The sequence below is a fragment of the Leucobacter alluvii genome, from assembly GCF_039530485.1.
Classification (GTDB): Bacteria; Actinomycetota; Actinomycetes; order Actinomycetales; family Microbacteriaceae; genus Leucobacter; species Leucobacter alluvii.
Genome location: NZ_BAAAOP010000012.1, coordinates 445,089 through 630,271 on the forward strand (window position 1 = coordinate 445,089; position 185,183 = coordinate 630,271).

The 185,183-nt window shown below is 67.8% G+C and carries 182 protein-coding genes and 2 tRNA genes (1 of these 184 only partly in view); 76 read left to right on the plus strand and 108 right to left on the minus strand.

Annotated features, from left to right (window positions below):
* The 3 genes from ABFX18_RS13255 to ABFX18_RS13265 all read left to right on the plus strand — a co-directional run.
* Window positions 1–761, plus strand: the 3' portion of a protein-coding gene (locus ABFX18_RS13255; protein ID WP_346058572.1) for an aminotransferase class I/II-fold pyridoxal phosphate-dependent enzyme. 2,050 nt of this gene lie to the left of the window's left edge; only the last 761 of its 2,811 coding nucleotides appear in the window; its start codon lies beyond the left edge, outside the window; it ends in the stop codon at window positions 759–761.
* Between the two features lie 44 nt (window positions 762–805).
* Window positions 806–1,615, plus strand: coding sequence for a purine-nucleoside phosphorylase (locus tag ABFX18_RS13260; RefSeq protein WP_346058573.1), 810 nt, complete (start codon window positions 806–808; stop codon window positions 1,613–1,615).
* A gap of 226 nt (window positions 1,616–1,841) precedes the next feature.
* Window positions 1,842–3,143: a flavin monoamine oxidase family protein gene (locus tag ABFX18_RS13265; RefSeq protein ID WP_346058574.1), complete on the plus strand. Its 1,302-nt coding sequence runs from the start codon at window positions 1,842–1,844 to the stop codon at window positions 3,141–3,143.
* A gap of 108 nt (window positions 3,144–3,251) precedes the next feature.
* Here the strand turns inward: ABFX18_RS13265 and ABFX18_RS13270 are convergent, their stop codons facing one another.
* The 9 genes from ABFX18_RS13270 to ABFX18_RS13310 all read right to left on the minus strand — a co-directional run bounded on the left by ABFX18_RS13270 (window position 3,252) and on the right by ABFX18_RS13310 (window position 12,415).
* Window positions 3,252–4,865, minus strand: a complete 1,614-nt coding sequence (locus ABFX18_RS13270; protein ID WP_346058575.1) for an amidohydrolase — start codon at window positions 4,863–4,865, stop codon at window positions 3,252–3,254.
* 68 nt (window positions 4,866–4,933) lie between these two features.
* Window positions 4,934–6,139 (minus strand): NAD(P)/FAD-dependent oxidoreductase, encoded by a 1,206-nt coding sequence (locus ABFX18_RS13275; protein ID WP_346058576.1) that lies wholly within the window; start codon window positions 6,137–6,139, stop codon window positions 4,934–4,936.
* A gap of 4 nt (window positions 6,140–6,143) precedes the next feature.
* Window positions 6,144–6,506, minus strand: coding sequence for a cupin domain-containing protein (locus ABFX18_RS13280; protein ID WP_346058577.1), 363 nt, complete (start codon window positions 6,504–6,506; stop codon window positions 6,144–6,146).
* A 26-nt stretch (window positions 6,507–6,532) separates the two neighbouring features.
* Complete coding sequence (locus tag ABFX18_RS13285) at window positions 6,533–7,903, minus strand: NAD(P)/FAD-dependent oxidoreductase (RefSeq protein ID WP_346058578.1); 1,371 nt, start codon at window positions 7,901–7,903, stop codon at window positions 6,533–6,535.
* 66 nt (window positions 7,904–7,969) lie between these two features.
* Complete coding sequence (locus tag ABFX18_RS13290) at window positions 7,970–8,986, minus strand: ABC transporter ATP-binding protein (protein ID WP_346058579.1); 1,017 nt, start codon at window positions 8,984–8,986, stop codon at window positions 7,970–7,972.
* Window positions 8,970–9,776 (minus strand): ABC transporter permease, encoded by an 807-nt coding sequence (locus ABFX18_RS13295; RefSeq protein ID WP_090146575.1) that lies wholly within the window; start codon window positions 9,774–9,776, stop codon window positions 8,970–8,972. Before ABFX18_RS13295 ends, ABFX18_RS13290 begins: the two co-directional genes overlap by 17 nt.
* Complete coding sequence (locus ABFX18_RS13300; protein ID WP_090146573.1) at window positions 9,776–10,657, minus strand: ABC transporter permease subunit; 882 nt, start codon at window positions 10,655–10,657, stop codon at window positions 9,776–9,778. Before ABFX18_RS13300 ends, ABFX18_RS13295 begins: the two co-directional genes overlap by 1 nt.
* Window positions 10,658–10,668: 11 nt before the next feature.
* The gene (locus tag ABFX18_RS13305; protein WP_090146571.1) at window positions 10,669–11,787 is read right to left on the minus strand and encodes an ABC transporter substrate-binding protein; all 1,119 of its coding nucleotides are present in this window, start codon (window positions 11,785–11,787) and stop codon (window positions 10,669–10,671) included.
* A gap of 49 nt (window positions 11,788–11,836) precedes the next feature.
* A complete protein-coding gene (locus tag ABFX18_RS13310) occupies window positions 11,837–12,415 on the minus strand; it encodes a helix-turn-helix domain-containing protein (protein ID WP_346058580.1) in 579 nt (192 codons plus the stop codon).
* Between the two features lie 311 nt (window positions 12,416–12,726).
* Here ABFX18_RS13310 and ABFX18_RS13315 point away from each other — a divergent pair, with 311 nt between their 5' ends.
* Window positions 12,727–14,079 (plus strand): MFS transporter, encoded by a 1,353-nt coding sequence (locus ABFX18_RS13315; protein WP_346058581.1) that lies wholly within the window; start codon window positions 12,727–12,729, stop codon window positions 14,077–14,079.
* A 60-nt stretch (window positions 14,080–14,139) separates the two neighbouring features.
* Here ABFX18_RS13315 and ABFX18_RS13320 read toward each other — a convergent pair whose 3' ends face one another.
* Genes ABFX18_RS13320 through ABFX18_RS13335 form a run of 4 tightly spaced genes read right to left on the minus strand, consistent with a single transcriptional unit; the run spans window position 14,140 to window position 18,165 of the window.
* Window positions 14,140–15,321 carry an ABC transporter ATP-binding protein gene (locus ABFX18_RS13320; RefSeq protein WP_090146566.1) on the minus strand — a complete coding sequence of 394 codons (1,182 nt, stop codon included), beginning with the start codon at window positions 15,319–15,321 and terminating at the stop codon, window positions 14,140–14,142.
* A 5-nt stretch (window positions 15,322–15,326) separates the two neighbouring features.
* The gene (locus tag ABFX18_RS13325) at window positions 15,327–16,112 is read right to left on the minus strand and encodes an ABC transporter permease (protein WP_346058582.1); all 786 of its coding nucleotides are present in this window, start codon (window positions 16,110–16,112) and stop codon (window positions 15,327–15,329) included.
* The gene (locus ABFX18_RS13330; RefSeq protein WP_090146563.1) at window positions 16,112–17,029 is read right to left on the minus strand and encodes an ABC transporter permease; all 918 of its coding nucleotides are present in this window, start codon (window positions 17,027–17,029) and stop codon (window positions 16,112–16,114) included. The genes ABFX18_RS13325 and ABFX18_RS13330 overlap by 1 nt, the downstream gene beginning before the upstream one ends.
* A 5-nt stretch (window positions 17,030–17,034) precedes the next feature.
* A complete protein-coding gene (locus tag ABFX18_RS13335) occupies window positions 17,035–18,165 on the minus strand; it encodes an extracellular solute-binding protein (protein ID WP_090146561.1) in 1,131 nt (376 codons plus the stop codon).
* A 305-nt stretch (window positions 18,166–18,470) separates the two neighbouring features.
* Here ABFX18_RS13335 and ABFX18_RS13340 point away from each other — a divergent pair, with 305 nt between their 5' ends.
* From ABFX18_RS13340 to ABFX18_RS13355, 4 genes are all read left to right on the plus strand, one after another.
* Window positions 18,471–19,706, plus strand: a complete 1,236-nt coding sequence (locus ABFX18_RS13340) for a flavin monoamine oxidase family protein (protein ID WP_346058583.1) — start codon at window positions 18,471–18,473, stop codon at window positions 19,704–19,706.
* A gap of 64 nt (window positions 19,707–19,770) precedes the next feature.
* Complete coding sequence (locus ABFX18_RS13345; protein ID WP_346058584.1) at window positions 19,771–20,931, plus strand: PucR family transcriptional regulator; 1,161 nt, start codon at window positions 19,771–19,773, stop codon at window positions 20,929–20,931.
* Between the two features lie 370 nt (window positions 20,932–21,301).
* Window positions 21,302–23,062 (plus strand): phospho-sugar mutase, encoded by a 1,761-nt coding sequence (locus ABFX18_RS13350; RefSeq protein WP_428833699.1) that lies wholly within the window; start codon window positions 21,302–21,304, stop codon window positions 23,060–23,062.
* The gene (locus ABFX18_RS13355) at window positions 23,059–23,982 is read left to right on the plus strand and encodes an ADP-dependent NAD(P)H-hydrate dehydratase (protein WP_346058586.1); all 924 of its coding nucleotides are present in this window, start codon (window positions 23,059–23,061) and stop codon (window positions 23,980–23,982) included. Before ABFX18_RS13350 ends, ABFX18_RS13355 begins: the two co-directional genes overlap by 4 nt.
* Before the next feature lie 51 nt (window positions 23,983–24,033).
* On the opposite strand, the gene ABFX18_RS13360 is transcribed toward ABFX18_RS13355, so the two are convergent.
* Together ABFX18_RS13360 and ABFX18_RS13365 are read right to left on the minus strand one after the other, a co-directional pair.
* Window positions 24,034–25,341, minus strand: a complete 1,308-nt coding sequence (locus ABFX18_RS13360; protein WP_346058587.1) for a thymidine phosphorylase — start codon at window positions 25,339–25,341, stop codon at window positions 24,034–24,036.
* Window positions 25,342–25,412: 71 nt separating this feature from the next.
* Window positions 25,413–25,655, minus strand: a complete 243-nt coding sequence (locus ABFX18_RS13365) for a hypothetical protein (RefSeq protein ID WP_090146551.1) — start codon at window positions 25,653–25,655, stop codon at window positions 25,413–25,415.
* Window positions 25,656–25,948: 293 nt separating this feature from the next.
* On the opposite strand from ABFX18_RS13365, the gene ABFX18_RS13370 reads away from it, so the two are divergent.
* Window positions 25,949–27,742, plus strand: a complete 1,794-nt coding sequence (locus ABFX18_RS13370; RefSeq protein WP_346058588.1) for a sigma-70 family RNA polymerase sigma factor — start codon at window positions 25,949–25,951, stop codon at window positions 27,740–27,742.
* On the opposite strand, the gene ABFX18_RS13375 is transcribed toward ABFX18_RS13370, so the two are convergent.
* The 6 genes from ABFX18_RS13375 to kdgD all read right to left on the minus strand — a co-directional run bounded on the left by ABFX18_RS13375 (window position 27,708) and on the right by kdgD (window position 33,472).
* Entirely contained in the window at window positions 27,708–28,691 is a 984-nt protein-coding gene (locus ABFX18_RS13375) for a YihY/virulence factor BrkB family protein (protein WP_200330206.1), read from the minus strand. The two genes, ABFX18_RS13370 and ABFX18_RS13375, sit on opposite strands and share 35 nt — an antisense overlap.
* 37 nt (window positions 28,692–28,728) lie before the next feature.
* Entirely contained in the window at window positions 28,729–29,496 is a 768-nt protein-coding gene (locus tag ABFX18_RS13380) for a succinate dehydrogenase iron-sulfur subunit (RefSeq protein WP_090146545.1), read from the minus strand.
* A 3-nt stretch (window positions 29,497–29,499) separates the two neighbouring features.
* On the minus strand, window positions 29,500–31,332 hold the full coding sequence (gene sdhA, locus ABFX18_RS13385) for a succinate dehydrogenase flavoprotein subunit (protein WP_200330208.1): 1,833 nt from the start codon (window positions 31,330–31,332) through the stop codon (window positions 29,500–29,502).
* Between the two features lie 45 nt (window positions 31,333–31,377).
* On the minus strand, window positions 31,378–31,821 hold the full coding sequence (locus ABFX18_RS13390; RefSeq protein WP_090146540.1) for a succinate dehydrogenase hydrophobic membrane anchor subunit: 444 nt from the start codon (window positions 31,819–31,821) through the stop codon (window positions 31,378–31,380).
* Between the two features lie 17 nt (window positions 31,822–31,838).
* Window positions 31,839–32,255 (minus strand): succinate dehydrogenase, cytochrome b556 subunit, encoded by a 417-nt coding sequence (gene sdhC, locus ABFX18_RS13395; RefSeq protein WP_336662772.1) that lies wholly within the window; start codon window positions 32,253–32,255, stop codon window positions 31,839–31,841.
* 287 nt (window positions 32,256–32,542) lie between these two features.
* The gene (gene kdgD / locus ABFX18_RS13400) at window positions 32,543–33,472 is read right to left on the minus strand and encodes a 5-dehydro-4-deoxyglucarate dehydratase (RefSeq protein ID WP_090146537.1); all 930 of its coding nucleotides are present in this window, start codon (window positions 33,470–33,472) and stop codon (window positions 32,543–32,545) included.
* 187 nt (window positions 33,473–33,659) lie between these two features.
* Between kdgD and ABFX18_RS13405 the strand changes: the two genes are divergently transcribed.
* Complete coding sequence (locus tag ABFX18_RS13405) at window positions 33,660–34,553, plus strand: LysR substrate-binding domain-containing protein (RefSeq protein ID WP_200330213.1); 894 nt, start codon at window positions 33,660–33,662, stop codon at window positions 34,551–34,553.
* An 11-nt stretch (window positions 34,554–34,564) separates the two neighbouring features.
* Here ABFX18_RS13405 and ABFX18_RS13410 read toward each other — a convergent pair whose 3' ends face one another.
* The 4 genes from ABFX18_RS13410 to ABFX18_RS13425 are packed head-to-tail and all read right to left on the minus strand — an operon-like array spanning window position 34,565 to window position 39,029.
* Window positions 34,565–36,217 (minus strand): M24 family metallopeptidase, encoded by a 1,653-nt coding sequence (locus tag ABFX18_RS13410; protein ID WP_346058589.1) that lies wholly within the window; start codon window positions 36,215–36,217, stop codon window positions 34,565–34,567.
* 35 nt (window positions 36,218–36,252) lie between these two features.
* Window positions 36,253–37,035, minus strand: coding sequence for an ABC transporter ATP-binding protein (locus ABFX18_RS13415; RefSeq protein ID WP_200330215.1), 783 nt, complete (start codon window positions 37,033–37,035; stop codon window positions 36,253–36,255).
* 25 nt (window positions 37,036–37,060) lie between these two features.
* A complete protein-coding gene (locus tag ABFX18_RS13420) occupies window positions 37,061–38,104 on the minus strand; it encodes an ABC transporter substrate-binding protein (protein ID WP_090146531.1) in 1,044 nt (347 codons plus the stop codon).
* A gap of 55 nt (window positions 38,105–38,159) precedes the next feature.
* Window positions 38,160–39,029, minus strand: a complete 870-nt coding sequence (locus tag ABFX18_RS13425; RefSeq protein WP_176698266.1) for an ABC transporter permease — start codon at window positions 39,027–39,029, stop codon at window positions 38,160–38,162.
* A gap of 373 nt (window positions 39,030–39,402) precedes the next feature.
* On the opposite strand from ABFX18_RS13425, the gene ABFX18_RS13430 reads away from it, so the two are divergent.
* From ABFX18_RS13430 to ABFX18_RS13440, 3 genes are all read left to right on the plus strand, one after another.
* Window positions 39,403–39,894, plus strand: coding sequence for an Atu1372/SO_1960 family protein (locus ABFX18_RS13430; RefSeq protein ID WP_090146529.1), 492 nt, complete (start codon window positions 39,403–39,405; stop codon window positions 39,892–39,894).
* A gap of 98 nt (window positions 39,895–39,992) precedes the next feature.
* A complete protein-coding gene (locus ABFX18_RS13435) occupies window positions 39,993–41,516 on the plus strand; it encodes an aldehyde dehydrogenase (NADP(+)) (RefSeq protein ID WP_346058590.1) in 1,524 nt (507 codons plus the stop codon).
* A 4-nt stretch (window positions 41,517–41,520) separates the two neighbouring features.
* Entirely contained in the window at window positions 41,521–42,651 is a 1,131-nt protein-coding gene (locus tag ABFX18_RS13440; RefSeq protein ID WP_346058591.1) for a mannose-1-phosphate guanylyltransferase, read from the plus strand.
* A 13-nt stretch (window positions 42,652–42,664) separates the two neighbouring features.
* Here the strand turns inward: ABFX18_RS13440 and ABFX18_RS13445 are convergent, their stop codons facing one another.
* The gene (locus tag ABFX18_RS13445; protein WP_200330226.1) at window positions 42,665–43,405 is read right to left on the minus strand and encodes a PDC sensor domain-containing protein; all 741 of its coding nucleotides are present in this window, start codon (window positions 43,403–43,405) and stop codon (window positions 42,665–42,667) included.
* A gap of 36 nt (window positions 43,406–43,441) precedes the next feature.
* Window positions 43,442–44,248: a FadR/GntR family transcriptional regulator gene (locus tag ABFX18_RS13450; RefSeq protein WP_346058592.1), complete on the minus strand. Its 807-nt coding sequence runs from the start codon at window positions 44,246–44,248 to the stop codon at window positions 43,442–43,444.
* 175 nt (window positions 44,249–44,423) lie between these two features.
* Between ABFX18_RS13450 and ABFX18_RS13455 the strand changes: the two genes are divergently transcribed.
* The 4 genes from ABFX18_RS13455 (at window position 44,424) to ABFX18_RS13470 (ending at window position 48,512) form a co-directional block, all read left to right on the plus strand.
* Window positions 44,424–45,485 carry an ABC transporter ATP-binding protein gene (locus tag ABFX18_RS13455; protein ID WP_346058593.1) on the plus strand — a complete coding sequence of 354 codons (1,062 nt, stop codon included), beginning with the start codon at window positions 44,424–44,426 and terminating at the stop codon, window positions 45,483–45,485.
* Between the two features lie 50 nt (window positions 45,486–45,535).
* Complete coding sequence (locus ABFX18_RS13460) at window positions 45,536–46,711, plus strand: extracellular solute-binding protein (RefSeq protein WP_090146516.1); 1,176 nt, start codon at window positions 45,536–45,538, stop codon at window positions 46,709–46,711.
* Between the two features lie 84 nt (window positions 46,712–46,795).
* Window positions 46,796–47,680, plus strand: coding sequence for an ABC transporter permease (locus ABFX18_RS13465; RefSeq protein ID WP_346058594.1), 885 nt, complete (start codon window positions 46,796–46,798; stop codon window positions 47,678–47,680).
* Between the two features lie 22 nt (window positions 47,681–47,702).
* Window positions 47,703–48,512 (plus strand): ABC transporter permease subunit, encoded by an 810-nt coding sequence (locus ABFX18_RS13470; RefSeq protein WP_090146513.1) that lies wholly within the window; start codon window positions 47,703–47,705, stop codon window positions 48,510–48,512.
* A 151-nt stretch (window positions 48,513–48,663) separates the two neighbouring features.
* Here the strand turns inward: ABFX18_RS13470 and ABFX18_RS13475 are convergent, their stop codons facing one another.
* The gene (locus ABFX18_RS13475; protein ID WP_346058595.1) at window positions 48,664–49,983 is read right to left on the minus strand and encodes a HipA domain-containing protein; all 1,320 of its coding nucleotides are present in this window, start codon (window positions 49,981–49,983) and stop codon (window positions 48,664–48,666) included.
* The gene (locus ABFX18_RS13480; RefSeq protein WP_346058596.1) at window positions 49,970–50,530 is read right to left on the minus strand and encodes a helix-turn-helix domain-containing protein; all 561 of its coding nucleotides are present in this window, start codon (window positions 50,528–50,530) and stop codon (window positions 49,970–49,972) included. The genes ABFX18_RS13475 and ABFX18_RS13480 overlap by 14 nt, the downstream gene beginning before the upstream one ends.
* Window positions 50,531–50,783: 253 nt before the next feature.
* On the opposite strand from ABFX18_RS13480, the gene ABFX18_RS13485 reads away from it, so the two are divergent.
* Entirely contained in the window at window positions 50,784–51,428 is a 645-nt protein-coding gene (locus ABFX18_RS13485) for a hypothetical protein (protein WP_346058597.1), read from the plus strand.
* Window positions 51,429–51,619: 191 nt separating this feature from the next.
* On the opposite strand, the gene resB is transcribed toward ABFX18_RS13485, so the two are convergent.
* From resB to ABFX18_RS13505, 4 genes are read right to left on the minus strand one after another with little or no spacing between them, the layout of a single operon-like run.
* A complete protein-coding gene (gene resB / locus ABFX18_RS13490; protein ID WP_346058598.1) occupies window positions 51,620–53,287 on the minus strand; it encodes a cytochrome c biogenesis protein ResB in 1,668 nt (555 codons plus the stop codon).
* The gene (locus ABFX18_RS13495; RefSeq protein WP_346058599.1) at window positions 53,271–54,044 is read right to left on the minus strand and encodes a cytochrome c biogenesis CcdA family protein; all 774 of its coding nucleotides are present in this window, start codon (window positions 54,042–54,044) and stop codon (window positions 53,271–53,273) included. The genes resB and ABFX18_RS13495 overlap by 17 nt, the downstream gene beginning before the upstream one ends.
* Window positions 54,045–54,046: 2 nt before the next feature.
* On the minus strand, window positions 54,047–54,673 hold the full coding sequence (locus ABFX18_RS13500) for a TlpA family protein disulfide reductase (protein WP_090146505.1): 627 nt from the start codon (window positions 54,671–54,673) through the stop codon (window positions 54,047–54,049).
* The gene (locus ABFX18_RS13505; RefSeq protein ID WP_200330244.1) at window positions 54,670–55,314 is read right to left on the minus strand and encodes a histidine phosphatase family protein; all 645 of its coding nucleotides are present in this window, start codon (window positions 55,312–55,314) and stop codon (window positions 54,670–54,672) included. The genes ABFX18_RS13500 and ABFX18_RS13505 overlap by 4 nt, the downstream gene beginning before the upstream one ends.
* A gap of 164 nt (window positions 55,315–55,478) precedes the next feature.
* Here ABFX18_RS13505 and aspS point away from each other — a divergent pair, with 164 nt between their 5' ends.
* Window positions 55,479–56,822, plus strand: a complete 1,344-nt coding sequence (gene aspS / locus ABFX18_RS13510; RefSeq protein ID WP_336662759.1) for an aspartate--tRNA(Asn) ligase — start codon at window positions 55,479–55,481, stop codon at window positions 56,820–56,822.
* 322 nt (window positions 56,823–57,144) lie between these two features.
* Here the strand turns inward: aspS and ABFX18_RS13515 are convergent, their stop codons facing one another.
* Window positions 57,145–57,864, minus strand: coding sequence for a class I SAM-dependent methyltransferase (locus ABFX18_RS13515; RefSeq protein WP_346058600.1), 720 nt, complete (start codon window positions 57,862–57,864; stop codon window positions 57,145–57,147).
* Window position 57,865: 1 nt separating this feature from the next.
* A complete protein-coding gene (locus ABFX18_RS13520; protein WP_346058601.1) occupies window positions 57,866–58,861 on the minus strand; it encodes an NAD(P)/FAD-dependent oxidoreductase in 996 nt (331 codons plus the stop codon).
* A gap of 64 nt (window positions 58,862–58,925) precedes the next feature.
* Between ABFX18_RS13520 and ABFX18_RS13525 the strand changes: the two genes are divergently transcribed.
* Window positions 58,926–59,474: a helix-turn-helix domain-containing protein gene (locus ABFX18_RS13525; RefSeq protein ID WP_090146478.1), complete on the plus strand. Its 549-nt coding sequence runs from the start codon at window positions 58,926–58,928 to the stop codon at window positions 59,472–59,474.
* Between the two features lie 51 nt (window positions 59,475–59,525).
* Here the strand turns inward: ABFX18_RS13525 and pdxT are convergent, their stop codons facing one another.
* The 7 genes from pdxT to ABFX18_RS13560 all read right to left on the minus strand — a co-directional run bounded on the left by pdxT (window position 59,526) and on the right by ABFX18_RS13560 (window position 67,746).
* A complete protein-coding gene (gene pdxT, locus ABFX18_RS13530) occupies window positions 59,526–60,233 on the minus strand; it encodes a pyridoxal 5'-phosphate synthase glutaminase subunit PdxT (protein WP_346058602.1) in 708 nt (235 codons plus the stop codon).
* Window positions 60,230–61,147 (minus strand): pyridoxal 5'-phosphate synthase lyase subunit PdxS, encoded by a 918-nt coding sequence (gene pdxS, locus ABFX18_RS13535; protein WP_346058603.1) that lies wholly within the window; start codon window positions 61,145–61,147, stop codon window positions 60,230–60,232. Before pdxS ends, pdxT begins: the two co-directional genes overlap by 4 nt.
* Before the next feature lie 118 nt (window positions 61,148–61,265).
* A complete protein-coding gene (locus ABFX18_RS13540; RefSeq protein ID WP_346058604.1) occupies window positions 61,266–62,582 on the minus strand; it encodes an alkylhydroperoxidase domain protein in 1,317 nt (438 codons plus the stop codon).
* Between the two features lie 22 nt (window positions 62,583–62,604).
* Complete coding sequence (locus tag ABFX18_RS13545) at window positions 62,605–64,287, minus strand: dipeptide ABC transporter ATP-binding protein (protein ID WP_336662750.1); 1,683 nt, start codon at window positions 64,285–64,287, stop codon at window positions 62,605–62,607.
* On the minus strand, window positions 64,284–65,147 hold the full coding sequence (locus ABFX18_RS13550) for an ABC transporter permease (protein WP_346058605.1): 864 nt from the start codon (window positions 65,145–65,147) through the stop codon (window positions 64,284–64,286). The genes ABFX18_RS13545 and ABFX18_RS13550 overlap by 4 nt, the downstream gene beginning before the upstream one ends.
* Window positions 65,144–66,106: an ABC transporter permease subunit gene (locus tag ABFX18_RS13555; RefSeq protein ID WP_090146468.1), complete on the minus strand. Its 963-nt coding sequence runs from the start codon at window positions 66,104–66,106 to the stop codon at window positions 65,144–65,146. Before ABFX18_RS13555 ends, ABFX18_RS13550 begins: the two co-directional genes overlap by 4 nt.
* Window positions 66,103–67,746: a TIGR04028 family ABC transporter substrate-binding protein gene (locus ABFX18_RS13560; RefSeq protein ID WP_090146466.1), complete on the minus strand. Its 1,644-nt coding sequence runs from the start codon at window positions 67,744–67,746 to the stop codon at window positions 66,103–66,105. The genes ABFX18_RS13555 and ABFX18_RS13560 overlap by 4 nt, the downstream gene beginning before the upstream one ends.
* A 187-nt stretch (window positions 67,747–67,933) precedes the next feature.
* Between ABFX18_RS13560 and ABFX18_RS13565 the strand changes: the two genes are divergently transcribed.
* From ABFX18_RS13565 to ABFX18_RS13575, 3 genes are read left to right on the plus strand one after another with little or no spacing between them, the layout of a single operon-like run.
* The gene (locus ABFX18_RS13565) at window positions 67,934–70,117 is read left to right on the plus strand and encodes an FAD/NAD(P)-binding protein (protein ID WP_346058606.1); all 2,184 of its coding nucleotides are present in this window, start codon (window positions 67,934–67,936) and stop codon (window positions 70,115–70,117) included.
* Window positions 70,110–70,817, plus strand: coding sequence for an SDR family oxidoreductase (locus tag ABFX18_RS13570; protein ID WP_346058607.1), 708 nt, complete (start codon window positions 70,110–70,112; stop codon window positions 70,815–70,817). The genes ABFX18_RS13565 and ABFX18_RS13570 overlap by 8 nt, the downstream gene beginning before the upstream one ends.
* Window positions 70,814–71,950, plus strand: a complete 1,137-nt coding sequence (locus ABFX18_RS13575; RefSeq protein WP_346058608.1) for an FAD-dependent oxidoreductase — start codon at window positions 70,814–70,816, stop codon at window positions 71,948–71,950. Before ABFX18_RS13570 ends, ABFX18_RS13575 begins: the two co-directional genes overlap by 4 nt.
* 39 nt (window positions 71,951–71,989) lie before the next feature.
* Here ABFX18_RS13575 and ABFX18_RS13580 read toward each other — a convergent pair whose 3' ends face one another.
* From ABFX18_RS13580 to ABFX18_RS13610, 7 genes are all read right to left on the minus strand, one after another.
* A complete protein-coding gene (locus ABFX18_RS13580; RefSeq protein WP_200330277.1) occupies window positions 71,990–73,438 on the minus strand; it encodes a purine-cytosine permease family protein in 1,449 nt (482 codons plus the stop codon).
* Between the two features lie 142 nt (window positions 73,439–73,580).
* Window positions 73,581–75,017, minus strand: a complete 1,437-nt coding sequence (locus tag ABFX18_RS13585; RefSeq protein WP_346058609.1) for an aspartate aminotransferase family protein — start codon at window positions 75,015–75,017, stop codon at window positions 73,581–73,583.
* Window positions 75,018–75,161: 144 nt separating this feature from the next.
* Window positions 75,162–76,652 carry an aldehyde dehydrogenase family protein gene (locus ABFX18_RS13590; RefSeq protein WP_090146454.1) on the minus strand — a complete coding sequence of 497 codons (1,491 nt, stop codon included), beginning with the start codon at window positions 76,650–76,652 and terminating at the stop codon, window positions 75,162–75,164.
* Window positions 76,649–78,100 carry an MFS transporter gene (locus ABFX18_RS13595; protein WP_346058610.1) on the minus strand — a complete coding sequence of 484 codons (1,452 nt, stop codon included), beginning with the start codon at window positions 78,098–78,100 and terminating at the stop codon, window positions 76,649–76,651. The genes ABFX18_RS13590 and ABFX18_RS13595 overlap by 4 nt, the downstream gene beginning before the upstream one ends.
* Window positions 78,101–78,182: 82 nt before the next feature.
* Window positions 78,183–79,334, minus strand: coding sequence for a M20 family metallopeptidase (locus ABFX18_RS13600; protein WP_346058611.1), 1,152 nt, complete (start codon window positions 79,332–79,334; stop codon window positions 78,183–78,185).
* Complete coding sequence (locus ABFX18_RS13605; RefSeq protein ID WP_346058612.1) at window positions 79,327–80,004, minus strand: DUF1028 domain-containing protein; 678 nt, start codon at window positions 80,002–80,004, stop codon at window positions 79,327–79,329. Before ABFX18_RS13605 ends, ABFX18_RS13600 begins: the two co-directional genes overlap by 8 nt.
* Window positions 80,005–80,008: 4 nt before the next feature.
* On the minus strand, window positions 80,009–80,431 hold the full coding sequence (locus ABFX18_RS13610) for a RidA family protein (RefSeq protein WP_346058613.1): 423 nt from the start codon (window positions 80,429–80,431) through the stop codon (window positions 80,009–80,011).
* Between the two features lie 160 nt (window positions 80,432–80,591).
* On the opposite strand from ABFX18_RS13610, the gene ABFX18_RS13615 reads away from it, so the two are divergent.
* On the plus strand, window positions 80,592–81,503 hold the full coding sequence (locus ABFX18_RS13615) for a LysR family transcriptional regulator (protein WP_200330298.1): 912 nt from the start codon (window positions 80,592–80,594) through the stop codon (window positions 81,501–81,503).
* 218 nt (window positions 81,504–81,721) lie between these two features.
* Window positions 81,722–83,047, plus strand: coding sequence for a flavin-containing monooxygenase (locus ABFX18_RS13620; protein ID WP_346058614.1), 1,326 nt, complete (start codon window positions 81,722–81,724; stop codon window positions 83,045–83,047).
* Between the two features lie 113 nt (window positions 83,048–83,160).
* Here the strand turns inward: ABFX18_RS13620 and ABFX18_RS13625 are convergent, their stop codons facing one another.
* The 4 genes from ABFX18_RS13625 to ABFX18_RS13640 form a co-directional block, all read right to left on the minus strand.
* A complete protein-coding gene (locus ABFX18_RS13625) occupies window positions 83,161–83,463 on the minus strand; it encodes a Dabb family protein (protein ID WP_090146438.1) in 303 nt (100 codons plus the stop codon).
* Window positions 83,464–83,505: 42 nt separating this feature from the next.
* Window positions 83,506–83,799: a glutaredoxin family protein gene (locus tag ABFX18_RS13630; protein WP_211649976.1), complete on the minus strand. Its 294-nt coding sequence runs from the start codon at window positions 83,797–83,799 to the stop codon at window positions 83,506–83,508.
* A 113-nt stretch (window positions 83,800–83,912) separates the two neighbouring features.
* Entirely contained in the window at window positions 83,913–84,011 is a 99-nt protein-coding gene (locus ABFX18_RS13635) for a 30S ribosomal protein bS22 (protein ID WP_005504750.1), read from the minus strand.
* A 115-nt stretch (window positions 84,012–84,126) separates the two neighbouring features.
* A complete protein-coding gene (locus ABFX18_RS13640; protein WP_346058615.1) occupies window positions 84,127–84,591 on the minus strand; it encodes an ArsR/SmtB family transcription factor in 465 nt (154 codons plus the stop codon).
* A gap of 224 nt (window positions 84,592–84,815) precedes the next feature.
* On the opposite strand from ABFX18_RS13640, the gene ABFX18_RS13645 reads away from it, so the two are divergent.
* The 6 genes from ABFX18_RS13645 (at window position 84,816) to ABFX18_RS13670 (ending at window position 89,616) form a co-directional block, all read left to right on the plus strand.
* Window positions 84,816–86,189: a TrkH family potassium uptake protein gene (locus tag ABFX18_RS13645; protein WP_090147381.1), complete on the plus strand. Its 1,374-nt coding sequence runs from the start codon at window positions 84,816–84,818 to the stop codon at window positions 86,187–86,189.
* On the plus strand, window positions 86,182–86,847 hold the full coding sequence (locus ABFX18_RS13650) for a potassium channel family protein (protein WP_176698264.1): 666 nt from the start codon (window positions 86,182–86,184) through the stop codon (window positions 86,845–86,847). The genes ABFX18_RS13645 and ABFX18_RS13650 overlap by 8 nt, the downstream gene beginning before the upstream one ends.
* Window positions 86,848–86,958: 111 nt before the next feature.
* A complete protein-coding gene (locus ABFX18_RS13655) occupies window positions 86,959–87,327 on the plus strand; it encodes an SAV_915 family protein (RefSeq protein WP_346058616.1) in 369 nt (122 codons plus the stop codon).
* Window positions 87,324–87,617, plus strand: coding sequence for a hypothetical protein (locus tag ABFX18_RS13660; RefSeq protein ID WP_346058617.1), 294 nt, complete (start codon window positions 87,324–87,326; stop codon window positions 87,615–87,617). The genes ABFX18_RS13655 and ABFX18_RS13660 overlap by 4 nt, the downstream gene beginning before the upstream one ends.
* A complete protein-coding gene (locus ABFX18_RS13665; RefSeq protein ID WP_346058618.1) occupies window positions 87,614–88,786 on the plus strand; it encodes a hypothetical protein in 1,173 nt (390 codons plus the stop codon). Before ABFX18_RS13660 ends, ABFX18_RS13665 begins: the two co-directional genes overlap by 4 nt.
* The gene (locus ABFX18_RS13670) at window positions 88,783–89,616 is read left to right on the plus strand and encodes a hypothetical protein (RefSeq protein WP_346058619.1); all 834 of its coding nucleotides are present in this window, start codon (window positions 88,783–88,785) and stop codon (window positions 89,614–89,616) included. The genes ABFX18_RS13665 and ABFX18_RS13670 overlap by 4 nt, the downstream gene beginning before the upstream one ends.
* 29 nt (window positions 89,617–89,645) lie before the next feature.
* Here the strand turns inward: ABFX18_RS13670 and proC are convergent, their stop codons facing one another.
* The gene (gene proC / locus ABFX18_RS13675; RefSeq protein WP_336662728.1) at window positions 89,646–90,509 is read right to left on the minus strand and encodes a pyrroline-5-carboxylate reductase; all 864 of its coding nucleotides are present in this window, start codon (window positions 90,507–90,509) and stop codon (window positions 89,646–89,648) included.
* A gap of 136 nt (window positions 90,510–90,645) precedes the next feature.
* Here proC and ABFX18_RS13680 point away from each other — a divergent pair, with 136 nt between their 5' ends.
* The 5 genes from ABFX18_RS13680 (at window position 90,646) to ABFX18_RS13700 (ending at window position 95,795) form a co-directional block, all read left to right on the plus strand.
* Window positions 90,646–91,608, plus strand: a complete 963-nt coding sequence (locus tag ABFX18_RS13680; protein ID WP_200330306.1) for a cation diffusion facilitator family transporter — start codon at window positions 90,646–90,648, stop codon at window positions 91,606–91,608.
* A gap of 179 nt (window positions 91,609–91,787) precedes the next feature.
* Window positions 91,788–92,924 carry an ABC transporter substrate-binding protein gene (locus ABFX18_RS13685; RefSeq protein ID WP_200330308.1) on the plus strand — a complete coding sequence of 379 codons (1,137 nt, stop codon included), beginning with the start codon at window positions 91,788–91,790 and terminating at the stop codon, window positions 92,922–92,924.
* A 95-nt stretch (window positions 92,925–93,019) separates the two neighbouring features.
* A complete protein-coding gene (locus ABFX18_RS13690) occupies window positions 93,020–93,865 on the plus strand; it encodes an ABC transporter permease (protein WP_090146423.1) in 846 nt (281 codons plus the stop codon).
* Window positions 93,862–94,704, plus strand: coding sequence for an ABC transporter permease (locus ABFX18_RS13695; protein WP_346058620.1), 843 nt, complete (start codon window positions 93,862–93,864; stop codon window positions 94,702–94,704). Before ABFX18_RS13690 ends, ABFX18_RS13695 begins: the two co-directional genes overlap by 4 nt.
* A complete protein-coding gene (locus ABFX18_RS13700) occupies window positions 94,701–95,795 on the plus strand; it encodes an ABC transporter ATP-binding protein (protein ID WP_211649967.1) in 1,095 nt (364 codons plus the stop codon). The genes ABFX18_RS13695 and ABFX18_RS13700 overlap by 4 nt, the downstream gene beginning before the upstream one ends.
* Before the next feature lie 262 nt (window positions 95,796–96,057).
* Here the strand turns inward: ABFX18_RS13700 and ABFX18_RS13705 are convergent, their stop codons facing one another.
* The gene (locus ABFX18_RS13705) at window positions 96,058–96,492 is read right to left on the minus strand and encodes a nucleoside deaminase (protein ID WP_200331087.1); all 435 of its coding nucleotides are present in this window, start codon (window positions 96,490–96,492) and stop codon (window positions 96,058–96,060) included.
* Window positions 96,493–96,548: 56 nt separating this feature from the next.
* On the opposite strand from ABFX18_RS13705, the gene upp reads away from it, so the two are divergent.
* From upp to ABFX18_RS13720, 3 genes are all read left to right on the plus strand, one after another.
* Window positions 96,549–97,187: a uracil phosphoribosyltransferase gene (gene upp, locus ABFX18_RS13710; RefSeq protein WP_346058621.1), complete on the plus strand. Its 639-nt coding sequence runs from the start codon at window positions 96,549–96,551 to the stop codon at window positions 97,185–97,187.
* 370 nt (window positions 97,188–97,557) lie between these two features.
* Window positions 97,558–98,253, plus strand: coding sequence for a winged helix-turn-helix domain-containing protein (locus ABFX18_RS13715; protein ID WP_090146412.1), 696 nt, complete (start codon window positions 97,558–97,560; stop codon window positions 98,251–98,253).
* Between the two features lie 150 nt (window positions 98,254–98,403).
* Window positions 98,404–99,102, plus strand: coding sequence for a magnetosome magnetite crystal formation protein family (locus ABFX18_RS13720; RefSeq protein ID WP_346058622.1), 699 nt, complete (start codon window positions 98,404–98,406; stop codon window positions 99,100–99,102).
* A gap of 116 nt (window positions 99,103–99,218) precedes the next feature.
* Here the strand turns inward: ABFX18_RS13720 and ABFX18_RS13725 are convergent, their stop codons facing one another.
* A complete protein-coding gene (locus ABFX18_RS13725) occupies window positions 99,219–99,569 on the minus strand; it encodes a TIGR02611 family protein (protein WP_346058623.1) in 351 nt (116 codons plus the stop codon).
* Window positions 99,570–99,638: 69 nt separating this feature from the next.
* Here ABFX18_RS13725 and ABFX18_RS13730 point away from each other — a divergent pair, with 69 nt between their 5' ends.
* Window positions 99,639–100,883 (plus strand): aminotransferase class I/II-fold pyridoxal phosphate-dependent enzyme, encoded by a 1,245-nt coding sequence (locus ABFX18_RS13730; protein WP_346058624.1) that lies wholly within the window; start codon window positions 99,639–99,641, stop codon window positions 100,881–100,883.
* On the opposite strand, the gene ABFX18_RS13735 is transcribed toward ABFX18_RS13730, so the two are convergent.
* The 4 genes from ABFX18_RS13735 to ABFX18_RS13750 all read right to left on the minus strand — a co-directional run bounded on the left by ABFX18_RS13735 (window position 100,795) and on the right by ABFX18_RS13750 (window position 104,244).
* On the minus strand, window positions 100,795–101,793 hold the full coding sequence (locus ABFX18_RS13735) for a glycosyltransferase family 2 protein (RefSeq protein ID WP_346058625.1): 999 nt from the start codon (window positions 101,791–101,793) through the stop codon (window positions 100,795–100,797). The two genes, ABFX18_RS13730 and ABFX18_RS13735, sit on opposite strands and share 89 nt — an antisense overlap.
* Window positions 101,794–101,800: 7 nt before the next feature.
* The gene (locus ABFX18_RS13740; RefSeq protein ID WP_090146401.1) at window positions 101,801–102,001 is read right to left on the minus strand and encodes a CDGSH iron-sulfur domain-containing protein; all 201 of its coding nucleotides are present in this window, start codon (window positions 101,999–102,001) and stop codon (window positions 101,801–101,803) included.
* Window positions 101,998–103,041 carry an iron-containing redox enzyme family protein gene (locus ABFX18_RS13745; RefSeq protein ID WP_346058626.1) on the minus strand — a complete coding sequence of 348 codons (1,044 nt, stop codon included), beginning with the start codon at window positions 103,039–103,041 and terminating at the stop codon, window positions 101,998–102,000. Before ABFX18_RS13745 ends, ABFX18_RS13740 begins: the two co-directional genes overlap by 4 nt.
* 120 nt (window positions 103,042–103,161) lie before the next feature.
* The gene (locus ABFX18_RS13750) at window positions 103,162–104,244 is read right to left on the minus strand and encodes a YihY/virulence factor BrkB family protein (RefSeq protein WP_346058627.1); all 1,083 of its coding nucleotides are present in this window, start codon (window positions 104,242–104,244) and stop codon (window positions 103,162–103,164) included.
* Window positions 104,245–104,436: 192 nt separating this feature from the next.
* Between ABFX18_RS13750 and ABFX18_RS13755 the strand changes: the two genes are divergently transcribed.
* On the plus strand, window positions 104,437–106,140 hold the full coding sequence (locus ABFX18_RS13755) for a long-chain-fatty-acid--CoA ligase (RefSeq protein ID WP_346058628.1): 1,704 nt from the start codon (window positions 104,437–104,439) through the stop codon (window positions 106,138–106,140).
* Window positions 106,141–106,209: 69 nt separating this feature from the next.
* Here the strand turns inward: ABFX18_RS13755 and ABFX18_RS13760 are convergent.
* Window positions 106,210–106,297: transfer RNA gene (locus ABFX18_RS13760), tRNA-Ser, on the minus strand.
* Between the two features lie 235 nt (window positions 106,298–106,532).
* On the opposite strand from ABFX18_RS13760, the gene ABFX18_RS13765 reads away from it, so the two are divergent.
* Window positions 106,533–107,174, plus strand: a complete 642-nt coding sequence (locus tag ABFX18_RS13765; protein WP_346058629.1) for a CHAP domain-containing protein — start codon at window positions 106,533–106,535, stop codon at window positions 107,172–107,174.
* A 56-nt stretch (window positions 107,175–107,230) separates the two neighbouring features.
* Here ABFX18_RS13765 and ABFX18_RS13770 read toward each other — a convergent pair whose 3' ends face one another.
* From ABFX18_RS13770 to ABFX18_RS13810, 9 genes are all read right to left on the minus strand, one after another.
* Entirely contained in the window at window positions 107,231–108,451 is a 1,221-nt protein-coding gene (locus ABFX18_RS13770; protein ID WP_346058630.1) for a glycosyltransferase, read from the minus strand.
* A gap of 2 nt (window positions 108,452–108,453) precedes the next feature.
* On the minus strand, window positions 108,454–109,641 hold the full coding sequence (locus tag ABFX18_RS13775) for a glycosyltransferase (protein ID WP_346058631.1): 1,188 nt from the start codon (window positions 109,639–109,641) through the stop codon (window positions 108,454–108,456).
* A 94-nt stretch (window positions 109,642–109,735) separates the two neighbouring features.
* The gene (locus tag ABFX18_RS13780; protein ID WP_346058632.1) at window positions 109,736–111,034 is read right to left on the minus strand and encodes an MFS transporter; all 1,299 of its coding nucleotides are present in this window, start codon (window positions 111,032–111,034) and stop codon (window positions 109,736–109,738) included.
* Window positions 111,035–111,133: 99 nt separating this feature from the next.
* Window positions 111,134–112,318 (minus strand): class I SAM-dependent methyltransferase, encoded by a 1,185-nt coding sequence (locus tag ABFX18_RS13785; RefSeq protein WP_346058633.1) that lies wholly within the window; start codon window positions 112,316–112,318, stop codon window positions 111,134–111,136.
* Complete coding sequence (locus ABFX18_RS13790) at window positions 112,306–112,728, minus strand: heat shock protein transcriptional repressor HspR (RefSeq protein WP_346058634.1); 423 nt, start codon at window positions 112,726–112,728, stop codon at window positions 112,306–112,308. The genes ABFX18_RS13785 and ABFX18_RS13790 overlap by 13 nt, the downstream gene beginning before the upstream one ends.
* Before the next feature lie 87 nt (window positions 112,729–112,815).
* On the minus strand, window positions 112,816–113,769 hold the full coding sequence (locus tag ABFX18_RS13795) for a DnaJ C-terminal domain-containing protein (protein ID WP_090146386.1): 954 nt from the start codon (window positions 113,767–113,769) through the stop codon (window positions 112,816–112,818).
* On the minus strand, window positions 113,762–114,373 hold the full coding sequence (locus tag ABFX18_RS13800) for a nucleotide exchange factor GrpE (protein WP_090146384.1): 612 nt from the start codon (window positions 114,371–114,373) through the stop codon (window positions 113,762–113,764). The genes ABFX18_RS13795 and ABFX18_RS13800 overlap by 8 nt, the downstream gene beginning before the upstream one ends.
* Window positions 114,374–114,375: 2 nt before the next feature.
* Entirely contained in the window at window positions 114,376–116,226 is a 1,851-nt protein-coding gene (dnaK, locus tag ABFX18_RS13805; RefSeq protein ID WP_200330334.1) for a molecular chaperone DnaK, read from the minus strand.
* Window positions 116,227–116,430: 204 nt separating this feature from the next.
* Window positions 116,431–116,745 (minus strand): Dabb family protein, encoded by a 315-nt coding sequence (locus ABFX18_RS13810; protein WP_200330336.1) that lies wholly within the window; start codon window positions 116,743–116,745, stop codon window positions 116,431–116,433.
* A 152-nt stretch (window positions 116,746–116,897) separates the two neighbouring features.
* On the opposite strand from ABFX18_RS13810, the gene ABFX18_RS13815 reads away from it, so the two are divergent.
* Window positions 116,898–118,217 (plus strand): MFS transporter, encoded by a 1,320-nt coding sequence (locus ABFX18_RS13815; protein ID WP_090146378.1) that lies wholly within the window; start codon window positions 116,898–116,900, stop codon window positions 118,215–118,217.
* A 38-nt stretch (window positions 118,218–118,255) separates the two neighbouring features.
* Window positions 118,256–119,530 (plus strand): ATP-dependent DNA helicase, encoded by a 1,275-nt coding sequence (locus tag ABFX18_RS13820; protein WP_346058635.1) that lies wholly within the window; start codon window positions 118,256–118,258, stop codon window positions 119,528–119,530.
* An 83-nt stretch (window positions 119,531–119,613) separates the two neighbouring features.
* Here the strand turns inward: ABFX18_RS13820 and ABFX18_RS13825 are convergent, their stop codons facing one another.
* Complete coding sequence (locus ABFX18_RS13825; protein ID WP_346058636.1) at window positions 119,614–120,627, minus strand: biliverdin-producing heme oxygenase; 1,014 nt, start codon at window positions 120,625–120,627, stop codon at window positions 119,614–119,616.
* Window positions 120,628–120,842: 215 nt separating this feature from the next.
* Here ABFX18_RS13825 and ABFX18_RS13830 point away from each other — a divergent pair, with 215 nt between their 5' ends.
* From ABFX18_RS13830 to ABFX18_RS13885, 12 genes are all read left to right on the plus strand, one after another.
* Entirely contained in the window at window positions 120,843–122,003 is a 1,161-nt protein-coding gene (locus tag ABFX18_RS13830; protein WP_346058637.1) for a serine hydrolase domain-containing protein, read from the plus strand.
* A gap of 68 nt (window positions 122,004–122,071) precedes the next feature.
* Window positions 122,072–122,142: transfer RNA gene (locus ABFX18_RS13835), tRNA-Gly, on the plus strand.
* Window positions 122,143–123,454: 1,312 nt separating this feature from the next.
* Entirely contained in the window at window positions 123,455–123,862 is a 408-nt protein-coding gene (locus ABFX18_RS13840; protein WP_346058638.1) for a hypothetical protein, read from the plus strand.
* A 633-nt stretch (window positions 123,863–124,495) separates the two neighbouring features.
* The gene (locus tag ABFX18_RS13845; RefSeq protein ID WP_346058639.1) at window positions 124,496–124,747 is read left to right on the plus strand and encodes a hypothetical protein; all 252 of its coding nucleotides are present in this window, start codon (window positions 124,496–124,498) and stop codon (window positions 124,745–124,747) included.
* Window positions 124,748–124,887: 140 nt separating this feature from the next.
* Entirely contained in the window at window positions 124,888–125,010 is a 123-nt protein-coding gene (locus ABFX18_RS13850) for a hypothetical protein (protein WP_255536989.1), read from the plus strand.
* A 98-nt stretch (window positions 125,011–125,108) separates the two neighbouring features.
* The gene (locus ABFX18_RS13855; RefSeq protein ID WP_336662696.1) at window positions 125,109–125,306 is read left to right on the plus strand and encodes a hypothetical protein; all 198 of its coding nucleotides are present in this window, start codon (window positions 125,109–125,111) and stop codon (window positions 125,304–125,306) included.
* 420 nt (window positions 125,307–125,726) lie between these two features.
* Window positions 125,727–126,563, plus strand: a complete 837-nt coding sequence (locus tag ABFX18_RS13860) for a CPBP family intramembrane glutamic endopeptidase (RefSeq protein ID WP_346058640.1) — start codon at window positions 125,727–125,729, stop codon at window positions 126,561–126,563.
* Window positions 126,564–126,695: 132 nt separating this feature from the next.
* Window positions 126,696–126,974, plus strand: coding sequence for a hypothetical protein (locus ABFX18_RS13865; RefSeq protein WP_346058641.1), 279 nt, complete (start codon window positions 126,696–126,698; stop codon window positions 126,972–126,974).
* A 141-nt stretch (window positions 126,975–127,115) separates the two neighbouring features.
* The gene (locus ABFX18_RS13870; protein ID WP_346058642.1) at window positions 127,116–127,979 is read left to right on the plus strand and encodes a cytochrome c oxidase assembly protein; all 864 of its coding nucleotides are present in this window, start codon (window positions 127,116–127,118) and stop codon (window positions 127,977–127,979) included.
* Window positions 127,976–128,485 carry a DUF2243 domain-containing protein gene (locus ABFX18_RS13875; protein WP_346058643.1) on the plus strand — a complete coding sequence of 170 codons (510 nt, stop codon included), beginning with the start codon at window positions 127,976–127,978 and terminating at the stop codon, window positions 128,483–128,485. Before ABFX18_RS13870 ends, ABFX18_RS13875 begins: the two co-directional genes overlap by 4 nt.
* A gap of 4 nt (window positions 128,486–128,489) precedes the next feature.
* Complete coding sequence (locus tag ABFX18_RS13880) at window positions 128,490–128,900, plus strand: protease inhibitor I42 family protein (protein WP_090146360.1); 411 nt, start codon at window positions 128,490–128,492, stop codon at window positions 128,898–128,900.
* An 83-nt stretch (window positions 128,901–128,983) separates the two neighbouring features.
* A complete protein-coding gene (locus ABFX18_RS13885; RefSeq protein WP_090146358.1) occupies window positions 128,984–129,184 on the plus strand; it encodes a hypothetical protein in 201 nt (66 codons plus the stop codon).
* A gap of 24 nt (window positions 129,185–129,208) precedes the next feature.
* Here ABFX18_RS13885 and ABFX18_RS13890 read toward each other — a convergent pair whose 3' ends face one another.
* Together ABFX18_RS13890 and ABFX18_RS13895 are read right to left on the minus strand one after the other, a co-directional pair.
* On the minus strand, window positions 129,209–129,778 hold the full coding sequence (locus tag ABFX18_RS13890) for a methylated-DNA--[protein]-cysteine S-methyltransferase (protein WP_346058644.1): 570 nt from the start codon (window positions 129,776–129,778) through the stop codon (window positions 129,209–129,211).
* Window positions 129,775–131,322: a DNA-3-methyladenine glycosylase 2 family protein gene (locus ABFX18_RS13895; RefSeq protein WP_346058645.1), complete on the minus strand. Its 1,548-nt coding sequence runs from the start codon at window positions 131,320–131,322 to the stop codon at window positions 129,775–129,777. The genes ABFX18_RS13890 and ABFX18_RS13895 overlap by 4 nt, the downstream gene beginning before the upstream one ends.
* 77 nt (window positions 131,323–131,399) lie before the next feature.
* Between ABFX18_RS13895 and ABFX18_RS13900 the strand changes: the two genes are divergently transcribed.
* From ABFX18_RS13900 to solA, 3 genes are all read left to right on the plus strand, one after another.
* Window positions 131,400–131,942, plus strand: coding sequence for a TetR/AcrR family transcriptional regulator (locus ABFX18_RS13900; RefSeq protein WP_346058646.1), 543 nt, complete (start codon window positions 131,400–131,402; stop codon window positions 131,940–131,942).
* Between the two features lie 149 nt (window positions 131,943–132,091).
* On the plus strand, window positions 132,092–133,249 hold the full coding sequence (locus ABFX18_RS13905) for an ornithine cyclodeaminase family protein (protein WP_346058647.1): 1,158 nt from the start codon (window positions 132,092–132,094) through the stop codon (window positions 133,247–133,249).
* 50 nt (window positions 133,250–133,299) lie between these two features.
* Complete coding sequence (gene solA, locus ABFX18_RS13910; protein WP_346058648.1) at window positions 133,300–134,484, plus strand: N-methyl-L-tryptophan oxidase; 1,185 nt, start codon at window positions 133,300–133,302, stop codon at window positions 134,482–134,484.
* Between the two features lie 40 nt (window positions 134,485–134,524).
* Here the strand turns inward: solA and ABFX18_RS13915 are convergent, their stop codons facing one another.
* From ABFX18_RS13915 to ABFX18_RS13930, 4 genes are read right to left on the minus strand one after another with little or no spacing between them, the layout of a single operon-like run.
* Window positions 134,525–135,307 carry an ABC transporter permease gene (locus ABFX18_RS13915; RefSeq protein ID WP_090146343.1) on the minus strand — a complete coding sequence of 261 codons (783 nt, stop codon included), beginning with the start codon at window positions 135,305–135,307 and terminating at the stop codon, window positions 134,525–134,527.
* A gap of 6 nt (window positions 135,308–135,313) precedes the next feature.
* The gene (locus ABFX18_RS13920) at window positions 135,314–136,219 is read right to left on the minus strand and encodes an ABC transporter permease (RefSeq protein ID WP_200330354.1); all 906 of its coding nucleotides are present in this window, start codon (window positions 136,217–136,219) and stop codon (window positions 135,314–135,316) included.
* A gap of 10 nt (window positions 136,220–136,229) precedes the next feature.
* Window positions 136,230–137,330, minus strand: coding sequence for an ABC transporter ATP-binding protein (locus ABFX18_RS13925; RefSeq protein WP_090146341.1), 1,101 nt, complete (start codon window positions 137,328–137,330; stop codon window positions 136,230–136,232).
* A gap of 2 nt (window positions 137,331–137,332) precedes the next feature.
* Window positions 137,333–138,400 carry an extracellular solute-binding protein gene (locus ABFX18_RS13930; RefSeq protein WP_346058649.1) on the minus strand — a complete coding sequence of 356 codons (1,068 nt, stop codon included), beginning with the start codon at window positions 138,398–138,400 and terminating at the stop codon, window positions 137,333–137,335.
* A gap of 380 nt (window positions 138,401–138,780) precedes the next feature.
* On the opposite strand from ABFX18_RS13930, the gene ABFX18_RS13935 reads away from it, so the two are divergent.
* The 3 genes from ABFX18_RS13935 to ABFX18_RS13945 are packed head-to-tail and all read left to right on the plus strand — an operon-like array spanning window position 138,781 to window position 140,965.
* Complete coding sequence (locus ABFX18_RS13935; protein WP_346058650.1) at window positions 138,781–139,422, plus strand: RraA family protein; 642 nt, start codon at window positions 138,781–138,783, stop codon at window positions 139,420–139,422.
* Window positions 139,422–140,225, plus strand: a complete 804-nt coding sequence (locus ABFX18_RS13940; RefSeq protein WP_346058651.1) for a carbon-nitrogen hydrolase family protein — start codon at window positions 139,422–139,424, stop codon at window positions 140,223–140,225. Before ABFX18_RS13935 ends, ABFX18_RS13940 begins: the two co-directional genes overlap by 1 nt.
* 14 nt (window positions 140,226–140,239) lie before the next feature.
* Window positions 140,240–140,965, plus strand: a complete 726-nt coding sequence (locus ABFX18_RS13945) for a GntR family transcriptional regulator (protein WP_090146332.1) — start codon at window positions 140,240–140,242, stop codon at window positions 140,963–140,965.
* Between the two features lie 21 nt (window positions 140,966–140,986).
* Here ABFX18_RS13945 and ABFX18_RS13950 read toward each other — a convergent pair whose 3' ends face one another.
* From ABFX18_RS13950 to ABFX18_RS13990, 9 genes are all read right to left on the minus strand, one after another.
* Window positions 140,987–141,493, minus strand: a complete 507-nt coding sequence (locus tag ABFX18_RS13950; protein ID WP_346058652.1) for a hypothetical protein — start codon at window positions 141,491–141,493, stop codon at window positions 140,987–140,989.
* A 237-nt stretch (window positions 141,494–141,730) separates the two neighbouring features.
* Window positions 141,731–142,390, minus strand: a complete 660-nt coding sequence (locus ABFX18_RS13955) for a TrmH family RNA methyltransferase (protein ID WP_346058653.1) — start codon at window positions 142,388–142,390, stop codon at window positions 141,731–141,733.
* A 169-nt stretch (window positions 142,391–142,559) separates the two neighbouring features.
* A complete protein-coding gene (locus ABFX18_RS13960) occupies window positions 142,560–143,576 on the minus strand; it encodes a sugar phosphate isomerase/epimerase family protein (RefSeq protein WP_346058654.1) in 1,017 nt (338 codons plus the stop codon).
* The gene (locus tag ABFX18_RS13965; RefSeq protein WP_346058655.1) at window positions 143,573–144,457 is read right to left on the minus strand and encodes a sugar phosphate isomerase/epimerase family protein; all 885 of its coding nucleotides are present in this window, start codon (window positions 144,455–144,457) and stop codon (window positions 143,573–143,575) included. Before ABFX18_RS13965 ends, ABFX18_RS13960 begins: the two co-directional genes overlap by 4 nt.
* Window positions 144,458–144,541: 84 nt before the next feature.
* Window positions 144,542–145,759: a substrate-binding domain-containing protein gene (locus ABFX18_RS13970; protein ID WP_336662684.1), complete on the minus strand. Its 1,218-nt coding sequence runs from the start codon at window positions 145,757–145,759 to the stop codon at window positions 144,542–144,544.
* Entirely contained in the window at window positions 145,756–146,982 is a 1,227-nt protein-coding gene (locus ABFX18_RS13975; RefSeq protein WP_211649908.1) for an ABC transporter permease, read from the minus strand. The genes ABFX18_RS13970 and ABFX18_RS13975 overlap by 4 nt, the downstream gene beginning before the upstream one ends.
* A complete protein-coding gene (locus ABFX18_RS13980) occupies window positions 146,979–148,022 on the minus strand; it encodes an ABC transporter permease (RefSeq protein ID WP_346058656.1) in 1,044 nt (347 codons plus the stop codon). Before ABFX18_RS13980 ends, ABFX18_RS13975 begins: the two co-directional genes overlap by 4 nt.
* Window positions 148,019–149,557 carry a sugar ABC transporter ATP-binding protein gene (locus tag ABFX18_RS13985; RefSeq protein WP_346058657.1) on the minus strand — a complete coding sequence of 513 codons (1,539 nt, stop codon included), beginning with the start codon at window positions 149,555–149,557 and terminating at the stop codon, window positions 148,019–148,021. The genes ABFX18_RS13980 and ABFX18_RS13985 overlap by 4 nt, the downstream gene beginning before the upstream one ends.
* Complete coding sequence (locus ABFX18_RS13990) at window positions 149,554–150,654, minus strand: Gfo/Idh/MocA family protein (protein WP_346058658.1); 1,101 nt, start codon at window positions 150,652–150,654, stop codon at window positions 149,554–149,556. The genes ABFX18_RS13985 and ABFX18_RS13990 overlap by 4 nt, the downstream gene beginning before the upstream one ends.
* A gap of 98 nt (window positions 150,655–150,752) precedes the next feature.
* Here ABFX18_RS13990 and ABFX18_RS13995 point away from each other — a divergent pair, with 98 nt between their 5' ends.
* Window positions 150,753–151,937 carry an ROK family transcriptional regulator gene (locus ABFX18_RS13995; RefSeq protein WP_090147360.1) on the plus strand — a complete coding sequence of 395 codons (1,185 nt, stop codon included), beginning with the start codon at window positions 150,753–150,755 and terminating at the stop codon, window positions 151,935–151,937.
* 9 nt (window positions 151,938–151,946) lie between these two features.
* On the opposite strand, the gene ABFX18_RS14000 is transcribed toward ABFX18_RS13995, so the two are convergent.
* Complete coding sequence (locus ABFX18_RS14000; RefSeq protein ID WP_200330376.1) at window positions 151,947–152,879, minus strand: aldo/keto reductase; 933 nt, start codon at window positions 152,877–152,879, stop codon at window positions 151,947–151,949.
* Window positions 152,880–152,926: 47 nt separating this feature from the next.
* Window positions 152,927–153,895, minus strand: a complete 969-nt coding sequence (locus tag ABFX18_RS14005) for an aldo/keto reductase (RefSeq protein ID WP_346058659.1) — start codon at window positions 153,893–153,895, stop codon at window positions 152,927–152,929.
* A 235-nt stretch (window positions 153,896–154,130) separates the two neighbouring features.
* On the opposite strand from ABFX18_RS14005, the gene ABFX18_RS14010 reads away from it, so the two are divergent.
* Complete coding sequence (locus ABFX18_RS14010; protein ID WP_200330382.1) at window positions 154,131–154,415, plus strand: hypothetical protein; 285 nt, start codon at window positions 154,131–154,133, stop codon at window positions 154,413–154,415.
* Here ABFX18_RS14010 and ABFX18_RS14015 read toward each other — a convergent pair.
* Window positions 154,402–155,310 (minus strand): PfkB family carbohydrate kinase, encoded by a 909-nt coding sequence (locus tag ABFX18_RS14015; RefSeq protein ID WP_346058660.1) that lies wholly within the window; start codon window positions 155,308–155,310, stop codon window positions 154,402–154,404. The two genes, ABFX18_RS14010 and ABFX18_RS14015, sit on opposite strands and share 14 nt — an antisense overlap.
* Window positions 155,311–155,469: 159 nt before the next feature.
* Between ABFX18_RS14015 and ABFX18_RS14020 the strand changes: the two genes are divergently transcribed.
* Genes ABFX18_RS14020 through ABFX18_RS14030 form a run of 3 tightly spaced genes read left to right on the plus strand, consistent with a single transcriptional unit; the run spans window position 155,470 to window position 157,702 of the window.
* Window positions 155,470–156,270 carry a glycosyltransferase family 2 protein gene (locus ABFX18_RS14020; RefSeq protein WP_346058661.1) on the plus strand — a complete coding sequence of 267 codons (801 nt, stop codon included), beginning with the start codon at window positions 155,470–155,472 and terminating at the stop codon, window positions 156,268–156,270.
* A complete protein-coding gene (locus ABFX18_RS14025) occupies window positions 156,267–157,133 on the plus strand; it encodes an endonuclease/exonuclease/phosphatase family protein (RefSeq protein WP_346058662.1) in 867 nt (288 codons plus the stop codon). The genes ABFX18_RS14020 and ABFX18_RS14025 overlap by 4 nt, the downstream gene beginning before the upstream one ends.
* Window positions 157,130–157,702 (plus strand): DUF2238 domain-containing protein, encoded by a 573-nt coding sequence (locus ABFX18_RS14030; RefSeq protein ID WP_346058663.1) that lies wholly within the window; start codon window positions 157,130–157,132, stop codon window positions 157,700–157,702. Before ABFX18_RS14025 ends, ABFX18_RS14030 begins: the two co-directional genes overlap by 4 nt.
* A gap of 26 nt (window positions 157,703–157,728) precedes the next feature.
* Here the strand turns inward: ABFX18_RS14030 and ABFX18_RS14035 are convergent, their stop codons facing one another.
* From ABFX18_RS14035 to ABFX18_RS14060, 6 genes are read right to left on the minus strand one after another with little or no spacing between them, the layout of a single operon-like run.
* A complete protein-coding gene (locus ABFX18_RS14035; RefSeq protein WP_346058664.1) occupies window positions 157,729–158,577 on the minus strand; it encodes an ABC transporter ATP-binding protein in 849 nt (282 codons plus the stop codon).
* Window positions 158,574–159,368 (minus strand): ABC transporter ATP-binding protein, encoded by a 795-nt coding sequence (locus tag ABFX18_RS14040; protein ID WP_211649893.1) that lies wholly within the window; start codon window positions 159,366–159,368, stop codon window positions 158,574–158,576. The genes ABFX18_RS14035 and ABFX18_RS14040 overlap by 4 nt, the downstream gene beginning before the upstream one ends.
* A gap of 5 nt (window positions 159,369–159,373) precedes the next feature.
* A complete protein-coding gene (locus tag ABFX18_RS14045; RefSeq protein WP_090146305.1) occupies window positions 159,374–160,222 on the minus strand; it encodes an ABC transporter permease in 849 nt (282 codons plus the stop codon).
* Window positions 160,219–161,169 carry an ABC transporter permease gene (locus ABFX18_RS14050; RefSeq protein ID WP_211649889.1) on the minus strand — a complete coding sequence of 317 codons (951 nt, stop codon included), beginning with the start codon at window positions 161,167–161,169 and terminating at the stop codon, window positions 160,219–160,221. Before ABFX18_RS14050 ends, ABFX18_RS14045 begins: the two co-directional genes overlap by 4 nt.
* Window positions 161,170–161,174: 5 nt before the next feature.
* A complete protein-coding gene (locus tag ABFX18_RS14055; RefSeq protein WP_346058665.1) occupies window positions 161,175–162,821 on the minus strand; it encodes an ABC transporter substrate-binding protein in 1,647 nt (548 codons plus the stop codon).
* 21 nt (window positions 162,822–162,842) lie between these two features.
* Window positions 162,843–164,057 carry a C45 family autoproteolytic acyltransferase/hydrolase gene (locus ABFX18_RS14060; RefSeq protein WP_346058666.1) on the minus strand — a complete coding sequence of 405 codons (1,215 nt, stop codon included), beginning with the start codon at window positions 164,055–164,057 and terminating at the stop codon, window positions 162,843–162,845.
* Between the two features lie 121 nt (window positions 164,058–164,178).
* Between ABFX18_RS14060 and ABFX18_RS14065 the strand changes: the two genes are divergently transcribed.
* Window positions 164,179–165,066: a MurR/RpiR family transcriptional regulator gene (locus ABFX18_RS14065; RefSeq protein WP_090146297.1), complete on the plus strand. Its 888-nt coding sequence runs from the start codon at window positions 164,179–164,181 to the stop codon at window positions 165,064–165,066.
* Between the two features lie 24 nt (window positions 165,067–165,090).
* Here ABFX18_RS14065 and ABFX18_RS14070 read toward each other — a convergent pair whose 3' ends face one another.
* Window positions 165,091–167,262: an ATP-dependent Clp protease ATP-binding subunit gene (locus ABFX18_RS14070; RefSeq protein WP_346058667.1), complete on the minus strand. Its 2,172-nt coding sequence runs from the start codon at window positions 167,260–167,262 to the stop codon at window positions 165,091–165,093.
* 93 nt (window positions 167,263–167,355) lie between these two features.
* Complete coding sequence (locus tag ABFX18_RS14075; RefSeq protein ID WP_346058668.1) at window positions 167,356–167,745, minus strand: TMEM175 family protein; 390 nt, start codon at window positions 167,743–167,745, stop codon at window positions 167,356–167,358.
* Window positions 167,746–167,846: 101 nt separating this feature from the next.
* Between ABFX18_RS14075 and ddaH the strand changes: the two genes are divergently transcribed.
* Entirely contained in the window at window positions 167,847–168,617 is a 771-nt protein-coding gene (ddaH, locus tag ABFX18_RS14080) for a dimethylargininase (protein WP_346058669.1), read from the plus strand.
* 41 nt (window positions 168,618–168,658) lie between these two features.
* Here the strand turns inward: ddaH and ABFX18_RS14085 are convergent, their stop codons facing one another.
* The 4 genes from ABFX18_RS14085 to ABFX18_RS14100 are packed head-to-tail and all read right to left on the minus strand — an operon-like array spanning window position 168,659 to window position 173,369.
* Complete coding sequence (locus ABFX18_RS14085) at window positions 168,659–169,315, minus strand: TetR/AcrR family transcriptional regulator (RefSeq protein WP_346058670.1); 657 nt, start codon at window positions 169,313–169,315, stop codon at window positions 168,659–168,661.
* A 46-nt stretch (window positions 169,316–169,361) separates the two neighbouring features.
* Window positions 169,362–171,137: a bifunctional sugar phosphate isomerase/epimerase/4-hydroxyphenylpyruvate dioxygenase family protein gene (locus tag ABFX18_RS14090; RefSeq protein ID WP_346058671.1), complete on the minus strand. Its 1,776-nt coding sequence runs from the start codon at window positions 171,135–171,137 to the stop codon at window positions 169,362–169,364.
* An 11-nt stretch (window positions 171,138–171,148) separates the two neighbouring features.
* On the minus strand, window positions 171,149–172,477 hold the full coding sequence (locus ABFX18_RS14095) for an MFS transporter (protein ID WP_090146286.1): 1,329 nt from the start codon (window positions 172,475–172,477) through the stop codon (window positions 171,149–171,151).
* A gap of 28 nt (window positions 172,478–172,505) precedes the next feature.
* Complete coding sequence (locus ABFX18_RS14100) at window positions 172,506–173,369, minus strand: shikimate dehydrogenase (RefSeq protein WP_346058672.1); 864 nt, start codon at window positions 173,367–173,369, stop codon at window positions 172,506–172,508.
* A 128-nt stretch (window positions 173,370–173,497) separates the two neighbouring features.
* Between ABFX18_RS14100 and ABFX18_RS14105 the strand changes: the two genes are divergently transcribed.
* A complete protein-coding gene (locus ABFX18_RS14105) occupies window positions 173,498–173,938 on the plus strand; it encodes a DoxX family protein (RefSeq protein ID WP_090146281.1) in 441 nt (146 codons plus the stop codon).
* A gap of 10 nt (window positions 173,939–173,948) precedes the next feature.
* Here ABFX18_RS14105 and ABFX18_RS14110 read toward each other — a convergent pair whose 3' ends face one another.
* Genes ABFX18_RS14110 through ABFX18_RS14125 form a run of 4 tightly spaced genes read right to left on the minus strand, consistent with a single transcriptional unit; the run spans window position 173,949 to window position 177,350 of the window.
* Complete coding sequence (locus tag ABFX18_RS14110) at window positions 173,949–174,740, minus strand: IclR family transcriptional regulator domain-containing protein (RefSeq protein ID WP_346058673.1); 792 nt, start codon at window positions 174,738–174,740, stop codon at window positions 173,949–173,951.
* A 41-nt stretch (window positions 174,741–174,781) separates the two neighbouring features.
* On the minus strand, window positions 174,782–175,951 hold the full coding sequence (locus tag ABFX18_RS14115) for a thiolase family protein (RefSeq protein WP_346058674.1): 1,170 nt from the start codon (window positions 175,949–175,951) through the stop codon (window positions 174,782–174,784).
* Window positions 175,948–176,607: a 3-oxoacid CoA-transferase subunit B gene (locus ABFX18_RS14120; RefSeq protein WP_346058675.1), complete on the minus strand. Its 660-nt coding sequence runs from the start codon at window positions 176,605–176,607 to the stop codon at window positions 175,948–175,950. Before ABFX18_RS14120 ends, ABFX18_RS14115 begins: the two co-directional genes overlap by 4 nt.
* Window positions 176,604–177,350 carry a 3-oxoacid CoA-transferase subunit A gene (locus ABFX18_RS14125; RefSeq protein ID WP_346058676.1) on the minus strand — a complete coding sequence of 249 codons (747 nt, stop codon included), beginning with the start codon at window positions 177,348–177,350 and terminating at the stop codon, window positions 176,604–176,606. The genes ABFX18_RS14120 and ABFX18_RS14125 overlap by 4 nt, the downstream gene beginning before the upstream one ends.
* Window positions 177,351–177,462: 112 nt before the next feature.
* Between ABFX18_RS14125 and ABFX18_RS14130 the strand changes: the two genes are divergently transcribed.
* From ABFX18_RS14130 to ABFX18_RS14150, 5 genes are all read left to right on the plus strand, one after another.
* Entirely contained in the window at window positions 177,463–178,236 is a 774-nt protein-coding gene (locus ABFX18_RS14130; RefSeq protein WP_346058677.1) for an SDR family NAD(P)-dependent oxidoreductase, read from the plus strand.
* Between the two features lie 83 nt (window positions 178,237–178,319).
* Window positions 178,320–179,333, plus strand: coding sequence for an aldo/keto reductase family protein (locus ABFX18_RS14135; protein WP_200330422.1), 1,014 nt, complete (start codon window positions 178,320–178,322; stop codon window positions 179,331–179,333).
* Between the two features lie 131 nt (window positions 179,334–179,464).
* On the plus strand, window positions 179,465–180,706 hold the full coding sequence (locus tag ABFX18_RS14140; protein ID WP_346058678.1) for a flavin-dependent oxidoreductase: 1,242 nt from the start codon (window positions 179,465–179,467) through the stop codon (window positions 180,704–180,706).
* A gap of 3 nt (window positions 180,707–180,709) precedes the next feature.
* Window positions 180,710–181,198 carry a MarR family winged helix-turn-helix transcriptional regulator gene (locus ABFX18_RS14145; protein WP_346058679.1) on the plus strand — a complete coding sequence of 163 codons (489 nt, stop codon included), beginning with the start codon at window positions 180,710–180,712 and terminating at the stop codon, window positions 181,196–181,198.
* The gene (locus tag ABFX18_RS14150) at window positions 181,195–181,686 is read left to right on the plus strand and encodes a DUF3237 domain-containing protein (RefSeq protein WP_090146261.1); all 492 of its coding nucleotides are present in this window, start codon (window positions 181,195–181,197) and stop codon (window positions 181,684–181,686) included. Before ABFX18_RS14145 ends, ABFX18_RS14150 begins: the two co-directional genes overlap by 4 nt.
* A 46-nt stretch (window positions 181,687–181,732) precedes the next feature.
* Here the strand turns inward: ABFX18_RS14150 and ABFX18_RS14155 are convergent, their stop codons facing one another.
* From ABFX18_RS14155 to ABFX18_RS14165, 3 genes are all read right to left on the minus strand, one after another.
* Entirely contained in the window at window positions 181,733–182,839 is a 1,107-nt protein-coding gene (locus ABFX18_RS14155; protein ID WP_090146259.1) for an FUSC family protein, read from the minus strand.
* 72 nt (window positions 182,840–182,911) lie between these two features.
* The gene (gene ppgK, locus ABFX18_RS14160; RefSeq protein WP_200330428.1) at window positions 182,912–183,724 is read right to left on the minus strand and encodes a polyphosphate--glucose phosphotransferase; all 813 of its coding nucleotides are present in this window, start codon (window positions 183,722–183,724) and stop codon (window positions 182,912–182,914) included.
* 34 nt (window positions 183,725–183,758) lie between these two features.
* Window positions 183,759–184,931, minus strand: coding sequence for an acetyl-CoA C-acyltransferase (locus ABFX18_RS14165; protein WP_346058680.1), 1,173 nt, complete (start codon window positions 184,929–184,931; stop codon window positions 183,759–183,761).
* A gap of 14 nt (window positions 184,932–184,945) precedes the next feature.
* Here ABFX18_RS14165 and ABFX18_RS14170 point away from each other — a divergent pair, with 14 nt between their 5' ends.
* Entirely contained in the window at window positions 184,946–185,119 is a 174-nt protein-coding gene (locus tag ABFX18_RS14170) for a hypothetical protein (protein WP_346058681.1), read from the plus strand.
* Window positions 185,120–185,183 lie beyond the last annotated feature (64 nt).

Here is a 185,183-nt window from a genome sequence, read left to right on the forward strand (position 1 = left end):
CGACCAGCCTGTCTCAGGCGATCGCTCGGCACCCGCTGCTGCGCCGCACCTTCCGGGTGCTCACCGCGCACGACCTCGTGCCAGCAGCCAACCGCGATGCCGGGCGCCCGATGCCGCTGCGCGACGGGCTCGCATCGATGTGGCAGGCATGGGCGACCGACGAGTTCGTCGTCGATCCGTCGCGCATCACCATCGAGATCAGCCGCACCGGCGTCGATGGCGACACCTTCAAGCACGAGCACCTCATGGACCGATACGGCATCCAGGTCAACAAGACGAGCCGCAACACGGTGCTGTTCATGACGAACATCGGCACCTCCCGCAGCGCGATCGCCTACCTCATCGAAGTGCTCGTGAAGCTCGCCGAGCGCTTCGAAGAGGCCAGGGCGCAGGAGGATCCCGACGTTCTCGTCGCCGAAGAGACGCTGATGCCGCCGCTGCCCGATTTCAGCGCGTTCTCGCAGCGCTACGCCACCGACGGGGTGCTGCCCGACGGCGACATGCGCGCAGCGTTCTTCCGGGGGCAGCAGCGCGGTGCCGTCGAGCATGTCTCCCCCGCCGAGCTCGCCGAGCGGGTCGGGCGAGGCGAGCAGCCCGTCTCGGCCGGATTCGTCACGCCGTACCCGCCCGGCTTCCCCGTGCTCGTCCCCGGTCAGGTCATCTCTGCCGAGGTGCTCGATTTCATGGCCGTGCTCGACACGCGTGAGATCCACGGCTACGACGCCCGCCGCGGGTACCGCGTCCTCCGCCCGGAAGCGTGAACGGCGTCGGCGGCCGAGTGCTCGGGCGCTCTAAGCTGGAGCGCATGAGCGCCGCACCGTCCGACACCCCCGCCGCCCTGGCCGCTGAAGCCGCCTCCGCCATCGCCCGGTTGACCGGCGTGGAACGGCACGACATCGCCCTGACCCTCGGCAGCGGGTGGGGCAAAGCCGCCGATGTGATCGGGGAGACCGTCGCGGTCGTGCCCGCGGAGGAGGTGCCCGGCTTCCACGTCTCCGGCGTGCCCGGCCACTCGGGCACGCTCCGGTCCGTCCGGCTCGCGAGCGGCAAGCACGCCCTGATCATCGGTGCGCGCACCCACTACTACGAGGGGCGCGGCGTCCGCGCCGTCGTGCACGGCGTCCGCACCGCGGCCGCGGCGGGGGCCGAGATCATGATCCTGACCAACGGCGCCGGCGGCGTCGATCCTGCGTTCCGCGCGGGCGAGCCCGTCCTCATCAGCGACCACCTCAACCTCACCGCCGTCTCCCCCGTCGAGGGCGCGAACTTCGTCGACCTCACCGACCTCTACGCGTCGCGCTTGCGAGACATCGCCCGGTCCGTCGAGCCGGGCCTGCAGCAGGGGGTGTACGTGCAGCTGCCAGGGCCGCACTACGAGACGCCGGCCGAGATCCGCTACTTGCGCACGATCGGCGGTCAGATCGTCGGCATGTCGACCGCGCTCGAGGCGATCGCCGCCCGCGAGGCGGGGATGCAGGTGCTCGGGTTCTCGCTCATCACGAACCCGGCCGCCGGCATGGGGGATCCGCTGAGCCACGCCGAGGTGCTCGCCGAGGGCAGGTCCGCCGAGCCCCGCCTCGCCGATCTGCTCACACGCGTCGTCGCGGAGCTGTAGGCGCGCCGCCCGCTGCGCGCAGCTCAGCGGGCGGCCACTCTCAGCGGGCCGCCACTCACTTCAGCGGGGTCACTTGTGGAGTGTGTCGACGCCGACCACATGTCCGACACCCTCCGAAAGTGACCCGGGTCCGCGGGAACAGGCGGGCCGCCACTCACTTCAGCATGAGGCCGCGGCAGCTCGAGCGCCGCTAGGATCGGGGCAACGAGCACTCGAGGAGGAGCGCATGGAGTCGGTCGACGTCGTCGTCATCGGAGCGGGGTTCGCGGGGCTGATCGCGGCAAGAGAGCTGAGCACCGCCGGGCTGAGCGTGGTGGTGCTCGAGGCACGTGACCGCGTGGGCGGGCGCACCTGGACGGATCACCGCTTCGGGCACGATCTCGAGCTCGGCGGCACCTGGGTGCACTGGGTGCAGCCGCACACGTGGGCCGAGATGACCCGCTACGGGCGCGACATCGAGCGCAGCCCCAGCGCCGAGGAGGCGTTCTGGCTCGGTGCCGACGGCGTCTCCCGAACGGGCTCCATCGCCGAGTTCATGGCACTCATCGACGATGGGCAGCAGGGCATCATCGACGATGCGCGAGAGGCGATCCCGCGCGGCGTCGATCCGACGACGGGCCGCATCGCGCAGCTCGACAGCCTCACGGTGCAGGATCGCATCGACTCCCTCGACCTCACGCCGGAGGCACGGGCGGCGAACGAATCGGTGTGGGTCGGGCACGTCAACGCCCCGCTCGATCAGGTGGGCCTGTCGAGCGCTCTGCGCTGGGTCGCAGCCACGGGCGGGCACTGGCAGCTCATGCACGAGGCGTCGGCGACCTACCGCGTCGTCGGCGGCATGAGCGCATTCACCGCCGCGATCGCCGCAGACGTGCGCGGCGAGATCCGGTTCGGCGCCTCCGTTGCCGCGGTGGAGAGCGATGCCGACGGGGCGAGCGTCGAGCTGGTGGACGGCTCGCGGATCCGCGCTCGTCGCATCGTCTCCACGCTTCCGGCGAATGCCATCTCGACGATCGATTTCCGCCCACCGCTGCCCGATGCGTGGCAGCGGCTCTCGGCAGAGCGCGTCGCTTCGCAGGGCACGAAGGCGTGGATCCGGGCACGCGGCCACGTCACGCGGTTCTTCGCGTACGCGAGTCAGCACGACCCGCTCTCGGTGCTCAAAGCCGAGTACTACGGCGCAGACGCAGACGGCGACTACACGCTGCTCGTGGGATTCGGCCCGGATCACACGCGCCTCGACCTCGACGACGTCGCCGCCGTGCAGGCCGCCGTCGACGTCTTGCGGCCAGGCATCGAGGTGACCGGCGCGACCGGGCACGACTGGATGACCGATCCGCTCTCGCAGAACACGTGGATGACGCATCGCCCGGGGCAGCTCACCCGGGACCTCATCGAGTTGCAGCGACCGCACGGCGCCGTGCACTTCGCGACGACCGACAACGCGAATCTGTGGGGCGGCTTCGTCGACGGCGCGATCGAGAGCGGCTTGCGTGAGTCGAGGCGCATCCGGGCGGATCTCGCCTAGCCCCGACGCCCGCAGCACCCCGAAAACCGCAGCGGGGTCACTCTTCGTGCGTGTCATGGACGCGACACGCACGAAGAGCGACCCCGCTCGCAGGGTGTGCGGAGGAGGCTACCCCTCGTGCACGATGCGGCCGTCGACGACGGTCAGCACGATCGGCATCTCGGGCAGCGCGTCGGCATCGGTCGCGACCGGATCGGCGCCCCACACCGTGAGATCGCCGACGGCGCCGATGGCGATGACGCCGCGGTCGGCATGACCTCTCGCCTGCGCCGGCCAGAGCGTGTACGCGAGGAGCGCTTCCTCGCCGGATAGCCGCTGCGACGGCTCGAACACGTTCGCCGATGCGTCGCCCGGGGTGTGCCGCCCACGCGCCCACGCCATGCCGACGCGCGGGTCGTACTGCGCCACGGGCCAGTCGGAACCCAGCACGAGTCTCGCCCCCGCGTCGAGCACATCGCGCACGCGGTACCCGGTGTGGCTCCGATCCTCGCCCAGCCGCTTCGCCCACGTGTCGCTGTGGTCGGAGGATCGCCACTGCATGTGCAGCGGCTGCATCGAGGCGGTCACCCCGCTGCCGCGCAATTGCTCGACGTCCCCGTCGGAGAGCACTTCGAGGTGCTCGATCGAGTGGAACGGCAGGCCGTCACGCGCCGGCAGGGCGGCGTACACGTCGAGCACGCGGCTCACGGCGAAGTCGCCGACGGCGTGCGTCGCGATGAGCATGCCGGCGTCGTGATAGGCGCGCACGACGTCGCCATAGCGCTCCCACGACGGCCAGAACGCGGCGCGCCCGTCGCCGCACGAGTCGGGCTCGTGCAGCCACGCGGTCCCCGTATCGATGACGCCGTCGCTGAAGAGCTTGATGGCACCGGTCTGCCAGAGGCGGCCGGAGCGATCCTTCTCCGAGATGACGCGCGCCACGTCGGCGTCGGTGTCGCCGACGGCGTGCCAGTGGTGCACCGTCAGGCGGTGATCCAGCTCGCCCCGCTCCTCGAGCTCTTCGAGCAGGTCGACCGTGGCATCCTTGCCGTCCATGATCGCGCCGCCGGTGAGCCCCACGGCGGCGAGCCGACGGAACATGTCGCGCAGGCCGTCTCGCGCATCGTCGTGCGACGGCTGCGGCGCGGCATCGAATACGAGATTGTAAGCTGTCGGCTCGCGCAGCTCCCCGGTCGGGACCCCGGCTTCGTCGACGACGATCTCACTCGCGTCGTCGAAGTTTCTGGAACCCGTGATGCCCGCCGCGGCGAGCGCGGGGGCGGTCGCGAGCCCGGTGTGCAAGTCGTAGCAGATGAGCGCGACCGGTCGTCCGGGCGCGGCGTCGGCGAGCAGATCGCCGCGCAGCCCGGTGTGCTCGAAGGCCTCGTACTCGAGGTTCCAGCCCCGCAGCCAGGCGTCCTCCGGGAGACGCGCGTGCTCAGCGGCGAGCGCAGCGCGCAGCTCGTCGATCGTCTCGAGCCCGCCGAGATCGAGCCCGGCGGTCACCGATGCCGCCCAGTGCGGATGGGTGTGCGAGTCGAACAGGCCGGGCGTCACGGTGGCACCGCCGAGATCGCGGGTCGGTATCGCGAACTGCGCGGCAGCATCGGCGATCTCGGCGTCGGTGCCGACGAGTTCGATGCGGCCGGCGCGGATGAGGATCGCGGTCGCGTCGCTGGCCTCTCCGGTGTTGCTGCGCAGGGTCGCGCCGATCAGCGCGAGGTCGCCTCCTGAATGCTCCATAGTGCTCCGTGCTCCGTTCTCGGTTGCGGTCGATGGGTGGTGTGGCTGGCGATGCGCCGGCAGAGCGGTCAGTGCCTGCCGATCGGGCTGTAGTGCCGGCGCGGCGCGGTCTCCGTGCCGAACCGTGCGGGATCCCAGTGGCGGTCGAATTCCGCGTCCGTCGGTTCGCCGGCTACGAGGGCCGCGAGGTACTCCCCCATGAACGCAGCGTACTTGAACCCCTCGCCGGAATCGCCGCAGGCGAGCACGACGGACGGGTGGATGCGGCCGATGATGAAGTCTCCGTCTCCCGAGTCGGTCCAGGTGCAGACCTGGGTTCCGAGCACCCGGGGCACGATGGACGTGAGATCGCGTGCGACCCGTGCTCGGATCGTCTCGGTGCGGGCGGGGTCTGGGCGCCGATCGAGATCGTCGCCCAGCGTCCCTCCCGCAAGCGGGCGCAAGGGCCGGTCGAGCCCGATCTTGTAGCCGGAGGCGCCGTTCGGCATCGCGTAGACGCCGGCCGAGTCGGGTCCGTGCTCCGCGGGGGTCTCCGGCGGGCAGTCGACGAGACCCGGAAGGTCGGGAGCGGGCGGCGCGCCAACTGGGTCGCCCACATAGACGACCTGCTCGATGTAGGGCGTGAGCGGCAGCGCGATGCCGAGCCCGGGCAGCAGTTCGGCTGTTCCCGGCCCGGCTGCGACGAGCACTTGATCAGCGGAGCGGTGTTCTCCGCGCTCGAACCGCACCGTGGCCGAGGCGTCTCCCGGCTCGATCGCCGTGACGCGGGTGTGCGGCAGGTAGGTGCCCCCGGCCTCGATGAACGCTTCGAGGCCGCGCTGGAGCAGACGATGGATGTGCACGACGCCCGCCTGCTCGACGTAGAGCGCGTCTCGTCCATCGGATCGCAGACCGGCGAACGCCTCTCCGACACGGTCGGCCGAGATGCGTTCCACGGGTTCGCCGATCGCGGTGAGCGACTCGGCCACGGCCGGCAGTGAGGCGTCATCTCGCCACAGCATACCGGTGCGGCGGTACACGGGTTCCTTCAACCGTTCGCTCAGGCGGTCCATGGCGTCGAGCGTGCCCCGCAGCGACCGAGCGCGCCACGGCTGCGTGTCTGCGAGGCGCCACAGCCGCGTGCTGCCGCCGTTCGACGCCGACGGGCCGCCCGGTTCGAAGCGCTCGACGAGGGTGACGTCCCACCCGCGATCCTGCAGGTCGAGCGCCGCGGGGAGCCCCCAGGCCCCCGCCCCGACCACGATCGCGGATCTGCGACCCGTGCGCGTGGCCATCCGGTCAGTCCGCGATCGTCGTGAAGTGCTTGCGCAACGGCTCGTGCACGCGCCACACCCCGATCCAGCCCGACGGCATCACCATGACGTCGCCCGGCCCGAATTCCTCCGGCTCGTGGCCTGCGACGTCGATGGTCACGCGACCCGAGAGGATGGTGCAGATCTCGGTGTACCCGAGTCGCTCGGCGGTGAAATCACCGACGGTGCACTCCCACAGTCCGGTCGAGATGCGCCCGTCGTCCCAGACCTCCGTCGAGGCCTCGGTCTGGCCGGGCGTGAGCGCGGTCGGTTTCGGTCCGTGCGGGCCGAGCACGAGCGCGTCGGTGCCGTGCGCTGAGTACGTGCGGACAGTGCTGGTGGTGCTCATGGATGATGCTCCAAACGTGTGCTGCGTCAGTGCCGGCCGGTGACGACGTCGGCGATGTGGGCGATGGGTGAGGTCTGCTTGCGGCCTGCGAGTTCCGAGCGGTCGGCGAGTCCGTACGCCGCGTACAGCCCCTTGGTCGCGAGCCAGCGCAACGGCTCCGGCTCCCACCTGCGCACGCGGTGATTGACCCACGGAAGCCCCGTGATCTCGCTGTCGTTGCCGAGAATTAGGTCGGCGATCGTGCGGCCCGCGAGGTTCGTCGAGGTGACTCCGGTGCCGACGTAGCCGCCGCCCCAGGCGATCCCCGTCGAGCGGTCGAGCCCGACCGTGGCCGCCCAGTCGCGCGGCACTCCCAGAACCCCCGACCACACGTGGTCGATCGCCGCCCCGCGCGTCAGCGGGAAGAAGCGGTGCAGGATCTCGCTGAGCGTCTCCACCGTCACCTCGGGCGTGCGGCCATCCGTGTCGGTCTTCGACCCGTACTGATAGGGCACCCCGCGCCCGCCGATCGCGATGCGGTCGTCTGCGGTGCGCTGGGCGTACATGTAGACGTGCGCGAAATCGCCGAGCACCTCGCCCTGGTTCCAGCGCAACTCGTCCCAGACCTCGGCGCTGAGCGGTTCGGTCGCGATCAGCGACGAATTCATGGGCAGCCAGAGCCGGTGCAGGCCCTTGAGGTTCGCAGTGAAGCCCTCGGTCGCGCGCACCACGTATTCCGCGGAGACCGTGCCGTGCGTCGTGTGCACCCGGTGCGGAGCGATCTCGACGACGCGGGTGCGCTCGTAGATCTCCACACCGAGGCGCTCTGCGGCGGCCGCGAGACCGGCGACGAGCTTGGCGGGCTGGATACGGGCCGCGTGGGGATGCCAGACGGCTCCCAGCGTGTGGGCGACGTTGATCTTGGCCTGCGCCTCCGGCCGTTCCAGGAGCTCGAGATCGGTGTGCTTCCAGCGCTGCTCGGACGCGGCGAACGCCCGCATCCGGGCCTCCTGCGCCGGGGTGTAGGCGACCCCGAACTCGCCGCCCCGCTTGATGTCGGCGTCGATCCCCTCGGCCTCCGTCACACGGATCACCTCGTCGACCGTCTCGTTCATCGCGCGCTGGAAGCGCTCGACGGCGTCACGGCCGTGGGTCTTCTCGTACTGCTCCCGGCCCCCGGTGATGGAGTTCGTGAGCCAACCGCCGTTGCGACCGGATGCGCCGTAGCCGGCGTGCCGCTGCTCGACGACCACGACACGGAGCTCCGGACGCTGCTGCTTCAGGTAGTACGCGGTCCACAGGCCGGTGTACCCGGCCCCGACGATCGCGACGTCGGCGGTCAGGTTGCCGGGGAGTTCCGCTCGCGGCGTCGGTGCGCCGATCTGCTGCCACCAGTGGGAAACGTTGCCATTGATCATGAATATCGGTCTTTCTGCCTCGTCGGGCGATGGGGTGCGTGATGTGGCGGCCGCGGCCGCGGCGTGTCAGACGGAGAAGACCGAGGCCGCTCCCGGGTTCCAGCTCAGCCAGGCCGACTCGTTCTCTCCGTGCAGCCAGTCGAGCCCTCGCGTGCCGCGGACGACACCGGTCGAGCCGTCGGGCAGCACGACCTCGTACTTCCAGCCGGACCCCAGGTAGATCGCCTGGCGCACGGTGACGGGCACCGTCGGGTGACCCGCGCTCGCGCCGTCGGGCGTCGCGTGGAGCTCGCCGTGCTCGGGGCGCACCACGGTGATGTTCCGCCCATCGTCGCTCACGACCTTCGTGGATTCGCCGATGAAGCCGGCGACGAAGAGCGATGCCGGGCGCTCGTACAGATCCTCGGACGTGCCGACCTGCTCGATCCGGCCCTCGTTGAACACGGCGATGCGATCGGAGAGGGTGAGCGCCTCCTCCTGGTCGTGGGTGACGAAGACGAAGGTGCGCCCGACCTCGCGGTGCACGCGGCGCAGTTCGAGCTGGAGGCGCTCCCGCAACTGCTTGTCGAGTGCGCCGAGCGGCTCGTCGAGCAGGAGCACTTTCGGTTCGAAGACGAGCGCTCGCGCGAGTGCGACGCGCTGCTGCTGACCTCCCGAGAGCTCCTTGGGATGGCGATCCTCATATCCCTCGAGACCGGCGGTGACGAGCGCGGCTCGAGCGCGCTCGGCCGCATCGGCCCGAGCCACCTTGCGCTGCTTGAGCGGGAAGAGCACGTTGTCGAGCACGGAGAGGTGCGGGAAGAGCGCGTAGTGCTGGAACACGATGCCGAGTCCCCGCTTGTGCACCGGCACATCGTCCATGCGGCGGCCGTCGATCTCGACGTAGCCCTCGGTGAGATCGGTGAACCCGGCGATGAGGTTGAGGGTCGTCGTCTTCCCGGATCCCGACGGGCCGAGGAAGGTCATGAATTCGCCGGCCTCGACTCTGAGCGAGACGTCGTCGAGGGCGATGGACTTCGGATAGTGCTTCGAGACCCCTGCGAGCAGGATCTCGGCACCGCGCTGGTTACGCTCGTCGGGCACGATTTTTCCTTCCGGTCAGCACCAGCGCGCCGATGACGAGCACGGTGGTGAACACGAGAATGACGGTCGCGGCTGCGGCGAGCGTCGGGTCGGTATCGCGAGTGACACTCGCGTACATGAGCACAGGGAGGGTGTTGAGGTACGGACTCTTGATGAACAGCGAGAGCACGACCTCGTCGAACGACGTCACGAACGCGAAGAGCGCCCCCGAGACGATGCCGGGGATGATGTTCGGCAGCGTCACCGTGAGGAAGGTCTTCAGCCGGCTCGCGCCGAGACTGAGCGCCGCCAGTTCGAGTCGATCGTCGAAGCCGGCAAAACCAGCGGTGATCGCGATGACGGTGAATGGCAGCGCGAGCACCGTGTGGGCGAGCACGAACCCGACGACCGTGCCGACGAGCCCGAGCTTCAAGAAGACGGCGTAGATGCCGATGGCGACAACGATGCCGGGCACCACCATGGGCGCGAGCAGACCGATGCGAAGCGTCGTCGACATCCGCTTGTTCGTCAGCGCCCGCAGCCCGAGAGCCGCGAGGAGACCGAGCACGGTTGCGAGCAGCGCGACCAGCAGACCGACGAGCAGCGAGTTCGAGAGCGCGGAAGTCCAGGCGCGGTTCGAGAAGAACGACTCGTACCACTGCAGCGACCACGTCTCCGGGGGGAAGGCGAAGGACGCCTTGCCCGTGAAGCTCAGTGGAATCACGACCAGGGTGGGCGCGATGAGCCAGAATGCGACGAGCACGCTGAACGCCCAGAGCACCACGCGGGTGACAGGGTGGATCTTGATCATCAGAACACCTCCACGGCAAGGCCTTTACGGCGTGCTGAGCGCACGATGAGTCCCACGATCGCGAGGAGGAGGAACGTCGCGACCAGCAGGATCACGCCGAGCGCACCGCCTCTGCCCCATTCGAGCAGGCTGCTCACCTGCGCGTAGATGGCTTGCGCGAGCATGCTGTCGGACGGCGAGCCGAGCAGGGCCGGGGTGACGTAGAACCCGAGCGACTGGATGAACACCATCAGCGAACCCGCGGCGATACCCGGGATCGAGAGCGGCAGGAAGACCCGGAGGAAGGCGATCGACGGGCGGGCGCCCAGTGAGCGCGCTGCGGTGACGAGCCTGCCGTCGATTCCGCTCATGACCGCGTAGAGCGGCAGCACCATGAACGGCATCAGCACCTGGCTCAAGCCGATCAGCACCCCCGTGTTGCTCCGGAGCAGCTGGAAGGGCCCGAGACCCAGGAACTCGAAGAACGAGTTCACGACGCCCGAATCCTGCAGCAGCACGATCCACGCGAACGTGCGGATCATCAGCGACGTCCAGAACGGAATCAGCGAGATGACGACGAGTACGACGCGGGCGCGCGGCCCGACCACCGTCATCAGGAAGGCGTAGGGATACGCGAGCAGCAGGCAGATGACGGTCGCGAGGAACGCGTTGCCGAACGTGCGGCCGAGGATCTCGAGGTTCTGGGGGTTCTGCAACGCCCAGGTGTAGTTGCCGAAGCCGAGCTCGGGCTCGGTGACGCTGCGCCACATGCTCTCGAACACCGGATACGCGAAGACTCCGACGAGCAGGGCGTAGGCGGGGAGCAGGAGCAGGAGCGCCCGGGCGGGTGCGCGCCGCGAGGTGTTCGCGGCGCGCACCACGGGGAGATTCGTGGTGGTCACGGGGTATCAGCTCATCCCTGCAGCCACGCCATCCAGCGCTCGAGCTCCGCGTCGTAGTTCTCCGCCCACCAGGCCGCGTCGGTCGGGACCATCTGGTCGGCGATCGCGGGGTCGGTGACGAGGAACTCCTGTCCGAGTTCGTCGAGCGCGGGCTGCGCCTCATCGTGGACGGGCGAGTAGGAGGTGAGCTCGGTGAGCTTCTCCTGCTGCTCCTTGCCCAGGTAGTAGTTGAGGAAGGCCATCGCAGCGTCGGGGTTCGCCGCGCCCTTCGGCACGCCGAGCGCCTCGACGATCTGCAGCGACTCGTTCCAGATCGGCTTGTAGTTCGCCCCGTTCTCGACGGCCGCGTAGCCGCGACCCGACCAGACGAGCGCCATGTCGGCTTCACCGGACTCGATCATCTGCTGCGACTCGGCTCCGGTCTTCCAGTAGATGAGATCGTCGCGGATCGTGTCGATCCGGTCGTACGCCCGGTCCATGTCGAGCGGGTACAGCTCGTCGGCCGCGACGCCGTCGGCGAGCAGTGCGCCCTCGTAGACCCCGGGTCCGACATCCTCGAAGCCCGCGATGGCGCGCTTGCCGGGGAACGCCTCGGTGTCGAAGAAGTCCTTCCACCCGGTCGGCGCCGTCGGGTATGCGTCGGCGTTGTAGAGGATGACGTAGCCGTACTGCATCGCCGGAACGTAGCAGTCGCCGACCAGGCCCTCCGGCACGTGGGAGGTGTCGACGATCGATGTGTCGATGTCCATCAGCAGGCCGTCTTCACCGCACTGCTTCTGCGCCCAGATGATGTCGGTGTCGACGACGTCCCACGTCACGGCGTTGTTGTCGACCTGCGCCTTCACCTTCGCGTACTCGGTGGGCCCGTCCTCGAGCACATTCGCGCCCGACTCCTCGGCGAACGGCGTGCCGATGGCCTCCATCTGGCCCTCCTGGAACACGCCGCCCCAGGAGACGAAGGTGAGGTTCAGCCCGTCGAGCGCGCCCTCCTTCACGACACCGGCTTCCGCCGGGCCGCTGCCCAGGTCGATCTCCGCGGCGGGTCCTGCTGCCGAGCATCCTGCGAGCAGCGCCCCGGCCCCCAGGAGTGCCAGGCCCGACGTCAGTGTGCGGGCGGTTCGTCTCTTCATGATGCGTCCTCTCCATTGATGGTCAAACATGATGCGATGGCGGGTTCGGTCAGCCGACGTGGACGTCTTCGACCGGGGTCGGCGGGCTGTTGATCCACATCACGCTCGCGGGTGCGTCCGATTCGTTCGCCACCCGGTGCGGCACCGAGCTCAGGAACTCGATCGAGTCGTCGGTGCGCAGCGTGTAACGGTCGTCGCCGAGCTGGAGCATGATCTCGCCCATCGTCACGACGAGCATCTCCTGCGATTGCCCGTGCGTGTAGAGATCGGATCCGGTCGAGCCTCCGGGCTCGAAGTGCCCGGCGTACACCTCGAGATTGCGCAGCGGCGGCAGCGACAGCACGTACTTGTCGGCTCCCTCGAGTGGCAGCGTCGGCCGATCGGCAGCGCGAAGCACGCCCCTCGTGTGCACGAGCTTGTCGTCGAGCAGCTGCGCGGCCGAGACGCCGAGCGCGACGGCGATCTTGCGCAGCGATGCGACGCTCGCATTCGTGCGGGCGTTCTCGAGCTGGCTCAAGAAACTCGAACTCACGCCCGCGGCTGCGGCGAGCGCGCGCAGGCTCATCCCGCGCACCTCGCGAAGCGCGGCCACCCGGCGTCCGAGTTCCAGCGCATCATCTGCCGACATGGTCCTCCTCGAACCGCTATACCGCACGAGTGCGGATACTGAACAAAGTGTTCAGTGGATGTAGACCCACCGTACAGTTGCCGCTTCGATCCCGCAACGAGCGATACATGTTCGTGACCTTTCCTCTCGAAGCTCCCGCACGAGATCATGGTGGTCGGGCGCTCACACAAGATCGCGCCGAAGTGAAATCGGCGCGGATCCTGCGTATTATTACGGGGTCTGCCACAAGCGGGCACGCCCGACGTCGCGCACTGAGCCCGATCCGGGTTTGAGTTGCTCGCACACACGCAATCCTTTTCGAAAGCCGCACTGTGTCAGCCACCACTTCCCTCCCATCGACTCAGCCTCGCAACTCGCGCTCGCGCGTGATTCTCGCGAGCCTCGTCGGCACGACCATCGAGTTCTACGACTTCTACGTCTACGCGACTGCAGCCGTGCTCGTCTTCCCGCACCTCTTCTTCCCCTCTGAGAACGAGACGACCGCGCTGCTCGCGTCGTTCGCGACCTTCGGCGCTGCGATGCTCGCACGACCCGTCGGCGCGATCTTCTTCGGCCACCTCGGCGATCGCCTCGGCCGCAAGACCACGCTCGTCGCCTCACTCCTCACGATGGGCATCGCGACCTTCGCGATCGGCCTGTTGCCGACGCATTCGCAGATCGGCGTGTGGGCGGCCGTGCTACTGCTCGTCATGCGACTCGCGCAGGGCTTCGCACTCGGCGGAGAGTGGTCCGGCGCCGCGCTCGTCGCAACCGAGAACGCTCCGGCTGGCAAGCGCGCCTGGTACGGCACGTTCCCGCAGCTCGGCGCCCCCATCGGCTTCATCATCGCGAACATGCTCTTCTACGTGATCAACCACCTGCTGGCCGATCCGGCGAACCCGGGTCAGCCTTCGGCGGCCTTCCTCGAATGGGGATGGCGCATCCCGTTCCTCTTCTCAGCGCTGATGGTGATCGTCGGCCTCTGGGTGCGTCTCAAGCTCGTCGAGTCGCACGCCTTCGAGCAGGCCAAGCAGTCGGGCGGAGTGAAGCGCATGCCGATCGCGGAAGCGTTCCGGTTCCACTGGAAGGGTCTGATCCTCGGCACCTTCGCGATGCTCGCGACGTACGTGCTGTTCTACCTCATGACCTCGTACACGCTCACGTACGGAACGCGTCCGACCGACGCGGAGGTGCCCGGGGCCGGCTACACGTACAACGCCTTCATCCTGATGCTGGTGTTCGGCGTCGTGTTCTTCGGCATCTTCACGCTCGTCTCCGGCCCGCTCGCCGATCGCTTCGGCCGCCGCAAGACCCTGCTCGTCGTGACCGGCGCGATCGTCCTGTTCGGTCTGCTCTTCGTGCCGATGCTCGGCGGCGGCAGCACACCGATGGTGATGTTCTTCCTCGCGCTCGGCTTCACGCTCATGGGCCTGACGTTCGGACCGATGGGCGCGTTCCTCCCCGAGATGTTCCCGACGAACGTGCGCTACACCGGCTCGGCCGTGGCGTACAACGTCTCGTCCATTCTCGGCGCCGCGCTCGCTCCGATCGTCGCCGTGTGGCTCTGGGGCCTCGCCGACGGCAGTCCGCTGCTCGTCGGCCTGTACCTCTCAGGTGCCGGCCTCGTGACGTTCGTGTCACTGCTGCTCACGAAGGAGACGAAGGACGTCGACATCGACGCCTGACGCTCGCTCGTCGACGCCCGCGCGCACCCGGTTTCCCGAGTGCGCGCGGGCGTTCGCGATTCATGTCGTCGATTCGCCGGCATCCCCCGTGTCGATGAGGAGGACGCCAGAGGCGACCTCCCACATCATCGCGACCTCGTCGCCGCGATTGTGAATGCGCGCCTCCTGCCCGAGCCGCACCGCGCCCTCGCTCCCGTCGGGCAACCGCACGCTGTATCTCCGCGAGGCGCCGAGGTACGTCACATCGATGATCGTCACCGGAATCGCGTTCTGCGACTCTCCGGGAACCGTGCCGACGGGCTCGAGCCGGAGATTCTCGGGTCGGATCAGGATCGCGAGATCCTCGTGTCGCGATTGCCCGTCTGCGACGACACGATGGCCGGCGACCTCGATCGCCGTCTGGCGCTCCCCCACCGCGATCCCCTTGCCGAGCAGCACGGTCGATTCGCCGAGAAAGCGCCCGACGAAGAGCGTCTGAGGCGCCTCGTAGAGGTCTTCCGACGTGCCCACCTGCTCGAGCCTGCCGTTGTTGAAGACCGCGATGCGATCCGACATCGACAGCGCCTCCTCCTGATCGTGGGTGACGTAGACGAACGTCGACCCGACCTCGCGATGGATGCGCTTGATCTCGGTCTGCAGCCATTCGCGCAGTTTCTTGTCGAGCGCGCCGAGCGGCTCGTCCATCAGCAGGACGCGCGGCTCGTAGACGAGCGCTCTCGCGAGCGCGACACGCTGTTGCTGCCCGCCTGAGAGTTCCGACGGATAGCGGTCGCCGAACTCCCCCATTCTCACCATTCCGAGCGCCGCGGCGACCTTCTCCTTCTGCTGCGCTTTGCTCAGCTTGCGTCGTTGCAGCGGATAGGCGATGTTCTCCTCGACGGTCTTATGGGGGAACAGCGCGTAATTCTGGAACACCATGCCGATGTCGCGTTTGTGCGGCGGCAGCTTCGCGACCGGTTTGCCGTAGATGTGCAGGTGCCCCTCGGTGACGGAGGTGAACCCCGCGATCATGTTCAGCGTCGTGGTCTTCCCCGACCCCGACGGGCCGAGAAAGGTCATGAATTCGCCGGGTTCGATGACGAGGTCGATCTCGTTCACCACCGTGCTCTCGCCGTAGCGCTTCGTCACGCGATTCAGACTGATGCCCGCCTCGCCGATCGAGTGGATCGCCGAGGTGTTCAAACCGACGGCGCGCAGCTCCTGCTCGTGCCCGTCGGGCACCGGGATCTCACTGTGGGTCATAGCGTTCACGAGACTGGTCGCTTTCTCTTCCGTGTGGCGAATTGAGCAATGAGCATCACGATCACCGACATGAGCATGGTGATCACGGCGACAGCGGCCACCGTCGGGTCGTTGGTCTGCGTGACGCTGTTGAAGATCTTCACCGGCAGCGTCTGCAGTGAGGGGGATTGGATGAACAGGGAGAGAATCACCTCGTCGAAGGAGGTGACGAAGGCGAACAGGGCGCCGGCTGTCACTCCGGGAGCGATCAACGGCAGGATGATGCTGAAGAACGTGCGCATCTTGCCAGCGCCCAGGCTCGCGGAGGCTTGTTCGAGCCGCGGGTCGAGCCCTTGCAGCGACGCCATCACGTTCGTGATGACGAGCGGCATCGAGACGATCGTGTGCGCCAGCACGAAGCCGGGCAGGGTGCCGAGCAGGTCCAGGCGCAGGAACAGCGAGTAGAGGCCGACCGCTAGCACTATTCCGGGCACGATCAGCGGGAGCAGGAAGTACCCCTCGACGAGACCCTTTCCGCGGAAACGCACTTTCGAGAGGCCGAGTGCGGCGAGCACTCCCACCGCCGTCGCCACGATCATCGTGATCACCGCGACCTGGAGCGAAGAGAACAGTGCCTTCAACCAGCTCGGATCGGTGAAGAAGTTCTCATACCAGCGAGTCGAGAACCCCTTGGGCGGGAAGTTGAACGAGGAGGCCTCGTTGAACGACATGGGCACGATCACGAGTGTCGGCACGATCAGCCAGATCACGATCAGCACGGCGAACACGCCGAGAACACGCTTCGAGGTCATCAGCGGTCCACCCCCGGAAACAGGCTGCCGTGCTTGTTGAACCGCGACACGATGACGAGGATCAGAATGGTGCAGAGCAGGAGGAAGACACCGAGCGCGGTGCCCTGTCCCCACATCAGGAACACGCTGATCTGCTGCTGGATGAGCGCGGAGATCATGATCTCTTTCGACGATCCCAGCAGCGCGGGGATGATGTAGAAGCCGAGGCCGAGGATGAAGACCGTGACGCTGCCGGAGAAGATGCCCGGCCGCGAGAGCGGCAGGTACACGGTGAAGAACGCGGTGACCGGATTGGCGCCCAGGTTCGCTGCGGCCGGCAGCAGGCGCTTGTCGATCTTCGCCATCGAGGAGTAGAGCGGCAGCACCATGAACGGCAGCAGAACCTGCGACATGCCGAGGGCCACGCCGAACGTGGTGCGGATCAACGGAATCGGCCCCAATCCGAAGAGCGATTCCAGCAACCCGTTGATGGGGCCGGTATCTTGCAGCAGCACCATCCACGCGAGCGTGCGCACGAGGATGGAGGTCCAGAGCGGCATCATGATGAACAGCTGCAGCAGGTTGCGGGTGCGGTCGGTCACGATGGTCATCAGGTAGGCGTAGGGGTACGCGAGGAGCAGGCACACGAAGGTCACGAGGATCGCGGTGCCGAACGTGCGCATGACGACATTCAGGTTCGCTTCGGTGGTGAAGAGCCACTGGTAGTTCTGGATTCCCGGCACCGGGTCCGTCACTGAGCGGATGAACACGTCGACGAGCGGCGCGAGGAAGAAGAGCGTGACGATCACGAATGCCGGGACCAGCAGCAGCAGCGGGCGCCAATTTCTCGGCCCCCGCTGCTTCGGCCCATCGACATCCGCGCCGGGGGCGGCGGTCAGCGCTGCTGCGACGCCCCCGGCGACGGTGGTTTCAGTCATGATGATCAGTTACCGGTGGCCCAACCGGCCCAGGCGGCCGCGAGGGCGTCGTAATTCTCGACCCAGAAATCGACGTTGGGGGCGATCCCCGTATCGAGATGCTCGGTCGTCATCCACTCCGCCAGCTGATCGTCCACCTCGGGCTTGGCGTCGATGTTGACCCCGCCGTAGGAGGTGAGCTCGGTCATCTTGGCCTGCTGCTCCGCGCCGATCGAGTAGTTGACGGCGGCGAAGGCAGCCTGCTTGTCGGTGACGCCCTTCGGGATCCCGTTCGAATCCACCATGATCATCCATTCGTCCCACATCGGCGCGACCGGGGCTCCTGCGGCAGCCGCTCCGTATCCGCGGCCCGACCAGACGAGCCCCATGACGGCTTCACCCGCTTCGAGCTGCTGCTGAGCCTGGGCGCCCGTCGTCCATCCGATGCCGTCGTCGCCGAGCTCGCGATACATGTCGAACGCGCCTTCGATGTCTTCGGGGGTGATGTTCTGCACATCCTTCCCCTGTGCAGTGAGCGCGAATTCGACGGTTTGCGGATCGACGTAGGTCGACTGGCTCACGGTGCGCTTGCCCGGATACTTCTTCGTGTCGAAGAAATCTGCCGCGCTGGTCGGAGGATCATCGCCGAATTCGTCCGTGTTGTACACGACCACGAGGCCGTACAGGATTTGAGGCACCATGCACTTGTCGGTGATCGTGCCCTCGGGGATCTTCGAGATGTCGATCTGGTCGTAGTCGTACTCCTCGTAGAGCGTTCCGCACCCGCGCGCAGTATCGAACTGGGTCGTGTTCACGATGTCCCAGCTGACGTTGCCGCTGTCGACCATCGCCTTCAACTTGCCCGCGTCGAACGCATCTTGATTGACCGTGGCTCCCGACGCCGCGGCGAACGGGTCCCAGAGCGCCTCGGTCTGACCGTCCTGGAACACACCGCCCGACCCTGCGAACGTCAAGGTGGCGCCGTCGAGCGCGCCCTCCGCGATCTCCCCCGCAACCGGAGTACCAAGGTCCCGCTCCGGCGGGGGCTCCTGGTCGGCGCCACCGCCGCTGCACCCGATCAGTGCGAGTGCGAGCGCGGCCGTACCCGCGACGACGGCGACTCCTCGCCGCGTTCGGGCATTCTTTAGAATAGTCATTTCGTTCCTCACTTCATCGTGACGGGTCCCCGCGTCCGAAGCATGTGCTTCCGAATCGTGCGAGTCATGCACGAATCCGGGCTCGGCGGGTCTTCCCGAAGGTAGCCGCGGCGGTGCGCCGATGACGCTTGCTGTTACCCCTTCGTTACCGCGATCGCGAAGTTTCATAGCATCGTACGGATCGGCGCATCGGCATCGTACGAACCTAAGGAGTTGGCCTGATTCCGCTGCTCGACTTCGCATCTTCGAAGGCTCGATCCTACGATGGGGGAGGTACATCGCTCGCTGTTCAAGGAGGAACGCGTATGGACGTCGTCGTCATCGGAGCTGGGCTCGCTGGTCTCACCGCCGCTTGGGAGCTCGGCAAGGCCGGGCACCGGTGCACCGTTCTCGAGGCCCGAGACCGGGTCGGCGGCCGCACCTGGTCGCAACGGCTCGGCAATGGCGAGATGACCGAGCGCGGCGGCGAGTACATCTTCCCCACAGAGTTCCCCATCCGCCGACTCTCGGCGGAAGTCGGGGTGCCGATCATGTCCCACAACGTGCGCTACGGCCGACGCACGGTGAATGGCCGGGTCATCACCTTCGCCGAGCTGAACGACACCGTCGCGCGGGTGCAGGAGGTATTACGCTCCATGCTCGCCGATGGCGAAGCCGGCGTATCGCTCGAGCGCGTGTTCGCGGAAACCCTGGGAACCGACTACCGGCTCGATCCGGTGTATCGGCGCACCACCACGTCAGCCGCTGCGGATCCGAGCCTCGTGAGCGCGGAGGCCGTGCTGCTCCACGAATCGTCGACCGCCAACGGGTACATCGAAGACGGCGGGCGATTCGTCGGGGGCAATCAGTCACTGTCGATCGAGCTGGCGCGCAGGCTCGGCGATCGCGTGCGGCTCGAGCATCCGATCACCGGTGTCGACCAGTCCGGGATGGGCGTGCAGGTCCACTTGAATGACGGCTCTCGCCTCGACGCCGACGCGGCCGTCATCGCGGTCCCGCTCCCGCTCCTGCGGGAGCTGGACCTCGGGTTCTCGCTGCCGGAGCAGCAGCAGCGCGCGCTCGACCACCGGTTCATGGGGGTCGCCGCGAAGCTGGGGGTGCCGCTCGCTCGCGTCGATGCAGACATCGCGTTGCAGAACGCCGATCACACCTGGTGGTCCTGGCGCTCTCTCTCCGTCGACGGTGAGCATCGCATCAATGCGCTGTCGTCCTTCGCCGGCGGGCCCGCCGCACTCGGCGCGTTGAACGTCGCGGACGGGCCAGAGGGATGGACGCGCGCGCTGCGCGGCATGAGACCGGAGCTCGAGATCGACGGCGAAGTTCTCCTGACCACTTGGGCCGACGATCCGTGGGCGCGCGGTTCGTACTCGGCCGCGAACCTGGATTGGGAGACGGGCGACGCCCGGGCGTTCGAGCAGCCGGCCGGACGCGTCGCGATCGCGGGCGAGCACACGGGGACCGCGCAATCGCTGTCGGGCGCCGTCGCGTCAGGGTACCGAGCGGCAGAGGCGATTCTGACCGCCATGATCCCTCCGAGATGATGCCCCGGTCGCGAGCTGCTGAGCGAGGGCCGGGCTCGCCCTCGCCGAGGTGCGAGCAGACGCCATGACATTCACGGTCGGGTCTCTCCTCGCGCTTCGGGCGATCGGAACGTCGTCGCTCACGCCGGGTGTCGGAGAAGATCGGCCGGTGTCATGGGCCCACGTCTGCGAGTTGGCCGACCCCTGGCGCTGGTTGGGCCCGGACACTCTCGTCATGACGACCGGCATCGCAGTTCCGGGCGGCGACGCCGAGCAGTGCGCGTACCTCGACGGCATGTACGCGGCGGGCATCGCCGCGATCGCCGTCGACGCCACGATGATGCGGGCGCCGTTCAACGCTGCGGCCCTCGCGCACGCCACCCAGATCGGCTTCCCGGTGCTCGAGACCGCGCACGACGTGCGATTCAGCATGGTCGCCCGGGTCGTCGCGAGCGCCGCCCTCGGCCTCCCCGCAGCGGATTCCAAGCAATTCGAGCAGTTGCACGGAGCGCTCCTCCTCTCCGAGCTCTGCGACGGGACGGTGCCCTCGACGGCCGCAGCGCGCCTCCTCTCCGGCTTCGGGGTGGGAGCGCCGTTCATCTGCGCCGTTGCACAGCCGAAGGATCCGCGGGCTGCGCTCGCCGAAGCGCAGTCGCTCTTCGCCGCAGCCGACACCGCGATGCTCGCCATCGTGCGCGATGGCCAGCTGCTCCTCCTCGTGGAGTCGGGTCCCGAACCGCGCGCGGTGCTCGAGGCCCTCGCAGAGCGCAATGGAGGGATCGGTGCGAGCGCCCGCTTCCATCTGATCGACGAGCTTCCCGTCGCCGTGCAGCAGGCTCGCCGCGCGCTGATCCGCAATCACGAATCCGGTCGGCTGCTCGCATACGCCGAGCACGACGCGACGTCGCTCTTCTTGCCGAGCGACCCCGATCAGCTCCGACGCATCGCGCGGCAGGTACTCGGTCCGCTCCGCACCTACGACGAACAGCGCGGCACGGCACTGACGCAGACGCTCAGAACATTCCTCGAGGAGAACCGAAGCTGGGTCCGCGCGTCAGAGCGGCTCTACGTGCATCGCCAGACGCTGATCGCGCGCATCTCGCGCATCGAGAAGATCATCGATCGCAATCTCTCCTCGATGGAGGACGCGGCAGAATGCTGGCTCGCGATCCAGGCAGCGATCGGGTGCGGTGATCTCGAGCCGTCCGACGACTCGATCAGCGAGGCCAGCGCCGACCTGACGTGAGCGAGAGCAGACGCGCGACCGCTACCGCTCGCAGGTGCAGAGCTGATCCTTCTCGAACCCGGCGAGCGCCTCTTCGATGTGCAGGCCGCACCCGGTCCACGTCACTCTGTTGCACGTGGAACAACGAACCGGTGAGCACATAGGACTTTCCCCTCGACGCAGGTGCATTCGCAGTTCGAACGCGCACACCATCATCGCACGGCGGCATGGCTCCAGCCCGAGAGTGGTAGCTTGAAACGGGCATGACCAGGGGAAGGGAGACGCCGCGATGGCATCATCCGAAACACACTCTCCGCGGAGGGCGCGCGCAGCCGATGCTGCGCGGAATGCGGGCGACGACGAGAAGCTGACCACCGCCGACCTGGAAACGATGATCGCCGAGGCGACGGCCTGGGCGGACGCCGACATCGACGCGAGCACGCGCGCCGAGGCCCGAGCGCTGATCGAGCGAGCAAGGCGCGGTGACGAAGCGGCCATCGGCGAGCTGTCGGCGTCCTTCGGCAGCCGTCTCGCGTTCGGCACGGCGGGCCTGCGCGGGCGGATCGGCGCCGGCCCGATGCGCATGAACCGCGTCGTGGTGTCGCAGACCACCGCCGGCTTCGCCGCATACCTCTGGGAAGCGGCGAAGCGACGTGCGTCCCGTGATGCACCCTCCGTGGTGATCGGATACGACGGGCGCATCGGCTCCGCGACGTTCGCGCGCGACGCGGCGGAGGTCATGAGCGGTGCGGGCATCTCGGCATACCTGCTGCCCGAAGCGGGCCCGACTCCGCTCACCGCCTTCGCCGTCCGGCACCTCGATGTGTCGGCGGGCATCATGATCACTGCGAGCCATAATCCCCCGCGCGACAACGGGTACAAGGTGTATCTCGGCGATGAGGACGCGGGCTCTCAGATCGCTCCTCCGACGGACGCCGCGATCGCCGCTCACATCGAACGCATCGCCGCCACCCCGGTGGGGCAGATTCCGCGTGCGCACGGGTACTCGGTGCTGGGCGGCGGTGTCGCCGACGCCTACGTGTCGGAGACGTCGGCCGCCGTGCTCGCCGGTCTGCCGGAGCGACTCGACGCCCCAGGCGTGCCCATCGGCACCGACACCGATATCCGCGTCGTCTACACCGCCATGCACGGGGTGGGGGCCGACCTCGCCCAGCGCGTCTTCCGCTCCTCAGGCCTCCCCCGAGTGATCCCCGTGCGGGAGCAGCTGCTGCCCGACGGCCACTTCCCCACCGTCGACTTCCCGAACCCGGAGGAGCCGGGCGCACTCGACCTCGCATACCGAACGGCGCGCGCCGTCGACGCCGACCTCATCGTGGCTCATGATCCCGACGCGGATCGCCTCGCCCTCGCAGCCCCGCACGATGCCGAGGCGTCGGGCTATCGGCGTCTCACGGGCAATGAGCTCGGCCTGCTGCTGGGCTGGCGCGCAGCGGAGCGGGCCGTTGCACGCGCGAAGCAGCGCCAGGTGACCGTGAGCGGTGCCCTGGCGTGCACCATCGTCTCCTCCCCTGCGCTCCGTGCCGTCGCCGAGGCGTATGGCTTCACGTATGCGGAGACGCTCTCTGGCTTCAAATGGGTATCGCGCGTACCGGGCCTGGTCTTCGGATTCGAAGAGGCGCTCGGCTATCTCATCCATCCGGCGGTCGTGCGCGACAAGGATGGGATCTCGGCGAGCGCCGATGCCGTCGCCATGGTTCGGGAGCTCGCCTCGCAGGGACGCACGATCTGGGACCGTCTCGACGAGGCGAGCGAGCGCTTCGGTCACTTCGCGAGCGGCCAGGTGACGCTCCGGCTGCCGTCGATGCCGGCGGCCTCCGCGCTGTCGGCTCGCGTGCGGGAGGACCCGCCGCGGGAACTCGGCGCGTCGCCGGTCGTCGAGACCCGCGACCTGCTCGTGCCCGGCGCAGCCGAGGTTCCCGCAGATGTGCTTCGCTACGACCTCGCGAACGGTTCGAGGGTCATGATTCGGCCGAGCGGCACCGAGCCCAAGCTGAAGGTGTACCTCGATACGTTCAGCGACGTCGGCTCCGCCGCAGAGCGACGCGCGGCGGCAGAGCACTCCCTGGGCGACCTCGAACGCTCGGTTCGCGAGTATCTGGAGGGATTGCAGACGGGAGCGCAGTCGGCATGATCGCACGCTGGACCGAGCGCGACGCGGCGGAGATGCTCCGAGCGCCCGGCCCGCATGACGATAAGTATCGGCGGGGCGTGCTCGGCATGCGCACCGGTGCCGCTCACTATCCGGGTGCCGCTGTGCTCGGTGTGAGCGCCGCGTGGCGCACCGGGGTCGGCATGGTGCGCTATGTTCCGCCCGATGACGAGTCCGCGCCACCGTACGGGCTGCCGACCGCTGCGGCGGCAGTGCTCGAGGCGCGACCCGAGACGGTGATCGGCCCGCCGGTGGGCCGTCCCTGCGATGCCTGGGTCATCGGTTCGGGTACCGATGCGACGTCGCGTTCGGTTGCAGAACTCACCCAGTTGCGCGGCCTGCTCGCTGGCGACGCGGCCGTGGTGGTCGATGCGGGAGCACTCGACCTCGTCGTCGACGATTCGGTGCGCGCCGCGCCCCTGATCCTCACGCCCCACGGCGGCGAATTCGAGCGGCTGTGGCGATCCGCGAGGCTCGGTGACCTGCCAGAAGGATGGGATCCGCGCGGCATCGAGCCGGGGCCCCGGGCACGAGCCGCTGCGCAGCTCGCGTCGGCAGTTCGCGCGACGGTGCTGCTGAAGGGATCGGTGACCATCTGCGCCTCCCCCGACGGCTGGGTGCGGCGCTCCGGCCCGGCCACCCCGTGGCTCGCGAGCGCGGGAACGGGTGACGTGCTCGCCGGGCTTCTCGGCGCCCTCGTGGCTGGTCGGAGCGCAGATGCGCGCTCTGATCCCGGCCTCCTGGCGCGCCTCGCGGCCACCGCAGCGGTGCTGCACGATCGCGCGGCACGCCACGCTTCCGGTGATGAATCGGCCGATGGTTCAGGCCGCCCGGTCATAGCCCTCGAGATAGCCGCCGCGATCCCTCACGTGTTGGGGGAGCTCCTCGCTCGACAGGCCTGAGCCCTGCGTCCTCACCCGTCGCAGTCACCGGTCGCAGTCACCCCTCCGCAGTCACCCGTCGGCGATGATACGACCCGCGACGAGCGGACGAGGATCGGGAACGGTACTCCCGAGCTCGACTGCACCGCGGAGCACTTCGAGACCGCGAGCCATCCTTCCCGCATGGTCGCACCCAGCGATGAAGAGCGCATCGCCCGCGACGACCCGGTCGCCGGGGCGCACGAGCACCTCGACCCCCGCCGCATGATCGACCGGATCGCCGGGCCGAGCTCGCCCAGCACCGAGCCGCCATGCGCCGACGCCCACCGCGCGGGCGTCCACTCGCTGCACGATCCCGTCCGATCCTGCCCGCACGACCTCGTGCTCGTGCGCTTCGGGGAGCGTGGCCTGCGGGTCGCCGCCCTGGGCGGCCACGAGCCGCCGCCAGGAGTCCATCGCCCGCCCGTCTCGCAGTGCGGGAGCGGGATCGACGTCGGGCATGCCGGCCAGTGCGAGCATCTCCCCGGCCAGCGCAAGGGTGAGCTCGACGACGTCGCCCGGGCCGCCCCCGGCGAGCACATCGATCGACTCGCGCACCTCGTTCGCGTTGCCGACGGCGCGCCCCAGGGGCGCATCCATGTCGGTGAGCAGCGCAACCGTCTCGAGCCCGGAGTCGGCACCCAGGTGCACCATCGTGGTCGCGAGTTCCCGCGCTTCCGAGAGCCCGGGGAGAAACGCGCCCGACCCGAACTTCACGTCGAGCACGAGCCCGCCGGCGCCCTCCGCGATCTTCTTGCTCATGATCGACGAGGCGATGAGCGGCACCGCCGCCACCGTGCCCGTGACGTCGCGCAGGGCGTACATCTTGCGATCCGCCGGGGCGAGTCCGGAACCGGCGGCGCAGATCACGCCTCCGATATCGGCGAGCATCGCGATCATCTCCTCAGTGCTGAGCGAAGCCCGCCAACCGGGAATGGACTCGAGTTTGTCGAGGGTCCCTCCGGTATGGCCGAGTCCCCGTCCCGAGAGCTGCGGCACTACGACCCCGAGCGATGCCAGCAACGGGACGAGCGGCAACGTGATCTTGTCGCCGACGCCGCCGGTGGAGTGCTTGTCGATGGCCGGTCGCCCGAGGGCCGTGAAGTCCATTCGCTCGCCGCTCGCGATCATCGCCTCGGTCATGGCTCGAATCTCGTCACGCCCCATGCCCTGGATCACCACGGCCATGAGCAACGCACTCATCTGCTCTGGAGCGACGACGCCGCGCGTGAACGCGTCGATGAGCCAGGCGATCTCATCAGGATCGAGGGCACGCCCGAACCGCTTGGTCGTGATGAGATCGACGACGTCGTATGGCTCCACCGCGCGCTGCTGCTCCATGTCTCCAGCGTAAACCGCTGTGCGAGAGTTCAGGGCCGGCGATCCGCCGCCGCTCCCTGGCGCGGGCTGATTCAGAGTCGGTGCCGTCGCCTGCGCGCCCCGACTCTGGTGAGGAGTGCGGTGCCGAACGCGCCGATTGCGCTCATGCAGATCAGGGTCTCGGCGAATGACGCGCCGGGGGCCGCGTCGGACGAGCGAGTGCGTTCCGGCACCCCTATCGCAGCATCGATCCACGCTCCGGCGATCGTCACCGCAGCCGCAGCTGGCACTGCCATCAGTCGCAGGTGCCGGGTGATCGGAGAAGCGGTGCGCATCGGTCTGCTCCAGAACGGGATCGAGGGGTGGGCCGGAGATGAGCGCTCGGCTCCCGCCCCGGGGGTCCCTGGGGTTGGGGAGACGGGAACCGAGCTCGGACATATAACGGGGAGATCGGCGGATCATGACGCTCGCTTGGAGAAAACCTCGAAAAATGTTTCACGTTCGAGATTCGCGCGAGTGCGACGCATACTAGAAGTGGGGGTTTTCCGCGAAACGGTCGCGGTGATCAGAAGGCGGCGCTCGCGCAGCTTTCATTCACAGGGGTAGCCGGATCGTGAGGAGACCCCGAATGCCAGAATCAGCGCACGCGGAGCGTTCCGACGCGGAGTTGCTCGACATCGTCAGGGCGGGCGACACGTCAGCGTTCGCGGTGCTCTGGCAGCGCCACTCTCGGGCCGGTCTCGTGGCTGCTCGCCACTTCGGAACCAGCTCTTCTGCAGAGGACATCGTCTCAGAGGCGTATCTGCGCATCCTCGAGCTCATTCTCGACGGCCGCGGCCCGCACGGGGCCTTCCGGCCGTACATGTACCGAACGGTTCGCACCATCGCCGCAGACGTCTGGCGCCGGCCGGAGGACACGAGCGACGAGCTGGAGCGCATTCCCGAGTTCGCCGAGGCCGGCCCCTGGGAAGACCGCGCCTTCGACCGGAACGCGGCTGCACGAGCATTCGAGAGCCTCAATGAGCGGTGGCAGGCCGTGCTCTGGTACACCGAAGTCGAGGGAATGCCTCCGCGCGATGTCGCCAGGATTCTCGGGCTCTCAGCCAACGGCGTCTCGGCGCTCGCGAAGCGGGCGCGAGAAGCGCTCCAGTCGGCATGGGTGGAGGCTCACATCGATCGCGAGCTTCGCGATGCAGCATGCGGCACCACGCTCGATCATCTGCAGCGATACCAGCGCGGAAAGCTCACCGCAGCGGCGAGCCGGGCCGTGTCGGCTCACCTCGACACGTGCGAGAGCTGCGCAGGTGTCGCCGCAGAGTACTCCGTCCTCAATCGTCAGCTGGCTCTCGTACTCGTCGGCGTCCTGCTCGGAGGGGGCCCGACGCTCGGCTTCCTGAGCGGTGTGGGCGGGACGACACCCGCCACTGCGGCTGGGTTGGCCGCGGATTCCGCACGGGGCCCCGCAGGGAGCATCCCGCACGGCGCGACTGGCGGGGCGTCGCCAGTCACTCCTGCCGGCGGCGGCTCCGGGTCTGGCGCTGGCGCAGCGGGTACTGCGACCGGCGGCATCCTGAGCGGCCTTTCGGGCACCCTGCTGATCGCCGCGGCCACTGCGGCTGCGATCGTCATCGGCGGCGGAGCGCTCTTCCTGTCGCAGTCCGACGCGCCGAGCACGCCGGCGCTCGCCTCCGAACCGACGAGTGAAGCGGACGAAGCGGGATCGGACGGCGACGGCGAAGACGGATCGGAGCCGGGAACCGGGGACGGCGCCGACCGGTCGAGCAGCGAGTCGGCGGAGGGCGACGCCGGCGCGATGTTCGAGGACCGGTCGTACGACGAGGGCGCAGCAGACACTGAGGCGAACGGTTCGCCGGTCGTCGAAGCGACGCCGGCCGACACCGATACCCCTCCGAGCCAGGGACCCGATGCCGATGCGACACCGGGCATCGATATGGGCCCGGGGGCCGAACCGCAGCCGTCTCCGGAGCCGAACCCGCGGCCCGATCCGGCCCCTGAGCCGCAGCCCGAGCCCGGCCCCGATCCAGTTCCAGATCCCGATCCCGTTCCGCAGGAGACCGGCGATCCGTCGCTGACTCCGTTCGATCCCCGCTGGGCGCGGTGCGGCGATGGGCGCGTCTACATCGAGGGTCGCTCAGCGCTGCACGGCGCACTCGTGTTCGCGCGCGTGATCGATCATGGGCAGACGAATGAGCACCCTGAGCAGATGCAGGTCCTCGGCGATGCGCGGTGGTACACGAGCACGCCGATCCCTCTGCGAGCATCATCGGTCGGAGACCCCACCGCGGCGATCATCGAGATCCAGCTGCGCCTCGCCGACGGGCGAGCGTCTCCGTGGACGCTGTTCCCGCTCGAAGCGAGCAACGAGCTCAGCGGTGCCCCGGCGTACTGCGCGACTCAGTGAACTGATCGTTCGGGAGACCGAGTTCCGGATTGATCCCCGTCACGATCCAGGACGATGTCAGCAGCAGCGTGCGGCAGATGAGGTTGAACCAGAGCAGGAGTCCGGCGAACACCGCGAAGGTGGCGAGGAGGGGATTGCTCGTGGCGCCGCCGATGAGCACGCCGCCCAGCGCTTTGAGTCCGAGCATCACGAGGGCGCCGAGGCCGCAGCCGACGATGAGGCGCCACCGCGGCACTCGGACCTCGGCGAGGTAGCGATGCATGGCGACCAGCAGCACGAGATCGAACACATAGACCGCGGCATATCTCAGAACGGTGCCGAGCGTACCCACGAACCAGTTCGCATGATCCGCACCGATCCACGAGAGGAACTGGTCGGCCACATTGGAGCTGAGCACGGTGAGCGCCGCTGATACGAGGATCGCGGCGAAGAAGATGATCGCGAGCACGAAGTCCCGCAGTTTCAGCAGTACGGGGTTCCGATAGAGACGCACCTCGAGTCCGAACATGATGCGGATCGACCGGCGCGTGCCCGTGAACCAGTTCAGCGCGACCCACACGAGCACCAACCCCGCGATGCCGCTCGACCAGTCGAAGGCGCGTGCGCTCATCAGCTCGTCGATCGAGACGGCTCCTCCGCTCCCGACGAGCCCGGGAATGAAGAGGTTGATCTGGGCGACCAGCGTTTCGAGCAGTTCCGGTCGGCCCCGCAGCACGATCCCGAAGATGCCGAAGCCCAACCAGAGCGCCGCGAAGACGGCGAAGAGGGCCTGGTAGCTCATGCCTCCGGAGAGCACGATTCCGCCGACGTCGGAGAAGTGCATGTAGGTGCGCACGGGTCGCAGCTGCTGGGCCCATCGCCATCGCCGTCTGCCGCGTTCGACGACCTCGGAAACGCGCGTCGCCCCGGAGTCCTCCACTCGTGTGGAGGAACTCCGGGGCGACGTCATTCAGCCACTGTAACCAAGGAGCGAACCTCGGCGTGCCCTACGCGGTCTTCCCGGTGCGGATCGCGGCCTTGACCTCGGCGATGGCCTTGGTGACCTGGATGCCGCGCGGGCACGCATCGGTGCAGTTGAAGGTCGTGCGGCAGCGCCAGACGCCCTCGGTGTCGTTCAGGATGTCGAGTCGCACCTCCGCGTTCTCGTCGCGCGAATCGAAGATGAACCGGTGGGCGTTGACGATGGCGGCGGGGCCGAAGTACTGCCCATCCGTCCAGAACACGGGGCAGCTCGTCGTGCACGCCGCGCAGAGGATGCACTTCGTGGTGTCGTCGAAGCGCTCGCGGTCCTCGATGGTCTGGAGACGCTCCTTGCCGCCCTCGGGAGCCGAACCCGAGACGAGGAACGGCTGCACTTCGCGGTAGGCCGCGAAGAACGGCTCCATGTCGACGATGAGGTCCTTCTCGAGCGGGAGCCCCTTGATGGCCTCGACGTAGATCGGCTTCGAGATGTCGAGGTCCTTGATCAGTGTCTTGCAGGCGAGACGGTTGCGGCCGTTGATCCGCATCGCGTCGGACCCGCAGATGCCGTGCGCGCACGACCGGCGGAACGAGAGCGTGCCGTCCTGATCCCACTTGATGCGGTGCAGAGCGTCGAGGATTCGATCCGTCGGGTACATCTCGACGTCGAAGTCCTCCCAGAACGCCTCGCGACCCGATTCGGGGTCGAATCGGCGGATCAGCAGGGTCACCGTGAAGGGCTTCGGTGCTTCCGGAGCTTCGGCGGTGGGAGCTTCAGCAGTTGCAATGCTCATGACCTAGTACTTCCTCTCCAGCGGCGGGTAGCGCAACTCGCCCTGCTCGTTCTTGGTGACGACGACCGGCTTCCAGTCCAGGCGGATGTGATCCTCTGGGTCAGCCGAGTGGGGATCTCCGGAGAGATACGCCATGGTGTGCTGCATGTAGTTCTCGTCATCGCGGTTCGGATAATCGTCGCGCATGTGCCCGCCACGGCTCTCCTTGCGGTTGCGGGCCGTGTACGTGAGCACCTCCGCCAGGTCGAGCAGGAACCCCAGCTCGATCGCTTCGAGGAGATCCGTGTTGTACCGCTTGCCGCGATCCTGGACTCCGACGTTGATGTACCGCAGGCGCAGGTCGTTGATCACGCCGAGCACCTCGGTGAGCGACTCCTCGGTGCGGAACACCTGCGCACCGCGGTCCATGGCCTCTTGCAGCTCGCGGCGCAGATCGGCGACGCGCTCGGTGCCCGTGCCGTTGCGGAAGCCCTCGACCATCTCGCGCACCATCTTCGCCGGATCCTCGGGAAGCGGGACGAAATCGACGGTCTGCGCGTAGTCGGCCGCATTGTTGCCGGAGCGCTTGCCGAACACGTTGATGTCGAGCAGCGAGTTGGTGCCGAGGCGGTTCGAGCCGTGCACCGAGACGCAGGCGCACTCGCCCGCGGCGTAGAGGCCGGGAACGACCGTGGTGTTGTCGGAGAGCACCTCCGCGTCGTTGTTCGTCGGGATCCCGCCCATCGCGTAGTGCGCGGTCGGGAACACGGGGACGGGCTCCGTCACCGGGTCGACGCCCAGGTAGGTGCGCGCGAATTCCGTGATGTCGGGGAGCTTCGTCTCCAGCACCTCCGCACCGAGGTGCGTGCAGTCGAGATAGACGTAGTCCTTGTGCGGGCCAGCACCGCGTCCGTCGAGCACCTCTTGGACCATCGAGCGGGCCACGATGTCTCGCGGCGCCAGGTCCTTGATGGTGGGGGCGTAGCGCTCCATGAAGCGCTCGCCCGACGCGTTGCGGAGGATCGCGCCCTCGCCGCGCGCTCCCTCCGTGAGGAGGATCCCGAGGCCTGCGAGGCCCGTCGGGTGGAACTGGTAGAACTCCATGTCCTCGAGCGGCAGACCCTGCCTCCAGACGATCCCGACGCCGTCACCGGTGAGGGTGTGAGCGTTCGAGGTCGTCTTGAAGATCTTGCCGAACCCGCCGGTCGCGAACACGATCGACTTCGCCTGGAAGACGTGCAGGTCGCCCGTCGAGAGCTCGTACGCCACAACGCCGGAAGGCTTGCGCACGCCGTCGACCTCGGTCATCACCAGATCGAGCACGTAGTACTCGTTGAAGAAGTTGACGCCGAGCTTCACGCAGTTCTGGAACAGCGTCTGCAGGATCATGTGGCCCGTGCGGTCCGCGGCGTAGCACGCACGGCGCACCGCCGCCTTGCCGTGATCGCGCGTGTGGCCGCCGAAGCGGCGCTGGTCGATCTTGCCCTCCGGGGTGCGGTTGAAGGGCAGACCCATGTTCTCCAGGTCGATGACCGCGTCGATGGCTTCGCGGGCCAGGATCTCGGCCGCGTCCTGATCGACGAGGTAGTCGCCGCCCTTGACCGTGTCGAAGGTGTGCCACTCCCAGTTGTCTTCCTCGACGTTCGCGAGCGCCGCGGCCATACCGCCCTGCGCCGCGCCCGTGTGGGAGCGCGTGGGGTAGAGCTTCGTGATCACGGCGGTCTTGGCCTTCGGCCCCGCCTCGATCGCGGCGCGCATGCCCGCGCCACCTGCGCCGACGATGACGACATCGAACTGGTGATAAATGACGCCGTCCTTGACGGTGACGTCTTCGCCCTGGTGGGTGTCTGTGGTCACGTGAATCCTATTCTTCGTTTCGAAATCCGTTGCTGCGCGCGGGGGCTACGGCGTCGGGCAGAACGACGCGACGAGCGCCGGGTCCGCTCCCGCGGGGCAGGGGTCGAGGGTGTAGATCACGAAGGTGCCGAGCAGGATGAGCAGGGCGGCCGACAGGAACAGCGCGACCTTGAATCCCTGGGCGAGACGCGGACGGGTCACGTAGTCGTTCACGATGGTGCGCATGCCGTTCGCGCCGTGGATCAGCGCCAGCCAGAGGAGCAGGGTGTCCCACACCTTCCAGAACGGCTGCGAGAGCTTGCCGCCCACGAAACCGAAGTCGATGGCGTGCACGCCGTCGCCGATCATGAGGTTCGAGAAGAGGTGGCCGAACACGAGCACGATCAGCAGCACGCCCGAAACGCGCATGTAGACCCAGCCCCACTTCTCCCAGTTGGTGCGCTTCTTCGCCGGCGTCTTCGCGCGCGGAGCATCAATCGTCAATGACATGTCTGTTCTCCTCGCGCTCAGTGACCGAAGACGTTCATCAGGTGGCGGGGCAGGAAGCCGGCCATGGTTACCGCCCAGAGCCCCATCACGACCCAGAACATGGTGCGCTGGTATTTTGCGCCCTTGCTCCAGTAGTCGACGAGGATGATGCGGATGCCGTTGTAGGCGTGGAAGACGATCGCCGCGACGAGCACGGCCTCGCCGAGGCCCATCACCGGCGTCTTGTAGGTGCTCATGACGGCGTTGTACGCCTCCGGGCTGACCCGCACGAGGGCGGTGTCGAGCACGTGCACGAGCAGGAAGAAGAAGATGGAGACACCCGTGATGCGGTGCAGCACCCAGGACCACATTCCCTCGTTACCGCGGTAGAGGGTGCCGCCAGGGCGGACCTTCTTCCTCGCCACCGGTGCGGCTGCTGCCGTTTGGGCTGACACGGGCTTCCTCCTTCGTCGGGCTTCGCCGAGAGTCACCCGGCGGCTGACATAGCCATCTCGCCATGTGCGGGAACCCCCGTCACCAAGCATGGCTGAGAATCCACTGCGGAACCATTATGACACCTTTCGTGAGCGCTCCTGCACGCGCCCGATGGCCGGGAGACGCCTGTGCTCGTCTGATGATGCAGCCTCGTGTCGCGGTCGTCCGCTGCAGAGACGAGACGGAGCCGGGCGCGCTCCGCACGCCCGGCTCCGTGGTTCGCACCGCGAACGCTGATTCACGCGGCTCAGACGAGCGCGGGAACCGCCGCTCGCTCGATGACCTGCGCCAGATCCCTGCGATCCTCCGGGGTGAGCTCCTGCAGCGGTGGGCGCACGGGCCCTCCGGTCCGACCCACGGCATCGAGACCGGCCTTGACGATCGACACCGCGTATCCGGGAACGCGGTTGCGCACGTCGAGATACGGGTGGACGAAGTCGCGCAGCGCTGCGAAGACGGATGCGTGGTCGCGACGGCGCACGGCGTTGTAGAAGTCGATGGCGAAGTCCGGGACGAAGTTGAACATCGCCGACGAATAGGTCGTGACGCCGAGCTCCAGGTACGGCAGGGCGAATGTCTCTGCTGTGGGCAGCCCGCCGACGTAGGTGAGCCGATCGCCCAGCGTCGAGTAGATCTGGGTCATCTGCTCGATCGATCCGACGCCGTCTTTGAAGCCGATGAAGTTCGGCAGCCGATCCGCGAGGCGCACGAGGGTCTCGGCGGAGTACTGGGCGTTCGCGCGGTGGTAGACGATAACGCCCAGCGTGGTGGCCCGGCACACGGCCTCCACGTATGCCGCGAGACCTTCCTGCCCGGCTTCGGTCAGGTAGGGCGGGAACAGCAGGATGCCGTCTCCGCCTGCCGCTTCGACGGCCCGCGCCTGCTCGACTGCCGCGCGCACCGAGCCACCCGCCGGGCCGAGCACCGCGGTGCGGCCGCCGACCTGCTGCACGGCGGCGGAGACGACGCGTGAGACTTCGTCGAGCGTGAGCGAGAAGTACTCGCCCGTTCCGCCTGCGGCGAAGAGCCCGGCGACCGGGTAGGCGCTCAACCATTCGATGTGCTCGCGGTAGGTCGCCTCGGCGAACTCCTGCTCCGCGTCGAAGTGGGTGACCGGGAATGAGAGCAGTCCGGATCCGATCTGACTCGCGAGTGCAGCGGGTTCCAAATTGGGCACGACGTTCAACCTCCGGGGAATGTGGGAAACGCACCGTCGCAGCGGGCGATCAGGATGCTGGGGATCCGATGCCTTCACGCTAGGTTGGAGAACAGATACCTGTCCAACATCCGTTATGGATCATTTCATGCACGAAAGGTATGGTGATCGGTACGGCGGTCGGGCCGGGGTGAGCGAAGGAGAGCACGTGTCGTACACGCTTGATCAGGTGCGCGCCCTGGTGGCCGTCGCCGAGGAACTGCACTTCGGCAGAGCCGCCGAACGGCTCCAGATGACCCAGCCGCCGCTCAGCAGGCAGATCCAGCGCCTGGAGGCGATCGTCGGCGTGCAACTGCTGCGCCGGAGCAACCGCCGCGTCGAGCTGACCGACGCCGGTCGCGCGTTTCTCGATGAGGCCCGCCGCATCCTGGCCATCGCCGACGGGGCCCCGCAGATCGCGCGCACGGTCGCTGCGGGGCTCTCGGGCGTCGTCCGCATCGGGTTCACCGCGTCGAGCGCGTTCACGCTGCTCGGCCCGCTGCTCGCGCGCCTCTCCCACGCGCTTCCCGACGTGACCATCGAATTGCAGGAGATGGTCACCACCCACCAGCTCGACGCGCTCACGAAGAGCGAGATCGACGTCGCGATCGGTCGACCGCCCTTCGACCCCGCCCATTTCGGTTCGAGGCGCATCCATCGCGAGCGGCTGCTCGTCGCACTGCCGGAGGGCCATCTCCTGTCGCGCCGCACGAGTCCCATCGGAGTCGAGGACCTGGCGAACGAGGACATCATCATGCACTCGCCCGTCGAGGCGCGCTACTTCTACGACATCGCGACGCGCATGATGCCGATCTCCCGGTGGAAGCACCGGTTCACGGTCAGTCAGGTGTCGACGATGGTCGCCCTGGTCGGCGCAGGCACCGGTGTGGCCCTGGTTCCGGAATCCGCGGCCACGCTCGGCATCGCCGGCGTCACCTACGCGCCGCTCGTCACGAGCGAACCGCGGCCCATCGAACTGCACGCCGTCTGGCGCGAGGACGACACCCGGCCCCTGACCCGGCGAATCGTCCACGAGCTCCGCGAGGCGGCTGAGGCCCAGTAGCCCTCGGAGTCCTACTGCTCGCGCAGCGTCAGGTTGTAGGTGCGGTCGCGCCCGATGTACCAGAGGTCCTCCGTGCCGATCGCATGGCGGTCGTAGCGCCACGGGATCTCGGCCGCGCCGTACGAGCCCTCGCGCAAGACGAACCGGTATCCCGGTCGCAGCTCGTTCGCGAACGACTCCTGCTTGCCCATGAGGTGGCCGACGTTGCGCTTGCTGTACTCGACGTCGAAGTCGACCTCGTCGCCGAGCAGACCGATCTCCTGCATCCTCGGCCGCACCGTCGCGAGGTGCTCGAGGGTCCTCGCGTGGACGTCCTCGCAGATCACGCCCGGGCGCAACTGCGGAATGATGACTTCGCGCACCGCGTGCGTCAGGATCTCGTAGGCCTCCCGGCCCTCGGGAGTGCGCAGCACCGAACGCGCCATGTCGCTCGTCGCGACCACCACGCCGTCGATCACGACCTTCACGCCGGCGTCGAGCTGGATGCACGTGGTGGATGCGTCGAGCGGGAACTCCGTCGGCGGACCGGGGAAGAGCATGCGCTGCGACGAGTGCAGGTTGGTGAAGTAGGGCTCGATGCCGAATGGAATGCGCTGCTCGTTGCGGAAGCGGTCGAGATACTCCAGGTAGCGGGCGTAGAGCACGTTCTCGGTGAAGGTCTCGCCAGCATCGAGGTGCTCGTGGGCCCAGGCGACCGTCTGCTCGATCGCCGTGGTCGAGGCGCGGGCGGCGATGACCTGGAACGGCAGGTCTTCGGCGTCGCGCTCATCGCGCCACGAGCCGAGCGCCCGGGAGGCGGAGACCAGCACGGAGCCGGCATCGGTGAGGCGGATGCCGAGCGCGCACTGCTCCCACTGCTCCTCGAAGGCGATCCGGGGGCCGGTCGCGACCGCCGAAATGGCCTCGGCCGCCGAATCGTAGGCGCCAGCGGGCGTTCCCGCGATCCCGCGCAGCTGCTGCTCCGCGATCACGAATACGCGCCCGTCGGCCCACAGCGCGACGGTTCCCGGTTGCCAGACCGTACCCGTGACCTCCGAGTAGTTCGGAGCCGAAGACAGCAGGATCGCGTCGACCCCCAGCTGGTCCGCGACGTCGGACAGCGCGGAGAACCTGGTGTCGGCATCGGCCGAGAGCTCGCGTTCCAGGCCGACGAGGTGCCCGACCTCCGAGATGAGCCGCTCGGCGACGGGAATTCCTGCAGCGCGCCAACCCGCGAATCGGGCGAGCACCGCTGCCTGCTCGACCTCGTACACGTGCACCGGTCGCGCTCCGGGCAGGTCGACGCGCACGTCGACCTCACCGCTGAGCTTGAGGTAGTGCGTGTACGGAGCACGGGGATCGAGGTCGACCGGCCGTTCTCCTACGAGCTCCTTGACGAGAGCCGGAAGACTCGCGGCAGCCGGGAAGTCGGCGACCGGCCGGGGATCGATCGTGACCCAGGGCTCGTAGAAGCGGATCCGCTCGGGGTCGACGCCGCCGCCGGTCACGATGTTGCCCTGCTCCTGCTGACGGGCGAGCATCAACTCGGTGTGGGCGTCCTCGAAGATGAGCGGCGTGACGAACGGGAACGAGTCGAGGCGAATCGCAGAGAACAGGAGGCGATCGTTCGGGACGAAACCGTAGCGCTCGGTGACTGCCTGCGGGTCGCAGATGATTCTTGCCATAGTGCGTATCTTCCTAACTGCTTCGTGATTGTCGGTCAGCTGATTCCGGCTTCGACGCCGAGAAGCCCCTCGACCTGCGCGACGAGTTCCGCGAACCCGTCGGCGTATCGTGTGTCTTTGGTGCGGGGCCTCGCCAGGTCGACCTTGATGTCGGCGATGATGCGGCCGGGCCGATCCCCGACGACGAGCACGCGATCCGCGAGCCATACCGCCTCTGGGATGCTGTGGGTGACGAACAGCACACTGCGCTTCGTCTCCTGCCAGATGCGCTGCAGCTCGAAGTTCATCTGGTCGCGCGTCATGGCGTCGAGCGCGCCGAAGGGCTCGTCCATGAGCAGGATCTCGGGGTGCGAGACCAGGGCTCGGCAGATCGAGACGCGCTGCTGCATGCCGCCGCTCAGCTCGTACGAGTAGTTCTTCGCCTTGTCGCCGAGACCCACGAGCTCGAGCAGTTCGAGTGCGTGCGCCTTCGCCTCCTTGTTGGAGCGCTTGCGGAACTCCATCGGCAGCAGCACGTTGGCGAGATTGTTGCGCCATGGGAGCAGGGTGGGGCTCTGGAAGACCATCGCGATGTCGCGCAGGGCCTCCTTCACTCCGCGTCCGCGCACGAGCACCTCCCCCTCCGTGTTCTCGAGGAGCCCGGAGATGATCTTGAGCAGCGTGGTCTTGCCGCCGCCCGACTGGCCCACGATGGAGACGAACTCGCCCGGGGCGATGTCGAAATCGCAGCCGCGCAGTACGGTATTGCTCGCGCCGCCCCTGGCGGTGTAAGTCATCCCCACGTCTCGGACGCTGATGACCGGTTCGGTGATCGTCATGATCGGTGTCCTTTCCGCCACCCGCTCACGCGGTCGGCGCCTCGATCTGCTCGTCGGGTCCGAGGGGCTCGAGGAATTCGTTCGTGTAGATGTCGGCGGGCGAGACGTCGTCGGGATTCTCGAGTCCGAGGTACTCCGCGGCGAGATCGATCTGCTTCTGCACCCCCGCATCGCTCATGGTGCCGAACCCGTTCTCCGTGTTCTCGTCGTCCCACATCAGATCGCACTGGCCCGAGATCGCGTCGGCGACGGCGGCCTCGTCGAAGCCCGGCACCTTCGCGTCGAACGACTTCGCGGTCTCCTCCTGGTTCTGGCATGCCCAGGCGAACCCTCGCTGCGTCGCTCGGTTGAAACGCTCGACGAGCTCCGGGTTCTCGTCGATGGTCTGGTCTGAGGTGATGACGCCGTTGCCGTAGTAGAGCAGCCCGAGATCGGCCCAGTTGAGGATCACCGGGTCGTAGCCCTCCGCGATGAGCGTCGGCCCGTCGGAGACGGAGAGCGCGAGGTTCGCATCCCACTGGCCTGCGATGAGGCCCGGGATCTTCGCCTCCCCGGCCGCCGAGACGATCTCGACGTCGCCCTCGCTCCACCCGAGCTTGTCGAGCACCGCTGGCCACATCGCGACCATGGCACCGTTGCCCTCGGTCGCGACGGTCTTTCCTTTGAGATCGTCCCAGTCCGAGATTCCGGAATCGGGCAGCGCCAGCGCGGCGTAGGCCGACTTGCCCTGCACCAGGTTGATCTGGCGGATCGATGCGCCCTGGGCCCGATTCAGGATGGAGACGTTGTAGTCGGCCCATCCGAAGTCGACGCGACCGGTGTCGACGGAGGCCACTGTGTTCGCCGATCCCGAGCCCGGCATGATCTCGACCTCGATGCCCTCGGCCTCGTAGAACCCGGCATCCACTGCGGCGTAGAAGGGGGCGTGCTTCGGGAGTACGGCGACGTCGAGCATGAAGTTGACCTGGTCGGTGCCGCTGTCGCCGGCTGCGCCGGAACCGGCGCAGCCGGTCACGAGGAGCGCGGTGGCGGCGATCATTGCCGCGACCGTTGATTTCTGTGCGCGCATGTGCGGGCTTCCTTTCTCGAGCGGAGATGCTGCGGAGCGGTGCGGATCGAAAGCGCTACTTGACGTGATTGCGCCACGGCAGCAGTCGAGCCGCGATCACGGTGATGAGATAGAAGAGCAGGAGCGAGATGGCGGCGAGCACCATGAACGCGGCGAACATCGTGGCGAGATCGCTCTGCGCGTTCGCTCGGAGGATCACCTGGCCGAGTCCGTCGGTGCCGGCGATGAACTCGCCGACCACGGCGCCGCCGACCGCGAGGGAGATGGAGATCTTGGCACCGGAGAAGATCGACGGGAGCGCGTACCAGAACTCGATCTTCCGCATGCGCATCCAGGCGCTCGCGTTGTTGATGCGCGCGAGCTCCTTCAGCTCGTTCGGCACGGCCGAGAGCCCGTCGAAGGTGTTGATGACGAGGGGGAAGAAGGCGATCGCCATCGCGACGAATGCTTTCGACTCGAACCCGAATCCGAACCAGACGATGAACAGCGGCGCGAGCGCCACCTTGGGGATGGTGTCCACTGCGATGAGCGCCGGATACAAGAAGTGGCGCACCGCCGGGATGTAGAAGAGCGTCGCTCCGCAGAGCACCCCGAGCCCCGTGCCGAGCGCGAAGCCGGCGAGCGCCTCGGTCACGGTCACCCAGGCGTGGTGGGCGAAGTAGTCGGGCTGAGCGAAGAGCTTCTCGAACGCGGCGATGGGCCCGACGAGCAGGTAGGTCGGTATCTGGAAGACGCGAACGATGAGTTCCCAGATGGCGAGGATCGCGAGCATGCCGATGGCCGCCTTGACGGCTTTGTCGACCCCGCTGGGCAGGACGCGCTTGCGCGCGGCCGGGGCGATGGAGATGGTCTCTGTGAGACTCGAGGGAGCGGCGATGCTCTGCTGATCCCTGACCGACGTGTGCTTCGAAGTATCGATGTTCATGGCCTTCCCAATTTCGACGTGTGGCGACCAGCTCTGGGCGAGTCGTTTCGGAAGCGCATCCACTCTCGACGAGTCCTCGACGATGAGGCGGACGAAGCATGACCATCAGTATTGAAGCCGTTCAAGATACCTGTCTAACACTCTTTCAGCATCCATTAAGTCCCTCGAGGCATCGACCAGGCAGTGATTGGGAATTTCTGCCGACAATACCAATACCGCATCGCTCCAGCTAAAAACGATACTGGACGCGACACAATGCCCAGGGTTTCACTGGCAGAGGACGCATGTTCCGCCCCAGCCCGCGCCGACGCGTCGGCGCACCGGTACTGCACCACTCCACTCCATCCGCTCCCCGAGGAACAGGAGCTCAGTGATGAGCGCATCGCCCACTCACCCCACCACCCCCGAGCAGCGCCTCACCGCCCTCGGGCATCGGCTGCCGCAGGTCGCAGCCGGCTCGTATTCGTACGACCCCGTGCTCGTGCGGAACGACACCGCCTACGTGTCGGGTCAGATCCCCAAACGCGACGGCGGGGTCGCGTTCACCGGGGCCGTGCGATCGGGAGAGGACGCCGCGCGCGGTCGACAGGCTGCGGAACTGTGCGCGCTCAACGCGCTCGCCCAGATCGAGCAGTCCGTCGGGCTCGACCGCGTCGCGCAACTGCTGAAGCTGCAGGTGTACGTCGCGAGCGGCGACGACTTCGACGACCAGCCGGCCGTCGCCGAGGGGGCGTCGCAGCTCCTCCGAGCGGTACTCGGTGAAGCCGGTCGCCACGCGCGAACCGCGCTCGGCGTGCCCCGGCTCCCCAAGAACGCCACCGTAGAGATCGATCTCACCGTGGCGCTCCACCCCACCGGTGACTGAGCGCGAGCCCGTCCATCGGCGCCGCCCGTCCCGCTCAGGCACCGCCGAACCCAGCAGCAGCACCAGCACCACCACTCAGCAGTGAAACGGAGATCATCGTGCACACCTCACCCGAAGCACTCGAACAGATTCTGAGCCGTGCGGCGTCCGCGGCGCCCGTTCTGGCGGTCCTCCCTCCGCGGTCGCGAGCCGCACTCCTCACCGCACTGGGCGATGCGCTCGATGCCGAACGCGATCGTCTCATCACGATCGCCGAATCGGAAACCGGGCTCACCCCTGCTCGCCTCGGCGGAGAAGTCACGCGCACCGCGGTGCAGCTCCGGCTCTTCGCCGACGCCGTCGTCTCCGGTGCGCACCTAGACGCGCGCATCGACGAAGCCGATCCCGAGTTCGTGCTCGGCGCGCGCCCCGACCTGCGTCGCACGCACATTCCCGTTGGACCGGTCCTCAACTTCTCGGCGTCCAACTTCCCGTTCGCGTTCTCCGTGCTCGGGGGCGATTCAGCGGCGATTCTCGCCGCCGGATGCCCGGTGATCGTCAAAGCTCATTCGGGGCATCCCGAGTTGTCGGAGGCGACGGCAGCGCTCGCCCAGCGCGTCATCGCAGACCGCGGGCTGCCCGCAGGCACGCTTCAGCTCATCCACGGCCAGCAGACCGGAGTCGCCGCGCTGCGCGACCCCAGAGTCCGCGCGGGGTCGTTCACGGGTTCGACGCACGGAGGCCGCATCCTCGCCGACATCGCGGCGGCGCGCCCAGCACCGATCCCGTTCTACGGCGAGCTCGGCAGCGTGAACCCGGTCTTCGTCACCTCCGAGGCGCTCGCCTCGCGCGGTCCGGCACTCGCCTCCGAGTATCTTGCGAGCGTGGCGGGATCGGCAGGCCAGTTGTGCACGAAGCCCGGACTCCTGTTCGCCGCAGTCGACGACGCGTTCCTCGAAGCGCTCGCGACCGCGGGCGCCTCGGAACTCGGCACGAGCGAGCATCGGCTCCTCGGTCCGCGCATCACGGACACCTACCTCGAGGACGTGGATCGCGTGCTCGCGGTCGACGGGGTGCAGCCGGTCGTCATCGGCACGAGTCGCGTGGACGAGGCCGGGAACGGATGGGTCACCCCGACGATCGTGCGGGTCACCTTGGAGACGCTGCGCGCCAACAGCGAGGTCCTCGCAGAGGAGCACTTCGGCCCGTTCTCCGTCATCGTGGAGGTGCCGGATGGCACGCCGCTCGCTCCGCTCGTCGGCGAATTCATCACCGGGTCCCTCACCGGCACCGTCCACCTGGGAGAGCACGAGCGATCGGCCGCGGCCGGAGCCGACGCCGCGCTCTCAGACTTGGTCACCGCCCTCTCCAGACATGCGGGCCGGGTGCTCTTCGACGGCTGGCCGACCGGCGTCGCGGTGACGCCCGCTCAGCAGCACGGCGGGCCGTGGCCGGCGACGACGAACGACGCGAGCACCTCGGTCGGCACCGCAGCACTCGGGCGATTCCTCCGCCCGGTCGCCTTCCAGAATGCGCCGAGCGCATTCCTGCCCGCTGCGCTGCTCGACGAGAATCCGCTCGGCGTTCCACAGGAGCGCAGTGCCGCAGGCGAGTCGATCTCCTGGGGCCGCGCAGTAGGCTGAGCGCATGACCGAGAGCTCTGCGCGCATCCCAGCCATTGAACGCCTCACGTGCGTGATTCCGGCGGGCGGCGTCGGCTCCAGGCTCTGGCCGCTGTCGCGGGCGAACGCCCCCAAGTTCCTGCTCGACCTCACCGGGTCCGGCGACTCGCTGCTCCGGGCGACGTGGGATCGGCTCGCCCCGCTCGTGCCGGCGGAGCGCACCATGGTGGTGACCGGCATCTCGCATCGGGATTCCGTCGCCGAGCAGCTGCCCGAGCTGCTCGGCGAGAACCTCGTCACCGAGAGCGAGCCGAAGGACTCGTCGGCGGCCATCGGTCTCGCGGCCGCGATCCTGGAACTGCGCGACCCCGACGCGATCCTCGGCTCGTTCGCGGCGGACCACGTGATTCGGGGGGACGTGCTATTCCAGCGCGCGGTGACCACGGCGGTGCAGGCCGCGGATCAGGGATACATCGCCACGATCGGCATCCACCCCTCGCACCCCGCGACCGGCTTCGGGTACATCTCGACCGGTGACGCGCGTCGCGATCTGGCGCCCTTCGACGTGTACGACGTGACGGAGTTCGTCGAGAAGCCCGACGCCGCGCAGGCGGAGGGGTACCTCGCGAACGGCGGATACCTGTGGAACGCCGGAATGTTCATCGCACGCGCGTCGGTGCTGCTCGAGCAGATGGCCCTCCAGCAGCCAGCGCTCGTCGAATCGCTGCGCGAGATCGCGGCCGCCTGGGCCACGGAGCGCGGCGCCGACGTGCGCGAGCGCCTGTGGCCCACCCTTCCGAAGATCGCAATCGACTACACCGTCGCAGAGCCCGCGGCCTCCGCCGGCAAGATGGTCTGCGTCGCGGCCCACTTCGACTGGGACGACGTGGGCGACTTCGCCTCGGTCGCGAACCTGCTCACCCGGGGGCGCGGCAGTGATCTGGCGGTGCTGGGCGATGGCGCGCAGGTGCTCTCGGATGCGTCGAGCGGCATCGTCGTCTCGGAGAGCAGCCGGCTCGTCGCACTCGTCGGGGTCGAGGATGTCGTCGTGGTGGACACCGCGGATGTGCTGCTCGTGACGTCGAAGAGCCGAGCTCAGGATGTGAAGAACCTCGTCAGCCGCATGAAGGTGACGGGCGGAGGGCACCTGCTGTAGCGCGCGTCCCCTCTCAGGAGGTGACGAGGAGCGAGAACGGGTAGCGCTGAGACGAGAGCACCCGCACGTCGACGTTCGAGCGATCCAGCTCGCTCAGCCCGCCCTCGGGGTCCGCTCCCGGGTACCGGTCGCCCGTTTCGAAGTCGGGATCGTTCGACAGCACCACGCGGCCGTTCGCGTTCACGAGCGTGGAGCCCCGATGCCCGACGAACACTGGGAGCAGCGCGTCCTCGAGCGACGACACGAGGACATCGGCGCAGACGACTCCCCAGAAGTCACCCCCGACGAGTACAGGAACCGCCGACGTGATCGTCACCTCGTTCGAGCACAGGTAGTCGACGAAGGGGCCCGCGACGTGCCGGTCCCCCGTCGCCTCCGGCACCCGGTACCACTCGAGCCGCATGAGGTCGATCGCCGCCTGGCCCGGGCCGAACGTGGACGAGGCGAGCAGCGCGCGCTCGGGCCCCTGCCACCACGCCAGCGGGTTCCCCTCGCTGACGAGCTCTTCACTCGCGCAGAATCCTGCGCCGTAGAGCGGACGCCCCTCGGTGTCGAGCACCTGGTGGGCGCCGGGCTTGGCGATCGCGGCGAGCTGGGCGCCCGTCAGCGCGCCCGCCTCGGATTCGCGGCGCAGGGCCGATGCCAGCGACGGCACCCACCGGTCGAGCGGAGCGAATACTCCATCGAAGAAGTCATCGACGTGGCGCAGGGCCACCCGGAGCGGGGCATCTGCAATATCAGGCGCGGCGGTCACGGCACTCTCTTCCTCTTCTTTGAGGTCGCCGGAGAGTCACCCCTCCCGACGACGCGCTTCCAGTGTGCCACGAAGATCGGCATCGCGCGGCGCCGCGATCAAGTCTGTTCGGAGGCTCACGAGCCAGCGGGTCGAGGCGCGCACGGAAGCACGGATAGCGGATCGCGCCGCGTCGATGTCGCGCGCACGGGTAGCGCGGATCTGCGCGAGCAGCGCCCGCTGCGTCGCCAGTCGCGCTCCCTCGTCGAGGTCTTGGAGCGCGAGGAGGGGCGTGAACTCGGTCTGCACGCGCACGTGTTCCTTGGTGAGGCGCACGGACTGGCTGAGCGCCGCGAGCTCCAATTGGATCTCGGTGACGCGGCGTCGCCAGGCGACGCGATCGAGGTCGCGAGCGCCTTCGATCACGGCGGCCACGACGTCGATCTCCTCCGGCGTCGAGCGTTGGCACGCGTATTCGGCGCAGGCGCAGCAGACGGCCTCGTAGTGCACGGCGAGGTCGGCGAGCGCGACGCGCGGCATCGCCTGCAGTGCGCGCGCATTGACCTCCTCGACGGAGCCATGACTCGGGCGCACGAAGCTGCCGCCGTTGCGACCGCGCCGGGTTTCGATGAGGCCGCGGTGGCGCAATCCGCTCAGCGCTTCGCGAACTGTCACCACGGCGACTCCGAGCAGGGCCGAGAGCTCGGTCTCGCTGGGGAGCCGCTCGCCTTCGGTGAAGGCGCCGACCGAGATCGCCTGGACGATCCTGGATTCGACCAGCTCGATGCGGCCCTCGTCGCCGATCGGCGCGAGCGCTGCCGTGCGGAGCCGGCTCGGGGGCGCGGACGGCATTTGAGCGCTCACCGTTCTCCTCCGATTCTCGCGAACGTACCGAGTGTGTCACGAGCGAACTGAGATTTCGCCGCCGCCACTCCGTGATCAAACCGTGATGCGGAGAACTCCGAGCGCGTTCTAATCCTATAAACCCATATGTTATGTTTCATCTATCGGGCCGACAGCGACGTTGAGGAGCAACCGTATGACACACCACGCCCCCACCCCAGTACCGCAGGGGGACATCGCCGTATCGGTGCGCGGCGTTCGCAAACAGTTCGGCGACCTCGTCGCCGTGAACGACCTCGACATCGAGATCGGCGCCGGCGAGTTCTTCTCGATGCTCGGGCCTTCGGGGTCCGGGAAGACGACCGTGCTCCGCATGATCGCCGGCTTCGAGGAGCCCACCGCAGGCTCGATCCTGCTCCACGGAACCGACGTCACGAAGTCGGCGCCGTTCGACCGCGACGTCAACACGGTCTTCCAGGACTACGCGCTCTTCCCGCATCTCACCATCGCCGAGAACGTCGCGTACGGACTCAAAGTACGCGGCGTCTCCGCCGCCGAGCGCCGTCGTCTCGTGGCGGAGTCGCTCGAGCAAGTGCAGCTCGCGCACGTCGCCGACCGCTCGCCCGCGCAGCTCTCCGGCGGCCAGCGCCAGCGCATCGCCCTCGCTCGCGCCCTCATTCTGCGCCCCAAGGTGCTCCTGCTCGACGAACCCCTCGGCGCCCTCGACAAGCAGCTGCGCGAGCAGATGCAATTCGAACTCAAGCAGATCCAGCGCGAGGTCGGCATCACGTTCGTGTTCGTCACGCACGATCAAGAGGAAGCGCTCACGCTCTCCGACCGAGTCGCCGTGTTCAACAACGGGAAGATCGAGCAGGTCGGCAGTCCGCGCGAGGTGTACGAGTTCCCCCGCACCGAGTTCGTCGCCAGATTCCTCGGCATCACGAACCTCCTCGCGGACGACGCGGCGCAGCGCATCCTCGGCGAACGCACCCCTCACAGCGTGCGCCCCGAGCGCGTGCGGCTCGTCGACCCGACCGCCCCACTCGACCCTGCAGACATCGCGCTCCCCGGCACCATCCTCGAGACCGTCTACGCCGGCGCGCACACGCGCTACCTCGTCGAGACCGCCAGCGGCACCCGCTTCATCTCAGAAGCGCAGAACACGCACACGCCGCGCACCAGCCCGAGCATCTCGCGCGGAGACGCCGTGAGCCTCCGGTTCGCCCGCGATCACGCGGTCTTCGTGCCCAGCGCCTGACCCGCACCCAGACACCCCCGCAGTACCCAATCGCCTACGAAGGAGTAACGATGCACAAGAAACTCGCCATCCCGGCGGCGCTCGTCGCGGCCGCCGGACTCGCCCTCTCGGGCTGTTCCAGCAGCGGCGGTGAGTCCGCACCGGGAGAGATCTCGATCGACGTCCCCGACCTCCCCGCGCTCGAGTCGCTCGGAGACATGGAGTCCGAGCTCAACATCGTCGCCTGGTCGGGCTTCGTGGAGCCCGCGTGGGCCGAAGAATTCACCGCCGAGACCGGGTGCAAGGTCAACCGCAAGGTGGCGGCGACGAGCGACGAGATGGTCCAGCTCATGCGCACCGGTGAGTACGACCTCGTCTCGGCCTCCGGCGACGCGAGTCTGCGACTGATCGTCGACGGCAACGTGCAGCCGCTCAACACGGAGCTGATTCCGAACTTCGGCGACGACATCGTCGAGGGGATGAAGGGCCAGCTCTACGACACCCTCAACGGCAACGTCTACGGCATTCCGATCGGCCGCGGCGCGAACATCCTCGAGTACAACTCGGACGTCGTCACCGAAGAACCGACCAGCTGGGACGTCGTGTGGGAGGAGGACAGCCCGTACGCCGGCAACATCGCCGCCTACGACAGCCCCATCTACATCGCAGATGCGGCGATCTACCTCATGGCGACGCAGCCCGACCTCGGCATCGAGAACCCGTACGCCCTCGACGAAGAGCAGTTGGCGGCAGCGGTCGAGCTGTTGCAGCAGCAGAACACCATGGTCTCCGAGTACTGGTCGCCCGCCACCAACGTGACGTCGTTCACCGGCGGCAATTCGGTCGTCGGCACCTCCTGGGAGGTGCTGCGCAAGGCCACGCAGGATGAGAAGTTCAAGAGCGTGCTCCCCGAGGAGGGCTCGACGGGGTGGTCCGACGCGTGGATGCTCGCGGCCGAATCCGAGAGCCCGAACTGCGCGTACGCGTGGATGGACTACACGAGCAGCCCGGAGGTGAACGGGCAGATCGCGATGAACTTCGGCATGGCGCCCGCCAACGCCGCGTTCTGCGAGACCAGCGACGAAGCCCGCGAGCACTGCGAGTACTTCAATGCGACCGACGAGGAGTACTTCGAGCAGGTGTGGTTCTGGACCACCCCGATCGACCAGTGCCTCGATGGCCGCACCGATGTGCAGTGCACCAACTACCAGGACTGGACCAGCGCCTGGGCAACCGTCAAGGGCTGACCGCCCGACGGCGGGTGACCGGGGCACGCCGCCCCGGTCACCCGCCCCACCCGCCACACCACGACCCGTCAGTGAGGAACCATCGTGTCGAACCAGCCGACCCTCGAGCGCCGCACCAAACCGGTGTCGACAGCGCTCTACCGCCACCCGCGTGGCCGTCTCGCATCGCTGCTGACGCTGCCGATGGCGTGGCTGCTCGGCGTGTACATCCTGTCGCTCGTGCTCCTGCTGATGACCGCATTCTGGACGACCGACCCGTTCACCTCGCGGGTGAAGCCGGGGTTCACGCTCGAGAACTTCGAGCAGCTCGTCACCGTTCCGGCCTACCTGTCGACGGCGCTGCGCACACTCGGTATCGCCCTCGCGGTCACCGCGATCTGCGCCGCCGTATCCATTCCGCTCGCCGTGTTCATGGCGAAAATCGCGGGGCCGAGACTCCGGGCCGCACTCGCCGTGCTCGTCACCCTGCCGCTCTGGGCGGGCTACCTCGTGAAGATCATCGCCATGCGCCTCGTGTGGACCGATGAGGGATTCTTCAACTGGGCGCTATCGCCCTTCGGGATCACGGGCCCCGGCTTCGGCACCCTGACCGTCATCCTGACCCTCGTCTACCTCTGGTTCCCCTATATGGCGATTCCGGTATACGCCGCCGTGTCGCAGATCCCGACCAATCTGTTCGACGCTTCTTCCGACCTGGGCGCAAGCGGCGCCCGCACGATCCGCACCATCGTCGCCCCGCTCCTCCTCCCCGCACTGATCGCCGGTTCCGTATTCACGTTCTCACTGAGCCTCGGCGACTACATCGCGGCCATGTACGTGGGCGGCTCGACGCAGATGATCGGCAGCATCATCGCGCAGAACATCAATCTGAATCCGCCCCTCGCCGCGGCATTCTCCTTCGTGCCGATCGTGCTCGTCATCATCTACCTGAGCGCGGTGCGCCGCACCGGCGCGCTCAACAACCTCTGACCGAGATTCGCAGGAGACCGCCATGCTTCGTCTGAACCGCACCACGCGCGTCGCGCTCGCCGTCATCACGGTGATCGCGCTCGGGTTCATGTACATCCCGCTGTTCGTGATCGTCATGAACTCGTTCAACTCGGGCCGCGTCTCGGGCTGGCCGATCCCCGGCTTCTCGCTGGAGTGGTGGGGCAAGGCCCTCGCGAATCCCGCCGTGCACGCCGCCCTGCTGAACTCGGTGATCGTGGCCTCGGTCGCGACGGCGTTCGCCCTGCTGCTCGGCACGCTCGCCGCGTTCGCGCTGCAGCGCTTCAACTTCTTCGGCAAGCACACCGTCAACCTGCTCATCGTGCTGCCGATCACCCTTCCCGGCATCGTCACCGGTGTCGCGCTCTCGAACACGTACTTCCAGGTGCTGAAGCCCATGGGCATCAACGTCGGCTACTGGGGCATGATCATCGCTCACGCCACCTTCTGCGTCGTCATGGTCTTCAACAATGTGATCGCCCGACTGCGCCGCATGCACCCGAATCTCGACGAGGCATCGATGGATCTCGGAGCCGGCATCGGCCAGACCTTCCGGCTCGTCACGTTCCCGCAGTTCCGCAGCGCGTTCATCGCGGGCGGCCTGCTGGCGTTCGCACTCTCGTTCGACGAGATCGTGGTGACGATCTTCACCGCCCCCCCGGGCGTCGAGACCCTCCCCCTCTGGATCATGAACCAGATGGCGCGGCCCAATGAGGTGAACCAGGTGAACGTGGTGGCGACCGTGATGATCCTCCTCTCACTGATCCCCGTCTACTTCTCGCAGAAGGTCTCGGCGGTCAACGACGCGAAGTAGTTCGCGGCGGGGCTGCCGAGCCCGAGCGCCAGCGGCGCACCCGCGCGAATGAGAGAAGCGCGCCGATCCGAGCCCTCTCGCCTTGCCCTCTCTCGATCAACCGAAGAGTGCTTGGAGACATTTCTGCCTGATACGCCACCGATGATGTGCGCTACTCGTGTGCCAGGTCGATGACTGCCGCTTCCCCTGTGTTGGCGTCAGAAACTGATCGGCAGATACGTCCGATCCTCTCCAGCATCGGGCTGGAAAGTAAGTGGTTAATGGACTCTTCTCTTGCAGGAGCGTTCGTGATGGCAGAGCGAAAAGCCATCTCAGTCCGCTCAGCCATCACCGCGCGAGCGCGCCGAACCAGATCAAAGTCGAACTTCACGTCGTTTGCGAACTTCTTCCAATCATCTTCAGAGCACATACCGAACCTGTCGTGATGCCCGATCTTCATCGCCGCCCGAGGGAATTTAAGTCCTCCGCGGCGCTTAGAGAACGCGAATCCCGATGCCGCGTCATACATCGGCGCAAGGAGCGAATCACCGTCTGGAAGCAACAGCATCGAGTAGTTCTTAGCATGCGCATCGGGACTCCCCGAGAGGTAGTTGAAGATAACCATCTCCATGAACCGGTACCGCATGAGCTCCGATAACGCGGCACTCGAGGCCGTCCGCTCGATCAGCGCCGCAATATCCGCGACGCTCGGACCACCGTTTTCTTCATACTTCTTCTCAGGACCAAGCCCCAGAGCCTGGCAAAAATCTTCCTGGTGAATCCGCTGGCACTCCCCGTCATCCCAAACGCGGTCGTATCTCTCAACGACGATGGCCGGGACACCGTCGAAGTAGGAGAATTCTGATCTCGCGACGTACAGGTCCATCCGCCGAGCGGCGTCGAGCGTAACGTGCTCAATCAGCGCCTGATCACGTAACTCGTCATCGCCAACCCGCGTGATTCCGGGCTTCAGGATGTGAGTTGTGGGAAGGCCGTTTTCCGCCTTCGCCCACACGCCCGATTCAGTTCGATGAAGAGCGATTTTTCCCTGCTGACCGGCGACCGACCACCGCTCAGCATCTTCACTTACCGGCTGATTCGTCGCCGCTGCTTTGAGCCGTTCCCCGATCTCCGCGTCAGTTATTTCATTGACTCGCCCCGAGCGCAAGAGGAGTTCCTCACTGTCGACGAGCTGCACCGCCCCTGCGCAGTCAAGGCCAGCGATCGAGAGTAAGCCGAACGTGGTCGTGTCTCGAGAGTCGTGAACACTCGCCATCGAACTCCGAAGTTCATGGCCTTCGGGAAGTAGGCCTTCAAACCATGAGGACGCTGTGATCCGAGGGGCACTTCGCAGGGTGGGTGGCATCGATAGCGACAGTTTCGGACCCGAGTAGTTCTTGACGTACTTGAAGCCCTGGACCTGCGATGCACTTCCAGACAGAACGCCAATTTTCTGGCCGTATAAGAAGACGTTGAGCTCACGCTTCGCCATTAAGTTCCGGTTCGTCGTCGGGTGACCCTGAATCAGTTTCGCCGGTTGTCGGTGCGTCTGTTCGCGAGCGTTTCGAGATCGCGGACATCGACGAGTCCATGTTGCGCGTCGCATCTGACAGTGCTCCCTGATAGACCGACGAGATGCCAAGATCCGCCACGCTAGGGAGTGACACGTTCTTAAGAATATCGACCCCTCTGGAGCCGCCAAGAGACTTAAGTGCGTTCTCTGCGGCCATGCGGTTGATTCGAGTGAGGCCGATTGGGAGAAGGCCGATGCCGTGAATGGAGCTGGGCACGCCATCGGCAAACTGAACTGCATCTCCATCGTTTTCGGTTAGCTGGAACACGAACCCGAGAGCCCTAGCCACGTGCATCACCTTGATGAGTTCTGCCCGAGGCGACTTGCCGCGCTCGAAGTTTGAAAGCCACCTGACGGACACGTCTGCTCGCTCTGCCAGATCCACCTGGGTGAGACCTTGCTCCTCGCGCGCAGTGCGCAGTGCATACCCGAAATCCGGGGCAGTCTTAATCGGCGGTCTGGCCATGACTTGATCGTATCGTTAAGCAGCAGAATAGGCAAGAACGGTCAAGTTATCAAATACGCACGCACCGTCAAGTTTTACAAATTGACGGAACCGTCAAATTTAGCTACCTGACGGAACTGTCAAGTCACGACTTTTGACGCCTCGGCCTCGCCGTTAGAGTGCGTCACGTTGGATGAGTGAGTGATCACTATGCCGCCCCGTGAACCGGCGGGCTGGCGGCATGTGAGGGCCACCGATTCGATACATTGAACGCATGAAGCTTCGCCGTCTTGGCCTCACCGCAGCGACCGCCCTCATACTTGTCGGCGCGTTAGCCGCGTGTGCCCCTGAGCCATCGGAAGAACCGACCGAGGAGCCCGCTCCGCTCGCGAGCACGGGGCCCACATCCGACCCAGCACCGGCACCGACAGACGTGACAGACCCAGTGGACATCGTGGTCCCGAGCTGCGACGTGCTGCTGCCGCTCGAGAAGGTCCATCAGGTCCTCGGCGACGATCGTCCGGAGTACGTCGAAGTCGGCCCTGAGCGGCTTTCTGAGTTGTCACTTGAGTCGTTCGGACCTGCTGCCGTCTCTGCCTACGAGTCAGCGGAGCAGCTGTCTCACTGCAGATGGGCGTACCCGCAGTCCGACGGGATTATTGACGTGGTCGTCGCTGAACTCAGCACGGAGGTGCGGGAGGAGTTCACGTCCGCGCTCGACGACTCGGTGTTCGTGGAAGGTGAGACGGCGGACGGGGTCACGTACATCGATGAGGATCCGCAGCGTCGGAAGTCGATGCCGGTCCGGTTCGCGTTCATAGACAACGTTTGGGTCGCGACGGTGGGCTCGATCGGGCCGTTCCTCGACCCCACCATCGAGAGCATGCTCGAGCTCAACCCTCAGCTACGGAAGAGCTGACAGCACCGCTCTCACCTCTCAGTGGTCGTAGTCGAAACTGACGAGCCACCCGGTCACGCGCGCACCAGGCTTTGCGGTTGTGACTTCAACTTCGACGGTTCCGCCGTCTTCCGGCAGTGGCCGTTCGATGACAGTGACCTTGGAGTCGATGACGCCGCAATCTGCCACAACAACGATCCGGGACCGTACAGCTACAGGCGGTCGCGATGCTTGTCGCGCAGCTCCTCGACTGCCCGCTCGAGCGCAGGGTCGTCTCCGCGGGCGAGCGCCGCGTACTGGAGCACCAGGCCGTCTTCGGTGGGAACCGCCTTCACCCACATGCGACGACGCGCGACGAACAGCGACCACACCAGGCCGCCGAGCGCGAGCAAGGCGAACACGAGCACGTAGGTCTGCGCCGGGTTGCGCATCACGTCGAACGACGCGTAGCGCGGCGCGTCGTCGAGCGTGATCGTGCCCATCCCGTTCGGCAGCTCTGCGGTCGAGCCCGGCACGAGCTCGATCGATTCCGCGTCGATCGCGCGCCCGGTGAGCTGCTCCATGTTCGACGTGTCGAGTGAATACACGGAGCGCGGCACACCGTCGTCGATGCCGAGGTCGCCGACGAACACGTCGAGTGTGAGCACCGGATTCTCGAGGTCGGGGTAGTTCGACGTATAGGCGCCCGTGTCGAGATCGGCCTTGGTCGGGTAGAAGAAGCCGCGCAGGCCGACCTGCACCTGATCCCCCGCCGCATCGGTGATGCCGTACGGCACCTTCACGACGCCGAGCGAGGTCATCGTCATGTTGTCCTGCGGAATGAACGGCATCGCCTCGCTGTAGACGACGGTGCCCTCCGCGTTCTTCACGGTGATCCGCGGAGCGTACCCGTTGGCGATGAGGTAGATCGGGGAGCCGTGCACGCGCAACGGGTGATTCACCTGAATCGTCTCGTCGCTGACGCTTCCGTCCTCGGGGTCGATGAGTTCGAGGTTCGCCGTGTAGTCGCGCACCTGACCGATCGCGTGCGTGTTGCCGTCATCGGGCGTGACGTACGTGACGTCGAGCGAGTCGAGCTTCAAGCCGAACGGGTCGAGGCTCGTCGAGTCGAACGCCCGGCCCGTGTTCACCGTGTCGTAGTCGATGAGCTGGTTCACCATCGTCTCCCCTTCGACGAGCACCTTCTGCCCGTTGAAGGTGAAGATCCCACCGACGCCCACGCTGATGAGCACGCCGAGCAGGGAGATGTGGAAGAGCAGATTGCCGGTCTCACGCAGGTACCCGCGCTCGGCCGAGACCGACACGGTCTCCACGCCGCGACGCGAGACGCGCTGGATCTCGGTGCGGTAGCGCATCTTCTTCAGGAGGTGAGCGGCCTCCTCGACCGCGCGCTCGGCGAAGGCCGCGCGATCCTCGTCGCTGGCATCGGGATTCACCAGACGCACCTCGGAGAAACCGGCCATGCGTTCGAGGCGAGCCGGCGTCTTCGGGGGTCGGCCGCGCCACGCCTTCCAATGGTGCGTGATGCGCGGGATGACGCAGCCGATCAACGAGATGAAGAGCAGCAGGTAGATCGCGGAGAACCACACCGATCCGTACACGTCGAACGCCTGGATCGGGAAGGCGTCCAGAATCGGGAAGAGCTTGGGGTGATCGGCCTGGTACTGCACCACGCCGTTCGGGTCGGCGCTGCGCTGCGGCACCAGTGAACCGGGGATCGCCGCGACGGCGAGCAGCAGGAGCAGCACGAGCGCGACGCGCATGCTCGTGAGCTGCCGCCAGAACCACCGCATCCAGCCGGTGAAACCGAGCTCGGGCGATTCGGCGCGAAGCGACCCGCCCGCGCCGGTTCCGTCGTCGTAATCAGAGGGGCGTGACATAGCCGCCAATCACCGCCTGCAGTGCGTACATCATCTTGCTCCAGAGGCCGGTCACCATCAGGAGACCGATGAGGATCAGCAGCCCGCCGCCGATCAGGTTCACGACACGAATATGCCGTTTGAAGAATGTCATGGTCCGCGTGAGCCACCCGAAGCCGAGCGCGGCGAGGATGAAGGGGAGGCCGAGACCGATGCAATAGGCGATCGCCAGCACGACCGATCGAGCCACCGAGCCCTGCTGCAAGCTCAACGTCATGATCACACCGAGCGTCGGGCCCATGCAGGGCGTCCATCCGACGGCGAACACCGCGCCCAGGAGCGGCGCCCCAGCGAGCCCGAGCTTCGGCTTGATGCGCATCTTCTTCGTCGTCTGCATCCGGTTGAAGAGCCCGACGAACACGAGCCCCATCACGATGATCACCGCGCCCATGACTCGAGTGATCACGGACTCCCACTCGAGGAGCCACACTCCGACCGTTCCCGCGGCCGCGAGAAACGCGACGAGCACGACGGTGAAGCCGAGCACGAACAGCACCGAGCCGAGCAGCACCCGACCGCGCGGCGCGCGCGCTCCAGGGACAGACCCGGCAGTCGCCACCCCGCGCTGCTCTCCGTGGGCTGCCGCGGTCGCGCCAACATACGCGAGGTAGCCGGGGACGAGCGGCAGCACGCACGGGGAGAGGAACGAGAGCAGCCCAGCGGCGATTGCGATGAGCGATGCGACGAGCAGTTGCCCGTCGGCGACGATGTGCTCCACCGCTACTGCTCGCCGGCGGTGTCGCTCGATTCGGCGAGCGTCTCGTCGATCAAGGTGCTCAGTTGAGAGGCGCTCGCGAGCTGCCCGAGCACGCGGTGCGCCACTCGACCCTCGCGATCCAGCACCAGGGTCGTCGGCACCGCGTTGAGCGGCACCTGGCCGGCGAAGGCGCGCTGCACGGACCGGCCGCCCGCGTTGTCCATGATCGACGGGTACTCGATGTCGAACTCCTGCGAGAACTGCTGCGCCTGAGCCACCTGATCGCGCGTGTTCACACCGACGAACTGCACGCCCGCATCCGAGTACTCATCGAATGCGGTGACCAGATCGGGGGCCTCGACGCGGCACGGAGCGCACCCCGCGTACCAGAAGTTCACGACCGTCACCTCGCCGGCCGTGTCATCGGAGCCGAACGTCTCGCCGCTCTCGTCCACGCCGGAGAACTCGACAGGATCGGTGCGCTCCGACACCGGGATGCTCAGCGCGGAGCCGTCTCCGGAGACGTAGCCCTTGTCGCTCCCCTCCTGGTACTGCGAGGCGAGGTCGGCGCCCTCGCTGCTGCAGCCGACCAGCACGAGTGCGGCCGAGAGCGTCAGGGTGACAGCGGTTGCGGTGCGTCGCAGGCTCATACGGCTCCTACATCTACGGCGTCGTCGATCAGACCGGCGGCGGGGGTACGGTAGTCGACCTCGAACCAGCGCTCGCCGCGCTTCTCGAAGGTGGTGATGCTCGACAGGTCGCAACGTCGCGATGATGGATTGTGGAACAGGGGTTTTCCGGTGATGTCGAGGTGCGCCATCCAGATCGGCGACTGGTGAGACACCATCACGATGTCGCCATCACGCGTCGAATCCCAGGCGTCGTTCATCGCCGAGCGCACGCGATCCGCGATCTGCCGGTACGGCTCGCCCCAGCTCGGACGGAACGGATTGAGGTAGCGATACCAGTACTGCGGCTTCGTGAAGGCGCGGTCGGCGCCGGAGCTGACCATGCCCTCGAACGCATTGGTCGGCTCGATGATGCGTTCCTCGGTCGCGATCTCGAGGCTCAGCGCACTTGCGATCGGGCGCGCCGACTGCTGCGCGCGCTCCAGCGGCGAAGCGAAGAGCTTGGTGACGACCCGGTCGCTGCCCGCCAACTCGAGTGCTGCGGCCTCCGCCATCTGGTGACCGCGTTCTGACAGGCGGAAACCCGGAAGGCGGCCGTACAGCACGCGATCCGGGTTGTGCACCTCGCCATGGCGCACCAAATGCAGCAGTTTGTCGCTCACGTCTCCATTGTACGTTCGGGGTGTCTGGGAGTTCGGGGCCGAGCGCGGGGAGGGCGGATGTGCGCTCGGGGTCAGGCGCAGGCTCGGGCTCAGGCGAAGGCGGCCTTCCATCTCACTTTGCGGCCCCGTACGGCGCCTTGTGGCGCGACGGCTAGACTGTCCGGGTGACTGAGCGTGTATTGATCAAGGACCTGGCCGCCCGCGAAGACGGCACCGTACGAGTCTCCGGGTGGGTGGAGAAGGTTCGCGACCAGAGGTACGTGCAGTTCGTCGTGCTGCGCGACGAGTCGGGAGCCGTCCAGCTCGTCAACGGCGGCGTGCTGCGCGAGCCGGATCCCGAGAACCCCCGCTCGGACGTGCTCGTGCCCCGCACCACCACGATCTCCGAACTGACCCAGGGGTCGTTCGTGACGGTCACCGGAGAGCTGCAGCACAACGAGCGCGTGAAGCTCGGCGGCGTCGAGGTGCAGATCGAGGAGATCGAGGTCGTCACGGCTTCGCTCCCCGACAACCCGGTCGCCGGCGACTCGAACATCGACGTGCGTCTCGACTGGCGCTTCCTCGACCTGCGCCGACCCGAGCAGAACCTCGTCTTCCGCGTGCAGACCGCGTTCCTGCACGCGCTGCGCCAGGTCTGGGTCGATCGCGGTTTCATCGAGATCCAGACCCCGAAGCTCATGGCGAGCGCCTCCGAGTCGCGCGCCGAGCTCTTCGAGGTCGAGTACTTCGAGGGCAAGGCGTTTCTCGCCCAGAGCCCCCAGTTCTTCAAGCAGATGGCTCAGGCCGCGGGCTTCGGCGGCATCTTCGAGGTGGGGCCCGCCTTCCGCGCCGACCACTCGTTCACGTCGCGGCACGCGACCGAGTTCACCTCGATCGACACCGAGCTGAGCTGGATCGACTCCCCGGAAGACGTGATGGAGCTGCATGAGGAGCTGCTCGTCGCCGGCCTGACCGCGGTCAAGGAGCAGCTCGGCGCTGAGATCGAGAAGCTCTTCGGCATCGAGGTCGAGGTGCCGTCGCGCCCGTTCCCGCGCATCCCCCTCGCCGAGGCGAAGGAGATCGTGAAGGCGGAGGGCTACGAGGTGCCTCGCGCCGACGCCGATATGGACCCGGAGGGCGAGCGCCGCATCGCGGCTCACGTCAAGAAGAAGTTCGGCCACGACTTCGTGTTCCTCACGGACTACGACGCGTCGATCCGCCCGTTCTACCACATGCGCAACGCTGAGAACCCGCAGCTCACGCAGAGCTACGACCTCATCTACCGCGGCACTGAGATCTCGACGGGCGCGCAGCGCGAGCACCGCATCGAGGTGCTCGAAGCTCAGGCCGTCGAGAAGGGCATGGATCCGAAGGAGCTCAGCTTCTACCTCGACTTCTTCCGCTACGGGGTGCCCCCGCACGGCGGCTTCGGCATGGGCCTCAACCGCGTGCTGATGCTCCTGCTCAAGCAGCAGTCGATTCGCGAGGTCACGTACCTCTTCCGCGGGCCGAATCGCCTGCTCCCGTAACCGCGTGCACACCTCGATGGCGCCCTCCGCTCCGGCGGATGGGCGCCATCGTCGTTCACGCGGCCGGCGTCATGCTGCACGTCGGAGGCTGCAAGCCCAGCGCGACCCAGCTGCCGGTGACGGTACGCTGGTTCGAGATCCAGCCCGAGGGATCGCGCGTCTCCACAGAGAGTGTTCGAATCGCTCCCAACGCCGCGTTGAGCAGTCCGCCGATAAGCGTCGTCTCATAGACTCCTGCGACCGGTAGGACAGGTATCGGTGCGGGGGGAAAAACGGATAATGCGGGATCCGGCGGGGGCGTCATCGCCGCTCCCCGCATCGGTCAGCGCATCCGCGCCACCACCACGGAGTCGCTGAGCAGGTGCGCCGTTCCGTCGGGGCCGCGCCCGGAGCGTTCGCGCACTTCTGCGACCTCGACGGTCCACGCGTCCGGGCGCAGCCCGAGGTCCGCGAGCTCCGTCGCGGGCGTCGGAAAGTCCTCGTCGTGATGCGATGACCACTGGGGCGCGGCGGCGTGGGCGATGAGCACGAGCCGCCCTCCGGGGGCCACGCGGCCAGCGGCCGTCCGCAGAATGCGGTCGCGGGGCAGCGCGACCGGTGATTGGAAGAAGCTCGCTGTGACGAGATCGAACGGTGATGCGCTGCCGTCGACGCCGGCCGGATCGTCGCACCACTCGCCGAGGTCTGCGGCGATGAAATGCGCCCGCGCGAGACCCCGCTCCGCAGCCGCGGCCCGCGCCCGGGCGACGGCGGTCGACGAGAGATCGATGCCAGTCGCATCCCATCCGCGCTCCGCGAGCCAGAGCACATCACCGCCTTCTCCGCTTCCGAGGTCGAGGGCGCGCCCCGGCGCCCAGTCATGTGCGAGATCTGCGAGCGTACGATTCACCGCACCGGACCAGATCCGGTCGGCCGAGCCGTACCGCTGCTCCCAGAAGGCCACCGGATCCGACGGCACCGCGCTCGCATCGGTGTGCCCGTGCGCTTCGTCCCCCGAGCGCTGCTCGCCAGGGGCGTGCGGCCCGTGCTGGTGCGCGCCCACCTCAGTTCGCCCCAGCTGCGGCGAGCGCGTAATCCTCATCGACGAGCGCGGCATTCGCCGCTGCACCCGCCATGTTGCCCGCACCCATCACGAGGGGCACGGAGGCCGCGGCGCTCACGACGTTCCCCGCAGCCCAGATGCGCGGGTGGCTCGTGCGCTGCATCGGATCGACCGAGACCGTGAGGCCCATCGGGGTCTCACTGCGGTCGAGCGCGACGCCGGAGAGGAACTGATCCTGCGGCACCATGGCGAATCCCGTGAAGACCGCGTCGATCTCGAACTCCCGCCCGTCGGCGGTGCGCACCCCGCTGACATCGGCACCCGATCCGACGACCTCGACGACCGGTGCCGAGACCAAGCGCACGCCCCGGGCCCGCATTCCGCGTTCGGTATCGGCATCGAGCACGCTGTCGCCGCGCGCGTCGACGAGTCCGGCCGTGAACACGGTGACGTCATCGCTCCACTGCCGCAGCAGTTTCGCCTGGTGCATGCCGAGCGGCGAGGTGGTGATCACCGCGATTCGCCTGCCCCGAACCTCCCAGCCATGGCAGTACGGGCAGTGCAGGACGCTCGTGCCCCATCGCTCCGCGAGTCCGGGGATCTCGGGCAGCACGTCGGTCACACCCGTCGCGACGATCAGAGCCCTCGTCTGCAGCACCTCTCCCGATCCGAGTTCGACGGACATCGAACCGCCCGGGCTGCCGGCCTCCAGGGAAGCGGACGAGGTCTCCCCCTTCGTATCCCGCACCCCGCGCACGTCCGCCTGCCGGAACTCGACCCCGTAGGTCTCGGCCTCGGCGCGTCCGCGTGCGACGAGCTCGAGCGGCGGAGTGCCGTCGAGGCCCAGCACGTTGTGCATGTGAGAGGCGAAGCGGTTGCGCGGTGCGCCCCCGTCGATCACGAGGGTGCGCCGAAGCGAACGTCCGAGCGCCTGCGCCGCACTGAGTCCTGCCGCCCCGCCGCCGATCACAATGGCATCCCATTCAGTATTCGTCATGGTCCCAGCCTCGGGGGAATGTGCAATAATTGCAATCTGATTTGCGATAATGGCAAGGAGCATCATGGATGAACTGCAGCGCCTCGGGCCGAGACTGCGCGCCGCGCGGCAGGATCGCGGATGGACTCTGGAGGACCTCGCGGCTCGGGCCGGGATGTCCACGAGCACGCTCTCGCGGCTGGAATCCGGCAAACGGCAAGCGAGCCTCGAACTCCTGCTCCCCGTCACCCGACAGCTCGGCATCCGCGTCGATGACCTCCTCGACGCTCCGGATCGAGACCCTCGCGTGCACCGCACCACGATTCGTCGCGACGGGATGACGATCGCTCCGCTCACGCGGGAGGCCTCGGAGGTGCGCGCGTTCAAGATCACCTACCACCCCGGAGCTCCCGAGTGCGAGTTGCAGGTGCACGAGGGACACGAGTGGCTCTACGTGCTGTCGGGCAGATTGCGCCTCTCACTCGCCGAGCGCGAGCACGTGCTCGGTCGAGGCGAGGCGGCGGAGTTCGACACGACGGTGCCGCACCTCATGCAGGCCGAGGGGACGACGCCGTGCGAGGTGATCAGCATCTTCAACACGGTCGGCGAACGGCTGCACCTGCACAGCACGTAGGCCGGCGCGACCCTCCACTTCCCCCTTCCCCGCGCCCGCACGCCATGCCGATCAGCGGACCTGCGCGAGGAGCGCCCTGTGGAAGGCCGCGTCGCCCGTGAGCTCCGGATGGAAGGCGATGCCCGTCACCGTACCGAGCCTGCGCCGAGCGTCGCGAGCGCCGATCCTGCCATCCGTGTCGCGCTCGGGCCCCGCGTCCGAGTCGCCCCCGGGCGCCGCCGTCGTGGCGCCGAGCACGCGCCCGTCGACTCGGCAAATCGCGCGAGCGCCGATTCCGACTGAAAGCACCTCCGGAGCGCGGATGAGCGCCGCACGCACGCGGCCGTCCTGCCGCCCGATCACCTCAGCCGCGTCGACCGCGATGTCGACCTCGTGCGACACCAGCTGCGGGCCGAGCGCATTGCGTCGCACGGCGACGTCGAGCACGTCGAGAGATCTCTGAGAGGGTGCCGCATCCCGCACCTCTCGGGAGAGCAGCACGAGCCCGGCGCACGTTCCCAGCGTGGGGAGCCCCTCCGTGATGATCGATCGCAGGCCCTCAGCCATATCGAAGAGGCGGAGCAGCCGATCCTGTGCGCTGGATTCTCCGCCGGGCAGCACGAGCGCATCGATGCGCGGTCCGTCAGCACCCGCGAAGTCGCTCTCGCGTCGCACCAGCACGACGCGCGCGCCGAGCTGCTCGAGCACGTCGCCGTGCTCCGACACGCCCCCCTGCAGCGCGAGCACCCCGACGACGGGTGCCGAGCGGGGCTCCGTCACCACCCTCGCGCGGCCAAGCGGTGCGGGGCGGGCAGGTCGGCGACGTTGATGCCCACCATGGCCTCTCCCAGTCCGCGGGAGGCCTCTGCGATCACGCCGGGGTCATCGAAACGCGCCGTCGCTCGCACGATGGCGGCGGCACGCTTCGCGGGGTCGCCCGACTTGAAGATGCCGGATCCCACGAAGACCCCGTCGGCGCCGAGCTGCATCATCATCGCCGCATCCGCGGGCGTGGCCACCCCGCCCGCGGTGAAGAGCACCACCGGCAGGCGGCCACCGGCCGCGACCTCTCGGACGAGGTCGTACGGCGCAGCCAGGTCCTTCGCCGCGACGTACAGCTCATCCGGACCGAGCGCGGAGAGGCGGGCGATCTCCCCGCGAATGGTGCGGATGTGCTTGGTCGCCTCCGAGACGTCGCCGGTGCCGGCCTCGCCCTTCGAGCGGATCATCGCCGCACCCTCTGAGATGCGGCGAAGCGCTTCGCCCAGGTTCGTCGCCCCGCACACGAACGGAACCGTGAACCGCTGCTTGTCGATGTGGTTCACGTAGTCGGCAGGCGACAGCACCTCCGATTCATCGATGTAATCCACCTCGAGCGCTTCGAGCACCTGCGCTTCGACGAAGTGCCCGATGCGGGCCTTCGCCATCACGGGAATCGAAACGGTCGCTCTGATGCCGTCGATGAGGTCCGGGTCGCTCATGCGCGCCACCCCGCCCTGTGCGCGGATGTCCGCCGGAACGCGCTCGAGCGCCATCACGGCGACGGCACCGGCGTCTTCCGCGATCCTCGCCTGTTCGGGGGTGACGACGTCCATGATCACCCCGCCCTTGAGCATGTCGGCGAGGCCTCGCTTGACGAGGGGCGAGCCGGTGGTCGGAGCTGCGGTGGACACTGATGCCTGGGATTCGGTCATACGCACCAGCTTGCCCGGCCGCATTGGTCTGCCTCAAGGTCCACAAGTGCCAAGTTGCAGGAGACCAATCCTTCGGCCCCGCCGGCTCCTCGATAGATCGGGGAGCCGGCGGTGCGCCTCAGGCCGTCGTGGGTTCACCGATCGAGAGCATCAGGCGGTTCGCCCAGTTGAAGAAGGCGCCCGCCTGAATCGCGTCGAGCAGTTCGAGCTCGGCGAGCCCCACGTCGCGCAGGGCGGAGATCTGGGGCTGCCCGAAGCGCGGCGGCGTCGCCGTCAGAGCGACGGTCGCGTCGACGATGGCGTCGATCCTCGTCGAGATCCGAGCCCCCACCCCTTCGTCGAGCAACCGCTGCACCTCGGCACGATCGGCGCCCTGCTCCGTCGCGAACCGCGAATGCACCGAGGCGCAGAACACGCACCCGTTGAAGCGCGAAGCGGCGGCCGCTGCGAGTTCGCGCTCGGCGCGAGGCAGCCCGGCGTCGGTGTTGAAGAAGATGTCGAGGTCGGTGAGCGTGCGCTCCCGCAGCGCTTCGGGATCACGCGCGAGCAACCGGAAGTACGGCATGTGCACGCGGTCGCGCTGCACGAGCGCGTCGTAGTGCGCCTCGGTGAACTCGGCGACCGGCAGGGGCTCGAGCCACGGCTTCCACCCCAGCACGTCTTGCGTGAAGCGTGCTGGCTCGTCGACACGAGGCGCAGCTGGCAGTGCCTCTGCAGCCGCAACCGGCGCCTGTTCGGTCGACGCCCCTGCACGTTCGCGCGCCACCGCGGCGACGTCGGCGGCGAGCGCCGGGAGGTCTTCGGCGCGCGTCGCCGCGGCGCCGCCGACGCTCTCGCGCAGTTCGCGCAAGCCGTGGGCGACGCGCAGTTGGAACGCGAGGAACGAGATGAGCTGGGAGAGCGTGACGATACCGGTGCTGCTCCATCCGGCGTCGAGCAGCCGACCGAGGCGCTCACGATCGGCGTCGCGCGGGTGGAGCACCAGCATGTGCGCGTGCTCGAGCGCCGCTGAGAGCCGATCGCCCAGCGCATAGGCGGCTTCGACCGAGGCGACGCTGTACTCGGGCCCGGCTTCGCTCTCGGGGGCGTTCTCCGCGCGGAACGCCCCGTACGGGCCCTGCCCGGCAGCGCGCCCGGCTTCTGCGACGATCAGGGGCTCGAGCCCGGCACCACCCCCCGTCTCGCGCAGCAGCGCACCGTAGAACGCGACGGCCTCCGGCTCCTCGTGCAGCCGCGCGACGAACAGCCCGACCGCGGCCCGCTCGGCCAGCGACACCTCAGAGGCGTCGAGCGGCACGAAGAGCGCCTCGAAGCTGCCCTGCGCGTGCTGCTTCGATTCCGGGCGGCGATCGCGCGCCCGATCGAGGGCGTCGCCCGGGGAGATGCCGGTCAGTGCGGCGATGATGTCGGTGTGGACGAATGCGGGAAGGGTCATTGCGGTGGTGCTCCTTCTAGTGTCAGATCTCCCAGTGCCCCGACGACAGCGATGCGCCGGGGATCGCCTCGATGAGGCGCTGGGTATAGGGGTCTTGCGCATTGCTGAACACGTCTTCGGTGCGGCCGTGCTCCACCTGGCGGCCGCGCTGCAGCACGGTCACCGTGTCGGAGATCTGGCGAACGACGGCGAGATCGTGCGAGATGAAGACATAGGTGAGGCTCAACTCGTGCTGCAGGCGCGCGAGCAGTCGAAGAATCTGCGCTTGCACCGTGACGTCGAGCGCCGACACGGCTTCGTCGAGCACCACCAGCTCGGGCTCGACGATCAGTGCGCGGGCGATGGCGACCCGCTGCCGCTGCCCGCCCGACAGCTCGCGGGGGCGACGCTGAGCGAACTCGGCAGGCAGCGAGACGATCTCGAGCGCGTGGGCGACCCGCTCGACGCGATCCGCGCGACTCCCAGTGCCGATGCGGAAGTTCTTGAGCGGCTCGGCGAGCGTCTGCCCAACGGAGAGACGAGGATCGAGCGAGCCGTACGGGTTCTGGTAGACCATCTGCGTGGTCCGCCGGAACTCGCGCAGGCCGGAGCGCCGCAGCTCGGTGACCTCTGCACCGTCGACGCTCACGCTGCCCGCCGTCGGAACGGAGAAGCCGGCGATCGCGCGACCGGTGGTGGTCTTGCCCGAACCCGACTCGCCGACGAGGGCGTGGGTGGTGCCCCGCGCCACCGTGAACGACACCCCGTCGACCGCGACGAAGGCGTCTGAGCCGCGCCCGAACACCTGATGCAGGTCGCGCACTTCGACGAGCGGGGCCGCCGGCGCAGGTGATGCGGGAGTCGCAGCTGCACCGCCGGGAACGGATGCGACAGCGATCGACTCCCGCTCGACGAGCTTGCCGAACGAGGGCGCATCGGCCATGAGCTGCTTCGTGTAATCAGACGACGGCTTCGCCAGTACCTGCGCTGCCGGGCCGGACTCTTGCACCTCGCCTCCGCGCATCACGACCACGCTGTCGGCGCGATCCGCCGCCACCGCGAGGTCGTGCGTGATGAACAGCACGCCCGTTCCCATCTCCTCGCGCAGGCGGTCGATCAGATCGAGCACGGTGCGCTGCACGGTGACGTCGAGCGCGGAGGTGGGCTCGTCGGCGATGATCAGCTCGGGATCATTGGCGAGCGCCGCCGCGATGAGGACGCGCTGACGCATGCCGCCGGAGAACTCGTGCGGGTACTGCTTGGCCCGCTTGATCGGCTGATCGATGCCGACCTGCTCGAGCAGTGCGTGGACGCGGTCGTGCACCTCGTCGCGACTCGGCCGACCGTGGATGCGCAGCGATTCGCTGATGCTCTTTCCGACCGGTTGCACCGGGTTGAGGGAGTTGCCCGGATCCTGCGGAATGAGCCCGATGCATCGGCCGCGCAGGTCGCGCCAGCGCCGCTCGGGAAGGCCGACGAGTTCGGTCGACCCGAGGCGTCGCTCGTTCAGCGTGACGCTGCCGGCGGTCACCCGCCCGTTGGCGGGGAGCAGGCCGATGACCGATTGGGCGACCGTGGTCTTGCCGGATCCCGACTCGCCCACCACGGCGGTGACCTCGCCGGCGCGCACATCGAAACCGATGCCGCGCACGGCGTCGATGTGTCCCTGCCGGGTGCGGTACTGCACGGCGAGATCGCGGATGCTGAGCAGCGGTTCGACGCTCATGCGTTGCCTCCATCGCTGATGGCCCGGCTCAGTCGGTTGCTCGCGAGCACCACGAACACTACGACGATTCCGGGAAGCACGGTCAGCCACCACGAGGTGGCCAGGTAGTTGCGCCCCTCCGCGATGAGCAGGCCCCACTCCGGCGTGGGCGGCGGCGCTCCGTATCCCAGGAATCCGAGCGTCGAGATCTGCAGGATCGCCGAACCGAGCTGCAGCGCGGCGAGCGCGATCACGGCGGTGAGCGAGTTCGGCAGAATGTGCCGCCAGAGCACCCCGAAGAACGTACCGCCGGAGCCGTAGGCGGCTTCGACGAACTCGCTCGCGCGTACGCTCACGACCTGGGATCTCGACAGTCGGGCGAACACTGCGATCGACGTGGCTCCCACTGCGATCGCAGCGTTCGCGGTGCCGAAGCCGAGCAGGATCACGATGCTGAGCGAGAGCAGCAGGGTCGGGATCGCGAGCAGCACGTCGACCACGCGCATGAGGGTCTCATCCACCCAGCCGCCGATGGCGCCCGCGGTGATGCCGATGAGCGAGCCTGCGACGAGCCCGACGAGTACGGCGATCAACGCGGCGCTGATCGACTGCGAAGCGCCGTAGATCACGCGTGCGTAGAGGTCGCGCCCCGTCGCGTCGGTGCCGAACCAGTGCTCGGAGCTCGGCGCCTGCAGTGCCGGCCCGACGCTCGCGGTCGGGTTGACGGAGGTGAACAGCCCGGGGGCCACGGCCCACGCGAGTGCGATGAGCAGCACGAGCGCCGGCACGATGATGCCCGGGCGCCGAAGGGCGCGCCACGACCAGGCGCGCGCCCCGGTCGGCGGCACCGCGCGTGCGGCTGAGACGTCGATCGCGGTCATGCGGTCGCTCCTATCGACTTGCGCGCGGTGCGCTGCCTGAGCCGCGCATCGAGCACGGGGTAGAGCAGATCGACCACGAGGTTGATCGTGACGAAGACGACGGTCGCGATGACGACGACCGCGAGCAGCACGGGGGTGTCTCGGTTGGCGACCGCCTGCGCCGTGAGCGCGCCGATGCCGACGCGTCCGAAGACGGCCTCGGTGACGATCGCTCCGCCCACGAGTTCCCCGAAGAGCAGACCGGCCATCGTCATCGCGGGCAGCAGGGCGTTCGGGGCGACGTTGCGCCACAGCAGCCAACTGGTGCTGGCTCCCCTGGCGCGCACCACCGCGACGAACGGCTGCTCGCTCACCTCGTCGATGCTGCGCAGCAGCACCTGCGCGAGGGGCGCCGCGATCGGGATGGCGAGCGTGATGGCGGGCAGAATGAGCGCCTGCAGCTCGGTCGCTCCGATCGTCGGCACGAGACCGAGCTGGAACGAGAAGACTTGGATGAGCACGATGCCGATCCAGAAGACCGGCAGCGACACGAAGAGCGGCGGCAGGTTGCGGAACGCGCGGCGCAACCAGCTGCCGGCTCCGTAGCTCGCAGTGAACGCGATGACGACCGCCAGGAAGACGGCGAGGATCAGCGCGACCACCGCGAGCGTGAGCGTCGACGGCAGCGCCTCGGCGAGGAGAGTGGAGACCGCCGCCCCGCTCTGCACGGAATACCCGAGGTCACCCTGCAGGAACGCCCCGACCGAGTCGAAGAACCGCACGAGGAATGGGCGATCCACCCCGTAGCTCGCCCGAATGTCGGCGAGCTGCTCGGCTGAGAGCCCGAGGTCGGGGTTGCCGAAGCGTGCCATCACCGCGTCGCCCGGCAGCGCCGCGAGCAGCACGTAGGCGGCGGTGTACGCGAGCGCGAGGACCAGGATCGCCTGGCCGACGCGTCGGAGCAGCGCCGCCCGACTCACTTGCCGAGCTGCACGTCGTAGAAGGAGGGCCTGCCGATCGACTCGGTGGCGAAGCCCTGCACGGAGGCCTGGAGCCCGAAGACCTGGGGCTCCTCGAAGAGCGGCAGCACGTAGGCCTGCTCGGCGATGCGCTGCTGCGCCTTCGCGGATGCGGCGGCGCGCTCCTCAGCCGTCGGCACGGAGGCGATCTCGGCGAGCGCGGCGTCCAGTTCGGGGTCGTGGATGGTCCCGGACTCCGTATCGAGGTTCAGGTTCGCGTTGCGGTTCGTCGAGTAGATCTGCGACTTCAGCACGTCGTAATCCGCGCGGCCGACCATGGAGTGGTAGACCTGGATCGTGTCGGCGTCGAGTCGCGCCTCGTCTTGCGCGGCCTGATCGCCCGGGAAGAGCTCGACCTCGATGCCGAGCTCTGCGAGCTGCTCCTGAATGAGGGTGACGACCTCCTTCGAGCGAGGCTGCGGCAGCGCTTCGTTGAAGGTGATCGAGAGGCGCTCGCCGTCCTTCTCACGAATGCCGTCCGACCCCGGCGCCCAGCCGGCCTCATCGAGCAGCTGCTCCGCCTTCGCCGGGTCGTACTCGTAGAACTCGGAAGTATCCGTGTAGCCGAGAGCGGTCTCTGCGAGGATGCCGGTGGCGAGCGGGTAGTTCTCGGTGAAGAGGGTGCTCACGATCGCCTCGCGGTCGATGCCCGCGATGATCGCCTGTCGCACCTTGATGTCGGTGAGAGGGGCGTGGGCGAAGCGGAAGCTGAGGCTGTTGTTCACTCCATTCGTGGCGGCGTGCACGAGCGCCAGGTTGTCGCCGGCGAACTGCGCCTCGTCGGGTGCTGGAATCGATCGAGCGATCTGCGCCTGACCCGAGGTGACCGTGCCGACGCGCACACTCGACTCGCCGGCGACGATGATGTTCACGGCATCGAGGTGGGCGCGACCTTCGTGCTCGCGCGACTCCGGCGCCCAGTCGTAGTCCTCGCGCACCGCCAGGTCGGTCTGCTTGCCGATCTGCTCGTCCGAGATCACGAACGGCCCGCTGCCGATGATCTCGGTGGCGTTGCCCGGCCCGAACTCCTCGTTCGTGCGGTCGAGGCTCGCGTTCGCGAGCAGGCCGGAGTTGATCGTCGACGTCGCCTGCGCGAATCCAGGAGACGGGGCGGTGAAGAAGAACTTCACCGTGTACTCGTCGATCGCCTCACCGTGGTCGTAGTTGTTGATGGCCTCGGAGATCGACAGCGCGCGGTCGGTGTCGCCCTTGCCGTAGAGATCGAAGTTCTTGACGACGTTCTCCGCGTCGAGCGGTGTGCCGTCGGAGTACGTCACTCCCTCGCGGAGCTTGAACGTGTACTCCGTCGCATCCGCATTCACCTCGGGCAGTTCGCTCGCGATCCACGGCTCGAGCTCGAGCGTCTCGGGGTTCTGGTAGAGCAGGCGATCCGTCACCTGGTTGACCACGCCGCCGTTCGGGTAGAAGCCCGCGGCCGGCGGGTAGAGCGTGTTCCAGGTCTGCGGTTCGAGGTAGGTGAGCGTGCCGCCCTCCTGCGCCGCGCCGTCGCCGGAGCCGCCGCCAGCGTTCGCCGAGCACCCGGTGAGCGCCATCGCGGCTACTGCCATCGTGGCGATCCAGGCGATGCGGTGCTTCTTCATGGTGCTCCTTCTGCGAACTCGTGAATCTGTGGTGCTGTCTCTGCGTCATGATGCAGGCAACCCGGCTAATGTTATAGCTCTCATAAGCTAGCGGAAATCCTCGGTGTCACAGAACTTCATGAACTCCTCGCGTCATAAACGGTCATCCGATCAGACATCCGGGCCCCCGGCCGCGTATAACGGAACCATGACCCCTCTGCCGACGATCGCCATCATCGGAGTCGGGCCGCGCGGCACGTCGCTCGTCGAGCGCATCGGAGCCCACCTGCACGCAGCCGCCTCCGAGCCCGACACCGCGGGCACTGGTGGCGCCGCACCCGCGCGCGACCTCGAACTGCACCTCATCGAGGAGACGTCATTCGGCGCCGGGCGCATCTGGCGCACCGACCAGACCCGCGAGCTCTGCATGAACACCCTCGCCGACGCCGTGACGCTCTTCACCGAGCCCGGCAGCTCCATCACGGGTCCGGTCCGCGTCGGCCCCACACTCTACGAATGGGGGCTGCTGGCGCTCGCAACGCAGCCGACGAACGAGTCGGCGACGCGCACGATGGTTTCGGATGCGCTCGCCGCGGCGATCGACCGCATTCCGGCGGCGCACGCTGCGGTGGTCGACGCCCACCCGATCCGACCCGGATTCGCCGATGCGTACCGCCGCGAGCTCGAGGCGTTCCGCCCGGAGTCGCACCCGAGCCGAGCACTCTACGGCGAGTACCTGGAGTGGTGCCTCGAGCGAGCGATCGCAGAGTTGCCCGATGGCGTGCGCGTGATTCGCCACCGCGAGCGCGCCGTGAGCGTGGCCCATGGCGATGCAGGGCGGCAGCGCATCGGCCTGCGCGACGGCGGTGCGGTCGAAGCGGACGCCGTCGTGCTCGCGACCGGGTGGCTGCCGACCATCGAGACAGCGGAAGAACGCGAGTTCACAGCAGTACTCGCCGAGCGACCCGAACTGTCGTGGGTGCGACCGGCGAGCCCCGTCGAGCAGGACCTGAGCGGAGTGAGTTCGGGAGAGCACGTGATCGTGCGCGGAATGGGCATGGGGTTCTTCGACACCATGGCGCTGCTCACGCTCGGGCGCGGCGGCGAGTTCGTCGCCGACGCGCGGGCGCGCGGCGGGCTGCGCTACGAGCCCTCCGGGCGCGAGCCCGTGCTGCATGTGACCTCGGGGCGCGGAGTCCCGTTCCGCGCGAAGACGCTCTACGGTTCGCTCCCCCCGCGACCAGAGCAGCGCTTTCTCGCCGGCGTCGACTGGGCGACGGCACCTCGACCCATCGACTTCGACCGCGAGTTCTGGCCGCGCATCGTCGCCGACGCGCACTTCGACCACTACCGCACACTGCGACGCGTGCGGCCGGACGCGACGTCGGGCACCGCCGATGACGTCGAGACGGTGATCGCCGCCGCGATCCAACCGCATCTCGCCGCCCCTCCCGTCGCGAACCCCGCCTCGGATCGCGACGCCGCTGACGCAGATGCGCTCGAAGCGGTCGCACAGGACGTGGCTGACGCGGTGGCGCCGTTCATCGCAGATGCCGCCGACCGACTCGATCTGCTCGGCGAGATGCGCCCGGTCCGACACGTCTTCGACAGCGCGGAAGCCTTCGACGCCTGGGTGACGGGACGCGTGTCCCATGATCTCGATGAGGCCGCGCTGGGTCGCGACAGCGCCTGGAAGGCGGGGCTCTGGTCGGTGAGCTCTGCGCGGGGGGTCGCCAACCGCGTGGGTTCGCTCGGAGGCTTCGACGCCGAATCGAGAGCCTCGGGATTCGCGATGCTCATGGCCGTCGGCGGCATGGCAGGATCCGGACCGCCCGCGTTCCGCAACCGCCAGCTGCTGGCGCTCGCCGAGGCCGGGTTCGTGCGCTTCATCGGCCCGAGGGCCCGTGTCGCCATCTCCGACGCGGGGTTCACGGCCGCGTCGCCGTGCGTGACCGATTCGCAGGTGACCGCTGCGACACTCATCGATTCCTGGATGCACTTCCATCGCCTCGCCGACAGCTCCGACCCGCTCGCGCTCGGCCTGGTCGAAGCCGGGCGAGCGCGGCCGTTCCGCATCAGCGCGCGATCCGGCGAACCCCGCGAGACCGGCGCCTTCGACATCGATCCGGCGACCGGGCTGCTCGTGCACGCCGACGGCTCGCTCGACGACGCGGTGCACGTCGCCGGCATTCCGGTCGACGCGGCGCTCCACGACACGGTGATCAGCCCGATGCCGGGAACCGATCCTCCGATGCTGCGCGAGACCGATCGCGTGGCGCGCAGTCTCATCGTCGTCGCCCGACGGGCCCGATCCGGGCTCTCGCCGAGCCGCGGCGCGGCCGCAGACTCCGCCGCGCATCCCCGACCACTCGAAGGAGCCCACCGTGTCTGACCACCGTTCGAACGACCGCCCCATCGCTCTCGTCACAGGTGCTTCCGGCGGCATGGGGCGCGAGATCGTTCGCGACCTCACCCGCACCCATCGCGTCATCGCCGTCGGGCGCAACGCCGGGCGTCTCGACGCGGTCGTCGCGGAGACCGGCGCCACCGCGTGGCAGCTCGATGTCACCGACCACGAAGCGTTCTCGCGCAGGATCGCCGACCTCGACCGACTCGACGTGCTCGTGCACGCTGCGGCGATCGGCGAGCATCTCTCAGTCGAGTCAGCCGACGCATCGGCCTGGGAACGCCATTTGGCCAGCAATGCGACCGGGCCCGCGCTCATCACCCGCGCAGCGCTCCCCCTCCTGCGCGCCGCCGCTGCGACCGTCGTCTTCATCGGTTCGGGCGCGGGCACCCGTCCGGTCGCGGGCAGCGCCGTCTACACCGCGTCGAAGCATGCTCTGCGCGGCCTCGCCGACGTCCTGCGCATCGACGAAGAACCGCACCGGGTGCGCGTCGTCACGATCGCTCCCGGGCAGACGGACACTGACATGCTGCGCGCCGGCATCCCGGCGGATCAGTACCGGCCCGAGCGATACATCCGCCCGCAGTCCGTCGCGGAGACCGTGCGCTTCGTCGTCGACGCTCCCGCAGACGTCCAGCTCACCGACATCGCCGTACGCCCGCGACAAGAGATCGCACGACTGTGAGCGAGCCCACCGACCACCTCGTGATCGGCGGCGGCGCCATGGGCCTCGCCACGGCTCGGCAGCTCGCCTCCCGCGGAGCGAGCGTGCGTCTGCTCGAACGCTTCGAAGCGCACCACACTCGCGGCGCGTCGCACGGCTCGACGCGCAACCTCAACAACGCGTACGACGAGCCCGCGTACCTCGACCTCTTCGACGAGGCGACCACGCTGTGGCGCGCGCTCGAATCCGAGACCCGCACCGAGCTGCTCGGCCTCCACGGCCTCGTGACGCATGGAGACGAGGGTGTGGTCGCGTCCGCACACGATGCGCTCGTCGCGCGCGGAGCTGCGGTGTCGCTGCTCTCGGCCGACGAGGCGGGCACCCGATGGCCGGGGATGCGCTTCGCAGGCGGCGCGCTGTTCAGCGCGGAAGCCGGCATCGTGCACGCCGCACGTGCGCTCGCAGCGCTCGAGACGAGCGCGATCCGCCACGGGGCGATCGTGGAGCGCGGCGAACAGGTGCTGCGCATCGAGCCGAGCGCGAACGACGCCCGGGTGCGCGTGACGAGCCGCGGCCGCGAGGGCGGCATCCGCGAGCTGGTCGCCGACCATGTGACCGTCGCCGCCGGCGCGTGGACGGCGCCGCTGCTCGACGGCCTGATCGAACTGCCTTCGCTCACCGTCACCGAGGAGCATCCGGCACATTTCGCGCCGCGATCGGCGTCGATCCCGTGGCCGTCGTTCAACCATCTGCTGCCGCCCGAGCCGCTGGCGAGCTTCGCCGCTCCCGTCTACGGGATGCCGAGCCCCGGCGAAGGCGTGAAGGTCGGTTTCCACAGGGTCGGAGAGACCGTCGACCCCGACGCCCGCACGTTCCGCGCGAGCGATGCCCAGCGCGCGACGCTGCGGCGGTACGTCACCGAATGGTTCCCGGGGCTCGACCCGGACTCGCCGACCGAGATCAGTTGCACGTACACCTCGACCGACTCGGGGAGATTCGTGCTCGACACGGTCGGCCCGATCACCGTGGGTGCGGGGTTCTCCGGCCACGGGTTCAAGTTCACACCCGCGATCGGTCGCGTGCTCGCCGACGCGGCGATGGGGCACTCGACTCCGCCCGAGTTCTTCCGGCTGGCAGCCCACGGGGCCCGGTAACCGCCGGTTTCCCGCCGAACCCCTGTGGGCGCGCCGCGCTCAGGCGGAGCCGGTGTGCGACTCCGAGGCGGTGCGCGACTCCGAGGCCGACGCCGAGTCCTGCTCGAGCGTGCGGCGTTGCGCGCGGCGGCGTACGAGCAGCAGGTAGACCGCTGCCGTCACCGCGAAGCCGACGAGCCAGGCGATGTCGATGCCCTGCAGCGGTTCGGCGAGGGGCCCGGTGAACAGCGGGGTGATCATGAACGGGACCTGTGCGAGCAGTCCGATCCCGTAGCTCGAGAGCCCCACGGCGTTCCACTTGCCGTAGCGGCCACCGGTCGGGTCGAAGAGATCCGCGACCACGTAGTGCCCCTTCTGCACGATGAAGTAATCGGCGAGATTGATCGCCGACCACGGAATCAGCACGTACAGCAGCAGCGTCAGGAAGCTCTCGAACATCGTCATGAAGTCCCCCTGACCCAGAATCGCGATGAGGGTGGCGAGTACGCCGCAGACGATCGTGGTCCAGACCCGCGTGCCGGAGGTGATGACGGTCTTGAAGTTCGATTGCATCACCGTGAGCGCGTTCATCACTGCCGAGTACAGCTCGACGCCGTTGATGAGCGCTGAACTGACCGCGAAGATGATGAGCACGACCATGCCGACCGGGCCGAGGAAGTCGCCGAGGGCCGCGAGCGGGTTCTCCGGGTTCGCGGCTCCGAGCAGCACACCGAGCGTCATCACGAACACCGAGCTGACCACGAGCCCCAGGTACGTGCTCCAGAACGCGGTCTTCGGTCCGGTCGCCTTCGGCAGGTACCGCGAGTAGTCGGAGACGTACGGCGCATACGCGAGCTGCCAGACGATGCCGATCGCGAGCATGGCGAAGAAGCCCTCGTAGGTGAACGCGGCTTCCGCCCGCTGCGAGGTCACCTCCGGCTTCGTCCAGAACATGATCATCGACACGGTGACCGCCACCGCGATCACGATCGACAACCACACCATCGTCTTGCGCAGCAGGTCGTAGCCGAAGACGCAGAGCACGATCCCGATCGCAGCGAAAGCGAGGATCGCGACCGTCCCGTTGAAGTCGGGGAAGACCGCCGCGAGCGCATCTTTCGCGACGATCAGGATGCTCGCGAAGAACCCCATGAACATCACGAATGCGATCAGCGCGAAGAGGCTCGCTCCGAGATATCCGAATTGCGCGCGAGCCTGCAGCATCTGCGGGATCCCGAGATGCGGCCCCTGCGAGGCGTGCAGGGCGGAGCCGAACGCGCCGATCACGTTCCCCGCGAGAATCGCGACGATGCTCCACCCGATCGGCAGCCCGTACGCGCCGCTCGCGACGGCACCGGTGACCACGGTGAGAGGCATCATGTTCAGCCCGACCCAGATCGCGAAGAGCGACCAGTTCGTGCCCGTCCGCTCGTTCTCGGGAATGGGCATGATGTGCTGTTGTTCGAATCGCACGAATGTCTGCGTGACGACGGGTGGTTCCTGCGTCATGGTTCTCTCCTTTGAGGCTTCGCCGCGCGGGAACCGTCCCGAGCAGCACAGGATCGCCCCCGCTATCCGCGTGAGGCGTGAAGGGCGACTCGGATCGAGCATCCACGATGATGCTCGGCCGAGCCGCCCACGAGCGCAGCCGCTAGAGGCCTGCTCCGTCGGAGGCGATGGTGAAGGCCTGGTCGAGCAGCGACGCGAGCTCGTCGATATCGTCGCGCGTCATCACCAGGGGCGGCGACACCTGCACGAGCGGGTTGCCCTCCGCGTCGATCGCGACGCGGCAGATGAGGCCGACCTCTGCGAGCGCCGGATTCAGGTGACCGCTGACGAAGTCGCCCGCAGAGAGGGGATCAGCGGCCCAGCGCTTGGCCGCGTGATCGGTGACCAGCTCGAAGCTGCGGTGGAAGCCGTCGCCGCGCAGGTCGCCGACGATCTTCGCGTGCTTCGTCGCAACGTCGTCGAGCTTCTCACCGAGATACGGGCTCAGGGTTGCGACGTTCTCGACGACGCCTTCGCGCTCCATGATCTCGAGGTTCTTCAACGCCGCTGCACACGCGACGGGGTGCCCGCCGTAGGTCAGCGCGTGGTTGAACATGCCGACGGGCCCGTCCAGCACGGTCTCGATGATCCGGTCGCTCGCGATGACGCCGCCGAGGGGAACGTACGCCGACGCGATTCCCTTGGCGAACGTGATCATGTCGGGCTGGAACCCGTAGTGCGCGGAACCGAACCATGACCCGAGACGGCCGTATCCGGTGATGACCTCGTCGGCGATGAGCAGGATGCCGTATGTGTCGCACAGCGCGCGCACACCGGCGAAGTACTCGGGTGTCGGAGGCGTCAGGCTGCCCCCGGCGTTCTGCAGCGGTTCCATGATGAGCGCAGCGATCGTATCCGCGCCCTCCTGCACGATCAGCGACTCCAGCTCGCCGAGCAGGAACTCGGTGGTCTGCGCCGCGGTCTCGCCTTCAGGCCGACGGTAGCGCTTCGTGTTGTGCGTGTGCCGCACTCCGTTCATGAGCGGCTCGAACATCTTGCGCACGTCGGTCATGCCGTTGAGCGACATCGCGCCGAAGCTGGTGCCGTGGTACGCGACGCGACGCGCGATGAACTTGTACCGCGCGTGGTCACCGCGAGTGATGTGGTACTGGCGCGCGAGCTTGATCGCGGCCTCGTTCGATTCGCCGCCGCCCGACGCGAAGAACACGCGGTTCAGGTCGCCGGGCGCGAGTTCGGCGATCTTCTGCGCCAGTAGGGCTGCGGGTGGATGCGTGACGCTCCACGTCGTCTGGAAGGGGAGCGTGGCGAGCTGCTCGCGCACCGCATCGCCGACCTCTGCGCCATGGGTGTAGCCGAGCTGCACGCAGAAGAGACCGGCGAGACCGTCGAAGAACCGGCGCCCGCTCTCGTCGAAGACGGAGCAGTGCTCCCCCCGCACGAACACCGGGAGATCATCGTCGCGATACTTGCTCGCCGGCGTGAAGTTCATCACGAGATGACGCTTGGCGATTTCGGCGATTCCGCTCGGCACCTCGGCCGCGGCCTCGTGATCCGAGAGCGTCTCTGGCTGCAAAGTCATGTTCTGTGTCCTTTCAGTCGTCGGTGACTGGACGGAAGACCGTCATTGGTTCCCAATGGTTCCAGGCCTCGATCGATCGGTAAAATAGTCTTTTGATGTGATCTAGATCATTTAGGTTGATGGATCAGTACAGAGTTGGCCTGCTCACCCCCACTGCAGCCACGTCGTCTTGTAGTCGGTGTAGTTCTCGAGCGCGTGCACCGACAGGTCTCGCCCGAAACCGGACTGCTTGAATCCACCGAAGGGGGTGGTGAAGCCGAGTGCGTCGACGGTGTTGACGGAGACGGTGCCGGCCACCAGGCGCTGCGACACCCGGTGCGCCCGCGAGAGACTTCCCGTCCAGAGCGAGGCCGCGAGGCCGAACGGGGTCTCGTTCGCGCGCGCGATCGCCTCGTCTTCCGAGTCGAACGGCGTCACGACAGCGACGGGTCCGAAGATCTCTCGCGTGTGCACCTCATGGTCGGCCGGCACGTCGGTCACGATCGTCGGCTCGATGAAGGCGCGCGAGCCGTTGATCTCGGGCCGGGTGCCGCCTGCGGCGATCCTGCCGTCGGTGCGGGCCCGCTCGATCGTCGCCCACACCTCGTCGGCGTGCCTCTCGGAAACGAGCGAACCTATTCCTGACGCAGGATCCAGCGGGTCACCGGGCGCGTACGCCAGAGCCGCTTCTGCGTAGAGCGCGAGAAATTCTTCGTAGACCTCCCGCTCGACGAAGATGCGGGAGTTCGCCGAGCAGACCTCGCCCTGATTGTAGAAGCTTCCAAAGGCGGCCTTCTCGGCTGCAGCGCGCAGGTCGTCGCAGTCGGCGAAGATCAGATTCGAGCTCTTGCCCCCCGCTTCGAGCGCGAGCCGCTTCATGTTCGACTGCCCGGCGTACTGCTGCAGCTGTTTGGCGACTTCGGTCGAGCCGGTGAATGCGAGCATATCGACGTCCTCGTGCCGACCGAGCGCACGTCCCACGGTGGATCCGCGCCCCGTGACGACGTTCAGCACTCCGGCGGGGATGCCGGCTTCGATCGCGAGCTCGGCGAGCAGCAGCGTCGAGTGCGAGGCCTCCACCGGAGGCTTGACCACGACCGAGTTCCCTGCGGCGAGCGCGGGCGCGAGCTTCCACGTCGCGATCTCGAGCGGATAGTTCCACGCCACGATCACCGCCACGACGCCGAGCGCTTCGCGCGTCACCAGCGCGGTCGACCCCGGCGGCGTGACCGGGATCAGATCCTCCTGCTTCTCGATGGCCTCGCCGTAGAAGCGGTAGAGGGCCGCGGATCCGGGTGCGTCGATCGACGCGGACTCGCGAACCGGCTTGCCCATGTCAAGAGAGTCGTAGAGCGCGAATTCATCTGCCCGCGCTTCGATCAGCCGCGCGAGTTCGAGGAGGCGTTCGCGGCGGAATCCGGCGCCGGCCCGCGACCACCCTCCCGACTCGTAGGCGGCCCTGGCGGAGGCGACAGCGGCGTCGACCTCGACGTCGCTGCACGCGTGAATCTCCGAGAGAGCGGCGCCGGTGGCTGGGTTCGTCTTGGTGATGGTCTCACCGGTGCTCGCGGCGACTCTCACGCCGTCGATCACCGGTCGGCCATCGAATTCGAGTGCGGCCGCGGCTGCCTGCCACTCTGCGAGGGTTCTGGTCATGACTGGTCTCCTTCGATGCGGGTGCCGGGGGTGCCGGAATTGCCGGGGATGCTGGAAGTGCTGGGGATGCTGGAAGTGCTGGAAGTACCGGCGGTGCGAATATCGGGGATCGTCACGGTCGCCGTCTCGAGATCCTGCGCTTTGAGCAGCGGGATGCCACGGGTCTCGGGCAGGCTGAGCACCGTCACGACGCCGACGAGCCCGACTCCGACGAGGAAGTAGCCGGGGACGAGCTGATCGCCCGTCGTGTCGATGAGCCAGGTCAGCAGGTACGGTGCGGTGCCGGCGAACAGCGCCGCCGTGAGGGCGTAGGCGATCGAGAGGCCCGTCTGCCGCGTGCGGGTCGGGAAGAGTTCGACGACGGTGACGGCGTGGGTGCCGAGCACGATGGCGAGGATCAGGGCGAGCCCGAGCGTCGAGACGAATGTCGCCCACGGCGCTGGGTCGTTCATCAGCATGAACAGCGGAACGGAGAGCACCGTGAGCGCGACCGCGGCCGTGAGCAGCACCGGCTTGCGTCCGACGCGATCCGATGCGATCCCCGCGAGCGGCACGACGATGAGTCCGAGCGCGGAGGCGAGCGTCGAGAGAAGCGCCGCGTTGCCGGCATCGATGCCGACGGTCACCTCCTGGTACGTGAGCAGATAGACGAGCACGACGTAGAACGTGACGTTCATGAAGGTCTCCATGCCGCAGGTCTGGATGAACTCCTTGAAGTTGCGCTGGAACACCTCCTTGACGGGGGCGTGCGAGACGGTCTCGAGCTCCTGCAGCTGCTGGAACTCGGGGGTGTCCTCGATCTTGCGGCGGATGTAGAGGCCGATGAAGCCGAGCGGCACCGTGATGAGGAACGGGATGCGCCAGGCCCAATCGGCGATCTGCTGCTGATCGAAGGCCAGGTTCAGCAGGAACACTACGAATGAGGCGAGCAGGAACCCGAGGAGGCTGCCGAACTCGAGCCAGCTGACGCCGAAGCCTCTGCGCTTCGCCGGCGAGAACTCGCCGAGGAAGGCCGCAGCGCTGCCGAACTCGCCGCCGGCAGCCAGCCCCTGCACGATGCGCGTCGCGATGAGCAGGATCGGAGCCAGGATGCCGATCGTGGAGTACCCGGGCAGCAGCCCGAGCACGAGCGTCGAGAGCGCCATCGCGAGGATCACGATCGAGAGGGTCTGCTTGCGACCGAGTCGATCGCCGAGCCGCCCGAAGATGATGGCGCCGATCGGGCGCACGAGGAAGGAGACCGCGAAGACTGCGAAGGTCGCGAGCAGGCCGGCGGTCGCACTCTCCTCGGGGAAGAAGACGGAGGCGATGGTGCCCGCGAGGTAGGCGTAGACGGCCCAGTCGAACCAGTGCACCAGCACGCCGATGGCGCCGGCGGCGACGCTCTTGCGCAGGCTCTTCTGGTCGACGAGATCGCTGAGCTCTCGAATGGGTTCGGAGGTCGACATTGACGGTTCCTTTGCTCCTGGATGTGGTGATTCGCGGTTCGCGGGCATTCAGCGCTCGCGGGGGTGCCGGTCGGGCTGCGGCCTACGCGGAATGCCCGCGCGTACGGGCGACGTCGAGGGCCGTCCACGCCAGCGCGGTGGCGCCGTCGCGGAGGGTCTGCTCGGCGATCGGCCCGACGCACGCGTCGGCGAAGGCCGGCTGGTGGTTGGACGCCTCCCCGCCGACTCCGATGTAGGGGTGGATGGCGTCGACGACGGCTGAGACATTGCCCATGTCCGTGGAGGCGCGATTCATCGTGGCCGCCTCGGGCGGGACGTCGAAGTCGCGGCCGAGTGCGACGGCATTGGCTCGGTAGACGGCGAGCGCCTCCGCATCGGTGCGCATCTCGGCGTATCGCTTGCTCTCTGAGGTGACGGTCAGCTTCGCGCCGGAGGCGAGCGCGCCCGCCTCGAAGCACCGCAGCACCCGCGATTCGAGTGCGAGCAGCTGTTCCATCGTCTCGGCGCGCACGTACCAGCGCCCCTCCGTGCGTTCGGGAATCGCGTTCGGCGCTTCGCCTCCGCGCGTCTGCACCCCGTGCACGCGCACGCCGGAGGGGAGTTGCTGACGCAGGAGTGCGATCGCGGTCTGGGCGATGATGAACGCGTCGTTCGCGTTCACCCCGCGCTCGGGATACGCGGCGGCGTGCGCCGCGACGCCGTCGAACTGCACGTGCCAGTGCGCGACGGCGAACGGACGCGCCTCGGCGACATCGACGGGTGCCGGGTGCGCCATGAGTGCGAGGTCGAGCTCGGTGAACGCCCCGCGCTCCAGCAGCTCGATCTTGCCACCCCCGCCCTCCTCGGCCGGCGTGCCGATCACCTCGACGGCGATCCCGAGCTCATCGGCGACCGCTGCCAGCGCGATCGCGCCACCCGCCGACATCGCGGCGATCAGATTGTGCCCGCAGGCGTGCCCGAGCCCCGGAAGCGCATCGTACTCGGCGAGGAAGCCGACGGTGAACCCGGCGGACTCCGGATCGCCGAGCGTCGCTCGGAACGCGGTCTCCAGGCCGAGATACGGCTGCTCGACCGCGAATCCGTGAGACGCGAGCACCGCGGCGACCGCTGCCGACGAGCGGTGCTCCTGCCATCCGAGTTCGGGGTCGCCGTGCAGACGGTTCGAGAGTGCGACGAGATCGTCGTCGATGCGCTCCCGCTGCGCGACGATCCGCTGCTTCAGCGCGTCACTCATCGCCGGGCACCCCGTACGACGGTGCGGCTGCCGGGTCCAGCCCGCGGTTCACGTACGCGTCGCGCTGCGGCAACCACTCGTCGAGCGCGCGCCCGAGCTCGGTGATCGGGTCGTCGGACCAGTCCACCCGGAGATCCGTGACCCGCCAACCTGCATTCGCGACGACGGAGATCCCGGCGGAGTGCACGGGCCCGGCCTCGCCGCCTGCGGCGATCGCCGCCTGGAGCGCTGCGAGCAGCCGCTCTTCGATCGAGCCGTGCGATGTCAGCGCCGTCTCGACCAGCGCATCGAGCACGTCGAGGCTCGCCAGCATGTTGCCGCCCGCGACGGCGTTCTCGCGCTCCGTCGCCCCGAAGATTCCGAGCGCCCGCTCCCCCGAGTGGACGGCGGTTCTGCCGTCGGCGTCGAGCACGAGCAGCTGGCGGTATGCGATCGAGGTCTGGTCGGTGGAGGAGACGACCGCCGAGAGCGCCTCAGCGGCCGTCGCCTCCGCGCGGAGCTGCTCGATGATCCGGTGCCCGAGCCGCGGGTCGGTGACGTTCTGCGAGTGCGCACCGCCGATGCCGTCGGCGAGGTTCACGCACCGGGCCGCCACGGCTGGGGACGACGACGAGATGGCCGATCCGAATTCTCCCGACTCGGGATCGCGCAGCAGCAGTGAGAAGGTCATGCGCTCACCGCTCGCTGAGCACGGCGGTCGCGTCGATCTCGACGAGCCACTCCGGGCGCGCGAGCGCTTGCACGACGATGCCCGTCGAGACGGGGTAGACGCCTGTCAGCCACCTGCCGACGGTGCGGTACACTTCTTCGCGGTATCGCGGATCGATGATGTAGATGGTGACCTTCACAATGTCTTCGAGGCGGCTCCCCGCTTCGTCGAGCAGCATCTTGATGTTCGACATCGCCTGCTCGGTCTGCGCGACGACATCGCCGATGCCGACCGATTCCCGGGTGTCGAGATCCTGACCGATCTGCCCGCGCAGGTAGACCACCCCGCCCGCGACGACGGCCTGGCAGAGATCGTTGTCGAGATTCTGCTCGGGGTACGTCTCTTTGGTGTTGAACTTGCGCAGGCGCACGTGCGTCGTTTCCGTCACAGGATCCTCCTCGTCGAGTGGCGCTCTCACGCCCGGCTTTCCCCCATTCTTCGAGCGATTCCGGTATCTGTAAAATAGCTAAAAGTTACTCACCATATCTATTCATCAGATCGACTGCGGCGGCGAGAACGCTTCGTTCGTTCGAGCAAGGAGGCCCGACATGGTGCAACGGTTCCCGATCACCCTCACGCAACTCGTCTATTTCGCCGAGTGCGCGAAGACCCTCAACATGACGGCGGCCAGTGCCGAGCTGCATGTCGCGCAATCGGCGGTCTCGACGGCGATCACGCAGCTCGAGCGCTCCCTCGGCGCCTCGCTGTTCATCCGTCAGCACTCGAAGGGGCTCATCCTCACGACGGCCGGCGAGACGCTGCTGCGCGACGCGCACCACCTGTTCGGCACCCTCAACGACACGATCGATTCGATCCGCTCCGACCAGCGCGAGGTGCACGGCTCCATCACCATCGCCTGCTTCAAGACGCTCGCGCCGTTCGTGCTTCCGCGCCTGCTCAGCTCGGTGCGCGAGACGCACCCGGGGCTCGACGTCACCGTCTTGGAGGGCGATCACTCGGAGTGCCTGGCGGCGCTCCGCGACGGGAGGGCCGAGCTCGCCGTCACCTACGACCTCCCGAGCGGGGACGGCATCGAGAACACCCTCGTCGCGGAGTTCCGGCCGCACGTGATCCTCGCACGCTCCCATCCGCTCGCGCAGCGGGAACGGATCGCACTCGCGGAACTCGCCGACGAGCCGTTCGTGCTGCTCGATCTGCCGAGCAGCAGCGACTACTTCGTGCGGATTCTCACCGATGCTGGCATCTCCCCGAACCTCAGATACCGGAGCACGAGCTACGAGACCGTTCGCTCGATGGTGGCCATGGGCCTCGGCTTCTCCATCCTCAACCAGCGCCCGCGCACCGCGCAGACGTACGCCGGGGCCGAGATCGCCGCCGTCGAGATATCGGACGACGCCGCGGGGCTCACGATGGAGGTGTCGTCGCTCGCGCAGGTGCGGCGATCGAGCCGCGCGCGCGCCGTCGAGGAGGCGATCGGCGCCCTGTTCTCGCCCAACTGAGCCTCCCTCGTCCCGCGACCGGGGCATCCCCAAATCCGATGCTCTCCCTGAGATCGATCTACTGCAGTGATCGAGTGCACCGCGAACGTGTATTGGCCAGATACTCGTCTCGTGAGGTTGTCTGAGAAGCACCCGGGCAGGGATCTCGCCCGGAGCGTCTCGGGGCGTTGCGCCCGAAACGCGTCAGCAGCGAAGCGATGCGAGTGGAGAAGTAACGTATGACGAGCCAGCAAATCGAGGCCACCGAAGTCCTCGTCGTCGGCGCCGGCCAGGCCGGAGTAGCCATGAGTGAACACCTGTCCCAGCGGGGCATCGCGCACATCGTGCTCGAACGGCGTCGCATCGCCGAACGCTGGCGCTCAGAGCGCTGGGACTCGCTCGTCGCCAACGGCCCCGCCTGGCACGACCGTTTCCCCGGCCTGGAGTTCACCGGCGTCGATCCCGACGCGTTCGCACCGAAGGAGCGCGTGGCCGCGTACTTCGAGGAGTACGCGGAGCGCTTCGAGCTGCCGATCCGCACCGGCGTGAACGTGACGAGCGTCCGCAAAGCCTCAGGGGCGCCCGGCTTCATCGCCGAGACATCGGCCGGTCCGATCCGGGCGCGCTACGTCGTCGCGGCGACCGGCGCATTCCAGAATCCGTCCATCCCGCCGTTCGTGCCAAGCGATGCGGGCGTGCATCAGATCCATTCGAGCGGATACCGCAACCCGGAGCAGCTGCCGGACGGCGGTGTGCTCGTCGTCGGCGCCGGTTCCTCCGGAGTGCAGATCGCCGACGAACTGCGGCGATCCGGCCGCGACGTCGTACTCGCCGTTGGCCCCCACGACCGTCCTCCTCAGCGCTACCGCGGCCGCAACTTCGTCTGGTGGCTGGGCGTGCTCGGCAAGTGGGAGGCCTCGGCACCGCCGCAGGGCGCCGAGCACGTGACGATCGCGGTGAGCGGAGCGAACGGTGGCCGCACGATCGACTTCCGCGAGCTCGCCGATTCGGGGATCACGCTCGTCGGCCGCGCGAACGCCTTCTCAGACGGCGTGCTGCGCTTCGGCACCGATCTCGCCGCGAACATCGCGCGCGGCGACGACAACTACCTGTCGCTGCTCGACGAGGCGGACGCGTACATCGAGCGCAACGGACTCGACCTGCCGGAGGAGCCTGAGGCGCGTGCGTTCGGGCCCACTCCGGAGTGCGTCGCGAATCCCATTCTCGAACTCGACCTCGCCGCTGCGGGGATCACCTCGATCGTGTGGGCGACCGGCTTCACCGTCGACTACTCCTGGCTCGAGGTCGATGCGTTCGACGAACGCGGTCGACCGGTGCAGCAGCGCGGGGTGTCCGTCGAGCCCGGCGTCTACTTCCTCGGCATACCGTGGCAGTCGCGCCGCGGGTCGAGCTTCATCTGGGGCGTCTGGCACGACGCGAAGTACCTGGCCGACCAGATCGAGATTCAGCGCGGCTACGTCGCGTACGAGGGAGACGCGTACCCGGCCGATGCCGACTCCCTGCCCGCGCACCCGGCCCCTCCCGAGATCTCGTACGCAGGATAGAGCCTCGGCACTCCGACCGGGTCTCGGCGCTCCGACACGGCGTCGGCTCGAGGACCGGGCGTCGGCTCGACGACCGGGCGTCGGCGGACGCACGCGGACGTGGCGGCCGACGCTCAGATCGTGAAGTCGCTGGCGGCCCTGGCGGTGGCGATGCCCTTCACCAGGTCGATCACCGGCAGGTGCTCGGGGTGCGACGCGTACTCGGCGAGCCCCGCCTCATCGTCGAAGTCGGCGATGAGCGTCACGTCGTAGTTCGCTCCGTCGAACAGCTCATTGCGATGCACGGAGAGCGCGCGCACCGAGGGCACGAGATCTCGGAGCGGCTCGATGGCGGCGATGGCCCGAGCCGCGTGCGCGTCGCGCTCCTCCCGGGTCTCTCCGGCGAACTTCCAGCTGACGATGTGGCGCAGTGCCATGGGGACTCCTCGGGTTGCGAACGTACGGTCGGGGATACGGGGCTATCGGCGACGCAGCGCACGCAGCGGATTGCGGGCGGCCTTCGTCACGGCGGCGGCGAGGCGATCCGGATCGACGCGCCAGATCGCGTGACGTCGCCCGTCGATCTGCACCACCGGGATGTGCTCGGCGTGCAGCTCGGCGAGGGCCGCGTCACGAGTGATGTCGTGCTCGTCGAGCGTCGTCGCGACGCCGGCTGCATCGAGCCGCTCGCGCACCTCCTCGACGACCAATCGAGCGTCGTCGCACAGGTGACAGCCCGGCTTGCCGATGAGGGTCAGGCGTACGGCAGACATGATGCGTCGAGTCTACGCGCACCCAGAACGGTCTGACATTCCGGGCACGAGAAAGGCGCCGACCCGGGATGGGCGGCGCCTTTCATCGATCGGCCGTCTTCTGACGGCGTCGACTACTTCTTGTTGCGACGCTGGTGACGCGTCTTGCGAAGCAGCTTGCGGTGCTTCTTCTTTGACATGCGCTTACGACGCTTCTTGATTACTGAACCCACATTAACCTCACAACGTCTCTCGGGCCGCTGGGAGTCGGGGCCCATAAAACATAGATCTTACCTGGCGTCGGCCGCAGATGCGAACCGAGCGGTGCGAGCGGCCGCCTCGAGCCGCTCAGCCGCGCAGTTTGAATCGCGCGACGAGTTCTTTCACCCGGTGCTCTGCACGCGCCGCAGCCCGGCCGATCCGCTCTGCTGCCGCGGTCGCCTCTTCGGGCAGCACCTCGTCGAACTCATCGTGCTCACCGGGCCCGTGCACGCGCTCACCGCTCTCCGACAGGTACTCCACCGTCACTTCCGTCTCGAACCCTGCCGAGAGGAAGGGGATCACGAAGTCCTCCACCATCTCGAGCGGCTCGGGGTCGAGCGAGTAGAACCGGTGCTGCCCTTCTTCGCGCACGACCACGAGTTCGGCCTCGCGCAGCACTTTGAGATGCTTCGACACGGTGGGCTGACTGATCTCGAGCCTGCCCACGATTTCAGACACGCTCATCTCGGCCTGCTGCACATGCCTCTCGAGCAGCGCCTGCAGAATGTCGCGCCGGGTCGCGTCGGCGATGACTCCGAAGATATCTGGCATAGGCACCAGAGTAGTGGGAGGAGCCCGGATCTGTCCCGGCCGGCGAGCGCCATGCGCACGTGTCGCGCTCATGAGGACTCCGGGATGTGTACCATGACAGCATCGAGTCGAGGCCGCGTCATGCTTCGACTCTCACCATCGCCCCGAAAGCAGGAGTCGTGAGGACACGCGCTGCGAGCGCCCGGTTCACCGGAGCGCTCTCGCTGAAGTCGTGGATCGGAAGCCTGATCCATTCATCGCCTGCACGTGTGGCGCTTCTGGTGTTCACCGGGTTGATCCTGGTCTGGACGGCGCTCCTCTCGCTTCCGATCGCGAGCAGCACGCGCGAGGTGACCCCGCTCGCCGACGCCCTCTTCACCGCGGTATCGGCTATCTGCGTCACCGGGCTCTCCACCGTGGATATGGCGACGCACTGGTCGCTCTTCGGCGAGCTGCTCATCCTCGGCGGCCTGCAGATCGGCGGCATCGGCGTCCTCACGCTGGCGAGCATCCTCGGCCTCACCGTCACTCGTCGGTTGGGGCTGCGCTCGCGCCTGCTGGCCGCCGGAGACACGAACCCGATGCGCATGGGGCGGGACGTGTCCGAGAGCCAGGCCGTCGGCCTCGGCGAGATCGGCGGCCTCCTGGCCGCGGTCGCGACGAGTCTCGTCGTGATCGAGCTCGCGCTCACCGCGTTCATCACCCCGCGCCTCATCGCAGAGGGGTACACCTTCTGGCATGCGTTGTGGAACGGGTTCTACCTCGCCGCATCCGCTTTCACGAACACGGGGTTCGTGCCGCTTCCAGGCGGTCTCGAACCGTTCGCGACCGATACCTATCTCCTCAGCGTTCTCGCCGTCGGCGTTTTTCTCGGCAGCATCGGCTTCCCCGTCATCTTCGCCCTCTACCGCTATGTGGTGGGCGGGGGCTGGCGGGCGCACAAGCGGCTCGGGCTGCATGCGAAGCTCACGCTGACGACGACGCTCCTGTTCGTCGTCTTCGGGTGGATCGCGATCGCGGGGCTCGAATTCAACAACACCCGCACCCTGGGCTCGCAGGGGCTCGGCGACACGCTCTTCAGCTCGGTCTACATGTCGGTGATGACGCGCTCAGGCGGGCTCGGAGTCATGGACCCGTCCGACATGAACGGGTCGACGCTGCTGGTGATGGACATGCTGATGTTCGTCGGAGGCGGATCTGCCTCCACGGCCGGCGGCATCAAGGTCACGACGATCGCCGTACTGTTCCTCGCGGCCTATGCCGAAGCGCGCGGGTACAAGGACATGCAGGCCTTCGATCGGCGCATCCCCAACGAAGTGCTGCGCGTGGCCGTCTCCGTGCTCATCTGGGGCGCGACCATCGTGCTCGCGGCCTCCGTCGCGATCATGCACCTCACTCGAGAACCGCTCGACATCGTGCTGTTCGAGGTGATCTCGGCGTTCGGCACCTGCGGCCTCTCGACGGGCCTCTCCAGTGAGATCGATGACCCGGGCAAGTATATTCTTGCCGCTACCATGTGGGCAGGCCGCGTGGGAACCGTTACGCTGGCGGCGGCTGTCGCAGCGACGAGCCGCTCACGCATGTTCCGCCTCCCCGAAGAAAGGCCGATCGTTGGTTGATATTCGCAGTGATGCCCCGGTGATCGTCATCGGTCTCGGGCGCTTCGGCGCTGCCACCGCCGGGCAGCTCGATCGTCAGGATCGCGAAGTGCTGGTCGTCGACACCGACCCCGGCCTGGTGCAGAAGTGGGCCGACCGCGTCACCCACGCGGTGCAGGCCGACGCCCGCTCCATGGAGGCGCTCAGGCAGATCGGCGCGGACGAGTTCCAGATCGCGGTCGTCGCCACGGGCGCTTCGATCGAGTCGAGCGTGCTGATCGCGGCGAACCTCGTCGACCTCGGCGTCCCGCAGATCTGGGCGAAGGCGATCTCGCTGTCGCACGGCAAGATCCTGGAGCGCATCGGCGTGCACCACGTCATCTACCCCGAGCGCGAGGCCGGCGAGCGGGTCGCGCACTTGTTGAGCGGCAGCATGCTCGACTTCATCCAGTTCGACGACAACTACGTCATCGCGAAGATGTACCCGCCGCGGTCCATCCGCAATCGCTCCCTCAGCGACAGCGGCGTGCGCACGCGCTATCGCGTCACCGTCGTCGGCGTGAAGACGCCGGGGCAGCCCTTCACCCACGCGACGCAGGACACGATCGTCTCGCGTCACGACCTGATCATCGTGAGCGGCACCGCCGCAGACGTGGAGCGTTTCGCCGCGATCGGGTAGGGCTGCGGGCGCCGCTCGCACCGCTGCGCCAGGCGTGTTGGCACTCAAGCGGCTAACGGGGTACGTTCTCCCCCGGGGGGGTGGTTTTCCTACTGAACCACGGAGTGCGCAATGCTCGACGACCCCCTGCACGATACCCGCGGCCTGCGCGGTACCCGAGCGAGAGCTGAGCGCGCAGCCGCCGCGAACACACGACCGCGCGATCCGCAGCGCGTCGTCCCGCCGCTGCTGTACCTCCCCGTGCGACTGCTGCCCGATGGCTCGCGGGTCGCCGAGCGGCTGCGCACCACCGACGAGCGCGTCGCCCTCCTCGCGTTCACCGCGCTCGATCGACTCGTCAACTCCTGCGGCCCGTCGCAGGCGTGGGCCGTCGTCGAGGTCGTCGCGCTCGATGCGCTGCAGGCCGAGCAGCCGTTCGACCTCGTCGCGTTCGACCCCGCCATCCCGATCGAACTGCTCGAGGGAGGGCGCCTGTCATGACGAGCCTGTCGATCGACAGAGACGCGGTGGTGTCGCTCTTCGCGAAGATGGAGCGTCGGAGCGAGGATTTCCGCGCGGCGCTCTCGGCGGTGCCAGCGGCTGCGGATGCGGGCGAGGCGTCCGCCGACGTCGGCGTCATCGTGGTGGCGATCCACGAACTCGCCGAGAAAGCGCAGATCGCACTCACGGGCCTCCTCGACTTCGGCATCGCAGCCGTCGACGATCTGCTCGCGGGCGACGCGGACGCCGCGGAGGTCTTCACGAAGATGGAAGGCCTGTCGTTCTCATGATGCCGGCGATCGATCTGCACATTCCCGGCGACACGCGCTCCATCTGGGGCGTCGTCGACTGGATGACCTCGGCGGCGGCGGGCGTCGACGAACTGACCGTGGGGTTGTCGAGACTGGAGAGCGACATCCAGTACTCGTGGCAGGGCGCGGCAGTGCTGAGTTTTCACACTGCGACGACGAAGCTCCGGTTCGCCTGCGAGCCGATCTCGGCGTATGCTCGCGAAGCCGCAGACGTGTTCTCGGCGTTCGCGGAACACATCTCTCGAGGGAGGTCGACCTTCGCAGATTATGCGGATCGCGCCGCGGCCGCCGGCATCACCGTGGTCGCCGAACGATTCATCACGCCGCCCGAGTCGCCGGTGGAGTTCGCGCCCACCGGCGAGTGCCTGACGCCCGACCCGGAGTCGGCGAGAGCGTACGCCGACCTGATCGAGATGTTCCTCGAAATCCGCGGGCTCGTCGCGCTCTGGTTCGACGACACATCTGCGTGGATCGCCGAGAACATCGTTCCGCTCATCGGCGAGCTGCAGAGCATCACCGGGCTCGATTGCATCCTGCAGCACTTCGACCTCAACGGGTTCGATCTTCTGGAAACGCTCCTGACTGACGCGGAGCGGCGGGTCGGCTCGCACCTCGACGAGTTCATCGAGCGCCAGAGGTCGTTCGAGGAAGCCTACGACGAGCACCGGAAGGACACCCGTTCGAACGACCCGCGCCGCCAGGCACGAGTCGATGCGTTCGACCGGGCGGGCAACCGCACAGCGCTCGAAGAGGTCGAGAAGCAGATCGCTCGCCTCGAACCGGGCAAGCTGCTGCTGCGCGGCGGAGGCGCCGCGACGGGCGTCATCGGCGCCGCAGTTGAGCTCGCGGGCGGTGCGTCGCCGGGCGAAGTCGGTGCTGGTGTCGTGGGCGGGGCCGTCGGCGGAGCGGTCGGCGGAGCGGTCGGAGCGGCGATCGGGGGAGCGGCAAGCACCGTACCTCTGGTGGGCCTCGCCGCTCCCGTAGTGTTCGCATACGGTGGCTCCGCTGCCGGAAGCGCAGTCTCGAAGGCTACGTGGGGAGCATGGGTCCCTTTGCGCACTCGAGAGGCCATTGATGCCGGCCTGCACGACGAATACGGGCTGCGGGCGAGGTTCGACCCGAATCTTCGCCCTCCGCTGATCCAATGAGCGCCCGCAACTCCTGGGGTCCGTCGCGCCTGCTGCGATTCCCCGCGGTCGGCACCGACGCTCGGGCCATCGTCCGCGGTGGAACGTTTGGCGCGTTCCAGTACTTCTCGGCAGTTTTCCTGGTCGCAATAGGCCTATACTTCGCGGTGTGCCTGCTCGGCGACCCAAAAAGCTGGCAGTACGCGGTGGCACCGTTTTATCTCGCGCTCGTGCCACTCTGGATTGCATTGCTCTGGGCGGAACACCGTTCTGCCGCGCAGCCGAACCGCATCCGATACTTCACCCGCGCTGTCGGCCTGCGGCTAGGCTACTCTCCACGCCTGCAGCACTTCCTCATCGGACTTGTCGCATCGTTCGCGTTTGGCGTAGGCGTCGCTACGGCCGTGTACGCGTACGCATTCTTCATCGTCGATCAACGTGGCAATCTGTTCGAATTCCCGAGGATTGCTTGGGGTGCGCTCGCACTCGTTCCGCTCGGCGCATACGGCCTCGCACGACTCGTACAGTACGCATTCATGCCTCCCGGTCTGCTGGTCGACGAGCGGGGCCTGACGTTCACCAACGTGGATGCCCGGAGCATCACCCTGAGAGAGCCTCGCTGGGAAGAGGTCCGGTTGATCCAGACAGTGAACACGGGCAGGGCGCACCTCGCGATCGTCGAGGTCAGCGGCCGACGGAGCACCATCGCAGCTCAGGCGATGGGCTCAGACCCGGTGACGGTCGCCGCGATCCTGCAGTTCTACCTGCACCGCCCCCAGCACCGCAGCGCGCTCACCGACCCTCAGCAGGCGCTCCGTTGCTTCCTCACCCATCGCCAGGACCCGTTGTAACGCGGCGTCTCCGCTCCCGGAACCCCGGCTCACTCCCCCCGCTCGATCTCCTCTGAGCGACGGATGTTGGCGGCGAGCGCACGGTCGAAGAGGTCGGCCCAGCCACCGCGCTGGAGTTCGAGCACGGCCTGCTCGGTCGTGCCCTTCGGGCTGGTGACCTTCCGCCGGAGCGTCTCGGGGCGTTCGTCGCTCTGCGCCCACAGCTGGGCTGCGCCCACGATCGTCTGCTTGACGAGTGCGCGAGCCTGATCCTCGTCGAATCCCGCGCGTTCCGCTGCCGCCGTCATCTCCTCCGCGTAGAGGAACAGATAGGCCGGGCCGGATCCCGACACCGCAGCGACGGCGTTGATCTGATCCTCGCGCACGACCAGCGCTTCCCCCACTGTGGCGAACATGCGCTGCACGAGCGCGACGTGCTCCGACGTGGCCGAGGCGCCGCCAGCAATGCCCGTTGCCCCGAGGCCGACGGTCGATGGCGTGTTCGGCATCGCCCGCACCACGGGCACACCCTCGGGCAGCTCGGCCTCGATCGCGGAACTCGGCACGCCGGCGGCCACGCTCACCACGACCGCGCCCGGTTCCAGGTCGGCGGCGATCTCGCGCACGACGTCGCGCATCATCCACGGCTTGACGCCGAGCACGACGAGCTCGGCGCCGCGCACGGCGCGCCGGTTGGCGTCCGGATCCCGCTCCGACGACGTCGCCGTCACGTCACTCGCGTCGGCGAAGGCCCGCGCGCTCGCCTCGGATTTCGTCGTCACGACGATCGGGCGCTCGATGTCGACGTCGGGTGCGCGCAGGCCCTCGAGAATCGCGCCTCCCATCGAACCGACACCGATCATCGCGGTGCGAGGCAGGCGGGCAGTGGTACGGGGAGCTGTCGATTCGTCCATGCCCCCAGTGTATGGAGCACCTCCGACAGAATGAGACGCTGACCTTGTCCGTTTCCATACCGTCCCGACGCGGGGTCCGGCATAGACTTGGGCCAGCAATTCGGACACTCGAGGTCCATCATGGGAGGCATCTGGAATGAGCGCGTCAGGCGGCAGCAAGGCGATCATCGCGGCGTTACTCGCCAACTTGGGAATCGCGGTGACGAAGTTCATCGCGTGGGCGTTCTCGGGCTCCTCCTCGATGCTCGCAGAGGGCGTGCACTCGCTCGCCGACTCGGGAAACCAGGTACTGCTGCTCGTCGGCGGCAAGCGAGCGCAGCAGAAGGCCGATAAGGAGCACCCGTTCGGCTACGGTCGCGTCAGATACGTCTACGCCTTCGTCGTCGCGATCGTGCTCTTCTCGATCGGCGGCGTCTTCTCCGTCTACGAGGGCGTGTCGAAGATTCAGCACCCACACGCGCTCGAGGTGTGGTGGCTCCCGCTCGCCGTGCTCCTCATCGCCATCGTGCTCGAGAGCTTCTCGCTGCGCACCGCGGTGCGGGAGAGCCGGCCGCACAAGGGGACTTCGAGCTGGTTCCAGTTCATCCGCCGTTCCAAGGCGCCGGAGCTGCCCGTCGTGCTGCTCGAAGACCTCGCCGCACTGCTCGGTCTGGTGTTCGCGTTCATCGGCGTCGGCCTCACGGTACTCACCGGCAACGGGCTCTTCGACGGCATCGCAACCGTCGCGATCGGCGTGCTGCTCGTGGCCGTCGCCATCGTGCTCGGCATCGAGGTCAAGAGCCTGCTGGTCGGCGAGGGCGCGAACGACGACGACGTCGCCAAGATCGAGGCGGCGCTCCTCAAGTCGCAGGACATCATTCGCATCATCCACATGAAGACCCTCTATCTCGGCCCCGACGAGTTCATGGTCGGCGCGAAGGTCGACATCGCCCCGACGAAGACCATGAACGAAGTCTCGGTCATCATCAACCTCGCCGAGCGACGCGTGCGCGAGGCCGTCCCCGCCGCACGCGTCATCTACATCGAACCCGACGTCTACCTCGACCCCGATGCCGCCACACTGTCGACGAGCTCGATCGTCATGCTGTCGAGCGACTGACCGCCCGATCCGCGCTCCTGCTGCATCGGGTGCACGAACCGTTCACCCAGCAGCCACCGCGTAGCTCCGTCCCGGCCACCGCGCACTTCTAGCGTGGGGTCTCGGATCGGCCGCCCCTCACGGGCGAGTCCGCACGCGCCTCCCGGCGATCCGAACCTCATCTGTTGGAAGGAACACCCGTGACCTCTCGCGCTATTGTGCGCTCCGCCGCCGTGATCACCGCCCTCCTCATCGGCGGCTCGCTCGCCGCCTGCTCCACGGCGAGCAACGCCGAAGGCGGATCGAGCTCATCGACCGACGCAGCCACCGCCACCAGCGCCGAAGACTTCGGCGGCATGGATGCACTCGTGGCCGCGGCGCAGGAGGAGGGCGAGCTCAACGTCATCGCGCTGCCAGAGACCTGGGCCAACTACGGCAAGATCATCACCGGCTTCGAAGACAAGTACGGCATCACCGTCAACTCGGCGTCGCCCGATGCATCGAGCGCCGAGGAGATCCAGGCCGCGGAGAACCTGCAGGGGCAGGACACGGCGCCCGACGTCTTCGACCTCGGCACCGCGGTGGCGCTCGACAACCTCGACAAGTTCGCGCCCTATCAGGTGGAGACCTGGGACGACATTCCCGCAGGCAACAAGGAGTCGACCGGCCTCTGGGTGAACAACTACTCGGGGATCATGTCGATCGGCTACGACGCCGACGCGCTCGCCGAGCCGAAGGCGCTCGACGACCTGCTGGATGCGGAGTACCAGGGATCCGTCGTGCTCAACGGCGACCCGACGCAGGCCGGTGCGGCGTTCGCCGCCGTCGGCTCGATCTCCGCGCTGAACGGCGGAGGCGTCGACGACTTCGGCCCCGGCATCGACTTCGTCTCCGAGCTGCGGGACGCGGGCAACCTGCTGACCGTCGACCCGACGCCGGCGACCATCGCCTCGGGCGAGACGCCGCTGGTCTTCGACTGGTCGTTCAACAACATCGCGGCCGCCGCTGACAAGCCCAGCTGGAAGACCACCGTGCTCGAAGGGCCAGCGTACGTCTCCTTCTACAACGAGGCCATCAACAAGGACGCCCCCAACCCCGCTGCCGCCCGGCTGTGGCAGGAGTGGATCTTCTCCGACGAGGTGCAGAGCCTGTACCTCGAGGCGAATGCGGTTCCGGTGCGGGCCGACGCGCTGCAGCAGGCCGGTTCCGTCGACGAGTCGCTCCTCGAGGCCGCCACGTTCGGCACGAGCAGCGACGACTGGATCACCCCGACCGAAGACGACACGGCCGCCGCCAACACGCTCCTCGGGGAGCGCTGGGCCGACGCCATCAAGTAGTCCCCGATCCGTGCGGTGGGGGCGCGATCAGCCCCCACCGCACGCGTGCGTCTGCACCATCGTCATCTCAGTTCGGCCGACCGCCCGGAGCCCACGTGAAACGCCTCATCTCGCTGATCGGGCTCGCCCCCTTCACCGTCTACATCCTGCTGTTCCTCGCCGTGCCCACGATGCTCGCCGTGGGCAGCGGCTTCACCGATGATCAGGGATTCACCCTCGCAAACCTCCAGGTGCTCACCGCGCCGGCGACACTCAGCGCCTTCGGCGCGAGCGTCGGCGTCAGCTGCATCACCGCCGTGGTCGGCGCCCTGATCGGAGCGATCCTCTGCTGGGCGCTCGCCGGGCTCCCGGAGAACGGACCGCTCCGACGCGTCATCGATGCTGCGAGCTCCGTGCTGGCTCAGTTCGGCGGCGTCATGCTCGCCTTCGCCTTCGTGGCGACGATCGGCATCCAGGGGCTCGTCACGGTCACCCTCCGCGATCGCCTCGGCGTCGACATCTACGCCGAAGGGGTCTGGCTCTACGAACTGCCAGGGCTGATCCTCCCCTACCTCTACTTCCAGGTGCCGCTGATGGTCATCACCTTCCTGCCAGCCGTCGTCGCCCTGCAGCCGGGTTGGGCTGAAGCGGTCGCGACGCTCGGCGGCAACAGCTTCAGCTACTGGTGGCGGATCGGCCTGCCCGTACTCGCCCCCGCGTTCCTCGGCTCGCTGCTCCTGCTCTTCGCGAACGCGTTCTCGTCGTATGCCACGGCGGCCGCACTCATCAGCCAGGGCGCGCAGATCGTCCCGTTGCAGATCCGCGCGGCACTGATCGGTGAGACCGGCGGATCGAACTCTGCGACTGCCGGCGTACTCGCGCTCGGCATGATCGTCGTGATGACCGTCGTGATGCTCGCCTACGGCAGACTCATGGCCCGTGCGGGGCGGTGGCAGCGATGAGCACGCGCATGCCCGGTCGCCCGTCACGAGGCGTCGCCTACGCCGTCGTCGGCGTCATCGGACTCGTCTTCCTCATTCCGCTCTTCGCAATGCTCGAGTTCACGCTGCGGCAGACCGCCGGCGGGTACGGCCCCGACCACTGGCTCGCGCTCTTCGACCCCGATAACGCCCGCGCGTACCGGCCGCTGTTCCAGGGCCTCGGCAACTCCTTCCTCCTCGCCGTCCTCACTCTCGTGATCGTGCTCGGCGTGTTCTTCCCGACCGTCGTGCTCGTGCACCTGAGGTTTCCCCGACTCGAACGCGCGCTCGACCTCCTCACCGTGCTGCCCATCGCGATCCCCGCCATCGTGCTCGTCGTCGGGTTCGCGCCGATCTACCGCGCACTCGGCTCCGTCGTCGGCTCCGGAGCGTGGACCCTCTCGCTCGCCTACGGCGTGCTCGTCCTGCCCTTCGCCTACCGAGCGATCAACTCGGACCTGCAGGGCATGGACGCCCGCACTCGCGCCGAGGCCGCCCGGTCGCTGGGTGCCGGATGGGGCACCGTTCTCGTGCGGATCGTCACGCCCGGAGTGCGGCGCGGGCTGCTCGGGGCATCGCTCCTCACCATCGCGATCGTGCTCGGCGAGTTCACCGTGTCTTCACTGCTCAACCGCGTCACGCTCCAAACGGCGCTGCTGCAGATCTCGAAGTCGGATCCGTTCGTAGCCGTCGCGGTATCGTTGCTCTCGCTGGTCGGCGCCTTCCTCGTTCTTCTCCTCGTCAGCAGTACCGGGGGCGCTCCGCGCCGTCGCACGCGACGCGGTTCCCGCTCGAACACTTCCCAGGAGTCCTCCTCATGAACGGCACGATGACCCAGACCCGATCGGGCGCCGCCGTGCGCCTCGAACAGGTGACCAAGGCGTACGGGGCGACCACCGTGCTGCACGGCATCGACCTAGCGCTCGAACCCGGCGAACTCGTCTGCCTGCTCGGCCCGTCGGGCTGCGGGAAGACGACGGCGCTGCGCTGCATCGCGGGCCTCGAAGACGTGACGTCCGGACACGTGCGCATCGGCGACGACGACGTGACCGGCGTGCCAGTGAACCGACGCGACATCGGCATGGTCTTCCAGCAGTACTCGCTCTTCCCCCACCTAACTGTGGCGCGCAACGTCGAGTTCGGGCTCGGCATGCGCAAAGTGCCGAAGGCCGAGCGCGTCGCACGCATCGGCGAGATGCTCGAGATCGTCGGGCTGACCCACCTCGCGGAGCGCTTCCCGCACGAGCTCTCCGGCGGGCAGCAGCAGCGCGTCGCCCTGGCGCGCGCGCTCGTCACTCGCCCACGGGCACTCCTGCTCGATGAGCCGCTCTCGGCGCTCGACGCCAAGGTGCGGGTGCGGCTCCGCGAGCAGATCCGCATGATCCAGACGGACCTCGGCATCACGACCGTATTCGTCACGCACGATCAGGAGGAGGCGCTCGCCATCTCCGACCGGGTCGCGGTGATGGAGGGCGGCAGGATCGCGCAGCTCGGCACCCCCGAAGACCTCTACCGCCGGCCGGCGTCGCCCTTCGTCGCCGACTTCGTCGGGCTCTCCAACCAGCTCGAGGCGACGCAGGAACGGGAGCTCGTCAACATCCGCGGCGCCCGACTCCCGACGATCGCTCCGGCGGGAACCGGTACGACCGGCGTGGCCGGCGCCCGAGTGGTGGCGTATGTGCGCCCCGAGCACGTGCGGCTCGCGGCAGAGACTCCGGGATCCTTCGCCACGCCGCTGAGCGGGGTCGTCCTGTCGAGCGGGTTCCTCGGGCCCATTCGCCGTACCGTCGTGCAGCTCGACGACGGCACCGAACTGGCGTCGCAGCACGCGGCCGACGAGTCGTTCCGCGCAGGAGACCGCGTCGTCGTGTCGTTCGCCGCCGAACCGGTCACGGTCGCGCCCCGCGTCTGACGGGGCCCGGGGCGTCTCGGCGCCTCCGCCTCCGCCACGCGGGTCACTTTGGGAGAGTGTTGCGCCGCGCGACCGCGCCGACACCCTCCCTAAGTGACCCCGCTGGCCGTGAGGTGCGGGGCGCCCCGGCGGGGTACCCCGGCGGGGCACCCCGTCCACTGCCGCCGGAGCGGGGTCACTGTTGGTGCGTGTCGGGCGCGCGACACGCACCAACAGTGACCCCGCTCGCAGAAGGTGCGCGGGGCGCGGCACCCGCGCCCCGCTAGCGGCGGCGCTCGAAGAAGGCGCGGAGCAGCGCGGCGCACTCGTCGGCGCGCACCCCTCCCACCACCTCCGGCACCGCGTGCGGCAGTCGCCCGTCGCGCAGCAGATCGTAGACACTGCCGACAGCACCGGCCTTCTCGTCCCAGGCTCCGATCACGACGCGCTCGATGCGCGCAGCGAGGATCGTGCCGGCGCACATGACGCAGGGCTCCAGCGTCACGACGAGCGTGCAGCCGTCGAGCATGCGACTTCCACGCGCAGCTGCCGCCTCGCGAATGGCGAGCACCTCGGCATGGCCCGTCGGATCCGGCACCGACTCGCGGGCGTTCCCGCCCGCACCGATGACGACCCCGTCGGCATCGAGCACGAGCGCTCCGACCGGAATCTCGCCCGCATCGAATGCCTCGCGCGCCTGGTGGAGCGCGAGTCCCATCGACTCGAACTCGGCGCGCGATGGGGGGATGGGGGTCACGCCAATAGAATAGGTCCATGCGAGTCTTCGTTGCGGATCATCCCCTCATCACCCACAAGCTCACCGTGTTGCGTGACACGAAGACCTCCCAGCCGACGTTCCGGCTCCTCATCGAGGAGCTGATGACGCTCCTCGCCTATGAGGCCACGCGCGAGGTGCGCGTCGAACCGCACGCGATCGAGACGCCGGTCGCGCCCACGACGGGCGTGAAGCTCAGCGAGCCGCTGCCGCTCATCGTCCCGATTCTGCGCGCCGGGCTCGGAATGCTCGAGGGCATGGTGAAGCTCGTCCCCACAGCCGAAGTCGGATTCCTCGGCATGGCACGCGACGAAGAGACGCTGCAGCCCACGACGTACGCCGAGCGTCTGCCCGATTCGCTCGCCGGGCGTCAGTGCTTCGTGCTCGACCCGATGCTCGCGACAGGAGGATCACTGGCGGCAGCGATCAAGTTCCTGTTCGATCGTGGCGCCGACGATGTGACGGCGATCTGCGTGCTCGGCACCCCTGAGGGCGTCGAGGCGATCAAGGAGGCAGCGGGCGACCGCGAGGTGACGCTGGTGCTCGGAGCGCTCGACGACGGCTTGGACGAGCACGCGTACATCGTCCCCGGCCTGGGCGACGCCGGCGACCGCCTGTACGGCACCGCCGACCACTGACCCGGCCGCGCGACCGCTCAGTTCTGCTGCATCCGCAGCTTCCGCTTGACACTCGGAGCAATGCTTTGCTTAACTTGCGGTTATGCATGAGACCATTCGTCCCCAGTCCGCCTTCGAGGTGAACTTTGGGAACCCCGGCATGATGATGGCCGGGCAGAGTGTCATGCGTTGTCGAATGTGCATGTGAACGTCTTCTAGCAGTACGTCCACCCCGCGACATCTTCCCGTCGCCGCGATCTCGGGTCGCCGCTTCCACTGAGACTCCTCGGAAGCGCCGCCCGCTTCGCCCGCACCACTGGCCGGTCACCGGCCTCCGTGTTCCGCGCACCGCTGCGCCGAACCGCATTCGACAGCCTCGAAGGACATCATCATGAACGCCACCACCCAGACCCTCCGCGCCGCTCGCCCCGACCTCGCCGCAGATCTCTCGCCGCAGCAGACCTCAGAGCGCCGCGTTCCCGAAGGCACCGAGGTGCGCGGTTTCGCACTCTACGTCGGCCTCGCCGACGACAAGATCGCAGACGGCGACCCGAAGCTCGGCGCCATCGTCACCCGCATCAAGCAGCTCGTCGCCGAACTCGCTCCGGCGGCCGAAACCTACGCAGCCGTCGCCCTCGCCCCGGAGCAGACCGGCGGTCGTGACGTCGACGTCGTGCGCCTCGCGCTCGGCGACCCCGCAGCTGTCGCCCGTCAGAAGCAGCACGAAGCGGAAGAGCAGGATCACGCTGCGAGCGGCGTGATCCTCGATCTGTCGCGGAAGCGCGTCCTGCTCGACAACGTCACTGCCGCGCTCACGTTCCGGGAGTTCGAACTGCTGCAGTACCTCGTGCTGCGCGAGGGGCGCACGATCAGCCGCGAGGAGCTCATCTCCGCGCTGTGGAGCGAGGGCACCGACGAAGAGGTGCCCAGCGAGCGCACCATCGACGTGCACATCCGCCGTCTCCGGGTGAAGCTGGCGCAGTACCAGGACATCGTGCGCACGGTGCGCGGCACCGGATACCGCTTCGACCGTCACGCTGACGTCGCGATCCTCCACACGGCGGCACCGAGCCCCGACGCTTTCTGAGCCGCACCGCGCGGATTCACCGCACGGCGCAGGGCCGTGACCGCTGCTGCCGTGCGGCGCCGCCCCGTCGCGCGCTGCAACGCGCTACCGCGTCGTGAGCCACCTGCGGTAGCCTCGGAAACGCATCCTACGTCTTGAAGGAGACCGAACATGACTACGTTGCCCCCAGAGGATCAGCCCGGCCGAGAGTCTGCCGCACCCGTTTCAGGCGATCCCGCACCGACCACGCCACCGGCTCCTCCCACGCCTCCGGCGACGCCCCAGTCGCCCCCGAGTGCTCCCGAGACGCCTTCGACGGCGCCCCAGTTCCAGTCGCCGCAGTACCAGGCGCCGGCTACGCCTCCGGTCCCGCCGCAAGCGCCGCAGTACCAGGCGCCGCAGTACCAGGCGCCGAACGCGCAGCATCCGCAACAGCCCCAGCAGCCGCCGCAGTACGGCGCGCCGGGCCAGACGCCTCCGCCTCCGGGCGGCTACCAGCAGCCGCCCGCCGGCTACGCTCAGCCGGTCGCCGATCCGGCCAGCAATGTCGTGCTCAACTACTGGCTGTCGGTCTTCTTCTCGTGGATTCCCGCGCTGATCTTCTTCCTCGTCGACAAGGACAAGGGCGATCAGCGTCTCTACGCTTACCAGCGCGACAACCTGAACTTCTCGCTGCTGCGCGTCGGCGTCGGCCTCGCCACATGGATTCTCGGGCTCATCCCATACCTGGGGCTGATCTTCGGCTTCCTGCTCGGCATCGGCTCGGTCGTGCTGTTCGTGTTCCACATCATCGCCGCTGTGAAGGCGAGCGAGGGCTTCCGCCGCGGTGAGCAGCCCGGATTCATCTTCAACGTTCCGCTCATCAAGTAGCGCAGCGTTCCTCCGTCGACGGCGCCCCGGTCAGCTTCTGCGAAGCCGGGGCGCCGTTGTCATATCCGCGCTGAGCTGCAGCCGTGATCGCGCGCCGCTCCCGGGCGGTCAGCGGCTCAGGTGCCGAGAGCAGCACGGCGCGAGCGCCGTGCTCGCCAGCGCTCGGCGAAGCGAGCGAGGGCCATGCGCGCCCATACGAGCAGCCGGCGCGCCCAGTGGAACTCGGTGCCGAGTATGGCGAGTCCGAAGAAGACGATGAGCCAGCCCGGCCCGGGCAGCGGCACCAGGATCAGCCCGATGCCGACGATGAGCGCACCCACCGCGGTCAGAGCGACACGGTAGAGCGTGTCGAGCCACCGACGCCGTTTGATGACGGCGCGAACGCGCGACGAGCCACGCGCAAGGCGACCCCAGCGACGACGTGGGCGCCCGTCGGGCGCGGCTCGGTGTGCGTCGGGTGCGGGCATGGGGCGAGCCTAGGTCGTGACGCTGGCAGCCCGCCGCGAGTCAGGTGAGTGCTCGCTTAGACTGGCGGAATGACTGAGCGATGGCGGTCCGTGGCGGCAGCGGCGGGCCTGGCGGCCGACGACGGCTCGACCCGGCCGACCATCTTCGCGGAGATGACCGCACTGGCGCTGGCGACGGATTCCGCGAATCTCGGTCAGGGGTTTCCAGACGCCGACGGCCCCGAATGGATCCGTCGGATCGCGGCGGAGGCGATCCTGCAGGGAGAGAATCAGTACCCGCCTGGGCGCGGGATCCCAGCCCTGCGCGAATCGATCGCGCAGCACCGTCTCCGCCACACCGGCATCGCCGTCGACCCGTCGACCGAGGTGCTGGTGACGGCTGGCGCGACGGAAGCCCTGGCTGCGGCGCTGCTCGCATTCACCGGTCCCGGTGATGAGGTCGTGACGCTCGAGCCCTTCTACGACGCCTATGCCGCACTCATCGCCATGTCGGGTGCGACGCATGTGACGGTGCCCCTCCGGCACATCGACGGAGCGTTCCGAGTGGACCGCGCCGCCCTCGCCGACGCCGTGGGAGACCGCACTCGCGTGATCGTGATCAACACTCCGCACAATCCCACCGGCACCGTGCTGAGCGCCGACGAGCTCGGCCTCATCGCCGACGTCGCGCAACGCGTCGACGCTCTCGTGCTGACCGATGAGGTCTACGAGCACCTCACGTTCGACGGAGCCCGGCATCATGCGCTCGCGGCGCTTCCCGGCATGGCCGACCGAACCATCACGATCTCGTCCTCCGGCAAGACGTTCTCGCTCACCGGTTGGAAGATCGGATGGGCCGTCGGCCCCGCGCCGCTCATCGAGGCGATCACCGCGGTGAAGCAGTTTCTCACCTACTCGGGAGGAGCTCCGTTCCAGCCCGCGATCGCACGAGCCCTTGCCGCAGGCGACGACGACATCCTCGAGCTGCGCGACTCCTTGGCGGATCGCCGTGACCTGCTCGTCTCGGGCCTGCGCGCGGCCGGCTTCGATCTCGTGGTCCCAGGCGGCACGTACTTCGTGTGCGCCGACGCGACACCGTTCCTGAGCGATGCCGCGCCCGATGGTGCGGCGTTCGCGCGCATGCTGCCCGGTGCGATCGGCGTGGCGTGCGTGCCGATCTCCGCGTTCTGCCGCGCAGGGTCGGAGACGGCTTCTGCGCTCTCGTCGTGGGTGCGCTTCACCTTCGTCAAGGACGAGCGGACTCTGCGTACCGCGATCGATCGCCTGTCTCGGCTCGGCGGCGCAGCTGAGCCTGCGAGTGAGCAGCACGGCTGAGCCGCGCGTCTCCGTAACGCACACCTCCGCGCAGGCGCAGTGCGAGGGCGATCCAGATCGTGACGCCCCGTTCGATCATCCACAGCGGCGCCCACCAGGGCGCGCTCCGCGGGAAGACCCTGCGACCGTTGCTGCGCCGCCGACCGCGCTCTGCGACGAGCAGCAGCGCACCGAGCAGGGCGATGGCGCGTGCGCGCTTGCGCAGGCACCAGAGCACGACCGGGAGGATCGCTGCTTCGGCGAGGAGACGCGCGGGCTGAGCCCAGCTGTCGTACGCCTGGCGCACGCGCTGGGACCGGAAGTGGCGCGCCGAGGGCGGGCGCCGCGCGACGTAGATCCCGGGTCGGTGCGCGACCCGTCCCCCGTGCGCGCGGACGGTGCGTTCGAGTTCCAAGTTCTCGAACAGCACTTCTGGATCGTACCCGCCCATGGCGGTGAACGTGGACCGTCGCAGGCCGTACGTGCCCGGGTAGTCTTCGCCCAGCGCGCGATTGAGCAGGCTGCGGCCCGTATCCCACCTCGCGTGCCAGGGGGCCGGGGTGAAGTAGTTCTGCGGTTTGACGAGATCGGCGGCGCCCAGGGCGCTGATCACGGCGATCAGCGCGGGGCGGTCGTACCGCACATCGTCGTCCGCGAGGATGACGCGCTCGTGGCGCGCGGCTGCGACTCCCGCGAGCACCCCGTGCACCTTGCCGTTGCCCGCGCCGGAGCCGGTCACCGGAAGGTGCCGCACGATACCCCGCCAGGCGTCAGCATGCGCCGAGAACCGCTCCTCGTCCGACCCGTCGACGACGGTGACGTCGATCCATGCGGCGAGTTGTCGCAGGTACGACGTCATCTCGGCGAGCTCGTCATCCGCGCGCCAGCGCAGCGGGATGACGTACTCAGCCGCTTCTCGGTCGCCCATCATGCCGCCATTAGTCGTCCGTGCGGAATCCGGAGAGCCGGTGGGTCCCATCGCAGAACGGTTTGATCGTCGAGAGGCCGCACCTGCAGAGCGCGATGGTTCTTCGCTTCTGCGGAATCGGCGCTCCGTCCGACGTCCGCAGGTTGATCGCCCCGCGCACGATCAGCGGACCGTCGGGGTAGGGAGTGATCGACGGTTCCTCGGGAGTCACGCGGCCGTCGCCTCTCGGAGCGACGAACGCCCCTCAGTCCACGCGGTGAGCATGTGCTCTCCCATCCAACCGTCGACGGTGAGACACGCCACCGCTCCGAACATGATGTCCGGCAGGAGCTCGGGTCGATCCTCGGCGAGCGCGCCGGCCATGTCGCGCCCGGCGATCTGCTCGTGCACCGCGTCGGCTTCGACGTGCTCGTCGAAGTAGTCAGTCACTTCCTCGCCGTATCCGAGGCGCCGGAATCCGTCGCCGTACAGCCGATTCGGGATGGCGGAGGTCATTTCGAACGCGGCGAGGTGCCCGACGATCGCCCCGACCAGCCTGCGGTTGAGCCCGAACATCGACATCATGTTGTGCGAGGCGAAGGTGATGGCGGGAACGACGTCGACGTATCGCCCGTAGGCGTCGTCGAGCCCCGCCTCGCGCATCGTCTTCGCATAGATCGTGGCGTGGACTCGCTCCGGCCGGCCGCTCCCGTACTCGTCCGCCTGAATCTCGACGAGCGCCGCCTTCGCTCCCCCGCGGAGGCGCGGAATCGCCCAGGAATGCGGATCGGCTTCGCGGAGCGTGTAGATCGACTTCTGCATCAGGAACTCTTCGGCCTGCTCCTGCGTCGCCCGTTTGGCGAAGTACCGCGACAGGCTGGGCCCGGCGTCTGCCGAGGTCAGGTCGAAGAGCGACTTCGCAACGGCTCGCGCCTGCGGAGCCGGAATGTCGGGAAGCGCGATGCGCGCGCGCAGCTCCGATTCGAATGCCGCCTCCAGCACCGCTCGCGCCTCGATGAGCGCGGTGTCCCACTCGCAGTCGGCGGAGATGCCGTCGATGGACCCGTAGTGGCAGGCGTAGAGCAGGAAGAGCGCGAGCTGAATGTCGTCATCGTGCGTGATGTCCGCACTCTCCTCGACCGCGCGCCGCGCCGCCTCCGGAGCACCTGCGGTCTCCTCCGCCCCGGCAAGGCTGCGGAGCAGCGATTCGCTCAGCGGTCCCCGCGCGTGAAATGCGAGCAGTGCGGATGATGTGTCGACGGTGGCGGACATGGCTCTCCTATCTCAAGTCTTCTCAGCTTGGCCGAGCGAGAGGTGCACGAACAGGGCTTGGCGCCGTGCCAGTGCGTGCGCTATGCGCTGCCGTGACCGGCCCTCCGCCCGCGGTGCCCGTCAGCTCTCGTTGCGCTCGCGGATCTCCCGCCCTTCGTCGATGTCCTGCTGCTCCTTCTTCGCGGCCTTGTCGCTCTTGCGGGTATCCCGCGGAGGGAGCTGGATGCGTTCTTCCGCGGGCATGCCGGCCTGCAGTTCACGGCCGCGCTCCAGTTCGGCGTCGAATTCGGCTCCGAAGAGAATGGCGTTGTTCGCGATCCAGAGCCACAGGAGGAAGATGATGACGCCCGCGAGCGAACCGTAGGTCTTGTCGTAGTTGGAGAAGTTCGCGACGTAGAAGCCGAACGCGGCAGTCGCGATCGCGAGGAGAATGAGCGCGAGGAAGGCTCCCATGCTCATCCAGCGGAACTTGGGCTGCTTGGCGTTCGGAGTGGCGTAGTAGAGGATCGCCAGGATCAGCGCGAACACCACGGCGAGCACGGGCCACTTCGCGATCGACCACACCATCGTCGCAGTCTCGCCGATGCCGAGCGCCGAGCCGACCGCGTCGGCGACCGGCCCCGAGACCACGAGCATGACCGCTGCGATCACGATGAGCACGAGCGAGATGATCGTGACGAGCAGCTGGGCCGGCTTGAGTTTCCAGAACGGTCGTCCCTCCTCGATTTCGTAGATCCGGTTCATCGCACGGCTGAAAGCCGTCACGTAGCCGGAAGCCGACCAGATGGCGACGACGAGGCCGCTCACCAGGGCGAAACCGGCAGCTGGCGAAGTGGCGAACTGCTCGATGGGCCCGCGCACTACATCTGCCGTCCCCCCGGGAGCGACTTCGTCGACGATGCCCAGAATCGCATCCGTCGCGGCAGGGCCCTGCCCGAAGACGCCGAGCAGCGAGAAGATCGCGATGAGCGCGGGGAAGAGCGCGAGTACGGCGTAGTACGTGAGGCTCGCCGCGATATCGGTGCACTGATCCGCTCCGAATTCGCGGAGGGTTTTGCGCAGAACGTACACCCATGACCGCTTCTGCAGATCCGTCGGCCCATCGGGCTTCCGCGAATCCTCCGGGTCCGGTGCGGCCTTCCTGGCGTCGGTCTGCGGACGGTGATGCGCGCTCGCGGTGCGTGAGGTGTGATCCGTGTTCATCAGGTGCTCTTCCCGTGTCGGCTCGAAGATGCGGACGTTCCTCTCCAGTGAATGACGGCCGGCGCGCGTCGTCATCGGGGTCGCGAACTGGCGTCGGCTGCCCTATAGTGGTGCGATCTGCTCCGCACCGCTCCTCCGAGTTCGACGCGGAATATTCTGCCGGGGCGACCGGCGAGACGGCAGGATAGAACCATGGTCGCCTCCCCGTACGCTTCTCGCCCCTGGCTCACCTCGTATGCGGAGGGTGTGCCCGCAGAGATCGATGAACCGGCGCAATCGCTGCCCGAGATGCTCTCGGCGAGTGTGCGAGCGTTTCCCTCCCATGTCGCACTCGAGTTCTTCGGTGCTCCGACGACCTACCGGCAATTGGGGGAACAGGTCGAACGCGCGGCTGAGGGGCTGCGGCGCATCGGCGTGACCAAGGGGGATCGCGTAGCGCTCGTGCTCCCGAACTGTCCGCAGCATGTCGTCGCGTTCTACGCCGTGCTCCGGCTCGGCGCCATCGTCGTGGAGCACAATCCGCTGTACACGGCGCGCGAGCTGCGTCACCAGTTCGAGGATCACGGCGCCCGGTTCGCCATCGTCTGGGACAAGGTCGTGGACACCGTCGCCGGGTTCCCGTCGGATCTCAAGCTCGAACGCATCGTGAGCGTTGACCTGACCGCCGCCATGCCCCGCGCGCAGCGTCTCCTCCTGCGGCTGCCGATTCCGGCGGCGCGCGCATCGCGGGCGAAACTGACGGCCGCGCCGCGGGCGAAGGATCTCATCTCGTGGAAATCGCTGCTCGACCACCGACGGCTCTCCAAGCGCGTCCCGGGTCCTGCGCTACGGGATACGGCGCTCCTGCAGTACACGAGCGGCACCACCGGTACCCCGAAGGGTGCGATTCTCACGCACGCGAACCTCATGGCCAACGCGATGCAGGGCCGGGCGTGGGTGCCGGGGCTCGTCGCAGGGTCCGAGACGTTCTACGGAGTGCTGCCGCTCTTCCACGCCTACGGGATGACGCTGTGCCTGACCTTCGCGATGAGCATCGGGGCCAAACTCGTCCTGTTCCCGACCTTCAGCGTCGACCTCGTGACGAAGGCGGCGCGCAAGAGCGCCCCCACGTTCCTGCCAGCGGTTCCTCCGATCTACGATCAGCTCGCGCGTGCGGCGTCTCGCGGAACCATCGATCTCTCCAGCGTGCGCTTCGCCATCTCCGGCGCCATGAGCCTGCCAGTCGCGACGGTCGAGCGATGGGAAGACGCGACGGGCGGCCTGCTCGTCGAGGGCTACGGGATGACGGAGAGCTCGCCGGTCGCACTCGGCAATCCGATCGGCAAGACCCGGCGTCCTGGAACGGTCGGCGTGCCGTTTCCCAGCACCGAGATCCGCGTCGTCGACCCGGAGGATCCCCTGACCGACCTTCCCTTGGGCGAAGCCGGAGAACTGCTCATCCGCGGCCCCCAGGTCTTCCAGGGGTACTGGGGTCGCCCGATCGAGACTGCGGAGGCCCTGCTGCCCGACGGGTGGCTCAGAACGGGTGACATCGCCGAGGTTTCTGACGACGGGTTCGTGACGATCGTCGATCGACTCAAAGAGATCATCATCACGGGGGGCTTCAACGTCTCGCCGAGCGAGGTGGAGAGCGCCATCGCGGCGCACCCGGACGTGGTCGCGGCTGCCGTCGTGGGGCTGCCGAGGCCCGATGGCGGCGAGGAGGTCGCCGCCGCCGTGGTGCTCCGAGACGGTGCGGAGCTGGAACCGGCGGCCCTGCGGGACTTCTGCCGCACGCGCCTCACCCCGTACAAGGTGCCGAGACGCTTCTTCCAGGTCGAAGACCTCCCCCGCTCGCTCATCGGCAAGGTGCTGCGCCGAAGCGTGCGAGAGCAGCTGCTCGCCAGCTCAGAGTGAGCTCGGCGCGGCTCTCCCCCACCAGGCCGGCAGACGCGACAGGGCCCGCCGCAATGCGACGGGCCCTGATGGCGGAGGATGGGGGATTTGAACCCCCGAGGGCGTGAACCCAACACGCGTTCCAGGCGTGCGCCATAGGCCGCTAGGCGAATCCTCCTCACTGGCCGAAGCCAGCGCGCACCAGTCTAGCGGGTTCTCGTCAGCACGCCGAACCGGGGGCGCCGTCGACCGCGTCGGAGACCTCACAGAAGCCTGTTCGTCGCCCGAAAGAAACCTGAAGATGTACGAGACCTGACTACTGAACTTGAAAGTAACGGAACGGTAACGCATACTAGGTGAGGCGCACGGGCCACCGCCCGGCGCTTTTTGTTGGAAAGTCCGGAGTTTATCGCGTGAATGTTTCTGCCAAGGTGTTCGTAGTCGGCCTGGTTTCCTCAGTGACCTTCGCCGTCGGCGCAGCACCAGCGGCGGCCGATGTGCCGCTCGAGGATTTCTCCTCACCGGCCGCAGCCGTACAGCCCGTCACCACCGTCGCCCAGCAGCTCGACACCACTGAAGACGCCCTCGCCGGCGCCTCCATCGAGTCGGTACTGCAGGTCGAAGAAGAGATCGCGACGGTTCCGCACGGTTACGACGTCGAAGCGGCGATCGAGCTCGCGAAGAGCGAGATCGGCACCAGCCGCCCCACCGGGTGGAACGCTCCGGGCGAGTGCATCATGTCTGCGCAGCGCTGGGTCAAGGCAGGCAACGGCGCCTGGAACGGAAGCGGCGATCCCGTGGCGAACTACACGGGCGCGACTCGCGTGTCGCTCGCCGATGCCGAAGCCGGCGACATCATCCAGTACGAGTACACCGCTTCCCCCACGTCGTGGGTGACCGGCGTCCACACGGTGCTCATCACCGAGGTCAACGACGACGGCACCTTCACGATCATCCAGTCGAACAGCCCCGGCGGCTCCGGCTTGGTCACCGAGGAGCAGGACTGGACCCCGGCGCCGCCGGAGGGCTTCACCGCCGCCGTCTGGCGCTTCTAGCCCCATCGCGCGCACCGCGCGGCTCCGGCAGCTTCACGCACTCCCCATCGCGCCCCTCAGGCGCTGCGATCGGCGCTGAGCACCGACTCGTAGACGGCGAGCATCTCGCCGCTGCGAGCCGACTGCAGGAAACGCGTCGCCGCTGACGCATCCACCCGTCGCGCTCCCGGAGCAGCCGCCAATTCCGCGGCGGCCTCCCGCAGTGCACGCGCGAGGGCTGCGACGCTTCCGTCGGCCACCACCCACTTCTGGTCGACGTCGACGTCGGCGGCGATCTCCGCGTCGGAGAAGATGGTCGGCGTTCCGAGCGCTGCCGCTTCGAACGGCGTGAGGCCCTGCGTCTCGAACCCGATCGACGTCTGCACCAGGGCGTCGGCATCCCGCAGCGCCGCGAGCGCAGCGGGATAGGGCACCGGCCCGGGGATCGACACCCGGTCGGCGAGCCCGAGCGCAGCAATGCGCTCTTCGACGCGCGGCAGCAGCAGCCCGGCTCCGTGCAGGGCGATGTCGGCGTCGATTCCCGACAGCGCGATCGCATCGATGAACTCGAGTACGCGCTTCTCGTGGCTCATGCGCCCGAGCCACACGAGCTTCGGGCGAGTTCGTTCCGAGCGCGGCACCTCCCGAGCAGCGGCGACCGCTTCGTCGTCCACCCCGTTCGGCGTGACGAGCACGGTGGAGCTCACCCCGTGCCGTCGCAGCGCCTCGGCGAAGTGCTGCGACGGTGCGGTGACGGCGTCGGCGTCGGCTGCGAGCTCGGCCAGGTACCTCCACGCGCCACGCGAAGCAGGGTCGACGCCCCCGCGCGGGCGGCCGAGAACGAGCCGTCGCCACGCGCGCAGCCCCGCGAACGCGAGCGGCGCGAGCGGCGTCACGGCGCGCGTGCCCTCATCGACGTGGTTGTGCATCGTGTGCACGATCGGCACCCGGAGACCCCGTGCCGCACGCACGCCGATCATCGCTCCCCAGAAGTCGCCCTGCACGTGCACCAGGTCGACGGGCGGCCTGGTCGCGAGCGCGTTCGCGAACCTGCGATCAGCACTCCTCCCCGGCCAAGTGAGGCTGTACTCGCGATCGCGCGTGATCGGCCGAGAGGGGAGATCGATGTACGCATCGCGATCCGGCTCCGCCATCGAGTAGCCGAGTCGGTGCAGTGCGGGTGCCGCGACCGTGACACGATGCCCGAGGCGTTCGAGAGCGCGTCGCTGCATGCGGATCGCCACCTGCACACCGCCGAGCGATTCGGGGTGCTGATCAGTGACGATGAGGATGTGCACGGTCAGCGGGAGTCGGCTTCGCCGCGGTAGAGCTCCTCGAACGTGTCGAGGGTGCGATCGATGTCGTGCACGGTGACCGCTTCGAGCGACGCGCGCTGCATGCGCAGGTACTCCTCTGGCGTCTGCTGCAGCACGCGGGTGATGCGGCTCGCGAGCTCGCGGTCGTTGCCCGGTTGGAAGAGAAAGCCGTTCTCCCCGTCGTGCACGAGGTGCGGCAGCGCCATCGCGTTCGCGGCGACGATGGGGAGACCCGAGGCCATGGCCTCCATCGTCGCGATCGACTGCAGCTCGGCGATCGATGCGATGGTGAAGACGCTCGCACTGGTGAGGTGCGCGCGCAGTTCGGCGTCGGTGACCCGACCGGTGAATTCGACACGATCGGAGATGCCGAGTTCTTCGGCGAGCTTCTCGAGATTCTTGCGCTGGTCGCCGTCGCCGACGACGGTGAAGCGCACGTCGAGTGATTCGTCGAGGCGCGGGATCGCGCGGAGAATCACGTCGATCTCCTTCTCGAGCGTGACGCGACCGACGAAGACGAGCTTGTTCGCGGTGCGCGGCTCGAGATCCGCGGTGTAATCGGAGGCGCGAAGCCCGCAGCTCACCGGTCGCACACCGCGGCGGTGGGTATTGCGCTCGAGGAAGTCCGCCGCCCGACGGGTGGGCGTGGTGACGGCGGCGGCGAGCCGGAGCACGCGGTCAGCGGCGTTCCAGCCCCAGCGCACGAAGACGCGCTTCGCCTTCTCGGGCAGCAGCGTGAAGTCGAGCACGTTCTCCGGCATGACGTGGTTCGTGGCGACGATTCGGATGCCCCGCTTCGCGCCCTCGATGGCGAGCGCCCGGCCGATGACGATGTGCGACTGGATGTGGATGACGTCGGGTCGCACCCGGTCGAGCAGCTTTCGCGCGTATCCGCGCGCCCTCCAGGGCAGCACGAACCGCAGCCAGTCGTGCGGGTACCAGCGCCAACTCGCCCACCGGTGCACGGTCATGCGCTCGCCTTCGATGGTCTCGACGTAGCTGCCGTGCTGGCTGTGGCGCTTCGCGGGTGCGACGACGTGGACGTCGTGGCCGCGCTGCACGAGCCCGGCTGAGAGGCGTTCGGCGAACCGAGCGGCGCCGTTCACATCTGGAGAGAAGGTGTCGCAGCCCTGCAGAATACGCAGGGGGGGCTGGCGATCGGTGGTGCTCACGGTGCGCGGGAGTCCTTCGGTCGGAGATGGGTGCGGATTCGCGCGGACGACGCGCGACGCTGCACCAGTCTACAAACCGCGGCTTGGAACCACTTCAGTCGGCGGATCGCGGCGGGCGCCGACCGACGTGCGGCAGATACCGCGGAATCCATCGCCCGAACCCGACGGCGCCGGCGACCGCGAGCAGCCCGGCGGCGACACTCGCGACGGGCAGCGATACTGCGGCGAGCCCGGAGACGGCGAGGGGCGCGACAGCGCCGCCGAAGTCGGTCAACGTGCGCCATGCCGCGAGAAACGGCGCCGGATGGTCGGCGGGCGCGAGGTCGGCGCCCAGCGTCATGTTGATGCCGCTCGACAGGCCGTTTCCGAGACCGACCACGATCGCGATCACGAGCAGCCAGACGCCAGCTCCCGGCAGGTCGTGCGTGCCCGCGAGCACGAGGAACCCGATCGCCATCACGACCATCGCAGGGAGGCTGGCCCACAGGCGGCCGAAGCGATCCATGATCTGGCCGCTCGTGTAGAAGAAGAGGAAGTCGACGGTGCCTGAGATGCCGACGACCAGCGCGACCTGCGTCGCATCGAGTCCGATCGACACTCCCCAGAGCGGGAGCAGCACGTCTTTGATCGACCGCATGCCGGAGAGGATCGCGGAGGCGCCTCCGATGCGCAGGAGCGCCGCCCCGCCGTCGCGCACCGCCCCGAGCACCCCCGGGCGGGATTCACTGGGGGTGGTGCGCGACGCGGTGCGCGACACTGTGCTGCGCGCGCTTCCATCGGCGCTGGCGTCGGGCGCTGCGCGTTCGGGATCAGGCGCTGCGCGTTCGGGATTGGGCGCCCAGGCGACGAGCGCTGCGGCGAGCACCAGGCACGCGGCGAACGCCCAGACCGGGGCCTCCGGATCGCCGGTCGCGGCGATCATGGCCGCGGCGAGGAACGGGCCGATGAACCGCCCGAGCCGGTTCGTTCCGCCGAGCAGCGACAGGGCCCGAGCCCGGAAGTGCAGCGGAACGCGCGTCGTCATGAACGCGTGCCGCGCGAGCCCGAACGAGGCGGCGGCGAACCCGATGACGAGCACGGCTGCGCCGAGCAGCGCTGGAGTCGGGGCGAAGGCGACCCCGAGGCAGCCGAGCAGGGCGACGGCGGCGGCGAGCAGCATCGCCGCGCGTTCACCGGCTCGTGAGACCACCCAGCTCGCCGGAAGGTTGCCGAGCACCTGCCCGACGACGGCCGCCGAGGCGATCACCCCGGCGAGCGCGATGCTCGCGCCCATCTCGACCGCGATGACGGCGACGAGCGGCAGAATCGCGTACTCGCCCAATGAGAAGAGCACCGACGGCCCGTAGATGCTCGGGGCCAGCCGCCAGAGGAACGCCGGAGCCGAATTCGTCATATCGGTTCCACAGTACTCTCAGCACCGCGCGCCGCCGGCCTCACGCGGCGCCGCACTCCGGCGTCCTCCGCGCGCAGCGCCGCGTCGGCCTCGTCCCGGTCAGGATTCGCGCGTCGCCGACAGCACCGTGAAGACGGCATTGCGCGCGAGCTGCCGCGTCGGCCCCACCTCTCGCTCGACGAGCGGTCGGTACCCGAGATGCGAGTTGAAGACGAGCCGCAGTTCCCCGCCTGGCGCGAGCGCACGGCGGCACGCGCGGATAAGGCGATGACCGACTCCGGCGTGCACCGTCGCGCCGGTGTGGAACGGCGGGTTGAGCACGATCAGGTCCGCCCACGCATCGGGCACCGCCTCGAGCGCGTCGGAACGCTCGACGGCGATGCGATCCGCCACCCCCGCCGCCTGGGCCGTGAGGCGGGTGGCCGCGACGGCCGCCGTGGACTGATCGGTCGCCAGCACGCGCGCCTCGGGGAAGCGGCGCGCGGCCGACACGGCGAGCACACCGTTGCCGCATCCCAGATCGACGATCGTGGCGGGTTGCCGCTGCGTGTCGGCGAGCGTGGTGAGGAGCAGCCTGCTGCCGTGGTCGAGCACCGGGCCGCCGAATGTCGCGCCGAAGGCCGCGAGCGAGAAGTCGAGCGCTGGATCGGTGCCCCACCTCGGGAACGCGCTCTCCGCCGTCGCCGGCACTCGGGGCCCTGCCGCGCGGAGCACGCGCGACTTGCGCCAGCCGAGACCTGCCGAGACCTCCGCGAAATCGCGAGCGAGCACGTCATTCATCGCGCGCGTCATGTGCTTCACGCGACCGCCGGCGAAGACGCGCACCTCCGGGTCCGCCCAGCGCGCGATCGCCCGAGACACCTCGGCGAGCGCGTCGAGGCCGCGCGGCAGTTGCACGAGCACGACCCGTGCCCCCGTCAGCGCAGCGGCATCGAGCCCGTGGTTCGTGTACCGGCCCGCCAACTGCATGCGCCGGGCGTTCTGAGCCAGGGCGCGCTCTCCGAGCAGCGGGTCCTGATGGGTCCGGATCCCCGCGACTCCGAACACGGTCGCGGCTCCGAGGGTGAGTGCTCCGTGGCGGTCGCCGATGACGACGACGTCGTCGACTCCCAAGGGGACCTCGAATGGGTGGTCGGCCAAGTCGTCGGCCGCGGTGCGGAGGATGAGCTGGTCGGCGGCATCGAACGCTTGCAGCTCCGGCGCGTCGAAATCAGGTTCGCGCGTCAGCTGCGCGAACAGGGCCTCGAGTCGATCATCGGTATCGCGCGGGCTCACGGCTGCCACACGACGACCTCGGCGTTGCGCCGCATGCGTGTGCCGCGACGGAGGGTGACCACTTCTCCCCCGGCGGATCCGGCCGCGAAGACGCGGCGGTCGGGGCGCTGCAGTCGTTCCTCCGTCAGTGCGCGTTCGAGGTCGCGCACGCGATCCTCGAGACGGCGCACCTGGTCTTCGAGCTCGAGCACACGGCGGATGCCCTCGAGGCTGAGCCCTTCTGCGGAGAGACGCGCGACCTCTCGCAGCCTCGCCACGTCGTGCAGCGAGTACCGCCTGGTGTTCCCGCGGGTGCGCTGCGGTGAGACGAGTCCGATGCGGTCGTACTGCCGCAGGGTCTGGGGGTGCATCTCGGCGAGCTCAGCGGCCGCGGCAATGGCGAATACCGGCGTGAAACGGTCCAGTCGCGGATTCGCCATGATGCTGACCTGCTTTCGTGTGGCTCGTCGAGGAGCGCAGTGCGGGCCGCACGGCCGGCACTGCGCTCCTCGCTCAATGAGAGGAGATTATCCCTTCGCGCGAGCCAGGAGATCGGCTCGCGGGTTCTCCTGCGGTTCGACGTCGCGGAACGCTTCGAGCGCCGCCTTCGCCTCTGGCGACAGATGCGAGGGAACCACGATCTGCACCTCGGCGAGAAGGTCGCCCGTGCCCTTCGAGCTCGACACTCCGCGCCCCTTGACGCGAAGCACGCGACCGCTCGGCGTGCCGGGCTGCACCTTGAGCTTCACCGGAGCGCCACCGAGTGTCGGCACTTCGACCGTCGCCCCCAGCGCCGCTTCGGAGAACGTCACCGGCAGCTTCACGCGGAGGTTCTGGCCGTCGCGCTCGAACACGGGGTGCTTGCGCACGCTCACGGTGAGAATGATGTCTCCCGCTGGTCCGCCCGTGGGGCTCGGTTCGCCCTTGCCGCGCACTTTGATCTTCTGGCCGTCGGAGACCCCTGCAGGGATCTTCACCTTGACCGAACCGGTCGAGGCCTGCAACGTGACCGTCTTACCCTGCACCGCCGTCTCGAAGTCGAGGGTCGTCGTGGCCTGGATGTCACGCCCGGACTGCGGCCCGCGCGGTGGAGCTCCGCCGAACATGCCTCCGAAGATGTCTTCGAAGCCCTGAGGGCCGCCCGACTGGAAATGGGTGTTGCGCCCGCCTCCGCCGAACATGCCGCCGAAGACGTCCTCGAAGCCCTGGTTTCCGCCGCCACCCGCGGTGAAGCGGGCACCGCCGGCGCCCATCGCGCGGATCTGATCGTACTCGGCGCGCTGCTCGGGGTCGGAGAGCACCGAGTACGCCTCGCTGATCTCCTTGAATTTCGCCTCGGCAACCGCGTCACCCGGGTTGGAATCCGGGTGGTACTTGCGCGCGAGCTTGCGGTAGGTCTTCTTCAGCTCGGCGTCGCCGACATCTTTCGAGACGCCGAGAAGCTGGTAGAAGTCTTTATCGAGCCAATCCTGACTAGCCATCCGCTCCCACCGCCACCGCGACCTTGGCGGGGCGCAGTTCGACCTCGCCGATGCGATATCCGCGCTCGATGACGTCGAGCACCGTGTGCTGCTCGGTGCCGGGAACCGGAACCTGTGCAATGGCCTCGTGGATCTGCGGGTCGAACACTTCGCCCGTTTCACCGAAGCTCTGCACGCCGATGCGCTCGAACGTTCCGCGAATCTTCTGGGCGATCGTTGCGAACGCCGTGCCCTCTGCCAGATCGCCGTGCTTCTCAGCGCGATCCAGATCGTCGAGCACCGTCAGCATCGGGGAGACCGCCGCTGCGATCGCCCGCTGCTTCTCGACCGCCGCATTCGACTCCGTGCGCTTCCGATAGTTGGCGTACTCGGCCGTCAGCCTCCGCAGATCATCGAGATACGGGTTGTCCGCCTCGTTCCCCGCCGCTGCCTCGTTCGCCGCGTCGGCGTCCGCTGCGGCGTCGCTCTGCTCCGCTCCCAGAATGTCATCGACCGTGAGATCGGGCTGGGGCGAGGAGCCGGAGTCCTGCGACTCCGGCTCCTGAGCAGGAACCTCGTCAGCGTTCGGGTCTTCCCCGGGCGTGCGCTGTTCCTCGTTCGCCATGGTTACTTCTTCTCCTCGTCGTCTTCAACAACTTCGGCGTCCACCACGTCATCGTCGTTCGACGTTGCATCGGCGCCGCCTTCAGCAGGAGACTCGGCCTGCGCGGCCGCGTAGATCGCCTCGCCGAGCTTCGTCTGGCTCTGGCCGAGCTTCTCCGAAGCGTTCTTCACTGCTTCGTCGTCGTCACCGGCGAGCGCCTGCTTCAGCGCGTCGAGATCTCCCTGCACTTCGGTCTTCACGTCCTCGGGCAGCTTGTCGTCGTTCTCGGAGATGAGCTTCTCGACCGAGTAGGCGAGCTGCTCCGCGTTGTTGCGCACCTCTGCCGCTTCGCGTCGCTGCTTGTCTTCAGCAGCGTGCTCCTCGGCTTCGCGCACCATGCGTTCGATGTCCTCCTTCGAGAGCGTCGAGCCGCCGGAGATCGTGATCGTCTGCTCCTTGCCGGTGCCCTTGTCCTTCGCGGAGACCTGCACGATGCCGTTGGCGTCGATGTCGAAGGTCACCTCGACCTGGGGCACGCCGCGCGGGGCCGGGGCGATACCGGTGAGTTCGAACGTTCCGAGGTTCTTGTTGTCGCGGGTGAACTCGCGCTCGCCCTGGAAGACCTGGATGGCGACGGAGGGCTGGTTGTCTTCCGCCGTCGTGAACGTCTCGCTGCGCTTCGTCGGGATCGCGGTGTTGCGGTCGATGAGCTTCGTCATGATGCCGCCCTTGGTCTCGATACCGAGCGAGAGCGGAGTCACGTCGATGAGCAGAACGTCCTTGCGCTCCCCCTTCAGCACGCCGGCCTGCAGTGCGGCGCCCACGGCGACGACCTCGTCCGGGTTCACGCTCTTGTTCGGCTCCTTGCCGCCGGTGAGCGACTTCACCAGTTCCGTCACGGCGGGCATACGGGTCGATCCGCCGACGAGCACGACGTGCGCGATGTCGGACACCTTCACACCGGCTTCAGCGATGACGTCCTGGAACGGCTTACGGGTGCGCTCGAGCAGATCCTTGGTGAGTTCCTCGAACTTCGCGCGGGAGAGCGTCTCATCGAGGTTCGCCGGACCGTTCTCGGTGAGCGAGAGGTACGGGAGCTGGATCTGGGTGCTCGTCGAGTTCGAGAGCTCCTTCTTGGCCTGCTCCGCCGCCTCCTTCAAACGCTGGAGCGCGATCTTGTCCTTCGCCACGTCGACACCGGTCGAGGACTTGAACTGCTGGATCAGCCACTGCACGATCCGCTGGTCCCAGTCGTCGCCGCCGAGGCGGTTGTCACCGGCCGTGGCGCGCACCTGGATCGTCGAGAAGTCGTCATCCTTGCCCACCTCGAGCAGGGACACGTCGAACGTGCCACCGCCCAGGTCGAAGACGAGGATCAGCTCGTCCTCTTTGCCCTTGTCGAGGCCGTACGCGAGCGCCGCAGCGGTCGGCTCGTTGATGATGCGGAGCACGTTGAGCCCGGCGATCTCGCCGGCTTCCTTCGTCGCCTGACGCTCTGCGTCGTTGAAGTAAGCCGGAACGGTGATGACCGCGTCGGTCACCTTGTCGCCCAAGTAGGTCTCGGCGTCGCGCTTCAGCTTCTGCAGCGTGCGCGCGCTGATCTCCTGCGCGGTGTAGCGCTTGCCGTCGATCTCGTCGGTCTTCCAGTCGGTGCCCATGTGGCGCTTGACCGAGGAGAGCGTGCGGTCGACGTTCGTGACGGCCTGGCGCTTCGCGGTCTCGCCGACGAGCACCTCCCCGTCCTTCGTGAACGCGACGATCGAGGGCGTGGTGCGAAGGCCTTCGGCGTTCGCGATCACGGTGGGCTCGCCACCTTCGAGTACGGAGACCACCGAGTTCGTGGTGCCGAGGTCGATGCCTACTGCGCGTGACATATGTGCTCCTTCTGTCGATCGGATCGACCAGACGAAGCGCCTGGCCGGAGACTGCTCGTCACCGCCGACTCGCACGAGAGCGCGAGTGCTCACGATGTTGAGCCTGTTGGACTCAAGTTTACTCGCCGCTCAGCGAAGGTCAAGTCTGCACGGTAAAACTTGAGTCGATCCCACTCAACTCTCAGAATGAGAAGTGCGAAGGTCTCAGCGCTCGTCCGAGCTCACGTGCACGACGAAGTCGTACTCCTGGAATTCGGCGACCTCGACAGCCCACCTCGCCCGCACGAACTCGACGTGAGCCGGATGGTCGTTGTAGGCGCGGAACGCGCTCTCGTCGAGGAACACCATGGAGAACTGCCACTCCAGGCCGCTCTTCGGACTGATCTGGCGCTGCACGGTGAACCCGTTCACGCCGGGAATCTGCGCGAGATCACGCGCCGCCGACTCCAAGAACTCCGCCTCCTCGGAAGACCCGCTGGCGTGGATGAGGCGGAAAACGACGGTGTGCTGGATGGGCATTCTGGCTCCTCGGGTCAGGGAAGCTCCCGCGCCTCCGGCCCGAGCCTACGGCGGAGCGGAAGCGCGCACCAGGGAACCAACGGAAGATGACGGAGCCATGAACGGCAGCGAAGCTCCTCACCCCGAGCCGTGACGGGGCTACGCTGAATCCCATGAGCGACCACGTGCTGCCGGCCCCCGCCGCGTCGGGCCCAGCCGCCCCCGCCTCCGTGAAGAAGCGAACCGTGTTCGCCTGGTCGCTGTGGGACTGGGGGTCGGCATCGTTCAACGCGGTCGTCACGACCTTCGTCTTCAGCGTCTACATCACGAGCGCCCCGTTCGGCCCGGAAGAGCGGGTCTCGGCCGAGCTCGGGATCGCGTTGCTCGTCGCCGGCATCGTCGTCGCGCTGTTCGCGCCGGTGATCGGGCGCCTCACCGACCAAGCGGGACGCCGGAAGACCTGGCTCGGCATCAACACCGGCATCGTCGTCGTCTCCACCCTGCTGATGGTGCTCGTGGCCCCGGACGAGCAGTTCTTGATCTTCGGCCTCGTGCTGCTCGCGATCGGCAACGTCGCCTTCGAGTTCGCGAGCGTCAGCTACAACGCGATGCTGGGGCAGATCGCGAACAACGGCAACGTCGGCAAGATCTCGGGCCTGGGCTGGGGGATGGGGTACCTCGGCGGGATCGTACTGCTCGCCCTCATCCTCGTCGGGTTCATCTTCCCCGAGGTCGGCTGGTTCGGCGTCACCTCGGATGGCGCCTGGAACGTGCGCATCGCCATGCTCCTCGCCGCCGCGTGGTTCGCCGTCTTCGCGATCCCCGTCTTCTTCGCGGTGCCCGAGATCCCGGCGGCCGCTCACCCCGAGAGCAAGGGACGCTGGTTCCTGCGCGCATACGCCGACGTGTTCCGGAGCGTCGCCGGCCTCTGGCGCGATGCGCGGCACACCCTGCACTTCCTCATCGCGAGCGCCGTGTTCCGCGACGGGCTCGCAGGCGTCTTCACGTTCGGCGGAGTGATCGCCGCGCGGAGCTTCGGGTTCGACAACACGACCGTGATCCTCTTCGCCATCGCGGCGAACGTCGTCGCGGGGCTGGCGACGATCCTCGTCGGCTTCTTCGAGGATCAGTTGGGGGCGAAGCGCGTCATGGTCTGGTCGATCGTGCTCATGGTCATCTGCGCCATGCTCGTCTTCGCGCTGCACGACTCGGGCACGTGGGTGTTCTGGATCTTCGGTCTCCTGCTCTGCATCTTCGTCGGACCGGTGCAGTCGGCGAGCCGCTCGTTCCTCGCCCGGCTCATTCCGCCGGGCCGAGAAGGAGAGATCTTCGGCCTCTACGCCACCACCGGCCGCGCGGTCTCGTTCCTGGCACCCGCGGGCTTCACCATCGCGATCGCGATCGGGGGCGCGACCATCTTCGGCATCATCGGCATCGGAGCCGTGCTGCTCATCGGGCTCCTGCTGCTGCTTCCGGTGCGCGCCCCCAGGTGAGGCGCGCAGCACGGGCCCTGGGGCAGTAGCCTGTTCGGGTGGCCCGTCCTGAACTTTCCGCCGAGCAGCTCGCCGTCTACGAACGCATCGAGCACACCCGCGAGCACCTGTTCATCACCGGCCGCGCCGGCACCGGCAAGTCGACCATCCTGAACCACCTCTCGTGGAACACGAGCAAGATCATCGCGGTATGCGCCCCCACCGGCGTGGCCGCGCTCAACGTCGGCGGGCAGACGATCCACTCGCTGCTCCGGCTGCCCACCGGCATCATCGCGGACCACGAGCTGGATCAGCCCGCTGAGCTCAAGAAGATGCTCGCCGCGATCGACACCCTCGTCATCGACGAGATCTCCATGGTGTCGGCCGACCTGATGGACGCGATCGACCGATCGCTGCGCCTCGCGCGCGGCAAGAAGCACGATCCGTTCGGCGGCGCGCAGATCATCATGTTCGGCGACCCCTACCAATTGCCGCCCGTGCCTCCGCGCGACCCCCACGAGCGCGCCTACTTCGCGGACACGTACCGCTCGCTGTGGTTCTTCGACGCCAACGTGTGGACATCGACGCCGCTCTCGACCATCGAACTGCTCGAAGTGCACCGTCAGCGCGACGACCGTTTCAAACAGATTCTCGGCGCGGTGCGCCACGGGGTCGTGACTGAGGATCAGGCGCACGAGCTGAACTCGGCGGGCGCGCGGCCAGCCCCGCGCGACGTCATCACCCTCGCCACGACGAACGCCACGGTGAATCGCCTGAACGCCCAGCGCCTCTCCGAGATCACCGGCGCATCGCTCCGCGCGGTCGCCGAGATCAACGGCGAGTTCCGCGAGAACACCTACCCCGCCGACGAGGTGCTCGAGCTGAAACCGGGAGCGCAGGTGATGTTCCTGCGGAACGACTCGGACGGGCGCTGGGTGAACGGCACGATCGGCACCGTCTCGCGCGTCGACGGGACCGTGTGGGTCGAGGTGGATCGCGAGGAGTTCGAGGTCGAACCGATGGTCTGGGAGCGGTACCGCTACCGGTACGACGCCGAGACGAAGAAACTCGAGAAAGAGGTAGTGGCTGAGTTCGAGCAGTTTCCGCTGCGCCTCGCCTGGGCGGTCACCGTGCACAAGTCGCAGGGACACACCTACGACGCAGCGGTCGTCGATCTCGGACCCAGAGCCTTCAGCGCGGGTCAGACGTATGTGGCGTTGAGCCGCGTGCGCTCACTCGACGGCCTGTACCTGCAGCGTCCGCTGCAGCCGCGCGACGTCATCGTCGACCCCAATGTCGTCCGGTTCATGCGCGGCAAAGAAGAGTCCGTCTGAGCGGAAGAACTCGCCGCAAAGACAGTACGCGTGCGGGGATCGGGCTCCGCCCGATCCCCAGAGCCTGCATCGCGTGACGGGGACTACGCCACCGCGAGCTTCGCCTGGCCCAGGTCGCGGAAAACCGCCGTATTGAATGCGTACGCCGCGCGCACCTCGTCGAGCATGCGGGCGCGCTCGGCCTCGTCGAGCTGCTCGCCGAGAACATCGAGCGCCGCCCGGTACTGATTCTTGAACTCGGCGAGATCGCCCAGCTCGGAGAAGTCGTAGAACGCGATTCCGGCGCTCGGCAGATCGTGCTGCTTCGCGACGCGCTTCGCGATGTACTGCCCGCCCGAGAGGTCGCCGAGATACCGCGTGTAGTGATGCGCGACCACGCCGGCCGCCCAGCCCTCAGCCGCGACCTCCCGCATGCGCGCCGCATACTCGAGCGTTGCAGGAACGGCGACGATCTGCTCGCGCCAGTCGGCGCCGATGAGGTGCACGAGGTCCGCCTCGAGTGCTGGCAGACGCACGAGCGACGGCGAATGGAAGCCGGCGAAGCGCGGGTCTGCGGCGACCTGATCAGCGGCAGCCTCGAGGGCTTCGTACATGAAGTAATGCTGTGCGACGAGATCGATGTAGTCCTGCAGCGACCCCTTGCCGCGCATGATGTCTTCCATGAACGTCGCCCCCTCGCTGTCGGAGTGATCCGACCACGAGCTCTCACGGATGACGACGGAGAACGGCCGGTCCTCTGGCGCTGCGGCTGGCGCGTCGACGGACGCATCAGCAGCGTCGCTCTGCGGCTGCGCGCCGTGCTCGTCGCGCGCCGGCACACCGAGCTTCGCGCACGCCGCGGTGTAGAGCGCGACGACCTCGCGCCGGATCTCCGGTCGCTCCGTGATCGGGCCACCGGGCCATTCCACCGTCAGTTCGTGCTCTCCCTCGGCATCCGTCACGAGCCATCGGCCGGAGGCGCCGGTCACGCCCACCATGGTGCTCGAGGTGGCGCCGGGGTGCCCGAAAGCACGCGCGATCAGGAGGTTGTCGGCCATATGGTCGCCGTTCATGTGCCGGGTCACGCCCGAGATCACGTCATCCGAAAAATTCGTCACCACGTCAGTCTAGTAAGGGTGGCCTCACTTCGCCCTACCCGGCGCCAAACTTCCCAGTCGCACGCAGTAGACTCCCGTGTGTTCTGTGTCCAATTCACCTTCGAGATTGGCGGTCGAATTTGATTCCGCGCTTTGCCCCTCGCACCCGCCTGCTGGCCGTCGGGGCCATCGTTGTCGCCGCACTCGGTCTCACGGCATGCACCGACGGCGATTCGGTGACCAGTTCCGCCGACGTCAACACCGTCGACCCGGCACTCGCGAGCGGCATCGATGACGCCATCGCGTCGGCCATGCAGCAGAGCGGTTCGACCGAAGCCGTCGTCGGCGTCTGGGGCAATGATGGAAGCGAGTATCTGCGCGGGTACGGCGACAGCGGGGTCGACGGCTCCGTCAGTATCCGCGGAGCACAGGCGACCCAGCCGGTCATGTGCGCACTCATGCTCGACCTCGTCGATGAGGGAACGATCGATCTGGATGGGAATGTGTCGGAGGACCTGACCCGCCAGTCCGGCATCGAAGACGTCACGTACCGGCAGCTCTGCGAGATGCGATCCGGCATCGCCGACTACAAGAGCGGCTTCGCCGACATCTTCGCGAACAACCCGACGCGGCCCTGGGCCGAGCAGGAGCTGCTCGCCGAAGGCCTCTCACGGTCTCCCGAATCTTGGCCCGGGCTCGACTTCCACCAGTCGGACTCGAACCTCGTGCTCCTCGCCCGCGCCCTGAAGGTGAAGACCGGGCTCGAGATTCCCGACCTGCTGCGCGATCACGTCTTCTCCGACGCGAATATGGGATCGACGTACTTTCCCGCCCTGAACAGCACCACGATCTCTGGTGACACGCTGCAGGGCCTCACCTATCCCTCGAGCGGTGGCAAGGCAGTCTGCGACGCCGAACCGGTCGAGGTAGCCGAGGTGTCACCCTCGATGCTCGCGGGAGCGGGAGCGACGGTCACGACCGTCACCGACCTCAAGAACTTCTACGACGGGTACCTCAGCGGCACCTTCGGCGGGGAGAGTGCCGGAGTCGTCACCGAGGCCTTCCCGACCAAGAACCCCGAGCGCGACGAGAACGGCGAACCCACCGAGGAGATCGCCATGGACGGTCGCCTCTGGAGCTTCGGCGTGGAGAAGGTCGGGCCGCTGTACGGCCAGAGCGGGGCCATCACCGGCACCCTCACCGCCGCCTACAGCGACCCCGACAGCGGCTTCTCCGTCGTCGTCTCGCTCAACAACTCCTCGGCGGGGGCGGGCTTCGCGAAGTCGCTCGCGTTCCAACTCGCCTCGCTCGCACAAGCGCAGGGCGTCGCGCCGGAACTGACGTGGAGCGCCGAGGAGCAGACCGAAGCGCTCGCGAAGGCCGCCGTCTGCCAGTAGCGGCGGTGCCGAGTACTCAGCCACTTTCTGCTACGGTGGGTGAGTCGGAATCCTCGTGATTCCGTATCGGGGATGTAGTTCAATGGTAGAACTTCAGCTTCCCAAGCTGATAGCGCGGGTTCGATTCCCGTCATCCCCTCTGAACGGGCCCTTTCCTCCACGATTGGGCCCGTTCTTCGTTTTACTTGAGGCAAAGTGGCTATCTATTGGCTACTTTGAATCCACTCTCCAGCACCTTTTGCGATCGTCGAGCCCATCGGGTGTCTCCGAATTGGAGCAAGAATGGATCCGCCATTGGATCCTTGCGACCGTGGAGGGCGCCTCATTGCAGAATCACCGAGTGAACTCGATGGTCCGACTACCCGGTGGACGCTGCTCGAAACTCTGGTGATTCCATGACCATCCCTTCCCCGCAACCGAGCACAACTGTCCCTGCCGGCTGGTATCCGACCCAATACGACTTGGCGAGCCGGTCAGCGGCCTTCGCGAGCTCGCTCGCGTGAACGGTCACTTACGCCCCCGTGTTGCGGCGACGAGCGCAACGAGGGAGACCGCAAGTGCGGCAATTGAGAGTACGAGGGTGATGATCTCCATAAGGTTCCTCCCTTAAGAAGACTCCCCGTCCCGGTAGACCATCGGTTCACGGTGCCGATAGCCGAACGGATAGAAAGAGAAGATCACGCCGTCTGTGTAATGATGCTGAGCAGAGTCAGCGTACTTCAGTGCTTCCTCCTGAGATGCGCAGATAGCAAGGACATTGAAGTCGGGCGTGGAGTCCTCTTGGACTACCCACACTCCATCTTTATATCCGCCGTTATGCATCATCGATAGCAATTTCACTATATCCCTTTGGTCTAACCATGACGGAAAAATTGGTTAATAAACAAGTATCTCTAGCTCCGCTAGATCAGTGGCGAATTCAATATTCGGTCTCGCGATGGCCGGTTTACTTGTCTCGTCGTTCGCCAGTTCGGCGTCGGCCACTTCTATCGGTGAGGATGCGGGGTATGTCGAGACCTACGTCGGGGACGAACTCATTTCGACGACGCAAGAGAGCGATGGCTCCAACCCGGACGGGAACCTTAGCACGCGGTCACTTTCGCCGATCTCGCATGCAGCATGCTACGTGGCGAAGAACGCGGCCTTCTCGGTTGCCAATTTTGATGTGAAGAAGTTTCGGAGTGGCCAAACAAGGTTGATATGAGATGTGGAATTGCCGACGGTGCTGGTTACCTTCACATCGAATTCCGTCACGGGTCTCAGTGGGTCAAGAAGGGGCAGTGGCATAGTCCGTACCCTGCATCAGAGTGGGATATGTTCATGATGAAGGCTTCCCGCCAAGCCCTTGCAAAGCCGCTCAGCACCGTCGATCAGGGCAGCAATAAGTACTGCTATCAGTCGACGGTCACCCAGACGCATTACACAGCCAAGGGTCTTCAGGATCAGCGCACTTGGCCCATGAGCGTGGTGATCTCGGCGAACAACAAGATTGTCATCACTTCCTTCCCTGGAGCGAGCTGCAAAGAATGATGAAACCAACGCGAGTGACGCTGGCCAACGAGTACGGCTTCACCCTGCCTCTGACGGCTTATGACGATGACGGGGAACTCATCGACAACTTGAAGGCGCTGTTCAGCCCTTCTCTCGACTCACGGCTTCGGGCGTGGGCCGCACGCTTCAACGATGATTACGACTACGAGTCGGGCTGGCCATCGTTGCAGGAGTGCCGAGAGGCGTATGCGGAAGGTCTTGAGCTCTGTGATTTGGTGAAAGAGGAACTGAGCGGAACCACCGTGGCGTATGAGTTTTGGGAAACGCGTGTTCAGGGGAAGGGCCGCTCGCTCGACGAGCTTCGGTAGGCCAGGGGATGAAGCCACGCTTTGAACGGAGGCATCGGATTGCACAGTGGCTCGGTGACTGCTGGCCGAACATTGAGAAGCGGATGCTCGGCTCAGACGCGCGCCCGCACTACACACCTCTACGCGAATCCCTGAGTCAAACCGGCGGGAACGACTGCAGCGCGGCCGCCTCGAGGTGGGTGAGCCGGAGTGAGGTGCCCGACTAGTCGCGGAAGACGAGCCCGCCTGGCTCCATGCCGTCGGCGTTCCCGCGGATGGTGAACGCCGACTGGATGAGTGTTCGGCCTGGTCGACTTCCATGCCGTTCGACCATGCCGCCGCCCATTGTTTCGTCGCAACGGCCTGGCCGTCGAGAAGCCAATCGGGGCGCTCGATCATGATGCGATCCGCCTTGCTCATGATTGTTCTGTCTGCCCTCGTTCGCGTCCGCGAGCGACTTGTGCCATGGCGAACTGGAGCGAGGGCGCAATCTCTTCGACCTCGAGGTCGAGAGAGGTGCGCTGCCACCCAGGAGGAACTCAACGACGGGGAGTCACTTGATACCCCGCTCAACACTGACCCAAAACCTGAGGTTCCATTGCCCTCCCGAACCGAACTGTCAGTTGAAGGTGAGAAAGATGATTAGGGCGGTGAATGAGCCAGCGCGAGGGGGCCGGGATTCAACCGAGCCCGTCGAAGGCAACGCATTCCGTTTCTTCACTACCTGAGGGCTGGTTCTCACTCACGAGGTCTATCAATCCGGTGGAGTCCGCCGTCGGGCTTGATGATCTTCCCACCATCACGGCGTCGAACTTTGCCATCGGCGCGAACTTTGGCCATGTTCGCGGCGTGAGCGCGGTCGAGGGCTTTATCGATGTCCGGCGGCCGCGGCGAGCTCGTAGTTGAGACAAATGATGTCTCCGAGTGGGGTGACCCCCGGCCGCTTCTTCGCGTCGCGACACCTCAAATTGCACTTTTTGCAACGCGCACACGCGGGTGGGCTATGGTCGGGTCAGGGTGGTCGCACCCGGAAAAGAGGCATCATCATGTCCAAAGACAAAGGCCAGAAGGCCGCCAAGAAGCCTGCCGCTTCGACTGCGAAAGAGAAGAAGCAGGCGAAGCGCGACAAGAACCAGGCCGCAGCGAACACGCTGAAGATGGGCAAGTAGGCCGTGTGCCGCCCGACGTCGTCGGGCGGCACCTGCCATCTACAGGAGTGAGAAGCATCGGCTGCGGTTGCCGGCTGGCGGCTGGGTAGGCTGGCCGCATGCAGCCGCAGCCGAACCCCTTCCTTCCCAGTATCGACACGATCATGGTCCTCACTGTCGTCGCCTCGATCATCGGAAGCCTCGTCTGGCTCGGCCTGCTCTGGGTGATCGTCCGCGGTGCCACGCTCTCCGCCCTCCGCAAGCATTCCGAGGAGCAGGGCGAGCGTCGTCGGAACTCCGCATCTCCGCTGAGCTGACGAACGCGAGTTGACGACGTTCGCGAACGACGCTGCAGCGTGAGCGAGCTTCGGCGATCAGCTTCTCGCGTTCGCCTGTTACCGTTGCCGCATGATCCTCGGGCTCGGCCTCGCACTCCTCGGCATCGTCGTGCTCGTCCGCTGGATGCGAGACCGCGAGAACTGACGCCGGAGTTGCAGCGATACGAGCGCCGCCGCCCGGAAAGAGCCGGAGAACGTTCCCTGGACGTCTTACTCATACGGCGAGGAGGCACTCCCTCCGCGTCCACGAATTCCTTGAACGGAACTGTGAACGGGTAGCGGGTGCGTCCTGCGACGCAATAGTGTTGCCATGGCCTGTTCAACTTCGTGCAGCACCTTCGCGGTCGCCGCGATCTTCCTCATCATGAACCGCGCGTCTCGCGCACCGGAGGCTTCCGCATGAGCGCATCGGTCAGAGTTCCCCGCACCTTCTGGGTCGGGCTGATCGCCGTAGTGATCTACCTGCTGTTCGCCGCTGGTCTGGGCAACTTGATGGACGTCATCATTCCGACTTCGGACCCGACGGCCGAACTCGCAGCATCGCACTTCATTCCGCTGACGATCGCGATTGTGCTCGCGTTGATGTTCGTGCGCTGGTCGGGCTGGTCGGCCGAGGTGTGGAGCAGCCGATCGACGCTTCGAGACACGCCGCGCCGCTGGTGGTTGGTGGCCATTCCCGTATTGATGCTCCTACTCCCCCTCTCCCAGCTTCCCGGTGCGCCCTGGGGCGAGCGTGGAGTGGGCGGCATCTTCATCGTCCTCGCTGCGACCCTGATGGTGGGTTTCGGCGAAGAGCTCGTCATCAGAGGCATTCTCTTCGCCTCCATCCGAGCGAACCACGGCGAGCTCGTCACCCTTCTCGGCACGTCGCTCATCTTCGGCGCCGCGCACATCGCGGGCAGCCTCATCGCCGGCGTCGACCCGCTCTCGATCGTGTTCCAGGTCGGAGCGTTGGCGATGAACGGCAGCCTCTATTACTGGGTTCGGCGCGTCTCCGGAGGCCTCTGGTTGGGCATCCTCATTCACGCGCTCACGGATTTCAGCCTGTACATCTCGTCGGGCGATGGATCAGCGTCGGAGGCACTGCAGTCCTCGAACACCTTCGCACCGGTCGACATCTTCCCAGGCGTGGTGCAATGGCTCCTCATCATCCTCTCCATCGCGGGGGTCGTCAGCGCCGCCCTCGAAGACCGACGTACCAGAAGGGCTCGCGTGAGCGGCGCGTCAGGTCAGTAGCGCCGAACAGGAGGGTTCGCGCCGAGAGCGCGGGTTCGGAACGAGTGTGACGCCTCGCGCTCAGCTGGAACCCTCGGGCTCGGCAGAGAACGCGCGTCACGCGTCTTCCGAGCGAACTGTAGGCTCGAATGCATGACCGGTTCGCAGCAGGATCACCGGGTTCGGCATCTGATCGCGCTCGCGCTCGGTCTCCTCTGCATCCTGCACCTGTTCGTGCAGGCGGGCGATGTGACCACGTACGTGATCCTTCTCGGGTTGAGTTGCGGTGGCGTCGCCGTCGGCCATCAGGCGATCCTCCGCTCAGGGCCCCTCGTATGGACCGCGATCATCGGTCTGGTCTTGAGCTACCTGGGCCTGCTGATGGCGATCGGGTTGCTCGTCGTGCGACTCACGCGCACGTTCGGCAGCTGAGGAAGTCAATCCTCCTCTCAGTACACCCACTCGCACGTAGCCTCTGGGCATGAGTTCACGCCCCCTGCACCGACCCCGCTGGGCGAGCGCACTGGCGCGAGCAGGTGACCCCATCACCTGCAAAACCGCAGGCGGAGCACCGTGATCCCCGCACACACGCACGGTTCCCCGTCGAGCGGTGTCAGCTCCGACCTCATCGCTCTGCTCCCGGTGCTGGTCGCCATCGCCGTCTACCTCGCCGCGACCGCGATCGGTCGGCAGCGCGGACGATCATGGCCGTGGTTCCGCACGGTGTTCTGGATCGCCGGCGTGCTCGCCGCAGCAGCCGGCTTCATCGGACCGCTCGCCGCAGCCGCGCACGAGTCATTCGTCGCGCACATGGCGACCCATCTGCTGGTCGGCATGGCCGCACCCCTCCTGCTGGTGCTCTCCGCGCCCATGACGTTGGCGCTGCGGACCCTGAGCGTCGATCCGGCTCGGCGTCTGAGCTGGTTGCTCCGCAGCCCGCTCGCGCGCGTGCTGACGCATCCGGTCGTCGCCGCCGCACTGAACGTGGGCGGGTTGTGGGTGCTGTACCGCACACCGCTGTACGAGCTGATGCAGCGGGACGTGCTGGTGCACCTGCTCGTGATGCTCCACGTTCTGGCTGCCGGATACCTCTACACGTATGCGTTGGTCGGGATCGATCCGTCGCCCCACCGCTCCGGCTTCGTGAGGCGCAGCGTCGTCCTCGTGAGTTCGCTCGCTGCGCACGGCATTCTGGCGAAGCTGCTCTACGCGCATCCCCCACCCGGCGTCCCCGTAGCGGATGCGCATACCGGAGCTCGGCTCATGTTCACCGGCGGCGACGCGGTCGACTTCGTGCTCATGGTGCTGCTCTGCGCGGAGTGGTATCGCGCCACGGGCCGACGTCTGGGGGCCACGACCACCACCATGTCGGTCGTCCGGCGCACAGTAACAGGCGCGCGGGGCGGGAGCCGACGCACGAAGGGAGCATCATCATGATGGGCACGAGCAGTCGGATGGGAGGGTCTCCGCTGCGTTTCCGCTCCTACTGGGCGGGCTTCCTGCTCGGCGTAGCCATGATGGCGGCGATCGATGAGATCGTCTTCCACCAGATCCTCGCCTGGCATCACTTCTACAACAACGCCAGCCCGGACATCGCCATCCTCTCCGACGGGTTGTTGCACGCGGCCGAGCTCTTCGGCTTCGTCTTCGGGTTCTTCCTCATGCTCGACGCGCGTCGACGTCGCACGTTCTGGGCGGCCGCCGCCTGGGCGGGGTTTCTGGTGGGGCTCGGGTTGTTCCAGCTCTGGGACGGGATCGTCGACCACAAGATCCTTCGGCTCCACCAGATCCGCTACGGGGTCGAACTGCTGCCCTACGATGTCGCCTGGAATGTCGCCGGTGCGCTGCTCCTCGTCTCAGGCCTCATCTGGACCGCGGTGCTCGCCAGACGGGGAACGCCCGGGAGAGCGGAAGACAGTGCGACGCCCCAGCCGATATCGTGAGCGCATGAGATCTCGCGCGCTGCCCGCCCTTGCGTTCGCAGCCGCGGCACTTTCAGCAGTCGTGCTCTCGGGGTGCGCTGCCCCGGCGAGCGTCACCGTCGGATACGAGGAGTCATCGGTCACGATCGAGGACGGGACGGAACTCGTCATCGACTTCGGCGAGGTCAACGCGTCGGTCGGCTCGGACTGGGTGATGATCAGTGAACCCGACCCCTCCATATTGACGCACGGGGAGAAGGTGAGCGAGTACGCCGGCGAGGAGGGCAGCGTGGGCGGACCGAGCGAGCTCGCGTACCGGTTCACCGCGACCGGCACCGGAATGACGAAGATCCAGTTCGAATACCAGTTCCGCGGCGCTGTGCCCGACGATCCGACCGAGCAGAGAACAGCGCTGATCGACGTCTCGGTGGAGTAAGCGGCTCGCCGATTCGCGCGCAACACGCACAGATTTTCTACCGCAATGTGACGGATGCGCCCGACACCTTGTAACTTGTCAGTATGGATACGACAAGTTTTCAGCGCCTCCCGAAGAGCATTCAGCAGATCGTGCTCGATGGCCTGGACAACGAAGTGCAGGCCGGGCTCGAGCGCCTCGACAATGCGAAGAAGGACGGAACGCTCGCTCCCGAGCAGACCGCCGCGCTCGAGGGCGACATTCGCCGCGCAGCAGAGCTGCGCAATCGCTACTCGCCGGCCTGAGCCTCCCGCCCGACTCCGGCGGCCTCAATCGGAGAACAGCTCGCGCCGGAGCGCACCTTCGTGCTGCAGCAGGCGCGTCTTGATATCCACGCCGAAGAGGTAGCCGCCCAGACCTCCGTCGCTGCGCACGATGCGGTGGCAGGGCACGACCAGAGCGACGAGATTGTTGGCGCAGCCCGACGCCGCCGCTCGCACCGCAGACGGGCGACCGGCGAGCCCGGCCAATTCGGTGTAGGTCACGGCCCGGCCAGCCGGCACCTCGCGGAGCGCGCGCCACACGTCGCCGCGGAACGGCGTCTCCGGCTGACGCACCATCAGTCCATCGATGGCGGTCACGTCTCCGTCGGCGTAGGCCAGCAGCGCGTCGGCGATCGGGTCGGCAACCGGGCCAGGGGCCGCAGCGGCGTCGGCGATCCCGCGCTCGGCGACGCCCGCGTCGATGCTGCGGAGACGCGCCGTGAGCGACTCAGCATCAGGATCCAGCTCGGTGGCGAAACCGGCGGCGCGAATGGCCCCGTCCTCGGGCGACCAGATCGCGTGGAACGGCGCTCCGACGATATCGACGACGGTGCGCGTGAGTGGGCTGGTGGTCATACGAGGTCCTTTCGTGCAGACGAGGCGAGGAAGTCGGCCCAGAGGTGCTGGGTCGCGTAGCTGCGGTAGGGGCGCCAGGGTTCGGCGATCCGTTCGGCCGCCCTCGGGGCAGGATCGCCCAGCGCTCGGCGCAGGATCAGATCTCCGGCGGGATAGGCGTCGGGATCGGCCAGCGCCCGCATCGCGATCATCTCGACGGTCCACGGCCCGACCCCGCGCAGCGCGGCGAGTTCGCGCCGCGCATGTTCGCGATCGGCGCCCGCACTGACATCGAGCCCGCCGGCGAGGGCGACGGCGAGCGAACGCAACGTCTCGGCGCGACTGCGCGTGAGGCCGAGCGCCTCGCGCAGCTCGTCGGCCGATTCTCGGGCGATCGCAGCGACGTCGAGCCCACCGTGGAATCCGGCGGCTGCGGCGACCCCGGTGAGGGGCCGTGCGAAGCGCGCCGCGAGACGCCCCTGCAGGGTGCGAGCGGCGGCGAGCGACACCTGCTGGCCGAGCACCGTGCCGAGTGCCGTCTCATGTGCGGACCGCGCCGCCGGCATGCGCAGGCCGGGGCGCGCGGTCACCAGGGGCGCGAGCTGAGGATCTGCGCCGAGCGCTTCGGAAATCTGCAGGGGATCGGCGTCGAGGTCGAGCATCTGCCGCACGATCTCGATGGCGCGCATCGCGTCGGAGAGAGACGGCAGCTCGAGGGCCACCGGGATCGCGATCGTCGCTCCGTGCTCGGCCGGCTCTCCCGCTGCCTCCGGCACTTCGCCCCAGTGCACACGCGCAACGGCGGTGCCTCCGCCGACGTCGAGTGCGTGCTCGGTCGAGCCGTCGAGTCCGATGACGTCTCGTCCCGGAATGGCGTGAGCGACGAGCGACGCTCGCAGGGCGGCCGCGTCGTAGGGTGCGCGGGTGCGCATCCGCAGTGCGAGCATGGGTCGCTCGTCGGAGCTCGGTCCGGAGGCGGCCTCGCCGTGACGCCGAGCCAGCTTCGACGGCGCCACGCCGAATTGCTCGCGCATCACCTCGCCGAACTGCCGGAGGCTGCCGAACCCCGCCGCGAACGCGATATCCGCGAGCGGGAGATCGGTCTCGTCGATGAGCGCCCGTGCCGCGTGCGCGCGGCGCGTGAGCGCGAGCTGCAGCGGCCCGGCGCCGACTTCTTCGATGAGGATGCGGCGCAAGTGCCGCTCACTCACCGCGAGCTCCCTCGCCAGCCCTGCGACACCCGCCGCGTCGACGGCGCCATCGCGGATGCGGCGCACGGCTCGGCCGACCAGGTCACCGCGCACGTCCCACTCCCGCGTGCCCGGCACGGCCTCCGGCCTGCACCGCTTGCACGCCCGGAATCCCGAGGCGACGCATGCAGCCGCGCTCGGGAAGAAGCGGCAGTTCCCCGGCAGCGGTTTTCTGGCCGGGCATGACGGCCTGCAGTAGATTCCCGTGCTCGTCACCCCGAGGTAGAACCGCCCGTCCCACCGTCCGTCGCGTCCGGAAGCCGCACGATAGCAGGCGTCGAAATCGAGCGGGAGGGCTGGGGGCGGCGGGGTCACGTGACTATCTTCGCTGGCTGGAGCCCGCCGCGCACGCCGGAATCGGACATGGCGGTGCGACGAGTACGCTCGACAGCATGAAAGACCTCTCCGGCCGCGAGGCATTGCTGCGCGCCACCGTGATCGTCGTCTCCGCCGGCGGACTCCGGGCGCTGACGTATCGCGCGGTCGCCGCCGAGGCCGGCGTCTCTCACGGGCTGGTGCGCCACCACTTCGGAACGCGGGATCAGCTCGTCGCCGAGGCGATGGAGTACGCCATCGACGAGAGCCTCAGAGGCTCGAACATGGTCGGAGACGCGTTGACGCCAGAGACGTTCGCCGCTGGCATCGAGTCGCTGGCCGATCGCGAGAGCGGGATGCAGGCGTTCCAGTACGAACTCCTGCTCGAGTCCCGACGTCGACCTGAACTGCGGCCGCTCGCGGAGCGCCACTATCTCGCGTACCGGGAGGCGATCTCACGTCAGTTGGCCCGCCTCGGCGTGCGCGACGCTGAGCTGACCGAGCTCATCTGGTTCACCCTCGACGGCATCGTGTTCAAGCAGTTGGTGCTGCCGGAGGGCGTGGAGCCGGCGCTCGCGCGGCTCCGGGCCCTCGTGGCCCAGGCCCAGAGCGCGGACTGAACCGGCGCCCGCGATCCGGGGCCTCCGAGGTGCGCTGCGCACTTGACTATCCATATGGATAGTTCTAGGGTGGTCCCACCCGACCCGAGTCTGCACGCTCAGACCATCCCGAGCACCGCAGCCGGGAACGATCGAAGGGACACACCGACGTGCCGCAGCCCCAGACCACCAGTGACACCGCGAACGACACCCGCATCGACTTCCTGTACCTCAGCGAACCCGACATGATCCGCGCCGGGGTCACCGACATGCCCGCCTGCGTCGACACGATGTCAGACATGCTCGGCCTCTTCGCGGCGGGCGACTACCGGATGGCCGGCACCGAGAACAACTCGCACGGCGCGCAGATCTTCTTCCCTGAGCACGAGAGCTTCCCCGGGATGCCAGTGGACGGGCCGGATCGCCGCTTCATGGCGATGCCCGCCTACCTGGGCGGCGACTACCAGGCGGCCGGATGCAAGTGGTACGGGTCGAATGTGGCGAACAAGGAGCGCGGTCTGCCGCGCTCGATCCTGATGTTCACGCTCAGCGACAAGGACACGGGCGCGCCGCTCGCGATCATGTCGGCGAACCTGCTGAGCGCGTACCGCACGGGCGCGATTCCCGGCGTCGGAGCACGCTACCTCGCCCGCGACGACGCCCGGGTGGTCGGCATCGTGGGGCCCGGCCCGATGAACCGGACCTCGCTCGAGTCGTTTCTCGCCGTGCGACCCGGCATCGACACGGTGCGCGTCTTCGGCCGGAGCCAGGGCGGCATCGACACCTTCATCGCCTGGGCCACCGAGAAGTTTCCGCAGCTCACCATCGAGCAGGTCGACAGCTTCGAAGCCGCCGTGCGCGGATCCGACATCGTGAGCATCGCAGTGCCCAGTCAGTCGGGTTCGGAGCACTACCCCCTCGTTCGCGACGAATGGGTGAAGCCCGGCGCCTTCGTCTGCTGCTCGGCGCATCTCGCCGTCGAGGAGTCGCTCGTACAGCGCTCGCGCCACGTCGCCGACGCTCGGAAGATCTACCAGGCGTGGGCCGAGGAACTGCCGGAACCCGCCCATGAGACGGTCGGCATCTGGGGCATCCATCTCGTCGACCGCGTGCGCGACGGCCGGATGGCGCCAGAGCAGTTCGAAGACGTTGGCGAGATCATCCGCGGGATCACCCCCGGCCGTACCGACGACGACGAGATCTTCATCTACTCGGTGGGCGGCATGCCCGTCGAAGACGTCGCCTGGGCGACGCAGGTCTACCGCAATGCCGTGCGCGACGGAATCGGCACGAAGCTGAACCTCTGGAACACTCCGGCACTCGCTTAGGCGACCCGCGACACCGCACGAGCCACGACACCACAGGAGATAGAGGACTCATGGAACTTCAGCACGCAGACGTGATCGTCATCGGCGCCGGCACTGTCGGCTCGATGGCCCTCTGGCAGCTCAGCAAGCGCGAAGGCCTCACGGTCGTCGGCATCGAGCAGTACGGGCCCGTGCACCCGCACGGCTCCTACGCAGGCGAATCCCGCGTCTTCCGCACCGCCGTGCACGAGGGCGGCACCTACGTCGGCATGATCCAACGCTCGCGCGAGCTCTGGCGCGAGCTGGAGCGGGAATCGGGCCGCGACATCTACGCCGAGGTGGGCTGCCTGAGCATCGCCCCCGAGGGCTTCCCCGATCTCGAGACGGCGATCGGCACCGTACGGCAATTCGACATTCCGCACCGCCTCCTCAGCACGGAAGACCTGCGCGCCCAGTACCCGCAGCACCGCATCGCCGACGGAGACGTCGCACTCCTCGACGAGCACGGCGGCGGCCTGCGCCCGGAGGTCGCCGTGATGTCGGCGCTCGACCTCGCCGAGGCGAACGGCGCCGAACTGCACTTCAACACCCCGGTGCTCGAGCTCGAAGAGCGCGGCAGCGGCGTCGTGGTGCGCACGACGCAGGGCGCCTGGCTCGCGCGCACGGTGGTCGTCGCCTCGGGATCCTGGTCGACGCGCCTCTCTCCGGAGCTGAACGATCTGCTGCGCCTGCAGGTGCTCGGCCTCACCTGGTTCATGCCGCGGCACCCCGAGCAGTTCGTGCCAGAGCGGTTCCCCGCCTTCTTGCGCGATGCCGGGCCGATCCACTTCTTCGGGGCGCCGAGCTTCGACGGCTACTCCTTCAAAGCGTGCACGAACCCGGAGTGGCCGGTGTTCCGCGACGTCGACGACGTGCCCGTGTCGCACACGCGCGCCGAGCTCATCAAGATCGGCCAGCGCGCCTCCGAACTCTTCCCCGGCATCAACCCTGAGCCGGTGCGGCAGAGCGTGCACCACTGCGCGTACACCCCTGACCGCTTGCCCGTCGTCGACCGCAGCGCGAGCGGCCGGGTGGTCACCGTGACCGGACTCTCGGGCCACGGCTTCAAGTTCTCACCGCAGCTCGGCGAATGGGCGGCGCAGCTCGCCGCCGGCGACGACCTCGACGCGGTGACGGGGTGGGATCCGCGCTTCGCCGTCCCCGCGCACCTCGAGCGGCTCGCGGTGACCGGCCCCTACACCGGCGGCGGGCACTGACCGCGCAGGCCTGCGCCCGAGCGTCAGTGCCCACCCGCCGCTAGGAGTTCACCACCTTCCTCAATCCGACGGCGCGCTCGATGATGAGCACGATGACCACCGACAGTGCGATGAGGATCGCCGACAGTGCGGCGAGGCCCGGGTCCGAGCGGTACTGCAGGTATCGGAACATCTCGACCGGCAGCGTCGTATGGCCCGATCCGGCGACGAACAGCGAGATGACCGCCTCGTCGAATGAGATGATGAACGCCATCACGCCGCCCGCGAGAATGCCGGGAGCGATGATCGGAAGCGTCACCCGCCGGAACGTGGTGAAGGAGTTCGCACCGTGCACTCGAGCCGCCTCCTCGCATCGCATGTCGCTCGTCGTCAGACTCGAGAGCGTCGTGCGGATCACATAGGGCACGGTCACCCCGAAGTGGGCGAGCACGATGCCCGGATACGTCCCCACGAGACCGACCGGCTGGAACACCAGCAGCAGCCCGAGGCCGAGCACCACGCCGGGCACGAGCAGCGGCGAGAGGAAGAACCCCGACACCGCGGCCTTGCCGGGAAACTCGTACCGGGCGATCGCGAGCGCGACGGGCACGCCGAGCAGCAGCACGACCACCGCAGTGATCACCGCGGTGATGAGGCTGACGCGGGCGCCGTCCATCAGATCGGTGTTCTCGAGAATGCTCTGGTACCACTCGAACGACGGTGCGCCGAACTCGATCGCGAGGCTCTTCGAATCGTTGAACGAGATGATGACGACCGCGATGATCGGGGCGAGCAGGAACAGGTACACGATCGTCACGATGATCCGGTTGAGAATTTTAGCCATGGCGCATCACCCTTCGAATCGCTTGATGAGTCGTTGATACACGGCGACGATCGCGCCGAACACCACGAGCAGAATGACCGAGAGGGCCGAAGCCAACGGCCAGTTGAGCGTCTGCGTCGCCTCGCTGTACACCTCGGTCGCGAGGATGAACACGCGTCCGCCGCCGAGCAGCTTCGGGGTGACGAAGGAGCTCACCGCGAGCACGAAGACAAGCAGGAACCCGGTGAACACGCCGGGGAGCGACAGCGGAAGCGTCACTCGCAGGAACACCTTGACCTTTGACGCGCCAAGCGATCCGGCGGCCTCTTCGAGCGAGCTGTTGATGCGCCCGAAACCCGAGATCATCGCGAGAATCGCGTAGGGCATGAGAATCTCCACCAGGGCGATCGAGGTGCCGAGGAAGTTGTTGCTCAACCGAAGCGGCGAGCTGAGGAGCCCCATGTTCATGAGGGCCGCGTTGATGACCCCCTGATCGCCGAGAATGGCCATCCACCCGAAGGTTCGTGCCACCGCAGACGTGAGGAGCGGTGCGATGGCGAGTGCGATCAGCACGCCCTTCCAGCGGGACGTCGTGCGCGTGAGGAACAGCGCGATCGGGTAGGAGAGCACCACGGCGGCGAGCCCGCAGACGAGCCCGAGCATCAGCGTGTTGCCGACGACCTCCCAGTAGAAGGGATCGGAGAGCGCCTTTCCATAGGACGCGACGGTGAAGGTCTCGATGAGCTGGCCGCCGGATCCGTTCTCGTTGAGAGACATGCGGATCATCACGAACAGGGGCACCAGGAAGCTCACGAAGAGCCCGATCACTCCGGGAAGCACGAGTCCGTAGGCGGAGAGCCGGGAACGGTTGCGCGCCCGGTTCGACTTCATGCCGACGCTGATGAGCTCGGTGTTGGTGTGCGTTGCAGTCATCGGACTCACCTCACCCTTCCGGCACGAGATGCGCGTCGCCCGGTTCGAACGAGACGTACGCCTCGTCGCCGATGCGCAACTCGTCCTGCGGCGAGCTGAGCTTGTCGGCGCGCATCACCTGCCCGCCGTCCAGCCGCAGGTCGTAGCTGCGCACGTTGCCCGTGTAACTCGATGCGATGACCCGCGCCCGAGCCGTGGGCAGCGTCCCCATGCGGTCGCCGCCCGCCTCGACGGAGACCCGGTGCGGGCGCACCACGAGCGAAGCCTCGCCCGTGATCCCGCTGGCACCCGCCACGGCGAAGCTCCCGAACAGGTCGGATTGCACCTGATAGCTCCCGCCCGATCCGCCCGACACCGAGCCGACCTCCAAGAAATTCGCCTTGCCGACGAAGTTCGCCACGAACTTCGTCGCCGGGCTCTCGTAGATCGCCGTCGGACGGTCGTACTGCTCGATCACACCGTTGTTGAGAATGGCGATGCGATCCGCCATGTCGAGCGCCTCATCCTGATCGTGCGTCACGAACAGCGTCGTGGTTCCCGACTCCTGCTGAATGTTGCGGATCTCCCGGCGCATCGCCTCCCGCAGCTTCGCGTCGAGATTCGAGAGCGGCTCATCGAGCAGCAGCAGCGTCGGGTGGATCACGAGCGCTCGGGCGAGCGCGACACGCTGCTGCTGGCCTCCCGAGAGCTCGGCCGGCTTGCGCGCCTTGAGATGCCCGAGCTGCACGTTCTCGAGCGCTTCGGCCGTGCGCGGCGCGACCTGGGCGCGCGGCACCTTGTGCATCTGCAGTCCGAACGCGACGTTCTCCTCCACCGTGAGGTGCGGGAACAGCGCGTACGACTGGAACACCATGCCCATGCCGCGCTTGTGCACCGGAGTGGAGACGACGTCCTTCCCATTGACGTAGATCTCCCCCGAGGTGGGCTCGAGGAGCCCGGCGACCATACGCAGTGTCGTCGTCTTGCCGCAGCCGGAGGGGCCCAGCAGGGCGACGAGGTCGCCCTGCTGCACGTCGAGGTTCACATCGTTCACCGCTGGCGCGGTGGTCTTCGGATAGGTCTTCTGCAGGTTGCGGATCGACAGGTACTCCGGATCGAGCTGCTCCGTCATGATCAACCCCCGATGACGTTGCGTCGCCACTGCTCGGTCCACGCGTCGCGCTCATCGGCGAGCCAGATCCAGTCGATGTCGACGATATTCGGATCAGCCGAGTCGGCGACCCGATCGGTGATGGCCTCCGGCACCTCGGCGTCCGAGACGACGGGCGCGTAGAACAACGCCTCGGCGAATGACTCCTGCGCTTCCTTCGAGAGCGCGTAATCCATGAACTCCCGAGCCGCGTCCGCGTTCTCCGTTCCCTCGACGAGATTGATCGTGTTGATCTGGAACCCGATTCCGTCGTCGGGCTGGACCACGCCCATCGCACCATCGGAGTCGTCGGCGAAGTACTGCGCGCGGGCGTTCCAGCCGACGCCGTACTGCGACGTTCCCGAGATCACCGGCTGGTACACGTCGGGCACGGGCTCCCAGGTGTTCACGAGTGGCGCGAGCTCCGAGAGCTTCTCGATCGCCGGCTCGATGTTCTCCTGGTAATCGTCTCCCAGGTTGTTCGCCGTGAGGATGGTCAGCGTGTGCCCCTGGATATCCGGCGGCGCGGGAATCGACACCGAGTTCTCCGGAGCGTCCCAGAGATCCTCGATGCCGTTCGGGGGCGTCTTCACCTCGGCGGTGTTGTAGAGCACCACGAGGTTGTCGAATGTGAGGGCAGGGCCGAAGCCGTCGGCGCTCTGCCCGAGATCGACCACATTGGCGATGTTCGGAACATCGTCCGCCGAGACCTTCGAGAACAGCCCCTCCTGGTTGCCGGTGTGCGCCACCGAGGCGTCCATGATGGCGAGGTCGACCGTCGGGCTCGCTGATTCGCTGCGGAGCTTGCCGAGCATCTCAGCGCTGTGCTGAGCCGGGACGAAGTTCACGACGATGTCGTCTTGCGAAGCGTTGAATTCGTCGATCACAGCGGTGGTGTACTGATCCTCGAAGAGCGCGGCGTAGCCGAGCACATTGATCTCGACGGCATCCGGGTTCGACGATCCCGAGCCGCCTCCCGAGCCGCTGCAGCCCGTGAGCGCGAGCGCGGTGATCATCACGGCTGAGACGCCGAGCGCGGTCTTGTGTGACATGGTGCTTCTCCTTTGAAGTCCGATGCGGGTCTTCCCCGCCTCTTGCACCCATGTCGACAAGCCTGGTCCTGAGCGACGATACGCGGCGGCTCAGGATCGCGCAAGGTGCGATTTGGTAACGCTTTGCGCACGAAGCACGCGGCGCCCCATCGCCCGTGCGCGCATTTTTCTAGGATCTAACCTGGGGTTTCTCCGAGGCGATAGGGATCGGTCTTCCGTTGTCGCATTCCGCCTGCTACGGTGCATAGCACGTGTATACAACACGTACACAATCCGTGCGACAGGCCTGGTCAGCTCTGCACGATCCCACACGAAGAGGTGTGCGAACCCTCGCGGAACCCGCACCGGAAAGGCACGAACCCGTGTTCCAATTCCTCCCCATGCCCCAGCAGATCTCCGAAGAGCGGCGACAGTCGCTCCTCACCGTACAGACGTCGACGCTCGGCCACCTGCGCGACTTCGGTTTCGTGCGCGGGCTGACACCGAACCGGCGCCCCATCCAGTTCGCCGGCACGGCAGTGACCGTGCGACTCCCCCACATGGATTCCAGCGCGCTGCACGTCGCAGCAGATCACCTGCGCCCCGGCGACGTGCTGGTCGTCGAGCAATCGGGTGACGAGCGCTCGAGCTTCGGCGGAATGGTCGCCTTCACGGCGAAGACCCGCGGAGCAGAAGGCGTGATCCTGGCAGGTGCGATGAACGATTTCGACGAGGTCCTCGAACTCGGGCTCCCGGTCTACTCGCGCGGCGTCTCCGCACGCACCACCCGGATCCTCGGCATCGAAGGCGCCATCAACGTGCCGATCACCGTCGGCGGCGTCGTCATCAGACCGGGCGACGCGATCTTCGCCGACTCCGACGGCATCGCCGTGCTCACCGAGGACGAGATCGACGACATCGTCACCGACTTGCGCGGCAAAGAAGGCGCCGAGCCTGCGAAGAAGGCCGAGATCACCGCCGGCCTCAAACTCTCCGAGTGGAGCGGTGCGGCTCAGTACTTCCAGACGAGCGGGGCAGCCTGATGAACGAGTTCCGCCTCACCGTCGCCCAATTCTCCGCCACGCTCGACGTCGCCCGAAACCGCGATCTCTCGGTCTCCCTGATCGAACAGGCGGCCCCGCACTCAGACCTCGTCGTGATCCCCGAGAATGCGATGTACTCCGATCCGACGAAGGAGCGCCCCGACGAGGGGTACTCGGAATCCCTCGACGGAGACTTCGTCACCGCCCTGCGCAGCGCGGCCGCCGCCGGCAGCACGCACGTCGTCGCCGGGCTCACGGAGACGAACGCTGGCACGCACCCGTACAACACGCTCGTGCACATCTCGCCGACCGGAGAATTGGAGGGCGTGTATCGCAAGATCCACCTGTACGACGCCTTCGGGTACCGGGAATCCGATTCGGTGACGGCGGCGAGCGCGGACTCGCCTCTCGTCTTCGACGTGAACGGCATCACCGTCGGCGCGGCGACCTGCTACGACCTGCGCTTCCCGGAGATGGCGCGATGGCTCGTCGATCACGGCGCCGACGTGCTCGTCTACCCAGCCGCCTGGGCCGTCGGGCCGATGAAGGAACTGCACTGGGAGTCGCTGCTGCGGGCGCGGGCGATCGAGAACACCACGTACGTCGCCGCGGCGGGCCAGACCGGCCCGCATTGCACGGGCCAGAGTCAGATCATCGACCCCCTCGGAATCACGCGCGCCTCAGCGGGCGAGGAGACCGAGACGTTCGCGACGGCAGTGGTCAGCTCCGACCGCGTTGCGCAGGTGCGCCGCACCAATCCGTGCCTCGAGAATCGGCGCTTCACCGTGGGCCCTCTGGCCTGAGCTACGATCTACGCATGCAGCTCATCCCGGATGTATCGCACGCCCGGTTCGGCGGCTGGTCGGTGAAGGCACCGCTGCCGCCGGGGGTGCGGCCCCCCGGCATCAAAGCTGCGGACTACGCCTACGGATACCTGAAGAACCTCATCATCACGCTCGAGCTCGCTCCGCAGACCGTCATCACCGAGAACGAGATCGCAGTGGCGACAGGCGTCTCCCGCACTCCGGTGCGGGAGGCGTTCTCCCGCCTGCAGTCCGAGCAGCTCCTCACCCTCATCCCGCACCGCGGCGCCCTCGTACCCGAGATCACCCTCCGCGCCATCCAGGAACAGGCCATGACTCGCGTCGTGCTCGAGGGACACGGGGTGAAGTGGGTCTGCGACCACCGCGTGCCCATCGCCGGTCGCCTGTTCCACCTCATCGAAGAACAGCGAGCGATTCTCGAGGACGACCCCGAACGCATCGTCGACATGGTGGTCACCGACAAGGAGTTTCACTGGACGCTCGTGCAGGCGACCGGAAACACCGAGTTCGCCCAGCTCTACAACTCCATTCACGATCGCCAGGTGAGGATCGGCATCGCCATGTTCCAGGCCGTGCCCTCACGGCGATGCTCGGCTGTCGAACAGCACCTCGAGATCGCACAGGCCATCGAGCAGTTCGATCTCGACACGGCCACCGCTCTGCTCGAGTCGCATCTTGTCGGAAGCCTCCCTGAGGTATCGGGCATCTTCCGGAACTAGGGCTGAGGTCGCGCTCTCCGCTCAGTTCTCTCGCGCTCTCGACAGCACGAATGATTCATCTCGGCGCCAGCGCTGCTCGCGAGTGTCCGTGAACTCCAATGCATGGACCTGATACTTCGCCGATTGCATGATGGGGCGGAGACGATCGCCCGTGTGACTCGGCACTTCCGCAGCGAACTTCCACGTGTACGTCGTCGAGTCCTTGCTCAGCTCGACGAAGTATCGCCCCGGCGGCAGCATGACGAGTCGAATCGGCCTATCGATCACTGCGTCGAACATTCGGACAACCACACTGACATCGCGGAACGCGGATCCCGAGCAATTGTCGAGAATCACGCCGTACGTGCGTTTCCGCTCGTCCGGGTCAATGACCACCCACGCCGAAAGTCGGCTTGCTTGCTCTCGAGCGTCACGCTCTGCGTCGGCACGCTGGCGGGCGCGATCGAGGTTGTAGGACCCCGCAGCGAACACCACGGCGGCCGCTGTCACCCATGTCGGAAGGTCTCCCATCCAGCTCGGCCAATTCATACTGATCGCACCCTCTTTCGTCTCGGCGGCATGCATGCTCGCAGCTCCGAGCCTTCCGCGCGCGGCCGAACGCATGTGCGAGATGTCGACCTTTCAGCCTCGGCAGGAGCGTTTTTACGCACGGGCGCCGCCATCGTCCGCGGTTTGAACCGTCGCGTGCGCGCCTACTTCCGCGAAACCGAGGGTTGATGCCGAGCGCGAGCAGAGCGGGCGAGCGCGGGCGAGCGCTGGCCGCCGTCAGCGCGGGCGGAGCGGGGAGTGCTGCTGCACCCAGCTGTACATCGACACCGCCGCAGCGGCCGACGCGTTGATCGAGCGCGTCGACCCGTACTGGGTGATCTCGACGACGGCGTCGGCCGCCGCGATCGCCTCCACGGTCAGGCCCGGTCCCTCCTGACCGAAGAGCATCACGCAGCGCTCCGGCCAGTCGAAGGTCTCCATCGGCACGCAGCCGGGTACGTTGTCGATCGCGATGATCGGGATCCCCTCGCCCCGCGCCCAGGCGACGAGCGCGGTCACGTCTTCGCGGTGCTCCACGTGCTGGTACCGGTCGGTCACCATCGCGCCGCGCTTGTTCCAACGGCGGCGACCCACGATGTGCACGGTGTCGGCAGCGAACGCGTTCGCGCTGCGCACGATGGACCCGATGTTCATGTCGTGCTGCCAGTTCTCGATGGCGACGTGGAAGGGATGACGATGCTCATCGAGGTCGGCGACGATCGCGGCCATGTTCCAGTACCGGTAGCGGTCGACCACGTTGCGCGTGTCGCCATGCTCGAGGAGTTCAGCGTCGTACTGCGCTCCGGTCGGCCAGGCGTCGCGCCCTCCCGGCCACGGCCCGACCCCGGAGGTCGAGCGCTCGGGTGTCGGGTTGGCCAGGGGCGCTGCGTCGTTCACGCGTAGATTCTCCCACGCGCGGGCCCTTCTGCGAGCGGGGTCACTTCGGGAGGGTGTCGCAAACGGGACCGACGCCGACACGCTCCCGAAGTGACCCCGCTCCAAGGAAGGCGGAGGCGGAGGCGGACGAAGGTGGCGCGGCGCAGCGCGGCGCAGCGCGGCGCCGCGCCTACTGGTGGGAGAAGGCGGCGTCGAACGAAGCCGTCGGGCGCTTCCAGAGCAGGGAGCGGATCCGCTCGATCGCCTCCGCCGCGCCATGCAGGCGGTCCATGCCCGCGTCTTCCCACTCGATCGAGATCGGCCCGGTGTAGCCGATGCTGTCGAGTGCGCGGAACCCGTCCTCCCAGTGGGTGTCGCCTCGCCCGGTCGAGACGAAGTCCCAGCCGCGCCTCGGGTCGCCCCACGGCAGATGCGATCCGAGAATGCCGGAGCGGCCGGTCTGGGGGCGCACCCGCGTGTCCTTGCAATCGACGTGGCAGATGCGATCCGCGAAGTCGACGATGAACCCGATCGGGTCGACACCCTGCCACACGAGGTGGCTGGGGTCCCAGTTGAGCCCGAACGCCGGATGGTGGTCGATGGCTTCGAGCGCGCGCACCGTCGTCCAGTAGTCGTACGCGATCTCAGAGGGGTGCACCTCGTGCGCGAACCGTACGCCCTCCCCGTCGAACACATCGAGGATCGGTGTCCACCGCCGCGCGAAGTCCTCGTACCCCTCGTCGATCACCGATGCGGGCACGGGCGGGAACATCGCGACGTACGGCCAGATCTTCGACCCGGTGAACCCCGTCACCACGTCGGCGCCGAGTTTGCGGGCGACGCGGGCGGAGCGCTGCATGTCGGCGGCTGCGCGCTGCCGCACACCCTCCGGGTCGCCGTCGCCCCATACGTAGGGGCGCACGATGGCCTCGTGCCGGAAGTCGATGGGATCGTCGCAGACGGCCTGCCCCGCGAGGTGGTTCGAGATCGCCCAGACCTTGAGCCCGTGCCGGTCGAGCGTGTCGAGCCGGGACTGCAGGTACGCGTCATCCTCGTCGGCGCGGGCGAGGTCGAGGTGATCGCCGGAGGCGGCGATCTCGAGCCCGTCGTAGCCCCACTCAGAGGCGAGGCGTGCGACCTCCTCGAACGGCAGGTCCGCCCACTGCCCGGTGAAGAGGGTGACGGGGTGCGTTGCTTCGTGGCTCATAGACGGCCGCTCCTTTGCAGCTGGTGGTCGGTGAGGAAATCGTAGGTGATGCGCGCGAGCGCGTCCTGCGACTCGGCGAGCGGTCGCCAGATCGACGCTGCGGTCGCGATCGTGTCGTTGTCCCCGGTGAAGCTCTCGAGCGTGAGCGGGCCGGTGTACCCGACGTCGTCGAGCGCGTCGAAGAAGGCCCCCCAGTCCGTGTGATCGGGGCCGGCCGGGCCTCGATCGTTGCCGCAGACCTGCACCACGGCGAGGTGCGCGCCGGCCGCGCGGATGGCTGCCGACGGCGAGCGCTCCTCGATGTTCAGGTGGTAGGCGTCCAGTGCGAGCGCGATGCCGGACGCCCCTGCCTCAGCGGAGCCCAGCAGCGGGTCGAGCACATCGAGCGCTTGCGTGACCGTGTTGATGAGACTCGTCTCGTACCGGTTGAGCGGTTCGATCGCGAGCGTCACCCCGCACTCCGCCGCATACGCGGCGACCGGCCGAAGGGCTTCGCGGAGCACTCGGATCGCTGCCGCGCGCTCGTCGGCGCCCATCCGCCAGACGCGGCCGGTGCGAGCGGTGAAGGGCCCGGCGACCGTCGGCGATCCGACCGCGACGGCGACATCGACGCAGTGCCGCAGGTAGGCCTGCGTCGACGCCCGAAACGTGTCGTCGAGCAGATCGCGCCCCGCTCCCATCGCCCCGACGACGCGCGCGCCCATGCCGAGCGCTCCCAGGCGTTCGGCCGCCAACTCCGGCGACCAGTCCCCCGGCGACTCGACGGGCAACTCGAGCAGCTCGTACCCGATGCCGCGGGCGCGTTCCGCGATCCTCAGCAGCGATGCGTCTCCGAGCGGCGAGGTCCACACCCACGTGTTCACGCCGAGGGTTCTCCGCATGATGCTCCTCTCCTGAGCGATCGGTCGACGGGATGCGCCGGAGGGAGCGCGGTTCGTCCCCGCTCCCTCCGGCGTCGCACCCGCTTACGGGATCTGGCGATCCTGCCAGACCTTCGGGTAGCCCGGCAGGTTCTCGCCGCCGAACTTCGCGTAGTGCCCATCGGGCATGCCCTCGTTGAGCTCGAGGAACTCGTCGAGGTCAGCGTCGGTGATCGGGCTCTGCGGCAGCACCCACTCGGCCGGCACCTCTTCGCCGTCGAAGATCTTCTCGAGCGCGAGCAGCGGCGTGCGCCACTGGAAGTTCGAGTACACGGGCGCGAGAGCGGTGAGGCCGGTGTCCTTCCACTTGCGCAGGAAGCTCAGCTCGTCCTCGCCCGTCATCACGGGGTACTCCTTGCCGGCATCCTCGAACGCCTCGATCGCAGCGACCGCACCGTCGCCGGCGTCCATCCAGACGCCCTGCACGTCGCCCTTGGCGAGCTCATCGGAGATGATCTTCTTGATCTCGGCGGGGTCGCCGCCCGAGAAGTAGTCGACCGCTTCGATTCCGGCCTCCTCGAAGAGCTTCTCGGCGCCGGCCCAGCGCTGCTCGAGTACGTCGACGCCGGGCAGAATGCGGAGCGCGATCACCTTGTCGCCCTCTTCAAGGTTGTCGATCAAGAACTCGGCGGTGTCGATACCCCAGGCGAATCCGCCAATGGGGTGGATGAACGTGACCGCGCAGTCGGTCTCGACGCCGCGGTCGAACACCACGACGGGCTTCCCGGTCTCGCAGGCGCGTTCGACGGCCGGCGTCATCGCCGCGGTCGAGTTCGGCGAGATGATGAAGCCGTCGCAGTTGCCCTCCGCGATGAAGTAGTCGATGTCGGCGATCTGGGTGTCGTCGCTGTCCTTGGCGTCGCGGGTCTCCATCTCGGAGATCGCGCCAGACTCCTGCAGCACCTTCAGCTGCTCGTTCATCGTGATCCAGCCGGTCTGGCGCCACGGGTTCGAGATCGAGGCGTTCGCGAAGCACACCTTCTTCGCCCCGTCGGACGCGAAGTCGGACGTGTCCTTCATCTCGGCGTTGATCATCTGGAGGTAAGGCTCGTCTTCCGGCCCTTCCGGGGTCACGCCGCGTTCCTCGTCCTGCTTGTCGAAGAGCTCCTGGTCGAACCACTCGGTCGAGTCGGTCGATTCAGAGGTCTCGGCAGGTGCTTCTTCAGCGGAGTTCTCCACCGACGGATCGGTGGTGCACCCCGCGAGCAGGATCAGCGATGCCGCACCGACGAGGCTCGCCGTAATGCTCAGCGATCGTTTCATGATCGGTTCTCCTTCTTCTGTTCGCCCCGCACGGCAGCGGTGCCGGCGGGATCGGGTGACGGGGTGCTCCCCGTCGGATCTATCCCGGAGGTTCCGGGAGGTTCGTGAGTGCCGGCGGAGGCACCTGCGTCCGCGTCGACGACCGGACCGGGGGCGCCGGCGTCGGCCACCGCCCCGAGGCCCGATGTCGGCCGCTTGCGGCGTGCGCGGAACGCGGCGCCCGAGTACGCGACGGCGGCGATGATGATCGCTCCCTGGATGGCGTCGCGCATCGTCGACGGCACGGACGTGAAGTTCAGCAGCGTGAACAGCGTCTCCAGGGCGAAGGCGCCGGCGAGCGCCCCCCACACCGATCCGCGCCCGCCGCCGAGGACGACGCCGCCGAGCACGACCGCGGTGATCGCGATGAACTCGTAGCCGCGACCGACCGAGGGGTGCACTCCGGCGTAGCCGACGAGCAGGACGCCGGCGACCGTGGCGCAGAGCGATGAGATGACGAACGCGGCCGTCTTGGTGCGCCACACCGAAGCCCCGGCGAAGACGCCGGCAGCCGAGTTGTCGCCGATCGCCACGAGCGTGCGGCCGAAGGGACGGCGGGAGAGCCAGGCCGCGACGGCGACGACCGCCGCGAGCACCAGCACGGCCCAGGGCAGCAGCCCGATGACGGGGAGCCCCTCGATGCCGCCGCGGCCGACCTGCCGGAACGAGTCGGCCGGGTTGCCCGTCGCCGCCCCGCCGGTCCACCACATCACTCCGCCGTAGAGCACGAGCATCATGCCGAGCGTGACGATGAACGACGGCACCTTCAGGAAGGTGGTGACGAGCCCGTTCACGATGCCGACGACCGCGCCGAGCACGATCAGCAGGAGCAGCACCGGAATCACCTTCGCGTCGTCCTGCCCGATGAGCGTGCCCGCGAGGACGACCTGGGTGGTGACGAGCGACCCCTGCGAGAGGTCGAACTCACCGCTGACGATGACGAAGTACTGGCCGATCGCGACGAGCGCGATGGGAGCGACGCGCTGGATGTAGCGGACGAGCTGACCGGGTTCCGCGAACGACGGGTTCAGGATCGCCACGGCGACGAGCAGCACGAGCAGCAGCAGGTAGACCGCGCCGCGCGGGCTGATGGCGGCGCGCGCGAAGCGGGCCAGTCCACCGGGAGCGGGGGCTGCGGCCGGAGTATCGACGGGGCGGGTGACGCTCGGATCGGTGGCGCTCATCGCGATCCCCCTTCTACGGTGACATCGGCCGGCACTGGCGCTGCCTCCCCGGATCGCGTGAAGCGCTCACGACGGGCGACGAGTCGGCGACGCGAGTAGATCGCGACCGCGACGACGATGACTGCGCCGCGCACCACGTCTTTCAGGAACGGGTTCACCTGCAGGACGCTCATGAGGTTGTCGAGTACCGCGAAGATCGCGACCCCGCCGATGGTGCCCCAGATCGATCCGCGTCCGCCGGCGAGCAGGGTGCCGCCCAGGACCACGGCCGCGATGGAGAGCAGATCGTAGCCGCCCTGGACGCCCACGGTCGGGCTGCCGACGCCGAGACGACTGGCGAGCAGCAGACCGGCGATCCCGGCGAAGACCGAGCACAGCACGTGCGCCCAGATCAGCGGTCGGCGCGTGCGCACGCCCGACAGTCGGGCGACCTCCGAGTTGCCTCCCACCGCGAACAGGTGGTGCCCGAAGCCGCTGCGCGCGAGCATGAATGCGACGAGGCCGGCGAGTGCGAGCATCACGATAGTGGAGACGGGCACGGGGCCGACCCCCGTGGCGCCGAAGAGCTGGAACGCCCAGGGCACTTCACCGGCCGTGCCCTGGTAGTTGGTGTCGAGATACCCCTTGAGCATGAGGCCGACGCCGAGCGTCGTGACGAAGCCGTGCACGTTCAGGAAGGTGACGATCATGCCGTTGGCGAGCCCGACGAGCGCAGCGACGGCGAGCGCGAGCAGCACGCCCGGCAGCACCATGCCGGTCTCGCCGTTCATGGTCTGCGCCGCGATGAGGCTCGTCAGGCTGACCACGTAGGGCACGGAGAGGTCGAGCGATCCGCCGAGGATCACGAGGGTCTGCCCGATCGCGACGAACCCGAGCACGCTCATGCCGGTGAGGATGTCGCGGATGCTCCCCGGGCTGAAGAGGTTGCGACCGACGGTGGAGACGAGAATCGCGCTCAGCACGAGCACGACGATCAGAGCGATGTAGACGATCGCGGTGGTGTCGAGGCGCTTGAGGCGCGCGGGGAGTGCGATGCTCATGCCGCACCTCCCGCTTCGACGGCGCCGGTCGCGAGCGCCAGCACGGTTTCCTCTGACGAGCCGGCCGGCAGCTCGCCGGCGATGCGACCGTCGCGCATCACGAGAATTCGATCGGCCATGCCGATCACCTCCGGGAGTTCACTCGACACGAGCAGGATCGCCACCCCGCGCTTCGCCAGGTCGCGGATGAGACGGTACACGGCGACCTTCGCGCCGACATCGATACCGCGGGTCGGTTCGTCGAGCAGCACCACACGGGGTTCGGTGGCCAGCCACTTCGCGAGTACGACCTTCTGCTGGTTGCCTCCCGACAGCGCCTGCACCTCCTGGTTCGGGCCGCGGCTCACGAGTTCGAGCGACTCGAACACGCCGGGAATCGTGGCGCGTTCTCGGCGCGTCCGGCGCGGGAAGACGCTGCGGATCGCGAGCAGTGCGTTGTCGAGGATCGACTGATTCAGTGCGAGACCGGTGCGCTTCCGATCCTCGGTGACGAGGGCGATACCCAACCGCACGGCCTGGCGCGGGGAGCGGATGGCGCGGGCGGACCCGGCGATCTTGAGCGTGCCGCGGGTGAACGGGGCCGCTCCGAAGATCGCTTCGACGAGTTCCGTGCGACCCGAGCCCTGGAGACCCGAGAGCCCGACGACTTCCCCCGCACGCACATCGAGATCGATGCCGTCGAGTTGCGTGTTGCCCCCGTCGCGCACGTGCACGACGACCTCGCCGGGCGCCGTGCCCGGCACCGGATCAGGGAAGTAGGCGCTGATCGGGCGCCCCACCATGCGTCGCACGAGCGTCGGCTGATCCAGCGCCCCGACGGGGTCGCTCGACACCAGCGAGCCGTCCTTCATCACGGTGATGGTGTCGCAGAGATCGAAGATCTCCTTGAGCCGGTGGGAGACGTACAGGATCGCGACGCCTCGATCGCGAAGCCGTCGAATCACTCGGTAGAGGATCGCGACTTCGTGGTCTGCGAGCGCCGCAGTCGGCTCGTCCATCGAGATGACCCGCGCGTCGACCGAGAGCGCCTTCACGATCTCCACGATCTGCTGCTCGGCGACCGTCAGGCTCCCCACCTGCGAGCCCGGGTCGATTCCGGCGATGCCGAGATCGTCGAGGAGGTCAGCGGTGGCGCGCCGCATGGCAGCGGTGTCGATGAGGCCGTGGCGACGGGGCTCGCGGCCGAGGAAGACGTTCTGCGCGACCGACCGGTCGGAGAGGAGGTTGAACTCCTGGAACACCGTCGCCACACCGGCGGCCGCCGCTTCGACTGGGTGCCCGAAGTCGACTCTCGCGCCGTCGAGGCGCACGTCGCCTCCGTCGCGCCGGTAGACGCCGGCGACGATCTTCATGAGCGTCGACTTGCCGGCGCCGTTCTCGCCCACGAGCCCGTGCACGGTGCCGGGCACGAGATCGAGCGAGATGCCGTGGAGCACCTCGTTGCCGAAGAACTGCTTGCGGATGTCGATCACCGAAAGCACCGGTGCGCCGGTGGTGGCGGTTGGCGCGGGTGCTGGTGCCTCGTGCACGCTCATGCGGCGTCCACCTCCACCCAGCGACCCTCGCGCGCGGAGGCGAGCACGGCGTCCGTGATCTGCGCGGCGCGGTATCCGTCGGCGAAGGTCGGAAGCCCCTCGGGCCGTTCACCCGCGACGGCCGCGTATGCGTCGGCGACGAACGCGTTGAAGGCGTCCTGATAGCCCTGCGCGTGACCCGCTGGGACATTCGAAAGCCGCGCGGCGTCGGGTGAGAGCGTATCGGGGTCGCGTCGCAGCAGCAGCGACTGATCGCGGCGCCCCACCCAGAGCAGTTCAGGATCCTCCTGCTCGAAGCGCACGCTCTCCTCAGCACCGGCGATCTCGAGTACGAGGCCGTTCTTGCGCCCGGGCGCGACCTGGGAGACGAGCAGCGAACCGATACCGCCGCCGGCGAGCTCGAGCGTCAGCGCGACTGCGTCCTCCGTGCTCACCTCCTGCCCGTTGCGCTCCGCGTGCACGGTGCGGGTCGAGGCGACGAGGCGCGTGATGCGGTCGCCGCTCACGAACTCCACGAGGTCGACGAGGTGCGATCCGATGTCCGCGAATGCGCGCGAGGGGCCCCCGGCGTCGGCGGCGACCCGCCAGTTGTCGTCTTGGGCGCCGAGCAGCCAGTCCTGCAAGTACTGACCGGACACGGTGACCACGGCGCCCGGCGCTCCCCCGGCGATGCGGGCGCGCGCCTCGCGCACCATCGAGTGATAGCGGTACACGAACGGCACGGCGCCGACGCGGCCTTCCGAGTCGGCGAGTTCGACGAGTTCCCGGGCATCCGCGGCCGACGTCGCGAGCGGCTTCTCGCAGATCACATGCGAGCCCGCGAGGAGTGCGGCCCGCGCGAATTCGAGGTGACTCGTATTCGGCGTGCAGATGTGCACGACGTCGAGGGCCTCGGCCAGCAGTTGCTCCGCGCTCGACGGGCGCTCATAGCCCAGAGCGACGGCGGCGCGTTCGGAGCTCTGGCGACTCGAGGCGGCGAGCGCCGCGAGGCGCGCGCCCGTGAGCCGGGCGGCGTGGGTGTGTGTGCGGGCCATGAACCCGGCACCGAGCATTCCTACGCTCGGTGCCCGGCGAGACTCCATCGTCTGCGGGGACATGTGACTATTGTGTTTCCCACCTCCCCACTTTTGTCAACTACTCTTCATAAGTAATCAAACCGTTACCCAAGTTTGACCTGTGGTTTACTGAAAGTGTGATCGTGCCATCTGCGCCCCCAGAACCTGGAGCCTCGACCGCCGGAGCGCTCCTGCAGCTGTTCCGCGACGGAGCGCCACGCACACGGGCGAATCTCGCCCAACTCACCGGACTGTCACGCCCCACCGTCGCCCAGCGCATCGACCAGCTGATCGACCTCGGTCTCATCGCCCCCGTCGCCGACGCGGCCTCCACCGGTGGACGGCCCTCGGCGCAGCTCGCCTTCAACCCGCGCGCCCGCGTCGTGCTCGCAGCCGACCTGGGCGCCCTGCACGCCCGCGTGGCGGTCACCGACCTGCGCGGCGAACTCCTCGCCGAGATCTCGACACCGCGAGAGATCTCCTCCGGCCCCGAGGCGGCGATCGACTGGATCCTCGACTCCGCCGAAGAGCTCCTCCCCAGCCTCGGCTACGACGTTTCGCAGGTCGCCGGAGTCGGCATCGGCGTCCCCGGTCCCGTCGAGTTCTCGACCGGGCGGCCGATCAATCCGCCCATCATGCCCGGATGGGACCGATTCGACATCCCCTCAGCCATCCGCGCCCGGATCGACGCGCCCGTGCTCGTCGACAATGACGTGAACATCATGGCTCTCGGTGAACTCTCCACATCGTGGAACGGGGTCACCGACCTCATCTTCGTGAAGGTCGCGAGCGGAATCGGCGCCGGAATCGTCTCGGGCGGATCACTCCGCCGCGGAGCCAACGGAGCTGCGGGCGATATCGGGCACATCGCCCTCGCCCGGGCTGCAGACACGCCGTGCCCGTGCGGCAACCGCGGCTGCCTCGAAGCCGTCGCCTCGGGGCGCGCGCTCGCCCGCGAGCTGAGCACCGAGGAGACGCCCCTGCACCGCCCGAGCGAGGTGGTCGCGCTCGCGAAAGCCGGCGACGTGCACGCCATTCAGCTGATCCGGCAGGCGGGGCGCGACATCGGAGAGGTGCTGACCGCGTGCGTCTCGATCATGAACCCCTCGGCCATCGTCATCGGCGGCACCATGGCGCAGGCGGCAGAGCATCTCGTCGCCGGCGTGCGCGAGGTCGTCTACGCGCGGTCGATCCCGCTCTCCACGGAGCAGCTCACCATCGCGCCGTCGCTCGCCGCCGGCAACGCCGCGATCTACGGCGCCGCGCAGCTCGCCATCGACGCCGCACTCGCACCGGAACGCATCACCGCAGCCCTCGGCGGGTAACGAATCCCGTTACGGAACGGTGTACCCTGCCGCGCGGAAGAGCTCGTACCACTCGGCGCGCGTCAGCGTGACATCCGAGCCCTGGGCCGCGGCGGCGACGCGGTCGGGCGACGTCGTTCCGAGCACCACCTGCATGCGCGCCGGGTGGCGGGTGATCCACGCAACGGCGATCGCTTCCGGCGGCACCCCGTACTGCGCGGCGAGGCGCTCGATCACCGCGTTCAGCTCGGGATAGCGATCCGACCCCAGGAAGGGGCCGTCGAAGAAGTTCGCCTGGAAGGGCGACCAGGCCTGCACGGTGATGTCGTGGAGCCGGCAGTAGTCGACCACGCCGTCGTCGCGGGTCACGGATTGCGGTAGGCCCTGCATGTTCGCGGCGATGCCCTGAGCGATCATCGGCGAATGCGTGATCGACAGCTGCAGTTGATTCGCGACGAGCGGCTGGGTCACGTACTTGCGCAACAGGTCGATCTGCCGAGGCGTGTGGTTCGAGACCCCGAAGGCGCGCACCTTGCCTGACGCCGAGAGCTCGTCGAACGCCCGCGCCACCTCTTCCGGCTCGACGAGCGCGTCGGGCCGGTGCAGCAGCAGAATGTCGAGGTAGTCGGTGCCGAGGGCGTCGAGCGAACCGTGCACCGACTCCACGATGTGCTCGTACGAGAAATCGAAGTAGGGGCCGTCTTTCACGATGCCAGCCTTCGACTGGATCACCCACTGCTCCCGCTCCGACGGCGTCAGACGCAGGGCCTCCGCGAAACGGCGCTCGCACCCGTGCAGCGGATCCCCGTAGATGTCGGCATGGTCGAGGAAGGTGATGCCGGCATCGCGCGCGGCTCCCACGAGCGTGCGCACCTCGTCGTCTGACTTGTCTTGGATGCGCATCAGCCCCAGCACGACGTCGGAAACGATGAGGTCGGTGCCCGGCAGTGTGAAAGTCCGCATGCGGCTCACACTACCGGGCGACGGCGATCACGTCAGCGGGTTTCCCGTCAGGCGGAAGCGGCCGTAATATTCGCGAGCTCCGCATCCGAGAGCTCGAGCGACAGCGACGCGAGCAGGGCGGGCAGCTGCTCGAGATTGCGTGCGCTGGCGATTGGCGCCGCGACCGTCGGCTGCTGCCGCAGCCAGACGAGGGAGACCGCGGCGACCGGCGCGTCGTGGGCTGCGGCCGCGGCGTCCAACGCCTCCAGCACGGCACGGCCACGGTCGTCGAGGTACTCAGCCGCCTCACCCGCGCGCGGGCTCGCGCCAGCAGCGGTTGCGTCATCGGCGTCGCGGTACTTGCCCGCGAGGAACCCCTTCGCCAAGGAGAAGTACGGGAACACCGCGAGTCCCTCCTCCTCGGCGACCGCGCGCAGACCATTCGTCTCGAAATCGCGCTCGACGAGGTTGTAATGCGGCTGCAGCGCGACCGGCAGGTGGTATCCCCCGTCCCTCGCGATCCGGAACCACTCGGCGACCCGATCGGCCGTGTAGTTCGATACGCCGATCGCCCGCACCTTGCCCGAATCGACGAGCTCCGAGAAGACGGCGACGGTCTCCTCGAGCGGGGTCTCGGCGTCATCGAAGTGCGCGTAGTAGAGGTCGATGCGATCCGTCTGCAACCGCTGCAAGGAAGCATCTGCCGCGGCGCGCACATTCGCCGGGGCGAGGCCGGAGAAGTCGGGGTGCGTCGACACCTTCGTCGCGAGAACGACGGAATCGCGGTTGCGACGCTCGGCGAACCACTCGCCGATGATCGTCTCGGACTCACCGCCGGAGTTGCCTGGCGCCCACGCCGAGTATCCGTCAGCGGTGTCGACGAAATCACCCCCACCCGCCAAGAACGCGTCGAGCACGTCGAACGACGCGGCTCGATCCGCCGTCCAGCCGAAGACGTTGCCGCCCAGTGCGAGCGGTGCAATGTCGAGGTCGGAGGTGCCGATGCGGGTCCGTGCGGACTGTCCAGCCTGGGTCATGAGATCTCCTTCGCGGTTCGGGCCACCCTGCGGTGCTTCCACTGGAAGCTAACAGGGCGCCCCGCGCGCACATTCCTTTGTGACGCGGTGCGACAGTCGCGCACCGCCCCGCACCATCTCGCCGCATCAACCGCGGAATTATACGCGACATCGCGATCTTTTGACAGCACTCCTCGGATTCCCTGTATAGCGGCGACCATTGAATCCCAGAACGAGAGGAAAAGTGAGACCGACGATGAACCTCATGGCGCACGCTCCACATATCGCTCTGATCGAGTTGCAAGAAAGGCTGAACAAGCGCATGGCTATCGAGTACGCAGAACACCCCTTCTCCGAGTTGCCGACGGAGGAACAACGGGAAGTGCTGGCACGCATGGCTCGGGAGCGCCAAGCACGCTGGGAGGCCGCAATGCGGGAGGCGGGCCGCACGACATCGCGCATCCCGGACGCATCGGCGCGTCGTTATGCGGATACGGTACGCCCCACAGGGGACGGGTCCATTCCGCTCATTCATGGGTGAAGCGGGTGAACCCTCCGAACTGCTGCACGGCGGTCGACGCAGCCTCGGAGGCGCGTCGGCCGAGATCCCGCGCTGATTCGTCACGGATCAGACCCGTCACGAGACCCGCGACGAAGGCGTCGCCGGCACCGGTGCGGTCGACGACGGGAGCGTCTCCGAACGGGAAGAACTGGGAGCCCCCTTCCCAGGCCACGAGATCACCCGCCCCCGAGACGGACAGTGCGACGACGGACGGGCCGCGGCGCAGGAGCTCTTCCGCCGCCCGCTGGGCATCGTCCGTGCTCGCGATCGTGCGCCCGGTGAGCGCCTCGGCTTCGTCTGCATTCGCTCGGACGACGTGTGCGTGCGCGAGCAGGGGCGCCCCGTATGCACCGTCGGCGCCACCTTCGACGGCACCGTCGAGGACGATTCGGGCATTCGGCGCGAGTTGGGCCGCGCGCAGCAGCACCGCGGCGGGTTGGCGCAGCTGGAGCACGACCACGCGCGCCGCTTCGAGCACCGGTGCAGCGCGGCGGAGGTCTTCCTCACGCACGTCCGCTTCCGGCGGCACGTGCTCGAAGATCCGGCGCTCGCCGGCGCCGGTCACGAGATCGAGGAACAACGACGTCGCACCGCGCCGCGCAACCGATGCAGTGTCGATGCCGAGTTCGTGCGCATCTTCGAGTACCGCCTCGCCGGCCCGGTCGGCGCCGAGCGCCGCGATCAGCGTGACGTGACTCTCGGGGCTGAGCTGCCGAACCCCGGAGGCGATGTTCGCGCCTTTTCCGCCGAGTCGTTCCATGCGTTCCGAGACGCTCGCCGACGCGCCGGCTTCTGGAAGAGTCGTCGCGCCCAGAGCGAGATCCCTCCCGGCAGACCCCACGACGACCACGCGGTGCGAATTCTCGGCGACCATGTCGATCATGGTAGATCGCGCTCATGACCAGTGGCACGGGGTTGCCCACGCCTGAGGCGACCGGTAGACCGAACGCGCGCCGCTGCTGGGCACCCCTCAGCGATCGCCGCGCTCGCCCCGCTACGCTGGCCTGCAGAGCAAGAGGCCTGGGGGTGGCGCGTGGACGGGGATCATGACTCGACCGTATCCGTCGTGATTCCCGTGAAAGACGACGCGCCGCTGCTGGCCCGCTGCCTCCGCGCACTCGCGGAGCAGACTCGCGCGCCGCACGAGAGCATCGTCGTCGACAACAACTCCCAGGACGAATCTGCCCGAGTCGCACGTGACGCCGGCGCGACCGTGGTTCCCTGCGCAGCGCCGGGCATTCCGGCGGCGAGCGCGACCGGCTACGACGCGGCGTCGAGCGACTACGTGCTGCGCCTCGACGCGGACTGCCTGCCCGAGCCGACGTGGATCGCGACCTTCGCCGGGGCGCTCGACGCGCGGCGCGATGTCGCCGTCGTCACCGGAGGCGCGCACTTCGTCGACGGGCCGAAGCCGCTCCGACGGATCGCCGCGGCGATCTATCTGGGCATGTACGTCGCGACGACCTCTCCGGCGCTCGGGCACTCGCCGGTCTTCGGATCGAACCTCGGGTTCCGGCGCTCGGCCTGGCTCGCCGTGCGCGACGAGGTGCATCTGCACGCCGGCATCCACGACGACCTGGACCTCGCGTATCACTTCGGCGAGCGGCACCGCATTCGTCGTGTGCGCACGCCGGTGATGGGCATGTCGATGCGGCCGCTGTCGTCGGTCGGCGGGTTCGCCCGACGCACCGCATGGGCGTTCCGCACGGTGCTGCTGCACTGGCCCGCCGATTTTCCGTCGGTGCGGTGGATCCGCCTCGCGTTGCGGCGCGTGCTGCATCGGCTGGGCGTGCCGACTCCGCGCGCAGCACGGACGCGGCAGGGGCGAGCGTGAGTGCGGGGATCCTCGAGGATGCGACCGCCGAGCCGTCACCCTCCGTGCGTGTGATGACCGCGAACATCCGCCGGCGTCTCGACCGCTGGACGCGACGGGCCGACCGGTGGCCGCTGCGCCGTGATCGGCTGCGGCGACAGCTCCAGATCGCACGCCCGCATCTGCTGGGCGCGCAGGAGGCGCTGCCGAGTCAGACGCGATGGGTGCGCGAATCGCTCGGCGAGGGCTATCGCTTCGTCGGCCACGGCCGAGGCGCCTGCGGTGGCGGCGAAGGCTGCCCCGTGTTCTACGACGCGGCCCGGCTGGAGCTGCTCGACTGGCGCCAGGTCGCACTCTCCGACACCCCGGACCGCGCCGGTTCACGCAGCTTGGGCAACCTGATCCCGCGCGTCGCGGTCATCGCGCATCTCCGCGACCGTCTCACGTCGACGGAGTTCCGCTGCATCAACACGCATCTCGATCATCTGAGCGGGCGCTCGCGGCTGCGTTCCCTGGAGTACCTGCGCGACGAGATCGCGGCCGAGGCTGGTCCGGCGATCCTCACCGGCGATCTCAACACCGGTCCGGGATCCCCAGCCCTCGATGCGCTTCTCGACGGGGGCGCGCTCGACGACGCATGGCGCAGCGCGGGCGAACGAGGCAGCGCCGAGTACGCCACCTACGCGAACTACCGCACTCCCAGGCTCGGGCGTCGACTCGACTGGATCGTGACGACCACCGACATCGATGTGGATCGCGTGGAGATGCTGACGGAGCCCGTGCTGGGCGGTTGGCCGTCTGATCATCTGCCCGTGCTCGCGGAGATGCGACTTCCGCAGCGACTCCCGACGCACCTCCTCAGGAGAGGCAGGGGAACCGGATGAAGGCGAACTTCTTGCGCCCCCCGCGGGGCGGCGCGGAGTACCTGGCCGACGCCCTGCGCATCATCGGCCTGCTCGGGGTGATCGGTGCGGCGATCTGGCTCGAGCGCACCGATGCGGGAATTCTGGCGCTCACCCTTCCCGCGCTCGTCGCACCGCGGTTCCTCGGGGCGCGCGCCGGGTTCGACATCCCATTCTCGATCATCGTGCTGCTCGCCGCGTGGAGCAACGTCATCGATCTCTATCGCACCGTCGATGGCTGGGACATCGTGATGCACGTCGTCTGCATGGGCGCGCTCGTGCCGATCGCGTATCTCCTCCTCGCGCACTGGAGCATCCTGCCGTCCACGTCGTCCCCGACCTTCCGCAAGCGCGTGCCGATCGTGCTCTACCCCGTGCTCGGGCTGGCGCTCGGCGCGGTCTGGGAGATGATCGAATGGGCCGGATTCGTCTTCGTCAGCGACGACATCTTCGTGGAGTACCACGACACGATCCGCGACATGGCGGTCGGGGCGCTCGGGGCGCTCGCGGCTGGCATCGTGCTCGCAGGGGTGCGCCTCGACCGGGAGTGATCGGACCGGGCGTTCCGTGCGGCGCGTCACTCCTCCGACAGCACCGCCATGCGCTGCGTGAACGTCATGCGATCGCGCACCACGCGCTCCGGATCCCAATCGGCGCCGGGAGTGGACGCGATGAGGAGTTGCGTATAGGGGTGCTGCGGGGTGTCGAGCACTCGCCCGGTCGGGCCCTGCTCCACGATCGCCCCGCGAAACAGCACGAGCGTGCGCTGGCACAGCTGCTGCACCACGGCGAGATCGTGACTCACGAAGAGGTAGCTGACCCCGGAATCCCGCTGAATCTCGGCCAGCAGGTCGAGCACCTGAGCCTGGACCGAGACGTCGAGAGCGGAGACCGCCTCATCGAGTACGACCAGTTTCGGCTCGACGGCGAGTGCGCGGGCGATCGCCGCCCGCTGGCGCTGACCGCCCGAGAGCTCATGCGGCTTCGCCGCCGCATGCCGTTCGCTCAACCGCACCTGATCGAGGAGCCGCAGCGCCTCGGCACGCGCGGCGGCCGTCGACGCCGAGCGCCCGTGCAGCCGGAGCGTTCGCTGCAGCATCTCACCGATCGGCAACCGTCGATCCAGCGACCCGTTCGGATCCTGGAAGACCATCTGCACCGCCCGTGCCCGACGCAGTCGCGCGGCGCGGCCGCGAGCGGGGGTGAGGCAGTCGACACCCTCGATGGTGGCCGTGCCGGAATCGGCGCGCTCCAGCCCGACGAGAATCCGCGCGATCGTCGACTTGCCCGATCCCGACTCGCCCACGAGCCCCACCGCTTCTCCGGCGCCGATGCTGAACGAGACCCGGTTCACGGCCGTCACGCCCTCGGTGCGGCGGGCCAAGCGGAATACCCGATGCAGGGCATCGACTTCGACGAGACTCATGAGCGCCCCTTCCGAGCGAGAGCTGGCGCAGACTCGATGAGCGTGCGCGTGTACGGGTGCGATGCAGCGTCGAAGAGACCGGGACGCTGCAGCGTTTCGACGATCTCTCCGCGCTGCAGCACGTGGATCCGGTCGCAGATCGCTCCTGCGAGATGCAGGTCGTGCGTGATGAAGAGCATGCCGAGCCCGCGTTCGCGGATCTGGCGCTGGAACATCGCGATGATCTCGGCCTGCGTCGTCACATCGAGCGCGCTCGTTGCCTCGTCGGCGAGGATGAGCTTCGGATCCGTGCTCAACGCCCCCGCGATGACGACGCGCTGCAGCATGCCGCCCGAGAGTTCGTGCGGGTACTGCCGCATCCGGCGTTCAGGGTGCGTGAGTCCGACCTCGGTGAGCAGCGACAGGATGCGCTCGTCGGCTTCGGCCCGACGCATTCCGTGCACCTTGACCAGTCGCTCGGCGAGCGAATCCCCGATGCGGCGCACCGGGTTGAGCGCCGCTCGCGGATCCTGCTGCACGAGCGCGACCGATGACGCCCGCACGCGACGCTGCTCCGTCGCATCCGCCTGCACCATGTCGACGCCGTCCAGCAGAATGCGGCCGGAGATCTCCGCCTCGTCGCCGTACAGCCGGAGCGCGGCGCGCACCGTCGTCGACTTGCCCGAGCCGGATTCACCGACGAGCCCGATGAGCTCGCCGGGTGCTACGTCCACGTCGATGCCGGTGAGAATATGGGCTGGAGTGTCGCCCGCGACGAACGAGAGGTGCAGCTGTTCGATTTCCAAGAGCATGCGGCTCACCCTTTCGCGAGCAGTCGGTCGGCGACGCGCACGCCGATGATGTTGACGGCGATCACTACGAGGGCGATGGCGGCGCCGGGGATGAGCGTGGGCAGGAAGTGCCCCTGGATGATGCCCGCCTGCCCTTCTTGGACCATCAGCCCCCACTCGGAGCTGGGCGGCTGCGCACCGAATCCGAGGAAGCTGAGCGTCGCGAGGCTCATGAGCGCTTCCCCGAAGAGCACGACGAGGTACCCGACGAGCGCTGGGAGCAGATTCGGCACGATGGCGCGGAGGCAGATGCCGAGCCCGCCGATGCCCTGCACCCGGTAGGCGTCGACGTACGGGCGCGCGATCTCGCTCAGGGCGAGGCTGCGAGTGTACTTCGCGATCACAGGAGCGTACGCGAGGGCGAGGGCGACGATCGCCGTCACCGGCCCTTTGCCGAAGACGGCGATGACCAGCACGACGAAGAGCAAGCCGGGGAAGGCGAACATGACGTCGGTGATGCGGGCGAGGAGCGTGTCGACCCAGCCGCCCCGCCACGCGGCGACGACGCCGATGGTGACGCCGAGCACCGTGGCCAGCACCAAGAGGAGTACCGGCCCGATGAGCGTCTCGCCGGCCCCGATGAGCAGACGGGAGAACAGGTCGCGCCCGAGCTGGTCGGTGCCGAGCAGATGACCGCCGCCCGGCCCGGCCCAGATCGCGGCGAAGTCGATCTCGTCGGCGTCGTAGGGAGCGAGTACGGGGCCGAGCAGTGCGGCCCCTGTCACGAGCGCGAGAAAAGCTGCGGAGACCCACGTGCCGAGCGCAGTGCTGCGCCGGCGTTTGCTCTGGAGTCGCGGAAGGATCAGTGCGGTCATGCGGACACCGCCGTTCGGTTGATGCGAGGGTCGAGCACGGGCAGCAGCAGGTCGACGACCGTCGTCACGACCATGTACGCGATGACCATGAAGAGCAGCACGGACTGCACGACCGGGAAGTCGTGGGTGTTGATCGCGTCGACGAGCAGCGAGCCGACGCCTGAGATGCCGAAGACGGTCTCCACCGCGACCGTGCCCGCGATCATGCTGGCGATGACGAGCGCGACCATCGTGATGATCGGCCCCCACGAGCCGCGCAGCACGTGGTCTCGCACGACGAAGCGCTCCGCGAGTCCCGTCGCCCGTGCGGCCTCGACGTGCTCCGACGAGAACTGCTCGATCATCGACTGGCGGGTGACGCGGCTCACGATGGCGAGTGCGCCGATCGCGAGCGTGAGGGCGGGCAGCGTGAGCGCCCAGACGCGTTCGGCACCGCCCGATCCCGCTCCCGCGACCGGGAACCAGCGCAGTTGCACGGCGAAGAGCGCCACCAGCGCGATGCCGAGCACGAACGATGGGATGCTCGCGGCGAGGGTCGTACCGCCGACGATCGCGGTATCGGTGGGTTTTCCGCGGCGCACCGCGGCGAGCACGCCGAGCCCGATACCGCCGATGGCGAGCAGGATCGACGCGTACGCGACGAGCGAGAGCGTGATCGGCACGCGTGCGGCGAGGATGTCGCCGACCGGCTGGTGGTATTGGAACGAGCGGCCGAAGTCGCCGGTGACGACGCCCGACGCCCAGTGCCAGTACTGCGCGAGCAGCGGCTCGTCGAGGTGGTACTGCGCGCGAACGCTCGCGATGCGTTCGGGTGTGAGGTTCTCAGGATTGCCGATGAGGAAGGTGACGGGATCGCCCGGCGCCGCGTACATCGCGGCGAAGATGATGAAGGAGGCGATCACGAGGGTCAGCAGCATGCCGCCGACCCGTCGCAGGGCGCGGACCATCGGGATCAGCCCTCCGCCGTTCCGAGGTCGGCGGCCCACGGGTAGTAGATGAAGGCCGCCGAGGACGGCACTCCGGTCACCGCGTCCGACATGACCAGCGTGGATGGCGTGGCGACGACCGGAATCCAGACGGCGTTCTCGACCCATCGTTGCTGCAGGTCGATGGTGAGCTCCGCGCGCTCGGCATCGTCGGTCGCGGCGTACGCCTCGTCGACGATCCGGTCGTACTCGGGATCCTGGAAGACGCCGAAGTTCACGCTCGCATCCGACTTCCCGTTCTTGTAGAAGCCGAGCGGGTCGTTCTTCGAGATGTAGTACTCGTCGGGCCAGAGATCTGCTTGACCTCGGAGTTCCGCGTCGGAGTAGAAGTCGCCGTACTGCGCCTGCGGCACCACGAGGATCTCCGCCTCGAGCCCAATGCCCTTCGCAGCGGCGACCAGGGCGTTGGCGATCACGTTGTGCGATGACGACCCGTTCGATGCGACGACGAGCTGCTCACCTGCGGCACCGGCGTCGGCGATGAGCTGCTCGGCCTGCGCGAGATCGTCTTCGCTGGGTGTGGCGGGAGCTCCGTCGAGCTCGTCGAACGCGGCTTCGAACGCCTCGACCTCGTAGCCCCAGGCGCCTGCACCGACCGGCGTCTTCCACGGTTGCGCCAGCCCGCTGAATGCCGCGGCTGCGACACCTTCGCGGTCGAGGGCGAGGGAGAGGGCGCGTCGTACAGCGGCGTCCGTCAGGATCCCTCGATCGGTCGTCTCGAGCACCCACGCGTTCGTCGAGGGCCCCTGGAAGACCGAGACGTCGGCGCTCTGCGCGAAGGCGGCAGCCGATCCGGCGTTCTCCAGGTACGCGCCCTGCGCTTCTCCTGCCGTGAGGCTGTTGGCGATGGCCGATTCGTCTGCCCAGCGGAAGACGACCTGCTCGGCGCTCGCATCGATGTCGGTGTTCCAGTATTCGTCGAACTTCTCGATCGTGAGCTGGGATCCCGGCTCCCACGCGGTGATCTGGTACGGGCCGCTGCACGCTGAAGCGGAGCCGGGCCCGCCGAAGTCGTCGCCCTCGGCTTCGATCACCCGGGGGTTCCACACGATTCCGCCGTCGCCCGCCATCGCCTGCAGGAAGATGGCGTCGGGCTGCGTCATGGTCACCGTGATCTGGTCGTCACCGGTCTGGTCCATCGAGACGACGTTCTGATACTCGTCCGATTCCGCGGCGCCCTCTGCAGCATGGCGCTGCATGCTCCAGAGGACGTCGCCCGTCGAGACCTGGCTCCCGTCGTGGAAGGTCGCGTCCTGTCGAATGGTGAACACGACGTGCGTGTCATCGATCCACTCGGCTTCGGACGCGATGCCGTTGCCGAGCGTCAGATCGGGCTGCACCTGCATGAGCCGGTCGCAGACATTCGCGAGCACGGTGTCGTCGGCGGTGGTGGCGTCGATGTCGGAATCCATGGTGGTGGGCTCGCTGCCCAGCATCCAGGTGACGGAATCGATCGGGCCCGCCGCGGCGGGCGTCATGTCGCCGAAAGGCGCTTCGAGCGGAGTTGATTCAGCGGAGGATCCGCCCGAGCCCGAGCAACCGGTCAGCGCGAGCGCGGCGGCCGCGCTCAGCCCGAGGGCCACCCGGGCTCCCGTCTGCAGTGATTTCTTCATTGAAATGTCTCCTTCTCAGCTTCAGTGCTGGTCTACAGCGATGTGTTGCGTGCGGATTTCGGGGATCTCGTCGTGCTCCGAGCTACCGGGGCCGTCGTACAGGTTCCAGGGGAGCAGTTCGTACTCGGTCTCGCACGGGAAGCCGGGCGCCACACGGTACTCGCCGGTGGTGAGGTCGACGCAACTCGACAGCAGCGTCGACCACTGCTTCAGGCGCGGGGAGCTCGAGTCGGGGTGCGTGCAGACGCCTTCGGGGAATCCGAGGTGATCCGACATCGCCGCACGCACGAGTGCCAGGCTCTCGTCGGCGTCTCGCGCTGCGGCCACGCGGTCGAGGCCGGCTTTCACACGCGGCAGGCGCAGCAGTGAATCAGCGGAAACGGGCCGGTAGTGCCCGGCGAGCTGGGGCGGCACCGAGGCCTGGAAATGGTTGGTGTGCGCGATCACGCCCTGCGCATCGGGGAAGATCCAGTCGACGCCGTGCGGGGTGGTCTCGAGGTCGATACCGTATCCGCTCCGGTGGGCGAGCAGGGCGTTGCTCGCGATGTGGGGGCGCGTCTTCACCAGTGTCTTCAGTGCGCCTGCGAGGTCGTTCCGGTCGAGCACGAGGCGGCGGATGATCGTCTGCGGGAGGCCGATCTCGCTGCCGAAACTGCCGCCGAGGCCGTTGGCGTTCAGCGCGATCCCTGCGGAGTTCGCGCCGTGCCGACCGACTTGGCCGGCTTCGAGCTGCATGATGACGGTGGGCAAGGGATCCTGCACGATGCGGAGCACGAGGGTGGTGCCAGCGGTCAGCGTGCGCCAGTCCCAGTTCTGGCCGACCAGTGTGTGCCCGGTACCACTCGCCTGCCCGGTGAGGAAGAACGATGTGCAGCCGTCAACGGCGTCGCGTTCGTCATCGGCCGCTGCGGTCTCCGCGCTGCGCGTCTGATGGTTGTAGACGAACTCTCCGCGCACATTGAGCGTCACGATCTCGAGGAATGAGACGCCCGCCCCTTCCGCGATGCCCCGCATCTCATCGACCAGGTGGGGTGCCAGTCGCTCCGATACCGGCAACCACTGGGCCGCGGATTCGGTGATCTCGGCCCAGGTCATCCCGGTCTGCTGCGTGAGCGCTTCCGAGTAGTATCCGATGGCTGCTGCGATGAGGTCGCTCGCTCCGGCGCCGTACTGGCGGCCGCGTTCACGCGGCGTTCCGCTCACCTCGAGCACTCGAATGCCGTTTGCTGCGCCCATCCTGACCCCTTATCCGATCACCGTTCTCCGGCGATCCCGCTTGCGCTCTCCCGCTCCCGGGAGAATGATGAGTGGAACATCCATTACGGAATTACCATCATTAGGACAGAACGATACAGCAATGGAACCGTTTGTAACAAGTGATACGGAGAACCGTGCACTGACCCGCCTCAGGGAGCGCATCGCGGAGCGCTGGGATGGTCTCGCCAAATCGGAGCGCGCGGTGAGTCGGGTGCTCACCGCGATGTCGGCGGAGCGGCTGCTCTATGCGAGCGCCGCCGAACTCGGCGCGCAGAGCAAGACATCCAACGCGTCGGTGGTGCGGACGCTGCAGACGCTCGGCTACGCAGGCCTCTCGGAACTCAAGCAGGAGGTCGCGGCGCCCTTCAGCTCCAGCGTTGCGCCCGAGGTCAGACTTCGCAGCCGCCTCGAGCACCTCGGGCAGGACCTCGGTCAGATCCAGCGCGAGATCTGGAGCGAGGCGCAGGATCTGGTGGCACTCGCGAGCCGCGCGAACAGCGACGCCCAGTACTCGACCGCGGTCAATCTCATCGTGCACGCCGACACCGTGTTCTGCTACGGACTGGGCGCGTCGGGCATCGCGGCCGACCACCTCGCACTGCGCCTGCGCCGCATCGGGGTCGGCACGCGGAGACTCGCGACCGACGGCTTCAGGCTCGCCGACGAGGTGATGAGCCTCGGCGCGCGCGACCTGCTGGTGATCTTCGCACCGGGACGCGTCACGCGCGACATCGAGGCCCTGCTCGACCAGGCTCAGCTCGTGGGCGCCAGCGCGCTGCTCATCACGGACGAACTGCACGAGCAGCTCGGAGCACGAGTCACGGCATCGCTCACCGCACCGCACACGCCGACGGGCCTCACCGCGGAGGGCATCGCCGGAATTCTCACGGGCGACGTGCTCGTGCAAGGCGTCTCCGCCGTCGGCCCGGACACCGCGCTCCGCTCGTCCCAGGCCCTCAACGACTTGCGGGGGCGCCTCGGCTACTGAGGCGCACCCGCAGATCCGCTCGCCCTACACGCCCGGCATCACCGAGAGCTCCAGCGCGTCGCCGTCGGCCGCGACATCGACGCGCACCGCCGAACCGTCGCGCACTTCTCCCGACAGGATCGCACGCGCGAGCCGGTCGTCGATCTCCTTCTGCATGAGACGCCGCAACGGCCTGGCGCCGTAGATCGGATCGTATCCCCGCGATGCGAGCCAGCTGCGCGCGTCGGGTGTGACGGCGAGCTTGAGGCGTCGATCCGCCAGCCGCAATTGCAGACGGTCGATCGACAGCTCCACGATCTGAGCGAGATCGGCTTTGCTGAGCGGTCGGAAGATCACCATCTCGTCGAGTCGGTTGATGAACTCCGGCTTGAACGCACGTCGCACCGTCTCTCGCACCGCGCTCTCCTTGTCGCTCCACACCATGTCGGGGTCGATCAGGTACTGGCTGCCGAGGTTCGAGGTGAGGATCAGGATGACGTTGCGGAAGTCGACCGTGCGGCCCTGCCCATCGGTCAGCCGTCCGTCGTCGAGCACCTGCAGCAGCACGTCGAACACCTCCGGGTGCGCCTTCTCGACCTCGTCGAGCAGCACCACCGAGTAGGGACGGCGACGCACCGCCTCGGTCAGCTGGCCGCCCTGCTCGTAGCCCACGTACCCCGGAGGCGCACCGACGAGACGCGAGACCGAGTGCTTCTCACCGTATTCCGACATGTCGATGCGCACCATGGCGTGCTCGTCGTCGAAGAGGAACTCGGCGAGCGCTTTGGCGAGCTCGGTCTTGCCGACACCGGTCGGCCCGAGGAACAGGAACGAACCCGTTGGCCGGTTCGGGTCGGCGATCCCGGCGCGCGTGCGTCGCACGGCGTCGGAGACGGCGCGCACCGCCTCGCCCTGGCCGACGAGCCGCTTCGCGAGCTCGTGCTCGAGCGCGAGCAGCTTCTCGGTCTCGCCCTGCAGCAGGCGCCCGACGGGAATTCCCGTCCACGCCGCCACGACACCGGCGATGTCCTCGTCGGTGACCTGGTCGTTGACCATGCGCTCCTCGCCGTCGACCGCTCCCTGCGCTTCGGCGTCCTCGGCCTCGGTGAGCTGCTTCTGGATGACGGGGATCTCGCCGTACAGCAGCTTGGACGCCTTTTCCAGCTTGCCCTCGCGCTGGGCGACTTCAGCCTCCATCCGCAACTGGTCGAGCTTCTCACGGAGCGCGCCGACGCGGTTCAGCGAGTCGCGCTCGCGCTCCCACCGCGCTTCGAGCTCGTCGAGCTCCGACCGCTTCGCAGCGAGATCGTCACGGAGTTTCGCGAGGCGCTCCTTCGAGGCGTCGTCCTTCTCCTTCTTCAGAGCGAGTTCCTCGAGCTTCAGGCGATCCACTGCACGCCGCAGCTCATCGATCTCGACCGGAGCGGAGTCGATCTCCATGCGCAGGCGGCTCGCCGCCTCGTCGATCAGATCGATGGCCTTGTCCGGCAGCTGCCTGGCCGTGATGTACCGGTCGGAGAGAGCCGCTGCAGCGACGAGCGCGGAATCGGCGATGGTCACCTTGTGGTGCGCCTCGTACCGCTCCTTCAACCCGCGGAGGATCGCCACCGTGTCCGTCACGGACGGTTCGCCGACGTAGACCTGCTGGAAGCGACGCTCGAGCGCGGCGTCCTTCTCGATGTACTCGCGGTACTCGTCGAGGGTGGTGGCTCCGATGAGCCGCAGTTCGCCTCGGGCGAGCATCGGCTTGAGCATCTGCGACGCCGCGACTGAGGACTCTCCGCCGCCTGCCCCCATGAGCGTGTGCAGCTCGTCGATGAACGTGATGAATTTGCCGTCGGAATCCTTGATCTCCTGCAGCACCGCCTTCATGCGCTCTTCGAACTCGCCGCGGTACTTGGCGCCCGCGATGAGTGCTGAGATGTCGAGGGAGATGAGCTCCTTGTTCTTCAGCGACTCCGCGACGTCGCCCGCGACGATGCGCTGGGCGAGCCCTTCGACCACGGCGGTCTTGCCGACGCCGGGGTCGCCGATGAGCACCGGGTTGTTCTTGGTGCGACGCGTGAGCACTTGGCTGACGCGTCGGATCTCGGAGTCGCGTCCGATGACTGGATCGAGCTTGCCCGACCGGGCGACCTCGGTCAGGTTGACTCCGAACTGCTCGAGCGCCGACTGCTGCTCGTCTTCGCCCTGGGCGGGCGTCCAATTGGCCTGCATGTGGGGTCCTCTCTCGATCAATCTCGGTGTGCGGGCGACTTTTCTGGTCAGTGATCAGGGAGTCCCGCAGACTTGAGTGAATATGACTCAAGTTTAGCCGCTCCTGCAAGAATGCGCTAGGACCGGGCTCCGATCATCCGTCCGATGAACCGCTGCGCCGGCGCCGACAGCAGCATGACGAGCATCGACCAGTACCCGAGAGCGGGAATCGCGAGCGACGCCGTCGTCATCATCCATGCGCCCGGCGATCGCGGTGGCGACGGGAAGCCAGACGATCGTGAGCAGCCAGCCCGCCAGCAGCCACATGAATGACGACGTCACGCGCTCGACATCGGCGAAGAGCCGGTGATGGATCATCCAGAACATGGCGATCAGCACGAAACTCAGCACGAAGCTCAGCAGCTGCCCCGTGTGATCACCGAGCCAGGTCAGCGCATCGTCGCCGGATCCGACCTGCTCACGGGGTACGGCCTCAGCTGCCATGGGGTCAGTGTAAGCGCGGGCGCCCCTCACGCGCAGCTGTCGTCTTCCGGCGCCCGATAGCCTGGGTACGACCCGTACCCGACCTCGAAGGAATCACACTGATGTCGAAGATCGCCCTCGTGCGCAAGCCCGGCCCCCTGCTCGACAACGGAATCGTCGACCACATCGAGAAGGTGGCGGTCGACCTCGAGCGCGCGCTCGAGGAGTGGCAGGGGTACGTTGCGGCGCTGCGCTCGCACGGCTGGGAGACGATCGAGGTCGATTCCGCCGACGATTGCCCGGATTCCGTGTTCATCGAGGACACGGTCGTGATGTTCCGCAACGTCGCCGTGATCTCGCGCCCCGGTGCCGACAGCCGCAAGCCCGAGACCGCCGGCACGCGCAAAGCACTCGAAGAGCTCGGTCTGCCGATCGCCGAGATTCGCGAACCCGGCACCCTCGACGGCGGCGACGTGCTCAAGATCGGCGACACCGTCTACGTCGGCCGCGGCGGCCGCACGAACGCCGAGGGCGTCGCGCAGCTGCGTCGCATCCTGGCCCCGCTGGGCGCGAAGGTCGTCGGCGTCCCGGTCACGAAAGTGCTGCACCTCAAGACCGCGGTGACCGCGCTCCCCGACGGCACGGTCATCGGCTACCCGGAGTTCGTCGACAACTCCGACATCTTCGATCGCTTCCTCCCCGTGCCGGAGCCGCACGGCACGGCCGTCGTCTGCTTGAGCGAATCCGAGCTCATCATCTCCGCTTCCGCTCCCCGGACCGCGGAGATGCTGCGCGACCTCGGGTACACCGTGACGGAGGTCGCGCTCGCGGAGTACGAGAAGCTCGAGGGCTGCCCCACCTGCCTCTCGGTGCGGGTGCGCAACGCCCACTGAGACGTCGAGCTGATCCCGCTCCTCGCGCACGCCGCGCGGGATCAGTCGCGTCGGCCCGCCGACGCTCCGTTCGTCAGCCAAGAGACCACGACGTCACCGATGACGCCGCGCAGCCGTTCCCGGCGCTTGTCGTCGCGCATGTCGACGCCGAACAGAAATCCGAAGGTGTGCTGGTTGGCGACCTGGAACACGCAGTACGAGCTGATCAGCATGTGCACTTCGAGGGCGTCGACGTCGTCGCGGAACACCCCGTCAGCGCACCCGCGCGCTAAGACGTCCTCGAGAATTCCGAGCGCAGGCCGACTCGCCTCGCGAAGCGAATCGAGTCGGCGGATGAAGCGCCCGTGATGCACGTTCTCGACCGCGACGAGGCGGATGAACGCCTCGTGCTCGAGATGGTGGTCGTAGGTGAGCTCGGCGAGGCGGCGCACCGCTTCGAGCGGCGCGAGCCCCGCGACGTCGAGCCCTCGCTCCGCCTCGCGAATACCGAGATACGCCTGCTCGAGCACCGCCACGTACAGGCCCTCTTTGCTCCCGAAGTAGTAGTAGATCATCCGCTTCGTGGTGCGCGTGCGCATCGCGATCTCATCGACGCTCGTGCCCGTGAACCCCGACTCCGAGAACGCCGCCGTCGCCATCTCGAGCAGTTCGGCGCGTGTCCGATCCGCGTCCCGCTGCCGGTCCTTGGTCTGCGTCACGCCCCCATTCTGCCGCATGAGGGCGGGCAGCACCTCGGGACAGGCGTCACTGCTGAGCATTCAGCCGCACCGGGGTGCTCGCGGCGCCGAACCCGACGTATCCGCCGCGACGCTCGACCATTTCGAAGAACACTCCGCCGAAGGTCGGCGTGTAGAAGTGGACGAACGCGCCGTGCTCGTCGCGATCGTAGAGGAGGCCGAGTTCTCGCAACTCGGCGAGCTCCGCGGGGTCGATATCGAAACGTGCGCCGAGGTCGTCGTAGTAGTTCTGCGGAATGCGCAGCAGGCTGAGCCCCCGGTCCCGGGCGAGGCGCGCCACGTCCGTCACGTCATCGACGCGGATCGCCACGTGACGGGCGAGCGCTGGCGCGCTCGGAGGCGCAAGGTTCAGGGCCAGCTGCACCGCGCCGTCTGGAGTGCGCATCACCGTGCTCCGCACGAGGCCCCTCGGCCCGGGCAGCTCCGCGGTGGATTCGGATTCGAGCCCGAGCACGCTCGTGTGGAACAGTACGGCCGCGTCGAAGCGCTCCCACGAGTAGCCGAGATTGATGTGGTCGACCGCGCCGCCAGCAGCAGCGCCCGCGTGTTCGGTCTCACCGCCTGCGAACTCCTGGATCCAGGACGCCGACGGCGGGCGGTCGCTCCAGAACACCTGCGTGCCGTCCGGCGATGCGACGCCTCGCAGTCGCTGCTCTCCTGCGAACGTTCTGCGGAACACCTCGTCCGCGCCGATGCCGAGCGCGCGATGCATCGCAGCCTCGGTGTCATCCACGAGCATTCCGACGCTCGCCACTCGAGGCTGCGACTCACGAGCTTGCTCGTTCAAGATCACTCGTGCCGAACCCCTGCTCCACAGCCTGACCGGCTTGCTCCGGTGCCGCCCGCCGAAGATGAACCCCAACTGGTCGAGCAACTGGTCGAGTTCCGTCAGATCTTCGCCCGCGACCTCGACGAAGTCCACTCCGCGCGGAACCTGCGGGGCCTGGAGGCGGTCCTCCGACCACCCGTTGGCGGCGGCCGTCTGGTCGGCGAGCCACCGGAGCGAACGAAGCGCGTGATCCGCCGTCTCCCGTGCGTCCGTCTGCCGGAACGTGTCATTGAACACTTCCAGTGAGAGCGGTCCCGAGTACCCGGCGCGCAGCACGTGCGAGAGAAACGCCGGCAACTCGAAGCTGCCTTCACCGGGGAAGAGTCGATGGTGCCGGCTCCAGGAGAGCACATCGAGATCCAGGTCCGGTGCGTCAGCGAGTTGCAGGAAGAAGATCTTCTCGGCGTCGATCTGCTCGATGCCCGAAGGATCGAGACCGAGCGACAGAATGTGAAAGCTGTCGAGACATACGCCGAGGTTCGGACGATCGGCTCGCCGCACGAGATTCCAGGCATGCCGGTAGTCCTGCACGAAGCGGCCCCAGGCAAGCGCTTCATAAGCGATTCGGATGCCGCGGGCCGCAGCGCGGTCGGCGAACTGTCCCAGCTGCCTGACCAGCGTCTCGTCATCCCCGATCGTTGCGGTGGCGACATTGCTGCAGAGCAGCATCAGGTCTGTGCCGAGCCGTTCCATCACGTCGAATTTCGCTTCCGCGCGACTGAGCACCTCGGCGAAGTCGCTGTCGAGCACGCCCTCGGCATCGCGGAAGGGCTGGAACATGTCGATGCGCAAGCCGAGCCTCGCGCACAGTGCCCTGATCTCCTCGGGCGATTCGGGCGCTGCGACGAGGTCGGCATCCATGATCTCGACCCCGTCGAAACCAGCCTCTGCGCAGGCGTGCAACTTCTCGGTGAGCTGCCCGGAGAGGCAGACGGTGGCGATTGAGGTCCGCATACCCATGCTTCCTATCGCCCCTGCTCGACCGGCACCCGAATGCCGAGCGTGTCCGTCGGAACGTCTTTCGTCTCTCGAGCGGTCAGCGCGGCGAGCACGACGATGAGGCAGATCACGCCGGTGAAGATGGAGATGACGACCCAGCCGCCCTCCTGCACGCCTCCGAGCGCCGCGACGATCGACGGCGCGAATCCGGCCATGAGGAAGCCGAGCTGCGTTCCGATCGCAAGACCCGAGAACCGCACGCGGGCGGAGAACATCTCGCCGTAGAACGATGGCCAGACGGCATTCGCCGCCGCGTAGCCGCAGGAGAACGTCAGAATCGCGAGCGCGAAGGTGAGCACGATGTTGTCGCTGCTCATCGAGAGCATGTAGAAGGGCATGAACACGGCTGACGAGATCGCACCGTAGATGAAGACGGGCTTCCTGCCGACCCTGTCGGCGAGCATCGCGAAGAGCGGTTGCGTTCCGAGCGCGACGACGTTCGCAACGACCACGAGCCAGAGCGTGATGTTCTGCGCGAGGCCCACTTCGACTCCGTAGGCGATGGCCAGGTTTCCGAAGACCGTGGAGACGGCCGCGATGAAGGCGCAGAGGACGACGCGGAGCACATCGCGCCAGTGATCGCGGAGCAACGGCATCAGCGGAATCTTCGCGATCTCGCCCTGCGCCTTCGCCTCCTCGAACGTCGGCGTCTCGTGCAGCGTGCGTCGGATGTAGAAGGTGACGACGACCACCACGGCACTCAACCAGAACGGGATGCGCCAGGCCCACTCGTACTTGAACGGATCGTCGTCGGGCAGCATGGTCACCGGCAGGAAGACGAGTGCGGCCAGGATCTGGCCCCCTTGGGTACCGGTGAGGGTCCACGAGGTGAAGAACGACCTGCGGTGATCGGGCGCATGCTCGAGCGACATCGACGACGCACCGGCTTGCTCTCCCGCCGCTGAGAGCCCCTGCAGAAGCCGGCAGAAGACCAGCAGGATCGGTGCCGCCCACCCGATCTGCGCGAACGTCGGGAGGCAACCGATCACGAAGGTGGCCGCCCCCATGAGAACGAGCGTGAACATCAGCACCCGCTGCCGACCGATGCGGTCGCCGAAGTGGCCGAGGATCACGGCGCCGAACGGGCGGGCGATGTAGGCGAACCCGAAGGTCGCGAGCGACATCACCAGTGCGGCCTGATCGCCGTCTGGGAAGAAGATGTGCGGAAAGATGAGCGCCGAGGCCGTTCCGAAGATGAAGAAGTCGTAGTACTCGACGGCGCTTCCCATGAAGCTCGCGAGCGCGGCTCTCACCGGTGTCTTCTGCGGCACATCCGCTCGTGTCTGCGTTGACATGTGCGTGGTTCTCCTGTTCATGGGTCGATCATTCTGCTGCGATCAGGGATTGGAAATGGCGAGTCATGCGGCCGGCATCGGCGGCATGACCCGTGATGATCCGGAAGGCGTCGACGGCTTGGAAGACGGCCATGCCGCTGCCGTCGAGCGTGGCGCATCCGATCTGCCTCGCGCGGCGCAGCAGCGGGGTCTCGATCGGGCGATAGATCACATCGGACACCCAGAGCTCCGGGCGGAGCAGTCCGAGATCGAATGGGGCGCCAGGATGGTGGGCCATCCCGATCGGAGTGCACTGCACGACGCCGTCGCAGGCCGCCAAGAGTTCGGGGAGCGCATCGACGCCGGCCGCGACGACGTCGGCGCCGTGACGTCCGGCCAATGCGTCGGTCAGTTCGGCCGCACGCGACGAGTCAACGTCGACGATCGTGAGCCGCTGCGCGCCGAGGCGCAGGAGCGCGTCTCCCACGGCTGCCCCTGCCCCGCCCGCGCCGATCTGCGTCACGTGACCGAGCCGGACGGTCGGGACGGCAGCGCGGAAGGCGCGCTCGTAGCCTGTCGTGTCCGTGTTGAACCCTGTGCGGCCGTCAGGCCCGAATCGCACCGTGTTGACGGCCCCCACACGTGCGGCGACAGGATCGATCCGATCGAGGAGCGGGATCACCGCCTGTTTGCAGGGGTGGGTGACGTTCACGGCAGTGAACCCGAGGCGTTCGGCCCACTGGAGCACGCTCGGCAGATCGTCGGCATTCAGGTGCAGCGCGGTGAGATCGATCGGCCGGTAGACGTACGTCAGGCCTTGGCGGCGCCCCTCCTCCATGTGCAGTGCCGGCGTCAACGACGGGGCAGTGCCGGAGCCGATCAGACCCGCGAGGATCGGGGAATCGTGATGCACGTCACTCCTCTGTGTCGTCAGCGTTGCCGGATAATGTACTAACCGTTACGTACATGGTACGCCGCGGCGGCTCCGTGTCAAGAAGAGGCGTACGCTGGCCCCATCCATCACCCGCCGGGAGGCCACGCATGAGCGCACTGATCACCACCGCACCACCCCGGGCGACGCCCCTGCAGCATGTCGCTCGGGTGCTTCTGGGGCTCGCGCTCCTGTTCGCAGGGATCGCTCACCTCACGTTCGCACGCCGCGATTTCCAAGCGCAGGTGCCCGATTGGGTGCCCGCAGACAAGGATTTCGTGGTCGTGGCCTCCGGCATCGTCGAGATCAGCCTGGGCGGCGCGGTCGCCGTGCTCGGCAGGCTGCGGGTGCCGATCGGCTGGGTGATCGCGGGGTTCTTCATCGCAGTGTTCCCCGGCAACATCTCGCAGTTCGTGACCCGCTCAGACGCGTTCGGGCTCGACAGCGATGCCGCGCGCGGGATCCGGCTGGTGTTCCAACCGCTCCTCGTGCTCTGGGCCCTGTGGTCGTGCGGAGCACTCCAGGCGATGCGACGCGGGCGCGGGCGCTGAGCGCCGGCGGTTACACGTGCCGCAGATCCTCCGCAATCGCGGCGGTCGTCTCCAGCAGACGCGGAACATGCTCCTCGCGGAGCCGAGCGAGCGAGTCTCTGCTCGCACTCGTCGACACGTTCACCGCCGCGGCGACGGACCCGTCGCGGCGACGCACCGGGGCGGCCGCAGATCGCAGCCCCACCTCGAGCTCGCCGTCGACGATCGCCCACCCCTGCTCGCGCACGCGCTGGAGTTCAGCGCGGAGCCGCTCGGGGTCGGTGAGGGTCCGTTGCGTGAGCGCGGGCGTCGGAGCATGCGCGAGCACGGCCTCGGCTTCCGATTCGGGCAACGCCGCGAGCAGTACCCGCCCCATGCTCGTCGCGTAGGCGGGGAAGCTGGTGCCGATGGTGATGCCGACGGTCATGATGCGCCGCGTCGGCACCCGGGCGACGTAGACGATGTCGCTGCCCGCGAGCACCGCGGCCGACACCGATTCGCCGGTCTCACGTGAGAGCCGCTCGAGGTGCGGCTGCATCACCTCGGGAAGCGAAAGGGCGGAGAGGTAGCTGAACCCCAGTTCGAGCACTCGCGGGGTCAGGGCGAAGGCGCGTCCGTCCGACCGCACGTACCCGAGCGTCTCGAGCGTGCGCAGAAACCGCCGCGCAGCCGCCGCAGGAATTCCGGCCCGCCGTGAAACGTCGCTGAGGCTGAGCTCCGGATGCTCCGCGTCGAAGGCCCGGATCACGGCGAGCCCGCGCGCGAGCGACTGCACGAAGTCGCCGCTCGCCGCCTCGCCCGCGGGTTCTGAATGCGCATTCACGCGCCCACCTTACCGGCCCGACCCGGTGGCCTCCGCACGTGTCATCGTTCGAGCACGACGGCGAGCCCCTGCCCCACTCCGATGCAGATCGCGACCACGGCGACGCCCCCGCCGAGACGCCGCAACCCGTGAGCCGCCCGCCCGATGATGCGCCCCCCCGATGCTCCGAGCGGGTGCCCGATCGCCAGCGCGCCACCGTGCACGTTCAACCGTTCCGGGTCGAGCTCCGGCCACCCGGCCAGGCAGGCGAGCGACTGCGACGCGAAGGCTTCGTTCAGTTCGACGAAGTCGACGTCGGCCCAGCTGCGCCCGGATCGCGCGAGCGCCCGATTCGCCGCCTCGATCGGGGCGATGGGGAAGAGGTCGGGATCCACGCCGTGCGTCGCGCGCCCCGTGATGCGGGCGAGCGGCTCTGCGGCGATCGCCCCCTCGCCGCCGATGAGGACCGCCGATGCGCCGTCGTTGATCGACGAGGCGTTCCCCGCGGTGACGGTCCCGTCGGCCGCGAACAGCGGTCGTAGGGCGGCGAGCTTCTCGACGGTCGAACCGTCGCGTATCCCCTCGTCTCGAGCGAGCTCCGCTCCCGGCACCTGCACGATCTCGTCGTCGAACACTCCGTCCGCCCACGCCGCCGCCGCCCGCTGATGCGAGCGCACCGCGAACGCGTCCTGCTGCTCGCGCGAAATGTTCCACTCGCGTGCGATCCTCTCGGCGGACTCGCCGTTCGAGATGCTCCACGGCGCGGGGAACGCCGGGTTCACCATGCGCCACCCGATGGACGTGTTCCACATCGTCTGGTTGCCGACCGACGGCCACGGCTTCGCCGACTTCTCAACGACGAAGGGAGCCCGGCTCATCGATTCGACGCCGCCGGCCAGCACGATCTGAGCGTCGCCGGATTCGACCGCTCGCGCGGCCTGGATCACCGCTTCGACCGACGATGCGCAGAGCCGATTGACGGTCGTTCCCGTGACGGTGGTGGGGAAGCCTGCGAGCAGGGCGCCGAAGCGCGCGACGTTGCGATTGTCTTCGCCCGCCTGATTCGCATCGCCGAAGATCACATCGTCGATGCGCCCGGGGTCGATGCCGGTGCGCTCCGCACTCGCCCGCATCACGGCGGCAGCGAGGTCGTCGGGGCGCACTCCGGAGAGAGCTCCTCCGGCGCGGCCGAACGGCGTGCGCACCGCATCGTAGATGAATGCTCCGGTCATGATCGTCCCTCCGCGGTCGCATCCGTGAGGCGCAGGCCCGTGGCCGCCTCGAGCATCGGTATCGAGTTGTCGCCGAACAGCTCGCGCACGGTGAACCCGTCCTCGGTCACCTCGAAAACGGCGTGATCGGTGTAGACCCGCGAGACGCACGCGGTGCCGGTCAACGGATACGAGCAGGCCGCGACGAGTTTCGACGCCCCCTGCTTCGTCAGCAGGTCGGTCATCACGTACACGTGCTTCGCCCCGATCGCGAGATCCATCGCCCCGCCGACAGCCGGAATCGCCCCGGGAGCACCGGTCGACCAATTGGCGAGATCCCCGTTGGAGGCGACCTGGAACGCCCCGAGCACGCACACGTCGAGGTGACCCCCGCGCATCATGCCGAAGGAGTCCGCGTGGTGGAAGTAGGCGGCGCCGGCGACGGCGGTCACCGCCTGCTTGCCCGCGTTGATGAGATCGGGATCGACGCGTCCGGCGGCAGGTGCTCGACCCATGCCGAGCATGCCGTTCTCGGTGTGCAGGATGATCTCGGCGTCGTCCGGCAGGTAGTCGGCGACCAGAGTCGGCGCACCGATGCCGAGGTTGACGACGGACCCCTCGGCGATGTCGGCTGCGATGCGTGCCGCGAGCTCCTCGCGGGTGATGCGGGTGCTCATGCGACGTCCCCCTCGGTCTGCACCGGCGCTCCTGCGAGGTCCACGCCTCCCACGAAGACGCCGTCGCGCAGCCAACGGCGCTCGCCGACGGCGACCACGCGATCCACGTAGATGCCGGGAGTCACCACGACCTCCGGATCGATATCGCCGAGCGGGACCACCGTGTCGACTTGCGCGATCGTCGTCTGCGCGGCCGCCGCCATGATCGGACCGAAATTGCGCGCGGTCTCGCGATAGACGAGGTTGCCCCAGCGATCGGCGTTCCACCCACTGATCAGCGCGAAGTCGGCGCGAATCGGGTACTCGAGCGCGTATGCTCGCCCAGCGATCTCGCGGATCTCCTTGCCTGCCGCGAGTTCCGTGCCGACGCCCGTGGGGGTGTAGAAGGCGCCGATGCCGGCGCCGGCCGCGCGGATCCGCTCCGCGAGGTTGCCCTGCGGCACCAGTTCGAACTCGATTGCGCCTGCGCGATAGAGCCCGTCGAACACCCAGGAATCCGCTTGTCGGGGGAACGAGCAGATGATCTTGCGTACGCGACGCTCGGCGAGCAGCGCGGCGAGGCCGTCGTCACCGTTTCCCGCGTTGTTGTTCACGATCGTGAGGTCGCTCGCGCCGTGGGCGATGAGTGCGTCGATCAACTCGATGGGCTGCCCGGCTCTGCCGAATCCGCCGATCATCACCGTAGCGCCGTCGTGAATGCCCGCCACCGCGGCCGCGGGATCCGGCACCGTCTTGTCGATCATGAACGCGTCATTTCGCACAGCGAAGTATAGTTCGTCATGCGAACACACTACCCGATTGCGGCGGTGGGGCACACCCCTGGTCGTCCGCACCGCGTGCTGGCAGACTGGGCCGATGCCTCTTACCGCACTGATCACCGGCGCATCGACAGGACTCGGAGCCGAGTTCGCCCGGCAGCTCGCCGCCGCGGGCGTCGACCTCGTGCTCGTCGCACGCGACCGCGAACGGCTCGAGATCCTGGCCGCCGAGCTGCGGGATCGCCACGGCATCGACGCCTCCGCGCTGCCAGCCGACCTCACCCGCGCTCCCGACCTGGAGCGGGTGGCGGGCCGACTCAGCGCGCGGGATCGTCCCGTCGACATCCTCGTGAACAACGCGGGATTCGGTGTTGCCGACGGCTTCGAGACGAGCGAACTCGACGACGAGCGGAGGCTGCACGAACTGCTGTCATGGGTGCCGCTCCACCTGTCGCACGCCGCCGTCCCGGGAATGCTCGACCGGGGCTACGGCTGGATCCTGAACGTCGCCAGCGTCGCCGCATTCACGCCGACGGGCACCTACGGAGCCGCGAAGGCGGCGATCGTGTCGCTCTCGCGCTCCCTCAACGCGCGCTACCGCCGTCGCGGCGTGCGCGTGACCGCTCTCTGCCCGGGCCTGCTCGACACCGAATTCCATGCGCGGATGGGAGAGGATCACCTGCCCCGCCTCCCACGGATCGCCTGGGCGAGCACCGCCCGCGTCGCGCAGGAGGGACTCTCCGCAGTTCGACGCGGCCGGAGCATCCTGATCTCCGATTGGCGCTACCGACTCCTCGCGCCGCTCATCCACGTGCTGCCCGACCGACTGCTCGAGCGCACGTCGACGACGAACGACGGCGCGCTGAACTGAGCCCGAGCGGCACCCGCGCGGCCCGCACCGCACATTCATCCGACTCACTGCCCGCGCACGCCGAGCGGGCATAGGCTGAGGCAATGGTCAACTATCGGTATCTCGGAAACAGCGGCTTCAAGGTCTCGGAAATCACGTTCGGCAACTGGGTGACGCACGCGTCTCAGGTCGCCGACGACGCGGCGATCAAGACGGTGCACGCGGCGCTCGACGCCGGCATCACCACGTTCGACACCGCCGACACGTACGCGAACACCGCGGCCGAGGCCGTGCTCGGGCGCGCACTGGAGGGGCAGCGACGCGAGGGTCTCGAGATCTTCACGAAGGTGTACTTCCCGACCGGCCAGAAGGGGCCGAACGACACCGGGCTGAGCCGCAAGCACATCCTCGAATCGATCAACGGCTCGCTCCGCCGCCTCGGCACCGATTACGTTGACCTGTACCAGGCTCACCGCTTCGACTACGAGACGCCGCTCGAAGAGACGTTCCAGGCGTTCGCCGACGTCGTACGGCAGGGCAAGGCGCTCTACATCGGCGTCTCGGAATGGACCGCCGAGCAGCTGCGCGAGGGGCACCAGCTCGCGCGCGAATTCGGCGTGCAGCTCATCTCGAACCAGCCGCAGTACTCGATGCTGCACCGCGTGATCGAGGGGAAGGTCGTTCCGGCATCCGAGGAGCTCGGCATCTCGCAGATCGTCTGGTCGCCCATGGCGCAGGGCGTGCTCTCGGGCAAGTACCTTCCCGGACAGCCGGTGCCCTCGGGTTCGCGCGCGACCGACGGCAAGAGCGGTGCGGAGTTCATGCGGAAGTTCTTGGACGACCGGATCCTCGAAGCCGTGCAGGGCCTGAAGCCGATCGCCGAGCAGGCCGGGCTCACCATGCCGCAGCTCGCGATCGCCTGGGTGCTGCAGAATCCGAACGTGGCCGCGGCCCTCGTGGGGGCCTCGCGCCCCGAGCAGCTCGCCGACACGGTGAAGGCGTCAGGAGTCGTGCTCGACGCCGACACGCTCGCAGCCATCGACGATGCGCTCGGCGACATTCCCAATCGCGACGCCGAGGACACGTACGAGGTGTCGCCGAAGACCCGTCTGGTCTGATCCGGCCGGCCGCTTCCGGCCCGCCGCTCTCCGCCGAGCACGGGAGCGTGCGATGCGCTTGCGCACCGCACTCTCCCGTGTTAGTTTTGCCGCAAAACTACTTGGGGACCTCCCATGAACTGGAGTGATCAATGAAGATCGTCATCATCGGCGCCGGCATCGGCGGCCTCCTCAGCGCACTCAGCCTGCACGCCGCCGGCTTCGAGCACATCGAAGTCTACGAGCGATCCGAGGAGATCCGCGGCCTCGGCGTCGGCATCAACCTGCTGCCTCACGCGGTCCGCGAGCTCACCGAGCTCGGCATCGTCGACGACATCGCCGCACTCGGGGTCGAGCCGAGCACGCTCGCCTACTACAACCGCCACGGTCAGCCCATCTGGAGTGAGCCTCGCGGCACCGCCGCAGGGTACGCCTGGCCCCAGCTCTCCGTGCATCGGGGGCGGCTGCAGATCGCGCTCCGCGACCTCGTCGAGCAGCGCGTCGGCGACATCATCCGCACCGGGCACCGGGTCGTCTCCGTGGAACACGGGGAGGAGCAGGATCTGGCGCGATTCACGACGGAGGCCGGCGAGGTCACCGTGTCGGCTGACATCGTGATCGCCGCCGACGGCATCCACTCGGCTGTGCGCGCAGAGCGCTACCCGGAAGAGGGAGCTCCCCCCTCCAACGGGCTCACCCTCTGGCGCGGTGTCGCGTACGCCGAACCGTTCCTCGACGGCAGCACGATGGTGATGGTGGGCGACGGCGAGCAGAAGTTCGTCGCGTACCCCCTCGGCCCGGTCGGAGACGACGGGCGCATGCCCATCAACTTCATCGCTGAGCAGCGGGGAGCAGGATCCGGCCAGGTGGACTGGAACCACCCCATCGACCCGAAGCCCATCGTCGAACTCTTCCGCAAGTGGGCGTTCGACTGGATCGACATTCCCGGCCTCATCGCGAGCGCCGACGAGATCCTCGAATATCCGATGGTGGATCGCGACGCGCTCCCGCAGTGGACGTTCGGGCGCACCACGCTCCTCGGAGATGCCGCGCATGCGATGTACCCCAACGGCTCGAACGGCGGATCGCAAGCGACCCTCGACGCCCGCACGCTGGCATTCCACCTCGCCCACGCCCCCACCCCGCGGGACGGCCTCCGCGCGTACGAAGCCGATCGCCGACCGGCCACCGCTGCACTGCTCGAGCAGACGCGCCAGGCCGGCCCCGAGAAGGTGATGGTGCTCGCCGCGGAGCGTGCGCCTGAGGGCTTCTCGTACATCCACGACGTGATTCCCGAGGCCGAGCTGGCGGATGTCGCGACCGCCTACAAGCAAGCCGCAGGGTTCCACCCGGAGATGCTGAACGCGCGCGCTTCGCTGTCCGTCGAACGCTGACCGATGACCGGCATCGCCGACTCCGCCCGCCTCGCCGGCGTCATCTCGCCCCTGCGGCGTGCGCTGCTCAGCGCCGCGCGGGCCGCCGGGGATCTTCCAGAGATTCCCGATTCTCAGATTCAGATCATCCGCGCACTCCCCTCCGGCACGGCTCTCGCGCCCAGCGATCTCGCTGAGGCGCTCCACCTCGACCGCTCCACGGTGAGCAACCTGCTCGCCTCGATGCAGCGAGCCGGGCTCGTCGAGCGCCGACCGGACGAGGCCGACGGCCGACGCGTACTGGTGACGACCTCGGAACGAGCCAGGGCGCTCTTCACCGCCTACGACCGTGCGAGCACCCGCATTCTCGGGGAATCACTCGAAACGCTCGCCGGCGACGACCTGACCTCGATCGCCGCTGCACTGCCCGCACTCGAACGGCTGCTCGGCGCGCTCCTCAGCGCACACGATCCGAGTCTCCCCCGCGCCACCGAAGAACGGAGCACCTCATGACCCCTCCCGCAGCGCGCCCGTCGGAATCTGCGCTTCCGGCTCCCGGCCTCGAGCACGTGTTCGACGTCTCCGTCGAGCTCGGTGCGATCGAGGATCACGGTCGGACCCGAGCGGGCCACCGCAGAGTCATCCCGATTCTCGGGGGCAGCATCTCCGGGGACGTGAAGGCCGAGATCCTGCCGGGCGGCGCGGACTGGCAGATCGTGCGGACCGACGGCTCGATCGAGATCGACGGCCGCTACTCGGCGCGCACCGCCGACGGCGAGCTGCTCTACCTGCAGGCGTCGGGGGTGCGCAGCGGAGAACCGCACGTGCTCGAATCGTTGCTCAAGGGCGAGACGGTCGACCCCTCCGAGTACTATTTCCGCACCGTGGTCACGATCGAGACCTCGGCACCGGCGCTCGCGCACCTCGAACGATCGCTGTACCTCGCCGTCGCCCAGCGCACGGCGAGCGCTGTGCGCTACGCCACGTACCGCTTCGTGTGACACGACTCGGTGCGTCGCGTCGCACGCCCGAGTGGCTGACGCACGGTCACTCCGGCCGATCCTTCACCACTCGCCGGTGCAGCAGCGCCGTGACCACCGCGATCACCGAACCGATGAGCGTGTCGAGCACGCGCTCGGTCGCAGCGCCCATGAGATCGCCTCCGCCGGCTGCTGCCCCCGTGAGGAGGAGCACGAGCGGCGTGATGAAGACGAGGGCAAGAGCGTAATTGCGCACCACCACGAGCTCGATGATGAACTGCAGCCCGGTGAGTAGCAGCACGAGCGCGAGGGGGAAGGCCCCGAGCGGGGCGATCGCGAGGTAGAGCACCGCGCCGACGAGGGTGCCGACGGTGCGATGCAGCCCGCGGGCGAGCGAGTGTCGGCGCACCGCACTCAGGCCGATGACGGCGACACCCGCGGAGACCGTCCAATAGGCGCGATGGGGATCGATCCAGAGCATCGTGACGACCGTGCCGACGACGGCGACGATCAGAATGCGCAGGATCAGCCGGCGCTCGCCCGGTCCCAACCAGGGCCCGGGCAGCAGCTCGCCGAGGGGCCGCACCGGTTTCGCCCGCTCGGCGTCTCGGAGCAACGGCGCGAGGGCCAGCAGGTACGAGAACAGCGCACCGCCCGCGAGCGCCGCGATGAGTATGAGCGGGGAGTTCAGTCGTTCGCCATCGACCACTGCGGTGATGTTGCCTGCCAGCCCGTAGCTCAGCACGAAGAACACCGGACCGGGCGGGCCGAGCCGGAAGGCGAACGACAGCGCCGCAGTCGCGCCGGCGACGACCACGAGCCCGATGCCCAGCAGCACCGGCCACGGCGACAGCACCGCGCCGAGCGCGGCAGAGCCGATGAGGGCGAGTGCCACGAACGGCAGCACCTTGGCCCGCTCCGCGGCGGCGAGGCTGGCGGCGAAGAGTGCGACGAAGGCTCCGGCAGCGGTCTGCAACCCGATGCCTTCGTATCCCAGTGCGGTCAGCACGCCGAACGGCACGCCGATGGAGAGCGCCGCTCGCAGCGCGATCCAGAGTCTCGGGCCCGGGCCGGCGGGCATCTCGACGAGACTGCGCACCGCTTTGATCACGGCGGTGGGCGGCGTACGGCGATCGGGTCGAGAGGACTCACCGTCTCCGACCGCTTCCGCCATACTCGCCTCCATCTTGCTCGCGCCCGTCCATTCTCCCAGGTGCGGAGTACTCGGGGCGCTCAGGCGTTGCGTTCAGGGCGCGGAATTGCTCGATTCGGGATCGATCGCCTCCGCTGCGAGCCGGGCGGCGCCGATGATGCCGGCGTTGTTGCGCAGTCGCGCCGGAACGACCGGCACCGTGACACCCGCGAATGGAAGAAAACTGTCGGATGCCTTGCTGATGCTGCCGCCGAGTACGAATCGGTCGGGGTTCAGAATCTTCTCGAGGTAACCGATGTACCGGGAGACGCGCGACGCCCACTCGTCGAGCGTGATGCCTTCGCGCTCGATCACCTTCGCAGCCGTGTGGCGTTCGATCGAGGTGAACCCGTCGAGCTCCAGATGCCCGAGCTCGAAGTTCGGTACGAGCACGCCGTCGGCGACGAGCGCCGAACCGATCCCTGTTCCGAAGGTGAGCACGAGCGTCACGCCGGGAAGCCCGCTGACCTCGCCGAACGCGACCTCGGCGATGCCAGCTGCATCCGCATCGTTCACGACGGTGCACGGCGCCGCGACCGCCGCCGAGAGCAGCGCGTGCGCGTCGGTGCCGATCCAGCTGAGGTCGATGTTCGCGGCGGTGCGCATCACGCCGTCGCGCACCACTCCCGGGAGCGTGACTCCGACGGGGAGGTTCGCGCTGCTGTCGAACCCGGCGGCAGCGAGCTCAGCCCGAATCGCAGCGGCCATCGACCCTACCTCGCGAGCGATATCAGCCGGCGCACCGCCTGCGGGGGTCGCGACCTTGTGCCGAGTGCTGATCTTCTCGCCGGTCGTCACATCGATCGCGGCGCCCTTGATACCCGTACCACCGACATCGATGCCGATGGCTGCGTGCTGCAGTCCCATAGCGGCGAGTGTATCGGCAGCGCAGGGGCGATCGCTAGACGGCGCGGAGCACGATGGCGCTGCCCTGCCCGCCGCCGCCGCAGATGCCGATGGCTCCGAGGGATCCGACACCCTGCTCGGCGAGCTGCCGCGCGAGCGTGCCGACGATGCGAGCGCCGGAGGCCCCGATCGGGTGACCGAGAGCGATCGCTCCACCATGCCGGTTGACGATGCTCGGATCGAGGCCGAGCTCGCGGCCCGACTGCACGCCGACCGCCGCGAATGCCTCGTTGATCTCGACCGCTGAGAGGTCGGCGACGGCGATTGCGCCGGTCTTCGCGAGTGCAGCCGTGATCGCCCGCGCGGGCTGCGAATGGAGCTGCGTGTCGGGGCCGGCGACGAATGCGGTCGCCTCGACGCGGGCGAACGGCGCGAGGCCGAGTCGCTCCGCGGCCGCCTCGCTCACGATCACGAGCGCCGCAGCGCCGTCGGTGATCTGCGAGGCGTTGCCCGCAGTGATGGTGCCCTCCTTCGAGAAGGCCGGCCGCAGACCCGCCAGTGCTTCCGCGGTGGTCTCCGCACGCACGCCGTCGTCGCTCGAGACCACCGTTTCGCCCCGACGCGACGTCACCGTGAACGGTTCGATCTCGCCGGCGAGGAATTCGGCCGAGGCTGCGGCGCGCTGGTGGGAGGCCGCCGCGAACGCGTCCTGCTCCTCACGGGTCAGCCCGAGCGGCGTATTGCCGGTCTCAGTGAGCGCGCCCATGGCAACCTGGTCGAATGCGTCTGACAGACCGTCCCGGTCGACCGTGTCGACGAGTGCCGCGTCGCCGTACTTCGTGCCAGCGCGCAACGGCAGCACGTGCGGGGCGAGCGACATCGATTCCTGGCCGGCTGCGACGACGATCTCCGCCTCACCGCTGTTGATGAGGCGCACCGCCTGAGAGACGGCCTCGGCGCCGGAGAGGCACACGGCGTTGAGCGTTACGGCAGGCACTTCGAGGGGGATCCCCGCGCCCACCGCCGTCTGACGGGCCGGGTTCTGGCCGGCGCCCGCCTGCAGCACCTGGCCGACCACGACCGCGTCCACGTCAGCGGGGGCAACGCCTGCACGGGCGAGTGCCGCGCGCACGGCGTGGGCGCCCAGCACGGTAGCCGGCTGCGCGGCGAGCTGTCCGGTGAAACGAGTGAACGGGGTGCGGGCGTATCCCGCGATGAGTGCGGTCATCGGCTGGCTCCTCGGTGGTCGAACGGGGTGCATCCATCATCGCGCACCAGCGGAGCCGCGGCACCTGCGCACCTGCACGGGCGGAGGGCTTCACGGTGTGCACGATGATCGCGCCCGGGCTTGTGCTTGCGATCGGGCTCGGGCTCGGGCTCGGGCTCGAGCTCGGGCTCGGGCTCGGGCGATCATGAATGTCGGTGGTTGCCGGTTGACTGGGGTCATGTTCTCCCTCACGATCGGCACCGTCCCGGCGGA

Bases quoted from the DNA above. Each gene is read 5' to 3' on its own strand.
- ppgK (WP_200330428.1), bottom strand. From the start codon at position 183,724: ATGGGACTGCAGCACGCAGCCATCGGCATCGATGTCGGTGGTACGGGT.
- ABFX18_RS13885 (WP_090146358.1), top strand. From the start codon at position 128,984: ATGGATACGACAAGTTTTCAGCGCCTCCCGAAGAGCATTCAGCAGATC.
- ABFX18_RS14115 (WP_346058674.1), bottom strand. From the start codon at position 175,951: ATGACCGGAGCATTCATCTACGATGCGGTGCGCACGCCGTTCGGCCGC.
- ABFX18_RS13350 (WP_428833699.1), top strand. From the start codon at position 21,302: ATGATCGCCGAGGCGACGGCCTGGGCGGACGCCGACATCGACGCGAGC.
- ABFX18_RS13600 (WP_346058611.1), bottom strand. From the start codon at position 79,334: ATGAGTGACGCGCTGAAGCAGCGGATCGTCGCGCAGCGGGAGCGCATC.
- ddaH (WP_346058669.1), top strand. From the start codon at position 167,847: ATGTCGAAGATCGCCCTCGTGCGCAAGCCCGGCCCCCTGCTCGACAAC.
- ABFX18_RS13670 (WP_346058619.1), top strand. From the start codon at position 88,783: ATGAGCGCCCGCAACTCCTGGGGTCCGTCGCGCCTGCTGCGATTCCCC.
- ABFX18_RS13325 (WP_346058582.1), bottom strand. From the start codon at position 16,112: ATGACCTCGAAGCGTGTTCTCGGCGTGTTCGCCGTGCTGATCGTGATC.
- ABFX18_RS13525 (WP_090146478.1), top strand. From the start codon at position 58,926: ATGGATGAACTGCAGCGCCTCGGGCCGAGACTGCGCGCCGCGCGGCAG.
- ABFX18_RS13925 (WP_090146341.1), bottom strand. From the start codon at position 137,330: ATGACGGAGCAGCTCGATCCGGAGTACCTGTCGATCCGCAACCTGCAG.
- ABFX18_RS13375 (WP_200330206.1), bottom strand. From the start codon at position 28,691: ATGACGTCGCCCCGGAGTTCCTCCACACGAGTGGAGGACTCCGGGGCG.
- dnaK (WP_200330334.1), bottom strand. From the start codon at position 116,226: ATGTCACGCGCAGTAGGCATCGACCTCGGCACCACGAACTCGGTGGTC.
- ABFX18_RS13935 (WP_346058650.1), top strand. From the start codon at position 138,781: ATGCCCCAGCAGATCTCCGAAGAGCGGCGACAGTCGCTCCTCACCGTA.
- ABFX18_RS13855 (WP_336662696.1), top strand. From the start codon at position 125,109: ATGCAGCCGCAGCCGAACCCCTTCCTTCCCAGTATCGACACGATCATG.
- ABFX18_RS13580 (WP_200330277.1), bottom strand. From the start codon at position 73,438: ATGACGCAGGAACCACCCGTCGTCACGCAGACATTCGTGCGATTCGAA.
- ABFX18_RS13260 (WP_346058573.1), top strand. From the start codon at position 806: ATGAGCGCCGCACCGTCCGACACCCCCGCCGCCCTGGCCGCTGAAGCC.
- ABFX18_RS14145 (WP_346058679.1), top strand. From the start codon at position 180,710: ATGACCGGCATCGCCGACTCCGCCCGCCTCGCCGGCGTCATCTCGCCC.
- ABFX18_RS13700 (WP_211649967.1), top strand. From the start codon at position 94,701: ATGAACGGCACGATGACCCAGACCCGATCGGGCGCCGCCGTGCGCCTC.
- ABFX18_RS13795 (WP_090146386.1), bottom strand. From the start codon at position 113,769: ATGGCTAGTCAGGATTGGCTCGATAAAGACTTCTACCAGCTTCTCGGC.
- ABFX18_RS14000 (WP_200330376.1), bottom strand. From the start codon at position 152,879: ATGCGGACTTTCACACTGCCGGGCACCGACCTCATCGTTTCCGACGTC.
- ABFX18_RS13460 (WP_090146516.1), top strand. From the start codon at position 45,536: ATGCACAAGAAACTCGCCATCCCGGCGGCGCTCGTCGCGGCCGCCGGA.
- ABFX18_RS14010 (WP_200330382.1), top strand. From the start codon at position 154,131: ATGAACCTCATGGCGCACGCTCCACATATCGCTCTGATCGAGTTGCAA.
- ABFX18_RS14005 (WP_346058659.1), bottom strand. From the start codon at position 153,895: ATGACCCAGGCTGGACAGTCCGCACGGACCCGCATCGGCACCTCCGAC.
- ABFX18_RS14095 (WP_090146286.1), bottom strand. From the start codon at position 172,477: ATGTCAACGCAGACACGAGCGGATGTGCCGCAGAAGACACCGGTGAGA.
- ABFX18_RS14050 (WP_211649889.1), bottom strand. From the start codon at position 161,169: ATGGTCCGCGCCCTGCGACGGGTCGGCGGCATGCTGCTGACCCTCGTG.
- ABFX18_RS13295 (WP_090146575.1), bottom strand. From the start codon at position 9,776: ATGATCAAGATCCACCCTGTCACCCGCGTGGTGCTCTGGGCGTTCAGC.
- ABFX18_RS14140 (WP_346058678.1), top strand. From the start codon at position 179,465: ATGAAGATCGTCATCATCGGCGCCGGCATCGGCGGCCTCCTCAGCGCA.
- ABFX18_RS13665 (WP_346058618.1), top strand. From the start codon at position 87,614: ATGATGCCGGCGATCGATCTGCACATTCCCGGCGACACGCGCTCCATC.
- ABFX18_RS13790 (WP_346058634.1), bottom strand. From the start codon at position 112,728: ATGGCGAATCCGCGACTGGACCGTTTCACGCCGGTATTCGCCATTGCC.
- ABFX18_RS13725 (WP_346058623.1), bottom strand. From the start codon at position 99,569: ATGCCCGCACCCGACGCACACCGAGCCGCGCCCGACGGGCGCCCACGT.
- ABFX18_RS13480 (WP_346058596.1), bottom strand. From the start codon at position 50,530: ATGGCCAGACCGCCGATTAAGACTGCCCCGGATTTCGGGTATGCACTG.
- ABFX18_RS13550 (WP_346058605.1), bottom strand. From the start codon at position 65,147: ATGACCGCGATCGACGTCTCAGCCGCACGCGCGGTGCCGCCGACCGGG.
- ABFX18_RS13780 (WP_346058632.1), bottom strand. From the start codon at position 111,034: ATGACGAATTCGGCTCCGGCGTTCCTCTGGCGGCTGGCCCCGAGCATC.
- ABFX18_RS13745 (WP_346058626.1), bottom strand. From the start codon at position 103,041: ATGTCCGCCACCGTCGACACATCATCCGCACTGCTCGCATTTCACGCG.
- ABFX18_RS13560 (WP_090146466.1), bottom strand. From the start codon at position 67,746: ATGAAGAAGCACCGCATCGCCTGGATCGCCACGATGGCAGTAGCCGCG.
- proC (WP_336662728.1), bottom strand. From the start codon at position 90,509: ATGGACGAATCGACAGCTCCCCGTACCACTGCCCGCCTGCCTCGCACC.
- ABFX18_RS13590 (WP_090146454.1), bottom strand. From the start codon at position 76,652: ATGACCAGAACCCTCGCAGAGTGGCAGGCAGCCGCGGCCGCACTCGAA.
- ABFX18_RS13985 (WP_346058657.1), bottom strand. From the start codon at position 149,557: ATGAGCGTGCACGAGGCACCAGCACCCGCGCCAACCGCCACCACCGGC.
- ABFX18_RS14075 (WP_346058668.1), bottom strand. From the start codon at position 167,745: ATGGCAGCTGAGGCCGTACCCCGTGAGCAGGTCGGATCCGGCGACGAT.
- ABFX18_RS13540 (WP_346058604.1), bottom strand. From the start codon at position 62,582: ATGACCCTTCCCGCATTCGTCCACACCGACATCATCGCCGCACTGACC.
- ABFX18_RS13915 (WP_090146343.1), bottom strand. From the start codon at position 135,307: ATGGCTAAAATTCTCAACCGGATCATCGTGACGATCGTGTACCTGTTC.
- ABFX18_RS13930 (WP_346058649.1), bottom strand. From the start codon at position 138,400: ATGTCACACAAGACCGCGCTCGGCGTCTCAGCCGTGATGATCACCGCG.
- resB (WP_346058598.1), bottom strand. From the start codon at position 53,287: ATGTCACGCCCCTCTGATTACGACGACGGAACCGGCGCGGGCGGGTCG.
- ABFX18_RS13455 (WP_346058593.1), top strand. From the start codon at position 44,424: ATGACACACCACGCCCCCACCCCAGTACCGCAGGGGGACATCGCCGTA.
- ABFX18_RS13390 (WP_090146540.1), bottom strand. From the start codon at position 31,821: ATGTCATTGACGATTGATGCTCCGCGCGCGAAGACGCCGGCGAAGAAG.
- ABFX18_RS13360 (WP_346058587.1), bottom strand. From the start codon at position 25,341: ATGGAGCAGCAGCGCGCGGTGGAGCCATACGACGTCGTCGATCTCATC.
- ABFX18_RS13380 (WP_090146545.1), bottom strand. From the start codon at position 29,496: ATGAGCATTGCAACTGCTGAAGCTCCCACCGCCGAAGCTCCGGAAGCA.
- ABFX18_RS13940 (WP_346058651.1), top strand. From the start codon at position 139,422: ATGAACGAGTTCCGCCTCACCGTCGCCCAATTCTCCGCCACGCTCGAC.
- ABFX18_RS13330 (WP_090146563.1), bottom strand. From the start codon at position 17,029: ATGACTGAAACCACCGTCGCCGGGGGCGTCGCAGCAGCGCTGACCGCC.
- ABFX18_RS14135 (WP_200330422.1), top strand. From the start codon at position 178,320: ATGGTCAACTATCGGTATCTCGGAAACAGCGGCTTCAAGGTCTCGGAA.
- ABFX18_RS13800 (WP_090146384.1), bottom strand. From the start codon at position 114,373: ATGGCGAACGAGGAACAGCGCACGCCCGGGGAAGACCCGAACGCTGAC.
- ABFX18_RS13545 (WP_336662750.1), bottom strand. From the start codon at position 64,287: ATGAGCGTCGAACCGCTGCTCAGCATCCGCGATCTCGCCGTGCAGTAC.
- ABFX18_RS14090 (WP_346058671.1), bottom strand. From the start codon at position 171,137: ATGCGGACCTCAATCGCCACCGTCTGCCTCTCCGGGCAGCTCACCGAG.
- ABFX18_RS13815 (WP_090146378.1), top strand. From the start codon at position 116,898: ATGAGCGACCACGTGCTGCCGGCCCCCGCCGCGTCGGGCCCAGCCGCC.
- ABFX18_RS14120 (WP_346058675.1), bottom strand. From the start codon at position 176,607: ATGAGCACCCGCATCACCCGCGAGGAGCTCGCGGCACGCATCGCAGCC.
- ABFX18_RS14035 (WP_346058664.1), bottom strand. From the start codon at position 158,577: ATGAGTCTCGTCGAAGTCGATGCCCTGCATCGGGTATTCCGCTTGGCC.
- ABFX18_RS13695 (WP_346058620.1), top strand. From the start codon at position 93,862: ATGAGCACGCGCATGCCCGGTCGCCCGTCACGAGGCGTCGCCTACGCC.
- ABFX18_RS13355 (WP_346058586.1), top strand. From the start codon at position 23,059: ATGATCGCACGCTGGACCGAGCGCGACGCGGCGGAGATGCTCCGAGCG.
- ABFX18_RS13890 (WP_346058644.1), bottom strand. From the start codon at position 129,778: ATGACCACCAGCCCACTCACGCGCACCGTCGTCGATATCGTCGGAGCG.
- ABFX18_RS13660 (WP_346058617.1), top strand. From the start codon at position 87,324: ATGACGAGCCTGTCGATCGACAGAGACGCGGTGGTGTCGCTCTTCGCG.
- ABFX18_RS13320 (WP_090146566.1), bottom strand. From the start codon at position 15,321: ATGACCCACAGTGAGATCCCGGTGCCCGACGGGCACGAGCAGGAGCTG.
- ABFX18_RS13975 (WP_211649908.1), bottom strand. From the start codon at position 146,982: ATGAGCGCCACCGATCCGAGCGTCACCCGCCCCGTCGATACTCCGGCC.
- ABFX18_RS13945 (WP_090146332.1), top strand. From the start codon at position 140,240: ATGCAGCTCATCCCGGATGTATCGCACGCCCGGTTCGGCGGCTGGTCG.
- ABFX18_RS13620 (WP_346058614.1), top strand. From the start codon at position 81,722: ATGACGAGCCAGCAAATCGAGGCCACCGAAGTCCTCGTCGTCGGCGCC.
- ABFX18_RS13285 (WP_346058578.1), bottom strand. From the start codon at position 7,903: ATGATCAATGGCAACGTTTCCCACTGGTGGCAGCAGATCGGCGCACCG.
- ABFX18_RS13520 (WP_346058601.1), bottom strand. From the start codon at position 58,861: ATGACGAATACTGAATGGGATGCCATTGTGATCGGCGGCGGGGCGGCA.
- ABFX18_RS13630 (WP_211649976.1), bottom strand. From the start codon at position 83,799: ATGTCTGCCGTACGCCTGACCCTCATCGGCAAGCCGGGCTGTCACCTG.
- ABFX18_RS13845 (WP_346058639.1), top strand. From the start codon at position 124,496: ATGAGCCAGCGCGAGGGGGCCGGGATTCAACCGAGCCCGTCGAAGGCA.
- ABFX18_RS13965 (WP_346058655.1), bottom strand. From the start codon at position 144,457: ATGCGGAGAACCCTCGGCGTGAACACGTGGGTGTGGACCTCGCCGCTC.
- ABFX18_RS13595 (WP_346058610.1), bottom strand. From the start codon at position 78,100: ATGTCGACCTCCGAACCCATTCGAGAGCTCAGCGATCTCGTCGACCAG.
- ABFX18_RS13750 (WP_346058627.1), bottom strand. From the start codon at position 104,244: ATGAACACGGATCACACCTCACGCACCGCGAGCGCGCATCACCGTCCG.
- ABFX18_RS13605 (WP_346058612.1), bottom strand. From the start codon at position 80,004: ATGACCTTCTCACTGCTGCTGCGCGATCCCGAGTCGGGAGAATTCGGA.
- ABFX18_RS13900 (WP_346058646.1), top strand. From the start codon at position 131,400: ATGAAAGACCTCTCCGGCCGCGAGGCATTGCTGCGCGCCACCGTGATC.
- ABFX18_RS13585 (WP_346058609.1), bottom strand. From the start codon at position 75,017: ATGACTTTGCAGCCAGAGACGCTCTCGGATCACGAGGCCGCGGCCGAG.
- ABFX18_RS13475 (WP_346058595.1), bottom strand. From the start codon at position 49,983: ATGGCGAAGCGTGAGCTCAACGTCTTCTTATACGGCCAGAAAATTGGC.
- ABFX18_RS14060 (WP_346058666.1), bottom strand. From the start codon at position 164,057: ATGGGCGCAGCAAACGGCATTCGAGTGCTCGAGGTGAGCGGAACGCCG.
- ABFX18_RS13425 (WP_176698266.1), bottom strand. From the start codon at position 39,029: ATGAACATCGATACTTCGAAGCACACGTCGGTCAGGGATCAGCAGAGC.
- ABFX18_RS13265 (WP_346058574.1), top strand. From the start codon at position 1,842: ATGGAGTCGGTCGACGTCGTCGTCATCGGAGCGGGGTTCGCGGGGCTG.
- ABFX18_RS13720 (WP_346058622.1), top strand. From the start codon at position 98,404: ATGACTACGTTGCCCCCAGAGGATCAGCCCGGCCGAGAGTCTGCCGCA.
- ABFX18_RS14165 (WP_346058680.1), bottom strand. From the start codon at position 184,931: ATGACCGCACTCATCGCGGGATACGCCCGCACCCCGTTCACTCGTTTC.
- ABFX18_RS13275 (WP_346058576.1), bottom strand. From the start codon at position 6,139: ATGGCCACGCGCACGGGTCGCAGATCCGCGATCGTGGTCGGGGCGGGG.
- ABFX18_RS14015 (WP_346058660.1), bottom strand. From the start codon at position 155,310: ATGGTCGCCGAGAATTCGCACCGCGTGGTCGTCGTGGGGTCTGCCGGG.
- ABFX18_RS13875 (WP_346058643.1), top strand. From the start codon at position 127,976: ATGATGGGCACGAGCAGTCGGATGGGAGGGTCTCCGCTGCGTTTCCGC.
- ABFX18_RS13420 (WP_090146531.1), bottom strand. From the start codon at position 38,104: ATGCGCGCACAGAAATCAACGGTCGCGGCAATGATCGCCGCCACCGCG.
- pdxS (WP_346058603.1), bottom strand. From the start codon at position 61,147: ATGACCGAATCCCAGGCATCAGTGTCCACCGCAGCTCCGACCACCGGC.
- ABFX18_RS13715 (WP_090146412.1), top strand. From the start codon at position 97,558: ATGAACGCCACCACCCAGACCCTCCGCGCCGCTCGCCCCGACCTCGCC.
- ABFX18_RS13860 (WP_346058640.1), top strand. From the start codon at position 125,727: ATGAGCGCATCGGTCAGAGTTCCCCGCACCTTCTGGGTCGGGCTGATC.
- ABFX18_RS13865 (WP_346058641.1), top strand. From the start codon at position 126,696: ATGACCGGTTCGCAGCAGGATCACCGGGTTCGGCATCTGATCGCGCTC.
- ABFX18_RS13880 (WP_090146360.1), top strand. From the start codon at position 128,490: ATGAGATCTCGCGCGCTGCCCGCCCTTGCGTTCGCAGCCGCGGCACTT.
- ABFX18_RS13640 (WP_346058615.1), bottom strand. From the start codon at position 84,591: ATGCCAGATATCTTCGGAGTCATCGCCGACGCGACCCGGCGCGACATT.
- ABFX18_RS14030 (WP_346058663.1), top strand. From the start codon at position 157,130: ATGAAGGCGAACTTCTTGCGCCCCCCGCGGGGCGGCGCGGAGTACCTG.
- ABFX18_RS13410 (WP_346058589.1), bottom strand. From the start codon at position 36,217: ATGGCAAGAATCATCTGCGACCCGCAGGCAGTCACCGAGCGCTACGGT.
- ABFX18_RS13345 (WP_346058584.1), top strand. From the start codon at position 19,771: ATGACATTCACGGTCGGGTCTCTCCTCGCGCTTCGGGCGATCGGAACG.
- ABFX18_RS13625 (WP_090146438.1), bottom strand. From the start codon at position 83,463: ATGGCACTGCGCCACATCGTCAGCTGGAAGTTCGCCGGAGAGACCCGG.
- ABFX18_RS13415 (WP_200330215.1), bottom strand. From the start codon at position 37,035: ATGACGATCACCGAACCGGTCATCAGCGTCCGAGACGTGGGGATGACT.
- ABFX18_RS13500 (WP_090146505.1), bottom strand. From the start codon at position 54,673: ATGAGCCTGCGACGCACCGCAACCGCTGTCACCCTGACGCTCTCGGCC.
- ABFX18_RS13655 (WP_346058616.1), top strand. From the start codon at position 86,959: ATGCTCGACGACCCCCTGCACGATACCCGCGGCCTGCGCGGTACCCGA.
- ABFX18_RS13990 (WP_346058658.1), bottom strand. From the start codon at position 150,654: ATGTCCCCGCAGACGATGGAGTCTCGCCGGGCACCGAGCGTAGGAATG.
- ABFX18_RS13565 (WP_346058606.1), top strand. From the start codon at position 67,934: ATGACCCCTCTGCCGACGATCGCCATCATCGGAGTCGGGCCGCGCGGC.
- ABFX18_RS13970 (WP_336662684.1), bottom strand. From the start codon at position 145,759: ATGAAACGATCGCTGAGCATTACGGCGAGCCTCGTCGGTGCGGCATCG.
- ABFX18_RS13270 (WP_346058575.1), bottom strand. From the start codon at position 4,865: ATGGAGCATTCAGGAGGCGACCTCGCGCTGATCGGCGCGACCCTGCGC.
- ABFX18_RS13810 (WP_200330336.1), bottom strand. From the start codon at position 116,745: ATGCCCATCCAGCACACCGTCGTTTTCCGCCTCATCCACGCCAGCGGG.
- solA (WP_346058648.1), top strand. From the start codon at position 133,300: ATGGAACTTCAGCACGCAGACGTGATCGTCATCGGCGCCGGCACTGTC.
- ABFX18_RS14040 (WP_211649893.1), bottom strand. From the start codon at position 159,368: ATGCTCTTGGAAATCGAACAGCTGCACCTCTCGTTCGTCGCGGGCGAC.
- ABFX18_RS13920 (WP_200330354.1), bottom strand. From the start codon at position 136,219: ATGACTGCAACGCACACCAACACCGAGCTCATCAGCGTCGGCATGAAG.
- ABFX18_RS13485 (WP_346058597.1), top strand. From the start codon at position 50,784: ATGAAGCTTCGCCGTCTTGGCCTCACCGCAGCGACCGCCCTCATACTT.
- ABFX18_RS13335 (WP_090146561.1), bottom strand. From the start codon at position 18,165: ATGACTATTCTAAAGAATGCCCGAACGCGGCGAGGAGTCGCCGTCGTC.
- ABFX18_RS13680 (WP_200330306.1), top strand. From the start codon at position 90,646: ATGAGCGCGTCAGGCGGCAGCAAGGCGATCATCGCGGCGTTACTCGCC.
- ABFX18_RS13705 (WP_200331087.1), bottom strand. From the start codon at position 96,492: ATGGGACTCGCGCTCCACCAGGCGCGCGAGGCATTCGATGCGGGCGAG.
- ABFX18_RS13305 (WP_090146571.1), bottom strand. From the start codon at position 11,787: ATGAAGAGACGAACCGCCCGCACACTGACGTCGGGCCTGGCACTCCTG.
- ABFX18_RS13730 (WP_346058624.1), top strand. From the start codon at position 99,639: ATGACTGAGCGATGGCGGTCCGTGGCGGCAGCGGCGGGCCTGGCGGCC.
- ABFX18_RS13615 (WP_200330298.1), top strand. From the start codon at position 80,592: ATGGTGCAACGGTTCCCGATCACCCTCACGCAACTCGTCTATTTCGCC.
- ABFX18_RS13440 (WP_346058591.1), top strand. From the start codon at position 41,521: ATGACCGAGAGCTCTGCGCGCATCCCAGCCATTGAACGCCTCACGTGC.
- ABFX18_RS13735 (WP_346058625.1), bottom strand. From the start codon at position 101,793: ATGATGGGCGACCGAGAAGCGGCTGAGTACGTCATCCCGCTGCGCTGG.
- ABFX18_RS14155 (WP_090146259.1), bottom strand. From the start codon at position 182,839: ATGGCGGAAGCGGTCGGAGACGGTGAGTCCTCTCGACCCGATCGCCGT.
- ABFX18_RS14130 (WP_346058677.1), top strand. From the start codon at position 177,463: ATGCCTCTTACCGCACTGATCACCGGCGCATCGACAGGACTCGGAGCC.
- ABFX18_RS13755 (WP_346058628.1), top strand. From the start codon at position 104,437: ATGGTCGCCTCCCCGTACGCTTCTCGCCCCTGGCTCACCTCGTATGCG.
- ABFX18_RS14105 (WP_090146281.1), top strand. From the start codon at position 173,498: ATGAGCGCACTGATCACCACCGCACCACCCCGGGCGACGCCCCTGCAG.
- ABFX18_RS13365 (WP_090146551.1), bottom strand. From the start codon at position 25,655: ATGCGCACCGCTTCTCCGATCACCCGGCACCTGCGACTGATGGCAGTG.
- ABFX18_RS14070 (WP_346058667.1), bottom strand. From the start codon at position 167,262: ATGCAGGCCAATTGGACGCCCGCCCAGGGCGAAGACGAGCAGCAGTCG.
- ABFX18_RS14065 (WP_090146297.1), top strand. From the start codon at position 164,179: ATGGAACCGTTTGTAACAAGTGATACGGAGAACCGTGCACTGACCCGC.
- ABFX18_RS13310 (WP_346058580.1), bottom strand. From the start codon at position 12,415: ATGTCGGCAGATGATGCGCTGGAACTCGGACGCCGGGTGGCCGCGCTT.
- upp (WP_346058621.1), top strand. From the start codon at position 96,549: ATGCGAGTCTTCGTTGCGGATCATCCCCTCATCACCCACAAGCTCACC.
- ABFX18_RS14045 (WP_090146305.1), bottom strand. From the start codon at position 160,222: ATGACCGCACTGATCCTTCCGCGACTCCAGAGCAAACGCCGGCGCAGC.
- ABFX18_RS13950 (WP_346058652.1), bottom strand. From the start codon at position 141,493: ATGAATTGGCCGAGCTGGATGGGAGACCTTCCGACATGGGTGACAGCG.
- ABFX18_RS14055 (WP_346058665.1), bottom strand. From the start codon at position 162,821: ATGAAGAAATCACTGCAGACGGGAGCCCGGGTGGCCCTCGGGCTGAGC.
- ABFX18_RS13430 (WP_090146529.1), top strand. From the start codon at position 39,403: ATGAGCGCATCGCCCACTCACCCCACCACCCCCGAGCAGCGCCTCACC.
- ABFX18_RS14125 (WP_346058676.1), bottom strand. From the start codon at position 177,350: ATGATCGACAAGACGGTGCCGGATCCCGCGGCCGCGGTGGCGGGCATT.
- ABFX18_RS14150 (WP_090146261.1), top strand. From the start codon at position 181,195: ATGACCCCTCCCGCAGCGCGCCCGTCGGAATCTGCGCTTCCGGCTCCC.
- ABFX18_RS13980 (WP_346058656.1), bottom strand. From the start codon at position 148,022: ATGAGCATCGCACTCCCCGCGCGCCTCAAGCGCCTCGACACCACCGCG.
- ABFX18_RS13470 (WP_090146513.1), top strand. From the start codon at position 47,703: ATGCTTCGTCTGAACCGCACCACGCGCGTCGCGCTCGCCGTCATCACG.
- ABFX18_RS13960 (WP_346058654.1), bottom strand. From the start codon at position 143,576: ATGAGCCACGAAGCAACGCACCCCGTCACCCTCTTCACCGGGCAGTGG.
- ABFX18_RS13370 (WP_346058588.1), top strand. From the start codon at position 25,949: ATGCCAGAATCAGCGCACGCGGAGCGTTCCGACGCGGAGTTGCTCGAC.
- ABFX18_RS13850 (WP_255536989.1), top strand. From the start codon at position 124,888: ATGTCCAAAGACAAAGGCCAGAAGGCCGCCAAGAAGCCTGCCGCTTCG.
- ABFX18_RS13340 (WP_346058583.1), top strand. From the start codon at position 18,471: ATGGACGTCGTCGTCATCGGAGCTGGGCTCGCTGGTCTCACCGCCGCT.
- ABFX18_RS13280 (WP_346058577.1), bottom strand. From the start codon at position 6,506: ATGAGCACCACCAGCACTGTCCGCACGTACTCAGCGCACGGCACCGAC.